The sequence below is a fragment of the Bacillus sp. KH172YL63 genome, from assembly GCF_011398925.1.
Lineage (GTDB): Bacteria > Bacillota > Bacilli > Bacillales > Bacillaceae_B > Rossellomorea.
In genome coordinates, this window is the sequence record NZ_AP022842.1 from 1,511,939 (window position 1) to 1,742,624 (window position 230,686).

Consider the following 230,686-nt stretch of genomic DNA (forward strand, 5'->3'; position numbering starts at 1 on the left):
CGATGATGAGCGAGGGAGAACTGACGAAGCTGCGGGCAGCCATCGTGTGTGAGCCATCACTTGTGACGTTTTCCGTGGAATTGAATTTCGGGGAACTCATCCTGCTCGGCAAGGGAGAAGAAATGACAGGCGGCCGGGAGAGACCTGCCCTGCTTGCAGATGTCTTCGAGGCTTTCATAGGCGCGGTATATTTGGATCAAGGACTGGACATAGTCATCTCCATCCTTGAAAAAGTTGTGTATCCAAAAATCAATGTCGGTGCTTTTTCTCATGTGATGGATTACAAGAGTCAACTGCAGGAACTGGTCCAAAGGGGCAGTGCTGGGATGATAGAATACTCGATCCTCGAAGAGAGCGGACCGGCCCATAACCGCCAGTTCATATCACGGGTCAGCCTGAATAATGAAGAACTGGGAATTGGGAAGGGCCGTTCGAAGAAGGAAGCTGAACAACAAGCCGCACAAAAGGCGCTAGAAATGCTAAAACAGAAGCTTGACGCTAAATAGGGGGAAAGAAGATGTTCCTCAAACAACTAGAAGTAATGGGGTTTAAATCTTTTGCAGAAAGAATATCCGTGGAATTCGTCCCGGGTGTCACCGCTGTGGTCGGACCGAACGGCAGCGGGAAGAGCAATATTATAGACGCAATCAGATGGGTACTGGGAGAACAGTCGGCCAAAAGCCTGCGAGGGGCAAAAATGGAAGATGTCATTTTTGCCGGGAGTGATTCCAGGAAGGCTCTGAATATAGCAGAAGTGACACTGGTATTGGATAATGAAGACGGGGCGCTTCCGATCGATTATTCGGAAGTCAGCGTCACAAGGAGGGTATACCGCTCCGGCGACAGTGAATACCTCCTCAATAAACAGCCTTGCCGCCTGAAGGACATCATTGAATTATTCATGGATTCAGGCCTCGGTAAGGAAGCGTTTTCGATTATCAGTCAGGGGAAGGTTGAGGAGATCCTCAACAGTAAACCTGAAGACCGGAGAACGATATTCGAAGAAGCTGCCGGTGTACTTAAATACAAGTCCCGAAAGAAAAAGGCAGAAAATAAGTTATTTGAAACACAGGAAAACCTGAATCGTGTAAATGATATCCTCCATGAATTGGAAGGGCAGGTCGAACCGCTGAAAATCCAGGCCTCCATGGCCAGGGATTACCTTGAAAAGAAAGAAGAACTGGAAAAGTTCGAGGTCGCATTGACTGTCTATGATATAGAAGATCTACATAAGCAGTGGAAGAAGCTCAGCGAAGAATTTGAACAGCACGGAAATGAAGAATTGGCCCTTTCTGCCCGCATTCAAAAGAAGGAAGCGTCGTTGACCCATAGCAGGGATAAAATTGCCGCACTTGATGAATCGATCTCAACCCTTCAGGAAGTGCTTCTCTCAACAAGTGAAGAATTAGAAAAACTTGAGGGACGCAAACAGGTGCTCGTGGAACGGAAACGTAATTCTTCCACCAACGAAACCCAGTTGAAACAATCAATTGAGGACGCGGTACAAAGGCTGTCCGATCTTGTTTCTGAAAAGGAGCTGGCTGAGCGGGCATTTGCGTCTGTCGAGGCGGAAGTGACGAGCCTGAAAGAAGGGCTGACGAAGAAACAGAATCAGTTCAGGCACTATAATGAAAATATTGAAGAAGTAATCGAGTCATACAAAAGTGATTATATCGAAAAACTCAATCAGCAGGCTTCGGCGAAAAATGAGCTGCAATATCTTCAACAGCAGCTGGATCAGCAATCCAACCGGAGCAGCCGCCTGGAAGCTGAAAATGAGAAATATGTGACCCAGCGGGAAGAACTACATGCCCGTCACAAAGAAAGAGCGAAAGAGCTTCAGGAACAAAAAGAGCAGATTGATGAGCATGTGTTCTTTTATCGTGAAGAACAAAAAAAGCTGGAACAAATCAGAGCCCAATATGAAAAGCAGGAAAAGACCCTTTATCAGGCATATCAATTTCTTCAACAGGCAAAATCCCGGAAAGAAATGCTTGAAGAGATGGAGGAGGACTATTCCGGCTTCTTTCAGGGGGTAAAAGAGGTCCTGAAAGAGCGTTCAGGCCAGCTGTCCGGTATCCAGGGGGCTGTAGCAGAATTGATTTCGGTTCCTAAGCCATATCAAACGGCAATGGAGACTGCGCTTGCTGCTTCGATGCAGCATATCGTGGTGGACACAGAGGAAGACGGCCGCAGAGCCATCGCTTTCTTGAAAAGAAATCAATTCGGCCGTGCCACCTTCCTGCCTATGAATGTCATTAAAGGGAAGTCGATACCTGAAAACCAAAAGAATATGCTGAAGGGGCATCCTTCCTTTATCGGCGTCGCTGCAGATCTCCTTGACTATGATGAACGATTCCACATGGTGATTTCGAACCTTGTCGGGAATGTCATCATCACAAAAGACCTGAAAGGTGCCAATGAGATCGCAAAGCTTGTTCAATACCGCTACCGCCTTGTCACTCTTGAAGGGGACGTAGTCAACCCTGGTGGATCCATGTCAGGGGGAACGGTGAAGCAGAAGAAGAATTCACTGCTGTCCAGAAAAGGTGAGCTAGAAGAAATGAAAGAAAAGCTTACTGCGATGGAAAAGCAGACCGAACAGCTCCAGAACCAGGTGAAATCGCTGAAGGAAGAGAGCAGCTTCAGGGAGAAGAAATTAGAGGAAATGAGAGTGAAGGGAGAACGCTTACGCATCAAGGAGCAGGAACTTCTCTCCCAACTCCGTGAAATTGAGTTAACCCATCAGAATCTCGATGAAAGGCTCTCTCTCTATGATTTGGAGAAAAAAGACTATTCGTCGCTGAAAGAAAAACACAGCTCAAGATCAATTGAGCTTGAAGCATCGCTTAAAGTGATCGGGGAAGAAATCTCAGATCTTGATAAGAAAATAAATGAACTCACTCTCCAGAAAAACAGTGAGCGGACGTCCAAGGATGCCCTCCTGAATGAAATCAGTGATATGAAAGCCAATCTTGCCGCTGCAAACGAGAAATTGGTGAACAGCCGGGAGCAATTAAAGCGGGTAACCGAAACGATCCAGGAAACCAACAAACGAAAAACTTCTTTGCAGGATGATTTGGACTGGCTTCAATCTGAAATGAAAGACAATTTTTCAGGGGAAGAACAATTGGGCAAAAAAGCCGAAGAATGTGCCCTGCAAAAAGCGGAAACTGCGAAATTAATTTCGCTGCGGAGAGACGAACGCTTCAGTCTCCAGCAGGGTGTCGAAGAAGAAGAGGTTGAGCTGAAAGAACTGAAGCGCCAGCACAAAGGCCTGGTCGGGGCTTTAAGGGATGAAGAAGTGAAAATCAACCGGCTGGATGTCGAGTTGGAAAATCGCCTTGATCATCTCAGGGATGAGTATATGCTTTCGTTCGAAGCGGCAAAGGCAGACTACCCGTTGACCATCGAGGTGGAGGATGCCAGGAAGAAAGTAAAGCTTGTTAAACTGGCATTAGAGGAGCTCGGCACAGTCAATCTCGGTGCGATTGATGAGTATGAACGAGTGAAGGAAAGATATGAATTCCTCATCGAGCAGAAAAACGATTTAACCGAAGCGAAAGACACGCTGTACCTTGTCATCAATGAAATGGATGCGGAGATGGTCAAGCGGTTCGATGAAACATTCTCTGCGATCCAGGTTGAATTTGAAGGTGTCTTCAAAGCACTGTTCGGCGGCGGTCGTGCCCAGCTGAAGCTGACAGACCCATCCGACCTGCTTCATACAGGGGTTGATATTGTCGCTCAGCCGCCAGGTAAGAAACTGCAGAACCTGGGACTGATGTCCGGAGGAGAGAGAGCATTGACGGCGATAGCCCTCCTGTTTTCAATTTTGAAAGTCCGTCCGGTTCCTTTCTGTATCCTCGATGAAGTCGAGGCAGCCCTCGATGAAGCGAACGTGCAGAGGTTCAGTCAATACCTGAAGAGATTCAGTGACGACACCCAGTTTATCGTCATCACCCATCGCAAGGGTACGATGGAAGAGGCCCATGTGCTTTATGGAGTGACGATGCAGGAATCAGGGGTATCGAAATTGGTTTCGGTCAGATTGCAAGAAACGAAGGAATTAATTGAAACTTAATGAGCGGGGTGTGAAATTGTGAGTTTTTTTAAAAAGCTGAAAGATAAATTTACGCAATCAAGTGACAATGTGACGGAAAAGTTCAAAGATGGCCTGAGCAAAACGAGGGATAATTTCACTACAAAGGTGAATGATCTTGTAGCCAGATACCGTAAAGTGGACGAAGAATTCTTTGAGGAGCTGGAAGAAATCCTCATCGGTGCAGACGTCGGCTTTGATACCGTCATGGAATTGATCGATGAGCTGAAGCTTGAAGTGCAAAGAAGAAATATCCAGGATACAGAAGCAGTGCAGTCTGTCATCTCGGAAAAACTTGTTGACATCTATCAGGGTGACCGAGATGAAGACAACAGCCTGAACATCCAGGAAGATCAATTAACCGTCTTATTATTTGTCGGTGTGAACGGCGTCGGTAAGACGACGACCATCGGGAAGATGGCCCATATGTTCAAGGAAGAAGGAAAGAATGTCGTGCTTGCTGCAGGGGATACGTTCCGTGCAGGGGCGATTGAACAGCTTGAAGTCTGGGGCGAGCGGGTAGGCGTGCCGGTGATCAAACAGGCAGCCGGAAGCGATCCTGCGGCAGTCATGTTTGATGCGGTTCAATCTGCAAAGGCGAAAAAGGCTGATATCCTCATCTGTGATACTGCCGGCAGACTGCAAAATAAAGTGAACCTGATGAAAGAATTGGAAAAAGTCAAGCGGGTCATTGAAAGGGAAATTCCGGGAGCACCACATGAAGTGCTGCTCGTGCTTGATGCCACGACCGGTCAAAATGCGATGGTCCAGGCGAAAACATTCAAAGAAGCAACGGATGTTTCAGGGATCGTCCTGACGAAGCTTGACGGTACGGCCAAAGGCGGAATTGTCCTCGCAATCAGAAATGAGCTTGAAATCCCGGTTAAATATGTTGGCTTGGGTGAAAAGATGGACGATCTTCAGCCGTTTGATGCAGAAAAATATGTGTACGGCCTGTTCTCAAATCTCGTGGACAAAGAAGAAGAATAAGAAATCGGCCAGGTGTAATCCGGCTTAGCAGAAGGGAAATCCGTGCGATCATTGAAATGTCTCATATGGCATGTTGGATCGTCCGGATTTTTTGCTTTATCACGAGGGGGATATATCTCGGGATGAGAAATGCTGCATGAAGTAAAAAACGCTGCATTTTCCTTTTGGATTTTTGGTGGAATCCTTGACAAACGCCTGTAAAGACTGTATTCTTCATATGTAAAGGTTTTTCACTTAACAAGGAGGGATATCCGTGCTGGAGAAAACAACCAGAATGAATTATCTCTACGATTTTTATCAATCTTTGTTAACTCCCAAGCAAAGAAGCTATATGTCCCTCTATTATTTAGACGATTTCTCCCTGGGTGAAATCGCTGAAGAGTATAATGTGAGTCGCCAAGCGGTATACGACAACATTAAACGGACAGAGGCCATGATCGAGGAGTACGAAGAAAAGCTTTTATTATTTAAGAAATTTCAAGAACGCAACGAGATTCTTGATCAATTGCGACAAAAGATAGAAGAGCCGTCAATCGATTCTTCTCATTGTTTAAAACTCATTGATGATCTTGAAATATTGGATTAGGAGGCGGCATGAATGGCATTTGAAGGATTAGCCGACCGACTGCAAGGCACAATACAAAAAATCCGTGGTAAAGGGAAAATCTCAGAAGCGGATGTTAAAGAAATGATGCGTGAAGTTCGTCTTGCTCTTTTGGAGGCAGACGTTAATTTTAAAGTGGTCAAGCAATTTGTCAAGAAAGTAAGCGAGCGTGCAGTAGGGCAGGAAGTCATGAAGAGCCTTACGCCAGGACAACAGGTCATTAAAGTTGTTCAAGAAGAGCTTACCAACTTGATGGGCGGTGAACAGAGCCAGATTGCGGTCGCCAAACGTCCTCCGACTGTCATCATGATGGTTGGTTTACAGGGGGCCGGTAAAACGACGACCACTGGTAAGCTTGCGAACCTGCTTCGCAAAAAACATAACCGTAAACCATTGTTAGTCGCTGCCGATGTGTATCGCCCGGCTGCCATCAAGCAGCTGGAAACGATCGGGAAGCAATTGAGCCTTCCTGTATTCTCCATGGGAGATCAGGTAAGTCCGGTTGAAATTGCGAAAAAAGCGATCGAACAGGCAAAAGAAGAACATCACGATTATGTCCTGATTGATACGGCAGGCCGACTTCATATCGATGAAAATCTGATGGGTGAGTTGAAAGAAATAAAAGAACTCTCAAATCCTGATGAAATTTTCCTCGTTGTCGATGCCATGACCGGTCAAGATGCCGTGAACGTCGCACAGAGCTTCAATGAAGCACTCGGCATTTCCGGCGTCGTTTTGACCAAGCTTGATGGAGATACCCGTGGAGGAGCCGCTCTTTCCATCCGTTCAGTCACCGAAAAACCGATTAAATTCGTCGGTATGGGTGAGAAAATGGATGCGCTTGAAGCCTTCCATCCTGAACGCATGGCTTCAAGGATTCTCGGCATGGGAGACGTGTTGTCCCTGATCGAGAAGGCGCAGGCCAATGTGGATGAAGATAAGGCCAAAGAGCTTGAAAAAAAGATGCGCACCATGTCTTTCACATTTGATGATTTCCTGGAGCAACTCGGCCAGGTGAGGCAGATGGGTCCGCTTGATGAATTGCTGAAGATGATGCCTGGCGCCAACAAGATGAAAGGTCTCGATAAAGTCAAAGTCGATGACAAACAGATCAGTCACGTTGAGGCCATCATCCAATCAATGACAAAGGATGAGAAAACACATCCTGAAACCATCAATGCCTCACGCAGAAAGCGGATTGCCAAAGGAAGCGGAACGTCGATCCAAGAGGTGAACCGTCTTCTTAAACAATTCGAGGACATGAAAAAAATGATGAAACAGATGAGTGGCATGCAAGGAAAAGGAAAGAAAAAAGGGATGAAATTCCCATTTATGTAAGACTTTCGTTCGGTTTTTCAAAAGAAAAATTGAACTGTTAAGAAAAAACACTTTACAAACAAAATACACATTTGATATTATACTAACTTGTGTGAAACTATTCGGAGGTGCTTTAATTATGGCAGTAAAAATCAGATTAAAACGTATGGGAGCAAAAAAATCTCCTTTCTATCGTATCGTAGTAGCAGATTCTCGTTCACCACGTGATGGACGTCAAATCGAAACAGTTGGAACTTACAACCCTGTTGCTAAACCAGCTGAAGTGAAAATCGATGAAGAGCTTGCTCTTAAATGGCTATCAAATGGTGCGAAACCATCTGACACAGTTCGTAACTTATTCTCAAAACAAGGCATTATGGAAAAATTCCACAATGCTAAAAACAGCAAGTAATCGATTAGATCGATGAAAGATCTTATTCTAACGATTGTGAAACCCTTAGTGGACCATCCGGACGCTGTCTGCGTCGACTTAGATGAAGGAGCGAACGGCATAACCTACAAGTTGGCCGTTCACCCGGAGGACATGGGAAAGGTCATTGGGAAGCAAGGGAGAGTAGCTAAATCGATTCGAACTGTGGTATACGCTGCAGCAGGATCTTCACAACAAAAGAAAATCTTTTTAGAGATCGTGGAATAAAGGAGCATCAAGCTCCTTCTCCCGGCTCTCTAGGGAATGAGGGGACTGACCCACAAAGGTTACTTGCTAGCCTTAACACGTCAGTCCCCTTTTTCATAGGGATGAGTCACCTGAAGTGATATGATAGAGTTAAGGGTACAAAAGCCCAAGATTATCCACATTCCCCTCAGAACACCCTGAAGAACCTTGCTTCCATGTGGGGTGGATGAAAAGGAGGAGGAAGTCGTTTGAATGTCATACATACAATTACGGTTAAACAGGTACTGACAGTAAAGAGCAAGGATTTGTTGATGCAGCGATATGAAAATCAAAAGAAACAACTGGCGCAAGAATGCGATCAGTTGCAGTTCGAGATGAAAAAGATCGAGAGAGGGAAGAAATATCCCTCACATAAGCTGAAAAAGCATTTTGATAAGGAATTGAATGACAGGGCTGAAAAAATCAAGCTTCTGGACTTTCAAATCGAACAGCTTATGATCTTACCGATTGGCAGTGAGCTGAAGGAAAGGGAAGTGCAAGGTATGCTCGATATCCAAGTTGGTGACAATTGGGATGAGGCAGCCCTTTCGAAGACGATTGTAGTCGAGGACGGCAAAGTGAAAGAAATTCGTTGAGTGAAGAGGTGAAAGCAATGGAAAAGTGGTTTAACGTAGGGAAGATTGTCAATACGCATGGGGTAAAGGGCGAAGTGAAGATTGTTTCGACAACCGATTTTCCCGAAGAACGCTATCAAAAAGGGAACACATTGTATTTATTCCAAGGTCAGGTGAAAGAACCTTTGGGTCTGGTAATCAAATCTCACCGGAAACATAAAAACTTTGATTTGTTGACATTCGAAGGATATGAAAATATCAACGATGTGGAGAAATTCAAAGAAGGAATCCTGAAGGTGCAGGAAGATCAATTGCAGGAACTTGACGAAGGTGAGTACTATCTGCATGAAATTGTAGGCTGTAAGGTCGTGACCACTGCCGGGGATGCTCTCGGGGTCGTCAAAGAAGTGTTGAGCCCAGGAGCAAACGATGTGTGGGTGGTCAAGGGAGAAAGAGGGAAAGAACATTTGATTCCTTACATAGAGGATGTTGTGAAGACTGTCGATATTGACAACCAAATCATCACGATCGAGCCGATGGAAGGTTTGTTATCATGATGAGGATTGATGTCCTTTCACTATTCCCTGCCATGTTCGAGGGGGTCTTCGGTGAATCGATCATGAAGAAGGCGAAGGAAAAGGAAGCTGTCACCTTCAATGTGATCAACTTCAGGGATTACGCCGACAACAAGCACAATAAGGTCGATGATTATCCATACGGCGGAGGAGCCGGGATGGTATTGAAGCCCCAGCCGATCTTTGATGCAGTGGACGCGGTGAAAAAGGAACAGCAGTCCAAACCGAGAGTCATCCTGATGTGCCCCCAAGGTGAGCGCTTTACGCAGAAAAAGGCAGAAGAGCTTGCAGAAGAAGATCATCTTGTATTCATTTGCGGACACTATGAAGGATATGACGAACGAATCAGAGAGCATGTCGTGACCGATGAAATCTCCATTGGGGATTATGTCCTGACTGGAGGAGAACTGGGATCGATGGTGGTCATTGACAGTGTTGTCAGGCTGCTGCCCGGCGTACTTGGGAACGAGGATTCCCCTGTACTCGATTCCTTCTCGTCAGGCCTCCTCGAGCACCCCCATTATACCCGCCCTGCAGATTTCAGAGGGATGAAGGTGCCTGATGAGCTGATATCGGGGAATCACCGCGTGATCGACGAGTGGAGGGAGAAGGAGAGCCTGAGGCGGACATTCGAGCGCAGGCCGGATTTGCTGGAATCCCGTGAACTTTCCGATAAACAAAAGCAATGGATTGAGGAATGGAGAAAGTCTGAATAATCTATTGCATCCTTGTCTAGGCTGTGATATTATATTCTTTGTGGCTTGAGGATACTTAGGCCATGGATCCCGATGTTCCGCTGCAATCAATCGCTTTTGTAAGAGCATCTGTTGGAAGGAGTTGAATAAGATGCACAAATTAATCGAAGATATTACGAAAGAACAACTTCGCTCTGATCTACCATCTTTCCGTCCTGGTGATACAGTACGTGTACACGTTAACATCGTTGAGGGTACTCGTGAACGTATTCAGGTATACGAAGGAGTAGTAATCAAACGCCGCGGTGGCGGTATCAGCGAAACATTCACAGTTCGTAAAATTTCTTACGGTGTTGGTGTTGAGCGTACTTTCCCAGTACACACACCAAAAATCGCTAAATTAGAAGTTATTCGTCGCGGTAAAGTACGTCGTGCGAAACTTTATTACCTACGTAACCTACGTGGTAAAGCGGCTCGTATTAAAGAAATTCGATAAGAACGTAAGAAGAGGAGCTTGGAGACAAGCTCCTTTTCCTTATGTAAGGACCGTTTTTTGAACAACCCACCTTTTTTTGATGAGAAATCGATCAAATTCTAGTAGAATAGAAAAAGATATAAATAACCTTTGGGTGGTGGAGAAGTGGCAAAAGAAAAAAATGAGTGGTGGGAGTGGATGAAAGCACTGTTGATTGCAGTCGGTTTAGCTGCCATCATCAGATTCTTTTTATTTGCACCGATCGTAGTGGATGGTTTATCAATGATGCCAACGTTACATAATGGGGACCGGATGATTGTAAGTAAGCTCGGTGCTCCTGAACGATTTGATATCGTCGTGTTCCACGCTCCTGAAAAAAAGGACTATATCAAACGGGTCATCGGTTTGCCGGGAGATAAAGTAGCGTACAAAAATGATACATTATATATCAATGGTAAGGCTTATCCTGAGCCTTATCTGAATGAGTACAAAGATCAATTGAGTGACGGGGTGCTGACGGAAGATTTTACATTGACAGACCTCACTGGAGAAGAGACGGTTCCTGAAGGTGAGATTTTTGTGATGGGCGATAATAGACGTTTCAGCAAGGACAGCCGTCACATCGGTACCGTCCGGATTGATGAGGTCATCGGAGATACGAAAGTGATATATTGGCCTGTTAAAGATATAGGCTTTGTGAAATAATAGAAAAAAGTTGTTTGGAGGTGGTCATATGACGATACAATGGTTTCCAGGGCATATGGCTAAAGCGCGCAGGCAGGTTACTGAGAAATTAAAGCTTGTCGACATTGTCATTGAATTAGTAGATGCGAGAATCCCGTTATCTTCCCGGAATCCGATGATCGAAGAAATCATCGGCCAGAAGCCCCGTCTCGTATTGTTGAATAAAGCAGATATGGCGGATAAGAACCGTACGAACCAATGGATCGCCTACTTTAAAGAACAGGGCATCACGGCACTTGCCGTCAATGCACAGGCCGGGAAAGGACTGCAAGTCATTGTCCAGGCCGCGAAAGAGATCCTGAAGGAAAAGTTCGACCGGATGAAGTCCCGTGGGATGAGGCCCCGTGCTATCAGGGCAATGATTGTCGGGATCCCGAATGTGGGAAAATCCACGCTGATCAATCGCCTGGCCAAGAAAAACATCGCGAAAACCGGGAACACGCCCGGCGTAACGAAGGCGCAGCAGTGGATCAAAGTCGGAAAAGAACTGGAATTACTTGATACACCAGGAATACTGTGGCCGAAATTCGAAGATCCCAAGGTCGGTTATAAGCTGGCACTGACCGGGGCAATCAAAGATACCATCCTGAATTTGCAGGATATTGCTGTTTACGGATTAAGATTCCTCGAAGAGCATTATCCAGAGCGTCTTGAGGAACGTTACGGACTCGAAACGATACCGGAAGAGGTTGTAGATTGTTTCAACCACATCGGCAAGAAGAGAGGCTGCCTGATGGCGGGCGGAGAAGTAAACTATGACAAGACGTCCGAAATCATCGTCAGGGATATCCGAAATGTAGAACTGGGACCGATGACATTTGATTTCATCGGTGAATCAGAACAAGACGAAGAATAAACGAAGAGGCTGCACGAAGGGATACCCCCTTTTACACAGCCTCTTTATTATTTCCTGGAAGAACCGATAGTAAAAGGGGGAGACGTTTTGACGAACGTACAAAGAACAATTAAGGAAATCAGTGAAATCATCCGAACAGTCCCGGATACTGATCCTATTTTCGATGAATTAAAGAAGGATGGCAGGAAAGGTGTGCAGAAACTTCTTGATCAGGCCGAACGTGCAAGAAAGAAGCGAGAAGAGGAACATGAAGCATTCAAGGCGCTTACTACATATGAAAATGAACTTCGCAATCAAGGCTTCAGCCTGATTGCAGGGATAGACGAGGTAGGCAGGGGACCGCTCGCAGGTCCCGTCGTGACGGCAGCGGTCATCCTTCCGGAAGATTTCTATTTGCCGGGCTTGAATGACAGTAAAAAGATAAGCGAAGCGAAAAGGGAAGAATATGCTGCCCATATCCGGGCACATGCCATTTCAATCGGGTTGGCGATTGTGGATGCAGATGTGATAGATTCAATCAATATTTATGAAGCAACGAAAAAAGCGATGAACAGTGCCGTCAATAACCTCACCATCTCTCCGGAGTATTTATTGATCGATGCCATGAAGCTCGAAACGCCTTATCCGAGCCAGTCCATTATCAAAGGTGATTCAAAAAGCATTTCCATCGCTGCCGCTTCGATCATCGCCAAGGTGGCGAGGGACAGGATGATGAAGGAGTACGCAACGAAGTATCCCGGTTATGGATTCGAGAATAATGCCGGATATGGAACAAAAGAGCATTTAAACGGCCTTGCCCAGTATGGCATTACACCGCTGCACAGGAAAAGTTTCGCGCCGGTCAAGGAACTGCTGTAACTCCTTTGCACGCTTCTAAATCAATCATGGGACGGGAGATAGAATATGACCCATATTCATGGAACTTCAACGAATCAAAACGTGTCAGCCGCACAGAGGATGCCCTTTGCTTTACAGGAAGGGAAAGTCCTCAATGTACGTGTTCACAAACACCTGGGTGACGCTCAGGCAGAAGTATCTGTAAATGGTCAGCGATTCATAGCGAAGCTTGAAACCCCTGTTGAAGCAGGGGGAAGATACTGGGTGGAAGTGAAGCAATCTGAAAAGGGGATCAGCCTTGCAGTCATTTCTGACCCACGTACAGGGGAAATGACCGCCAAGGGGATGATAGCAGATCTATTGCGTCATATGGCTGTCAAGAACCAGGGAGAGGGCATGACCTCTTTATTGAATGAACTCGTAAAGAATCGTTTGCCGTTTGACAAAGACATGCTTCTATTTGCCGAGAAGCATGTGACCGGAAAAGGAGACGCAGAGAATATTAAAATATTGGTAGATATAGCGAAAAGAAACCTGCCGTTCACGGAGAAGGTTTTTCAATCCATGAAAGCCGGTTTGTCAAAAGAAGGTTTTGTTTCAATGCTGAATACCCTTTCCGGCAAGTTGAGTGAAACAGGAACAGACAAATCCACCCTCCAATTGATCAAAAATATACAAAACCCGGTGAACGGGATGTTGATGGAAAGGATGGTAGGGAAGTCTCTATCAATGCTGTCCAGTCCATCCCAATCTTTTTCGGCCAGGCTCGGGCATTTTGATTTATTGAAGTCTCTAGGCTTTCTGCCGGAAGGGGCCACGATGAATCAATGGAAAGATGGTGTAGCTTCCGCGATTGTGAAGGGCGCTTCTGCCAAGGGGTATGTTGAGAAAAATATTGAGAGAGCATTCCCCTTGTTAAATGGAAATGATGCCGGAGGCCGTGTGGGCAAAGAATTGAACAGGCTCCAGGCAGCTGCAGGCGGCGAGCCTGCAGGCCTGGAGAAGGCAGGCCGTTCACTTGTGAATACACTGCTCTCCAATATGGGTGAAGGCAAAGGGAATCTTGAAACGAAGCTTTTGATGGGGTTGATCAGTGAAGAACAGAAACAGTCGATGGAAATCAATTTTGGAAACCTAGAGCGTTCGCTTGCAAAAGGTGTACCTCTTTCCAATCAGGGCCGGGTATTTCATCAGCTGTATCAACAATTGGAGCAGGAATTCACTCAAGAGATGCAGGGGGATGAATTAACAAAGGTGTTAAAAAGGGTGATTGGCTCACTTGGGATCAATTACGAGGCCCAGCTGCAAAAAAAGGGGTATGAACTTCAACCCCTTAACCTGAAAGAGAGCCTTGTCAGCCTCAGTCTCACCCATCCGCTGCCGGAAGTGCGCCAATTGGCTGATGACATTGTGATGAAATTGAATCATCAAGTCCTTGTATCTCAGGAAAACGCCCCGTTGCTTACCATCATACAGCAATTTCCTCTCTTTCTATTTGGAAGGAATACAGACATCACGCTTCAATGGACGGGTAAGGAAAAAGAGAAAGGGATCATTGACGAAGATTTCTGCCGCGTATTGTTCTATCTGGAACTTGACAGCTTAAAAGAAACATTGATTGATATGCAGGTCCAAAACCGTGTGATCACCCTTACCGTATGGAATGACGATCCTGCTGTTGAAAAGGCGTCACTTGCATTGCTGCCCAAGCTGAAAGCTGGCTTGATGGAACTGGATTACCGGCTGACTTCCGTCAAGGTGAAAACCCCTGACAGAGATAAAGACCTGTCAAAGGACAGCCTTGTGGACCTTGACAATACAACATTCACCGGAGTTGATATCTTGGTATGAGGGACGAAATGGAGCGTAAAGAAGCAGTTGCTTTAGGGTATGATGAACAAAATGGATCAGCACCTAAGGTCCTTGCAAGGGGAAAGGGGATCATTGCAGAGAACATCCTTTCAAAGGCAAAAGAGCATCATGTACCTGTGCAGGAAGATAAAAGCTTATTATCCCTTCTTGGGAAATTGGATGTGGGGGAATCGATCCCTGAAGAGCTTTACGGGGCTGTAGCAGAAGTATTTGCATTCGTCTACAGACTGGACAGGGAGCACGCCAAAAAAAGTTCAGGATAATGCATACAGGCGTTATTGTAAAAAGGGAAGGAATCTCTTAAAATATTTTTCAGATATAATATTTTAAGAGATTTTCCTTTTTCGAACCCAAAGTGATTAGAGTGATAATGCGTAGGTATTGTTCAGAATTTTTAAATTAATATAATATTTTTACCATAATGGTAGACAGATATACTGTCATTTTATACAATGAAAGCGCAGTCTATTTTTTGAAGAGTTTGATAGGAGGATGGAAAATGAATATCCATGAATATCAAGGTAAAGAAATCCTCAGAAATTACGGGGTGTCCGTACCAAATGGTAAAGTGGCTTTTACAGCTGAAGAAGCGGTTGAAGCGGCGAAGACGTTAGATTCTAGCGTATATGTAGTAAAAGCTCAAATCCATGCAGGTGGTCGAGGAAAAGCAGGCGGGGTTAAGATCGCCAAGAGCCTTGACGAGGTGCGTACATATGCAGAAGAGTTAATAGGAAAAACGTTAGTGACTCACCAAACAGGCCCTGAAGGTAAGGAAGTAAAGCGCTTACTTATTGAAGAAGGCTGTGATATTAAGAAAGAATATTATGTAGGTCTAGTATTGGACCGTGCAACTTCCCAAGTCGTATTGATGGCATCGGAAGAAGGCGGGACAGAAATCGAAGAAGTGGCAGAACAGACACCAGAAAAGATCTTCAAGGAGTATATTGATCCTGTAGTCGGTTTAACGGGCTTCCAGGCACGCCGTATCGCGTTCAATATCAATATCCCTCAACAGCTGGTTGGAAAAGCCGCCAAATTCATGATGGGCCTTTATAATGTGTATATTCAAAAGGATGCATCCATTGTAGAGATCAATCCTCTTGTTGTAACAGGAGACGGGGATGTGATGGCACTGGATGCGAAATTCAATTTTGATTCCAATGCATTATATCGTCAAAAAGACGTGCTTGCACTGCGTGATCTTGAAGAAGAGGATGCGAAAGAAATCGAAGCATCCAAATATGACCTTAGCTACATTTCCCTTGATGGAAATATCGGCTGCATGGTCAACGGTGCAGGACTTGCCATGGCAACGATGGATATCGTGAAACATTATGGCGGAGATCCCGCTAACTTCCTTGACGTTGGGGGCGGTGCCACAGCCGAGAAGGTAACCGAAGCATTCAAAATCATCCTTTCTGATGAAAACGTCAAAGGTATTTTCGTCAATATCTTCGGTGGAATCATGAAGTGTGATGTTATCGCAACAGGTGTTGTAGAAGCAGCGAAGCAAATCGGTCTTCAAGTACCGCTGGTTGTCAGACTCGAAGGTACGAATGTTGACTTGGGTAAAGATATCCTTAATAAATCAGGATTGAATATCATTGCAGCTGAATCTATGGCAGACGGCGCACAAAAAATCGTTGAGCAAGTAGGCTAAGAAAGGCGGGGGACTAATGAGCGTATTTATTAATAAAGATACCAAAGTTGTTGTACAGGGAATTACAGGATCAACTGCTCTTTTCCACACAAAGCAAATGCTTGAATACGGTACACAGATCGTGGCTGGTGTGACACCTGGTAAAGGCGGGACTGAGGTTGAAGGCGTACCTGTCTTCAATACAGTTGAAGAAGCGAAGAAAGCAACAGGCGTAAATGCTTCAGTCATTTATGTTCCTGCACCATTTGCCGCAGATGCCATTATGGAGGCAGTAGATGCAGAACTTGATCTTGCTATCTGTATCACTGAGCATATCCCGGTATTGGATATGGTGAAGGTTAAACGTTATATGGAAGGAAAGAAAACACGCCTTGTGGGACCGAACTGCCCAGGTGTTATCACACCTGAAGAGTGCAAGATTGGAATCATGCCTGGTTACATCCATACTAAAGGGCATGTGGGCGTAGTTTCACGATCTGGAACGCTGACGTATGAAGCTGTTCACCAACTTTCCCAAGCAGGAATCGGACAATCAACAGCAGTCGGTATCGGGGGAGATCCGGTAAATGGTACGGATTTCATCGATGTGTTGAAAGCATTCAATGAAGATGAAGACACATATGCGGTCATCATGATCGGTGAAATCGGCGGTACGGCTGAAGAAGAAGCTGCTGAGTGGATCAAAGCCAATATGACGAAGCCGGTAGTAGGCTTCATCGGCGGACGTACTGCACCTCCCGGAAAACGCATGGGACATGCAGGTGCGATCATCTCCGGTGGTAAAGGAACTGCAGATGAGAAGATCCGCGTCATGAACGAGTGTGGCATTCAAGTTGCGCCTACACCTTCAGACATGGGTGAAACGTTAATCAAGGTACTGAAAGAAGAAGGTATCCTGGATAAATGTAAAACACATTAATGTATGTTGAGACTGATGGCAGTTTTGCCATCAGTCTCAATTATCTATATTCAAGTAAATGACGAATGGAGGACATTCATATAGACAGACGACACATGTTATTTCATATCCATCATTGCCGGGGAATTGGATTAAAAGGGACGAAAAGACTGTTTGAAGCACTCCCCGCACTTCCGACACTGTTTGAGTTATCCCCCTCTGTTATACAAAAGATAACCCGTCAGACATCTGCCAATCTACAACTCTTCTACAAAGACCTTCACTCATTCCCGACAGACCGTTATCTTAAGCTGTATGAAGAAAATGATATACAATGGATCACCATCATGGATCCGGATTATCCACATTCTTTAAAGCATGTTTATGATCCTCCGTTTTTACTCTTCTTAAAAGGCGATAAATCCCTCCTTCAGGCACAGAAGAAATTAGCCATCATCGGATCAAGGGATGCCACATCCTACACAATAAACATCCTTCATTCAATGATTCCCACACTGGTAGCTAAACATATTGTGATTGTCAGCGGCTTGGCAAAAGGGGCAGACACCGTCGCCCATAAAGAGGCGATTTCAGCGGGCGGTAAGACCATAGGGGTGATTGCAAGCGGGTTTGATCATATTTATCCCAGGGAGAATGAGAATCTGGCCGGTGAGATGATGGAAAATCATCTGCTGTTAACGGAATACCCTCCTTATGTGAAACCTGAAAGGTGGCATTTTCCACTCAGAAACCGTATCATCAGTGGATTATCTGAGGCTGTCCTGATCACAGAGGCGAGGAAGAAAAGTGGTACGTTCATCACCGCTGATTATGCATTGAGTGAAGGCAGGGATGTTTTGTGCATTCCGGGAGCGGTTGGCGATCCGCTTGCTGAAGGGACGAACAGTTTGATTCAGCAGGGGGCCAAAATGGTATTATCAATAGAAGATATTTTTTCAGAACTTGGTGTATAAAGGACGAGAAAATGATATAAAATTCTGTCATAAAACGGAATTTTATTCATATGTAATTGAATAATTGCAAGCAAATCACACAAAATGGTTGCAATTATAGTAAAACTGTTATACATTTTGCAACAGGTATCTAAAACTGTATAAAAGAGAAGAATGAAGCAAAAGTAGTATTTCTCTACACTGATATCGATCTAAACCTATGTGAATGTAAGTGTAACCGTTTCCGGAGCGCTCGACACATTCCAAGGTTCTATAAAACAGTGATTATTTTCCTCTTTAAGGAGGCTTATTGGATGGCAGATTATTTAGTAATAGTGGAATCGCCGGCAAAGGCGAAAACGATTGAACGTTATTTAGGAAAGAAATATAAGGTGAAGGCATCAATGGGACACGTCAGGGATTTACCGAAAAGTCAGATGGGCGTGAACGTTGAAAACGAATTTGAACCAAAATATATCACGATCCGTGGTAAAGGTCCGGTGTTGAAAGAATTGAAGACCGCCGCAAAAAAAGTGAAAAAGATCTTTCTCGCGGCCGACCCCGACAGAGAAGGGGAAGCCATCGCATGGCATCTGGCTCACAGCCTTGATATGGACACAACTTCCCAATGCAGGGTTGTATTCAATGAAATCACGAAAGATGCAATCAAAGAGTCTTTCAAGCATCCCCGTGCCATTAATATGGACCTTGTTGATGCGCAACAGGCCCGGAGAATACTGGACCGCCTCGTAGGGTATAACATCAGCCCGTTACTATGGAAAAAAGTGAAAAAGGGTCTCAGTGCAGGACGGGTGCAATCCGTTGCTGTCCGTTTGATCATTGACAGGGAAAATGAAATAAAAGCATTCACCCCTGAAGAGTACTGGTCAATCGACGCTGAATTCACAAAGGGGAAAGATACGTTCCAGGCCTCCTTCTACGGGATGGACGGGAAAAAGGTCGACCTGAAGACCGAGCAGGAAGTCAAGGACGTGCTTCAGAAGGTAAAAGGAAAATCCTTTGAAGTGAATAAAGTGACGAAGAAAGAACGTAAACGGAACCCGGCACCTTCATTCACCACTTCCTCCCTCCAACAGGAAGCAGCACGTAAATTGAATTTCCGGGCGAAGAAGACCATGATGCTCGCCCAGCAATTATATGAAGGAATCGAGATGGGCAAACAGGGTACGGTCGGTTTCATCACTTATATGAGAACAGACTCTACACGTATCTCAGAAGTCGCCAAAAAAGAAGCAAATGAGTATATTGTAAATAAATACGGCGAGGAGTTCATCAAGCAGGCAGAGCGTAAAGAAAAGAAACAGCAAAAAGCGCAGGATGCCCATGAAGCGATTCGGCCGACAAGCACATTAAGAGACCCGTCTTCAGTGAAAGAGTTTCTTTCAAGGGACCAATATCGTTTATATAAACTGATATGGGAACGATTCGTAGCAAGTGAGATGGCCCCGGCCATCATGGATACAATGAGTGTGGATCTCGTAAACGGTTCAGTCATGTTCCGGGCTACAGGCTCAAAAGTGAAGTTTCCCGGCTTCATGAAAGTATATGTAGAAGGATCGGATGACCAGAAAGAAGAAAAGGACAACTTCCTTCCCGCACTTGAAGAAAACGACAAGGTGAACAGTGAAACGATCGATCCGAATCAGCATTTCACCCAGCCGCCTCCTAGATATACTGAAGCAAGACTTGTGAAAACACTGGAAGAGCTGGGCATAGGCCGACCTTCCACCTATGCACCTACCCTTGATACGATTCAACGAAGAGGGTATGTGACATTGGACAATAAGCGATTTATCCCGACCGAGCTTGGGGAAATCGTTTTGGAGTTAGTGAGAGAGTTCTTCCCGGACATCATTGATGTCGAGTTTACGGCCAACATGGAACGAAGTCTTGATGATATTGAAGACGGGAACGTGAAATGGGAACAAATCATCGACCGCTTCTATCAAGACTTTGAAAAGCATCTTGAAAAAGCGGAAAATGAGATGGAGAAAATCGAAATCCGTGATGAACCGGCAGGAGAAGACTGCGAGGAATGCGGAAATCCGATGGTGTTCAAGATGGGACGATACGGTAAGTTCATGGCTTGCAGCAACTTCCCGGATTGCAGGAACACAAAACCGATCGTCAAGGAGATCGGAGTGAAATGCCCGAAATGTGAAAAAGGCAATATCATCGAAAGAAAAAGCAAGAAAAAGCGGATCTTTTACGGTTGTGATCAATATCCTGAATGTGACTTCCTGTCATGGGATAAACCGATCGAGCGTAAATGCCCGAAATGTTCTGAATTGCTTGTTGAGAAAAAGCTTAAAAAAGGAAATCAAATTCAATGTACGAGTTGCGATTATAAAGAAGAACCACAGAAATAATGTTGGTTCATACGTTCATTGTCACCTCTGCAATCTCATCAACAGATCCACAAAAAACGATTGATTGTTGAACAATGAACTTATACAATGTAACGAGGGACTGTCCCAACAGGTGATTTCTCTATTACCTGATGGGTCAGCCTTTTTATGTTTTTAAAAACTTTATCACTTTTCATACAATTTAAATCTGGATTCTTCTCAATCTTTGATGTACAATCCGGTTTGGGTATAAAATGGATTCGAACGGTAGGAGGTTCATATAGATGTCAGTAAATGTAATAGGAGCAGGCCTGGCCGGGAGTGAAGCCGCCTGGCAGATTGCGAAAAGGGGAATAAAAGTAAACCTTTTCGAAATGAGGCCGGTAAAACAGACCCCCGCCCATCATACAGACAAATTTGCAGAACTTGTGTGCAGTAACTCATTGAGGGCGAATACGCTGACGAATGCAGTTGGTGTCCTGAAGGAAGAGATGAGACAGCTCGATTCAGTCATCATGGCGGCTGCAGACTCATGTTCAGTGCCGGCAGGAGGTGCATTGGCTGTTGACCGCCATGAATTTGCTGCACATGTGACGGATAAGGTGAAAAATCATCCCAATGTCACCGTACATAATGAAGAAATCACATCCATTCCCGATGGAATCACGATTGTCGCAACAGGACCACTGACGAGTGAGGGCCTTTCTGAGAAAATCAAGCAGCTGACAGGAGAGGAGCATTTATACTTCTATGATGCAGCTGCTCCGATCATTGAGAAAGAATCCATCGACATGGATAAGGTGTATTTGAAATCCAGATACGACAAAGGTGAAGCAGCGTATCTCAATTGTCCGATGAGTGAAGAAGAATTCAACCGTTTTTATGAAGCGTTGGTTTCAGCAGAGACAGTTCCTTTGAAGGAATTTGAAAAGGAAATCTTCTTTGAAGGCTGCATGCCGATTGAAGTCATGGCTTCTAGAGGGAAGAAAACGATGTTATTCGGACCGATGAAACCTGTCGGACTGGAAGATCCACGCACAGGAAAACGCCCTTATGCAGTCGTTCAACTGCGGCAGGACGATGCGGCTGGTACCCTCTATAACATCGTCGGATTTCAAACCCATTTAAAATGGGGGCCGCAAAAAGAAGTCCTTCAGCTGATCCCTGGGCTTGAAAATGCCGATATCGTGAGGTACGGCGTCATGCACAGGAACACTTTCATCAATTCCCCAAAGGTATTGAAAGATACATATCAGCTTAAAGGCCAAGAAAACCTTCTGTTCGCAGGGCAAATGACTGGCGTGGAAGGATATGTGGAATCTGCTGCGAGCGGATTGATTGCAGGAATCAACGGAGCGAGACTCGCCATGGGAGAAGAGCCTGTCGCATTTCCACACGAAACAGCGATCGGGAGCATGGCTAGATATATTACGACTGCAAACAAAAACAACTTCCAGCCGATGAATGCGAATTTCGGTCTTTTCCCGGATTTACCGAAAAAGGTAAAGGGTAAAAATGAACGCAATGAACAGCATGCAACAAGGGCCTTAGAAACAATTCAGAACTTTAAGAAAAAAGTGTGAAATCCGTTGCAAGGGTTTCACGGTTGTGTTACTATTTAGAAGCCCTTGTGAGGTGTTAAACATGAACAAACAATTAGATGAACAACTACAATCCTTTACTGAATATTTACAAATAGAAAAGCATTATTCTGCTCATACTTTTGAACAATATCGTCATGATATCGAAGAGTTCTACGTATTTATGAAAGAACAAGGTTTACGTTCATTAAAAGATGTCGAGTATTCTGATGCGAGACTTTTTTTAACTAAGCTGCATGATCATGGTTTAATGAGGTCTTCCGTTTCCCGGAAGGTATCCAGTTTAAGAAGCTTCTATCGTTTTCTCAACCGTGAAAAACAGTTGCTCGATAATCCTTTTTCTTTTGTCAACCTTCCCAAAAAAGAGACCAGGCTTCCCACCTTCTTTTATGAAGAAGAAATAGAAGCGCTCTTGAAAGCATGTGAAGGGGAATCGCCGCTCGACATCAGAAACCGGGCCATATTTGAACTTTTATATGCAACGGGCATCCGTGTGAGCGAATGTACGGGGATGCAGGTGAAAGATGTAGACTTTGGGCTTTCCACGATCCTGGTTCACGGGAAAGGGAACAAAGAGAGGTATGTGCCGTTTGGCAGCTATGCCCACGATGCCATGGAACAATACATAACACAGTCCCGGCCGAAACTGATGAAGAAGCAGACGCACTCGAAACTCCTGGTCAATCATCGTGGTGGACCATTAACCGAAAGAGGCATCCGCTTGATACTGAATAAGATCATCGAGAAAGCTTCTCTGACCGGGAAAATTCATCCTCATATGTTGAGGCATACGTTTGCCACACATCTATTGAATAATGGGGCAGATTTAAGGACGGTCCAGGAACTGCTCGGACACGCTCAGTTATCCTCCACCCAGGTATATACGCATGTGTCGAAGGATCAGCTGAGAAAAACGTATTTAGCACATCATCCACGTGCATAAAAGAGTTGGAGGGTAAGGATATGGAACAATTCCACGCAACGACTATTTTTGCCGTACAGCATAAAGGCAAATGTGCGATGTCAGGTGACGGTCAGGTGACGTTTGGCAATTCAGTCGTCATGAAGCATACGGCCAAAAAAGTACGGAAATTATTCAACGGGAAAGTATTGGCTGGTTTCGCCGGTTCAGTGGCCGATGCCTTCACTTTGTCAGAGATGTTTGAAGGGAAGCTTCAAGAATTCAACGGCAACCTTCCACGGGCTGCAGTGGAATTAGCCAAGCAATGGCGGAGTGATAAGGTGCTGAGAAAGCTTGAGGCGATGCTGATTGTCATGGATGAGGATCATCTGCTGTTGATTTCCGGCACCGGTGAAGTCATTGAACCTGATGATGGTATATTGGCGATCGGTTCAGGCGGGAACTATGCGTTATCGGCCGGCAGAGCGCTGAAGCAATATGCAGGGGACCATCTGTCAGCGAAAGAAATTGCCAAATCGTCCCTGCAGATCGCTGCTGATATTTGTGTTTATACGAATGAACAAATTATCGTTGAAGAGCTTTAATCGAAAAATTTGAGATTGAACGTTAATTTCTTTCACACTATAGAGAAAGTAAGGAGTGTGCCAATCGATGAAGAGTACTGACAATTTGACTCCAAGACAAATCGTTGAACGTTTGGACCAATATATTGTAGGCCAAAAAGACGCAAAGCGTGCCGTAGCGGTTGCGTTGCGCAATCGCTATCGCCGCAGCCTCCTTTCAGATGTTTTAAAGGATGAAGTAATTCCGAAGAACATCTTGATGATGGGGCCGACTGGGGTAGGAAAGACTGAGATTGCGAGAAGGATCGCGAAGCTTGTACGTGCACCTTTTGTAAAAGTTGAAGCCACAAAGTTCACGGAAGTGGGCTATGTGGGCCGCGATGTGGAATCGATGGTAAGAGACCTGGTTGAGACTTCCGTCCGCCTCGTGAAAGAGGAGAAAATGGTAGGCGTCCGGGAAAGGGCTGCAGAAAATGCCAACCGCAGGCTTGTCGAGCTTGTCGTACCGTCCAAGAAGAAATCCGCCTCTTACAAAAATCCATTTGAAATGATTTTCGGCGGAAACCAGCCGGAGGGCACGACGACAGAAGACGATGAAAAGCAAGAGGAGATCTCCCTTCAGGAGCAAAGGCGACGGATGGAGAAGAAGCTTTTGAACGGTGAGCTCGAGGAAGAGTTCATCACGATTGATGTGGAAGAGCAGCAAGCATCCATGTTCGATATGCTTCAGGGATCGGGTATGGAACAAATGGGCATGAACATGCAGGACGCACTAAGCAACTTTATGCCCAAAAAGAAGAAAAAGCGTAAACTGAAGGTAAAAGAAGCAAGGGTGGTCCTTACGAACGAGGAAGCCCAAAAGCTGATCGATATGGATGAAGTGACCCAAGAGGCAATCGTCCGTGCAGAACAATCCGGCATCATCTTCATAGACGAGATTGATAAGATCGCAAGCAAGAGCTCAGGTCAATCCTCTGCAGATGTTTCGAGGGAAGGTGTGCAGCGTGATATCCTTCCAATCGTCGAAGGTTCGACCATCGTCACCAAATACGGATCGGTTAAAACGGACCATGTGCTGTTCATTGCCGCCGGAGCGTTCCACATGAGCAAGCCTTCCGACCTTATCCCGGAATTGCAAGGCCGATTCCCGATCAGGGTGGAGCTTCAGAAGCTGAGTACCGAAGACTTTGTCAGGATTCTTGTAGAACCGGATAACGCCATTATTAAGCAATATATCGCTTTAATGGAAACAGAAGGTATACAAATTGAATTTTCTGACGATGCTATTCGTAGACTAGCTGAAATCGCATATGATGTGAATCAGAATACTGACAACATCGGTGCCAGAAGACTTCATACCATCATGGAAAAACTACTTGAGGATCTATCATTCGAAGCGCCGGATATCACATTGGAGACAGTCGAGATCACCCCGGCATATGTGAATGAAAAGCTCGGTGCCATCTCTAAAGATAAAGACTTAAGCCAGTTTATCCTATAAGTTTTCATGTACCTTATATGGGGTAAAGATAGATGAACTGATCATCATACTAAATTTAATAATAGATACACTTATGTTGTAGTAGGAGGAAATGAAATGAATTTATTAGGTAAAACAAGAACAATCAATGCAATGTTGCAAAAAGCTGCGGGTAAACCGGTTAATTTCAAAGAAATGTCTGAAACCCTGAGCAAGGTGATCGAAGCGAATGTATTCGTCGTGAGCCGCAGAGGTAAATTACTTGGATATGCAATCAATCAACAAATTGAAAATGAGCGTATGAAACAAATGTTGGCTGATCGTCAATTCCCGGAAGAGTATACGCAAAATCTTTTCAATATCAGTGAAACTTCACCAAACCTGGATGTAAACAGCGAATATACTGCATTCCCGGTGGAGAACAGAGAGTTCTTCAAAAACGGTCTTACAACGATCGTACCGATCATCGGTGGGGGAGAAAGACTTGGAACATTGATCCTTGCGCGCCTTGAAGCAAGCTTCGAGGATGATGACCTTATCCTTGCAGAGTATGGTGCGACAGTTGTTGGAATGGAAATCCTTCGTGAGAAAGCTGAAGAAATCGAAGTGGAAGCACGAAGCAAAGCTGTAGTCCAAATGGCGATCAGTTCATTATCTTACAGTGAGCTTGAAGCAATCGAGCACATCTTTGAAGAACTTGATGGAAATGAAGGACTTTTAGTCGCTTCTAAAATTGCCGACAGAGTCGGAATTACCCGTTCTGTCATCGTCAATGCACTCCGCAAGCTGGAAAGTGCCGGAGTGATCGAATCACGTTCACTTGGAATGAAAGGAACATACATCAAAGTATTGAACAACAAGTTCCTTGTTGAATTGGATAAGTTACGTACAAATTAATAGCACAGAGCTGAAAACAAATCTTTTCAGCAGAAATGGAATCCGGACAATCATGCGATCATTCACTATGAAGATCGCATGCGTTCGGATTTTTTTGTTTGGTTGTTTTCATAAACATTGTGACTTTTAGACAAGCGAGATGCGGTTGATTTCCGCTCCAGATGCTCGCTTTCCGCGGGGATGGCGGTGAGCCTCCTCGGACTTCGTCCTGCGGGGTCTCACCTGTCCATCAGTTCCCGCAGGAGTCGAGCATCTGCAGCGAGAATCAACCATCGAAGATAAAGACCAAAAATCCATTGAACTAACTGCTTATTTATCTTCTGAATAGTAGTTAAAAACTTAATTCAAGTTCATTGCCCTTGATTCATTGATTTATTACGCAGTCTCCACAAATTACTGAAGATGCTCATAATAACGTCTAATAATACAACAATCTATTTTAAAAGAGCCTTGTGTTTATATGAGCTGCCAATGCCTATATTCGGAAATTCCTGCATCCTGCAAAATGTGTCTTTTGTGAAATGGCCCCGTGTAAATCTTCAAGGCGTTACTCCTCCCGCAGAAACCTCCTAATAAAAGGGAAAAATTACATAAATAAAAGAATGGATAAAAACCAGCTCCTATGCTGGATTGCATGAATAAACGGAAATGTCAGACTGTTGAACTAAAATAAGTCGAATGGACTACCAATTAACTGTTTTTAGGTATTGTCATATCCAGCTTGGGTAGTACAATAAAGTTACAAGCGTGTTACGACTGTTTTCGACATTTATCCATTTGTCTGAATATTTATAGATATTTTCAATCATTCACCTTTCAAGAGGTGATATTTTCTATATTGTGGAAGGGAATGCTGAAAAATATAGTCAGTAGTTCCTCCATAAGGAGATGAAGAGAATTTCTGCCAACTCAACATATTTTGGGGTATTGTAACGATAATGTAATATAAATAGAAAAATCAATATGTATTTGAAGAAATATACATGGTAATTATGTCCTTAAAACTAGATTAAAAGTCACAATTCCGTCTCATAACTGCCTCTTTCTCGAAAATTTACCTAATATTCATAGACACTTATCTTGCTACACATTACAATTAATACTGTTGTATGCTAAAAATGTCAAAAATAGTTGAAGTATGTCAAAAATAGAACAGGGGTGCCTGTAGTGAAACTTTTTTCCAACACGTTTTCGACACTCGAAAGAGGAATGGATTACGCCTCTTTAAATCAAAAGGTCATTTCCCAGAATATCGCAAATGTCGATACTCCGAAATATAAAGCCAAAACAGTGGAATTTAAGTCGGTTTTAGATCAATCAGTAAAACAATTAGAAGCAAAACGTACGGATCAGCGTCACTTTTCTTTTCAATACGGTGATCAGCATCCCGCCGTCAAAACGAAAACATCCCAATACAACCATAATGGGAACGGTGTTGATTTGGATCAGGAGATGTCTGAAATGGCGACGAACCAGATTTATTTTAATGCGTTGACGGACCGATTAAACGGAAAGTTTAATAGTCTGCAAACCGTCGTAAGGGGAGGTAAATAATCATGGGCATGTTCACTGGAATGAATACAACTTCTTCAGCCCTCACCGCCCAGCGCTTAAGGATGGATGTCATTTCATCCAATATGGCCAATGTGGACACGACAAGGGGGAAGCTCGTCGACGGAGAATGGCAGCCGTATAAACGGAAGTCGGTCGTCATTTCTCCGAATGAGAATCAATTCACATCATTCCTCAATCAGGCAATGAAAAGTGGAGGGAACCAATCGGTCGGCAGTGGAGTGAAGGTATCTAAAATCATAGATGACGAAGAAACTCCTTTTAAGATGGTGTATGATCCTGAACACCCTGATGCGAATGAAGACGGCTTCGTTCAAATGCCAAACGTAGATCCATTGCGGGAGATGGTGGATCTCATCTCTGCGACCAGATCATATGAAGCCAATGTGACGGTATTCAATGCAAATAAAGCTATGTTGATGAAGTCATTAGAAATCGGTAAATAAAGCGAGGGAATAATTCGATATGGCACTACATAATATCAGTTCGGTCAATCCGGCAGCTATTAGTCCGTCAGTCACAAAAAAAAATATCACTCCATCGGAAGCCACCGGGAGTTTCAGTCAATTATTAAAGCAATCGATAGACGAAGTGAATAAGATGCAAGTCCAATCAGATCAACTGACCGAGAAATTGGTCCGGGGAGAAAACGTCGATCTGCATCAGGTGATGATTGCGTCACAAAAGGCAAGCATCACTTTACAAACAACTATGGAAGTACGCAATAAAGTAGTCGAAGCCTATCAGGAAATAATGAGAATGCCAATGTAGTAGACACATGCAGTCGAGTACCGGAGGATTGTAATGAATGAATCGTTTAAGAAATTCACAGAACAGATAAAGTCTTTTTGGGCAAGTAAATCGAAGAAGCAAAAAATCACAATGGGAGCCATCTTTCTGATTTCAGTCATACTGATCAGCGTTGTGAGTTTCTTTGCGACGAGGACGACACTCGTTCCCTTGTATAGTAACCTATCGCCCTCTGAGACCGGAACGATCAAAGAAAACCTTGATGGAAGGGGGATCCCTTCCCAAATATCAGATGGCGGTACGACCATCATGGTTCCGAAAGAGCAGGTAGATACACTGAAGGTTGAATTGGCAGCAGAGGGAATCCCTAATTCAGGGAGCATAGATTATACATTTTTCAGCCAGAATGCCGGTTTCGGGATGACTGATAATGAATTCAATGTCATGAAGCTCGATGCCATGCAGACAGAAATCGCCCAGCTGATCAAAGGAATAGATGGGATCCAGGATGCAAAAGTCATGATCAATCTGCCGGAAAAACAGGTGTTTTTGAATGACGATGTTCAAAATGCTTCAGCATCCATCGTGTTGAACACCAAGCCCGGGTTTAACTTTGATCAAAAGCAGATCAAATCACTGTATCATCTCGTATCGAAAAGTGTTCCGGATCTTCCTACAGATAATATCGTCATCATGAACCAATTTTTTGAGTATTTTGATTTAGATTCTCAAAATCATTCTTTGGGAGGCAGCAATGTTGCCGATCAGATGAACATAAAAAAAGAAGTCGAGCGTGATATTCAGCGTCAAGTGCAGAACATGCTCGGTACGTTGATCGGGTTTAACAAGGTTGTTGTATCGGTTACGACCGATATTGACTTTACACAGGAAAAGCGGAAAGAAGACATCGTTAAGCCGGTCGATGAAGAGAATATTGAAGGAATCGCAGTGAGCGCACAGCGAATCACAGAAACGTTCTCCGGTGAGGGTGCAAATCCTGGAGGGACGGCCGGTGCCGGGGACGCAAATGAACCGACCAACAGTGGCGTGACCTATGGGTCTGGTTCTGAATCAAACGGTGATTATGAACGAATGGAAGAAACGATCAACAATGAAGTGAATCGCATTCATTCAGAAATCGTTGAAAGTCCATATAAAATCAGGGACCTGGGGATTCAGGTTATGGTGGAACCACCGAACGCGGACGACGTGAACTCACTGCCCCAGGACCGGGTGGATGATATCCGCCAAGTCCTATCTACAATCGTCCGGACGTCGATTGACAAGGATGCCAATCCGGAATTGACCGAGGATGCGCTTGAAGATAAGGTCGTGGTTTCTGTTCAGCCATTTAACGGGAAAGTGGATGTCACGGCTGAAGCAAAACCTTTCCTGCCTTGGTGGACATATGTGATCGGTGGCGTCCTGTTGGTCGTCATCCTGCTATTAGTATTATTCTTGTTGCGTTCGAGAAAGAAAGCTCAGGCAGAAGAAATTGAAATAGAAGAATTGAAAGAACCGATAGAAATACCGGAGATCGAACAGAAAGAAGAAACCGAAGGCTCGATCCGGCGGAAACAGCTTGAAAGAATGGCGAAAGATAAACCTGAAGAATTTGCGAAATTATTACGCACATGGTTAACAGAGGATTAGGGGGAATGAGCGCATGGGAAGAAAAGAGAAAGACTTAACAGGTAAACAAAAGGCAGCCATCCTCCTGATTTCTCTTGGTCCAGATGTTTCTGCGTCTGTTTATAAGCATTTATCAGAAGAAGAAATCGAAAAACTCACATTGGAGATTTCCGGTGTGAAAAAGGTAGAGACGGAAGCGAAAGAAGGGATCCTTGAAGAATTTCACAATATCGCGATTGCGCAGGACTATATCTCCCAAGGGGGTATCGGCTACGCAAAGACAGTATTGGAAAAGGCGCTCGGCTCTGAACAGGCGTCGGCTATCATCAATCGCCTGACGTCATCCTTACAGGTAAAGCCATTTGATTTTGCGAGGAGGGCAGATGCTGCTCAAATCCTTAATTTCATTCAAAATGAACATCCGCAAACGATCGCTTTGATCCTTTCATACCTGGATCCGCAGCAGGCTGGACAAATCCTGTCAGAACTTCCACAGGAAGTACAGGCGGATATTGCGAGGAGAATCGCACTCATGGACGGTACTTCCCCGGAAGTCATCAGTGAGGTGGAAGCGATATTGGAAAGGAAGCTTTCAGCCACTGTCACTCAGGACTATACACAAACAGGCGGAGTAGAAGCTGTTGTGGAAGTGCTGAATGGAGTCGACCGTTCAACAGAGAAGACGATTCTGGATGCCTTAGAAATCCAGGATCCCGAATTGGCAGAAGAAATCAAAAAGAGAATGTTCGTATTCGAAGACATCGTCACGCTCGATGGCCGTTCGATTCAACGTGTTATCCGTGATTGTGATAATGAGGACCTGCTTCTGTCACTTAAAGTATCAAGTGATGAAGTCAAAGAAGTGGTATTCAGAAATATGTCCAACCGGATGGTTGAGACGCTTAAAGAAGAAATGGAATTCATGGGTCCTGTCCGATTGCGTGATGTGGAAGAAGCTCAGTCACGGATTGTAGGAGTCATCAGGCGCTTAGAGGATTCAGGTGAAATCATCATTGCCCGTGGTGGAGGAGACGATATTATTGTCTAGAATCATTAAATCTACCGTAACTCAGAGACATGAAGACAACAGGAAAGTCATAGGTCTGAAAAGTGTCAAACCGATTGCTGAACCATCCTCGGCAGGCGAACACTCGTTTCAAGGACCGAGCGGTGCAGAGGTGCTTGAAGATGCAAAAAATGAAGCACGGCAAATCATCCAGGCGGCAGAGAACCAAAGCCGGGAGATGAAGGAGCAATTGGCCCTTGAACGGGAGCAGTGGGTCATCGAACGGGAACAGCTTATGCAGGAAGCTTATAACGCTGGATTCCTTCAGGGGGAAGAGGAAGGAAGAAACAAAGGATATGGTGAATATCATCAGCGTTTATTGGAAGCGAACGAGATAAATGAGCGGAATAAACAATTGTATGAAGACTATATCCAAAGAGCAGAAAAAGTCATTTTAAACCTTGGCATTGCCTGCGCAGAGAAAATCATAAATCAACAGCTTGAGGAAAACCCTGGACAATTCCTTTCCATTGTGGAAAGGGGATTGAAGGAAGTAAGGGATTTACCTCATATCCAGATCCATGTCCACCCTTCAAGGCATGCACTGCTCATCAACCATAAATCTGAACTCGAAGCGGTGTTTCCCGCAGATGTTCAATGCTATATATATGCCAATGACGATCTCGAGACCCAGGAATGTTTCATAGAAACAAACCAGGGCAGGGTTCTCGTCAGTGTCGATTCTCAATTGAAAGAATTAAAGCTCAAACTTTCACACCTGCTTGAAGGTGAAACAGAATGAAGGCAGCCGATCTTATACAGCATATCCCACATATCCCAACCTACAAGAAATACGGTAAAGTGAAACGTGTCGTAGGACTGATGATCGAGTCACAGGGACCGGAAAGTTCCGTTGGCGAGGTGTGCAGGATCCATATTTCCTCCCGTGGGAAACAGAAGATGATATTAGCGGAAGTTGTAGGGTTCAATGATGATTTGGTGATCCTCATGCCATACACGAACATGCAGGATATTTCACCTGGAAGCTTAGTGGAAGCTACCTCAAAGCCACTTGAAATCAAGATAGGGCCGTCTCTCATCGGAAAGGTGATCGATTCCCTCGGTCATCCTCTTGATGGCAGCGGGCTTCCATCAGGACTGAGTACAGCTTATACCGAACAGGACCCCCCCAATCCGTTATCCAGGCCCCCCATTGATGAAAAAATGGAGGTTGGGGTCAAGGCGATCGACAGCATGCTCACTGTAGGCAAAGGACAGAGAGTCGGAATATTTGCCGGAAGCGGGGTAGGGAAAAGCACCTTGCTCGGCATGATTGCACGGAACACGAAAGCGGATATCAATGTGATCGCGCTGATCGGTGAGCGGGGCAGGGAAGTGAGGGAGTTCATTGAAAGAGACCTGGGTGAGGAAGGCTTGAAGCGGACGATCGTCGTAGCCGCCACAAGTGATCAACCAGCGCTCATGAGGATTAAAGGAGCTTTCACTGCCACGGCGATCGCAGAATATTTCCGCGATCGGGGAATGAATGTCATGCTCATGATGGATTCGGCAACACGGGTAGCCATGGCACAGAGGGAAATCGGCCTGGCGGTAGGGGAGCCCCCTACGACGAAAGGGTATACCCCTTCTGTGTTTGCCATATTGCCTAAGCTGCTGGAAAGGACCGGGACGAATCTCAACGGCAGTATTACAGCTTTTTACACGGTGCTGGTGGATGGCGATGACTTGAACGAACCCATCTCTGACACGGTGAGGGGAATACTCGACGGACATATCGTGTTGGACAGGGAAATTGCCAACAGAGGTCAATTCCCTGCGATCAACGTGCTGAAAAGTGTCAGTCGACTGATGAATCATTTAGCCTCAGGGGAACACCTCGAAGCGGCGACAAGAATAAGGGGGTTGCTGAGTACGTATATGAACTCAGAAGACCTTATCCAGATCGGGGCATATAAAAAGGGGACTTCCAGGGAAATCGATGAAGCAATTCAATTTTATCCAAGCATCATTTCCTTCCTGAAACAAGGCGTTTATGAACAAATTTCCCTTCCAGCGAGTGTTGATGAACTTATGAAGCTATCGAATAAAGGTGGATGAATTCAATGAGTTATCAATATAAGTTTCAAAGAATCTTGACGTTAAAGGAAAGAGAAAAGGACGAGGTTCAAGAGTTATTTAAAGGTTCAATCGAAAAATTCGAAACGGTTGCCGGGAAACTGTATGAATTCCTCAAAAAGAAGGAAACCCTTGAGCAGCATCAGGAAAACAAGCTGCAGGGAGGCTTGTCAGTCCAGGATATCCGGCACCATCAGCAGTTCATCACAAACCTTGAAAAAACCATATCCTACTATCAAGATCTGGTTATCCAAGCGAGGAACCGGATGAACTGGTACGAAGAAAAATTGGTTGATATGAATGTAGAAGTGAAGAAATACGAAAAAATGAAGGAGAAAGATTTTCATCTCTTTCTTCAAAACATCAAGCATGATGAGAATAAGCAATTGGACGAAGTGTCTGTTGCACAATATTTGAAACGGGGAGTCAGGTAATGCCATGGCAAAGGTTATTGAAAAGGAAGAGAAAGAATCATACAGCCGCTTCCAAAAATTCGTTTTTATCTTCTTGATTCCTCTCTTATTTGCCATCACCTTCGCACTTGTCATCATGGCTGTTGCAGGAATCAATGTCTTTGAGAAAGCACAAACACTCAGTTCAGACATTCCTTTCTTATCAAAAGTCATGCCTTCACAGGATGAAGCGGAAAGGGAGCAGCTGCAGGAGAAAATGATTTCGCTGAAGGCATCCATCGAGGATCAGGAAGCAAAAATCACGCAGCTTCAAAGCGAAATTGAAAAAAAAGACAGCGAGAATGAACAGCTTCAGGCTAATATCCAACAAAAGGAAGAGGAGCTTGAAGAACTGAGGCAGATTGGGGAAGAAAATAAAAGGGCATTCAAAGAAGTGGTGAATACCTTTGAAGAAATGTCTGCCAAAAGTGCAGCACCGGTCCTTCTGAATATGAATGATGATGAAGCGATGAAAATACTCTCAAGCATTAAACCGGATACACTGGCTGATATTTTAGAAAAGATGCCGCCGGCTGACGCAGCGAGGTATACAGAGCTACTTTCTACCGAAGACGAAAGGTGATTATGGAAGGGGGTGAAATAATGGATATGACGATTGGGCCACAGGGCATCAGCCCGCAAGTGCAAGGATTGAAAGGGCCAAAGGTTGACAATAAAGACATCCAGGGATTTTCACAACAGTTGTTAGGGTTTATCTCGAATCAGCAAAGTAAGGGTAACGCTGAAAAGGCCGGCGATCTTCCGCTGCTTTTTAATCTGGCAGGGATTTTTCAAGCAACAGATCTTGAAGAACTGGGCCTTTCGGCAAACCAGATATCAGAACTCTCCAAAATAGAGGGGATGGACCTGAATCAGATTGCTGACATTCTCGGGATGGATTTGGAAGGGATGAAGTCACTTTTTTCCGACCTTCAATCACTGTTGATGCCTGCTGGAGAGAGAAATCCCCCAGAGACTGAAGATGAACCTTATGAATTGTTGCTCGGTTTTATGCAGCTTTTGCAATATTCCTTTCAGCAGAAGGGGACAGGGGGACAACTTCAGGATAGCGGACGGAAAGGGCTTGAAGAGATCATCACCCTCGCTAAGGTAATGGAATTAGTGGCGAAGCCCCGAGACCTTCATGTGTCTGAAGCTTCTAAAATGACTGAACTGAAAGAGCTGGTGAAGCTTCTCCAGGCTAATGTTGATGCCTCTTTGACAAAATTGACAAAGAATTGGACCGGCGCCATGAAGGATACAGTAGTGCAGCCTTCTGACAGCGACCAGGTCATCCAATCAACCGACAAAAAAGCGATCCATGCCTTTCAAGGAAGCAATCTTCATTTTGTCCTCCCGAAGACGGAAAGCTTTACTATGAATCTGTCTGGATCAGGCCGCAGTGTACAGTATGAACAGTTTGTGAAGGAGTTTCAACAGATCTTGAGCAAGGCTCAAATGACTTCCCAGCCGAATATGAGCAAATTACTCATCAAGCTCTATCCGGAGCAATTGGGCTCCCTGCGGATTGAACTTCTTCAGCAAAACGGTGTCATGACGGCCAAGATCCTGGCGTCGACTTCAACGGCGAAAGAAATGCTAGATTCACAGATACAGGGGCTCAAGCATGCGTTCTCAGCACAAAACCTGCAAGTGGATAAGATTGAAGTATCACAGGCTTTAACAGATATGGACCGGCAATCCAAAGGTCAATCCCAGCAGCAGTCTTCCCACGAACAGAAGAATCAAAGAAACGCTGAGCAGACAGAGCAACGGGAAGAGGACGACCAATCATTTAAAGACTATCTCGTAAATACCGAAATATAGGTGATAAAATGACAAAAATTGATCCGGCTTTACTATACTCGACCGTACAGGCGAAACAGCGTGAGGGAGGTAAGGATATTCTCGGGAAAGATGATTTCCTGAAGATCCTGATGACCCAGCTCCAAAATCAAGATCCGTTAAATCCGATGCAGGATAAAGACTTCATTGCCCAGATGGCAACCTTTTCCTCCTTGGAGCAGATGACCAACCTGACAAAGACGATGGAGAAATTTGTTGACAATCAAAATCAGTCCCAGTTGATTTCCTATAATCAATTTGTCGGAAAACAGGTGACCTGGCATAAAATCAATGAGTCAAACTCCGATGATGTCCCTGAAATCGAGGAAGGTCAAGGGGTTGTGAAGGGAGTTCGATTTAAAGGGAACTCAGTGGAATTCATCATGGAGGATGGTACGATCCTGAATCCCGGAAATATCTCGCAGGTGAACGAAGCAGGAGCAGGCGAGACTTCCCTGGTGAATGCATCTCTCCTCATCGGGAAGAAAGTAACCTGGGATAACGGGGAAGGTGAGAAGAGCGCAGTTGTGAAATCCGTCTCGAAAAAAGATTCAGAGATTTGGATCCATACAGAAACAGGAGAGAAGATCTCCAGTAAAACAGTGAATAAAATCGAATCTTAGGAAGTGGTCTTATGGAAAAGACATTCTTTCATCGATCACCGCAGCCTATCATAGCAAGCCAGCAATCCAAAGCTGCCAAACCCGATGCTCGGCCTTCTTCATCGTTTGCTGTTCAATTGGATCAAGCCCTTCAAGGCAAACCCAATATTCAGGTCAGTAAACATGCAAGAATAAGGATGGAGCAGCGCGGCATCTCCATCTCCCCTCAAACATGGGATGAGATCGGGGAAAAAGTGAAAGAAGCAAGATCCAAGGGCGTCAAGGATTCACTGGTCATATTGAACGATGCGGCATTGATTGTCAGTGCCACAAATAAGACGGTGATCACGGCAATGGACCGGGAAGAAGCAAGGACACAAATCTTTACCAATATAAACGGAACTATATTAATCGATTCATAGGCTGGACCTGATAAGGAAGCCTGATGCTGTGGAATGACAGAAGCAGCATATACGAAAGGGGAAAAAATTCATGCTACGTTCAATGTATTCAGGTATTAGTGGAATGAAGAACTTTCAAACGAAACTCGACGTCATCGGTAATAACATCGCGAATGTAAATACGTATGGTTACAAAAAAGGCCGTGTCACGTTCCAGGATCTTATGAACCAAACCGTTTCAGGTGCCAGCAGGGCAACTGAAAATCGCGGTGGACAAAACGCCAAGCAGGTCGGATTAGGATCTTCCCTTTCCTCGATTGACACAATCCAGACTCAAGGGAGTCTCCAGACTACAGGCAGATCTTTGGATGTTGCGATTTCCGGTGACGGATACTTTGTCGTCAGACAAGGTAATAACGAGCTTTATACACGTGCAGGAAACTTTTATCTGGATTCAAACGGAAACCTTGTAACAGGTCAAGGGAATCTTGTACAGGGATATCCAGTCAACGGTGCAGGGGAAGTCAATAAAAGCGGTGCAACTGATATTAAAATTGATACTAATACGACAATGGCACCACAGGCGACTGGAAACGCAATTTACAATGGAAACCTGAAATCGAGCGCGCCCGTCAATACTGAAATTGAATTGGAAACGAAAGTCAAAGATTCCCTTGGACAAGACATCAGCTTGAAGATGATCATGAAGAAGACAGGGTTGAATGAGTGGGATGTGACAGTTTCAAGCTTAACTAATGGGGTCTCCGTCAATCCTGCCACTACTTCAACGACCATCAATTTCGATAACGAAGGGAAAGTGCAGGCCGGTTACGTTCCTTTCCAAATAGATTTAACGAATACAACTGGTGCGAATAACCAATCAATCAAGCTTGATTTCTCAAAAATCACTCAGTTCGACAGCTCCTCTTCTGCCAATGTCGATACGGTTGACGGAAACTCTGAAGGATCCCTTGAAAGTTTCAATATTGGTTCTTCAGGTGAAGTGAACGGCGTATTTTCAAACGGTGAAGTAAGGGTGCTGAGTCAGCTTGCACTTGCCACTTTCTCTAATCCAGGCGGTCTGATGAAAGCTGGAAATAATTTATTCCAGGCTTCAAACAACTCAGGGCTGCCGAACCAGGGTGTTCCTGGTGAAGGAAGGGGTGCTCTACAGTCAGGTTCACTGGAAATGTCCAATGTTGACCTGTCTGAAGAATTCACCGAAATGATCACTGCTCAGCGTGGATTCCAGGCAAACACGAGAATCATCACAACGTCGGATGAAATTTTACAAGAGCTAGTAAACTTAAAACGTTAATTCCTTAGAATGGGAGGAAGGGACTGATTGATCCAAAGATGAAGTAGGAGTAGTCAGTCCCAATAAACAATGATTACGTTGACCAGATTGAATGGCAAGACTTTCACATTGAATGCCCTATACATAGAAACGGTTGAAGCCTTCCCGGATACAACGATTCTATTAACAAATGGCAGGCGTTATGTAGTGAAAGAAACCGTGGAAGAAGTGAAGAACCTTTCAATGCAGTTCTTCCAAAAAGTGAATGTATTTAACCTGCCACATGAGGGGGGAAGTAAAGATGAAGAGTAAGGCCCTCACCATCATGATGATTACGTTGGCGACCATTACGCTTATCGGCGTGATTGCCCTGGTCGTCATCCTGAAATTTTCAGGCGATGAAGAAGTGAAGGAACCGACGATCGAGGAAGTCATCGAATACTCGGTTGATGTTCCCGAAACGACAACAAATCTCATGAGCAATGACTTTATTCGTATCTCATTTAAAATCCAAACAGATAGTAAAAAAGCGAAAAGTGAATTGGAAAAGAGAAATTTTCAAGTGAATAATATCATCATAGAAGAGCTTTCTGAATTAAAGGCCGCAGAACTTCAAGGGAAAAAAGGGAAAGACCTGATCGAGACAAAGGTCAGGGATAAAGTGAATTCCCTCATGCAAGAAGGCAAGGTAGAAAAAGTTTATATCACCTCTATGATGATTCAATAAAGTAGCCTATGATGGAAGGTTTGGAGGTGAAGGAATGGCAAGTGAAGTTTTATCCCAAAGTGAAATAGACGCTTTATTATCAGCCCTCAACACTGGGGAAATGAGTGCGGATGATTTCAAAAAAGAAGAAGAAGAGAAAAAAGTAAAAGTATACGACTTTAAGAGGGCATTGCGCTTTTCAAAAGATCAAATACGGAGTTTAACAAGGATACATGAAAACTTCGCGAGGATTTTGACTACCTATTTTTCTGCGCAACTAAGGACATACGTTCAAATTAATGTTGCATCTGCGGATCAAATCCCCTACGAAGAGTTCATCAGGTCTGTCCCTAAGATGACGATCCTGAACGTATATGAATTGCCGCCGCTTGAAGGCAGAATCCTGATGGAAATCAACCCGAATATCGCCTATTCAATGATGGACCGGGTGATGGGGGGAAGAGGGACAAGCTTTAATAAAGTGGAGAATCTGACGGAAATCGAAACGCGAATCATGAGTCAGCTTTTCGAAAAAGCCTTCGAGAATTTAAGGGAAGCCTGGAGTACGGTTGTCGATGTTGATCCGGTTTTTGAAGAGTTTGAGGTGAATCCCCAATTTCTTCAGATGGTTTCTCCAAATGAGACGGTGGTTGTCATTTCTTTGAATACGACAATCGGTGAAACAAGCGGCATGATCAATATCTGCATCCCGCACGTCGTCTTAGAACCGATACTTCCGAAACTGGCCGGCAGTTACTGGATGGAGTCGAAAAAGAAAGAAAGCAATCCGGAAGAAACTGCACAACTTGAACGAAGAATCAAGAAGGCGCATGTACCGGTCATCGCTGAACTGGGACATTCCGATATTACGATTGAAGAATTCCTTGTTCTAAATATCGGGGATGTCATCCAGATGAATACACGCATTGATGATCCTTTGACGATAAGGGTCGGCGATGTTCCTAAATTTACCGCACAGCCGGGTAAATCGAATAAAAAAATGGCAGTGCAAATACTAGATTCATTGAAGGGGGGAGACGACGATGATGAGTGATGATATGTTATCACAAGATGAAATCGATGCGTTACTCCGGGGATCTGCTGAACCCGAAGAAGAAGTGGAAGTCCGAAAAGAGATTAACATGAGTGAATACATCAGCAGCATGGAAGAAGATGCTTTGGGAGAAATCGGGAATATTTCCTTTGGGAGTTCAGCGACTGCCCTATCCACTCTTTTAAATCAGAAGGTTGAGATCACAACCCCTAAGGTAAGCATCATTGACCGAAATTACCTGGAAGAGGAATTCCCTCATCCATATGCGGCTATCCAAGTGAAGTATACAGAAGGTTTTTCTGGAGCGAACTTATTGGTCATCAAACAGACGGACGCTTCCATTATCGCCGACCTGATGCTTGGCGGGGATGGAAGGAATCCATCCGGTGACCTGGGAGAAATCCAACTGAGTGCAGTACAAGAAGCGATGAATCAGATGATGGGGTCCGCAGCGACGTCGATGTCGACGGTATTCAGCAAGAAGGTGGATATTTCACCTCCTTCCATCGACCTCATGTACATACCTAAAGGTGAAGGCGAAGAAAACATCCCGGACCAGGATCTACTGGTAAAGGTTTCATTTTCTTTGAAGATAGGAGATCTCATTGATTCAAACATCATGCAGCTCCTTCCATTGCATTTCGCCAAAAGCCTTGTAGACGAGTTGATGAATGGGGGGCAGGCAGAGGAAGAAGCGGCACCAACTGTCACACCAACGCCAGAGGCGCCTCAGGCATCCCAGCAGCCTGTTCATCAAGAGATGCAGGCACCACAAGCCCCGCTTTCAGCTCCACAACATCTTGGGGGGCACGGCATGAACACAGAGCCTGTCAACGTACAGCCGGCTACATTCAGCAACTTTGAACCTGCTGCACTGGGGCAAAATGAAACGAAGAATCTCAATATGCTTCTGGATATTCCTTTACAGGTGACAGTGGAACTCGGCAGGACCAACAGATCTGTCAGAGATATCCTTGAATTATCTTCAGGCTCGATCATAGAACTTGATAAACTGGCCGGCGAACCGGTTGATATTCTTGTGAACAGCCAGTTGATGGCCAAAGGAGAAGTCGTCGTGATCGATGAAAACTTCGGGGTAAGGATCACTGACATAGTCAGTCAAAGTGACCGCTTGAAAAAACTTAAATAATACAGGCTCTTATCGGAAATGCTGTTTCTGACCAGATGAGGAAGGACCGCTGAAAAAACCGGGATCCATCCTCGGAGTCACCTGAAAGGAACCTTGTCCGATACGGGCCATATAAAAATAAAATACAAAGATAATGTGGAGGATGAGAGTAATGTCAAATAAAATTCTAATTGTGGATGATGCAGCCTTTATGAGAATGATGATTAAAGATATTTTAACGAAAAACGGGTTTGAGGTTGTCGGTGAAGCAGCTGATGGAAGTCAGGCTGTTGAGAAATATAAAGAACTGAAACCGGATCTTGTCACAATGGACATTACGATGCCTGAAAAAGACGGGATTGCAGCATTGAAGGAAATCAAAGGGATGGATGCCGGTGCAAAGATCATCATGTGTTCTGCCATGGGGCAACAGGCGATGGTCATCGATGCCATCCAGGCCGGTGCAAAGGATTTCATCGTCAAGCCATTCCAGGCAGATCGTGTAATTGAAGCGATCCAGAAAGCGTTAAGCTAACAGATCTATAAGAAGGTGCATGTGTTTGAAGAATGTGATAGTAGCAATCACCTTATTCATGTTATCTGTATGTGTGGCGCCTGCCGCCTCTGCAGAAGTGAATAATGTGAAGGACTGTATAGAACAACCAGATAAATGCAGCGATAAACAAACATCCGAAGTGGAAGGTTCTGAATCAGGGCTTTCCACGTCGGTTACGTTTCTCGATTACGTCAAGATGGTATTTGCCCTGATCTTTGTCGTTTTGCTTATTTATTTTTTACTGAGGTTTATCAATCAGAAGGGCAGATCCTTTCAACAAACGAAATTAATCAATCACTTGGGAGGGGCGCCTCTCGGGGGGAATCGCTCCGTCCAGGTTGTAAAGGTCGGCAGGCAGGTGTTTGTGTTGGGTGTCGGTGAGGATATCCAGCTTCTGAAGGAAGTAAGAGATGAAGAGGAGAAGGAAGAAATTCTTTCCTATTACCAGGAATCACAATTTACTGATGCTAAGACGACGGTCACAAGCTGGTTATCAAAGGTGAAAGAATATCAGCAGCCCTCATCAGCGGGCACATTTCAATCCCAGTTGAAGACACAGCTGGAAGAGATGAACCGGAGCCGGAAAAAAATGCTCCAAGACCTGAAAAATAAGGGGAATCATTCAGATGAATGAGTTCATGGAGTTTTTTAACAGCAGTTCTGCAGAGAGCGTATCCACGAGTGTAAAGCTGTTATTATTATTTACTGTCTTGTCACTCGCACCAAGCATCCTGATCCTGATGACATCTTTCACCCGTATTATGATTGTCCTTTCCTTTGTGAGGACGTCACTTGCAACGCAACAAATGCCGCCAAATCAAGTATTGATTGGACTGTCTTTATTTCTTACCTTCTTTATTATGGCTCCGACCTTTCAGGAGGTAAACGATGAAGCTTTGACACCTCTTTTCAATGAAGAAATCAATCTTGAAGAAGCCTATGATAAGGCGTCGATACCTTTTAAAGAATTCATGAGCAAGCAGACAAGGCAAAAGGACCTTGAGTTGTTTCTGCAATATTCAGGGGCTGAACGTCCTGAATCGGTAAAAGATATTCCTCTCACATCCTTAGTGCCTGCATTTGCACTCAGTGAAATTAAAACGGCGTTTCAGATCGGCTTCATGGTCTTCATCCCATTCCTCGTCATCGACATGGTCGTGGCCAGTGTCCTGATGTCCATGGGAATGATGATGCTGCCGCCTGTCATGATTTCATTACCGTTCAAAATTTTACTGTTTGTGCTTGTGGACGGCTGGTATTTAGTCATAAAATCTCTTTTACAAAGTTTTTAAGTAGGTGAGTTTCAATGAATGCAGAATCGGTTATTGCGCTGGCAGAACGGGGGATCTACGTCACCCTTATCGTGTCGGCTCCCTTATTGCTGTTAGCCCTGATTGTCGGACTGATGGTCAGTATCTTCCAGGCAACAACGCAAATACAGGAGCAAACGTTGGCCTTTATTCCTAAAATCGTGGCCGTACTGATCGGGGTCGTATTCTTCGGGCCGTGGATGCTGACGAAGCTCGTCACATACACATCACAGATTTTTTCAGATTTAACAAGGTTTGTCGGGTAAGGTGATGGAAGAGCTCGTCCCGATATTACCAGTGTATTTACTCATTTTTGTCAGGGTTTCTGCTTTTTTTGTCACCATGCCATTATTTTCATACCGCAACATTCCGGCACAGCACCGGATTGCATTTTCGGCGGTCCTTTCGTGGGTCATGTACTATAGCATTGAATCCAAGGCAATCGAAATTAACGGACAATATTTACTATTGGTCATGAAAGAAACGATGATCGGGCTCTTGATCGGGTTTGTTGCTTACATGATCGTAACGGCGATTCAAATAGCAGGGGGATTCATCGATTTCCAAATGGGCTTTGCCATAGCCAATGTCATCGATCCCCAAACAGGTGCACAGAGCCCGTTGACCGGTCAATATCTGTATACGTTCGCTCTGTTATTGCTCCTTGCATTGAACGGTCACCACTTATTGCTGGATGGGATATTTTACAGCTATCAGCTGATCCCGATCGACTCTCCCTGGATCCCTTTTGGAGATGAGGGTTTGCTCGATTATGTGATCACATCCTTTAATTCCATGTTCATCATCGCTTTTCAAATGTCCATCCCTGTTGTCGCCACCCTGTTTCTGGTAGACGTGGCATTGGGGATTGTCGCGAGGACCGTCCCCCAGTTGAATATCTTTGTTGTCGGCTTCCCAATAAAGATTGCGGTCGCATTTATCGTGTTATTCATTGTCATGGGGGTCACATTCTCAGTCATACAGAGATTGTTTGAAATGATGTTTGTGACGATGAGAGATTTAATGAAGATTATTGGGGGCACGTAAATTGCAATGGCTATCATTAGACCTACAGTATTTTAGTGGGGAAAAAACAGAGAAAGCAACACCTAAAAAAAGGGAAGACGCCAAAAAGAAAGGACAAACAGCGAAAAGTCAGGATGTCAATACGGCGATTATCCTTCTTGCTGTTTTTTTATTTCTGACTTTCAGTGCTTCCTATATCGGGGAGATCGTCTTCGATCTGTTCCGTCATACGTTTCAAGAGTACATGCTGATGGAACTGACTGAAAATACGGTAAGGGTCATCATGATGGATATCATGAAGGAAATTGCCATCCTCCTCGGTCCGATCATGCTTGTTGCGCTTCTTGCGGGATTGGTAGCCAACTATATTCAAGTCGGGGTCATGTTTACAACAAAGCCTCTCGAACCAAAATTGGAGAAGATCGACCCGATCAAAGGATTTAAACGAATATTCTCCTTGCGGGCGATTGTTGAGCTTCTTAAATCAATCCTGAAAATTTCATTTGTTGGAGCGATCACGTTCGTCATCCTTTGGGCGAACATCGATCAGGTGCTCAGCCTTTCATTCAAATCAGTCGGCGACTCGTTGGCGACAATGGCAAGCCTGGCGGTGCAAATGGGAATCGCGGCTTCATTGGCACTGTTATTCTTGTCCCTCTTCGACTTTTTGTATCAGAGATATGATTTTGAGAAGAACATTAGGATGTCCAAACAGGATTTGAAGGATGAACACAAAAATATTGAAGGGGACCCGCTGATTAAATCAAAGATCAAGCAAAGGCAGAGGGAAATGGCGATGAGACGGATGATGCAGGAAGTACCTGAAGCAGACGTGGTGATCACCAACCCGACCCACTTTGCCATCGCCCTGAAATATGATGAAAATAAAATGGACGCTCCTTTTGTCGTGGCAAAAGGAGTTGACTACCTGGCACAAAAAATCAAATACATTGCCAAAGAAAATGATGTCGTGATGGTGGAAAACCGGCCATTGGCCCGCTCCCTCTACGATTCAGCAGAAATCGGGGATGCCGTCCCGGAAGAATTTTTCAAGGCAGTGGCAGAAATATTAGCTTATGTTTATCGAATGAAAAATAAGATGTAAGCAGTTAGGAGAGAAACAATGTCAGCAAGAGATTTATCCGTACTCGCCAGTGTCATATTGATTGTCGCTATGCTTATCATCCCGTTTCCGTCCTGGTTATTAAGCTTGTTGATCATCATCAATATTTCGCTTGCACTTCTTGTGCTCCTAATTTCTATGAATATGAATGAACCGTTGCAATTTTCAATATTTCCTTCTTTATTACTTCTACTGACGCTTTTCAGACTGGGTCTAAATGTTTCCACAACGAGATCGATCTTAAGTAAGGGTGAAGCAGGGGACGTTGTGGAAACCTTTGGAACATTCGTTGTAGGTGGAAATATCCTTGTAGGACTCGTCGTGTTCATCATCCTGATTGTCATTCAGTTCATCGTCATCACGAAGGGTTCAGAGCGTGTTTCCGAAGTGGCTGCCCGTTTCACATTGGACGCCATGCCAGGGAAACAGATGAGTATCGATGCCGATTTGAATGCCGGCATGATCTCAGAGCACGATGCAAGAAACCGCAGGGAAAAAGTAGGAAAAGAAGCAGACTTCTATGGCGCCATGGACGGGGCATCCAAATTTGTTAAAGGGGATGCCATTGCCGGGATTGTCATTGTCATGATCAACTTAATATTCGGAATCATCATCGGCATGACACAGCAGGGTCTGCCGATAGCAGAAGCGGCAACCCGTTATTCGCTGTTAACAGTGGGGGACGGAATTGTCAGTCAGATACCTGCCCTGTTGATTTCAACCGCTACAGGTATCGTGGTCACTCGTGCCGCTTCTGAAGGTAATCTTGGACAGGATATTATGAATCAGCTCCTTGCATATCCGATCATGCTTTATGTATCTGCATTTACGATCTTTATGCTGGGCGTGGCAACGCCCATCAATGATATATTGACGATTCCGGTTGCCGCTCTTTTAGGAATCGGAGGCTATATGCTATCCAGGTCGCCTGCTGAAAGTGAGGCAGACGTCATGGAAATGGAAGAAGAAGTGGAACAGGATGAAATGAAGAGTCCTGAAAGCGTTGTGAATTTATTGAATGTAGATCCTATTGAGTTTGAATTCGGCTACGGATTGATCCCCCTCGCAGATGCTAACCAGGGAGGCGACCTCCTTGACAGGATCGTCATGATCCGGCGTCAGTTGGCGATCGAGCTTGGCCTTGTCATTCCGGTCGTAAGGATCCGGGACAACATCCAGCTCCAGCCGAATGAATATCGCTTAAAGATAAAAGGGAACGAAATGGCAAGGGGAGAACTCTTGCTGGATCATTACCTGGCCATGAGTCCCGGGGTGGAAGATGACTCGATCGAAGGGATTGATACAGTCGAGCCTTCATTCGGCCTGCCGGCTAAATGGATCTCTGAAGACATGAAAGAACAGGCTGAAATCTTCGGTTACACGGTCGTTGATCCACCATCGGTTGTATCAACCCACATTACGGAAATGATCAAGACGAATGCACATGAGCTCCTTGGCAGACAAGAAACGAAGCAGCTGATCGATCATTTACAGGAGTCATATCCGATCCTTGTAGAGGAAGTGACACCGAACCCGTTATCAGTCGGGGAGGTCCAGAAGGTGCTTGCCAAACTGTTGAAGGAAAATGTTTCAATCCGCAATTTGCCGATCATCTTTGAAACCCTTGCCGATTATGCAAAAATGAGCTCGGATACAGATTTATTGGCAGAATACGTCAGACAGTCACTGGCAAGACAGATTACGAACCAATATGTACAGGGAGATGCGTCCTTGAAGGTGGTCACCGTTTCAGGAAAAGTGGAAAAAATGATCGCCGACGCAGTTCAGCAGACAGAGCATGGCAATTACTTATCCATGGATCCGAATGATTCCCAGGGCATTTTAGAAGCGGTCGCTTCAAATGTGGAACAGCTGTCGCTGATGGAAGAATCCCCGATCATCCTCTGCTCTCCTGCAGTCAGGATGTATGTCAGACAGCTGACGGAAAGGTATTTTCCGCAAGTGCCCGTCATTTCATATAACGAGTTGGAAGCAAATGTAGAAGTGCAAAGCTTAGGGGTGGTGAATGTAGGATGAAGGTAAAGAAGTATGGCGCTCCTTCCATGAGTGAGGCGATGAAAAAGGTTAGGGCTGAACTTGGAGAAGATGCGGTGATATTGAATTCAAAGGTAACCTATACCGGAGGGTTTATAGGGTTATTCAAGAAAAAAAGGATCGAGGTGATCGCAGCCGTCGATCCCGAGGTTGAATCGGAAAAGAAAACAAATGATTTCCACATTGAACACGAAGAACCAATATGAAATGTTTTCTGAACCTGTCCAAAAAATCCTTCATTACCTCAAAAAGCAGGAGGTCAATGACTCCACCCTGTTCCAATTGGGAGAGGTTTTGGAAAAGAGTATCAAAGAAGCCTCAACCGATTGGGATGGATGGGCCGCTGTCGAAGTGAAAAGATTCTTGAAGAATCATTTGGAAGGCATCGATTCAGGCGGAATGAGTTTTAAAAAGAAATATATCAATGTCATCGGCCCGACCGGTGTTGGGAAAACGACGACATTGGCCAAAATGGCAGCAGAAGCCGTCATTGATAAGAGGATGAAAATCGCCTTTATTACGACCGATACCTATCGTATCGCTGCAATCGAGCAGTTAAAGACGTACGCAGGGCTATTGAATGTCCCTGTTGAAGTTGTGTATAAAATGGATGATTTCAAAAAAGCGATCAGTAAGTTTGAGGATTACGACCATGTTTTCATCGACACAGCAGGACGTAATTTCAGGGAAAAGAAATATGTGGATGACCTGAAGGAAATCATTGATTTCAATCATCACATGGAAACATATCTCGTACTATCCCTGACAGGAAAAGAACAAGATATGAGGGACATTATCACACAGTTTTCTACCGTCGCAGTCGACCGCTTCATTTTTACCAAGCTCGATGAAACATCAAGTTTCGGTTCAATGATCAACATGATGCTAGAAGAGAAAATAGGCACCGCCTACGTGACGACAGGTCAGGATGTCCCTGAAGATATCATAGAAGTGAATCACGATAAAATCGCCGATTTGCTTATGAAAGGGTTCAGCCATGAATGACCAAGCCTATCATTTAAGGAGGAAAATGCTGCTCGGCGGCACTGATCCTGCGAAAACAATCGGAATTGTCAGCGGAAAAGGAGGAGTGGGCAAATCCAATATATCTACCAATCTGTCCATCCTGATAGGGAGAGAGAATAAGAAAGTGTTGTTATTTGATCTCGACATAGGGATGGGGAACATCCATATTTTATTAGGAAGTCACCATCCCTATTCCATCATGGATTACATTGAGGAAAAAGAACTAGATATTGAAACGATTATATGTGAAAATGTTCATGGTATTTCTTATATAAGTGGGGGTAATGGCCTGAAAGATATTGTCGAATGGAAAGAAAGGCAGATTGAACGCTTCTTTCACATAATGGACTATGCGGTCCATCACTACGACTATATTATTTTTGATATGGGGGCCGGTGCGACAAAAGAAACGTTGGAGTTCCTCCTTGCGATGGATGAAATCATCGTGGTGACGACTCCCGAGCCGACCTCTATCACAGATGCCTACTCCATGATGAAATATATTTACCTCCGGGACCAGGACAAGCTTTTCTACCTTCTCTGCAATCGAGCAGAAATTAAGAGAGAAGGGCTTGACACGATTACGAGATTACAAGAGACGGTGAGGAAATTCCTTCATAAAGAAATCATCTCACTCGGTGTGCTGCCGGAGGATTCGGCCGTAAGGAAATCTGTCATTCAGCAAACCCCGGTTGTGGTAGGATTTCCTTCTTCTCCCATAGCTTTAAGCCTGCGGACGATGGTGCATCACCTTACCGGAAAGTCAACCGAGACAGAGAAAGATCAAATAGGCTTTGTGAAAAAAATCAGAAATTTGTTTTTTGGGAGGTAAAGGTCCTGAATGAAAAAGGTTTTGGTTGTAGATGATTCCGCATTTATGAGAAAGCTTATAAGTGATTTTCTATCAGCTTCAGAACACCTGGAAGTCATCGGGATCGCAAGGAACGGTGAAGACGCGATTTCAAAGATAAAGAAATTCCATCCGGATGTGGTCACCCTTGATGTCGAGATGCCTAAGATGAATGGGATCGAGGCATTGAAACGAATCATGGCAGAATGTCCTGTACCGGTCGTCATGCTTTCTTCCACAACGAAAGAAGGGGCTGAGGAGACAGTGACGGCAATGGAACTTGGAGCGGTGGATTTCATCGCGAAACCGTCCGGGACCATTTCCCTCGACTTACATAAAGTACAGGATGAAATCGTGAATAAAGTAGTCGCCGCCAGTAAAGTGAATATCTCGAAAATGATCCCGGTTCAACAGAAAAAGAGTAAAAAAATAGAATACAGCAATGATGTCATGGACAAGTTGCCTCCTAAAGCAACTGACCGTCAGTGGAAGAAGAACTCGCCAAAGTTGATCCTGATCGGTACGTCAACGGGAGGCCCGAGGGCTTTGCAGCAGGTGCTCACCGAACTGCCGGCTGATCTCGAGGCCCCTGTCGTTGTGGTGCAGCATATGCCACCGGGATTCACGAAATCCCTTGCCAACCGCTTAGACGGCCAGTCGGCTATCAGAATCAAAGAAGCGGAAAATGACGAAATTTTGCAAAAAGGGACCGCTTATATCGCACCGGGCGGCTTTCATACCAAGCTGGCCGACCGCGGCACCCACCTGTCATTTGAAGTATCAAAAGAAGAACCACCAAGAAACGGTCACCGGCCTTCCGTTGATACGTTATTCGATTCAGCCAGCACCATTAACCGGTACAGCAAGATAGCGGTTGTTATGACCGGAATGGGCTCAGATGGGTCAGAAGGCTTGATCAGACTGAAAGAACGCGGGGATGTAAAAGCCATTGCAGAAGCAAAAGAGACTTGTATTGTGTTTGGAATGCCGAAATCAGCTATCGCGACCAATCTAGTGGATAGCGTTGAAAATATCGAGGATATATCCCAATCAATAATGAAGTACATGATGTAGAGAGGTGTGGAGCACATGGAATTGAGTCAATATTTAGAAGTATTTATAGAAGAAAGTAAAGAGAATCTGCAAACCTGCAATGAGCAACTGCTAGAATTGGAGAAAAACCCGACAGACCTTGCAATTGTCAATGAAATCTTTCGTTCGGCACATACATTAAAAGGGATGTCAGCCACGATGGGATTCGAAGATTTGGCGAACCTTACTCATAAAATGGAAAATGTTCTTGACGCCATCCGTAATGAAAAAATTAACGTCACACCTGAAATCCTTGATGTCGTGTTTAAATCCGTCGATGACCTTGAAGCGATGGTCTTTTCCATTGCCGATGGAGGGGATGGGAAACGGGATGTCACTGAAGTCGTTTCAATGCTTCAGGCGATTGAAAATGGTGAAAGCATTGTACCTTCAGCAAGCAGTGAAGTAGCCGCAACGACAGCTGCAGTGCCGGTATCGATGGAATATGAAGCGTTTGAACAGACGGTCATTCAGCAATCGCAGGAGCAGGGATTCCGCAGTTTTGAAATTTCCGTATCACTCCGTGAAGACTGCCTCCTTAAAGCAGCCCGAGTGTATATGGTGTTTGAAGTACTTGGGAAAATGGGAGAAGTGATTAAATCCCTTCCAACTGTGGATCAGCTGGAGGAGGAGCAGTTTGACTCATCATTCGTCATAGCAGTCGTTTCAAAAGAAGACGCAGAAGTGCTAAAAGAAAGCATCAAGAAAGTTTCTGAGGTTGAAGATGTTTCGGTTGTCGAGCTGACCGCCGATCATTTCCAAAGCAAGCAGGAAGAAACTGCCGTCGTGAAAGAAGAGAAGGCAGAAGCGGGGGAAAAAGCGGTTCAAGCCCCAAAACAAACAACCAGTCCTGCTAAGCAATCCAATGCAAGCAGCAAAACAATCCGAGTCAATATCGAACGCCTTGATGTACTGATGAATTTATTTGAAGAATTAGTCATCGATCGGGGTCGGTTGGAACAAATCTCTAAAGATTTAAATAATCCGGAATTGAATGAAACAGTTGAGCGCATGACAAGGATCTCTGGAGATTTACAGAACATCATCCTCAACATGCGTATGGTTCCGGTCGAGACGGTATTTAACCGCTTCCCGCGTATGGTCAGACAGCTTGCACGTGATTTGAATAAGCAGATTGAACTTGAAATCATCGGAGCTGAAACAGAGCTTGATCGTACGGTCATCGATGAGATCGGAGACCCGCTCGTCCACTTGATCCGAAACGCACTCGATCATGGTATCGAAATGCCTGAGGTGCGCATGCAAAATGGCAAGCCGGCTCAAGGTACGGTTAAGTTGAAAGCCTATCACAGTGGAAATCACGTATTCATCGAGCTTGAGGATGATGGCGGGGGCATCAATAAAGAGCGGGTGCTTGAGAAGGCAATCCAAAAAGGAATCGTTTCTGAAGACATCGCCCAAACCCTTTCAGATCGTCAAATTTATGAATTAATATTGGCATCCGGATTCTCTACTGCAGAGCAAATTTCTGATATTTCCGGAAGAGGCGTCGGTTTGGATGTTGTAAAAGCAACCATCGAGTCGTTGGGAGGATCGATCACCATCGACTCCACCGTCGGACAGGGATCACTTTTCTCTATCCAGTTGCCGTTAACGTTATCAATCATTTCCGTTATGCTTGTTGAAATTGAAGCGGAGAAATATGCGATTCCGCTTTCTTCCATCATCGAGACAGCAATTGTGAAAAAAGAAGAAGTCATGAATGCCCATAATCAGAGAGTAATCGATTTCAGAGGGAAGGTAGTTCCTCTCTTATTCCTTGAAGATGTATTTGAAGTCCCGAAAGAAGCCAATGATGATGAATTATATTCTGTCGTTCTTGTGCGCAAAGGGGAAAAAATGGCGGGTCTTGTAGTAGACTCCTTCATTGGCCAGCAGGAGATTGTCTTGAAATCCCTGGGGAATTATTTAAATGATGTATTTGCCATTTCCGGTGCAACGATCCTGGGAGACGGACAAGTAGCGTTAATAGTTGACTGCAACGCTTTGATTAAATAGGAGGTATGGGTAATGAGTGAAGTGACAGAAACAGTAGAAGACCTTAAGCTTATCGTGTTTCAATTAGTGGATAAAGAATATGCAATACCGGTCAATCAGGTTCGATCCATCGAAAAACTGCAGCATATTACGAGAGTGCCAAGAACCGCCTCCTATGTGAAGGGTGTTATCAATTTACGTGGGGTCGTCACACCGATCATCGACCTGAGAAGACGTTTTGATCTGCCGGGATCCGAGCCAACAGACAGCACACGCGTTATCATCGCCGGACTGGAAGACAAGGAAGTTGGTTTGATCGTCGACGCGGCAAACGATGTACTTGACGTCCCGAAGGATGCGATTGAACCATCACCTGATGTAGTCGGCGTGGTTGAAGCAGAATATATTGGCGGGGTCGTAAAACAGGATAGAAGATTATTGATTCTGCTCCATTTGGATAAAATACTTCAGTCCATCTAAAGGAGGGATTCAAGTGGATTTTGAAAAAATATCATCCATTCATCTGGATATTTTGAAAGAAATCGGAAATATCGGGGCGGGGCATGCAGCAACTGCCCTCTCCACCCTTCTCGGCAAAAAGATCGATATGAAAGTGCCAAGTGTTCAAATCGTCTCATTTGATGAGATGATGGAAATGGCAGGGGGACCCGACAATGTTGTTGTAAGTGTGTTCCTGCGCATCGAAGGGGAGGCGCCAGGCAGCATGTTTTTCCTATTGCCAGTTGAACAAGCTTCCATTTATATACGTACGATGATCGATGACCGTTCGTTCTCCTTTCAAGAGCCCCCTTATTCTGAATTAGGGCTGTCTGCCATGCAGGAGTTAGGCAATATTTTATCAGGCTCGTATCTCTCTTCCCTTTCTGATTTTACAAATCTTAACCTGTTGCCATCCGTTCCTGCCCTCTCGGTGGACATGGCAGGAGCGATTATAGGTTTTGGATTACTGGAAATCTCTCAAGTGAGTGATTATGCCATTGTGATCGATACTGCCCTGAAAGAAGACGACGGGGAAGAATCGGAAAGTGTAAAGGGGCATTTTTTCCTGCTGCCTGATCCTGAGTCATTCGAGATCATCTTTGAATCTCTTGGAGTGAAACTATGATCAGTGTAAGCACGGTTGTGAAGGTCGGTATTGCAGATATGAACATCGCTGACAACGGTATCTCCATCCGCACCTCAGGCCTTGGTTCCTGCATCGGTGTCGTATTGTATGATGAGTTTATAAAGCTTGCCGGGATGGTGCATATCATGCTCCCGGACTCATCTATCGGGAAGGAAGCGAAGCCCAATTTAGCCAAATATGCCGATACAGGGGTCGAAGAGCTCATACGGCAATTGACAGGGCGCGGAGCAAGCCTGAGAAGGCTCCGCTGCAAAATGGCCGGAGGCGCCCAAATGTTTCAGTTTCAATCCAAAAGTGATGTGATGAGGATCGGCCCGAGAAATGCAGACGCCGTCAAAGCGGTACTCTTAAAAAATGGGATTCCGATCATGGCAGAAGATATAGGCGGTAATAAAGGAAGGACCATAGAGTTTTTCACTTCAACCGGTTTACTGCAAGTCAGGACGGTAAATGAAGGAATAAAGGAAATATGACGGGTCGGCTTTTCCCGTAAGTAACGTGGTGAAGCAACGAATCAAGTTTGAGAAAGTAAAAAGGTAGCAAGGAGGATTCTTATGTCTCAACAACCCCCTCGAACAGATGAACATCAATATTGGGAGAAATGGATCAACAGTCGTGATACTGAAGCGGGAGACATCTTGGTGAAAAAGTATATGCCACTCGTTTCGTATCATGTTCAACGTATTTCCGTTGGACTGCCAAAAAACGTCTCGAGAGAAGATATAAAGAGTCTTGGGTTGATGGGATTACTGGATGCTCTTCAGAAGTTTGATCCTACCAGGGATCTGAAATTTGATACGTATGCTTCATTTCGAGTCAGGGGAGCCATTCTTGACGGATTGAGAAAGGAAGATTGGCTTCCAAGGTCCACCAGGGACCGGGCGAAAAAAATCGAAGCGAAAACGGTAGAGCTCGAACAACTATTATTACGACATGTAACGGCAGAAGAAGTGGCGGCTTCATTGGAGATGTCGCCTGAAGAGGTGTATCAGGCAACGAATGAACATTTCTTCGCCAACGTGCTGTCCATGGATGAGCAATTAACCGATGACGATCATGAGTCCCAGCATTATTCACTGAAAGATGATAAGACGATCTCACCCGAAGAAGAAGTGTTAAAGGGCGAGAGATTGAGTGAATTAGAGGACAGGATCAAATCCCTTTCGGAAAAAGAACAGCTCGTGCTTAGCTTGTTTTATAAAGAAGAACTCACATTGACCGAAATCGGTGAAGTGATGAAGCTGTCCACCTCGCGGATTTCTCAAATCCACTCCAAATCCATATTTAAACTGCGCAATCTGCTCGACACATAAAGAGATAGAAAATCATATAAACTGGGTGATCTTATGGTAACGTTTCTACTCTTCTTATCATTTCTCCTGAATATCATTTCCCTGCTCGCGATTGTCATTTTATACTTGAGGCAAAATCGCTTTGTGCACATGGAAAGAGACCAGAAGAAGACGGTCGCCGAGATGGAAGATATCATTTCGGCTTATCTTCTGCAAATGAAAGAAGATCATGAAGAGTTTATTCGAACCTTCGAATCAAAGGTTCACGCGCCTGAAAAGGAACATATCCATCCGGGCGGGAATGATCCGGCACCGGATATGTTCCCCAAAAGGCCTGCAGCTGGATTTAAGGCTGCAACAAAAGCATATCAAGAAAGCAGCGACCTCAAGCCTCGGACCAATCAGTCAAAAGATCAAGACGAGCCTCCATCTGAACACGACCCCTTTCTGAAGGAGGTCATTTCTTTGAAGGAAAAAGGGATGTCCATCGAAGAAATTGCCCAAACTGTTGGGAAAGGGAAGACGGAAATCGAGCTCCTATTAAAATTCCGACAAATAATGTAGGAAGTTCTTGATTGCCTCGAACAGGTATGCTATAGTATTCATGGTGTTATTACACACGTTTCTCGATTGAAGCAGATGGTGCTATTTTGAAATGAATAGTTTCTGCCTTCAAGATGACTGAAACGGAGGAGAAAACAAAAACCATTTAGGAGGAAACACACATGTCAGTAATTTCTATGAAACAATTGCTAGAAGCTGGTGTACACTTCGGACACCAAACTCGCCGTTGGAACCCAAAAATGAAGAGATACATCTTCACAGAGCGTAACGGCATCTACATCATCGACCTTCAAAAAACAGTTAAAAAGGTTGAAGAAGCATACAACTTCGTAAAGGAACTAGCTGGTAACGGCGGTAAAGTCCTTTTCGTAGGTACAAAGAAACAAGCACAGGAATCTGTTAAAGAAGAAGCAGAACGTGCTGGTATGTACTACATCAACCAACGTTGGTTAGGTGGAACACTTACTAACTTCGAAACGATCCAAAAGCGTATTTCACGCCTGAAAGAGATCGAAAAAATGGAAGAAAACGGTACTTTCGAAGTACTTCCAAAGAAAGAAGTAGTACAACTTAAAAAAGAACACGAACGCTTAGTTAAATTCTTAGGCGGAATCAAAGATATGAACACGCTACCTGATGCTTTGTTCATCATTGACCCTCGTAAAGAGCGTATCGCTGTAGCTGAAGCTCGTAAACTTCATATCCCTATCGTGGGTATCGTTGATACAAACTGTGATCCGGATGAAATCGATGTCGTAATTCCTGCGAATGACGATGCGATCCGTGCAGTTAAGCTTCTTACAGGTAAAATGGCAGATGCTATTTTAGAAGCTAAGCAAGGTGAAGAAGCAGCTGTAGCAGCTGAGTAATGAAGGAAAGGTGATAAGAGGGCTTACCCTTATCACCTTTTTTTAAAGAGTATCCACATGGACTGCACTTATTGAAGAAGCAGGACATTTTATGACTGTCGCCAAATGGCGATAATAAGTCTACATAGTCAAACTAAGGAGGAAACCTACAATGGCAATTACTGCACAAATGGTTAAAGAACTTCGTGAAAAAACTGGCGCTGGAATGATGGACTGTAAAAAAGCGTTAACAGAAACTGACGGAGATATGGACAAAGCGATTGATTTCCTACGTGAAAAAGGAATCGCTAAAGCAGCGAAGAAAGCTGATCGTATCGCAGCTGAAGGTACTACTTACATCGCGAGCGAAGGAAATACTGCAATCATCTTTGAAGTGAACGCAGAGACTGATTTCGTTGCGAAAAACGAAAACTTCCAAAACCTTGTAAAAGAACTGGCTGACCACCTTCTTGCTAACAAGCCTGCTACTGTAGAAGAAGCGCTTGAGCAAAAAATGGCGAATGGTTCTACTGTAAATGAATTCATCAACGCTGCGATTGCAAAAATCGGTGAAAAAATTACCCTTCGCCGCTTTGAAATGCGTACAAAAGGTGATAATGACGCATTCGGTGAATACCTGCACATGGGCGGACGTATCGCTGTTCTTACAGTGGTTGAAGGAACGACTGACGCAAGTGTTGCGAAAGACGTTGCTATGCACGCTGCTGCATTAAACCCTAAATATGTTTCCCGCGATCAAGTATCTGCTGAAGAAGTAGAGCGTGAGCGTGAAGTATTGAAGCAACAAGCATTGAACGAAGGAAAACCTGAAAATATCGTTGAAAAAATGGTAGAAGGTCGCCTTGGTAAATACTTCGAGGACATTTGTATCCTTGATCAAACATTCGTTAAGAATCCAGATCAAAAAGTACGTCAATTCCTTCAAGCAAATAACGCTACTTTAACTGACTTCACTCGTTACGAAGTAGGAGAAGGTCTTGAGAAGCGTCAAGAAAACTTTGCTGAAGAAGTAATGAACCAAGTAAACAAATAAGATCGGCTATAGTTAAACATTTCTTTGTAGGGAACACCTAGTGTGTTCCCTATTTTTCAAGAAAAATTCTATTTTATGGAGGTTCCCATGAGCGTTCCGAAATACAAACGTGTTGTTCTGAAATTAAGCGGGGAAGCATTGGCAGGAGATGATGGCTTCGGTATCAACCCTTCTGTCATTAAAAATGTAGCAGAAGAAGTGAAAGAAATTGCTGAGCTTGGCGTCGAGGTGGCAGTTGTCGTTGGCGGAGGCAATATCTGGCGTGGTAAGATAGGTAGTGAAATGGGAATGGAACGTGCATCTGCCGATTATATGGGGATGCTTGCTACCGTGATGAACTCATTGGCGCTTCAGGACAGCCTGGAGCAGATGGGTATTGAAACGCGGGTCCAAACTTCCATCGATATGCGACAAGTTGCAGAACCATACATCAGAAGAAGAGCCGTACGTCATCTGGAGAAGAAGCGAGTTGTCATATTTGCTGCAGGGACAGGTAACCCGTACTTCTCTACTGATACGACAGCGGCACTCCGGGCTGCGGAAATCGACGCCGAAGTGATCCTGATGGCGAAAAACAATGTGGATGGTGTGTATTCTGCAGATCCTAAGAAGGATGAAACGGCAGTGAAATATCAAGAACTGTCCTATCTGGATGTCCTGAAAGAAGGATTGGCTGTCATGGATTCAACAGCTTCATCCCTTTGCATGGACAATGATATTCCACTTATTGTATTCTCTATTATGGAGAATGGAAATATCAAAAGAGCAGTAACAGGTGAAAATATTGGTACAATCGTTAGGGGGAAAGCATAATGCCAAACACGATCATTGCAAATGCGAAAGAAAGAATGACCAAAGCGGTCCAAACATTTTCTCGTGAATTAGCGAGCATCCGTGCAGGAAGAGCCAACGCTTCACTGCTGGATAAAATCTCAGTAGATTACTACGGTGCACCGACACCGGTCAACCAGTTAGCGGGGATTTCCATTCCTGAAGCACGTATGCTGGTGATCCAACCATATGATAAAACCGCTTTAGGTGATATCGAGAAGGCTATCCTGAAATCAGATTTGGGCATCACGCCAACAAGCGATGGTAACATCATCCGAATCGTTGTTCCTGCATTGACGGAAGAGCGTCGTAAAGAGCTTGTGAAACTTGTGAAAAAAGAAGCGGAAGATGCGAAAGTCGCGATCCGTAATATTCGCCGTGATGCGAATGATGATCTTAAGAAGAAAGAAAAAAGTGGAGACATCACTGAAGATGATCTTCGTGGATACTCTGACGATGTTCAAAAAGCGACCGATGAAAGCATTGTGAAAATTGATGCGATCGCGAAAGAAAAAGAGCAGGAAATGTTAGAGGTATAATCACTCATAATGTAAACCTAAGGGGCTGTCCTATAAGTGAACTCATATTCCTTATGGGCCGGTCCCTTTGTTTTTGCTTGTGGTTCTAAAAGAATGATGGCCAATTCAAAAGTTTCCTGTCCGGTGCTGAAGATTGGTCAGTCTGGGACAGGTTCCTATGGATGTACATAATCTATTTTCATGAAGATATCTTCCTTATTTTTTGATATGATAGTAAGGGTAAATATTTTTTTGATTGTTGGTGGAGGATTTTTTATGCTAAACAAGCTTAAACAATGGAAGAGACAACATACTTCTGAGGAAGTGGAAGAAAGATTTCAGGAATTACGTAAACACCCGATTCCGGGTCATATAGCGATTATCATGGACGGAAATGGAAGATGGGCCAAAAAGAGGGCGCTGCCCCGGGTGGCAGGTCATCACGAGGGCATGAAATGTGTCCGTAAAATTACGAGACTTGCAAATGAACTCGGAATAGAAGCGTTGACTTTGTATGCCTTTTCGACTGAGAATTGGAAACGTCCAAAGATGGAAGTGGAATTCCTTATGAAATTGCCTGAGGAATTTCTCGGAACGTTCCTTCCTGAATTGGTAGAGGAAAATGTGCAGGTGAAGATGATCGGATCTCCTGAAGCTTTACCAAACCATACAAAAGCTGCTGTCACAAAAGCGATGGAAGCGACAAAGCACAATGATGGTCTCATATTGAATTTTGCTTTAAACTATGGGAGCCGGTCGGAAATTATAGATTCCATGAAGAGTGTCTTAAAAGATGTCCAGAATGGAATACTAGAAGAAAGTGATTTAAATGAAGAAGTGTTTTCAAGTTATTTAATGACAAAAGATCTAAAAGACCCGGACCTGCTTATCCGAACGAGTGGTGAGATCCGCTTGAGTAATTTTATGCTATGGCAATTGGCTTATACCGAGTTCTTCTTTACAGACGTACTGTGGCCTGATTTTGGCAAGGAACAATTAACTGAAGCCATCGAAGCATATCAAGGCCGTTCGCGAAGATTCGGCGGGTTACAAAGCGAGGAATCATAATGAAGCAAAGAATTATTACAGCAGTGATTGCGGCAGCGATCTTTTTACCAATCATCATATACGGTGAAACACCATTTATGGTCTTGATGTATTTGATTGCATCCATTAGTTTATATGAAGCGTTAAAAATGAGGGGGCAGTGGATCCTCACGATTCCAGGCTTGCTATCCCTGGCTCTGTTATGGGTATTTCTGATCCCACAGGAAGCGATCGGCATCATCAACGATTTTGGCTATTCGAAAATAGAGTTGGCATTTCTTGCTGTACTGCTATTCTTGACATATACGGTTGCCACGAAGAATCGCTTTAATTTTGACGATGTGGCATATTCGATTCTAAGCGTCCTTTACGTGGGAATCGGGTATTATTATTTCATGGAAATCCGCCTGGAAGAAGGGGTTCAGTACGTTTTCTACGCCCTCTTCATCATTTGGGCCACCGATTCCGGTGCATACTTCATCGGTAAAGCGATGGGGAAAAAGAAACTTTGGCCAGAAATAAGTCCGAATAAAACCATTGAAGGATTCATCGGCGGCATCATTTGTGCAGTGATTGTCGGTGTCATCATGACGTTTTTCACGGACCTTCATATGTCTGTTCCGAAACTGATCATCGTAACAGCGATCCTCTCTGTTTTTGGACAAGTCGGTGATCTGGTGGAGTCTGGACTAAAGAGGCATTACAAAGTGAAAGACTCGGGGCATATCCTGCCTGGTCATGGCGGGATGCTTGATCGTTTTGACAGCTTATTATTCGTACTCCCGCTCCTTCACTTCCTATTATAAGGCCGGACAGCAATGTGAATATGTTCAGAGAGGAGATCAGTGAATGAAGAATATCAGTTTAATGGGTGCCACCGGTTCTATTGGCATGCAAACGCTGGATGTCCTCCGTGACCATCCTGAGGAATTTACGCTGACAGCTATGTCTGTCGGGAAAAACATAGAAGAAGCAAGAAAAATCATCAAGGAATTCTCCCCGAAACTTGTTTCCGTTCAGCGGAAAGAGGATGCTGAGTCCCTTACAAGTGAATACTCTTCCGTCAAAGTCCTTTACGGGGAAGAAGGACTGGTGGAGGTTGCCTGCCATCAGGATGCCGAGGTCCTTGTCAATGCGGTCCTTGGAAGCGTCGGGTTATCGCCGACCCTTCAGGCCATTGAGGCCGGTAAGACCATTGCGATCGCCAACAAAGAGACGCTGGTGACCGCAGGACATCTGGTGATGGAAGCGGCCAAGAAAAAGGGAACCGCGCTGCTGCCGGTTGACAGTGAGCATTCAGCCATCTATCAGGCACTGCAAGGAGAACGGAAAAAGAATATCGAAAAGTTGATCATCACCGCTTCTGGTGGAAGCTTCAGAGACCGTACACGGGAAGAATTGATTGGCGTGACAGTCAAAGAGGCTTTGAATCACCCAAATTGGTCGATGGGAGCAAAAATCACAATCGATTCGGCTTCCATGATGAATAAAGGTTTGGAGGTCATCGAGGCTCATTGGCTGTTCGATATCCCATATGATCAAATCGACGTCGTCCAGCATAGGGAGAGCATCATCCATTCGATGATCCAATTCCATGATTCATCTGTCATGGCCCAGTTGGGAACACCGGATATGAGGGTGCCGATCCAATATGCATTAACCTACCCTGACAGGCTCGAAAGAAAAGGGGAAAGGCTTGATTTGACTGAAATTGGGAAGCTCCATTTTGAAAAGATGGATATGGAACGTTTTCGCTGTCTTGCTTTTGCATATGAAGCGGGACGGACTGGCGGAAGCATGACAACCGTCTTAAATGCCGCGAATGAGGCGGCTGTAGCGATGTTCCTCGAAGGCAGGATTTCATTCCTTGATATCGAGACATATATCGAGAAAGCGATGGAGGCCCACCAGATAGTACATAGACCGGACCTTGAAGCGATCAAGGAGATTGATCAACAAACTAGACAGCGTGTATTAAGCTGGCTGTAGTCCCACATGCATGTTCACATGGACTGCAGCGTAGAATGGTAGTGGACGTGTTGTCGGCGTCCAATCATATTACATTCAAATCTGTTGCCGACAGGTTATAAAAAGGTGGTTTTTTATTTGCAAACGGTGATTGCCTTTGTTGTTATTTTTGGAGCTTTAGTATTTTTTCATGAACTTGGTCATTTGATATTCGCCAAACGTGCAGGCATTCTCTGTCGGGAATTCGCGATCGGTTTCGGCCCTAAAGTATTTTCATATAAAAGGGATGAAACGACCTACACGATCCGCTTATTGCCACTCGGAGGCTTTGTGCGCATGGCGGGTGAAGACCCGGAAATGGTGGAGCTTAAAGCCGGTCATCGAGTTGGACTGATCCTTGATCAAGATGAAAAAATTAAAAAAATCGTCTTGAACAACAAGGACCGATATCCATCCATCCGTGTCGTGGAAGTGGAGGAAGCGGATCTGGAGCACAGACTTCACATCCGTGGATACGAAGAAGATGAGGAAGAATTGAAGACATTCAGCATTTCCCGGGATGCCGTATTCGTCGAAGACGGCGTAGAGACACAAATCGCTCCCTGGGACCGCCAATTCGCTTCAAAATCGCTTCCACAGCGGGCAATGGCCATTTTTGCCGGTCCTTTATTCAACTTCATCCTGGCTTTCTTCATTTTTGTTCTTGTCGGTCTTCTTCAGGGGGTGCCGACAAACGATCCGGTCCTTGGTGAACTGACTGAGGACGGGGCAGCGAAAGAGTCGGGCCTGCAGGAAAATGATGTGGTCCTGAGCATCGACGGCAAAGAAATTTCCACCTGGGACGATATTGTGTCGGTCATTCAGAAGCATCCCGGTGATGAACTGAGATTCAATGTAGACCGTGCAGGGTCGATGACGGAGATCCCGGTAACCCCTAAACCACAAGAAATCGAGGGGAAGGAAATTGGGATCATCGGGGTCCACAGCCCCGTTGAAAAATCGCCGCTCAAAGTGGTATCAAACAGTGCCCAGCAAACCTATGAATGGACCAAAATGATTTTTGTTCTCTTAGGAAAGCTTGTATCCGGTGAATTCTCGATCGATGCACTATCCGGACCGGTAGGAATCTATCAGTCAACGGATGTCGTGGCGAAATCAGGGATTTACTATCTTATGAGATGGGCTGCGATTCTCAGCATCAATCTGGGAATCATGAATCTCCTGCCAATCCCTGCCCTTGATGGAGGCAGACTTTTGTTCTTTGCGGTAGAAGCCGTCCGGGGCAAACCGGTGGATCGTCAAATGGAAGGGATGGTCCATTTCGTCGGATTTGCACTCCTCATGGTATTGATGCTTGTTGTCACCTGGAATGACATCCAAAGATTTTTCTTATAAAATATAAACGTGTCCTTGCAGGCAGTTTCTCCCTCTCCATTCAAAAACTGAGGGTGTTACTGCCTGTTGGATTAAGATAAAATAGTTGGAAGGAAAACCTTCCTCTACATAACTTATATCGTAACTGAGGTGCTAGTAAATGAAGCAACGTAATACATTCATCCCTACACTGCGAGAAACACCGGCCGATGCAGAAATCAAAAGTCATCAGCTTCTCTTGCGTGCAGGATACATCAGACAAAATGCAAGCGGGATCTATAGCTTTTTACCCCTTGGAAATAAGGTGTTAAAGAAAGTGGAGCAGATCATCCGTGAAGAGTTGGATGCAGCCGGGGCTGTTGAAATGCTCATGCCGGCACTGCAGCCTTCCGAACTTTGGAAAGAATCGGGACGTTGGGCAACATATGGACCTGAACTCATGCGCATGAACGACCGTCATGACCGTGAATTTGCCCTGGGTGCTACCCATGAAGAAGTCATCACGAGCCTTGTCCGCGATGAAATCAAATCATATAAGCGCCTTCCGCTTACAATGTATCAAATACAAACGAAATTCCGTGACGAAAAGCGGCCTCGTTTTGGTCTCTTGAGAGGAAGAGAATTCATCATGAAGGATGCTTATTCCTTCCACTCCACGCAAGAAAGCCTGGATGAGACGTATGATGCATTATTCAATGCATACTCATCCATTTTCAGCCGGTGCGGGTTGAATTTCCGTGCAGTCATTGCAGATTCAGGGGCAATGGGTGGTAAAGACACACATGAATTCATGGTGTTATCAGATGTAGGTGAAGATACGATCGCATATTCAGATACATCTCAATATGCTGCAAATATTGAAATGGCGGAAGTCATTGATACGTATACCGAATCGAGTGCCGACATGCTTGAACTTGAAAAAGTTTCGACACCTGAAAGCAAAACAATCGAAGAGGTCGCGACTTTCCTTTCTGCAGGCAAAGATCAATGCATTAAGTCGCTTCTTTTTAAAGTGGACGAAGAATATGTGCTCGTACTATCTCGCGGTGATCACGAAATCAACGATATCAAAGTGAAAAACCTTCTTCATGCAAGTGTCGTTGAACTTGCTTCAGCAGAAGAGACGAAGGCCCAAACCGGGTGTGAAATCGGTTCGATCGGACCATGCGGATTGGATAATATCAAAATCATTGCGGATCAAGCTGTTAAATACATCCGTAATGGGGTGGCAGGAGCAAATGAAGAGGGCTATCATTATACGAATGTCAACCCTGAAAGAGATTTCGAAGTTTCTCAATATGCCGATCTCCGCTTCATTCAAGAAGGTGATCCATCTCCGGATGGGAATGGTACGATTGAATTTGCGAGAGGCATTGAAGTAGGACATGTATTCAAACTGGGTACGAAGTATTCAGACGCCCTTGGAAGTTCATACCTTGATGAAAACGGACGTTCCCAATCGATCATCATGGGATGCTACGGAATCGGTGTATCCCGTACGCTTGCAGCCGTGGCAGAGCAATTCAATGACGGAAATGGTCTTGTATGGCCTACGAACCTCTCGCCGTTTGATCTTCATTTGATCCCGATCAATATGAAGGATGAAGCACAGGCTGCCCTGGCGAACGAGTTATATAACTCGCTGAAAGAGAACCAATATGATGTGCTGATGGATGACCGTGCAGAGCGTCCAGGCGTAAAATTTGCAGATTCCGACCTGATCGGCCTTCCTATCAGAATAACAGTAGGCAAGAAGGCGGGAGAAGGAATCGTAGAAGTGAAAGTGAGAAAAACCGGAGAAGTGTCTGAAGTTCATAAAGATGACCTGCTTCGTGATCTCAAAGAACTATTCAAGACCTTGTCTTAAAGATAAAGGGCTCGACTTAAAGGGAGCAATCCTTCTCTGTCAGCCCTTTTTCTTCTGTAATGATAAGAATATGATTATGAATGGGGGAGAAAGGCCATGGAAGAAAAATCCCTCGGCAAAAGGGAAAGGTTTCAGCTGCTGCTTCAACAACTGGGGCTGACAGAAGATGCATTTGTTCAATATTTTCAAAACGCCGAAATTGAAAAGCTGGCCGTATACAGGAAAGAAAAAAAATGGCACTTTTACTTCAAGCTTGAAGAAATCATCCCCTGTAATGTGTGGAGTAAATTTTCGATTGCCCTGCAGACTTCCTTTAAACATATCGCCACAGTCAATTATACGATCCGCGTATTAAATGCACAGGCAACAGACGAGCAGATCCTTGACTATTGGCAGGATTGTGTGAAGGAGATACAAGGCATTTCACCACCATTATTAAAGTTGTTAAATACACAAAAGCCGAAAGTCATGGGGAACAAAATCATTGTTCAAGCTTCGAATGATACAGAGGCGGCACAGCTGAAGAGGAAATATGGTGAAATGATCTCATCTGTTTTCGAAAACTTTGGCTTTCCGAAGCTTGTTCTCGACGCTGAAGTCAGCCAAGTGGAAGAACAAAGCAATGAATACGAAAAATTCCTGGAAGAAAAGTTGAAAGAAGACCAGGAAAGAGCGAAACAAGCGTTGATTGAAATGGAAAAGGCTGAGAAAGAGGAAGCGAGCGGCATTCCAAGCGGTCCATTCATGCTTGGTCTCTCGATCAAAGATGATGCAGACTTCCGGAAAATCGAAGAGATATATGATGAAGAGCGCAGGATTGCAGTAGAAGGCTACGTCTTCGATTGTGAAACCCGTGAACTGAGAAGCGGCCGGACGCTATTGACCTTCAAAGTGACCGATTATTCGAGTTCAATTCTTGTGAAAATGTTCTCAAGGGACAAAGAAGACGCTGCCGTCATGAACAATATGAAAAAAGGGATGTGGGTCCGCTGCCGTGGAAGCATCCAAAATGATACCTTTGTCCGGGATCTTGTCATGATTGCCAATGATGTGAATGAAATCAAACCAGTGTTAAGACTGGATACAGCGCCAGAGGATGAAAAGCGGGTGGAGCTTCATATGCATACACCGATGAGTCAGATGGATGCTGTTTCTTCTGTGGCAAGCCTTGTCGGTCAAGCAAAAAAATGGGGCCATAAAGCAGTTGCCATCACCGACCATGCTGTCGCCCAATCGTTCCCGGAAGCATTTAACGCAAGTAAGAAGAATGACATTAAACTCCTCTACGGGGTGGAAGCGAACCTTGTCAATGACGGCGTGCCGATTGCCTATAACGACCGTGACCTCCCGCTTGAAGACAGCACGTTCATTGTCTTTGACGTGGAAACGACAGGTCTTTCCGCCGTATATGACACGATCATCGAACTTGCAGCGGTGAAGATCAAAGATGGGGAAATCATTGATAAATTCGAGTCATTCGCCAATCCACATCATCCCCTGTCTGCAACGACGATCGACCTGACGGGTATAACCGATGATATGGTCCAGTCGGCACCTGAAATCCAAGATGTGCTCCGTGACTTTCATCGGTGGATAGAAGACGATATACTCGTGGCCCATAATGCGTCATTCGATATGGGGTTCTTGAATGCCGGCTTTCAAAAGGCCGGAATCTCTAAGGCGACGAATCCGGTCATTGATACACTTGAGCTTGGGCGGCTTCTCTATCCCCAATTCAAGAACCATCGTCTGAATACGCTGGCGAAAAAATTCGACATTGAATTGACCCAGCATCACCGGGCGATCTATGATGCTGAAACAACAGGATATCTATTATTGAAAATGTTGAAAGATGCACTTGAAAAGGGAATCACCAACCATAATCAATTCAATGATTACATGGGGAAAGGCGATGCATATAAGCGGTCAAGGCCGTACCACTGTACACTGATTGCCCAGACGGAAGAAGGGCTGAAAAATCTGTACAAGCTCGTGTCGATCTCTCATATGAATTATTTCTACAGAGTTCCCCGCATCCCCCGTTCACAGCTTCAAAAGTACCGGAAAGGGATCCTTGTTGGTTCCGGGTGCGACAAAGGGGAAGTATTTGAAGGGATGATGCAAAAAGGGAAGGAAGAGGTCGAAGAAACGGCCCGCTTCTATGATTACCTGGAAGTACATCCAAGAGAGGTATACCAGCATCTGATTGAACTCGATCTTGTTCAGAGCCGGAAAAACCTTGAAGATATCATTAAAAATATCGTGGAACTGGGCAAGAAATTGGATATGCCGGTCGTGGCGACCGGGAATGTCCATTATTTGAATGAAACAGATAAAATCTATCGGAAGATACTCGTTGGTTCTCAAGGGGGAGCAAACCCGTTGAATCGTCACGAACTCCCCGATGTCCATTTCAGGACAACAAATGAAATGCTCGATGCTTTCTCGTTTTTAGGGAAAGAAACGGCCAAGGAGATCGTCGTTGACAATACGAATAAAATTGCCGACATGGTCGATGTCATCAAGCCGATCAAAGACGATTTGTATACACCGAAAATCGAGGGTGCAGACGAAGAGATGCGCAGGATGAGTTATGCGATGGCGAGAAGCATTTACGGAGATGACCTGCCTGAAATTGTTGAAGCAAGGATTGAGAAGGAATTAAAAAGTATCATAGGCCATGGATTCGCGGTCATTTATTTGATCTCCCACAAGCTTGTTAAGAAATCACTTGATGATGGGTACCTGGTTGGTTCCCGTGGGTCGGTTGGATCTTCGTTCGTTGCAACGATGACCGAAATCACTGAAGTGAATCCTCTGCCGCCGCATTATGTGTGCCCGTCGTGCAAAAAATCCGAGTTCTTCGATGATGGATCTGTCGGTTCAGGTTTTGATTTGCCGAATAAAGATTGTCCTGATTGCGGCGTCCCATTTAAAAAGGATGGTCACGACATCCCGTTCGAAACTTTCCTGGGCTTCAAAGGGGATAAAGTGCCCGATATCGACCTGAACTTCTCCGGTGAATATCAGCCGAATGCCCATAACTATACGAAAGTACTGTTCGGTGAAGACAACGTATACCGTGCAGGAACAATTGGTACGGTAGCGGAGAAGACGGCTTATGGATATGTAAAAGGCTATGCGAATGATCATCAGCTCCAGATACGCGGTGCCGAAATCGACCGTCTCGTCAGCGGTTGTACCGGGGTGAAAAGAACGACCGGACAGCATCCGGGTGGTATCATCGTTGTTCCTGATTATATGGATATCTTCGATTTTTCACCGATACAATTCCCGGCTGATGACTCAAGCTCCGAGTGGAAAACGACTCATTTTGATTTCCATTCCATCCATGATAACTTATTGAAGCTTGATATTCTTGGACACGATGACCCCACTGTCATCCGTATGCTTCAGGATTTATCAGGGATCGATCCAAAGACGATCCCGACAGATGATCCGGAAGTCATGAAGATATTCAGCGGAACCGATTCACTCGGTGTGACGGAAGAACAAATCATGTGTAAAACCGGTACATTGGGGATTCCTGAATTCGGTACGAGATTTGTGCGACAAATGCTTGAAGATACGAAGCCGACGACTTTCTCAGAACTTGTACAGATTTCCGGTCTTTCCCACGGAACCGATGTGTGGCTTGGAAATGCACAAGAGCTCATCCATAATAATATCTGTAACCTGAGCGAAGTAATCGGTTGCCGTGATGACATCATGGTGTACTTGATTTATCAAGGACTGGAGCCTTCACTCGCCTTTAAAATCATGGAGTTCGTCCGTAAAGGGAAGGGGCTGCAGGATGAATGGGTGGAAGAGATGAAGAAAAACGGTGTACCTGACTGGTATATCGATTCTTGTCTGAAGATCAAGTATATGTTCCCTAAAGCCCATGCCGCCGCCTATGTACTGATGGCCGTGCGGATCGCTTACTTTAAAGTCCATCATGCCCTGCTTTACTATGCTGCCTATTTCACCGTCCGTGCAGAGGACTTCGATATCGAAGCGATGGTCCGGGGATCCCAGGCAATCCGGGCGAAGATCGAAGACATCAACAGCAAGGGTCTGGATGCTTCCCCTAAGGAAAAGAACACGCTGACAGTCCTTGAATTGGCGCTAGAAATGTGTGAAAGGGGATATAAATTCCAAAAAGTAGATCTTTACCGATCCCAGGCATCCGAGTTTATGATCGATGGGGATACATTGATCCCGCCGTTCAATGCCATACCGGGTCTCGGTACGAATGCCGCTATCAATATCGTAAATGCAAGGAAGGATGGGGAATTCCTTTCGAAGGAAGATCTCCAGCAGCGTGGACGGGTGTCGAAGACGATCATCGAGTATCTGGACAATCACGGCTGTCTGGAATCACTTCCGGATAAGAATCAATTATCCCTCTTCTAAGCTGATATCATGGGAATTGTTTGCATAAACATGATGATTATGGTATATTTTTATTGGAAATACTAAAGATAGCTCTAAAGGTAGAAGAGTGGGGTCGCACCCCACTCTTTCGTTATTACATGGAGATTTTTTGAACTATCATTTCTAGTCTTGGTGCAAGATTTTCATATAGACCAGGAGGTAAGTATGAGCAAAATAACAACACTCGTAGAAGAAATTGTCACACCGATCTTGGATGATTTGTCACTTGAACTCATCGACATGGAGTATGTCAAGGAAGGATCCAACTGGTTCCTTCGTGTATTCATCGATAAAGATTCAGGTGTTGACATCGAAGAATGCGGAATTGTCAGTGAAAGACTAAGTGAAAAGCTGGATGAGATCGATCCAATCACTCATAATTACTTTTTAGAAGTTTCTTCACCTGGCGCTGAGCGTCCGTTAAAGAAAGACAAGGACTTCGAAAAGGCCATCGGCAAAAATGTCTATGTGAAGACATATGAACCGTTGAACGGTGAGAAGGCTTTCGAAGGAACGCTGCTTTCGTATACTTCAGAATCATTGGCATTAGAAGTAACCATTAAGACAAGAAAAAAGAAGGTTGAAATTCCAACAGATAAAATAGCTATCGCACGACTGGCTGTTACATTTTCATAGGAACGAACCGCACTATAAAGGGGGATGAAACCACCATGAGCACGCAGTTATTAGATGCTCTTACTGTTTTAGAGAAAGAAAAAGGCATTGCAAGAGATGTCATCATTGAAGCGATTGAAGCGGCCCTTGTGTCGGCTTATAAACGAAATTTTAATCAGGCGCAGAACGTCCGTGTAGACCTTAACCTGGATACCGGTACGATGAGAGTATTCGCCCGTAAGGAAGTCGTGGATGAAGTATTTGATTCCCGTCTTGAAATTTCGGTCGAAGATGCCGCTGAAATCAACCCTAGCTATGAAGTTGGGGACGTGGTCGAGCTTGAAGTGACGCCTAAGGATTTCGGACGCATTGCGGCCCAGACGGCGAAACAGGTTGTGACACAACGGGTAAGGGAAGCGGAGAGAGGAATCATCTATTCAGAATTCGTTGACCGTGAAGAAGACATCATGACGGGGATCGTCCAAAGACAGGACAACCGTTTCATCTATGTAGCACTCGGCAAGATCGAAGCACTCCTTCCAGTAAGTGAGCAGATGCCGAATGAAACGTATAAGCCCCATGACCGTATCAAAGTATTCATTACAAAGGTCGAGAAGACGACGAAGGGTCCTCAGATCTTCGTATCAAGAACACATCCAGGATTATTGAAGCGTCTATTTGAAATCGAAGTTCCTGAAATCTTTGATGGAACTGTTGAAATCAAGTCAGTTGCCCGTGAAGCGGGGGATCGCTCGAAAATCTCTGTGTACGCTGAGAATTCTGAAGTCGATCCTGTAGGCGCATGTGTAGGAACAAAAGGCGCACGTGTACAGGCGATTGTAAATGAATTAAAAGGTGAAAAGATCGACATCGTCCAGTGGTCAGAAGATCCAGTGACATTCGTCGCAAATGCACTCAGTCCATCAAAGGTTCTTGATGTGCAGGTGAACGAGGAAGATAAGGCGACGAGAGTGGTCGTACCTGACTACCAGCTGTCTCTTGCAATCGGTAAGCGTGGTCAAAACGCCCGTCTAGCTGCCAAGTTGACGAACTGGAAAATTGACATCAAGAGTGAGACAGACGCCCGTGAACTTGGATTGTATCCAAGGGAGGAGTCCTTCCTGCCTCAAGACGAAGAGGAAGAGTACGACGATGAACCTTTGAATATTGATTTCGAAAATCAAGATTAAGAGGTGACCAAAATGGGTGCAAATAAGAAGATACCGTTGCGTAAATGCGTGGCAACCGGTGAAATGAAACCTAAAAAGGAAATGATCCGGATTGTCAGATCGAAAGAAGGGGAAGTCTCAATCGACCCTACCGGCAAGAAATCAGGGCGCGGGGCTTATCTTTCCAAAGATAAAGACGTCATTTTACAGGCGAAAAAGAAAAATACTTTAGCCAATCAATTACAGGCGAAAATAGATGAATCTCTTTACGATGAATTGATTAGCCTTGTGGAGAAGGAGTAACGTTTAGCGTATGAATCAAAATCGTTGGATGTCACTTTTAGGATTGGCAAATCGGGCACGTAAGATTATTTCAGGTGAAGAGCTTGTTATTAAAGAAGTTCGCAGTGGACGAGCAAAACTTGTCATTCTTTCCAAAGATGCTTCTGCTAATACAAACAAGAAAATCACGGACAAATGTAAATCATACAATGTCCCGGTATCCTTAGTGGAAAACAGGCATGATTTAGGTCAAGCCATTGGAAAAGAGGCCAGGGTGGTTACGGCCATACTGGATGAAGGCTTTGCCAGAAAGTTATCCGAACTGCTCGATGAATCTCAGTGGGGGTGAACATATGAGCAAGATGCGTGTATATGAATATGCAAAGAAACATAATGTGTCAAGTAAAGATGTGATCGAAAAATTAAAGCAACTGAATATTGAGGTATCAAACCATATGGCAACTATAGAAGACGATGGAGTAACAAAATTGGACGCGATGTACAAGGGGAATGCAAAATCATCCCAGAAGGCCGATACATCAAAGTCTGAAGACGCTCCGAACAAAGAGAAGGTCAAAGCAGCACCGAAGAGCCGTGAAGGTAAGAAACAAGATCAACAGCACCAGTCAAAGGAGAAGAAAGTCTTCAATAATAATAACAACAACAACCAAAACAGAAATAAAAACAAAAATAACAAAAACAACAAGCCGAACAGAAACGCGAAACAGGCTCCTCAACAGCAGCCGCCTGCAAAGAAGAAAGAACTTCCGGCTAAAATCACGTTCTCAGAGTCTCTGACTGTAGCAGAACTTGCAAAAAAATTACACAAAGAGCCATCCGAAATCATCAAAAAGCTCTTTATGCTTGGTGTAATGGCAACAATCAACCAGGAGCTCGACAAAGATTCAATTGAACTGATCGCCGGTGAATACGGTGTGGAAGTTGAAGAAGAAATCAAAGTGGATGCAACTGACCTTGAAGTATACTTCACTGAAGATACGGAAGATCAGCTGGAAGAGCGTCCATCTGTTGTAACGATCATGGGTCACGTTGACCACGGTAAAACAACCCTTCTTGATTCGATTCGTAATACGAAGGTGACTGCAGGCGAAGCTGGCGGGATCACTCAGCATATCGGGGCTTACCAAGTAGAGGTCGATGGAAAGAAAATTACCTTCCTTGATACCCCGGGACATGCTGCCTTCACGACAATGCGTGCACGCGGTGCACAAGTGACGGATATCGCGATCATCGTCGTCGCAGCGGATGACGGTGTAATGCCGCAGACAGTTGAAGCCATCAACCACGCAAAAGCTGCTGAAGTTCCAATCATCATTGCGGTTAACAAAATGGATAAGGAAGCTGCCAATCCTGATCGCGTCATGCAGGAGCTGACAGAATATGAATTGGTTCCTGAAGCATGGGGTGGAGATACGATTTTTGTACCACTTTCAGCACTATCTGGAGACGGAATCGACAACCTGCTTGAAATGATCGTTCTTGTGAGCGAAGTGGAAGAGCTGAAAGCAAATCCACACCGCCTTGCACAAGGTACTGTCATTGAAGCTCAATTAGACAAAGGCCGTGGATCGGTTGCAACACTTCTTGTACAAAACGGTACATTGAAAGTCGGCGATCCAATCGTAGTAGGAAATACTTTCGGACGTGTCCGTGCCATGGTCAATGACCTTGGACGCCGTGTGAAGGCAGCTGGTCCTTCTGCTCCCGTTGAAATCACCGGGCTGAACGATGTTCCTCAAGCGGGTGACCGCTTCGTCGTATTTGAAGACGAGAAGACGGCTCGCTCTGTAGGGGAATCACGTGCCTCCCAAGCGCTTCAGGCTCAGCGTGGAGAAAAATCCAAAGTCAGCCTTGAGACGCTGTTCGAGCAAATGAAGCAAGGGGAAATGAAAGACCTTAACCTTGTTCTTAAAGCAGACGTTCAAGGTTCTGTTGAAGCACTTGCAGCTTCATTGATGAAGATTGAAGTAGAGGGTGTAAATATCCGCATCATTCATACCGGTGTGGGTGCCATCAACGAATCTGATATCTCACTTGCTGCAGCTTCAAATGCGATCGTCATCGGATTTAATGTCCGCCCTGATGTGAATGCCAAGCGTACGGCAGATGCTGAAGGTGTTGAAATCCGTCTTCACCGCATCATCTACAAAGTGATGGAAGAGATCGAGGCTGCGATGAAAGGGATGCTTGATCCTGAATTTGAAGAAAAAATCATTGGACAAGCGGAAGTTCGTCAGACATTTAAAGTGTCTAAAGTCGGTACAATTGCGGGAAGCTATGTAACAGAAGGTAAGATTTCACGGGACAGCGGCGTCCGCCTCATCCGTGACGGAATCGTTATCTTTGAAGGTGAACTTGATGCCCTTAAACGTTTCAAAGATGATGCCAAAGACGTAGCCAAAGGTTATGAATGTGGTATCACGATCAAGAACTTCAATGATGTGAAAGAAGGCGACGTAATCGAAGCCTTCATCATGGAAGAAATCACACGTAAATGATCACATATGTTGAATGTGAGTGTATGATACATGATTCTCATTCTTTAAAGGAAAAGCGGGCGGTCCTCCAAAGGGTACTGTCCCGCCTGAAGCAAAAGTTCAATGTCTCTGTCTCTGAAATCGATCATCAGGATGTGTGGCAACGCACAAGAATCGCGATGGTCACCGTTGCCTCTTCAAAAGCGGCAAGCGAAAGGGAAATCGAGCATGCCTTGAGGTTCATCGATTCCTTTCCAGAGTGGGAGCGGATGGAAACCCATATCGAATCATTGTAGCAGCTTATGTTTGACATATACCATTACAGATAAACAGAGGTGATATTGATGAGCCATCGTGCGAATCGTGTTGGCGAACAAATGAAGAAAGAGCTCAGCGATATTATCGGACGAAAAATAAAGGATCCACGCATTGGCTTTGTAACGGTTACAGATGTACAGGTAACCGGTGATCTACAACAGGCAAAAGTGTATATTACCGTTCTGGGTGGAGAAGACCAAAGAGAGAATACACTCAAAGGTCTTGGAAAGGCAAAAGGATTCATCCGTTCTGAAGTAGGACAGCGAATCCGCCTTCGCAAAACACCTGAAATTATTTTTGAGTTTGATGAATCGATTGATTATGGTAATCATATTGAGTCTTTATTGAAAAAGGTCCAAGATGAACCAGAAGAGTCTAAAGATACAGAGAAGTAATGAGAAAGGGCTGATCCGGACGGAAGTATATTTCCAGAGGATCAGCCCTTTATGCATATTTTAGACAGATATACATATTGGAGGTATGAATATGAATGGCATCCTGCCTTTATGGAAGCCCCGGGGCATGACGTCCCATGATTGCGTGTTTAAATTGAGGAAGCTGCTCGGTACAAAGAAAGTCGGCCATACAGGCACGCTTGATCCGGAAGTGTCCGGTGTCCTGCCGATTTGTATCGGCAGGGCCACAAAGATTGCAGAGTACATCACCGCCTCTGGAAAGACCTACGAGGGCGAAGTGACCCTCGGCTTCTCTACAACAACAGAAGACGCATGGGGGGAGAAGGTCGAGGAAAAGAAAGTCGACAGAAAGATCATGAGAGAAGAGGTTGAAAAGGTCCTTCAGAGCATGACGGGAGAAATCACCCAAACCCCTCCCATGTTTTCAGCTGTCAAAGTGAATGGCAAGAGACTGTATGAATACGCAAGGCAGGGGATCGAGATTGAAAGACCTTCAAGGACAGTCCATATCAAGCGTCTGCGCCTCTTGGAGGAGTGGGATGAGTTAAACGGTGATTCGAGCTCATTCCGCTTTGAAGTCGCCTGCGGGAAAGGGACATATGTGAGGACACTCGCTGTTGAGATCGGGAACAGACTGGGATATCCCGCTCATATGTCTGCCCTGACCCGTACGCAATCTGCCAGCTTCAAAGAAGAAGATTGCCATACCCTTGAGTATATAAAAGAATATGTGGAAGATCATCACCCCCAGGGACTCCTCCTGCCCCTTGAGCTTGGGCTTTCTCATTTGCCGAAAATGGTGATTAGTGATACATTAGCAGAGAAAGTGAAGAATGGGGCACGCTTACAAGAGCCTGATACATGGCCGGAAAGCACCGAGGTAGTAATGGAATATCAGGGCAAAGCGATTGCCATCTATCAAAGGCATCCGGACAAACCAGGGATCATCAAGCCTGTCAAAGTGCTTTTTAACGACTAGTGAAAAAGGTGAAATGCTGTGAAGGTAATAACTGTACATCATCCACATTCAATTCGTAAAAGTGATTTTCCACCCTTGGCCCTCGCACTTGGATATTTCGACGGGGTGCACAGGGGGCACCAAAGGGTGATCATGACAGCAGTAGAGAAGGCGAAAGAACTCAATTACAGCAGTGCGGTCATGACATTTGATCCCCACCCGTCTGTGGTGCTGGGGCATAAACACAAACATATTCATCACATCACCCCTTTGGAAGACAAAAAAGAGATCATAGAGGGTCTTGGAGTGGATTATCTATTCATCGTCCGTTTCACCTCGGAGTTTGCAAGCCTGATCCCCCAAGACTTCGTGGATCAATATATTATCGGTCTCAATGTGAAACACGTGGTGGCTGGATTTGATTATTCTTATGGCAGGCTCGGTAAAGGTACGATGGAAACATTGCCGTTTCATTCAAGGGATGAATTTACCTCCACGACCATTTCCAAACTAACGGACCACGATATGAAAGTGAGTTCAACCTTGATCAGGGAAAGCCTGAAAGAAGGGGACATCCACAAGGTCCATCAGCTGCTCGGAAGGCCATATAAGATGAAAGGTACCGTCATAAACGGAGATAAGAGGGGAAGGAAGATCGGTTTCCCGACCGCGAATATTGAAATGTCCTATGACTACCTCACCCCGAAATTTGGCGTTTATGCCGTGAAAATGATGATTCATGATAAATGGTATAATGGTGTGTGTAATATAGGATATAAGCCGACTTTTAAAAACCCCGACGAATACGCCCAATCGATAGAGGTACATCTGTTTGATTTTGACTCTTCCATTTATGGGGAGGAAGTATATATCGAATGGTTTGATAGAATCAGGGATGAACAAAAGTTCTCCGGAATCGATGAACTCATCTCTCAAATACAGAGAGATAAAGACCGGGCGATCAGCTACTTTTCGGAAATTTGATCTTTATACTTGATTTTTTATTAAAAGAGTAGTATTCTAAATATCGTATGAAATGAACCTTTGCTTGGCATCACGATTCACCAACGGTTGCTCAGTAACAGGGGATTTGAAAGAAATCAATAGGAGGTGAAAAGGATGGCTATCACTAAAGAGCGTAAAAACGAACTTATCAGTGAATACAAAGTACATGAGAACGATACTGGATCTCCAGAAGTTCAAATTGCTGTCCTAACTGAAGAAATTAACAACCTGAACGATCACTTACGCGTTCACAAGAAAGATCACCACTCTCGTCGCGGTCTTCTTAAAATGGTAGGTCACCGTCGTAATCTTTTATCTTACCTACGTAAGAAAGATGTACAACGCTACCGTGAGTTAATCAACAAATTAGGTTTACGTCGATAAACAGACAAAGGAAGCGGGATTATGTCCCGCTTTTTCTTTAGCTTTCATAAGTGGAAATTTTTGTATGATTCACCGCTTCTTTTTTTATTATTTTTTTATTAGTAGTATTCAAATTTATCGTTTTTGTCTAAAATACATAATATGTACACGAGAGTTGATCCAGTCCTTTCGATTAAACGGGCGTCTAAAACCGCGCTTTTACATAGTGACTTTTGTGATTCATTCAAACGAATATAACGGCACAATCGTGCATGATATAGATTTTTAAATATTTATCCGGGTTAGGCGAATGTCGAACCCTTTAGTGATATGTAAAGAGAGGGGTACACTTTATGGAACAAACTAAACAAACCTTTTCCATTGATTGGGCCGGGAGAGAATTAACGGTCGAAGTTGGCCAGTTTGCCAAACAAGCAAATGGAGCGGTTATGGTTCGCTACGGAGATACGGCTGTACTAAGTAGTGCGACAGCTTCAAAAGAACCAAAGCCATTGGATTTCTTTCCATTAACAGTTAACTATGAAGAAAGATTATATGCAGTGGGTAAAATTCCTGGTGGATTCATTAAACGTGAAGGTCGCCCAAGTGAAAAAGCGATTCTTGCCAGCCGTTTGATTGACCGTCCGATCCGTCCATTGTTCGCCGACGGATTCCGTAACGAAGTTCAGGTAATCAGTATTGTGATGAGTGTGGATCAAAACTGCTCTTCTGAAATGGCAGCTATGTTTGGTTCATCATTGGCACTTTCTGTATCTGATATTCCATTTGAAGGTCCGATTGCCGGAGTGATTGTGGGTCTAGTTGATGGAGAGTTCATCATCAATCCTTCCGTCGAACAACTGGAGAAGAGTGAAATCCACTTATCTGTTGCCGGTACAAAAGATGCCATCAATATGGTTGAAGCGGGAGCAGACGAGGTACCTGAAGAAACGATGCTTGAAGCAATCATGTTTGGTCATGAAGAAATCAAGCGACTTGTTGCCTTCCAGGAGGAAATCGTCGCTAAAGTAGGAAAAGAGAAATTGGAAATCAAACTTGCTGAAATTGACCAGGATGTTGAAGCGGAAGTACGTTCACTTTGTGAGAGCGAACTGATCCCTGCGATCCAGGTTCAAGAAAAGCATGCCCGTGAAAAAGCGATCAAAGCTGTCAAAGATAAAGTGATGGCAATTTATGAAGAGAAAGAAGCGGAAGATGACACACTGAAACAAGTGAAGAAAGTGTTGGACAAGCTTGTAAAGAATGAAGTCCGCCGCTTGATCACTGAAGATAAAGTACGTCCTGATGGCCGTGGTGTCGACGAAATCCGTCCGCTATCGTCTGAAGTCGGATTATTGCCTAGAACGCACGGGTCAGGATTATTCACACGGGGACAAACGCAAGCGCTCAGCATTTGTACACTTGGTGCTTTAGGGGATGTGCAGGTCCTTGACGGTTTAGGAATCGAAGAATCCAAACGTTTCATGCACCACTATAATTTCCCTCAATTCAGCGTTGGTGAAACGGGACCAATCCGTGGACCTGGCCGTCGTGAAATCGGACATGGTGCATTGGGTGAAAAAGCATTAGATCCAATCATTCCAAACGAGAAAGATTTCCCTTACACAATCCGTCTCGTTTCAGAAGTGCTGGAATCAAACGGTTCTACTTCACAAGCAAGTATCTGTGCCAGCACACTGGCGATGATGGATGCCGGTGTTCCAATCAAGGCACCAGTTGCGGGAATCGCAATGGGTCTGATCAAGTCAGGAGAAAACTATTCCATCTTGACGGATATTCAAGGTATGGAAGATCATTTAGGTGATATGGACTTTAAAGTGGCAGGAACTTCCAAGGGAGTTACCGCTCTTCAAATGGATATCAAAATAGATGGCCTTTCACGTGAAATCCTTGAAGAAGCACTTCAGCAGGCGAAAAAAGGAAGAATGCAGATCCTTGAAAGCATGCTGGCGACAATCGCTGAGTCAAGATCCCATCTATCACAATATGCGCCAAAAATCTTAACGATGCATATCAATCCGGACAAGATCCGTGATGTCATCGGGCCAAGCGGTAAGCAGATCAACAAGATCATCGATGAAACTGGCGTCAAGATCGACATCGAGCAGGATGGAACGATCTTCATTTCCTCTACTGATGAAGAAATGAATAAAGTTGCTAAGAAGACAATCGAAGATATCGTAAGAGAAGTTGAAGCTGGTCAAATGTATCTTGGTAAAGTTAAACGTATCGAGAAGTTCGGTGCATTTGTAGAAATCTTCAGCGGCAAAGACGGCCTTGTTCACATCTCTGAAATTGCCGAAGAACGCATTCGCAAGGTAGAAGATGTCCTGGCAATCGGTGATGAGATCCTTGTAAAGGTTCTTGATATCGATAATCAAGGAAGAGTCAACTTATCAAGAAAAGCGGTTCTGAAAGAACAGCGCGAAAAAGAAGAACAAAATCAAGCATAATTGCTTAAAATCTGCGGCTGTCCTGGAAGGAGCAAATGCTCCCTTTCAGGTCAGCTTTTTTCTATATAAGCAAGTGATGAATCCTCGTTCAAGGCTTGTTCTACCTTCTGCCAGTGCTTCATATGTTTTATGGAGAAGGAAGGTGAGCGAGAATGGAAAAAAAATACTTGATTGGAATTAGTCTAATTGCTATTCTGACTGTAGTAGCAGTGGGGAATCCACTATCAGATCAATATGTGACAGACCTAAAGCAAGAGGCGCTGGAAGTAAGTGGGACAGTGGCAGTGGATGATTTATCCCGTCAAATAAAAGAGGAAGCGAAATTAAGGGAAGCAGCCCCTCAGGACGCCATGATCGATCCAGTCTGGAAAGCGACTCCCGGATACAATGGATTGAAAGTGGACGTTGAAGCGTCCCTTCAAAATATGAAGAAGAACAAATCATTTGATGCTGATAAAATCGTCTATAAGCAAATCCCGCCTCAAACCCATCTGCCTGATTTACCTGCTGCCCCCGTATATCGGGGCAACCCTGATAAACCGATGGTGTCTTTGATCATCAATGTGGCATGGGGGAATGAATTTATCCCTGATATGCTTGCCACTTTGAAAAAACATCAGGTATATGCTACGTTCTTTCTAGAAGGAAGATGGGTGAAAAATAATCCTGACTTAGCGAAGATGATTGTCGACGCCGGTCATGAGGTAGGGAATCACTCTTATTCCCATCCCGATATGAAAACATTGGAATCGTCCAAAGTAAGACAAGAATTAAAGAAGACGAATGAAATCATAGAGGTGACCACCGGGGAAAAGGTGAAATGGTTTGCTCCACCGAGCGGAAGTTATCGTGATGAGGTTGTGACCATTGCGAGTGATATGGATATGAGGACAATCATGTGGAGTGTCGATACGATTGATTGGCAAAAACCATCGCCGCAAGTCCTGGTGGAACGGGTGTTGGGAAAAATCCATAAAGGGGCCATCGTGCTCATGCATCCGACTGCCTCCACAGCCAATTCATTGAATACACTGATCCTTCAAATAAAAGATCAGCATTTGAGGCTCGGCACGATATCAAGTTTGGTCAAAGAAGAGAGAATCATGGATACTATCGATAATTCACCCCAACAAGGAAATAGTAAAGAGAAGCAGTAAGTTTGCACCATGAATAGGAGGAAATTCTTTTGATAAAGAAACATACATGCCAAAATGGACTACGAATCGTACTTGAAGAAATTCCCCACGTCCGCTCAGTAGCCATCGGGGTCTGGATTGCGACGGGATCCCGAAATGAAACAGAAGAAAATAATGGAATTTCCCATTTTCTTGAACATATGTTCTTCAAAGGGACAAAAACGAAATCTGCACGTGAAATAGCTGAATCCTTCGACAGCATCGGAGGGCAGGTTAATGCGTTCACTTCAAAAGAGTACACGTGCTATTATGCAAAAGTATTGGACAATCATGCTGATTATGCATTACATACACTCTCAGACATGTTCTTCAATTCTACATACGTAGAAGAAGAAATGACGAAGGAAAAAAATGTGGTGTATGAAGAAATAAAAATGTATGAAGATACACCTGATGACATCGTTCACGACCTGCTCAGCAAAGCGATCTATGAAGAGCATCCACTGGGTTATCCGATCCTGGGTACGGAAGATACGTTGAATTCATTCAGCCAGGCTAAATTAAAGGAATACATGCATGACATGTATACCCCGGAGCAGGTAGTGGTTTCGGTAGCAGGAAATGTGGATGAGTCATTCATCAAGGAAGTCGAAAAGCTTTTCGGATCTTATGAAGGCGGAAAAGGACCGGAAGATCGACTGAAACCGGTATTCCATCATAATAAACTTGCACGAAAAAAGGATACGGAACAGGCACATTTATGCCTGGGCTTTGACGGCCTGGAAATCGGTCACGCTGACATATACAATTTGATTGTACTGAACAATGTCCTCGGCGGGAGCATGTCATCACGCTTATTCCAGGAAGTAAGGGAACAAAGGGGACTTGCATACTCCGTCTTCTCTTATCATTCAGCATATGAAGACAGTGGGATGGTCACGATTTACGGAGGAACAGGCGCTAACCAATTGGATCAATTATTTGAGACGATTGACGCTACATTGAAATCATTAAAGGCAGAAGGAATCACGTCGAAGGAATTACTTAACAGCAAGGAACAATTAAAAGGGAACCTGATGCTGAGTCTAGAAAGCACGAACAGCCGCATGAGCCGAAACGGAAAAAATGAGCTGTTGCTGAAGCGACACCGCTCCCTTGATGAAATTGTAGAAGAAATCGACGGTGTTACGATGGAGAAGGTCAACCGATTGGCTCAGGAAATCTTCACAGACGATTATGCTGCATCACTGATCAGTCCGGAAGGCAAATTGCCTCAGAACATGAAACAATCGTAAATTGAATGATGAAGGTAAGGCCCTTGATCCCCGTGCGGGATCAAGGGCCTTTTTTGTAGGCTGTTTACCAAGCGAGATGCGGTTGATTTCCGCTCCAGATGCTCGCTTTCCGCGGGGCTGGCGGTGAGCCTCCTCGGACTTCGTCCTGCGGGGTCTCACCTGTCCAGCGGTTCCCGCAGGAGTCGAGCATCTTCCGCTCCAATCAACTTACTAGGATAAAAAACCAAAAATTCACTGAATTATATGCTTATTCATCTTCTTATTAGTAGTGATTAACGCCATTCAATTACATTTCCCTTAACTCACTGCTATGGCAATTTTTTTAATTTCACAGTCTCAAATCACCGATGTTTGACGCTCATGTTGCAATCCTCCATATACGAGACCAGGGCATAGCTCAGTAAAGTACAGCGTATTTGCGATGAATCACTGCAATGTAGAAGATGAATAGGAAATGGTTGAAAAAATGCAACAGTGTGAACGAAAACTCCCTTTTGTAAAAACAAGGGGGGAGATTCTTCCCATTCCACGATGTCTTTTCCTTCTAAACAATGTGGACAGTGTATACATTGTAGTAAGGAGCTTGTAAAGGAGGAAGTGACATGAGGCTGAGTGAATTGAGCGGAAAGGAAATCGTGGATTACAAAAAGGCAGAGCGTCTCGGTATCTTAGGGCAGACAGACCTTGAATTCAATGAGCAATCAGGGAGTATCAATGCCCTGATCATCCCTACAGGGAAATGGCTCAGGAAGCAGGGCGGAGAGATCAGGGTGCCGTGGCATCAGATACGGACCATCGGGGCGGATATGATCATCCTGGAAGTATCTACCGACAATTAAGGAATAAAAGGACGTGGCTGAGATGATATTTCTCAAGTCAATGAATAATCCGAATGAAGATTCGAAATTCTCACGAGAAGATCGAATACATTCGGATTTTTTGTTTTCCAAGGGAATCAAACGTCTGAAGAAAAATCAACAGCGTCAGTTTTGATTTAAACATATAATGGAAATAACTGTTTTGAGTAGGAGGGTTTCATTAGGTTCCAACCTTATTTTGGAATTATATTCCATCCAGCATTTCTTCTCACCCATTGGGTAAGAGCAACATACACTGTTGAAGTGAAAAGGGATTTAGAATAGCGATTATGTAAAAAGTAGGTGAAATCAGTGATGCTGACCGGAATGCAGATCGCAGTTCTAGGCGGAGATGCCCGTCAACTTGAAATTATTCGGAAGCTTACGGAGTTGGATGCCAAAATTTCACTCGTAGGCTTCGAACAATTAGATCATGCCTTTACAGGAGCGACAAAAGAAAAGCTTGATGAAGTGGATTTTTCAATAATTGATGCCATAATCCTACCTGTGCCCGGCACGAATCTACAAGGGGAAATCGATACGATTTTTTCCAATGAAAAAATCATGTTAACAGAAGAAGTTGTATCCAAGACGCCAGAACACTGTACGATCTATTCAGGAATTAGTAATGCATATTTAGACGAAATTCTGTCATCGACAAACCGTAAACTTGTTCAGCTGTTTGAAAGGGACGACGTTGCCATTTATAATTCAATCCCTACCGTAGAGGGAACGATCATGATGGCCATTCAACATACAGATTTTACGATCCATGGATCTACCATTGTCATCCTCGGCCTTGGCCGGGTAGGGATGAGTGTAGCGAGGACGTTCCATCATCTGGGCGGAAAGGTGAAGGTCGGGGTTCGGAAAAGTGAACATCTTGCACGTGTGACCGAAATGGGATTGACACCATTCCACCTGGATCATTTAGAAAAAGAGGTTGAGGATTGCGATATTTGTATTAATACCATCCCAGCCCAAATTGTAAGGGCTGAAGTGATAGCGAAAATGCCGGCCCATACGTTGATTATCGATCTGGCATCAAAGCCTGGTGGAACAGATTTCCGCTATGCAGAAAAGCGGGGGATCAAAGCCTTATTGGCTCCCGGATTGCCTGGTATCGTCGCACCGAAGACGGCAGGACAGATTCTTGCAAATGTCCTTTGTCAATTAATTGAGGATGATTTTGATTCAGGAAAGGAGAGTTCATCATGAGTGTGAAAGGAAAACGTATCGGGTTTGGTCTGACCGGCTCTCACTGCACATATGATGCTGTATTTCCAGAAATCGAACGGTTAGTGAATAATGGTGCAGAAGTGATGCCGATCGTCACCTCCACCGTCATGAACACAGAGACGAGGTTCGGAAAAGGGGAAGACTGGATTAAGCGCATCGAAGACGTCACTGGACATAAAGTCATTGATTCGATCGTCAAGGCAGAGCCCCTTGGGCCAAAGATCCCCCTCGATTGCATGGTGATCGCACCGCTGACAGGCAATACGATGAGTAAATTCGCCAATGCGATGACAGACTCTCCTGTGTTGATGGCGGCGAAAGCGACTTTGCGGAACCACCGTCCCGTTGTCCTTGGCATTTCCACCAATGATGCCCTTGGCTTAAATGGAGTGAACCTGATGAGGCTGATTTCCACAAAGGACATTTACTTCATCCCCTTCGGCCAGGATGCACCGGAGAGCAAGCCAAAATCCATGGTCGCAAGAATGTCAGTAATTCAGGAGACGATTGAAGCGGCGATGGAGGGGAGGCAGCTTCAACCCGTCGTCATTGAAAGATATTTAGACTGATACACAAGAAGGCTATCACCTTGAAAGAGAGATGGCCTTCTTTTCATGCGCTCTATTCCCTATTTCCTCCTTGGAAAAAGGAAAGTTAACTAAAATGAAAAATTCCTATTGTCGAATAATTGTTTATGTTAAAATATTCTTTAATATAGTAATAGACTAAATTCATTTACCTATTGTACTATGAATATTTTGAATGGTTGGAAGGAGAGAAGATTTTGAATACAACGGGATTTCATGTAGCAGTTGTCGGTGCCACTGGTGCTGTAGGACAACAAATGCTTCAAACTTTAGAGAAAAGGGATTTTCCAATAAAACAGTTAACATTATTATCATCAGCACGTTCAGCAGGTTCCACCGTTACATTTAAAGGAAAAGAATGGATGGTAGAAGAAGCGAAGCCCGAAAGTTTTGAAGGAGTGGATATCGCTTTATTCAGTGCAGGTGGGAATGTATCAAAGCTTCTTGCTCCTGAAGCCGTAAAGCGGGGAGCCATCGTGGTCGATAATACGAGTGCATACCGGATGGATCCGGATGTGCCGCTAGTGGTACCGGAAGTGAATGAAGAAGACATCAAGCTTCATAATGGAATCATTGCGAATCCAAATTGCTCCACGATCCAAATGGTGGCAGCACTTGAACCGATCCGCAAACAATATGGTCTATCAAAAGTGATCGTTTCCACCTATCAAGCCGTTTCAGGTGCAGGTGCGGTCGCGATCGACGAACTTCACGATCAAACCCGTGCGATTTTATCCGGTGATTCTTTTGAGCCGTCTGTATTGCCAGTCAAAGGGGATAAAAAACACTACCAGATCGCATATAATGCCATTCCTCAAATAGATAAATTTCAGGATAACGGCTTCACATTTGAAGAAATGAAAATGATTAATGAAACGAAAAAAATTATGCATATGCCTTCATTGAAGGTCTCTGCAACTTGTGTCAGACTGCCGGTTGTAACAGGTCACTCGGAAAGTGTATATATTGAAATTGAGAAGGATTCTGTTTCAGTGAAAGATATTCATGCATTGCTGAAAGATGCACCGGGGGTCACATTGGAAGACGTACCGGAGGAACAGATTTATCCTATGCCTGCACATGCCGTGGGTAAACCGGATGTGTTTGTGGGGCGTGTGCGAAAGGACCTTGACGAAGACAAAGGATTCCATATGTGGGTTGTATCTGATAACCTGCTGAAGGGTGCTGCCTGGAACTCGGTTCAAATCGCAGAAAGTCTTGTAAAGCTTGGTTTGATTAAGTAAAGAAGAGGGTTCATTCCAGTCAGAGCTGTATAATTCCACTACTCGATTTTCTCATACCTCTTTGAACATATGACAATGAGGTGTAGTCATGAAAGTGATCGTTCAAAAATTTGGTGGAACATCTGTAAGAGACGAGGCAAGCCGCTTAAAAGCACTTGCCCATACTAAACAGGCGATAGATCAAGGATATAAAGTGGTGGTAGTGGTTTCAGCGATGGGAAGAAAAGGTGAACCATATGCCACTGATTCACTGTTATCATTGATTGGTGGCAAGAATACATCAATCAGCAAGAGGGAGCAGGATTTATTATTATCCTGTGGGGAAATCATCTCAAGCCTTGTGTATTCAAACCTGCTGCTTGAGCACGGCATTCGGTCAACTGCCCTGACAGGGGCACAGGCCGGATTCAGGACTAATCATGATTTTAATAATGCTAAGATTGTCGAAATGAAGTGCGGTCGGCTGTTGAAGGAGCTGGAGCTGCATGATGCAGTCGTGGTGGCTGGATTTCAGGGGGCGACTAAGGATGGAGATGTCACAACGATCGGCAGGGGAGGCAGCGACACGTCTGCTTCCGCCTTGGGTGTGGCTTTAAAGGCTGAATATATCGATATATTTACGGATGTAGAAGGCGTCATGACGGCTGATCCGAGAATCTCTGCGAAAGCACGTCCGATCACGGTCGTATCCTATAATGAAGTCTGCAATATGGCATATCAGGGGGCAAAGGTGATCCACCCCCGTGCGGTAGAAATCGCGATGAATTCGAATGTTCCCATGCGGATACGCTCCACTTATTCCAACGGGGAAGGGACGCTTGTGACAACGATAGAGAATACAAAAGCCCATAAAGAGTTCCGTAGTCACCCGGTGACAGGCATCGCCCATGTCCAAAACCTTACCCAAATCAAAGTGTTCGCCAAGGAAGACCAGTACAATCTACAGGCTGAGGTGTTTAAAGCGATGGCTAAGGAAGGGATCAGTGTTGATTTTATCAATATTTCTCCCCGTGGGGTCGTTTACACGGTAGCTTCGGCCCTTGCAGACGAGGCGATTTCAGCCCTTCAAAGAATCGGACATCATCCGACAGTAGAATCAGAATGTGCGAAAATTTCCGTAGTGGGTGCAGGAATGACCGGGGTACCGGGCGTGACTTCTGCAATCGTCTCCTCCCTGTCGAATGAAGGGATACGGATCCTGCAATCTGCCGACAGTCATACGACGATTTGGATATTGGTGAAAGAGATGGATTTGATCAATGCGATCAATGCACTCCATGATACCTTTCAATTACAAGAGAGAAATGCTACATTCAGAGTAGGTTAACTTTAGAGGAGAGTGAGAAGATTGAATTTTGGCCGTGTTTCTACGGCGATGGTGACCCCATTTGACCGTAAAGGAAATATCGACTTTGCAAAAACGACCCAGTTGATCCACTATTTGATTGACAATGGTTCAGATTCGTTGGTAGTGGGGGGAACGACAGGTGAATCCCCGACTTTGACGAAAGAGGAGAAAGTGGCTCTGTTCAGACATACCGTAAAAGTTGTGGACGGAAGGGTGCCGGTCATTGCCGGTACAGGCAGCAATAACACCCATTCCTCCATCGAACTGACAAAGAAAGCGGAAGAAGCAGGCGTAGATGCAGTGATGCTTGTGACTCCTTACTATAACAAACCGAGCCAGGAAGGGATGTATCAGCACTTTAAAGCAATCGCTGAATCAACACTACTCCCTGTCATGCTCTACAATATTCCGGGCCGTTCGAGCGTGAACATGCTGCCAGAAACGATCATCCGTCTTTCGGAAATTGAAAATATCACCGCTGTGAAAGAGGCAAGCGGGGATCTCGACAGTATGACAGAAATCATCTCCCGTACAAGCGACGATTTTCTGCTGTACAGTGGGGATGATGGTCTCACACTTCCTATTTTATCAGTGGGCGGCACCGGCGTGGTATCCGTCGCATCCCACGTGATCGGCAATCATATGCAGGAGATGATCTCTTTATTTGTTGAAGGGAATCCAGTTGAAGCAGCTGTCATGCATCAAAAGCTGCTCCCGGTCATGAAAGGGTTATTTACAAGTCCAAACCCTACTCCTGTAAAAACGGCCCTTCAAATCAACGGCCTTGATGTCGGGTCTGTCCGACTGCCATTGATTCCGCTTACGGAAGTGGAGCGTGCCAAACTTTCACAAGTACTGCAGACATTATCCTGAGACAGCTGCAATTCATCCAGGGTATAAAAAAGACGAAGCATACATTTTCAGGATAATAAAAATCCGGACGATCAATCGACACCCATAATTGGGTATCGGTTCCGTTCGGATTTTTTATTTAAAAGGCTGTTTTCCCAATGATTGTTGATATTATCAGACGTAAATGTGAGTATTTTAGGTAATTTGAGACTGTGGAATAAAAAAATGCCATAGCAGTGAACCAAAGACAATGTACTTGAATGACGTTGATCACTACTATTCAGAAGATGAATAATCAGTTAATCCAGTGGATTTTTGGTTTTTATCTTCGATGGTTGATTCTCGCTGCAGATGCTCGACTCCTGCGGGAACTGATGGACAGTCCGAAAAGCGGAGGCGGCTTGTTCAGCTCCGACAAGCATAAGATGAATGGGTTGTGAAGGCGGTCTTTACCTTCATGGACCATTTAGCTTATGACCTCGAGGGGCTCACCGCCATCCCCGCGGAAAGCGAGCATCTATCGCTGCAATCAACCGCATCTCGCTTGTTCAAAAGCCACAATGTTTACGAAAACAGCCTTTTTAAAAAAACACCATGACTGATCCAATTTCATTTTTCCCCCCGCTCTTCGTGCCAGTTGTCACCCCACCCCAAAATGCATGTATTTATCCATCAAAAGAAGGAAATTCACCCCCGCTATCGAAATAATAACGTAGAAGAGTAAATTGCAGTCTTTTTCCTCATCACACAGGATAAAATTGGTTGTACTACCAAAATAGTATCAAGTATAATGTACATAACTGATTGAAGATCGGGGAAGGCACAGCATAGGAGGACACAAAAGTGGGTAAGACAAAGAATGAAAGTATCAAAATCATTCCATTAGGTGGAGTGGGGGAAATTGGAAAGAATATGTATGTAATTGAAGTGGATCAGGAGATATTCGTGATCGATGCGGGGCTTATGTTTCCTGAGAATGAAATGCTCGGAATCGATATCGTTATCCCGGATATCCAGTATCTGATTGAAAACAAAGAGCGGGTAAAAGGAATTTTCCTGACTCACGGCCATGAGGACAGCATTGGCGCAATTTCTTATCTCATTGGGAAAATCAAAGCGCCTGTCTACGGGACAAGACTCACAAATGCACTCGTTAAGGCGAGAATGAAGGATGAACATGTCCGAGAAGATGTGAAGTTCTACACTGTTCACTCTGATAGTCATCTGACGTTTGACGGGGTAAGCGTCACGTTCTTTAAAACGACTCATAGCATTCCTGATTCTGTAGGGGTATGTATCCATACATCAGAGGGTGTCATCGTCCATACCGGGGAATTTAAATTCGATCAGTCTGCCAAGCATTTCTATCGACCTGATTTAGGAAAGATGGCTCAAATTGGCGAGAAGGGCGTTCTTTGCCTTCTGTCAGACAGCATCGGGGCTGAAAGACCGGGCTACACCACTTCCGAGGCGGTGATGGAGCAGCACATCACGAAGTCTCTCCGTACAGCATCAGGAAGGGTCATCGTGGCATGCTTTGCTTCTAATTTAATCCGTCTGCAGCAAGTGTTTGATGCCGCCGAGCAGAATAAACGCAAAGTCGCAGTAGTGGGGAAAAGCTTGAAGCGTGTGTATGATGTAGCGTTGAAACTTGGATATCTTCACGTCCGTGATGAAATGATCATCGGGATTGACGAAATAGAAGAATATCCAAAGGATGAAATCCTCATCATCGCAACAGGAACGCAAGGTGAGCCGTTTGAGGCCCTTCAACGGATGTCAAAACGCTCCCATCGCCTGGTGAATATCGAAGAAGGCGATACCGTCCTCATTACCGCAAACCCTTCCCCTGGCATGGAAGTGATCACAGGGAAAACGATCGATATGCTTTACCGTGCAGGGGCAGAGGTGTTGATCCCTACTAAGGAAGAACAGGTTTCAGGGCACGGAAGCCAGGAAGATTTGAAATTCATGCTGAATATCATGAAACCGAAATATTTCATCCCGATCCAGGGAGAATACAAGATGCTGGTCGCCCATACGCAGGTGGCCCATGACACCGGACTTCCTTATAAACAAATCTTCATCCTGGATAAAGGGGATGTACTTCAATATAAGGATGGAAAGATGCGCATGAACGGCAGGGTACAGGCTGGAAATGTGCTGATCGACGGCATCGGTGTGGGAGACGTGGGCAATATCGTGCTCCGTGATCGAAAGCTGTTGTCAGAAGACGGTGTCTTTACGGTTGTTGTCACCATCAACCGTAAATCCAAATCGATTGTTTCAGGACCGGAAATCATATCGAGGGGCTTCGTTTATGTGCGGGAGTCTGAGGAATTGATGGGAGAAGCGGGTGATATCGTCGCAAGCGTCGTCCACTCATACTTACAAAAGGGCTCTTTCGAATGGACAACGATCAAGCAGGATATCAGGGATCAGCTCAATTATTACCTGTTTAACAAAACGAGAAGAAGACCGATGATCCTGCCGATCATCATGGAAGTATAATGGAAGAGGCTGCTTGTTTATGCAAGCAGCCTCTTTTTTTGTGAGCGGATCCCCAAACATAAAAAGTATGAAAACACACCATTAATAAGATAATAACAATAGAATGGGAATGAAAAGGAGATGTTTTCATGGAAGAGAATACGTTATCGATGGGAGATCAGCCGAATAAAGGGCAGGATGATCATAAAGAGAAGCCATCAGGGTTGATGGAAAAGATCCAGCAATTGGGACAGACGAGTGTCCCTCAATTATCCCAGGACTCAAATATCCATTGTTTGACGATTGTCGGTCAGATTGAAGGACATATGCAGCTTCCACCCCAAAATAAAACAACGAAATATGAACACGTCATCCCCCAGCTCGTTGCAATCGAGCAAAATCCAAAGATCGAGGGATTGGTTGTCATTTTGAACACCGTGGGCGGGGATGTAGAGGCGGGCTTGGCCATTTCCGAAATGATTGCATCCCTCTCGAAACCGACCGTTTCTGTCGTCTTGGGCGGGGGGCACAGCATAGGTGTCCCGATAGCTGTATCATGCAATTTTTCTTATATTGCAAGCACGGCCACGATGACGATCCATCCGGTGAGATTGACAGGACTGGTCATCGGTGTTCCGCAAACATTTGAATATCTTGACAAAATGCAGGAGCGGGTGGTCAGCTTCGTTACGAAGCACAGCAATGTGTCTGAAGAAGATTTTAAAGATCTGATGTTTGCCAAAGGAAACCTGACACGTGACATTGGGACGAATGTTGTAGGGGAGGATGCCGTTGGCTACGGATTAATTGACGGTATAGGAGGAATTGGGTCGGCAATCAAGAAAATCAATGAGTTGATCGATATCAAGAAGCAGGCAGATCAACAAGAGGGATTGGTTCAATGATTCTTTATACAATGGTTCCGGATGACCTTATCTATCCGACAGATGAGAGTGTGTTTTCTGGCCAGATGATGATGGACTATCAAGGCATCCCGCTTCTTGTCCAGCAGGAGGAAAACAAGTATCGGGTGATCAGGATCATGAGCAGTGACCCGGCACATTACCTCAATGACCAACTTTACCCGGGGGGATTCATCGGTAATTAAGCAAGAAAGAGGATTTTCGTGGAAATAGTGGATATGCTATACTATACTTAATAGAGTGATGATCATACGATACATTTACCGGGAAGGGTCTGACACCTTAGGCACGCGTTTTGCCCCAAAGGGTCAGCCCTTTCTTCATCTTTATGTACATAACGAGAAAGACTTCAACAGAATTTAGGTGAATTGGATTGGCGAAAAGAAAAAAAAGAAAAAAGCGGTCAACAACGACGTCGACATTAAAACAAACGATCAAGTATGAAATCATCGGCTTGATCCTCGTTGCATTGAGCTTGATATCGATTATTGAGCTGGGTGCCGTAGGGAAGGCGCTGGTCTATTTTGACCGTTTCTTCCTGGGTGAGTGGTATATGGTTGCCCTGCTCTGGGTGCTCTATGTCGCAGGCTACCTTATGGTGAAGCGGGAGGTGCCCGTATTATTCAGCAGGAGACTTGTAGGGATTTATATCATCATTGCCAGCTTCTTGCTGTTAAGTCACGTGAAATTATTCGACCTGCTCTCTAACGAAGGGTCATTTGACAATCCAAGTGTCATCATGAATACATGGGACCTGTATTGGATGGACGTAAGGGGAGAGACGAGCACGTCGGACCTCGGCGGAGGGATGATCGGAAGCATATTGTTTGCTGTTTCATACTTCCTCTTTGATTCAGAAGGAGCAAGGATCGTCAGTGCTACTTTCATCTTGATCGGGATCATATTGGTGACAGGAAAGTCCATCGGGGATGTTCTCGGGAAAGCAGGAAACCGCTTCGGGGCATTCATGAAGGACCAGTGGTCTGCATTTAAGCAGGATATGAGTGATTGGAAGGAAGACCAATCAAAGAAGAAAGAGAGAAAGCTACAGGAAAAGAAGGAATCGAAAAAAAGGGAAGATGATGATCCGGTTATTCCCGAACCACAAGCAGGAGAAACAAGTGAACCGATCATATCAAACTTTGCAGAACGTGCTTACGGTATGTCCCAGCCAAAAGATGAAGGACCTGCTGCAGCGGTTGACCATAAGGAGGAAGCTCCACCGCATGAGGAGCAGGTACCTGAAGGGGAAGAAGATCCTGCACCTCCGATTACATTCACAGAGGTAGAAAATAAGGATTATCAACTACCATCAATCTCTTTATTGAAGAGTCCAAGAAAAACAGATCAAAGCAATGAATATCAGCTGATCCATGCCAATGCAGCCAAATTGGAGAGAACATTCCAAAGCTTTGGCGTGAAAGCGAAAGTGACACAGGTACATCTCGGACCGGCTGTCACCAAGTATGAAGTGCACCCTGATGTCGGTGTGAAGGTCAGCCGCATTGTGAATCTGAGCGATGACCTGGCATTGGCTCTCGCGGCGAAAGATATCCGGATCGAAGCACCGATACCGGGTAAGTCAGCGATCGGGATCGAAGTGCCGAATTCTGAAGTGGCGATGGTCTCACTAAGGGAAGTACTCGAGGCGAAAGAACATAACAAACCGGATGCCAAACTTCAAATCGGCCTCGGCCGGGACATCACCGGGGAAGCAGTATTGGCAGAATTGAATAAAATGCCCCACCTCCTCGTTGCAGGTGCGACAGGAAGCGGGAAGAGTGTGTGTATAAACGGCATCATCACAAGCATCCTTATGCGGGCAAAGCCACATGAGGTCAAACTGATGATGATTGACCCGAAGATGGTAGAATTAAATGTCTACAATGGAGTGCCGCATCTGCTGGCCCCTGTAGTGACTGACGCCAAGAAAGCCTCCCAGGCCTTAAAGAAGGTCGTAAGTGAGATGGAGCGGAGATATGAGTTATTCTCGCATACGGGAACAAGAAATATTGAAGGATACAATGATTATGTCAAAAGGCAAAACAATGAAAATGAAGAGAAACAGCCTCTCTTGCCTTACATCGTGGTCATCGTTGATGAGCTCGCTGATTTGATGATGGTTGCTTCAAACGATGTGGAAGATGCGATCACAAGGCTTGCCCAGATGGCCCGTGCAGCAGGCATCCATCTGATCATCGCCACACAGCGCCCTTCTGTGGATGTCATCACCGGCGTCATTAAAGCGAATATCCCATCCAGGATCGCCTTTGCCGTGTCATCCATGACAGATTCCAGGACGATACTGGATTCAGGAGGCGCTGAGAAGCTTCTTGGCAGGGGTGATATGCTCTTCATGCCGGTCGGTGCTTCCAAGCCGACAAGGGTGCAAGGGGCCTTCTTATCCGATGAAGAGGTGGAAGAAATCGTTGATTTTGTCATCTCTCAGCAGAAAGCCCAATATCAGGAAGAAATGATTCCTGATGAAATTCAGGAAGACGATAGAACTGGCGAAGCGGAAGATGAATTATATGACGATGCCGTCCAGCTTATTGCCGAAATGCAGACAGCTTCCGTATCCATGCTTCAAAGAAGATTCAGGATCGGTTATACCCGCGCAGCGAGACTGATCGATGAAATGGAAGTAAGGGGTGTAGTAGGCCCTTATGAAGGAAGCAAGCCAAGAACGGTCTTGGTCGGAAAGCCTTCTGAAGAGCAAAGTTCATAGTGAAAAGGTGTGTTACCCTATTCGAAAATGAATAGCGTGACGCACCTTTTTTTTATGTTATGAAATGTTTATCAGTGGTAACTCCCTAGGGCCCCCTTTTTTTATCCACTAATGTGACATACTATTAAAAGCGTTTCCATTAATTATGGTGGTTTATTCCATTTGTAATTATTACCAATCCATCACACACTTTATGTAAATAGTAAACTAGAATATTCCATGTAAACCCATACATGTAGTAAAATTCTCCTATTTACTGGAATAAAAGAAGTGTAAATTATCATTCATTTCATTTTTTTCGACAAAATCACACAATACTATTTATTTATGAAAAGAAAAGTGTTATAGTATTTTCGATTAGTAGGAAAGATATACATCAGAGGTCTGATGTCTTGAGAAAATTTGGTGGTGGTTCCAGTGACAATAAAAACAGATAATAGGCATTTATACTTACAAGTGATTGATCGATTGAAGAAAGATATCGAATTGGGCGTGTATAAAGAAAAAGAAAAACTCCCGTCTGAATTCGACCTTTCCAAACAATTAGGCGTAAGTAGGGCGACTCTAAGGGAAGCTCTCAGGATTCTTGAGGAAGAAAGTGTTATCGTACGACGTCATGGTGTAGGTACATTTGTGAATGCTAAACCGCTCTTTACTTCAGGTATCGAGCAGCTGAACAGTGTAACGAACATGATCAAGCAGGCTGGAATGGATCCAGGGACCATTTTCTTAAGCTCGACAACTCAAGAAGCTACTGAGGATGATATGAAAAGGTTTACATGCAATGAAGAGGATGATGTCATCCTGATTGAGCGGGTTCGAACAGCAAACGGGGAACCGGTTGTATATTGTGTCGATAAGATTCCGGAAGCGATCATGCCGAGGGACTTCACCCATGAAGATAATTCGATTTTCACTCTGTTGGAGAAACGGGAGAATAAGAGAATCACACATGCGGTGGCACAGATTGAACCTATGGGATATCATGATAAAATTTCCCCTATTCTAAATTGCGAACCGGAAACGGCTCTCCTTGTCTTAAAGCAAATGCATTTTGACGAAAACGATGAACCGATTCTGTATTCTGTAAACTATTTCAGATCAGACAAATTTAGCTTCCACGTATTAAGAAAGCGTGTATAGAAACAAACTGTCTTTCTACTAATTTATTACAATAATAGGGGGTACTCTAGGTGAAGAAACGTAAATTCGGTTTAGCGTTGTCATTTGTTCTGGCTGCAGGTACATTATTGGGTGCTTGTGGAACAAGCGGGGACAAAGAAGGTACATCTAGTGGTGAAGGAAAGAAAGAAGATCAATTTACGGTAGCGATGGTTACAGATGTTGGCGGTGTTGATGACAAATCATTCAACCAATCAGCATGGGAAGGCCTTAAAGCTTTCGGTAAGGAAAATGGCATGGAAGAAGGTAAAAAAGGTTACAGCTACCTACAATCACAATCTGATGCCGACTACGCTACAAATTTAAACACATTAGCTCGTCAAGATTTTGACTTAGTATATGGAATCGGCTTCCTTATGGAAGGTGCAATCAATGATATTGCACAGCAGCAAAAAGATTCGAAATTTGCCATCGTTGATGCAGTTGTGGAACAACCGAACGTGGCAAGCATCACGTTCAAAGAGCAAGAAGGTTCATTCCTTGCAGGTGTTGCAGCAGGACTTGCTACAAAAACAAACAAAATCGGTTTCATCGGTGGGATGGAAATCCCGGTAATCGAGCGTTTCCATTCAGGGTTCATCGCTGGTGTGAAAGCGGTTAATCCGGATGCTGAAATCGTTGCAGATTATGCAGGTGCATTCGATAAAGCGGAACTTGGTCAAACAATCGCCTCTAAAATGTACTCTCAAAACGTAGACGTTATCTTCCATGCAGCAGGTGGTACTGGAAACGGCCTATTCAAAGAAGCGCGTGACTTGAAAGAAAAAGATCCTTCCCGCGAACTGTGGGCGATCGGGGTTGACTCTGATCAATCAGCAGAAGGTAAGGTTGGAGATCACAATATCATCCTGACGTCTTCACTTAAACGTGTTGATAACGCAGTGCTGGATCTTTCTGGTAAAGCGAAAGATGGTAACTTCCCTGGTGGAGAAGTCATCTCTTATGGTCTAAACGAAGATGGAGTAGGGCTTGCTCCATTGAATGAAGAACTATCAAACAAAGATGAAGTCATGGCTAAGGTTGATGAATGGAAAGAAAAAATCAAGAGTGGGGACATCACTGTTCCAGAATCTCTTGATGCAGCTAAATCATTTTCAGCTAACTAATTGAAGAGGGATAAGGGGACCATGGAAAGCCGGTCTCTTATCCCTTTTTTTAAAACAAAATAAGCTTATAGCCTTCGAAAACATAAGTCTTTGGTCATGTAATCTTCTAAAATCTTCATCTATCCCGGAGCACTAAAAACTTTAATTGAAGCATAGAAACTTTTTCTATCTTTCATTTAGCGTTTTATAAGGGGACCTTTTTTTTCTGGTGATTCAAGGTCTGACCTCTAACTACTAGAAAGATACCCCTAGCCTATGCAAGGAGTGAATAGCAATGGATTATGTAATCGAGATGCTGAATATTCGCAAAGAATTTCCAGGCATCGTAGCAAATGATAATATTACCCTCCAGCTCAAAAAAGGTGAGATTCATGCGCTTCTTGGTGAAAATGGAGCGGGTAAGTCCACGTTGATGAACGTCTTATTCGGTCTATATCAGCCCGAACAGGGTGAGATCCGTGTGAAGGGCAAGAAAGTCAATATCACGAATCCGAATATCGCGAACGATTTAGGAATCGGCATGGTCCATCAGCACTTTATGCTTGTAGATACGTTTACGGTAACCGAGAATATCATTCTTGGAAGAGAGCCGAAATCCGGCGGTACCGTTGATATTAAAAAAGCGGAACGGGACATACAGGAGATTTCCGAACGATACGGATTAAAGGTTAATCCAGCAGCTAAAATTTCTGAAATCTCAGTAGGGATGCAGCAGCGTGTCGAAATATTGAAGACCCTATACCGGGGGGCAGACATCCTGATTTTCGACGAGCCTACAGCTGTGTTGACGCCTCAAGAAATTAAAGAGCTCATTCAAATCATGAAAACGCTCATTAAAGAAGGGAAATCAATCATCCTCATCACGCACAAACTGAAGGAAATCATGGAAGTGTGTGATAATGTAACCGTTATCAGAAAGGGTAAGGGCATCGGGACTGTTAAAGTATCAGAGACGGATCCGAACCATCTTGCAAGCCTGATGGTCGGTCGGGAAGTAACGTTCAAGACAGAGAAAAAAGAAGCCAATCCTGCTGATAAAGTACTGGAAATCCGTGACCTGTTTGTCAAAGATCATCGGAATGTTCCTGTCGTCAAGGGGTTGAACCTTGAAGTAAAAGCCGGGGAAATCCTTGGAATCGCAGGGGTGGATGGAAACGGTCAAAGCGAATTGATTGAAGCCATCACCGGTTTGTATAAGGCTGACAGCGGTTCGATTAAATTGAATGGAAAAGAAATCCTCAATATGAAACCGCGGAAAATTTATGAATCCGGTGTAGGGCATATTCCTCAGGACCGTCATAAGCATGGTCTTGTACTGGACTTCCCAATCGGTGAGAATATGGTTCTTCAAACCTATTATCAAAAGCCCTATTCGAATAAAGGGGTGCTCAGCTACAAAAATATTTACAAGCAGGCAAAAAAACTCATTACAGAGTTCGATGTCAGGACTCCGTCCGAATATACCCTTGCAAGGGCACTTTCAGGTGGTAATCAGCAAAAGGCAATCATCGGCCGGGAAGTAGACCGTGATCCAGATTTATTGATCGCTGCCCAGCCAACACGTGGGCTCGATGTCGGTGCCATCGAATTTATCCATAAACGTCTGATTGAACAGCGGGATAATGGAAAGGCTGTATTGCTCCTGTCATTTGAGTTGGATGAAATCATGAATGTCAGTGACCGTATTGCAGTCATCTATGAAGGACAGATCGTTGCAATCGTCAATCCGAAAGAAACAACCGAACAAGAGCTTGGATTGTTGATGGCTGGATCGAAAAGGAAGGAAGCGGGTGAAAACGCACATGTCTAATCGCTTAACAAATATATTAATCCCTGTCATTTCTGTCCTTCTGGGCATTATCGTCGGAACAATTATCATGCTTGTGAGCGGATATGATCCGGTTGCAGGATATTCAGCCCTATGGAATGGTATTTTCGGAGATATTTATTATGTAGGGGAGACGATCCGTCAAGTCACACCTTATATTTTAGCAGGACTTGCTGTCGCATTTGCATTTCGGACAGGATTATTCAATATCGGGGTAGAAGGGCAATTGATTGTCGGCTGGCTTGCTGCTGTATGGGTCGGGGTTGCATTCGATGACCTGCCGAAAATGATTCATTTGCCTCTTGCCGTATTGGCGGCAGCATTCGCAGGGGCCCTGTGGGGGTTCATCCCTGGATTGCTGAAAGCAAAATACCGTGTTCATGAAGTAATCGTTACGATCATGATGAACTATATTGCACTCCATGTTACTAATGCCATCATCCGTGACGTACTGACAGAACGGAAAGATCGTACCGACTATATTGCCGAGACGGCTTCTTTGAAATCACCGTTCTTCGAAAGTCTAACAGATTACTCAAGACTTCATTGGGGGATTTTCGTTGCACTTGCCTGTGTGTTCATCATGTGGTTTTTACTTGAAAAAACAACCCGTGGATACGAGCTGCGTTCAGTAGGTTATAACCAGCACGCTTCTCAATATGCCGGGATGAACGTAAACGGAAATATCATTCTTTCCATGGTCATTTCCGGGGCGTTTGCCGGTCTTGCAGGTGCAATGGAGGGACTTGGGACGTTTGGGTATGCTTCCATTAAAGGTGGATTCACCGGTGTCGGGTTCGACGGGATCGCCGTGGCCCTTCTGGGAGGGAACGTGGCAATCGGAGTTGTGTTCGCTGCACTGTTATTTGGGGGACTCAAAGTAGGTGCCCTGAACATGCCGCTTGAAGCAGGCATTCCAAATGAACTGGTAGACATCATCATTGCACTTATTATTTTCTTCGTGGCATCCGGCTACATGATTCGTTATCTCATTGGCCGATTCAGTAAAAAGGGGGTGAAATAAGTGGGCTTTCTTGATATCTTAACGATTCTCATCCCATCTACACTGCTTTGGGCTTCACCACTTATTTTCACTGCTTTAGGCGGGGCGTTCTCTGAACGTTCAGGCGTAGTCAACATCGGATTAGAAGGCTTGATGGTCATCGGGGCTTTTTCAAGCATCGTCTTTAATATCGCGTTTGCAGATACGTTCGGGGCTGCAACCCCTTGGGTGGCGTTGCTCATCGCCATGGTGATGGGGGCGCTGCTCGCTGTCCTTCATGCTGTCGCATCGATTACATTCAGGGCAGACCAGGTCGTCTCCGGTGTTGCAATCAACCTACTGGCGATCGGCTTAACGCTCTTCCTGGTAAAACGGATCTATGGCAAAGGACAGACGGATATCATTTCCGAAGGATTCGGTAAAGTTGATGTTCCTTTACTTCATAAGATTCCGGTCATCGGTGATATTTTCTTCAGCAATACGTATTGGCCGCCTTTCGTAGCGATTCTCGTTTCCTTTATCGTCTGGTTCGTGATGTTCAAGACGCCATTCGGACTGAGACTCCGTTCCGTTGGTGAACATCCGATGGCAGCAGATACAATGGGGATCAATGTAACAAAGATGCGCTACATCGGCGTCATCATTTCCGGTGCTTTTGCAGGTGTCGGCGGCGGGGTTTACGCCCAGTCCATTTCATCTGACTTCAGTCATGCGACCATCAGTGGTCAAGGGTTCATGGCACTTGCCGCGTTGATTTTCGGTAAGTGGCATCCGCTTGGTGCAATGGGGGCAGCCTTATTCTTCGGATTCGCCCAAAGTTTAAGTATCATTGGATCAAGCATACCTTTGTTTGAAAACATCCCAAGCGTATACTTGCTGATTGCACCATATGTATTGACGATCCTTGCTCTGACAGGGTTCATTGGTCGCGCAGATGCACCTAAAGCACTCGGGACACCATACATTAAAGGAAATCGTTAATTCTTTAACAGCCAAAAGGATACCTGATCATTCGGGTATCCTTTTTCTTATGCTTCTTCCAATGGTTATATAATCTAGAAGCCTTGCACGGAAATATCAAAAAGGATCACATTTTATGGGAGGTAGGTGTTTTGAAGAGAAGGGGAAAGGATAAAAGTAAAGAGAAAGGAAGGTCAATTTTCCAACATGAAAAGTGTATATTAAACAGCTCACATCGGTAAAATGCATGCCTAATCATAAACCATCTCCGCCAGACATATAATGGTTTACTCCATGGGTAATTTTCCAACAGAGGAAGATGCTTGAAATCGCTATCTTACTACATGTATAGTTAAACATAAATACCGCACAATAAAGGTGTTTATATCTTTTTTCTTTAAAAATGATGGAAGTGTGGAACGAAGGAGGACGGTACGATGACAGCCATTAATGAAATCGTAAAAAAGAAACAGGGGTACACGCTACATATCGTTCAGACAGATAAGTATAAAACCAACAGCCTGGTTCTGAAAATGAAAGCTCCCTTGGACAAGGATACAGTGACACTGCGTGGATTGCTTCCTCATGTGATGCAGAGCAGTACAAAGACCTATCCGAGTACGACTGCACTACGTTCATACCTTGATGAACTATACGGGGCAAACTTTTTCGTGGATTTAGGAAAAAAGGGCGAATACCATGTGGTCAGCATGAGTGTGGAAATCGCCAATGAGAAGTTCCTTAAGGACTCTGATCCGCTGCTTCAAAAAGGGATTGAGTTCCTGGCAGATGTCCTGCAAAATCCTGATGTTGACAGTGAAGGGTTTGACTCGAACATTATTGAAAAAGAAAAACGAAACCAAAAGGTGAGAATTCAGGCGGTCTATGATGATAAAATGCGCTATGCGAATTCAAGGCTCGTGGAGGAAATGTGTAAAGGTGAACGGTTTGCCCTCCATGTGAACGGTGTCAATGAAGAAGTCGATGGCATCACGGCAGTAAGTCTATATGAATATTACCAAAAGGTCATGAATGAAGACCAATTCGATCTATATGTGATTGGGGATGTGGATGTTAAAGAGGTAGAAGCCCTGTGCGACCGGCTTTTCAAATTGGAGGATCGACACCCTCAAGAAGTTGAATCTTCAGAAGTAACGAGAAAAGAGAATGAGCATGTCGTAAAAGAAAAGCAGGATGTGAAGCAGGGGAAACTCAATATCGGCTACCGTACTAATACCCACTACGGCGACGAAGATTATTTTGCCCTTCAGGTGTTCAACGGGATTTTCGGTGGATTCTCTCATTCGAAATTATTCATAAATGTGAGGGAAAAGGCAAGCCTTGCTTACTATGCTGCCAGCAGGCTGGAGAGTCATAAAGGGTTGATGATGGTCATGTCCGGAATCGAGTTCAACAAATATGATCAGGCTGTGGGGATCATCAATGAACAATTGAAGGCGATGAAAGAAGGCGACTTCACTGATGGCGAGATTGAACAGACGAAAGCGGTCATCCGCAATCAGCTGCTTGAAACCATCGATACGCCACGGGGAGTGGTGGAGATTCTCTATCATAATGCAGTCGCACATCAAGACATCGACTTGAAGCATTGGCTGGATGAGATTGAAAAGACGACGAAAGAAGATATCGTAAAAGCCGCAAATAAAGTGGAAATCGATACGATTTACTTTTTAACAGGAATGGAGGGATAACGATGAAAAAGATTTCCTTCGATCAATTACAGGAAAATTTATATTATGAGAAAATGTCAAACGGACTGGACGTATATATCCTTCCGAAAAAAGGCTTTAATAAAACGTATGCGACATTTACAACGAAATACGGCAGTATTGACAATCACTTCGTCCCATTGGATGAAGAAGAATTTGTCAAAGTGCCTGACGGGATCGCCCATTTCCTTGAGCATAAGTTGTTTGAGAAAGAAGACGGGGATGTCTTCCAGCAGTTCAGCCGTCAGGGTGCATCTGCCAATGCCTTCACATCATTCACTCGGACTGCTTATCTGTTCTCGAGTACAACGAATGTAGAAAGGAACCTGGAAACGCTCATCGATTTCGTTCAGGATCCGTACTTCACCGAAAAGACGGTGGAAAAAGAAAAAGGGATCATCGGTCAGGAAATCACCATGTACGATGACAATCCTGACTGGCGCCTGTACTTCGGTGTCATTCAGAATATGTATAAAAACCATCCGGTCAAGATTGATATCGCCGGAACGATTGAATCCATCACGCCGATCACGAAAGACATGCTGTATCAGTGCTACAACACCTTCTATCATCCAAGCAATATGCTGCTGTTTGTCGTTGGGGCGGTGGACCCTGAACAAATCATGAATCAAATCCGCACAAATCAAGAAAAGAAAGATTATGAAAAAATGCCTGAAATCAAACGGAAATTTGAAGATGAGCCGGATGAAGTGGCAGAAAAGAAGCAAGTGCTTCAAATGAATGTCCAAAGCCCTAAATGCCTGGTCGGGCTTAAAGCACCGGAACCCCAGCAGCAAGGGAAGGAAATGCTCAAACAGGAGCTGTCCATGAACGTATTTCTCGACATGGTGTTTGGTAAAAGTTCTACTTATTATTCTGAACTTTACAATGATGGCCTGATTGATGAAACTTTCCATTATGACTACACTCAGGAAAATGGGTTCGGTTTCCTTACGGCAGGGGGAGATACTGACAGACCTGACGAACTGGCAGACAGGATTCAGTCACTGCTCCTAAAGGCCAAGGAGGATTCCTTGTTTACTGAGGAAGCATTGGAAAGAACGAAGAAGAAAAAGATAGGGGCTTTCCTTCGTGCCATAAACTCCCCTGAATATATCGCAAATCAATTCACACGCTATGCGTTTAATGAAATGGATTTGTTTGAAGTTGTACCTACACTGGAAGGACTGAAATATGATGATATTCAATCGTTGGTGAATACCATCATCAGTGAAGAACGTTTTACGGTCTGTCAGGTAGTGCCTAAATCATAATGGGGTGGGAACTGCCTGCTGGCGGTTCCCTTTTATATTGGAGTGAAACAGATGAAGTATGCATTAATAACAGGCGCCTCCGGTGGAATCGGGCGCAGCACTGCCTTGAAATTGGCAGAAGAGGGATGGAACTTATACCTGCATTATCACAATAATGAAGTGGCAATAAAAGATCTTGTACATACGATCAAGGGTTTTGGAGTGGAAGTGAGGGTCGTAAGGGCAAATCTCTCTCTTCCAAGTGAAGTGAGCATCCTTGTGGACAGTATTTTTCAGCTTGATGCCATCATTTATTGCAGCGGGAACTCGAGCTGGGGACTATTTCAGGACCAGACGGAAGATGACATGGATCACATGATCAACCTTCACATCAAAAGTCCTATGCTGCTTATCCAGAAATTGTTGGCAAAGCTTATGGAGCGGAATGGATCGGTCGTCATGGTCAGCTCGATCTGGGGTCAGGTCGGGGCTGCATGCGAGGTTGTATATTCGACGGTGAAAGGTGCTCAGTTGGCTTTTGTGAAATCACTCAGCAAAGAAGTGGCGTTGAGTGGCGTGAGGGTGAATGCAGTGGCGCCCGGAGCGGTGGAGACCCCGATGATGAGCGAATTTTCAGATGATGAACTTAGTGGAATCCGGGAAGAAATCCCGATGGGGAGGCTTGCAACGGGGGATGAAATAGCTGATTCCATTCAGTTTCTCCTTTCCCCGAAAGCTTCATATATCACAGGGCAGACGCTTGGTGTCAATGGCGGATGGCACACCTAAAAAAATATCAAATCACTTTGCGCATAAATTTCCCTGATGGATACAAACTAAGGTTGTATTTCATTAAAGGAGGTCATGACAGATGTCTGTTCTAGATAACTGGTCTGATTGGAAAAACTTTTTGGGTGACCGTCTTCACCAAGCCCAGCATGGCGGGATGGAAAATGAGACGGTGAATGACTTGGCTTATCAAATCGGTGATTACCTGGCCAATCAGGTCGAAGCCAAGAATGATCAGGAAAAAACGCTTGCGGATTTATGGTCTGTCGCTTCAAAAGAAGAGCAGCATGCGATTGCCAATATGATGGTGAAACTTGTAAACAATAATGGCACTCGTTAAGGAGAGGGATTTCCCTCTTCTTTTTTTATACAAATATAATTTGTATGAATGGTGCCTGCGGATGAATGAGAAATTGTACATATTATGTAGGTTTTGCTTTTCTATTACTTGAAAATCATTTATTATAATACCTAGATGTTTAAATGTATTTATTTCAATTCGGAATGTCACATTTTTCAGGGAGGTTACCAATGGTGCGGAAAGAATGGTATCTTGAATATGAAATTCAAAAAAATCGTCCAGGCCTCTTAGGTGATATTTCTTCTTTATTGGGTATGTTGTCAATCAATATTGTGACGATAAATGGTGTGGATGAAGGAAGAAGGGGAATGCTCCTTCTCGCTAATAACGATGAACAGATCATGAGATTGGAGTCGATCCTGCAAACGATGGATACAATCAATGTGACAAAGCTGAGGGAACCGAAATTAAGGGACCGGCTTGCAGTGCGTCACGGACGATATATCCAGCGGGACGCCGACGACAAAAAGACTTTCCGGTTTGTACGTGACGAACTTGGCCTTCTCGTCGATTTCATGGCTGAGTTATTTAAACAAGAGGGGCACAAGCTTGTCGGCATCAGGGGAATGCCCCGGGTCGGGAAGACAGAATCCATTGTGGCATCAAGTGTTTGTGCCAATAAAAAGTGGTTGTTCGTTTCCTCTACCTTGTTAAAACAAACGATAAGAAGCAAGCTGATTGAAGATGAATACTCTTCTGAGAATTTATTCATCATCGATGGGATCGTTTCAACCCGCCGTGCGAGCGAAAAGCACTGGCAGCTTGTAAGGGAAATCATGCGGTTGCCTGCAGTGAAAGTAATCGAACATCCTGATGTTTTTGTTCAAAACTCTGAATATTCACTTGAAGATTTTGATTATATCATTGAACTGAGAAACGATCCTGATGAAGAAATTACATACGAATTGGTAGAACAAAATAATCTATTTCAAAATTCCGATTTTGGCGGTTTTGATTTTTAATATTGGAAGGTGTTAAGTGGTGACGGAATTAGGAAATCGTTTAAAGGAAGCTCGTGAAGCAAAAGGCTACAGCCTAGATGACTTACAAAGGATAACAAAGATTCAAAAGCGTTATTTGATCGGAATTGAAGAAGGGAATTATGATGCAATGCCGGGGAAGTTCTATGTACGTGCATTCATCAAACAATACGCTGAAGCAGTCGGACTCCCTCCGGAGATGATCTTTGAAGAACACAAAGGGGAAATCCCGACTACCCATGAAGATGAGATTCCTGTTTCCCTGTCCAGGGTGCAGTCCCGCAAGTCTGTTTCAGAAAGTTCGACAAAGGTTTTTGACTTTTTACCAAAGCTCATTATTGCCCTGTTTGTCATCGGCGCCCTGATTGCCGTGTGGGTGTTCTGGCAGGGAAAAGTAGGGGATAAGGCACCTGAATCCGATCAGTCCGCGAATCAGGAACAGGTAGATGTGGATGAAAATAAAAGTGCTGAAAAAGAACAGCCTGAAGACTCTGACAAAGAGGAAGAGACAGACAGCTCTACTTCAGATGAAGACTCCACAAGCGGAGAGAAGGAACAAAAGCCTGAACAAACGTTAGAAGCAACTGAAGTGTCAGGCAAGAAAACGACCTACTCCCTTAAAAATGCAGAAGGATTCAAACTTGAACTCAAAGCAAAAGGTGACACGTGGATCGGGGTATATAACACGGCCGATGAATTGCTATTCGAAGGGCTTCTGAAAGAGGGAAATATGAAAGACTTTGATTTTTCTTCTGAAAAGCTTGCTTACCTCGTCATTGGTAACGCATCAAATACCGATATCCTTGTGAACGAAGAAGTGCTTGAGTATAAAGTTCCTGCAGGAGAAGTGGTAAGACAGGACATCATCATCAACTATGATCCTGATGCAGCGCAATAATGATGTGTGAAGGAGTTTCTCATGACTCCTTTTTCTTACATAATATAGAAATAAAAAGGTGTTTAAGCATTGGAGGTAGAAAGGTGAACTTACCTAATAAGATTACAGTATCAAGGATATTTTTAATCCCTTTATTTTTAATCATCATGCTCGCCCCGTTGAATTGGGGAGATATGATGTTTCTCGGGGCTGAAATGCCAGTCAAGCATTTTGTCGGTGCACTGATTTTCATTATTGCGGCTACAACCGATTGGGTGGACGGCTATTATGCCCGCAAGCTCGATCTTGTGACGAACCTCGGAAAGTTTCTGGATCCGTTAGCGGATAAATTGCTCGTTTCGGCTGCTTTGATCGTGCTGGTGGAGCTTGGCCTCGCGCCATCCTGGATCGTGATTATCATCATCAGCCGGGAATTTGCTGTTACCGGTCTTCGTCTTGTCTTGGCCGGCGAAGGTGAAGTCGTTGCGGCTGGCCAACTCGGTAAAATTAAAACATGGGCGCAGATCATTGCGATTTCAGCACTGCTCCTGCATAATGCAATATTTGAATTGATCAATCTTCCATTTGCGACGATCGCTCTATGGGTTGCTATGTTCTTTACAATCTGGTCCGGCTGGGATTATTTCAAGCATAACAAGAAAGCATTTATCAATTCGAAGTAGGCGTGACAGGTGGGGTGATTCAGATGAATCATCCCATTCTTTATATCAGCAAGGGGGAATGAAAATGAATGCAGAAATCATTGCGGTAGGTTCAGAGTTGCTTTTAGGACAAATCGTCAATTCAAATGCCCAGTACATATCAGAAGAGCTGGCAGGGATCGGGGTGAATGTGTATTATCATACGAGTGTCGGTGACAACCCGAAAAGATTGCTCGAAGCCGTCAAAGTAGCACAGGGGAGAGCTGATTTACTGATCTTTACCGGGGGGCTCGGGCCAACCAAGGATGACCTGACAAAAGAAACGATAGCGGATGCGCTTGGCACTTCGCTGACAATGGACGGGGAAGCGCTGGATTCAATCCGGAACTATTTCAGGAAAGTGAACCGGACTATGACACCAAATAATGAAAAGCAGGCTCTCATATTGCAAGGCTCGGATGTACTTAAAAATGATCACGGTATGGCGCCCGGCATGTTGTTAATAAAAGATGGGAAAGCATATATGCTCTTACCCGGCCCTCCTTCTGAAATGAGACCAATGTTCAGTGCTTACGGCAAGCAGGCCATTTACGCCTTGTTAAAAAAGAAAGAGATCATTCACTCAAGGGTACTGCGCTTCTTTGGGATTGGTGAAGCCCAGCTGGAAACAGAACTTGAGGAACTGATCGATCAACAATCAAATCCGACGATCGCCCCCCTTGCCGCTGACGGTGAAGTGACCCTCCGGTTAACCGCCAAACATGAATCAGAAGACGTGGCCGGAAAGCTTCTTGATGATGTGGAAGAAGAGATCATGAAAGTAGCCGGTGAATATTTCTACGGGTACAACGAAGATTCCCTCGTCGGGGTCGGATTCAACTTGATGAAGGAGAAGAAGCTTACTCTATCATGTGCAGAGAGTCTTACAGGCGGGCTTTTCCAATCTCAATTGGCCTCCCTTAAAGGAGCATCTTCCGTCCTGAACGGCGGGGTCGTGTGTTACCAGGACGAAGTGAAAACAAAAGTGTTATCCGTGAGGGAAAGTACGCTGAAAACACACTCAGCTGTGAGTGAGCAGTGCGCAAAGGAACTTGCGGAAAATGTAAGGGTGCTTCTGGCATCTGATATAGGGATCAGCTTTACCGGTGTGGCAGGGCCGGGGGAACATGAAGGTCATCCGTCCGGGACGGTGTGGATCGGCTTGGCGCAGGATGGCCAACCGACAAAGGCATTCAAGCTGAATCTCGCCGGAGGCCGAAACGGGAACCGGCTGCGGGCAACCAAATTCGGCTGGCATTATCTGATCAAGTCATTGAGTTGAGGAAAAAGAGGTTTTTCATCCTATTTTCGGGTGATTAAGCATGTCCGGGCAAGCATTCATGTTATTTGATGGATGTTGTCCGGATATTTTTTGAATTGTTAAGCATATCAAGATCCTTCCTATTGTCCATAAAGAGCGCCTTCAGGGAGATTCACTGAGGTGATTCAAGGTGATGCTCACTCCAGTTTCTTGAGTTTTATATCATTTCAGGGCGAAATGAAAAAACCGAATGAATGTTCGACTTTTTTCTTGTTTTCTATCATAAAAAGGTTTATAGTATAGATAGGTTGGATTTGAGACAAGCTGATAAGTTGTCAATTCATGTTCTATAATCAAAGGAGGAAGATTTGTGAGCGATCGTAAAGCAGCCTTGGATATGGCGTTAAAACAAATAGAAAAACAATTTGGTAAAGGCTCTATCATGAAGCTTGGGGAACAAACCGATAGAAAAGTGGTAACATGCCCTAGTGGATCCCTTGCACTTGATGCAGCACTTGGAGTGGGCGGATACCCACGTGGACGAATCGTTGAGGTGTATGGTCCCGAATCATCCGGTAAAACGACAGTGGCGCTTCACGCAATTGCAGAAGTTCAGGCACAGGGTGGACAAGCGGCATTCATCGATGCAGAGCACGCTCTTGATCCGGAATATGCACAGAAGCTGGGCGTAAATATAGATGAACTATTATTATCTCAACCTGATACAGGGGAGCAGGCGCTGGAAATCGCTGAAGCGCTGGTTCGCAGTGGAGCGGTTGATGCAATCGTCATCGACTCAGTGGCAGCCCTTGTACCAAAAGCTGAGATTGAAGGGGAAATGGGAGATGCCCACGTTGGTCTTCAGGCCCGTTTAATGTCACAGGCCCTTCGTAAGCTTTCAGGTGCCATCAATAAATCGAAAACCATCGCGATTTTCATTAACCAAATTCGTGAAAAGGTCGGCGTCATGTTTGGTAACCCGGAAACGACTCCTGGTGGACGTGCGCTTAAATTCTACTCTTCTGTCCGTCTTGAAGTCAGAAGAGCCGAAACCCTTAAACAGGGTAACGAAATGGTAGGTAACAAAACGAAAATCAAAGTAGTGAAAAACAAAGTTGCGCCACCGTTCCGCGTGGCTGAGGTTGATATCATGTACGGTGAGGGAATCTCCAAAGAAGGTGAGATTGTCGATCTTGGATCTGAACTGGATATCGTTCAGAAAAGTGGTGCGTGGTACTCATATAACGAAGAGCGTCTCGGTCAGGGACGTGAAAACGCCAAAGTTTTCCTTAAGGAAAACCCTGAGATCCGGACTGAAATCATGCTGAAAATCCGTGAGCATTACGGGCTGGATACAGGCCGTGCCGAAACGGATGAAGATGGTGCGCTTAGCCTGTTAGAAGATTAAGCTTATAAAGAGAAGCAGCCGTTTTTGGTTTGCTTCTCTTTACTATGTATGCAGGAAGATTTTATGGTAGAAAATAGTAACAGGCTTATCTACTTATGAGACGGTGTGAGTCAAGGGATGATCTGAATGAAAGAATTCTCAGAGAGGTTTCGGTGTCATTGGCATTGCGGAGGCCAAATGCGCAGTGTCATTTTATGTCGAATGGAAAAATCCCTTGAGAAATCTAGTGATAGAAGGGTCTACCCCTTGACAATAAATTTTCAGAGATTTAAAATTAACATGTATATTTTACAAATTTTTCGAATGAATATTTGAAAGCCTAGCGCTGTATATTTTGTTCAAATGAGCAATGTACAAGCCGACATGTAAAAAAACATGATGACAGTTCATAGCAAGAGGAGGTGAAATAATGGAACCTGTAACAATCATCTCCATTTTGCTTGGCCTAATCGTCGGTGTAGTTGTTGGATACCTAATTCGTAAGTCCATTGCTGAAGCAAAGATTGCTGGTGCCAAAGGTTCAGCGGAGCAGATTTTAGAAGATGCTAAGCGCGAGGCAGATGCTCTGAAGAAAGAAGCACTTTTAGAAGCAAAGGACGAAAATCATAAACTTCGCACAGAAATGGAAAATGACCTTCGTGAACGAAGAAATGAATTGCAAAAACAAGAAAATCGTTTGATGCAAAAAGAGGAAAACCTCGATCGGAAAGATGAAACGCTTGATAAGCGGGAAGCCTTACTTGAGAGAAAAGAGGGGACTCTTAACGAGAGACAACAACATATTGAAGAGATGGAAAGCAAAGTGGACGAAATGGTACGATCACAGCAAACTGAGCTAGAGCGTATCTCGAGCCTGACTCGTGATGAAGCGAAAGGAATCATCCTTGACCGCGTGGAAAATGAACTTTCCCACGATATCGCCATTATGGTGAGGGAACATGAAACACGGGCGAAGGAAGATGCTGATAAGAAGGCGAAAGAGGTCCTGTCACTGGCTATCCAGCGTTGCGCCGCAGAACATGTGGCAGAAACAACGGTTAGCGTTGTGAACTTACCGAATGATGAGATGAAAGGTCGCATTATTGGACGGGAAGGACGTAACATTCGTACGCTTGAAACTCTTACCGGAATCGATTTGATCATTGATGACACGCCTGAAGCAGTCATTCTATCTGGTTTTGATCCGATCCGTAGAGAAACGGCTCGCATTGCGTTGGAGAAATTGGTTCAGGATGGACGTATCCACCCTGCACGAATTGAAGAAATGGTGGACAAATCCCGCCGTGAAGTGGATGAATACATCCGTGAAATCGGGGAGCAGACTACATTTGAAGTAGGTGTCCATGGACTTCACCCGGATTTAATCAAGATACTGGGACGTTTGAAATATCGTACAAGTTACGGTCAAAACGTCCTAAAGCATTCCATGGAAGTGGCATATCTGTCAGGATTACTGGCAGCAGAGCTTGGCGAGGACGAAAGACTTGCAAAGCGTGCCGGACTTCTGCATGACATCGGTAAAGCGATTGATCATGAAGTGGAAGGCAGTCACGTAGAGATCGGTGTAGAACTTGCAACGAAATACAAGGAACACCCGGTAGTCATTAATTCCATCGCTTCCCACCACGGAGATACTGAACCAACGTCGATCATTGCAGTACTGGTGGCAGCAGCAGATGCATTGTCCGCTGCAAGACCAGGAGCAAGAAGCGAGACGCTTGAGAACTATATCCGTCGTCTGGAGAAGCTGGAAGAAATCTCAGAGTCGTATGAAGGTGTAGAGAAATCATTTGCGATCCAAGCCGGTCGTGAAGTGCGCATCATGGTACGACCAGAAGCCATTGACGATTTGGAATCCCACCGTTTGGCAAGGGATATCCGTAAACGGATCGAAGATGAGCTCGATTATCCAGGCCATATTAAAGTAACGGTCATCCGTGAAACAAGGGCTGTTGAATACGCAAAATAAGAGGTTGACTCAAAAAGGGATATCCCTTTTTGAGTCAGCTTTTTTTATCGGACGGCGTATAGCCACAGTTGATGCATAGATGAGGAGTCAATTGTGTTACAATAACAAAAAGTACATAAAGAGAAGGGACATTTCATGAAAATTTTATTTGTAGGAGACGTTGTCGGTTCGATGGGCCGGGAAATGGTCTCAGAATACTTACCTAAGCTGAAAAAGAAGCATTCACCTGATTTTACGATCGTCAATGGAGAAAATGCCGCATCCGGCAGGGGAATCACCGAGAAAATTTACAAACAGTTTATTCAAGACGGAGCCAACATGGTGACGCTTGGAAATCATGCTTGGGACAATCGGGATATTTTTCAATTCATCGATTCATCGAAGCAGTTGGTTAGGCCTGCCAACTTCCCTGAAGGAACACCGGGGAGTGGTTTGGTGTTTGCTGAAGTGTACGGGAAAGAAGTTGCCGTCATCAACGCCCAGGGAAGAACATTCATGCCTCCACTTGATGATCCGTTCAAAGTGCTCGATGAGCTTGTAGATGAAGCGAAGAAAAGGACTCCAATCATATTTGTTGATTTCCATGCAGAAGCAACTAGTGAAAAGCAGGCAGTCGGCTGGTTTTTAGACGGACGTGTCTCTGCCGTGATCGGCACCCATACACATGTCCAAACAGCAGACAACCGCGTCCTGCCAAACGGCACAGCATTCATGTGTGACGTAGGGATGACAGGTCCTTATGATGAAGTGCTCGGCATGAGCAAGGATTCTGTATTAAAGAGATTCCAGACCAGCTTACCGGTCCGGTTTGAAGTGCCTAAAACCGGCAGGAAGATTCTGAGCGCATGCCTGATCGATATCGATCAAAAAAACGGGAAAGCCAAGAAAATCGAACGTTTGTTAATAAACGAGGATCATCCTTTCATGGCAGAATATTAAATGTTTCCTTCCTTTTTCACCCATCAGCGGAATGATTTGTCCTGTTCCTGAATATAGTAGCAGTGGAATCATTTATACCAGGTTTGTTCTTACCACGGACATGCGGTATGGGGGAAATGACAAGGAGGAAAAGGAATGGAAATATTAAAAGTTTCAGCAAAATCTAATCCTAATTCTGTAGCTGGTGCACTCGCCGGTGTTCTTCGTGAGAGAGGGGGAGCCGAGATTCAGGCAATCGGGGCAGGGGCTTTGAATCAAGCCGTGAAAGCTGTTGCGATTGCAAGGGGGTTCGTTGCTCCCAGTGGCTTGGATTTAATATGTATCCCGGCATTTACAGATATCCTGATCGATGGGGAAGAGCGTACGGCAATCAAGTTAATTGTTGAACCAAGATAATAAATCACGGGCTGTTCATTAAAGAGGATTCTTTAGTGGACAGCCCTTATACTATTCATAGGCATACATAAAAGGTAAGAATCGAAAGGATGCAGGCAGATGATCTTTGATGCACACTGTGACGTATTGATGAAATTGTACTTGGAAAAGGGAATGGGGACTTTTCAATCAAAGCATAACATGCATATCACCTATCCTCAGCTTGTTCATGCAAAAAGCAGGGTCCAGTTGTTCGCAATCTATATCCCGTCTGATTTGAAACCGGGTCAACGTTTCCAGGCTGCCTTGGAAATGGTGAACCTGTTCCATAATCAAATTTTAACACCCAATCCAATGCTTAAATGGGTGAAAAGTAAACAAGACATTGACCTTCTGGGAGACGGGGAAATCGGTGTAATGCTCTCACTTGAGGGAGCTGAAGCGATAGAGGAAGATATGACGAAGCTTGAGATTCTTTACAGGTTAGGCGTTCGTTCAGTCGGTTTGACGTGGAACTGGGCAAATGCGGTCGCAGACGGTGCCCTTGAACCGAGGGGTGGAGGACTGACCAGATTAGGTTATGAAGTGATCTCTTTCCTTAATGAAAAGAAACTGTGGACAGATGTATCCCATTTATGCGAAAAAGCATTCTGGGATACGGTCGAGGTAGCGGCATACCCGATTGCATCCCACTCGAATGCGTATTCCATTTGTCCGAACCCCCGGAATTTGAAAAATGATCAAATTCAAGCCCTGATCGAAAAAGACAGCGTCATGGGCATCACTTTTGTCCCACCCTTTCTTTCGAAAAAGGATGTGGCAGGGATAACGGATGTCATCAGGCATGTAGAGCACGTGTGCAGTTTGGGAGGGGAGGATCATATTGGGTTCGGATCCGACTTTGACGGGATAACGGAGACCGTTCAGGGCTTAGCGACGTTCGATCAATATGATAATTTGGTCCAGGCACTGCAGCGGTACTACAGTGAAAGACAAGTGAAGAAATTCCTCTATGAAAATTTTGTCCGAAGAATGCCTCAATAAAGATTTCAGAAGTCAATATAGGGAGACCTTCAGTGTTTGAATGAGCCCCTAATCTCTTTATTACAGTAGTGATTTAAATGGAAAAGTGATAAACTGATAGAGTGCACATAAAGAAGCATCGTGTAGCAATCAATAAATCTAATGATTGTATGAATGAATGGAAGAGATCGATCTTCTATAATAGATGTTACAAATAAAGTTTGAAGGGGTGTAATGAATGAAGGAACAACTTTCATGGAAGGTTGGCGGCCAGCAGGGTGAAGGGATTGAGAGTACGGGTGAAATCTTCTCGATGGCACTCAATCGCCTCGGCTATTTCTTATATGGATATCGCCACTTCTCCTCCCGTATCAAAGGGGGACATACAAATAATAAGATTCGGGTCAGCACGACACAAGTACGTGCCATTGCCGATGACTTAGATATCCTGGTTGCCTTTGATCAGGAAACGATTGATGTAAATTATAAAGAATTACATAGTGATGGTGTCATCATTGCAGATGCAAAATTCAAGCCTGAGAAGCCTGAAGATACTGATGCATCCCTGTTCATCGTTCCTTTTACAGAGATGGCGACGGCACTTGGCACGTCCCTGATGAAGAACATGGTGGCTGTAGGGGCAACCTGTGCAGTCTTGAACCTAAATCCGGGAGTATTCAAGGAAGTCGTTGAAGAAATCTTCGGACGTAAAGGCGAAGCTGTTGTAGAGAAGAACATGGAAGCCATCAAAAAGGGCTTCGAAGCGATGAAAGAAGCGCTCGGGGATAAAGTCGGGTCGTTACAGCTGAAAGAAGCCGACGGAAAGAAACGGATGTTCATGATCGGAAACGATGCGATTGCACTCGGTGCATTGGCAGGGGGCGTGCGGCTGATGGCTGCCTACCCGATCACCCCGGCCTCTGAAATTATGGAATACCTGATTAAGAAACTTCCGATGGTGGGCGGAACAGTGATCCAGACAGAAGATGAAATTGCAGCGGCAACGATGGCGATCGGTGCAAACTACGGAGGGATCCGTTCATTCACGGCTTCAGCAGGACCCGGTCTTTCCCTCATGATGGAAGCAATCGGTTTATCCGGGATGACTGAACAGCCTCTTGTAGTGGTAGACACGCAGCGGGGAGGCCCTTCTACAGGATTGCCGACCAAACAGGAGCAGTCCGACTTGATGGCGATGATTTACGGTACCCACGGTGAAATCCCTAAAATCGTTCTCGCTCCGAGCACGGTTCAGGAGGCGTTTTATGATACGGTTGAAGCTTTCAACCTGGCAGAAGAATATCAATGTCCTGTCATCATCCTTTCCGACCTTCAGCTTTCATTAGGAAAGCAAACCGTTGAGCCCCTGGATTACAGCAAAGTCGAAATCCGCAGAGGGAAGCTCGTCCGACAGGAGTCCGATTTGGACGAATTGGAACCGAAAAAGTATTACAAACGCTATGAAGTAACGGAAGACGGGGTATCACCACGTGTCATTCCAGGTATGAAAAATGGGATCCACCATGTAACGGGGGTCGAGCACGACGAAACAGGAAAGCCTTCTGAATCGCCTGTAAACCGACAGGCTCAGATGGATAAACGGATGAGAAAGCTTGAGAACATCGCATTCAAACAACCGATTCATATCAACGCGCCCCACGAAGAAGCAGACCTGCTGTTAGTGGGCTTCAACTCGACACGAGGTGTCATTGAAGAAGCGATGGGCAGGCTGGAAGCAGATGGTGTGAAAGTGAATCATGCACATATCCGTTTGATTCATCCTTTCCCTGCAGATGAATTGGAACCATTGATGCAATCAGCCAAAAAGGTGGTCGTGATCGAAAACAACGCCACCGGTCAACTGGCAAGCATTATCAAAATGAATGTCGGCTATGGTAATAAGCTCACGAAGATGACCAAGTATGACGGCACACCATTCTTGCCAAATGAAATTCACACTAGATGTAAGGAGTTGAACTGATCCATGGCTACCTTTAAAGATTTCAGGAACAATGTGAAGCCAAACTGGTGTCCTGGGTGCGGTGACTTCTCCGTACAGGCAGCGATCCAGCGGGCTTCGGCAAATGTTGGGCTCGATCCTGAGCAATTGGCAGTCGTATCAGGTATCGGATGTTCCGGGCGAATTTCCGGATATATCAATTCATACGGCTTCCATGGAATCCATGGACGATCCCTTCCAATCGCACAAGGTTTAAAGATGGCAAATAAAGATTTAACCGTGATCGCATCAGGCGGTGATGGAGATGGATTTGCCATCGGCCTTGGACATACGATCCATGCAATCCGGCGGAATGTCGATGTGACATACATTGTCATGGATAATCAAATATACGGATTGACGAAAGGGCAAACATCGCCACGTTCGGCGTCAGGATTTAAAACAAAGTCTACGCCGGAGGGCAGCATCGAACCTGCACTTGCACCGATGGAAATGGCACTCACCGCAGGCGCGACCTTCGTTGCACAAAGTTTCTCTTCCGACCTGAAAGAACTGACGGCATTGATCGAAGCGGGGTTGAACCATAAAGGCTTCTCCCTGATCAACGTATTCAGTCCTTGTGTGACATACAACAAAACCAATACGTATGATTGGTTCAAAGAGAATTTGACGAAGCTTGCAGATGTTGAGGGCTATGATCCTTCTAATCGGGAGCAGGCCATGAACACCTTGATGGAGAAAGACGGACTTGTCACAGGTCTGATTTATCAAAATCAACAGCAGCCGTCCTATCAGGAGCTTGTGGCAGGCTATTCAGAAGAACCTCTGAGCAGTCATGACCTAAAGCTTTCTGAAGATACATTTGAAGATTTAGTTAAAGAATTCATGTAAAGATAAACCGGGCTCCCTATTTAGGAGCCCGGTTTATTTTTCAGCTTATTGATTTCTTCTATTAAAAGGGAATTCGTAAATTGGAGATGAGCGATGGTGTTTTCTAATTTTTTCATTTCCGGAGATGCTGTGTTTTTCTCTTCAACTTTGAACAAAGAATCATCTTCCTTCATCTGTTTGATATTTAAACTGACCGATTGGAGTGTTTTCATGTACATCTCCATGTCTTCCCGTTGCTTTTTCAGTGCATGGTGAAGGGCTCGATTTCTATCCTTAAGCTTCTGTTGAAGGAGGGTGGCTTCATTGTGCTTATTCTCCTCGTCAGTCAAACGCTGGAGGAGGCCGGCCATTTCCGCTTCCTTATGATTGAATTGATCGATGAGGTCTTCCTTTTCCTTTACCAGTGCCTCAATCTCTATGTTCTGTAATTCAATGGAACGACGTAATACGTGTTCTTTTGAATGTGCTTCATCTTCACAGCTTTTAATCTGCTCTTCAAGCACCCACATTTCCCATTCCCTCTGCTGCAAGCGCTGCCCCATTTCTTCATTTGCTGAAAAATATCGCTCTCTTTCAAAGAGCAAGTGGCTGATCGTCGTTTGCAGCGAAAGAACTTCCTGCTGAAACACTTCAGCGCTTTCATGCAGTTGTTCATCATATAACTTTGTATCCCTCATATAATGTTGATTGATCTTCCGAAGTTGATCCTTCAGTTGATTGATGGTAAATCGGAGCTTTGACATTTCTTTTTCCTGTGCTTTATGAAGGAATACGAATTTTAACGATTGCCCTTCGATTTCTTCTCCCTTCTTTACAATGACATCCTCATATTCTTCAAGCTTCTTCAGGAGCGCTTGATGTTCTTTTTGAAGTGCTCCGTATTTTCGAACCACAACATTCGATTCCAAGGCTGCGCATCTTTGTTTGTATCGTTCCATCTCTGATTTATAATGAATGATCTGCTGCTGAAGCTGGATGGAGGAAAGCTGTTTCATAAGACTTCTCCTTTCTGTGCGCTTTTACTAGTATGTATATGTGTGAGAGCGGTATGATGCTAATCAACGTAAATAAAGCCATGTAAACTTCCCAGCGTTTACATGGCTTTTATATATAATTAATATCATTGCAATGATAGAAAATCATTCACGTTCGTAATATTCATTTAAAAGAGTAAGCGTAAAAAATAATCAGAGGTTAACGGTTAGCTTCTTCATTCAGCTATCAATAATGTGCATCCCTCCTTTTCTTATGCTATATGATATGCCGGCTGAGGAGGGGGAGTACAGTCAAATGACCACAGGTTTCGCCTATTTTAAGCCCGTTTCCTGCAAACTAGTAATTCGCCTAGTAACTTTTTTTTGAATAAATAGGTATTTACTCTATACCAAATTCCTTCTCGTCCATAAGATATATTGTGATATAAATATTCATTAAAAGAAAGGAAGGATTTGTTTGAAGAAGCGTAAACAAATTAGGGGTTCCCAGACTCCTACACCATCAGCGTCGCCACTACCATTGGATACAAATGATTTGGCTCCGGAATGTATCCGCGTAGACAAAGTATATGACTGGGTATTCTTTGCAAACAGATACGAAAACAAGAACTTCATTCCGGATGAAGCATGTCGTGCAACTGTTAGTGAAGCATTGGCTGGAGGCCAGAGGGTGGAGATTCAAACTGCACCGGTTGATCCAACATCCGTCAATGTGACAGGATCCATCATTGAGAATGGAAATCCTGGTAAAGTGTTGATCGTTTGGACTGTTCCGGTTGAAGTAACGGTCTTAATTGCTGGAGTAGCGGAGTGTTCATTTACAGTACGTACACAATTTACAGATGAAATAATGATGTGTGTACCTACAGGCATTACAAATGACAATTTGAATATCAGAGCGACTCAAGTGATTGCAACATCTGGTGGGGTTTTAATGGGGCCAGATCCATTCGGACCGATGATCCCGCTTAGAGTAGTATTATGTAAAGATGTTCAAGTAGAGTACCCTGTTAAACTTGAAGTTCTGGCTAAATTCTGCTTCCCGCGTCCTAACAACATTCCAGTACCTGAAGAAAGACTTTCTTGCGACCTCAGCCTGCTTGAATTCCCGCGTCAGTGCCCTGGATTATTCCCGGTAGCAAACTGTGAGTGTCAGGCGACAGCACTTGCCAGAAATGAAGATACCCTTGCAACAATCGGAGGAGAAGTCATCGAAGGTACATCCACACTTAGAGCAGAAATCTGTCAAGAATGTTCTCTTGCAGACAGCACATGGTCATATTCCTTCACTGACACTGAAGTTGGTCCAACTCCTGCTCCTACTGGAACTGGATTCCAACCGGACTTCAGCTTTACTTTCGATCCATCTTCCATCGATCGCGTGACTTGCGGAGATACTGCAATGACGGCTGTAGGTGAAGGGATCCGGTACTTTGACGGTGTACCTGAACAATTATTCTATGAGCTTCAAATCATCGATGCGCCAACTGAAAGCTTCCGCCTGATCTTGAGAAATACTGCAAATGCAGTCATCTTTGACAGCGGACTTGTAGATGCATTGGTAGAGTTTGGTGAGTGTGATACATTCGCTGACCTATTAGACGGTTTGGATGACTAATGAATGTAAGGAGAGGGGAAATCTCTCTCCTTTTTTTTAACATGTATACAAACCATACATAAGATAATACAAAGAAATCATTGGGGGTGAAACAGATGGAAGGGGAGGAGCATGCCCAGGGGGCGGGACCTCATGAAATATTACACGATATCCATAGCATATCAAATGAATTGGAGTCCCTTTATCATCACTATTCACGGAGAATCAAGAATGTGTCAGAAGAACTGTCGAGGGAAAGAAGCAAACAACGAATATACCAATTGGAAATTGCGGAAAATCATCAAACGATCCAGACACTCACTGAGCAGATTGAATTTTTATTGAGCGAAATGGAGGTGAAGCAAGAACTTTACCTTCAATTACAGAAGGAGCAAAGAGATAAGTCATTGCTGGAAGAGGTGCATAAAAGGGATGCTGCATTCACCAAAGTGGAACAAGGAAAGCTTCACGACCCTCCCGACGACAGTCCGGATGGCATGATGGATTCCGTTCTCCCAACCTCGATCCCGGAAATCAGGGTGATATATGAAAGTACGCATAACGAATATAAATCATATGTTGAAAAAGTAAAAAATGATGTGATCACAGCATTGATTGATGCAAATCGTGCATTTGTCACCTCATTGGGCCAAGATATGAAGATAGATGCAGACTACGGCTCATTCTTCAGCTTGCTTGAATGGATTGGTGAGCTGCGAAAGCATTATGAAAAAAAACCGGAAAGGTGGTATACAGACATGTGGAATTTTTTATGGGGGAAAGAAACTGAGAACAATCACCCGGAAATCATTAAGAAACTGGATTTGATTGAAGATCAGTTAGTATCTTATTCAAATAAAATCAATGAAGTGAAAGCAACGTTGGAAAAGGACAGTGAAAAAGACGAGAAGACACAAGAATATTTACAGAAAATGAATGCATTGCATGAAGAGTTGAAAAAGATCGAAGGGTACTATGAGGAAGAGCTTGACGCCTTGAAAAATCAGCTCGAAGATATGAAACAAAGGGAAACGGCATTAGAAAAACAAGTGAATCTTCTGAATGAAGTGAATGACAACAGACAGAAGGAAAAGAACGTCCGGGAATTGGAGATGGAGAAGGAATTGAACGCGCTCCGGGAAAACCTTCAAACTCAATCAAACAAGAAAAGCGACTTGTACAAAAAAATGAAGCAGCGGTCCACTGATAAAGCCCCACAAGTGAATCAGCAATTCGAAGAATACGGAAACATCCCGATGGACAGTGAATCGAAACGCACGATGTTTAATCCGAATAAATATATCCGCTAATATTGAAAGGGGGGATATTCATGCAATCAAAGGATCTGAATGCAATTTATAAGCAACGAAAAAGTATACCCATTGGCATTAAAAAAGAAGAAAGAATCCAATTGGAAGCAAAAAGAACAAAATTTAAATTCAAAGGCTGCGGATGTAACGCCTAAGGACTTTGTTATCATGTCCAAGCTTGTCTATATGAGAATCATGCTGGAAGTCAGAAAAGACCTGCCAAATGAAGCCTGTGGGCTGCTTTCCGGATCAGGCAATCAGTGCCTGACGGTTTGGCCGATGACCAATACGGAGCCCACCCCTTTTTCATTTGCCATCGATCCAGTGGAGCAAGACCGGGTGATGGAGGAGATGGTTATGAAGAAAGAAACCTTCCTTGGTATTTATCACTCACATCCAAATGGCCGCCCGGTACCATCCAGGGACGATGTGGAATATTCGCTTTATCCTGATGTGTATTATTTCATTGCTGCTGTTAGTGTAAAGGGAGAAGAGCTCCGCTGCTACAAGATCAATCACGGGAAAGTCCGGCATATCGAAATTCTCATTCAATAAGGCATGGTGGGTCATCATGCAAGCTAAATCCGAACGGGCATCTCTGCCGTTCGGATTTTAATGTTGAAGACAGTTGCCGCTCTTCACAACCGGATACGGTTATTGATGAAGTGTAGGCGTTGGTACAAGCATTTTACCATCAACGGGCATATACTGTCGGTATCACCGGATCTAAGAAAGAGGGGATTGAAGTGAAGGTATCCATTATCATTCCATTCTATAATTGCCCATATGTGGACCGGGCCATCAAAAGCGCTTTAAATCAAACGTATCAACAGGTCGAAGTCATCCTGGTGGATGATGGTTCCACCGAACATTTTGAAAAAATTAAACCGTTTAAAGATAGAATCAAATATATAAGAAAAGCAAACGGGGGAACAGCTTCTGCCTTGAACACAGGGTTAAGGCATGCAACAGGCACATATTTTGCTTGGTTGAGCTCAGACGATATGTTTACAGTAGGAAAGATTGAAAGGCAATTGACATATATGCAGGCAATCCGTTCTAAAGTTTCATATACGGCTTTCAAGGTCATAGATGAAAAAGATAAAGTCATAAATGAAATCCATTCAAGGAGAATGACAAAGAATATGTTCAGGAATGTACTCTTGAAGGCCTGTCCTGTCAATGGATGTACAGTGATGGCAGAAATCGATTTAATTAAGCAGGCAGGATGGTTCGATGAATCATTAAAATATACGCAAGACTATGAGATGTGGTGCAGGCTGATGCTTCATACGCGCATGGATTATTTGGATGAGGCACTGGTGCTGTATCGTGTACATCCGCAGATGGGGTCGGCGAAGAATGGAAAGGGTATGCTGCAGGAATCACAGGCAATACAGAGGAAATACCTGAAATATTTTCAGATGGACCGTAATAAAAATAAGAGATGAAAAAGAAAAAGTGTGAGGCGAAAATGGATTTTTAAAGCATCAATGCCTGGGGTAAAGCAGTTGATCTTAGTGGGAGGTCGAGTTTACAGACAGTCGAGGAAAAGTCCTTGAAGTAAATCAACAGCGGTACGTATTGCGAATCCCTTCTTCTATTGTATAGGACGGTTTCCATTGAAGAGATGCTGTCGCAAGTGAATTATCAAGGCAGCTATGTTTAATATCTCCTTGGCGGTCAGCTCCGTGGAATGTCTTGACTTCCGTGTCATGATTTTCTTGTATGAGTTGAATCAATTGAAGGATCGAAGTACTTTCTCCTGTACTGATCTGCACGACCAGATTTTTTGGTTCTTCTGCAGCAGCAATATTGGCGTCCACCACGTCTTGCACATAAATATAATCACGGGTTTGAAGTCCGTCCCCATTAATTTTCAACGCTTCATTTCTTTTGAGTGTTTCAAGGAAGACGGCGATAACCCCGCCTTCCCCTTTCGATGTCTGCCTTGGGCCATATACATTTCCGTAACGAAGGATGGAGTAGGGAATATTGAATGTGTCATTGTATAACCTGATATATCTTTCTGCTGCATATTTAGATAACCCATAGAATGAGATGGGATTAGGCGGCTGGATTTCATTGATTTTGTCACACATTACATTGCCGTATACCGCTGAAGTGGAGGAGAAGACAAATTTCTTGATTGGGGTCCTTCTGCAAGCTTCCAATAAGTTGATTGTGCCTGCCAAATTTGAGTGCATATCCGAAAAAGGGGAGGAGGTTGACCTCGACACATCAGCCTGTGCGGCCATATGGTAGATCACATCCGGCTTTTCATCCAAAATGAGCCGTTGAACACTCGGTGAACATATATCTAATTGATGGAATACGGAGGAAGGGTGGATGAACTCCTTCTTACCGCTGCTCAGGTTATCAATCACATGAACCGTATCCCCCCTTGAAATGAGGGTATCAACCAAATGGGAACCGATGAAACCGGCTCCGCCTGTTACAAATGCTTTCAATGGACATCTCACCTTTTTAAGTTATTAATCTTCTATGTCACTGCAATTAGGATGTTACACGCCGATGGATTTCAACATTTTATTGAAGTGAAAGGCATATTGTTCATGACTGAATTGAGATTTTAAGTGTAGAAGTGCATTTTCAATAATATATTTACGCAAAGTGGCATTTCCCATCAGTTCTTCAGCTTGAACAACAGCCTGTTGAATGTTGCCGAGCTGATAGTATTTACCGGTTTGATTATGAAGAATCGAACTTCTCACACCATCAGAGTCTGTTGTTAAAACCGGACACCGGCAGCTCATCGCTTCAAGCGGTGAATACGGGGCACCTTCTACTTTCGAAGTAGAACATAAGAAGCCTCCAGAGTCCCCGATCATGGAAAAATAGCGGGGCATTTGACTGTTGGGCAAATTTTGAAGAAGATGGACAGAATCATCGAGTCCGAGCATACCTTTTAATTGAATGAAATCCTGTCTCTCTTTTGGAGTGGATAGGCTCGGGTCCTCGAACATGTATAAATCAATGGCAGGGTTTTTTTGACGGAGGTGGTGCCCGATGTGTAGAAATTCCCGCCAATTTTTGTTATCTTCCAGCCGTCCGATCCAGGCAATGATCGGACGGTCTTTTTTTGGGAGTTTTTGATACGTGAATGCCATGTGATCAAAGCAATTGTTGAATTCAAAAATGGGCGTGGATGCAAAGAATTCTCTGAAAATCGCCCCAATATGGGGGGTCTTGGGATAAAGCAGGGCATCACAATATTGTTGGACAAATGGAATGGCTTTCCCCATTTCAGCCCTGGCAACTTCTTTAGGGCCATAACCCTGTATTTCGAGGATGATTTTCCCCTTATACCCCAACGATCTGAACCTTTCCATCGCCCTGTAATCCGACGTAATAATCACTGTATCATACTTGCCTTTGTGCAGGATCGCTTTGATTTCCTGGTCATCATTCGTGATGAACACATGGGATCCCTCGTGGTTCAGCAAATTTCTTCGCTTGCTGTAGTAAAGAAAGTCACAGCGGACCCCGGACTTTTGCAGAGCAACCGCCCTTTGTCTGTTTAACGTTTCGACACCGCCGCTCGGTACGTAAAAGACGAATAGTAATTTCATAGGATATCCTCCAATCATGTTTTCGTTCACAAAACAATCCTATTATTTTTATATGTAAGTGATTCCTTTTTGTAGAGGGCTAAGCGGTCATAAATTATAAAAAGGTCCTATTTTATCTGAATCCACTGTCAAAAGATACAAGCTGTACATAGAATATCTAGAGCAGTCATCGGTATTGTCCCTGCCTGTATCAGAAGGAAGAAGCAGCCAGGGGGTACAAGGCCGGTTGATCATAGAAGAAATATAAAAGAGGTGAGAATGGTTGAAAGATTTATACTTGGTCGGGGCAGAACAAAAGTCCAAAGTACTGAAAGATTGGGAACAATTCAAGAAAGCTGTCGTTGTAAAAATGGACGGCGTGACGAAGCAAGGGGAAAGGGTCATTGAATACACTTCTCCGAAAGAAGTGTGTCCTCTGCATGAAGCTTCCATCTCATTCACGGCGGCGACATTGAAAGGAAAGAGGCTGTATGCATGCACCCAAACAGAAATCCTCATCTACAATGCCTTCACTTATAAGTTGGAGGAATACTATAGTTTGCCGTTGTTCAATGATGTACATCATGTAAGTCCGAGGAGGAACGGGAATATTCTGGTTGTAAACACAGGGCTTGATATGGTTGTGGAACTGAATCCAAATGGAAAGATCTTCAATCTGTGGAATGTGATGGGGGAAAATCCGTGGAAGCGGTTTGATCCCAGAATCGATTATAGAAAAGTCCCCACAACTAAGCCTCATCTATCACATCCAAATTATGTATTTGAATTGGACGATGATATTTGGGTGACAAGATGCTTGCAAAAAGATGCGATCTGTTTAACAAACCGGGCGAAAAAGATCAATATCGGCCGTGAACTCATACATGACGGTGTAGTTTATAACGGTAAGATCTATTTCACCCAGGTTGACGGGAGAATCGTCATCGTCAATGCCAAAACGCTGGAAGTGGAAAGAACCGTAAATTTGGTGCAAATCAGTGGACATAGTGAAAAAATCGGCTGGTGCAGGGGGATCAAACCTATAACCGATAACATCGTATTAGTTGGCTTCTCCAGGATTCGGCCTGCCAGTGAGAAAAAGGAAGACGGAACGGTGACCTACGTTGGGGGTTATGGTGTTATGCCGACACGCTTATCTTGCTTTGATATTAAGGCAAATAAACTTTTGTGGGAAAAGAATCTTGAGGAATTTGATATGAATGTCATCTACTCGATTCATTGACCAAGGCCAAATGAAACATCAAACAAACCGTCTATGGGGAGGGAACCAAATGCTACCACGGAAAAATTATTACTGGCATGTAAATGGAACAAAAACATCGACACCTTTAAATCAGGTTCAACCAATCAATGATCAGCAAAAATATAAAAAGCAGTCGATCCCGGATCCAAGAATAAAGTCCATACTCGATGAATTTCTTAAGGGGTGAGTGAGATGAGAATATTAATAGCTACTGTATTTCCGCTACCCGGGGGTGGAATCTGGTCATTTGTGTCCAATTTGAGGGAGAATCTTGTCAAGCAGGGACATCAGGTAGACATCATGTGCACAAGTGACAATAACTCTACGCTCGTTCTGCTGGAAGGAAAGTTGAAAGTCGATCTCGCTCCTTATCGTTCATATGTGAATCACCGATTGATGAAAGCCTACCCTCATATGGTGCATAATCCTTGGGTGTACCATGCGGAATCAAATCGATATTTGTTCGAACAGGGTGCGAAAAATGTGGATTTGTCCAAATACGATCTCATTCATGCCCAGGATGTCATTTGTGCGGTGGCGTTGAGTCGTTTGAAGCCTGTGAATGTGCCGCTTGTCACGAGCATTCACGGTTTTTTGTCGGGCGCCATCTTCCATCAGTACAAATCGGTGAATCTGAATATGCAGGCTGAGGATATTTGGAAGACGTTTCTTCTTCGCTATTATTCGAAGATAGAGGCAATAGGCTATGAAGTGAGTGACGTCATCCATACTTCAAGCCGGTGGATGAGGGGGATCATCCTAAGTGAATTCAACATTCCCGCTGCGAAAATCTATACGTTCAAATACGGGGTGAAGCTTTCTGATTTCGACAGCGGTCCCATTATCCAAAAGAGAAAAGATAAAAAAATTATCCTCGTCAATAGCCGGCTCGTGTACTTAAAGGGTCTTCAGCAACTGGTCGAAGCCCTTTCATTTTTGAAATCAAGAGACGATTGGGAATGTTGGATCATTGGAGAAGGAGAGCTAAAGGGGAAATTGAAAGATCGTTGTGAGGAGCTCGGGATCGGCAGAAAGGTGATCTTCTGGGGAACTACGTCTCAAGTGAAGGAAATCTTGCAACTTTCGGACATGCTGGTGTTGCCGAGTCTTCAGGAAAACCAGCCATTTGCCGTGATAGAGGCACAGCTGATGGGGGTTCCCACGATTGTAAGTGACGCCGGAGGGCTCCCTGAAATGGTCGAACACGGAAAGAATGGATTTATTGTTGAAAAAGAGAACAGCCTGCAGCTCGCTGAAAAAATTGAGTATCTGTTAAGTAACCCTCAGCTGAGAACACAGATGAGCCAGTATGCAAAAATGCATGGTAAAGATCTATGGGATGTTGAAAAGTTAGGGAGAAATACCTTAATGATATACACCCAAGCTCTCCAAACAAAACAAAGGTAACGATTTAGGTTGAACCAGATTGACAGCAGGTCGTCTGTATCTACATGGATGGAAGGATGATATGCCATTCCCGTTTCAAAAAAAATTGATATTTGAAACGCCATGAGGATGGAGGAAAAGGTTCAGACAGAATTCTCCCCTGGAAATTACTATGAAGACCGATTTTTCACTGCCTATTCGAAAATGAAACGATCCAGTTGTGCAACCATGTCTTTCACAATGGATTCTTCCCTCACCAATAGAAGTAAAAGATGTTAATAGCCTCTTCAGTGGGGCTTTTTTATACATCGCAGATGAAAGGGCTTGATCATATCAGACATACGCCTTTTTTTGAAATAAGGTAAGGAGTCTAGGACATGTCCCGATTAAGAACATAAATATAATAAGAGAATGAAAAAGGAGAGGTGAATATGAAAATCGTAACTGTATTGGGAACGAGACCGGAAATCATCCGGTTGAGCCTGATCATGAAGAAACTGGACGTGCTTGCAGACGAGCATATCATCGTCCATTCCGGCCAGAATTTCACCCATTCATTAAATGGCATCTTCTTCAAGGAGCTCGGTCTGAGACAGCCGGATTATGTACTCGCAAGCGCCCAACAATCTCTTGGTGAACAGCTTTCATCCCTGTTCACGGAGCTGGAGAAGATCCTGTTAAAAGAAAAACCGGACAAAGTCCTTGTCCTGGGGGATACAAACAGCGGGCTCAGTGCGATTCTCGCTGAAAGAATGATGATCCCCGTCGTTCACATGGAAGCAGGAAACCGCTGTTTCGATCTGAATGTCCCGGAAGAAAAAAACCGGAAGATCATCGATGCCGTTTCTTCCTATAATTTAGTCTACACGCCATACAGCAAAACCAATTTACTCAAAGAAGGGATGACAGCAAGTAAAATCATCATAACGGGTAATCCAATCTTCGAAGTCTTGACCCACTATCAGCCTCAAATAGAAGAAAGCAACATCCTGCAAGAGCTCTTATTAGGCAGTAAAGACTACTTTCTAGCGACCATTCACAGGGCTGAAAATGTTGACAATCCCGCTCATCTTTCCACGATTGTCGGAGCATTGAATGAATTGGCTATGACGTACAAAAAAAGGATCATCCTGAGCACCCATCCGAGAACTCGTTCGAAACTCCACTCGTCTCCCCACCTATCATTGCATCCCTTTATCGAACTTCACGAACCATTCGGCTTTTTTGACTTCATCAAGCTTGAGAAAAATGCTTTCTGTGTGCTGACAGACAGTGGCACCGTTCAGGAAGAATGCTGTATTTTCCATATTCCGACCGTTACGGTCAGAAAGACGACGGAAAGACCCGAGACGGTGGATTGCGGCAGTAACTTCATTTCAGGATTGAGTGAAAAAGCGATTCTTAATGGTGTCAAAGTGATGAGTTCTAAAAGCTCTAACTGGATATGTCCTGCTGAATATCTGGATCGTCATGTTTCAGATAAAGTGATTAATATTTTATTAGGAGGTTCTGACATTGTTTACTAATAAAACAATACTAGTGACAGGCGGTACCGGTTCATGGGGAAATGAACTCGTATCACAATTACTTGAAAAAGATCCAAAGGAAATCCGCATTTTCTCCCGGAATGAAACAAGCCAGGTATTGATGAAGCAGAAATTTGAAAATCATCCTAAACTGACGTTCGTCATCGGGGATGTGAGGGACAAAGAAGCGGTATCCGAAGCTTCTCAAAAGGTCGATTACATTTTTCACCTGGCTGCATTGAAGCATGTGCCAGTGTGTGAATTCCAGCCATTGGAAGCACTGAAAACCAACGTATTGGGAACCCAGAACATCATTGATGCGGCGATCGAAAATAATGTAGAAAAAGTCATAAACATTTCCACTGATAAAGCGGCCAACCCGTCCAATTTTTATGGGTTCACTAAGGCGATGGGAGAGAAATTGATTATCAATGCCAACGTATTGACAGATAAAACAAAATTTGTCTGCGTCCGGGGCGGGAATGTGCTTGGGACCAATGGCAGTGTCATACATGTATTCAAGCATGGAATCAAAACTAAATCAAAGATCGGCATAACCGATAAAAAGATGACCCGCTTCTTCCTGACGATAAAAGATGCAATCAAACTATTATTCAAAGCAACCTACGAAAGCCATGGGGGAGAAATCTTTGTCATGAAGATGCCGACATGCAAAATCATTGACCTCGCTCAAGTGTTGATCGATCAATATTCCCCTGACAAGGAAGTCACCATTGAAGAGCTCGGTATCCGTCCAGGGGAGAAACTCCATGAACTTCTACTGACGGAATTTGAAAGCCATAATACAATCGTTTACGATAATGAGTACTTTGTCATCCTGCCGACGATTCCGATCGAGGGCCTGATGGAGTCCTATCAAGATTTTCCCCAGGTGGACCTCGATACGTATTCTTCAAGTGACAACATCATCCCATATGATGAAATCAAGACGATGCTGAAGGATGGAGGTTTTCTAGAATGAAGATTCTCGTTCTAGGGGGGCATGGAATGGCAGGACACGTCATCGTTGACTATTTGCAAGGCCGCGGGCACCAAGTCTCATATTCGGTCAGAAAAAAAGATTTAAAGGGAATAGAATTAGATGTGAGGAATCTCGGCAGAGTGCGGGAGGTCCTGCTTGCAGAACGTTCAGACATCGTCATCAATGCGACGGGCTTACTGAATGATTATGCGGAAGCACATGTGAAAGAATCGATTGAAGTGAATGCATTGCTGCCCCATGCCCTTGTGGACATCGTGAATGAATACGGGGGGAAGCTGATCCATATCAGCACTGATTGTGTATTCTCGGGAAACAGGGGGAAGTATACGGAGCAAGATGTGAAGGATGGATCCAATATCTATTCAAAAACGAAATCACTTGGAGAGATCCAGTCTTCGCCCCATTTGACAATCAGGACCTCGATTATCGGACCTGAATTGAAGGATGATGGAATCGGTCTCCTTCACTGGTTTCTCCGTCAGCAGGGGGAAATATATGGCTATCAAAACGTCTACTGGAACGGTGTTACCACATTGGAGCTTGCCAAAGCAATAGAGGACCTCATCAATGAGGGGATATCCGGCCTTTACCATCTAAGTGCAGATAAGGGAATCTCAAAATATGAACTACTGGTGCTGTTCAAAGAAACGTTTCAAAAATATGAAGTAGAGATCATCCCTGTTCCGGAGCCGGTGCATGATAAAACGCTCATTCATACACGGAGCGACTATAAATATCCAGTGAAAGATTATAAAAAAATGCTGCAGGAACTTCATGAATGGATGGAAGGGAAATGAGCAGGATTTTCATAACGGGGGCCGCCGGTTTCTCAGGCATGCATGCATGTTCATACTATCTAGAGAAAGGCTTTGAAGTGTACGCAGGGGTCAGGAGTCTGCCGCACCCGAATAATCAGGTCCACAATATCCAGTGTGATCTGATGAACCGGGACACACTGGAGGAGGTCCTGAAAACAATAAAACCACGATACATCCTCCATCTCGCTGCCCAGAATCACAGTGGAAGGTCTTGGGCAGATCCTGTGACAACGATCAATACCAATGTCATCGGGACGATGAATCTGATGGAAGCGGTAAAGAGGACCGTTCCAGAGGCGATTCTTCTCGTCGTAGGCTCCGTTATCGAATACGATCCATGCTCATCCTCACACCCGAACCATCCATATGGCTTGTCTAAATACATTCAAACCCTGCTGGCGGCTAGCTGGGCAACATTTTATCATCTGGATATCCGCATCGCCAAACCATCCAACTTAATCGGACCTGGTGAATCAGACGGGATATGCTCGCTTCTTGTACAAAAGTTTCTTGCCTATATGGAAGGCGAGCCGGTGGATTTTCACTTTGAAAATATGATGGATAACCGGGATTTCATTGATGTGAGGGATGCTGTCAAAGCCTATGATTGTATCCTTCAAAAAGGGGAGCGAAATGAATGTTATATCGTATCTACCGGCCTTTCACGACGTTTCCTGGAAGTCGTAGAAGAGCTCAAAAGAATAACCGGAAGCACCCTTCCCATTTCTACTGCACACTCACAATTGACTCCGGAGCATACCTATGAGAATGAGAAACTGGCCAATTTGAACTGGCAGCCGGAGATCACTCTGAATCAGAGTCTTAAAGATATCCTTGCATACTATCGAGAATTGAATGGAACATAAGGGAGTAAAACAGAGTAATCACATAACAACAATTTCACCTCTTGAATCATGAGACTTATAAGTAAAACACCAGTGATTGTGTAACTGGAAAAATCCGAACGCATTCGATATTCCATTAAGAATTTCGAAAGGCCGTTCGGATTTTCCATTCTGTGATTAAAAATAGATATTGAACTTTTTAAATAAATCCTCAATATCCATTTTTCTTCTTCTTACATATTGAGCCCTTTTAGCCAAAACACCATCTTTCAATACTTTCTTCTCTATTTCCAAAGGGGAACCGTGAATGATCAGTGCCTTTGCTTTTTTAATTCTCTTATCGTCAAAATGGAGGTATGCCATCCGCAATAAGTTATAATAGATGCCTTCATAGTTCACGGTGTACGGGTGACTTACCCTGAATAAATGCAGGACAGTCACCTGAGGGTCACAGTGACACCGGTAGCCAAATAACCAGAGTTTTAAGGCGAATTCCACATCTTCGTGACCCCAGGTGGAAAAACCGGTTTCAAATCCCCCTACGTCTTTGAACACACGCTGAGAGGTGATGATGCAAGCCCCCGGCAAAACGGCTGTTTCAAATAAAGATCGTCGCCTCTGATGCCATTTTATTTTTAAGGAAGGGGTAAGGGATTGGCCATACCCCTTGATTGTCGGATCATCAAGAGATCCGATTGCAGGGCATACGGCATCGCTTTTTCCTTGCAACAGATGATAAAGTAAACGGTCTATCCAGAAATTCTCGAAGGTCATATGAGCGTCGCAAAAGGCAAGATAGGGATATATTGCTTTTTCTGCCCCAAGGTTCCTGGCATTGGCAGGTCCTACACCATTCGCACGGATATAGGTCACTTTCGAACGATGCGGATAGTTTGCGAGAAAAGCGCAGCATTGATCGTTTGAAGCATCATCCACTATGATTGCTTGGATGTCAATTTTCGTTTTGACTGCAAATAATGAATCCAGGGTCATTTTCACATTCTTTCCTTCATTTTTAACCGGGAAAATGATTGATATTTTTGGAGGGGTGTTTCCCATGGTTTCTCTCCCTTACGCTGAAAGATTCTATTACAGTATATGTAGAAAGGGTAATTCCGTGTCTGTGATCGGTAAGGATTGAGAGGATGTTATTGAGTCATTCTTTATAACATGTTTACATAATGGATAATAGTTGTGAAAAACGTGTGATTCACTTCCTTCTGTTTTAGGGGAATGCTGCAGGTAGCTGAAAAAGCCGGACGAGGTGAACTCCGTCCGGATTTTCGTTTGCAGTCTATTCCGTTGTAGGGATCGTACAAAGAAAAGCAGGGTTGGTCAGGTTTTCCTTATTGTACTGAAGGGGCATACCTGTATGCTTAACCAGCACCTGTCCATTTGCTTCTTCCACAATGATCTGACCGGCTGCCGTATCCCATTCCATCGTCGGGGCGTAGCGGGGGTAATAGTGTGCGGTCCCTTCTGCAACCTGGCAGAACTTCAACGAGCTTCCGATGGATTCATACTGTAGTTTCAAACCCTTTTGCTGAAGGGATGCAACGTACGCTGAAGTTGCATCATTCAGGTGGGATCTGGACAAGATGACTTTTTTCACTTCTGGAGAGGAGGTGGCTATTTTCACCATTTTCTTTTTAAGTGGGGAGCTGGCATGGTGTATTTTATATGCGCCCTTTCCTTTTTCAGCACAATACACCATATCCAAAGCAGGGGCATAGATGACACCCAAGACCGGTCTATTTTCAGAGATAAGAGCGATATTGACTGTGAATTCACCATTTCGCTTAATGAATTCTTTGGTTCCATCCAATGGATCAACCATCCAAAATGTTTTCCAGCATCTTCTCTCACCGTAAGGCACATCCGATCCCTCTTCACTGAGTATGGGCATTTTCTCAGGCAGCTGTGCCAAGCTGCCCTGTATCCATTCATGGGATAATTGATCTGCGACAGTCAGGGGGGAGAGGTCAGCTTTTTGTTCTATTTTATACTTCTGATTATATACACCCATTATTTTCTGTCCTGCTCCGATGGCAATCTCAATTACTTCGTTCAGCATATTTTTCAACTCCTGTCATAAAATCACTGCTGATTCATCTTTATCATGGTATCAATTTTCTTCTTTTTAAATAGAGGAGGATCTGTTGAACAGATTGTTCAACGGTCTGTGTTTCGGTATCAATCACAATTTCAGGAGAGTCTGGCGCTTCATATGGGGAATCTATTCCTGTAAAATCCTTGATCTCCCCATTTTTCACCTTTTTATATAAGCCTTTTGGATCTCTCCTTGAGCATTCCTCAACGCTTGCTTGAACGTATACTTCGATGAATTCACCTTCAGGAAACAAGGTTCGCACAAGCGCCCGGTCATTTTTAAATGGAGAAATGAAAGCGGTCAATGTGATGATGCCGGCATCTACAAACAATTTGGATACTTCCCCGATTCTGCGGATGTTTTCTTTACGATCACCATCAGTGAAAGTCAGATCACCGTTCAACCCGTGGCGGATATTATCGCCATCAAGGCGATAGGTATGGATCCCTCTTTCAAACAGACCTTTTTCTAGCTCAACTGAAAGGGTGGATTTACCAGACCCGGATAAACCTGTGAACCAGATCACTGCACTTTTATGTTGATGAAGGCGGTGCCGGTCTTCTTTTTCAACTTTGCCGCCATGCCAAGAAATATGTTCACTTTTCAACGCATACACCTCGATTCCATTATTCAATTATAACCAAAAGAAATGAACTGCCGTAACGGTGGTGATCATGGTGATGATATTCAGCGGGATGCCGATTCTTAAGAAATCCTTGAACTGATATCCACCTGGACCGTAGACGATTAAGTTGGTCTGATAACCGATCGGGGTCGCAAAGCTTGCAGATGCGGCAATGGTCACAAGTACGGCCAGTGCGACTGGATCCAGATTCATGGCACTCGATATTTCAAGTGAAATCGGAAACATCATGACCGCGGCTGCACTGTTTGTCATCAACTCTGTAAACACATTGGTGAGCAGATAAATGGCCGTGATGACGGCGAAAATCCCGAATGGCTGCGATGCTTCCATCAATAAGCTTGCGGCGAATGAAGCCACGCCTGAATTCATCAAGGCATAACCGATGCCGAATGAGCAGGAAATGATGATCAAGACGTTCCATTGAATCGCGTTCTTTGCAACTTGTGGATGAACGATCCTGAAGAGAAATAGAATCAAGGCGGCCAAAGTCATACCGGTGAGCATGGAAACAAAGCCAAACGTTACAAGAAGAATCATGGCACCCAGCAGCAAAACCGAAAACCACCCTTGTTTTTTCTGCTTTTGGGTGAGGATTTTCTTATCAATCGGGGTTACGAGGTAGAAGTCATTTGTATGGATTCTTTTTTGAAATTCAGCCCCGGCTACAAGGAGGAGACTATCCCCGGGTTTTAAGACAATATCCCCGATCTTGGCCTTCAAGCGCTGGTTTTGCCTGTGGACGGCAATGACAGCGGCATCATATCTGCTTCTGAAATTCGTTTCTTTTATTCTTTTAAATAATAATGATGAATGGTGTGAAACAACCGCCTGTACCAGTTCGTGATGCCGGGGGAAATCATCCTCGACTGTAGAGAGCAATTGCAGTCCTTTATTTCCCTGAAGTTCGGTGATGGTGGTAATATCACCGGTGAAAATCAAACGATCATTCGCTTTCAATACGGTGGTATTGGATACCGGTGTGATCACACCGGTATCCCGGATGATACTGACCAGGAATAATCCTTTCAGACTTCGGAGTTTCGCCTGTTCCACTGTTTTTTGAATATAAGGAAAATCTTCGAGGATCAGGACCTCCCCTGTAAATTCCCTTACATTTTCACCTTTTGCCAGAGTGCTTTTCCTTGCAGGCAGGAGATAGTTGCTGAAAAAGATAAGGTAACAGAGCCCGATTAAAGTAACCGGGATGCCGACTTTGCTTAATTCGAAGAAAGTGAAACCTCTCAAATTATGATCAAGGAGTAAGCCATGCACAACGAGGTTCGTCGATGTGCCAATAAGCGTGATCGTTCCCCCGAGGATTGTCGCATATGAAAGTGGGATAAGGAATTTAGAAGGAGATAGCTGGTGATCTTCACACCACTTCTTTACAAGTGGCGTAAAGGCAATGACGATCGGTGTGTTATTCAGGAAAGCGGACAGGATGGATACCGGGAAGAGCAGCTTGGCCAGCATATGCCTCGAGGAATTGGAGCGGTCCAACAGCTTCAAGAGGGCATGATCGACGATGCCGCTTCCTTGAATGCTGCCGGCAATTAAGAACAATAATCCGATTGTCAGCATCCCTTCATTGGAGAAACCTTTGGTTGCTTCCTGTAGAGAAATGACCCCGGTCATGACGAAAAATAGAAGAGTGGAAGGGATGATGATTTCTGGCCGCTCGATTTCGAAAATCAAACAAGAGAGCATCATGATCATGCCCGCAATGACGATATAAAACTCAATCATGTTTTTGTCTCCTTATTGTTTCCCCCATTCTCTGAATCGGATCTCATTTCTTCCATTAGGATGTCAATTACTTCCGGCCTTGAAAATTCTTTCGGGGGAATGATGCCTTCCCGCAGCATCTGCCGCACTTTTGTCCCGCTTAGGTGAATATGGAATTCCTGTGAATGCGGACATGTCTTACGGGTTGCCATGGCTGCACATTTCATGCAATAAAAAGCATGATCGAATTTCAAGATCTCGATTCCTATCTCTTCTTTCGAAAAAGAATGGAAGATTTCCTGAGCATCATAGGTACCGTAATAATCCCCTACACCTGCATGGTCTCTTCCCACAATGAAGTGGGTACATCCAAAGTTTTTCCTGACAAGGCTGTGAAACACTGCTTCTCTGGGACCTGCATATCTCATGGCCGCCGGGAAAGTGGACAGCACTGCTCGATTTTTCGGGTAATATCCATCGAGCAATGCATGATAGCTCCTCATCCGCACAGGAGCAGGAATATCATCCTGTTTTGTATCCCCTACCAAAGGGTGGATCAATAATCCATCCACATGTTCCAGGGCTGTCTTTTGGATGTATTCATGGGCCCGGTGAATCGGATTCCGTGTTTGAAACGCGACGATGCTTTTCCATCCTTTTTCTTTGAAGATTTCCCTCAGTTGTTCGGGGGATTTGAAGGAATCTTTAAAAATAGGGGGAAATGCCAGGAGTCTTACTGGCCCTGCTACATACACATCATCTTTTTCGAATGTTTTCTTTACGCCGGGGTGAAGTTTGTCCAACGTTTTAAAAACGAATAGGGCTTCAGCTTCTTTGCTGTATTCATACATTTCCTCTATTTCCATCGTCCCATAAATGACGCCATCTTTCCCTTTGAGGGAGACGGATTCACCAATGGAAAGAGTCTCCTGTAACTGTTTCGGTATCGGGAGCGTGATGGGCAGACTCCAGACCAAACCATTTGATAAACGCATGTCCTTCAACACATTTAAATAATCTCTCTGTCCCATGAAGCCTGTCAAAGGACTGAAGGCACCTGTAGAAATCAGGACCAAATCAGAAAGGCCCCATGAATCGAGTGTGATGGAGGAGGGGAAGGCAGAAGCCTTTGTCAGCCATAGCTCCCTTTCTATTCCTTTCATCACAAGGTCAATAAGTTTGCCTCCATGTGGGGAAATCATATATATTGTCTCCTTTCTTATCATTCACCATTAGCATACAGGCGAACGGAATAAATCTATTACTTATACCATTTTATGTAAAACAGCAGCTTAGGAGAGGGCTTGATTAGAAAACAAACATCAGCCTATGTAGGTATGCAGAGGGCTCCTTTACGGCTCAATCATAATTTGAAAGACCGTTTCATAAGATACATAGACTACAACATAAGGGCGGTGAGCCTGGACATGAAATTGATCATCAACAATCAGGAATGGGGAGATATCCCGCCCCATGCATTGGCAGTCATCCAGTTCTATTGTGCTGAGAATGATTTGTTGTTTAACGTAAATGAGAAGGAAAATCGAGCAGAAGTGAAGAGTCCCCTCTATGGAAAAAAGGTCTGGTTGGCTGTCAGTGCGGAGTATGAAACCCTGGGCAACGATATTCAAAAACAGGTGAAAGCAACCCTCGCTCCCCATGGGATTCAAGTATTAATGAAGGGCAATCATGAAAGAGTGACCGATGGAGACCTGCTGATCGAGTTAACCTACGTGAAATCATCCGGAGAGGATCCTTTTATTTCTATTGGATATAATGGAAAATTAAATGCAATCAACGTGAAGAAGATTCTCATGTATAATCAACATTCTTTCCGTTTTAAAGGCTATTTCCTGATGCCCGACGAACATGACATCCCCCATCTAACATGTGCTGTTAATAGTAGAAACGAGTCCTTACTCATTCAGGAAGGTTCTGGGATATTGACTTCATGCATCCTCAAGGCTTTGCTTGGCAACCGGAAGCCGGGGTTGCTTCATCTGGATTTATTGCATTTCTTCCAAATGGGTAACAGCGGGGGAAGGAAGAAGGAAATGGACAGGGCCGGAAAGAAACATCTTCAAATGGACGATAAAACATATGAAGAGCTCAAAAAACGAAAGGCGAACCGGAAGCCGAGAGAGACCGTGGAGAAAAAACCTCATGCTGAAATTTATTTTGATTACAATCTCCTGCCGAATCGAAAACTCGAGCGGTACTCCATAAAAGCAGATTTCTTCATTAAAAATACCGGCAATGTAGAATTGATGGATCCAAAAATCTGTTTCAGGGTGAATCCTGCTGAAAAGATTGAAATCGGCGGTCAGATCCTCCCGCCAGAAATGAGCGATATCTTCTCAGTACAAGGGCAAAACGGTGCTCAGGGTTGGAAGTATATGGGGAAAGACTGGCTTGAAAAGGCTTATTCGACGGGGGAGTATTGGATTGAAGCCATCAACGGAACCAGCATCCCCCCTGGTGAAACAGCGGTGGTGGAAGGGTTGCAATTCACTGTGGAAAACTTGGAAGAGCAGGAATCTTCCACGATCATTGGATTTATATTATGTGAAGAACAAGGACTTCAACTGAGTTCAAATAACAAGATCATGATTACATTCTAAGCAAATGCCCTGCATATAACGATTCATACGGATGCATTGGCAAACTGAAAAAATCCGAACGCTCAATCGACTCTTCTGGGAGAAATCGAATTCGTTCGGATTTATCTATGTTTCAGTCGTCCGCTTGTTTTATTGGAATAGTGGACTCAGGCTGTGGCTTAGGTCTATGGTTGATTACACGGGTTTGGCTTCTCTTCTGATTTTCCACCAGCCGTTTCAGTTCAAATAGATTATGAGTCAACTTTGCATTATGGTCACGGATGTTTTCAACTTCTTCTATGAAGGACAGGAATCGGTCCTCTACCTCTTTAAACTTTCCGGCAAAATCCTCTTTTTGTAGTGAAAAATGTAATTCATGACTTTGCTCGATGTCCCCGATCCGTTCATCTTGCTTCTTCCGTTGCTGATCAATGTCTGCAAATTGCGAAGACAGCCACCATTCATTTTCCTCGATATGTTGGTGAAATTGTGACAGGAAATCCTTCATATAATGCAATTTCTCCTGTTCGGCTTCTATCAGGTGATTCTTTGAAAATTCTAAAGCATCCAGTGTATGTTGCCTTTCAGCCATCAGTTTCTCCAATTCTTCCGCTTTCGTTAAAAGAGTATGGAAAAGCTCTTTCTTCGTATTTTCAGAGTGGGAGAGGGCAGCATTTAAATCGGTGATATGCTGCTGTTGACTCTCGGTTAATGTAGTCAATGAGTGGATCTCCTGTAATAATGTTTGTTTTGTTTTTTGAAGATCCTTGTTTTCACCCGAGAGGTGATTCTTCCTGGCATTCAATTCTGACAGGGAGTCAGCATGAAGCTTCAGCTCATATTCAGTGTGAGAAAGCTGCTTCTCCAATGCATGAATGCTGTCTGTCTTTTCTTGAAGGGATTGGTTCTTAAGGAGCAGCTCTCCGGTAAGTGCCTTGATCTCCTGTTGCAGATTTTCAATGGAAAATGACAGATGAGTACATTCATTTTCCTTTAGAACAAGGTCTTTCTCAGTGTGTTTCATTTTTCCTGCCTGCTCGAGGAGCAATTCTTCTTTTATATGAAGCTTCTGATGAAGGGCATTCACTTCGGCTTCAAGTTTTTCCTTTTCAGTTTGAAACCGGTTGCGGTCACGGATCAATTCTTCCTGAATGATTTCGCTACATTCTAATGCTTCATGACTGATCTCTATTTCAGCCTCCTTCTCAGAAGCAACCTTTTTGAAATGCTGGACCTCTGCGTAAAGGTAGCTTTCTTGTAATCTCTTTATCGTTTGATTTAATTCATCGATTTTGGAAAGGTAATATAATTTTTCTTGATTTTCTATGTTGTACATCGGGGTCTTGATGTCTTTCTTAGCAATCGGAATCTCCTCCCTGGGTATTTGTCTTACTTTACGTTATGCGGTGTTTAAAGGGGAAGTTACTTGATCGAAAGCCCAATTTATAAGGGGGCGGGGAAGATTCGAACATTTATGGACACATATGCGCCTCTATTGTATGTAGCCTCGAAAACCTTTATACTATTATAATGTGCAATCATGTATATCTTGTTAATGTAACCGGACTTTTAATAGAAGGTAAGCGGTTTAGTTATAGAGGTAGAAAGGGGATTTTTCATGAACGAAGAACAGCGCAAACATGGACAACAATCGAAGTCTGTATCTCCAGCGGACCAAAAATCCGAAAAGGATTTCAGCAAGTACTTTGAAAGTGTCTATATCCCGCCTTCATTAAAAGACGCAAAAAAGCGCGGGAAAGAAGAAATACAATACCATAATGACTTTACAATCGAAGATCAATATAGAGGGCTAGGGGAAGGCAAGAAATTCTATATCCGGACCTACGGTTGTCAAATGAATGAACATGATACAGAAGTGATGGCAGGCATATTCATGGCATTGGGATATGAAGCGACCAATTCAACCGATGATGCCGATGTCATCCTCCTGAATACGTGTGCCATCCGTGAAAATGCAGAAAATAAGGTGTTTGGTGAGTTGGGTCATCTGAAACATCTGAAGAGGGAAAAACCAGAACTCCTGATTGGTGTATGCGGTTGTATGTCACAGGAAGAATCAGTGGTGAATAAGATCTTGAAAACCTATCAACAGGTGGACATGATCTTTGGAACCCACAATATCCACCGTCTTCCTAAAATCCTGTCAGATGCATATATGTCCAAGGCTATGGTCGTGGAAGTATGGTCGAAGGAAGGGGACGTGATTGAAAACCTTCCTAAAGTGAGACGGGGTAACATCAAGGCTTGGGTCAACATCATGTACGGATGTGACAAATTCTGTACATATTGCATCGTTCCGTATACCCGCGGGAAAGAACGGAGCCGCCGGCCGGAAGAAATCATTCAGGAAGTCCGTCAACTGGCAGCCCAGGGATATCAGGAAATCACCCTGCTCGGACAAAATGTCAATGCATACGGTAAAGATATCGAGGACCTTGATTATGGACTCGGGGACTTAATGGATGACCTGCGCAAGGTCGATATTCCGCGCATTCGCTTCACCACAAGTCACCCGCGGGATTTTGACGATCATTTAATTGAGGTTCTTGCCAAGAAAGGGAACCTGGTTGAACATATTCATCTTCCGGTTCAATCCGGATCTACAGATGTCCTGAAAATCATGGCCCGTAAATATACAAGAGAGCAATTCCTTGAGTTAGTAAGAAAAATCAAAGCGGCAATGCCGGACGTGGCCCTGACAACAGATATCATCGTCGGTTATCCTAATGAGACTGAAGAACAATTTGAAGAGACCCTTTCCCTCTACAGGGAGGTGGGCTTTGAATCTGCATTCACATACATTTACTCTCCACGTGAAGGGACACCAGCTGCCAAGATGGACGATAATGTACCGATGGATGTGAAGAAAGAACGCCTTCAACGTTTGAATGAAGTCGTGAAAGAATATTCTGCAGAGGCCATGAAGAAATATATCGGACAAGTTGTCGAGGTATTGGTCGATGGAGAGAGTAAGAGAAATCCTGAAATTTTAGCCGGTTATACGAGAAGAAGCAAACTTGTGAACTTTAAAGCACCAAAAACAGCCATTGGAAAAATTGTGAAAGTAAAGATCACAGATACCAAATCATGGTCTCTTGATGGGGAAATGGTTGAAGAAGGACGGATTGGAACAGAATTTCAAGAAGCGGTAGAGGTGAATTAATATGGCAAAGTATACAAAAGACGATATTATGAAACGTGCAGAAGAACTTGCAACGATGATTGCAGAAACAGAAGAAGTGGATTTCTTTAAACGTGCAGAAGCACAGATCCATGAAAATCAAAAGGTGCGGGAAATGATCGCAAGCATCAAGAGCCTTCAGAAGCAAGCGGTGAATTTCCAGCACTACGGAAAAACAGAGGCTTTAAAAATGGTGGAAGCCAAAATCGAAAACCTTGAGAACGAAATCGATGCCATCCCGGTTGTTCAACAGTTCAAGGAATCCCAAACGGATGTAAACGATCTGCTGCAAATTGTGGCATCTGTCATTTCAAACAATGTGACCGATCATATTATCGAAACGACCGGTGGAGATCTCCTTCGCGGGGAAACCGGATCTCAAGTGAAAAATTCAACACCGGGCAGCTGTTCTTAACCGAGGGCACGCTCTCAATTAATATATATGATAAGGAAAAACGATCTCTGCTTTTTTGCAGAGATCGTTTTTTTGCATTGATTTCCCGATTGAGATCCATTCGCAGGGAGGAAAGTCCCTCCACAATTTCCTTCATCCTGAACGCTTATTTTCACCTGTACATTACCTCTTCTTTTCGATGAGGGCAGGTATTGGGCGCCGGAACATTCAATGGTTATTCGCATACAATACATTATCTCGCAACAATCCCATCATGTGTTTAAATTTACTCGCACAAACACCTAGATAGCCGCATAAGATGAATTGAAAATGAATGAGGAGGTTCGCTCGAATGGCAGAATATAGAGAGATTATTACTAAAGCGGTCGTAGCGAAGGGACGTAAATTCACACAGTCTCATCATACGATTTGCCCGCCGCATAATCCATCGAGCATTTTAGGCTGCTGGATAATTAATCATCAGTATGAAGCACACAAAGTAGGGAAGAAGGTTGAAGTTCACGGTTCATACGATATCAACGTATGGTACTCACACAGTGATAACACGAAGACATCTGTTGTCACAGAGAGAGTGGAATATACAGACTGCATCAAATTAAAATACCGTGATCCTGACTGCTTAGACGACATTGAAGTATGTGCTCGCGTATTACAACAGCCTAATTGCTGCGAAGCGGTAATTTCACCAAACGGTAACAAAATTATCGTTCATGTTGAACGTGAATTCCTAGTGGAAGTTATCGGAGAAACGAAAGTTTGTGTCCTTGTCAATCCAGAGGGTTGTGACGATGAAGACTGGGACTGCGACTTGGATGACGAAGAGTTTGAAGAGCTAGATCCAGACTTCCTGGAAGGCGACGAAGAATAACATTTACTAGGAAGACGGCCTCTTCCTAGTTTTTCTTCATAGCCGAACTAAAATGATCCAGCGGGCATCTCTCCAGATGCTCTTTTTTTATATGGAAAGATTCAGGCGTAAGGATCAACTGCTGCCAGTGCTGAATGAAAGGGCATGAACGGACTTATTGATCTATGTTAAAATGAATTGAAGAAGAAAATACATAACCAGTTATGAAAGGATTTTTATACATGAAAAAGATTTTGGTCCTGGCAGAGAAGCCGTCTGTCGGCAGGGATATTGCCAGAGTGCTCCAATGTACAAAGAATGGGAATGGCTTTTTGGAAGGGAATGACTATATTGTCACCTGGGCCCTCGGGCATTTGGTGACATTGGCTGAGCCTGAAAGCTATGATGACCGATATAAAAGCTGGAACCTCGAGGACCTGCCGATGCTCCCGCCGGCTCTGAACCTTGTTGTGATCAAAAAAACAGGGAAGCAGTTTAGCGCGGTCAAGTCTCAAATGAACCGGCCTGATGTAAAGGAAATCGTCATTGCGACAGATGCAGGACGGGAAGGTGAACTCGTAGCCCGCTGGATCATAGAAAAGGCAAGGGTAAACAAACCGTTGAAACGCCTCTGGATCTCTTCCGTCACCGACAAGGCGATCAAGGACGGCTTCAGGCATCTGAAAGATGCGAAGCAATACGAAAATTTATATGCAGCAGCACAAGCGAGATCGGAAGCCGACTGGTATGTGGGAATGAATGCGACAAGGGCACTGACAACGAAGCATAATGCCCAATTATCATGCGGCCGTGTGCAAACACCGACGCTCGGCATCATCGCCCAAAGGGAAGAAGAAATCAAAAACTTCACCCCGAAAACCTTTTACGGTGCACAAGTTACAACGGAGAGCGGCACCTTCACCTGGACGAATACGAAAAACCGGGATACGAAGACTTTTTCTGAAAAAGAAATGGCCAGTGTCATGGAAGCATTGAAGAATCAAAAAGAAATCACCATTTCTTCGGTGAAAAAGGCGCTGAAAAAAACCTACGCTCCTTCTCTGTACGACTTAACGGAATTGCAAAGGGACGCCCACAAAATCTTTGGCTATTCAGCGAAAGAAACGTTATCGATCATGCAAAAATTATACGAACAGCATAAGCTTGTGACGTATCCAAGGACAGATAGCAAACATTTATCGAGCGATATGATTTCAACATTGAAGGACCGGTTGCATGCCGTGAATGTCCAGCCATATCGCAAGCTTGCCCACAAAGCGTTACAGGGGAACCCGAATCTGTCAAAAGCATATGTAGATGACAAGCTGGTGAGCGATCATCATGCGATCATCCCAACGGAAGAGACGCCTTCTCTTCAACGGCTCCAAGATCGGGAAAGAAAAATCTATGACTTAATAGTGAAACGATTCCTGGCAGCTTTTTATCCACCGTTTTCATATGAGCAAACGACAGTGGAAGCTTCTGCCGGGACTGAATCCTTTCAGGCAAAAGGGAAAAGGATTGTAGCATTCGGTTGGAAAGAAGTATACGGAATAGATGAGGAAAAAGATCAGCTTCTATCCGAAATGGAGGAAGGGAACACATTCCCTATCTCTTCAATCAAACAAACAGAAGGACAGACAAACCCACCAGGCAGATTTAATGAGGGAACACTTCTATCTGCTATGGAAAACCCTAAAAAGTTCATGAAGGAAAGCAACAAAGCGCTGCTTGAAACGATAGAAGATGCAGGCGGACTCGGCACTGTCGCAACAAGAGCAGATATCATCGAGAAGCTGTTCAACTCCGGTGTGATCGAGCCAAGAGGGAAAGACATCCATATGACGTCAAAGGGCAGACAATTGCTTGGACTTGCTCCCCTTGAACTGCAATCTCCTACACTGACAGCCGAGTGGGAACAGAAGCTTGAAAAAATCGCGAACGGTTCACTTTCAAAGCATGAATTTATAAAAGACATAAAAGCTTATACGAAAAAGTCAGTGAGTGAAATCAAAAATTCCACAAAGAAATACTCACATGACAATCTCACTGGCACCAAATGTCCCGATTGTGGAAACCTGATGCTTGAAATCAAAAATAAACACGGGAAGAAACTCGTTTGCCAGGATCGTGAATGCGGTCATCGGAAGAATGTCAGTAAGAAAACGAATGCCCGCTGTCCTAATTGCCATAAGCGCCTGGATCTTAGAGGAGAAGGGGAAGGCCAAATGTTCACCTGCGTATGCGGACATAGAGAAAAGCTCTCTACGTTCAATGAAAGAAAGAAGAAGGAAAAGAACAGTAAGGCAACAAAGCGGGATGTGAACAAGTATTTAAAAACACAACAAAATGATGAGCCGGCTAATACTGCGTTAGCAGATGCGCTGGCGAAATTAAAGTTGGATCAGTAGATAGGGAGACTCCATGAAGATGGAGTCATCTCTATCTTTTTTTGTGAAAAATTGGTAGACTATTCCTAATTATAAGAAAAAGAGGTGTTTGTGTGACAAATCAAGCGTTTTTTAAAGCAATCGAAACAGGGGACAAAGTACAGGTGGAACAAATCCTACGAAATGATCCGAATTTATGTAACGCAGAGAATGAACACGGACTGACGGCACTTGGCGTGGCAGCACATTACGGTCATTTGGATGTCGTCGAACTGCTGCTGAACTTTGGAGCGGATATCCATGCGGTCTCGAGGTCCAAGCTTACTTATATTCCTTCAAACACGGCTCTACATGCCGGAGTCGCCGGCAAGGCATCCAAGGAAGTAGTCGAGTTCCTTCTGAAAAATGGTGCAAAGGTGAACAAGACCGACTCATCTGGCTACACGCCACTCCATATCGCAGCCTTCGATGCCGGTGCTGAAATTACCTCCCTGCTTCTCACTCATGGGGATGGTGAGGGGATCCTTTCCGCTGGGGATCAACGGTCACCTTTGGACATTGCAAGGGAAAGGGATAATAAAGAATTCATAAAGGCATATGAAGAATTTGAAAAGAGGGAAGCAAAGTAGATCCTATAGAACAAGCATAAGGGCTGGTATCACGTAAAATCTGACCGAGTTCGATCTCTAATAGAGAGGCGAAGTCGGTCAGATTTTTTTGCATGGCTACGAAAAAAAATAAAAAACCTGCAAGGGGAGTATCCGCTTACATTACTGCTATGTTGGGAAAGGAACCAAAGTGATATTGAGAATATTAATCTGAATAGAAAATGTTTTTAGAAAATTCTGTTGTCTTTTGTCGGTTGACGTATTAGAATAAACGTTAATTTCATTTATACGAAGGGAGGACAACGTGATGCTCACATTTCTTGCATCAATCTGTATTTTAGTGGCTGGTTATTTCATCTATTCAAAGGTGGTCGAAAAGATTTTCGGCATTGATGATGCCAATGTGACACCTGCTTATTCCAAAAAAGATGGTTTGGATTATATGCCTATGAGCTGGTGGAAAGCGAGCCTCGTTCAGTTGTTGAACATCGCCGGCCTGGGGCCGATCTTCGGCGCGATCCTTGGTGCATTATACGGACCGGTCGCATTTGTGTGGATCGTGATCGGCACGTTATTCGCAGGAGCAGTCCATGATTATTTTTCAGGCATGCTGTCGCTCAGGCATAATGGGGAACAGTTTCCTTCCATCGTAGGGCGGTATTTGGGGAAACCTGTTCAATCCCTTATGAACATCCTGTCGATTGTATTGATGGTTCTGGTCGCAGCGGCATTCACATCTGGACCTGCTCAACTGATGGCAGAGGTGACACCGTTTAATTTTATGACTTGCCTGTTGTTGATTTTTACATATTTCCTGATTGCAACCATTCTGCCGATTGATAAGATCATAGGGAAAGTCTATCCGGTCTTTGGTGCAATCCTGATATTTATGGCAGTGGCAATCGGCATTGGGCTATTCTTCTTCGAGAATCCTGTCCCGAATTTAACACTCCAGAATCTGCATCCCAGTGAATTGCCATTGTGGCCATTATTGATGGTGACCGTATCATGTGGAGCGATTTCCGGTTTTCATTCCACGCAAAGCCCGATCCTTGCCCGGACGTTGAAAAAGGAAAGTGAAGGAAGGAAAGTATTCTATGGAGCGATGGTAGCTGAAGGAATCATCGCTTTAATATGGGCAGCAGCCGGCATGGCTTTCTTCAATGGAACAGGCGGGCTGCAGGAAGCGCTGGCTGCCGGTGGACCGGCCGGTGTCGTGAACGAAATAAGCAAGACGACGCTCGGGACAATTGGCGGGGTGCTTGCAATCCTCGGCGTCATTATCCTTCCGGTTACAACCGGTGATACTGCGTTAAGGTCTTCGAGGATGATGCTTGCGGACTTGCTTCGATCCGTCCGTAAAGGGAAAGATAATGGAAAATGGGTTCCGGTCGCACTTGTGATCCCTGTTGCACTGCCTACTTTCCTTTTGACTCAAATGGACTATACTTTCCTCTGGAGATACGTTGGATGGTCCAATCAAGTCGTTGCGACGGTCATGCTTTGGACGGCCGCCATTTATTTACTGCAAAGAGCCAAGTTCCACTGGATATGCAGCATTCCTGCTTTATTTATGACCGGGGTTGTCAGTTCATACATTTTTTATGCCCCAGAAGGCTTTGGTTTTGCCTACTCCAAAGCAATGATGCTTGGTGCTGTGATCTGGCTTGCGGTATTGATCTGGTTTGTGGTCCAATTGGTGAAATACAGACCTGTCCGCAACCGGCTTCCTGCTATGAAATCAGTTGAATATTAAAATACTTCATGGACAGTCTTTTCGCTTTTGGAGAAGGCTGTCTATTTTTGTGAAAAGAGCGATCAACAGTTGAAGCCAAGGATATTTATATAGTGCTAATTGAGTATAGCTTATAGGGTGAATTTCTTTGCGATACGAAATTTGTCGACTGAAAACTGAATATTTAAAGTATTATAACAAATATTTCTACAATTTTCGTAAAATAGATATGATACCTTATGTGAAACGGACAAGATTTCATACTGGTTGTACATTGTGACCAATGAAGAAGCGTGTTCGTGTTACATAGTGTATAGTGCTTTTTAAAATGAGCCGGGTTAGAATAAAGTGAAAATACTTAAAATTCTGAATTAATGTTGAATATGTGAATATAGCAAGTGATGTCATAGGAGGAAAAAACTATGAAAGCGCTTACTATTTTATAAAAATTCTATTTGTGTAGGGGGAAACGTGATGTCGGATTTAGTGAAAATTGGACTGATTCAAGCTTCTCATGATGTGGATGGAAGTGAAGGTGTTGATGTCCATAAAGAGCAAGCAATCAAGAAACATGTGAAATTGGTAAGGGATGCCGCTAAACAAGGGGCGCAGATTATTTGTTTGCAGGAGATCTTCTATGGACCATACTTCTGTTCCGAACAAAATCCAAAATGGTATGACTCCGCCGAAGAAATCCCTAACGGACCGACGACCAGACAGTTTCAGGATCTTGCAAAAGAGCTCGGTGTCGTCATTGTGTTGCCGATCTATGAAAGAGAAGGAATCGCCACCTACTACAATACGGCAGCGGTGATAGACGCTGATGGAAAGTACCTTGGAAAGTATCGAAAACAGCATATCCCCCATGTTGGAGTCGGGGAAGAGGGGTACGGATTCTGGGAGAAATATTATTTCAAACCTGGCAATCTCGGATACCCTGTGTTTGACACTGCGTTTGCAAAGGTCGGTGTGTACATTTGTTATGACCGTCATTTTCCAGAGGGCGCACGTTTACTTGGATTGAAAGGTGCTGAGATTGTATTCAATCCATCTGCAACTGTAGCAGGACTGTCTGAATATCTGTGGAAACTTGAGCAGCCTGCCCATGCCGTAGCGAACGGCTATTATTTAGGGGCAATCAACCGTGTCGGCTATGAAGGGCCATGGAATATGGGGGAATTCTACGGTCAGTCATATCTTGTAGACCCAAGAGGCAGCTTTGTTGCAGTGGGAAGCAGGGATCATGATGAAGTCGTCATTGGGGAAATGAATAAGAAGCTCCTGAGGGAAGTAAGGGATACCTGGCAGTTCTATCGTGACCGCAGGCCTGAGACATACAATGAGATGACAGCATTGCTTCCTTGATGGAGCGGTAGCTCTTTTCTGTGAAAGTTGCATTCAAATGGAGATGAAGAGGGGGAAGGCAGTTTGTCCAACACAATTTCATTACTCAATCTTGAAAGGAATTTCCTTGAAGCAAAAGAAGGCCTTACGAACAGAGAAGCGGTGGAGGAAGCGAATCGATGCCTGTATTGTTACGATGCACCTTGCATACAAGCTTGTCCTACAGGTATCGATATACCATCTTTCATTAAAAAGATCGCATCCGGAAATTTGAAAGGATCTGCAAAGACAATTATGTCAAGCAATCCTGTCGGGGCAAGCTGCTCACGTGTATGCCCGACCGAGGAATTATGTGAAGGGGCCTGTGTACTGAATCATTCCACCAAACCCATCATGATCGGTGATCTTCAACGTTATGCAACCGACTGGGCAAGGCATAATGACGCAGTATTATTTGAAGCAGGTGAACCCAACGGTAAAACGGTTGGAATCATTGGGGGAGGACCCGCAGGTTTGTCAGCCGCCAGAGAACTTGCACTGCTCGGGTATGAAGTCACAATCTATGAGGCGGAGGAAAAAGCAGGAGGCTTGAATACGTATGGAATCGTGTCCTTCCGTCTTCCGCAAAGCATTTCTTACTGGGAAGTCGAGCAAGTCCAAAAACTGAACGTGGACATACGAACAAATACAAAGGTAGGGAAAGACGTTTCTGCGGAAGAATTATCACTAGCACATGATTTCCTTATACTTGCTGCAGGAATGTCGGTCGTACCTGACCTTCATATTGATGGGGAAAAGTTGTCAGGTGTCCATGATGCCATAGACTTCGTTAAAGCGACGAAAAGCGGAAAAATCAGTAAGGAATATCAAGGTAAGAAAGTGGCCGTCATTGGGGCAGGTAACACTGCAATCGATGGAGCAACATGCGCTGTCAGGCTAGGTGCTGAAAATGTGAAAATTTTGTACCGCAGAACAATGGAAGAAATGACTGCTTATGATTTTGAATATGAGTTTGCAAAGCAGGACGGTGTTGAATTCCGCTGGCTCACGGCCCCTAAACGGATCATCGGAAACGAAGCCGGGGAAGTTGCCGGAATCGAATGCGTCAAGATGGCATTAGGGGAGGCTGGGACCGACGGAAGAAGACGGCCGGTGGAGGTGCCGGGCTCGGAATTTGTGCTTCCGGTCGATGTGGTCATCAAGGCCATTGGCCAGACGCGTCACCGGACTTTGATTGAACAGTTCGGACTCGCCCATTCCGATGGGGTGGTGAAGATTGATCAACAAACATTTCAAACGTCAAATCCTGCAATCTTTGCATGCGGGGATGTCATATTCGGCAAAGGTGTGGGAGAGGCGATGGTTGTCACCGCGGCCGAGCAGGGGAAGCAGGCTGCATACCAATTGCATGCAACAGCTGCAGAAGTTCAGATGAATTAAAACGTGATGAGGGGGGAATTTCATGGCAAATTTAAACATCGATTTAGCAGGGATAAAATCGCCTAACCCGTTTTGGTTAGCTTCCGCACCACCAACAAATTCAGGTTATCAGGTACAGAGGGCATTCGAGGCAGGTTGGGGAGGTGCAGTCTGGAAAACACTGGGCGAACCGATCATCAACGTGTCGTCGAGATTCGCAGCAGTCAGCTTCAATGGACAGAGGGTGGCTGGGTTCAATAATATCGAGCTCATAACTGACCGTCCATTGGAAGTGAATCTTAAGGAAATTTACGAAACGAAGAAAAGGTTCCCGAACCACGCCATCATTGCATCATTGATGGTTGAGCCAAAACAGGAAAAATGGCATGAAATTGTCAAAAAAGTGGAAGACGTCGGTGTGGATGGATTGGAATTGAATTTCGGCTGTCCCCATGGCATGGCAGAGCGGGGGATGGGTTCTGCATCCGGTCAGGTGCCGGAGCTTGTGGAAAAACAAACCTACTGGGCAAAGGAAATGGCCAGGACACCTGTCATCGTAAAGCTTACGCCGAACATAACGGATATCACAGTTACAGCTGAAGCGGCTGTAAGGGGTGGTGCCGATGCCGTCAGCATGATCAATACGATCAATAGTCTGGCCGGCGTGGATCTGGACTCATGGAACACCATTCCACATGTTGCCGGTAAAGGTGCACATGGCGGGTACTGTGGACCGGCAGTTAAGCCGATATCGTTAAATATGGTGGCAGAGTGTGCCAGAAATCCACGGATCAACGTACCGATTTCCGGAATGGGCGGGGTATCCAATTGGCAGGATGCAGTTGAATTCATGCTGATGGGTGCATCAGGCGTCCAGGTATGTACAGCAGCCATGCACCACGGCTTTAGAATCGTCGAGGATATGCTTGATGGCTTGAATAATTATCTTGATGAAAAGGGGATTTCCTCGGTTCAGGATATCGTTGGGAAATCAGTGCCGAGATTTTCAGACTGGGGTAATCTTGACCTCAACTATAATGTGGTGGCAAAAATCAACCGTGATGTATGCATTAACTGTAATAAGTGTCATATTGCATGCGAAGATACGTCCCATCAATGCATCGATATGCTGAAAGACCCTGATGGAAACCGTTATCTGAAAGTAAGGGAAGAAGACTGCGTAGGGTGCAATCTTTGTTCCATTGTATGCCCTGTTGACGGAGCGATCGATATGATAGAAGTTCCAGCGAGCGGCATGCCGATGACGTGGAATCAGCGTCAAGCAGTCATGAACAAACTTTCAGGCCCGGCAGTGAATGCAGTGAAATAAATCAGGAGGTATGATTAATGGCTAAAATCATTCAAAACGGAACAATCGTTACGGCAACAGACACATATAAAGCCGATATCCTGATTGAGGACGGCAAGATTTCCTCAATTGGTAAAGGCTTTGATACAGCAAAAGCGGAAGTGATAAACGCTGAAGGACAGTATATCTTTCCGGGCGGGATAGATCCCCATACCCATTTGGAGATGCCTTTTGGAGGGACTGTTTCCAAGGATGATTTCGAGACCGGGACGATCGCGGCAGCTTTTGGGGGAACGACGACTGTCATTGATTTCTGTTTGACCGATAAAGGAGAGCCTCTTCAACGGGCAATCGATACATGGCACGCGAAATCTAAGGATAAAGCGGTCATAGACTACAGCTTTCACCTGATGATCGGCGAAATCAACGAAAACGTCTTATCCCAACTCCCGGACGTCATGGAGCAGGAGGGCATCACTTCCTTTAAAGTATTCATGGCGTATAAAAATGTTTTTCAGGCTGACGATGAAACATTGTTCAGGACGCTGGTCGCTGCGAAAGAGCTTGGAGCCCTTGTCATGGTGCACGCAGAAAATGGTGACGTGATCGAATACTTAACTGAAAAGGCACTTCAAGAGGGAAATACGGACCCGATTTATCATGCGCTGACGAGACCGCCAGAACTTGAAGGAGAAGCGACCGGTCGTGCAGCAAAGTTGACGGGGCTTGCCGATTCCCAGCTTTATGTCGTTCATGTTTCATGTTCGGAAGCTGTCGAACAGATTGCATCGGCAAGAAGCAAAGGATTGAATGTGTGGGGAGAAACTTGCCCTCAATACCTGGTGCTGGATCAAACTTATCTGGAAAGACCGAATTTTGAAGGGGCGAAGTACGTCTGGTCTCCACCGTTGAGGGAAAAATGGCATCAGGAGGTCCTTTGGAATGCACTGAAGAGCGGACAGCTCCAGACGCTCGGATCGGATCAGTGTTCATTCGACTTCAAAGGCCAGAAAGATCTAGGGAAAGGTGATTTTACCAAAATACCGAATGGCGGGCCGATCATTGAAGACCGTGTTTCTATATTATTCTCCGAAGGGGTTGAAAAGGGACGGATAAGCCTCAATCAGTTTGTTGATATCATGTCGACAAGAAGTGCCAGGCTGTTCGGACTTTATCCTCAGAAAGGTACAATTGCTGTAGGATCTGATGCAGACCTGGTGCTGTTTGATCCGGTGGCGAGAAGAGTGATTTCTGCCAAGACCCACCATATGGCTGCCGATTACAATCCATTCGAAGGGATCGAAGTGAAAGGAGAGCCCGTATCGGTCCTGTCGAGGGGGGAATTTGTCATAAAGGATAAACAATTCGTTGGAAAGCTCGGCAGGGGCAAATATGTGAAAAGAGCGAAATACGGAAACCTGCTTACAAGAGAAGAGAGTGAAGCACTTCAATCCTCCAAGTCCTGATAAACAATCCAGAATCACATTCAGCTTACATGCAGAACGACTCCTGCAAACTGGATGGTAATCCGTCCGTTTGCCTCTCATGCACAATGATTGGATTTGCCATTGAAAGCAAATGTATAAGGGGTGTTCAGGATGAAAAGAAGTTATTTAAAATCTCCAGATTTATTGCCAATTAAAGAGAATGAAAGAAAGATCACCAAACTAGGCTATTCTTTTATGTGGGTAGGGATGGTAGTGGTTCTTGCAACCTTTGCCATCGGAGGGGCCGGGGTGGTTTCCCTGCCTCTTCCACTCGTAGTGCTGGCAACGATCATCGGTTCCCTCGCCATCGGTCTTTTCATCACGTTGACAGGTGATATCGGAGTTGAACACGGGTTATCATTTCCGGTATATATGAGGGCGCCATTCGGTACGATCGGCACCCATATCCCATCGGTTGTCCGGGGTGTGGCTGCCTCCATGTGGTTCGGTATCAACACTTACTTCGGAGCAACTGCGATGAACGGAATCTTGAATATCATGTTCAACTTTGATAATTGGTTTGTTTGCTTCATGATTTTCGCCCTCCTTCAATTGGTGAATACGGCTCTTGGGATCAAAGCCGTGGAACGGTTTGCAGATCTTGCTGCACCGGTCATCATACTCATTTCTGTATGGATGTATTCGTCACTATCTGAATCTGCCGCCTCTCAGGGGAGGGACATTTGGAGTTGGGTGGAAAGCCCGGTAACGGGTGCCGCCACTTTTACGGCCTTCCTGGTGGTGATTTTCAGCAATATGGGTTTCTGGGCCACGCTATCAGCGGATATCCCATCTATTTCCCGGTTTATGAAAGCACCGAAGAATGAAAGAAATTGGTTTAAGAGAAATCGAAGTTCATTGATTGGCAATCTTGTTGCATTACCGATCACCCAAGCCTTCATGGTTCTGATCGGAGGGATATCATATATAGCGGTCCTGAATTACGACCCAGTCATCGCCCTGCAGGAGGCAGCCGGCGGGTTCGTATTAGGCGTCCTTCTATTGATGATCGTCCTCGCACAATGGTCCACCAATATCGCGGCGAATATCGTACCTGCTGCCACCATCTTCTCAAATGTCGGAGGTCCAAAATTCCCATTCTGGGCAGGCGTCATAACAGCAGGTGTTGTAGGGACAATCGTCCAGCCATGGAATCTGTTTGGCATCATCATACCAGTCCTTCTTTTTGTAGGTGGAATTCTATCTGCGATCGTCGGCATATTGATTTCAGACTATTATTTCATCAGGAAAAGACGTGTGAATGTTCCTGACCTTTATGAAGACAATGGCCAATTTAAGTACGCAAAAGGAGTCAATCTTGCCGGGTTCATTTCATGGATCATCGGTGCGGTGGCATCCTATTTTGTACCGAATTTTTCATTCTTGGTCGGTTTCGGGATCGGGGCCATCTTCTATTATGTCCTCGCTAAATATTGGTGGTTCAAAAAGTATGAACAGGCTGAACTCCTGGATCCGAACGATGAAAAATATTTAGGGTTGTCAGTTGGACGGGATTGGGTCATTGATGTGGAAGAAGAAGTGGTCAAGGAAGAAATACCGACGGGTACAAGTTTAACTTGATTTCATAGTAATGAAAGATTCCGGTAGAAGGAAGGGGGTAGGAGATGTCTGATTATCAGGAGTTTTTAAACGAAAGGGATAAAATCGATTTTCTTTTGCAAAAGGGATTCTCCATTGAAAAAGTAACTGAAAATCTCAGTGGGGCATTTGTCGTGTTCAAGCACGCTGAAAGTAAACGAAGTGCAACTCTCCATGTGAAGACGGCAAATGCGAGGAAATATTTCTCAACGCTATTGGTTCATCAATCATAATGTAAAGGGGGAACTTGGATGAGTGACCGAAACGAAGAAATTGAATTGACGCTCTTTCCAAGCATCATGCAAACGTCTGATGAATTGATTGACTGGGTGCTATCGGTCTTATCTTCCAACCACCTGACAGAAGAACAATTATTGAGCTGGTGGAAAAAAGAAGTGCAGTTTGTCATCCCCCATAAAGAAGAAAAGTGAGGATTGGTCCAGCCAATCCTTTTTCCCTATCATTCTGAAGACAGAGTCAAAAGGAGAATAGGATGAAAAGTAATTATTATTTCGCAGTGGAAGATATGCTTATAAGGAAAAACTTTGAACATGCTAAAGTGGTTGCCGGAAAGAAAGGACTCAAAAGACAGGTCAAATGGGTGCATGTGGTCGAAGTGACATCGATAAAGAATCTCCTGAATGGTAATGAACTAATCCTTTCAACAGGTATTGCATTGAAAGAAGAGGACGTCTTCCTGTCTCTCATTAACCAGCTGATCGCATGTGATGCAGCTGCCCTCTGCATTGAACTTAATACAAATATCTCCTCTATCCCGGAGTCGGTCATATCATGTGCAGAACAATCGGATTTTCCAATCGTTGTTTTTCAGAAAGAAGTGCCATTTGTCAGCATAACCCAGGATATTCATTCCGTATTGATCAATCAGCAGTATGAAATGATCAAAAAGTTAGAATCATATGCTCAGGAATTAAACAAGCGGCTCCTCGGAGTCAATCATTTCAGGGACATTCTTAAAGTATTACATAATGAGTTGGGAACACCGGTGCTATTTCACTCTAGAGAAGAGGAAGTCGAAATTTTCCCTCGTATGTGTCCAGCTGAACATCATAGGCTCACCACCGAGTTTCACCAGCATGGGGAAGGGGAAGACTCTCCATTCGCTTCTTTGAAAGTCAACCTGTTTGACCAGGAATACGCTGAACTTTCAATATATCGTAACGGTCATCCTTTCAGTGAGTATGAGCTTTTGATCCTGGACCGGACATCTACCGCCCTCGCCCAGTTTCTAATGAGGGAACTTTACTTTACTGAGCAAAAGAGACTGGAAGATTCGAAATGGATCATGTCGTGGCTGAAGGGGGAACAAAGTCATGACAGACTGGAGCAGTTTATTGCCGAACTAAAGTCAGCGATTCATGGAGGTGTGGTCAGCATATGTGAAACGGGAATGGGAACTGAGCCCTTTGATATCACTTATTTTAATCTTGCTACCAGGAGCATCTTTGAACAATACGGTTTTCACGTTGTCCCGGAAAGAATGGGGGATTCTCTCATTTTCATTCTCCTCGACACAAGGAGGAGACAGGATTGGAAGACCCGCATCAAACATGCATACGAAAAGATCCTCCAGTCTGATTTATTCAAAGGGACTTTACCAAGTGTATTTGTAACAGGGAAATATGAAAATGACTTGATGGATATCCATAAAAGTTACGCAACAGCAAAGGAAAGCCTGACGTTTCGTAACAAAATGGGGGGAGAAGATCCCTATTATTTCTTTGATGACCTTCATTTATTCAGACTGATCTCTGTTGTTCACAGTAACGTCAATCTGTGGGATATGATCGAAGAATATCTGTCTCCCCTATTGGCGTATGACCAAAAGCATGACGGAAATTTAATGCACACCCTAAAAGTGTTTTTATCGTGTCAGGGGTCAAAGCAGGAAACGTCGAAACAATTGTTTATTGTCAGACAAACACTCTATCACCGTCTAAAAAAAATAGAAGATCTGCTGGGCGGGGATTTCATGGCTTCAGATAAACGGGTGGCGATAGAGTTTTTGCTTGCTTCATACGAATTCCTGCAGCCTGAAGCCTCCATGAAAAAGAGGAAAGTTAATTAGGGGAAAACTGTTGTTGAAATGTCAAACGGATGTGCCGGGTTCTTTTACACATTGTCTAATGAAAGCCCTGTCAATTTCCATCATAATGAAAGTAACAAATCGACCAAGATATATACATTATGGGATAAAATACGGATATTTCTTAAGGAGGAGCTAAAATGACGGTAATCAAAAAAGATGTGGCACTATTAAAGAATTATATCGGTGGCAAGTGGGTAGATTCCTTAAGTTCGCAAACATCAGAGGTGTTGAACCCTGCGACGAATAAAGAAATTGCCAGAGTCCCGATTTCCACTAAAGAAGATGTGGCGATGGCAGTGAAAGCCGCCAAAGAAGCGTCACAGACGTGGAAGAAAACCCCTGTCCCGAAAAGGGCCCGCATTCTCTATAAGTATCACGCCCTGCTCTCTGACAACCATGAAGAATTGGCAAAGCTTGTTGTTCAGGAAAATGGCAAGGCATTCAAAGAGGCATACGGAGAAGTTCAGAGGGGATTGGAATGCGTCGAATTTGCCTGTGGGACACCGACCTTGATGATGGGTGAAACGCTGGGTGGAATTGCCGAAGAGATAGATTCTGAAATGTTCCGATATCCCCTTGGTGTAGTGGCTGGGATCACACCTTTTAATTTCCCGATGATGGTTCCCCTTTGGATGTTCCCTCTTGCGATTGCCTGCGGGAATACGTTCGTCCTTAAACCTTCAGAAAGGACGCCGATATTGGCAAATAGACTTGGAGAGCTGTTGACGGAAGCAGGGTTGCCTGATGGTGTCTTCAATATCGTGCACGGGGCCCATGACGTGGTGAATGGGTTGTTGGAACACAAAGACATCGCAGCCATTTCATTTGTAGGCTCCCAGCCTGTCGCTAAATATGTGTATCAGCAGGCTGCATCCCACGGGAAGAGGGTCCAGGCATTGTCCGGGGCTAAAAATCATCATATCGTCATGCCGGATGCAGATATCAATAAAGCAGCGGAGCATATTATCAGCTCGGCATTCGGCAGTGCAGGACAGCGCTGTATGGCATGCAGTGCCGTGGTCGTTGTCGGAGAGAACGAAGCGTTTGTTAAGGCTTTGAATAAAAAGGCAGATGAATTATCCATCGGGAACGGGATGGATGAAGAAGTGCTCCTTACCCCTGTCATCCGACAGGAAAATCGGGAAAAGACTTTGGGTTATATTGACAAAGGGATTCAAGAAGGCGCATCACTTATCAGGGACGGCCGAAAGGAAATGGATGATTTCAAGGAAGGAAATTTCCTTGGGGCGACGATTTTTGATCATGTGACGCCTGAAATGACGATTGCGAAGGAAGAGATGTTTGCGCCGATCCTCAGTTTATTAAGAGCAGATGATTTGGACGGGGGACTTGAATATATCCGGCAGTCAAGGTATGGCAACGGTGCAACGATTTATACGAAAGATGCGGCAGCTGTCAGGCAGTTTAGAGAAGAAGCAGATGCGGGCATGCTCGGCATCAACGTGGGCGTACCGGCAACAATGGCATTCTTCCCATTTTCAGGATGGAAGGATTCTTTCTATGGAGATATGCATGTAAACGGTAAAGACGGAGTAAATTTCTATACAAGGAAGAAAATGATCACTTCTCGATTTGATTTTTAATCAGGGTTAGGGGGAATCTCCATGGTAAAAGCGGGACAATCACAGGACGTATGGTTGAAAAATGATGAAAAATTCATCTGGCATTCGATGAAACCATATAACCCGGACGGGACGATGGTCGTAACCGAGTCAAACGGTTCCTGGGTGACAGATCAGGAGGGAAGGAAATTCCTGGACGGGATGGCAGGGTTATGGTGTGTGAATGTTGGATATGGACGGCAGGAACTGGCGGAAGCTGCCTATGAACAGTTGAAAAAAATGGCTTACTTCCCACTGACCCAAAGCCATCAGCCTGCAATAGAGCTTGCTGAGAAATTAAATGGCTTACTTGGTGATGACTATGTGTTTTTCTTTTCCAACAGCGGATCGGAAGCGAACGAAACTGCCTTTAAAATTGCCAGGCAGTATCATCAGCAAAAGGGTGATCATAACCGCTTTAAGATCTTTTCAAGGTATAGGGGATATCATGGGAATTCGATGGGTGCCCTGGCTGCGACAGGTCAGGCACAGCGCAAATATAAGTATGAACCTTTGGCACCTGGTTTTTATCATGTCGCCCCGCCGGATGCTTATCGGGATGAAGCGTCGGGGAAAAGCCCAGGGGAGCTGCCCGGAGTGAAGGCAATCGATCAGGCGATGACGTGGGAGTTAAGTGAGACGGTTGCTGCATTGATCATGGAGCCGATCATCACAGGCGGTGGCGTACTCATTCCACAGGAAGACTATATGAAGGCTGCGAAGGAAGTATGTGAGAAACACGGGGCACTTATGATCGTGGATGAAGTCATTTGCGGATTCGGCCGTACCGGTAAGGCTTTCGGTTTTATGAATTACGGAGTGAAACCGGACATCATCACGATGGCAAAGGGAATCACGAGTGCTTACCTCCCACTTTCTGCGACCGCGGTGAAGCGGGAAATATATGAAGCTTTTAAGGGCTCTGAAGATTATGATTACTTCCGCCATATCAATACGTTTGGCGGGAATCCGGCAGCCTGTGCGCTGGCTTTGAAGAATATTGAAATCATGGAAGACGAAAAGCTCTTCGAACGATCTGCGGAGTTGGGGGAGAAGGCTCTGAACACCCTCAAAAACCTTTTGCAGGACCATCCATACGTCGGGGATGTAAGAGGGAAAGGGCTATTGATCGGGATTGAAATGGTATGCAATAAAGATACGAAAGAACCATTGGAAATAGACAAGGTGAACCGTGTGATTGGCCACTGCAAGCAAAATGGTGTCATCATCGGGAAGAACGGGGCGACCGTGGCGGGCTTCAACAATGTGCTCACCATCTCTCCGCCATTGAATATTGAAGAAGACGACCTTGATTTGTTATTGTCAACGGTCATCGCGGGAATTGGACAATTAACATAATGATGGTATAAAAGCACCTGCAAATGCAGGTGCTTTTATGACTCTCTCCAGTGATAAGGATAAATACTTGAAAGGTAGAGGGTTATGATGCCGACATAGACCTTAGAGGAAGCCGAGGGTCAGTCAAGGGGCACGCTACCCTAGGCACCTGGAATCTGTCTCATTTCTGCATTGACAGTATCCGAAGAATAGACTTTCACGATCAATTGGCCGCCGGTAATACGGGCAGAAATGAGCACTGGCTGATTGTAATCGTTCCTGAATGTAAAGTCGGGGCCATACCAGCTGACGGTAGCATCCCTTCCGAGAGGAACATATGGAACCCTTTTTGAATGATGATACCTTTCCAAAATGGCAACTCCCGCCCGGTCCACAGCATTAAATAAAGTGGAGGATACCTGACAGATCCCGCCTCCAATATCCTCTGACAGTTCCCCTCTCACAATTACGGGTGCCTTTTCGTATCCCTTTTCTTTCGTACGTTTTCCGACTACCTCATTAAAAGAAAAGACTTCCCCGGGAAACACCACAGCATTGTTGATTTTTTCAGTGGCAAGCGTGATATTCTTTGTCCTTTCTTTATTGAAGGTGTTGAAATAGGTGATGTAACTGCCAATTAATTTAGTGCGAATATGGGCAAGGGTCTCACTGTCGACCCTTGGGTACAGAATGAGGAGAGGTGCTTCCAGATGTAGGTCGCCTTTTGAAAACAGGAATTCATTTGCGGATGCTCGAAATTTCCCATCATTCAGCATCGTCCCTGGATGTTCCTGGACAATGTTGTTTGTTTCATCTATAAAAGCATTTTGAGGGGGAGAATAGACAGACTTTTGGACCTTTGAAAGTATTTGTTGATAAGCACTTTCATTTAAAAGGGGTTCATCCACTAATTGAACCTCCAGAGAAGAGCGTTCGATTGAAAAGGACTGTCCTTCAGCCGTTTGGATATGTAATGTATCAGCATTGTTATTGACCACCGGAAGCATCAGGAAACCTATCGCACTCCACAGCACCCATCTCATATACATTCCTCCCTTCCATCAATAGTATCAGTCATGATTCCCTTTTTATGTTGCCGGACTTTTGCCAAAAATTGATTATCATGTATTGGTCCTGCTGACCTACACTAATATCAAAAAGAGGTTCTGGATATGCTCTTATTGATAAGATTGATACTGGTCGTTTCAGTTTGCTTTTTCATGTCATTGAAGCCGGCAGGTGCGATCCCCAGCTTTAGTGTTGAAATCCTTCCGTGGGACCAAGTGAATGAAATCATTCCAAAGGGATCGTATTTTACGATCATTGATGTGGAATCCGGTCTGTCTTTTAATGTACAGCGGAGAGCGGGCAGTAAACATGCAGATGTCCAACCGGTCACGGAGAAGGATACAAAAGTCATGAAAACCATTTACGGGGGCAATTGGAGCTGGGATCGCCGGGCCATTCTTGTCTTGGTCAATGACCACCTCATCCCTGCTTCGATGAACGGTATGCCACATGGTGCCGGAGCCCTTCAGAACAATTTCCCTGGCCATTTCTGTGTCCACTTCTCCGGCAGCACGACACACAAAACGCCTACCCCGGACCCGGCTCATAAAATTATGATCTTAAAGGCAGGCGGGGAGTTAGACAGGTTCTTACAGAAATCAGATCCATATGAAATCACCAACGTGTTGGAAATTGCTATCAATCAGCATGACGGGAAGCTCCTTGCCAAGGTTATGACAGGGGATGAAGGGACCCTCAGGAGGATATTAAATGAAATCGATCGAATCCAAATCGTTCAAAGGTCGATCCTTCCCATCGAAGATCTTCCCGTAATGGTTGGAATGGAAACGGAAGTGAAAGTAAAATGGATCCGCCATGATCAGACCCAGGAAACGAAAAGCATACGGCTTACCTTCGTTAAAGACCCTGCATGGGACGGGTGGAAAATCGAAGGTGATTCGTTTAGAGATTCAGTGAGCTAACAGGTAACATTTTTTCCCTCCAGTGGATGAAAGCTTCTCTTCCTATTAAGTTTCTTAGTGGTGAAAAAGGGAATAGGAGTAATAAATGAATCGTGGAGGAATGAATCAGATGCTTGATTTTGTGATGGATATGATTAAGGACTTGGGAATATGGGGGCTTTTTGTGGGAAATGCGATTGAAGCATCCTCACTGCCGTTTCCCGGTGCGCTTGTAACCCTGACGTTTGGTTATGTGCTGGATCCGTCCCCGATGGAACTTTTTCTGTTGGCGATCGCCAGTTCACTGGTATATACCGTGTTCAGTTATATCCCTTATGGTATCGGATATAAATTAAAGGATAAAATCAAGGACAAAACAAGTTCTAAAAAAATGGAAAAGGGACAGAAATGGTTCCGGAAATGTGGTTTGTGGAGCATCGCGATAACAAGGCCTTTAGGTATAGGAAACTACATTTCATATGTAGCGGGGATCAGCAAAGTAAATAAACTGAAATTCGGCATGCTGACTTTTACCGGCATATTCCCGATCACCTTCACGATGCTGATTGTCGGCAAAAATGGAAACTTGAAATCAGTACAATCCATCATGAGTCAAATGCAGACGTATCTCTTGGCAGGGGGAGTGGCCCTCATCATCGGATTTGTAGTGTATAAATACTGGAATAAATCAAAAAACAAATCCGACTGCCTCCACGCTGACTCGCATATTGCAAAACAGACAGAATGATTCGCTCCTTGAAAAGGAGCGTTTTTTTTAATATGAAACGTGTGGTTTCTCTTCCTCAAACTGCTACATGCTTATGCCTCTGTCACTGTGATATAATGAATAGTCGAGAATAGCAGATTTACATGGAAAGGTTTGAATGAAACCCATGACACAATATACCCCGATGATCAAACAATATTTACAGGTAAAGGCAGAATATCAGGATGCCTTTTTATTTTTTCGCCTTGGCGATTTTTATGAAATGTTCTTTGACGATGCAATCGCTGCCTCTCAGGAGCTTGAAATTACTTTAACGAGCCGTGATGGTGGAGGAAAGGAACGGATCCCAATGTGCGGGGTACCGTACCATTCAGCACCCAATTACATAGAGCAACTGATAGAAAAAGGTTTCAAGGTTGCCATCTGTGAACAAACCGAAGATCCAAAACAAGCCAAAGGAGTTGTACGACGGGAGGTCGTTCAGCTGATCACACCTGGAACCGTCATGGACGGAAAAGGCTTGAATGATAAAGAAAATAACTATATAGCGTCTGTGACCGATTTTCAGGATCAAACATATGGCCTCGCATACAGCGATTTATCCACTGGTGAGACGAAGGCTACCATTGTGACAGAAGGCATTCAGTCACTATTGAATGAATTGTCAACGATTGGCGCAAAAGAAGTGGTCGTTCACCCGGATCTTGATGAAGAAGTTCAATCCAAGATGAAAGAACGCAATGATGTCACGCTATCATACGAAAGATCAACCAGCACAGGAGAGGCTTTCTCACACCTGGTCGCTTCTTTGAAACAGGGGAAACTGGTTGAATCCTCTTCCATGCTCCTTCACTATCTTTTCAGGACGCAGAAGAGAAGCCTGGATCACTTACAGGTAGTCGAACCATATCAGCTCCATCAGTTCATGAAAATGGATTACTATTCGAAGCGAAATCTTGAACTGACGGAAACAATCCGTTCAAAAGGAAAGAAAGGATCGCTTCTTTGGCTGCTGGATGAAACGATGACCGCGATGGGGGCAAGGTTACTCAAACAATGGATCGACCGCCCGCTCATTCAAAAAAATGAGATTGTGAAGCGGCAAACCGTCGTCGAAGTTTTACTTGAAAGGTTCTTTGAAAGGCAGGATCTAAGGGAACATCTGAAGGAAGTATATGATCTTGAAAGATTGGCCGGCCGGGTGGCATTCGGAAATGTGAATGCCAGAGACCTCGTTCAATTGAAGAAGTCATTGCAACAAGTTCCTGTGCTCAAAGAATTGGTTGAGTCACTTGAGAATGATGCGACTGATGAGCTTGTTAAGAAGCTCGACCCTTGTGAAGAGCTGACTGAGATTCTTGAACATTCACTTGTGGACAATCCTCCGCTTACTATCAAAGAAGGAAGTCTGATCAGGGAAGGGTATCATGAAGAGCTTGACCGCTACCGTGATGCAAGCAAAAACGGTAAATCATGGATCGCCCAGCTTGAAAGGGATGAGCGTGAGCGTACGGGCATCCGTTCTCTGAAAGTCGGATTCAACCGTGTATTCGGCTACTATATCGAAGTGACCCGTGCGAATCTTCAGCATCTTGAAGACGGGCGCTATGAAAGAAAGCAGACGTTAACGAATGCTGAACGGTTCATTACGCCTGAACTGAAAGAAAAAGAATCGCTTATTCTTCAGGCTGATGAGAAAAGCGTGGACCTTGAATATGAATTATTCCTTGAAATCCGTGAGAAAGTGAAGGCGTTCATTCCCCGTCTTCAGCAGCTTGCCAAACTTGTCAGTGAGCTAGACGTTCTTCAATGTTTTGCTACCATTAGTGAAAACCGTCATTATACAAGACCTTCATTCAATGAAGAAAGAAGGATTCATTTGCGGGACGGACGTCACCCTGTCGTGGAGAAAGTGATGGGGGCGCAGGAATATGTACCGAATGACTGTTATATGAATGAAGAGCGGGAAATCTTCCTGATCACAGGACCGAATATGTCAGGTAAAAGCACTTATATGCGTCAAATCGCATTAACGAGCATTCTTGCCCAAATTGGCTGCTATGTACCGGCAAGCGAAGCGGATCTTCCAATATTTGACCAGGTATTTACACGAATCGGTGCGGCAGATGACCTGATCTCCGGGCAGAGTACCTTCATGGTTGAAATGCTCGAAGCTAAAAATGCCATCATCCATGCCACGCAGGAAAGCTTGATTCTCTTTGATGAGATCGGGAGGGGGACGTCCACTTATGATGGGATGGCCCTCGCACAGGCAATCATTGAGTATATTCATCAACACATCGGTGCGAAAACATTGTTTTCCACACATTATCACGAACTGACGGTCCTGGAGGAAGAGCTGGACAAGGTAAAGAATGTCCATGTCAGTGCGATGGAACAAAACGGGAAGCTTGTCTTCCTTCATAAAATCAAGGAAGGGGCAGCTGACAAAAGTTACGGAATCCATGTCGCTGAACTTGCCGAACTCCCTGAAGCATTGATACAGAGAGCGAATGAAATCTTACTGGAACTTGAACGGAAAGATGACACTGCACCAGTCCGTGAAATTGCAGCTGCCCGTGAAGAAGCGGTTGAAAAAGATAATCCACAAGATGACTTGGCTCAGCTTTCTTTCTTCGGTGCTGAGGAAAAGAAACAAACTTTCAGCGGGAGAGAAAAGAAATGTCTGGACGAGCTTAAAAAACTAGACATCCTTGAAATGACACCGATGGATGCCCTGAATACTTTATACGGAATCCAAAAAAAGCTTAAGCAATAGGGAGGTGAAACTGTGGTAAAGATCTTTCAGCTAGACGATTCATTATCGAATAAAATCGCTGCAGGCGAAGTGGTCGAGCGTCCGGCTTCCGTTGTAAAGGAACTGCTGGAAAACAGCATTGATGCCCGCGGGACCGTCATCGAAGTGCACATCGAAGAAGCCGGATTACAATCAATCCGGATCATCGATAACGGAGAAGGCATCGAGCATGAAGATGTGCAAACAGCATTCAAGCGCCATGCCACCAGCAAAATTAAAGATGAAAATGACCTGTTCAGGATACGCACCCTTGGATTTAGGGGAGAGGCCCTTCCGAGTATTGCATCGGTCTCTCATTTCGCTTTAAAAACAAGCACAGGGGAAGGACCGGGAACCTTAATCGAGCTGGAAGGCGGAGAAATCAAATCATTTGAACATACGTCTTCAAGAAAAGGGACGGATATCACAGTTTCACAATTGTTCTTTAATACACCGGCCCGTTTGAAATACATGAAGACGATTCACACAGAACTTGGGAATATCACAGATGTTGTCAATCGCATCGCCCTGTCACATCCGGAAGTTTCAATCAGGCTTCTGCACAATGGCAAATCGCTTCTTCATACAAATGGGAATGGAGATGTCCGTCAGGTGCTGGCTGCCATATACGGCGTCGGGATCGCCAAGAAAATGGTCCCCATTCAAGTGGGTTCCCTTGATTTTAAAGTGAGCGGGTACATTTCCCTGCCTGAAGTGACAAGGGCATCAAGGAACTATATCTCCACGATGATCAATGGCCGCTTTATTAAAAATTACGCCATTGCCCGTGCAATCGGGGAAGGGTATCATACCCTTTTACCGATTGGCCGTCACCCGATCGTCCTTCTGGACATTGAGATGGACCCCATTCTTGTTGATGTGAACGTCCATCCTTCAAAGATGGAAGTACGTATCTCTAAAGAGAATGAGCTGAATGAGCTGATCACTGAAGGAATCAAGCGGGTGTTTAAAGGACAAGAGCTGATTCCATCGGGGGCCGTGATCCCTAAATCGGCAAAGCCGAAGTCTGAGCAGACATTCATGAATTTAGATCATTCAGTTAAACCGGAGAAGCCGAGGCAGGCAGGAGCAGTACGTGAACGGCTGCTGCCCAAAGAAGAAATGGAAAAGCTTTACTCGCCGCCACAGCTTGAAAAGGAGATTCTTCCCCCGAGTGAGCCTGTCCCCCAACTGCAGGATGAACCGGAGGAAGTTCCTGTCGGGGCTCAGTCGGAAGCGGTGGAAGATATTCAGGAGGAGACCGTTGAAGAAGAAAGAGATGATTCACGGCTGCCGCCATTTTATCTTGTAGGGCAAATGCACGGTACGTATATTTTCGCGCAAAATGAGCGGGGATTATATATCATCGACCAACATGCCGCACAGGAGCGGATCAAATACGAATATTTCAGGGAAAAAGTCGGAAAGGTAGAGAAAGAGCTGCAGGAGCTTCTTGTACCGATCACATTGGAATTCTCAACCGACGAATATATCAAAATCAATGAACACAGAAGCCATCTTGAAGAAGTCGGGGTGTTCCTGGAGGACTTTGGACATAACAGTTTTATTGTCCGGTCCCATCCCCAATGGTTTCCTAAAGGGGAGGAGCAGGAGACTATAGAGGAAATGATCGAGCAAATCTTAAAGATGAATAGAGTCGACATCAAGAAGCTCAGGGAAGAAGCCGCGATCATGATGAGCTGCAAAGGATCGATCAAAGCAAATCATCATTTGCGAAATGAAGACATGCAGTCACTGTTGGATGAATTGAGATTGGCCGGAGACCCTTTCACCTGCCCGCATGGAAGACCGATCATCATTCATTATTCAACGTATGAAATGGAAAAATTGTTCAAAAGAATCATGTGAATTTTAAAAGACGGAGGACCAACCAGGTTCTTCGTCTATTTTTTGAGGATTTATAAACCATAAGTATATTATGTAAACTTGTTTGAAATTTTTCATAAAAAACAATTGAAATAATTCCTTTTTGGTGTAAAATTACACCAAAAGAGCGAAAGGAAGATATTTCATGCTTAAAGAGAAAAGGAACGTATTGTGGCTCATCATTTTACTCGTCTTGAGCTACACTCTGATTTTCATCTGGAAAACACAAGACAGTCCAGCGAATGATGTGGTGACAGACGTAGCCAGGTTGATGCCGACAAAGATTCATAAAATGGTTGAAGGAAACGAGACTGAAAGCATAAAAGAAACAATCCTGGAAGCGAAAAAGGAAAATCTTAAGGTGTCGATAGCCGGAAAGAGACATAGTCAAGGGGGGCATACCTATTACCGGGATGGCCTTGTACTGGATATGACCGGATATAATAAAGTGCTGGAAGTCGATCCTGTTCGAAAGACTGTCCGTGTCCAAAGCGGGGCGACGTGGGATGATATCCAAAAAGCCATCAATCCTTATGGTCTTTCCGTGAAAGTGATGCAGTCCCAGAATATCTTTACAATCGGGGGATCCCTTTCTGTGAATGTCCACGGAAGGGATATCCGCAACGGATCATTGATTGAAACGGTCAATTGGTTCAGACTGCTCAAGCCGGATGGAGACATCATCACAGTATCAAGAGAGGGAAATGCAGAATATTTTCCGCTGGTCATCGGGGGCTACGGGCTGTTTGGGGTGATCCTAGACGCGGAATTACAACTGACCAGCGATGAATTATATATGATGAACGTAGAAGAGATGCGATACGATGAATATAAGGATTATTTTCTGAAGAATGTGCTTGGGAAAGGTGATGTGAAAATGCATCTAGCCAGGTTATCGACCGCTCCGGACTCTTTCCTCGAAGACATGTATGTGACCGATTATGTATTAGATGAAAATCAGGAAGAACTAGCTTCCTCCGCGCAATTGAAAGAAGATCGGCTCACATTTTTGACTAAGTTCCTGCTCGGGGTCTCCAGAGATTTTGATTGGGGGAAAAATGCATTTTGGAACATGCAGAAAGAGTTCTTTCAAAAGCGGGAAGGTATGCTGGAGACCCGGAATAATGTGATGCGTTCAGAATCTGCATTCCTGGAATATGAAGGGGAAAATGATACTGATATTTTGCAGGAGTACTTCATTCCTGTCGAAGAATACGATGCATACATCGACGAATTAAGGGCGTACTTATCTCACCAGGACTTGAATTTGATGAACATTACGGTGCGCTATGTGCCCCGTAATGAAGAAGCGCTCATGTCTTATGCAAAAGACGATATGTTCGCCCTTGTGCTTTTGATCAATCAAGGGAGAAGTGAAGATGATATTGAAAGGACAGGTGAAACAATCAGGGGAATGATCGATTTGACCATTGATCATGGGGGGAGCTACTATCTTCCTTATTATGAATACCCGACAGTAGACCAGATGCATGCAGCATACCCGAATGGTGATGAATTTTTCAATTGGAAGAAGGAGCTTGACCCTGATGAAGTGTTCATGAATTTCTTTTATGAGAGGTACGGCCAATGAAGTGGTTCATCATTTCTCAAAGTTTTGTTTCCGTGGCGGCAGGTGTGTCTTTTCCATTCTATCTATTATTCATACAAAATATCGGGAGCACTTATGCAAGCTTTGGTTTTGCGTATGGGCTGTTTATGCTAAGTGCCGCCATGAGTCATCGATTAGTAGGAAGGCTTGCCGACGTGATCGGCGGGAAGCTTTTACTTTTTGGCTATTCGATTGGCATGAGCATCCTGTTCCTCTTCATTCCTTCCATCGCGAGCGTGCAGGGGGTCTATATGATTCAATTACTGTTGGGTCTGTTGGGAGCTGTGCAGAAGACGTCAGAGAAGGTTGTATTGAGTGATGTGACAGATCAGCTTTACAGGGGCAGAAGTATCGGGTCTTACCATTTTTGGACATCGATATTTTCAAGTTTGGCCGTGATGGGAACAGGCTTCCTGTTGGATTACTTCACCATATACTTTATTTTTTATGCTTGTTCCCTATTCTTTTTTATAAGCGGGATCCTCATTTTGACAAAGCTAAAACTCCAACCGATAAAAAATAGTAAAAACGGGGCTGTGTAGATCCCGTTTTTTGTTTTCAGGAGGCGTTCTTTCTTTTTCAGCGCATTCTTTTATATAGATGAAGGAATTCGCCAAGCAAAGAGCTAATAGTAAACATATGTATATTTTCTGAAAATTCTATATAGTGTTTAGGGGGAAAAGGAATGAATGGAGGCATTGAGTTTCAAAAAAAGAAAAGCAATAAGCTCCTCAAGTTCACATTATGGGGGGCAGGAGCGGTATTGTTCATTCTTCTTGGTATCCTGATCTTTGTGAATTATTATATCGACCGGTCCCTTCCCGTTACCTCCGGGACAGTTTCCATGACTGGACTGTCGGAGGACGTTGAGGTGATCCGGGATAAAGACGGTGTTCCTCATATCCTTGCTCAAAGTGAAAAAGATCTATACATGGCACAGGGCTATGTGCAGGCGCAGGACCGGCTTTTCCAAATGGATCTGAGCAGGAGGCAGGCATCAGGTCGGTTAAGTGAAGTGGTCGGTGAGCAAGCGGTGGATCGTGATAAATTCTTCCGCACATTCGGTTTGCGGAGGGCGGCCGAAGTTTCTTATACCGCTTATCCTGACGAAGCAAAAGAATTGCTTGAGTGGTATGCAGCAGGGGTGAATGCTTATATGGATGAAGCGAAGGAGAAAGGAAAGCTCCCTTTTGAGTTCAAGCTCCTTGGTTATGTTCCGGAAACATGGACACCCATCGATTCATTGACCATCGGAAAATATATGGCATTTGATCTGGGCGGACATTGGCAGGGGCAGGCGTTCAGGTACTGGGCTCTTGAAACCCTTCCTGAGAACAAGGCATATGATCTCTTTCCCTCCTACCCGGAAGGCGCACCGACAATACTTAATGATATTGGTGAATCGGGGGTTGAGGTAAGCAAATCCTTTGAAGATGCAGTCATTCCGCCAGCATTCAACGGCAGCAACAACTGGGTTGTAAGCGGTGATAAGACAGCCAGCGGTATGCCTTTGCTCGCAGATGATCCCCATCTGTCGCTCGGAACTCCTTCAATCTGGTATCAAATGCATCTTCAATCCCCTGAGATGAATGTAAGTGGGGTGATTTTTGCCGGAATACCGGGGATCATCCTTGGACATAACGATCAAATCGCCTGGGGCGTGACGAACACCGGGCCCGATGTACAGGATTTATACATCGAAAAGCGCAGCAAAGAAGATCCTTCCCTGTTTCTTTATGATAACAAATGGGAAAAAGCGACCATAATAGACGAGCCGATTTCTGTGAAAGATGGGGAGACCATCCCTTATGAAGTGACGATCACCAGGCATGGACCGGTGATTTCAGAATTTGCCCATCGGAATGATGATGAAAATGTCCTGTCTATGAGATGGACCGCTCTTGATCCGAGCCTGGAGCTAATGGCAGTCATAAACATGAATAAAGCTGAAAACTGGGAACAATTCGAGAAAGCTTTATACGATTTTCATGTTCCTACCCAGAATTTTGTATTCGCCTCAAAGGACGGAACAATCGCTTATAAAGCAAATGGGAAGATTCCAATCAGGAAGAAAGGGGACGGACTTCTCCCGGTACCTGGATGGGACCCTGATTATGACTGGCAGGGATTCATCCCCTTTGAAGAACTTCCGAAAGTGGTCAATCCAGCAGAAGGATACGTGGCAACTGCAAATAATAAAGTGGTGTCAGATGAATATCCCTACCATATCAGCCATCACTGGGCTCAGCCCTATCGTTATATGAGAATCTCAGAATACTTGGAAAGCAAGGATGAACTGACAATCAATGATATGAAGGAGTTGCAGATGGATCAATTGAACCTACATGCCCGTGAATTCGTATCGATGCTCCTGGAGGCACTGTCTGAACAACCACTCACCGGGGAACAGCAAGAGGCGCTGAACATCTTAAGCGCGTGGGACTTCCGGGATGATAAAGAGGAAGCGGCTCCCCTGATCTTCCATCAGTGGATGGGCGAAATATCGTCGGGGCTTTTTAAAAAGGAAATTCCGAAGAATATGATGAAAATGTTCGAAGGGAAACAGAATGTAGTAGACGAACTGATCCGAAAAGCAGACGGCGGAGATGAGTCCGACTGGTTCCAAGACAGGGGAGGATACAGTGCGTTCATGTCGGATTCTTTGAACGACACGCTCTCTTCATTGAAACAGTCATATGGTGCTTCCATGAAAGATTGGGAGTGGGGGATGTATCATAAAGTATACTTTGAACATCCCTTGTCGGCTAGTTCATCGTTCCTGCAGAGATTTCTGAACGACAGGGACCCTCTCCCGGTAGGCGGGAGCAGGGTGACGGTGGAAGCAGCGAGCTACAATGATGAGGGCATCGTCAATCACGGCGCTTCCTGGAGGTTCGCAATCGATACAGAGGATATGGAGAAAGGCTATCATATCGTTGGGCCGGGACAGGCAGGCCATTACAAAAGCAAATGGTATCAAAACCAGATTGATGACTGGGTCAACGGAACCTACCATGTCACTTCCACAGGAAATCCAAGTGGCGAACGTTTAATTCTGACATCTGAATGATAAATGATATTGAAGATATAAATCCGAACACATTTTTTAACTTGGAATGTGTTCGGGTCTTTTTTTGCATATTGATAATAGGTTTTAACCACCTTCAAAAGGGGTACTTTTTCCTGAAAGAAAGCGTATATGCTCTCAGAAAACGGGCATACTGACAAGATGTGATTTAAACAGATCTATTATTATGGTACGATAATATGTAAAAGAATTCTTTACATAGAAAGCAGTGAACGTATGATAAATAAAGAGAAAGTGATCGTCCTGATTGGACCGACCGCTGTCGGTAAGACCAATACAAGCATAGAGCTTGCTAAGAGATTCAACGGTGAAATCATCAGTGGTGATTCCATGCAGATTTATAAAAAGATGGATATCGGGACAGCCAAAATCACAGTTGAGGAAATGGACGGTGTACCCCATCATCTGATCGATATTAAAGAGCCCGATGAATCGTTCTCCGTGGCAGAATTCCAACAACTAGTGAGAAAGAAGATCACAGACATCCATTCACGAGGCAAGCTCCCGTTCATTGTCGGGGGAACTGGCCTTTATATTCAGGCAGTATTATACGATTACCAATTCACAGAGACCCCGGGTGATGAGGGATACAGGGTGGCATTGGAAAGAGACCTTGCGAGCAAAGGGTCTCAATGGCTGCATGAGAAACTCGAGAAAATAGATCCGGCTGCCGCACAGAATATCCACCGGAACAACACCCGACGTGTGATCCGTGCATTGGAAATTCACCACTGTACCGGAAAGACCATGACGGAATATCAGGAAGCACAATCGCAAGAGCTGCTGTATGATGTTGCCCTCGTTGGGCTGACGATGGACAGGGAAAGACTATATGAACGAATTGACCTCCGCGTTGACCTCATGATGGATCAAGGTCTGATCCAAGAGGTGAAGGGCTTATACGAAAGCGGATTAAGAAACGTTCAGTCGGTTCAGGCCATTGGCTACAAGGAACTGTATGATTATTTTGACGGGACGGTCAGTCTTGATAAAGCGGTTGAAAATCTCAAACAGAACTCCAGGCGATATGCAAAACGTCAGCTTACATGGTTCAGAAATAAAATGGATGTATCCTGGTTCGATGTAACCATAAAGGACTCACATACAAAAATTATTGAGGATATTTCAGAATTTATTGCAGGAAAGCTTCAGTTGAAGTCGAATAAGTAAGTAGAGATAGAAGAGGAGGACTAACCATGAAACAATCCATTAATATCCAAGATCAATTCCTTAATCAATTGCGAAAAGACGGTTCACTCGTAACGGTATTCCTTTTAAACGGTTTCCAAATCCGTGGTCAGGTGAAGGGGTTTGATAACTTCACAGTATTGTTTGAAACGGAAGGGAAACAGCAGCTCGTCTATAAACATGCCATCTCGACATTCGCTCCCCAGCGAAATGTTCAAATAAATTTCGAAGAACAAAACAGTTGATTCATGAGGGAAAGCTGCCGTAATGGCAGCTTTTTTTATTTGGCTGTTTTCGCATAGAGTGTGGCTATTATTAGACGATAATGTGAGCATCTTCGGTAATTTGAGACTGTGGATTAAAAAATACCATAGCAATGAATCAAGTGCATGGTACCTCAATTACGTTGATCACTACTATTAGAGGAAGAATAAGCAGTTAATTCAGTGAATTTTTGATTTTTATCTTCGATGGTTGATTGGAGCGGAAGATGCTCGACTCCTGCGGGAACTGATGGACAGGTGAGACGCCGCAGGACGAAGTCCGAGGAGGCTCACCGCCATCCCCGCGGAAAGCGAGCATCTGGAGCGGAAATCAACCGCATCTAACTTGTCTCAAAGCCACAATGTTTACGAAAACAGCCTTTTATTTTGACATTTAGTAGCATTGATTTGCCTGCTGAAGAAGATTAATTAATGAAATGAATAGTAGTTGAATAGGATAATATGAGAGGCATTTTTATCAAGATTTATGAATGTTCTCCTGTCTAAAGATCAGGAGATGTAAAGAAACGGCCCGGAAATCCGGCAGCGTAATTCTGTTTATTTCTCGGGAAAGCGCAGAAATAGACAGGATTCTTCTTATTTGTCGAAATGAAGGAGAGTGTATGGGATTCTCACTTATTAAATCCCCTGTGGCAAGAATTGTCTTGAGAATGGTGAGGTGAAACCTATGGATCAACCAATGAGAATGAAAAATAATGGGCAAATAAGCATCGTGTTGAATTCCCATAAACGCAGTTCTGTGCGGGAAACGTTAGAACCGATACCACAATCCCTCCCTCAAGAGCATATCGCATTGAAAGAAATCGAAGAAGAATTAGGATCTCTTGTCGGAATGGAAGAAATGAAAAAAATGGTGAAAGAAATCTATGCCTGGATATATGTGAATAAAAAACGTGAAGCAATGGGGTTGAAAGCCGGTAAGCAAGCTCTTCATATGATGTTCAAGGGAAACCCCGGCACAGGTAAAACAACGGTTGCCAGAATCATCGGCAAGCTGTTCTTGAAAATGAATGTACTGTCAAAAGGGCATCTCATAGAAGCGGAGAGAGCGGATCTTGTTGGTGAATATATCGGTCACACCGCCCAAAAAACAAGGGACCTTGTGAAAAAGGCACTCGGCGGTATTCTGTTCATCGACGAGGCGTATTCGTTGGGGAGGGGAGGAGAGAAGGACTTTGGAAAAGAGGCGATCGATACCCTTGTTAAACATATGGAGGATAAACAACATGACTTCATTCTCATCCTCGCCGGGTATTCAAAGGAAATGGAGCACTTTCTGACATTGAATCCCGGCCTTCAATCAAGATTTCCGTTAGTGTTCCACTTTCCTGACTACTCTGTTGATCAACTGATGGAAATCGGCAGAAGGATGCTTGAAGAGAAAGAGTACATCTTGAGTCATGATGCAGAAAGGAAGATCAGGGACCATCTTCATTCTGCCAAGAACACCCTCTCACCGATGGCGTTTTCAAATGGACGGTATGTCCGGAATGTTTTGGAAAAATCAATCCGTGCACAGGCGATGAGACTGTTGATGGAAAACTGTTATGATCGCCACGATTTACTCACGATCCGCAGTAACGATCTCATTTTTACAAGGGAAACATCTGATTGATCCCTGGGAATATAGAAAAAATGCATTCAAGTTGAATGCATTTTTTTATGTTACATTTGAGCCCGCAAGCTCCTGTTCGGTAATCTCCACTTATATAGATAAGACAGTACACGCAATGCAGTGGTGATGATGAATAATGAATATAGTTCAAATGCCGAGTGTACAAAACCAAGTCCGATGGCAGCACCGCAAAGGACAGCCCATACTGCATAAATTTCCGATCTCAGCACCAATGGTTTCCGGCCGGCCAGAAGGTCCCGGATGATTCCACCGCCGCTTCCCGTTAAGACAGCGGCTACGATGATCGCGCTGATCGGATGATTCATTTCAGATGCATATAAGGCCCCCTGGATTGCGAAAGCAGATAAACCGATCGCATCGAAGAAATTCCCCCATCTTCTCCAGTGCTTCAACAAATTATGAGGGAACAGGAAGACGGCCGTGATCGAAAGGAGAGCAATTTGAAACAACATGCCCTGTTCCCAAAGGGCAGACACCGGAACACCGATCAATAAATTCCGAATGGCACCTCCGCCGAATGCAGTGACAATCCCCAAAATATATACGCCTAAAATATCATACTCTTCTTCCATGGCAATGATGGCACCTGAAATAGCAAATGCAATTGTACCGATGATGCTCAGGACTTCCCATGTCATCGTCATACCTCCCAACCCTGAATACGTCTCTATGTAAACATTGAAATATGTGCTGAATCATAATCAAACATACTGATTTTAACACGTCTATCACGAAATGCAACCATTTTTCACCGCTTTTTACATAGTGTTTACCGACCTGTTTTGATATGATGAAGGTAACAATGAAATGAAAAGAAAAGAGGACAATCATTGAAGAATGAATCACTTGAAAAAGTCATACTTGTCGGTTGTCAAATAGATGAAGATGACCTTCGATTTCAATATAGTCTCGGGGAGCTCGGGGAACTGACAGAAACGGCCAGGGGACAAGTGTCCGCCATCCTTACCCAGAAGAGGGAGAGCGTCCATCCGGGTACATATATAGGGAAGGGAAAAGTCGAGGAGCTTGTCCTCCTGGAAGAAGAACTGGAACCGGATATCATCATCTTCAATGATGAATTATCACCTAGTCAGATAAGAAATCTATCGAAGGAACTGCAGGCAAGGGTGATCGACCGGACGCAATTGATCCTGGATATCTTCGCCCAGCGTGCAAGGTCAAGGGAAGGGAAGCTGCAGGTGGAGCTTGCCCAGCTACAATATCTGCTCCCAAGACTTATCGGTCAAGGAGCATCCCTTTCCAGATTAGGGGGAGGAATCGGGACGAGGGGACCCGGGGAGACCAAACTTGAGAGTGACCGTCGCCATATTCACCGTCGGATCGATGATATTAAGAAACAGCTGCAAAGCATTGTAGGACACCGGGAAAGGTACCGGGAACGGCGTAAACGGAATAAAAGCTTCCAAATTGCCCTCGTCGGATATACGAATGCCGGTAAGTCGACGTTATTCAACCGGATCTCGTCAGCCGATTCATATGAGGAAAACCAATTGTTTGCCACCCTTGACCCGATGACGAGGAAACTGTCATTGCCAAGCGGATATTCAACATTGATCACTGATACGGTTGGATTTATCCAGGACTTGCCGACAACGCTGATCGCTGCCTTTCGCTCTACATTGGAAGAGGTAAGGGAAGCAGATCTGCTCCTTCATGTGGTGGACAGCTCCAACCCGGATTACAATCAGCATGAAACAACAGTCCAGGAATTATTGAAAGAGCTCGACATGGCAGGCCTGCCCCAGTTGACAGTTTACAATAAACGGGATAAGATCGATGCCGATTTCGTCCCGGGCAGTGATTCTGATCATATCCTGATCAGTGCACTGGATGAAAGGGATCTGTCAGACTTGCTGGTGAGAATTGAAAAACTTGTGAAAAAGCAGATGATTTCCTATCATGCCTTCATTCCGGCCGGGGAAGGGAAGCTTCTTTCCCAATTAAAGAGTGAAACGATCCTCAATAAATTGGAATTCATTGAAGAACGTGAAACATATGAACTTGCCGGCTTTCACCTGGAGGATCATCCCGTAGCGGGAAGCATCAAGAAATTTCAAAGATAGAAGGGAATAATAACGCATCATGTATGAACAATTAGAAAATGGGTATTTATTAAAGCCAATCATCACCAAAGTGGAAGAGGGCATAAAAGATAAACACAAAGAGATAGACGAACGTGCAGAAAGCAATCAATTCAAGGTTTTAAGGGCATACCAGGAACATCGGGTAAGTGATTCCCACTTCATCCCTTCAACAGGATATGGTTATGACGATGCAGGGCGTGATACGTTAGAGAGTATCTATGCATCCGTTTTCGGCGGGGAGTCGGGGCTTGTGAGACCACAGATCATTTCTGGTACACACGCAATCTCCATTTCCTTATTCGGGGTGCTTCGTCCTGGCGACGAACTCGTATACATAACCGGGAAACCATACGATACCCTTGAAGAAATCGTAGGGATCCGGGGAGAGGGCACCGGTTCGCTGAAAGACTTTCATATCGGATATCAGACGGTTGATCTGGATCCTTCCGGAAAAGTTGATTTCGATGGTGTTGCCAAGGCAATCACATCCAATACAAAAATGGTGGGCATCCAGCGCTCTAAAGGCTATGCAAACCGGCCGTCCTTTACGATAGCTGAGATAAAGGAAATGATTGATTTTGTAAAAGAGATCAATCCACAAATCGTCGTGTTTGTTGATAACTGCTACGGTGAATTTGTCGAGGACATGGAGCCGTGTCATATCGGGGCCGATTTAATGGCCGGATCCCTGATAAAAAACCCGGGTGGCGGTCTTGCCAAAACGGGCGGATATATCGTCGGGAAAAAGGAGTTCGTTGAAGCGTGCTCCTACCGTATGACCTCACCGGGGATCGGTGCCGAGGCAGGGGCGTCCCTGTACAGCTTGCAGGAAATGTATCAGGGGTTTTTCCTTGCTCCCCATGTGGTGGCGCAATCGTTAAAGGGGGCCGTGTTCACTTCGGCACTTCTGACTGAGCTCGGGATGAATACGAATCCTTCACCTCGTGCAGAACGGACCGATTTGATTCAATCTGTTCAATTTGATGACAGAGAGAAGATGATTGCATTTTGTCAGGCCATTCAGTTTGCGTCACCAATCAATTCCCACTTTACGCCACAACCTGACTATATGCCAGGGTACGAAGACGATGTCATCATGGCGGCGGGGACTTTCATTCAAGGTTCAAGCATCGAATTGTCAGCCGACGGTCCGTTAAGACCTCCATATGTTGCATATGTACAAGGCGGGTTGACCTATTCCCATGTGAAAATCGCTGTCGCATCTGCCGTGGATCAATTAATAAAAAAAGGTTTACTGACCTTATAAAAAGGATAATAAAGGAGTAATTGGATAGTCTAAAGCTGACTATCCTTTTCTTTTGAAATTTAATGTAAGAAAAGCTAACATAAGATTGACAGAACTCCTGACATTACATATAATGAATTCAAGAAGGAAATATAAAGGAGGAATCAAGATGAGCGGAAGTGAAATTCGTCGAACGATGGCATTATTTCCTATCGGTATTGTCATGCAGCTCACGGACTTAACGGCTCGTCAGATTCGATACTATGAAGAGCATGGACTGATCACCCCGGCACGAACCGAAGGGAATCGCCGCCTCTTTTCCTTGAATGACATTGATAAGTTACTTGAAGTGAAGGATCTGTTAGATCAAGGTATCAACATGGCCGGAATCAAGAAGATTTTTTCTGTGAAAGGGCCGGATGAAAGCAAAGTAGTATCTGACGTAAGTGAAAAGGAAGAAAAGGCACGACAAGATCTATCTGACGAGGAACTTCGTAAATTGCTCCGAAATGAATTGATTCATTCCGGTCGATTTAATCGATCTACTCTGCGTCAAGGCGATATGTCTCGCTTTTTTCATTAAATATAAACCTTTAATAAACTTGAGGAGGAATTACGTAAATGGCAAAGTATACGCGTGAAGATGTTTTAAGATTAGCGAATGAAGAGGGTGTTAAATTCATTCGATTACAATTCACTGATATTTTAGGTACAATCAAGAACGTGGAAATCCCTTTGAGTCAGCTTGAAAAAGCACTGGATAACAAGATGATGTTTGACGGGTCTTCAATTGAAGGATTCGTGCGCATCGAAGAATCTGATATGTATTTATTCCCGGATCTTGATACATGGCTTGTATTCCCTTGGACAGCTGAAAAAGGGAAGGTTGCCCGCCTGATCTGTGATATCTATAATCCAGACGGCACGCCATTCGAAGGAGATCCCCGCAACAACCTAAAACGCATCCTGGGTGAGATGGAAGAGCTTGGATTCACTGACTTCAATCTTGGGCCTGAACCGGAATTCTTCCTCTTTAAATTAGATGTAAACGGCGAACCTACGCTTGAGTTGAATGATAACGGTGGTTATTTCGACCTTGCGCCAACAGACTTAGGAGAGAACTGCCGTCGCGATATCGCGCTGGAACTTGAGGAGATGGGCTTTGAAATCGAAGCATCTCACCACGAAGTGGCTCCTGGTCAGCATGAAATCGATTTTAAATATGCAAATGCATTAAAAGCATGTGATGATATTCAAACATTCAAGCTGGTTGTTAAAACGATTGCCCGTAAACATGGTCTGCATGCGACATTCATGCCTAAACCATTGTTCGGTGTAAACGGATCAGGTATGCACTGTAACATGTCCCTTTTCAAGGACGGAGTGAACTCTTTCTTTGATGAAAAAGGAGATCTTCAGCTGAGTGATACTGCGCGTCAATTCCTTGCTGGCATCATCAAGCATGCGACTGCATTCACAGCGATTACAAACCCGACAGTAAACTCTTACAAGCGCCTTGTTCCGGGTTATGAAGCGCCATGTTACGTTGCATGGTCTGCACGCAACCGCAGCCCATTAATCCGTATCCCTGCTTCCCGCGGACTGAGTACACGTGTTGAGGTGCGCAGTGTCGATCCGGCAGCGAACCCATACCTTGCAATGGCTGTATTACTTGCAGCAGGTCTTGATGGTATCAAGAACAACCTTCCTGCACCTAAACCAATCGACAGAAACATTTACGTGATGGATAAGAAGGAGCGTGAAGAAGCAGGAATCGTAGATCTTCCGGCTACATTACACGCAGCACTTGAAACATTGAAAACAAATGACGTCATCGTTAAATCCCTTGGAGAGCACATCTTCGAACATTTCGTGGAAGCGAAAGAAATCGAATGGGATATGTTCCGTACGCAAGTACACCCATGGGAGCGTGAACAGTACATTCAAATGTACTAATTCGCCACTATAAACAAAGCCGTACTGCAGGTGAATTGTCTGCAGTACGGCTTTTTCTTCGTTTCAAAACAAAAAAACGGCTGCGCATCATTGCGAGCCGTTTTTCATTAATGCACTTGTCTATATACTCCGACTACTTTACCAAGTATTGAAACATTTCTTAAGATGATCGGGGCCATGGTTGAGTTTTCCGGTTGAAGGCGGACATAATCCTTTTCTTTGAAGAAACGTTTGACCGTCGCTTCATCTTCCTCGGTCATCGCTACGACGATATCTCCGTTGTTCGCCGTTTGCTGCTGGCGGACAATGACGAAATCTCCATCGAGTATCCCTGCCTCGATCATACTATCACCCATGATCTCAAGCATGAAGACCTGTTCATCAGAAGGTGCCATCCTCTCTGGAAGAGGGAAGAACTCTTCGACATTCTCCACTGCCGTGATCGGCTGACCGGCAGTGACTTTACCAATCAATGGTACATTTACGACCCTCTGACGGGGGATCGTGTCCTCTTCAAGATTCAGTATTTCAATCGCTCTTGGCTTTGTCGGGTCCCGGCGGATGAGTCCTTTGCTTTCCAATCTTGCCAAATGTCCGTGGACGGTAGAACTGGAGGCAAGACCGACTGCTTCCCCTATTTCACGGACGGAAGGCGGATAACCTTTTACCCTTACTGCGTCTTTAATGTATTCTAGTATATCTTGTTGTCGTTTCGATAGTTTTGTCATGTGCACGCACCTCGATTATAGATCTTATGTTCCCATTATAGCATGTCTTTCCAATTGATACAAACATAAGTTCGAATAACTGTTGACACCAAACGGATGTTCGTATTAGAATGGATATAACAAAACAGAACAAACATTCGTATGGAGGCGTTTTATCATGTTAACACATATTTGGAACCGTTTCTCTTATATTATTATATTATTTGTTTTCGCCCTTTTATCTGCAGCATACCTTTTAATCACAATGGCAAGCGAGCCGTCGTATCAAAGTATTACCGTACAGGACGGAGATACCCTTTGGACTATTGCCAAACACTATAATGAAGAATATTCTATGACAATGGAAGAATTCATCGCGTGGGTGGGGGAAGAGAATAATCTCACAACATTTTCAATCAAGCCAGGGGATTCACTGATCCTGCCGATCGAGAACCCAACCCTGTCAACCCACTCCGGTTATGAGCTCGTTATGAATGAAGAATAGAAGAATAGAGGGATAATCAATGAAGGCAGTCGTATACTGCAGAGTCAGCACAAAGAAAGAAACACAGGAAACATCCTTGGAACGACAGGAAGAAGAGCTGGTGAAGCTTGCCGGGGAGCTTACTTACGAAGTGGAAGCCATCATCAAGGACCAGGCAAGCGGATTTGAACTGGATCGGCCAGGTGTATTGGAACTTCTGGACCTGATCAAGGACCCATCCATCGGAGCTGTCCTGATCCAGGATGAAACGAGAATCGGCCGGGGAAATGCAAAGATCGCACTCATCCACTGCTTATTAAAGGAAGAGGTCAAGATCATCAGTCAAACCCACAGCGGAGAGCTGCATTTATCCGAATCTGATTCAATGGTGATCAATATTGTCAGTATGGTAGAAGAATATCAACGGAAATTACATAATTTGAAAATCAAACGTGGGATGCGAAGGGCTGTCGAAAACGGTTTCCAGCCACATAAAAACCTAAAGAACAAAGGCAATGTGGACGGCAGGGAGCGGATTGAAGTGCCGGTGGAAGAAATCGTGCGTCTGAGAAAGAATGAATTGACCTTTGCCGAAATTGCAGCAACCTTGAGAGGCTTTGGTTATGATGTCTCAAAAGCGACGGTACATAGACGTTTTAAGGAGTATATGGCATCTGTCGAAAATGCGTAATGCTTGTTTTATCTTCCCTAATCTAGTAACATGACGATAGTATTTGCATTCAGCTATTACATTCGAATCTATTGCTTACTATGCATTAAAGGAGTTTTTCATATATGCTTTCCAAATCAAAGATGAATCGTATCAACGAACTCGCGAAAAAATCAAAGAGCACAGGTCTGTCAGAACAGGAAGCGAAAGAACAGACAAAGCTCAGAAAAGAATACTTGGAAACATTCCGTCAATCCATGAAGGGTACGATTGAAAATACAAGAATCTTCGACCCCGAAGGTAATGAAGTGACACCTAAGAAAATTCAGGATATTCAAACCAAAAAGAAAATGCATTAAGGAACAAGCTGTCTGATCCATAGTTGATCAGGCAGTTTTTTTGTTATTACTATTTCCCGGAAGTCAAAAAATAACCCGGAATACAGGGGTTTTTCGTTTTCAAGGATGATAAACTCATGTTATCATTCAAGATAGTTGTATAAACTGCCAAAGAAGATTAATATTAATAAGGTACATTAAAAGGAAGGATGTCTGACAAATGTTTGATAAAACAGATCAATTAGCAATCAATACAATTCGTACATTATCTATCGACGCCATTGAAAAGGCGAATTCAGGACACCCTGGCATGCCGATGGGCGCAGCTCCGATGGCTTATGCACTTTGGACAAAGTTCATGAATCATAATCCGAAAAATCCTGAGTGGTTCAACCGTGACCGCTTCGTATTATCAGCTGGACATGGTTCCATGCTTTTATACAGCCTTCTTCATTTATCCGGCTATGACGTTTCTATGGAGGACTTAAAACAATTCCGTCAATGGGGCAGTAAAACGCCAGGACATCCGGAATACAAACATACTCCTGGAGTAGAAGCTACGACTGGCCCACTTGGTCAGGGTATCGCGATGGCTGTAGGTATGGCGATGGCTGAAAGACATATGGCAACTACATACAATAAAGACCAGTACAATATGGTCGACCACTTTACATATTCCATTTGTGGAGATGGGGACTTAATGGAGGGAGTTTCTTCTGAAGCTGCTTCTCTGGCTGCCCACTTGAAATTAGGTCGTCTTGTTGTCCTGTATGATTCCAACGATATTTCTCTTGATGGGGATTTGGATAAGTCGTTCTCTGAAAGTGTCAAAGGACGTTTTGAATCTTATGGTTGGCAATATATCCGCGTAGAAGATGGAAATGACTTAGAGGAAATTTCAAAAGCGATCGAAGAGGCACAAGGGGATACGTCCCGTCCGACAATGATCGAAGTGAAGACAGTTATTGGATATGGTGCGCCGAATAAATCCGGTAAATCTGCCGTCCATGGTGCTCCACTTGGTGAGGACGAAATGAAGCTTACCAAAGACGCATATCAGTGGACGTTCGATCAAGACTTCCACGTACCGGATGAAGTGTACACTCGCTTCGAAGAAACAATCCAGCAGGATGGTTCACGAAAAGAAGAAGAGTGGGCGAACCAATTCATCAAATATAAAGAAGATCACCCTGAACTTGCTGCACAATTAGAAGCGGCAATCAAAGGGGAGCTTGCTGAAGGCTGGGATAAAGATATCCCTGTATACGAAGAAGGAAAAGCACTTGCAAGCAGAGCTTCTTCCGGACAAGTATTGAATGCAATCGCAAAAAATCTCCCATCATTCATCGGAGGATCAGCTGACTTGGCGGGTTCAAACAAAACGATGATCAATGATGAAGCAGATTTCACACCTGAATCGTATGAAGGACGCAATATTTGGTTCGGTGTACGTGAATTCGGAATGGGAGCTGCTATGAATGGTATGGCGCTTCACGGTGGCCTTCAAGTATTCGGCGGTACATTCTTCGTATTCAGTGACTACCTGAGACCTGCTATCCGCCTTGCAGCGCTAATGGGACTTCCTGTCACATACGTATTCACCCACGACAGCATCGCCGTAGGAGAAGATGGCCCTACGCATGAACCTGTAGAACAACTTGCTTCACTTCGTGCAATGCCAAACCTTTCTGTCATCCGTCCTGGAGATGGAAATGAAGTGGCTGCAGCATGGAAGCTGGCATTAGAATCCAAAGATCAGCCGACGATGCTTGTTCTGTCCCGTCAAGACCTACCAACGTTAAAAGGTACTGGGAATAAGGCTTATAATGGTGTAAGCAAAGGTGCATACGTTGTGTCTGCATCTGGAAAAGACCAGCCGGATGCTCTGTTGATCGCCACTGGATCTGAAGTGCACCTTGCAGTAGAAGCTCAAAATGTCCTTGAAAAAGACGGCATCAGTGTATCTGTTGTCAGCATGCCTTCTTGGGACCGCTTCGAGAAACAATCTAAAGAATATAAAGAATCCGTATTGCCTAAGAGTGTGAAAAAACGTCTTGCAATTGAGATGGGCTCTCCACTTGGCTGGGATCGTTATGTAGGCGACGAAGGTGACATCCTTGCAATCGATGGATTTGGTGCTTCTGCCCCAGGAGAGAAAGTCATGGAAGAGTATGGCTTCACTTCGGAGAATGTAGCATCACGCATCAAAGCATTACTTCAGTAGTAGAATATCTAAGAGAGGTCAGCTCCTTGCACTCTTTAAGGAGTTGACCTCTCTTTCTTGTGTGGGATGTCGGCACCACACCGTGAATGAATGGTCAAGGCGTTCGACAAAACTAGTGTAGATTTTTAACAATTTATGACAATGACTCCCTTCTAGTTGATTTATACTAGATGAAAGAATGGCAGGAGGGAGAAACGGTGAGAAATTATCAAATCTATTGGGTTGAAGAGACGTTTGTCCAGCACTATTACGGTCGGGAAAGAATGTTCTATCAATTGTTTTCTGAATGGGAAGCAAGTACAGGAGAGCTTCATGAAATCATCTCGAAACAAGTGGATTACCTGACAAAGCCAATTCCATACCTCCCCACACAGCGATTACTGAAGCAGGAACTCATGAAAACAGAAGGTGCAAGGTGGGTCGATTCTGTCGCCACCATCGAACGGATGGACTCCAGTGCCGTCCTGATTCTGAATGAAAAGTGGATGACATTGAAAACATCCGGGCATGATGAAGCAGAATATACCTTTTTTGAAATCTTACGCAGGAACATGGGACAACTATTGGCAGTCGATGTTCAAAACGAAAGATATGGCTGGCTAAAACCGATTAAACAAAGAAAATTTATATATTAATATGAAATTATGACAGAAATATTGTATAATGTTTCAGGGTTTAGTACACTTTTATAAGGACAACATGAAGGAGGAAGTAAGAGTATGGGAACGACTGGATTACTTATTCTAGTGGGAGTTCTGGCATTACTTGCTGGAGTTGCACTAGGATTTTTCATTGCTCGTAAATACATGATGAGCTATCTTAAGAAAAATCCACCAATCAATGAGCAAATGCTTCGCATGATGATGATGCAGATGGGTCAAAAGCCATCACAGAAAAAAATCAATCAAATGATGAATGCAATGAATAAAAACATGAAGTAATAAGAGCGGGCACAAGCCTTTTACATCAAGGTTCATTGACCTTCTGATGATTGATTGACTAAAAAGATAAGCCATAAAAATGTTGTTTGGTTAAACTTTCTTAGCAAATTTCATTCAAATTGGTTTATCTTTCACGTTATCAAAAATAAGACCACTTTTCCTGTAGAAAAATTAAGCAGGGGGAGTGGTCTTTTTTGTTGTTACTTGATGATGTGATACAGGAATATTTATACCACTGCATGGCAAAAGGATTCACTAAGAAAACAATGATCAATAAGCGATTCGAATTAAATCAGGCGAAAGAGTATTTGCAGAATAAACGAGGTTTATCAACTCTGGAGAGTGTCACAATACATGATCTCAAAGCTTATGTAAGGTATAAACATCAATCTGGACTCAAGCCGCAAAGTATAGTATCGCTTTTTAAAATGGTTAGAGCCTTCTTTTCTTGGTGTGAGAAGGAAGAGTACTTACAAGAGAATATAGCCAAGAAAGTAGAACTACCAAAAGTACCGAAACGAGTATTTGAAGGATTGACTACTATTGAGGTTCAAGCCATGATCAATTCTTTCTCTTATAAGAGCTACCTTGAGGCTAGGAATAAAGCGATTATTGCAATGATGGCTGATTGTGGATTACGTGCAATGGAAGTCAGAGGGATTACAAATGAAGATGTAAAAGAAACAGCAATCTTGGTTCATGGTAAAGGAAACAAGGAGCGTTTTGTTTATATCAGCCCTGCACTAAAAAAGATCCTTATTCGATACGAGAGATTAAAAAGAGAATATTTTAAAGAGCGGCTGATTGAGGAGGATTTTTACTTTTTGAATTATGTTGGTAGGGGATTGTCTCATATTGGTTTAGATAATTTGGTCAAAGAGGCTGGCAGGAGAGCTGGAATTGATAAAAACAAAGTTAAACCTCATAACCTACGTCATTATTATTCGGTTACCACTTTGTCTGAAGGGCATTTAGATTTGCATAGTTTATCAAGACTATTGGGGCATTCAGAGATCCAGACTACCCAGATATATTTAGCTTCTCTCAGTGAGGAGCAGTTATCCAATAAAGCCATTTCAAGCAGTCCATTAATGAATACTGGAGGAATTAGAAAAGGAAAGCTCAGATAATCCACCAGACCATTCTGCACATCTAGGAGGGCATTACACCATGAAGAGTGACAAAGAGGTATTAGAGCGTGTTAAAGAGCTTTGTGAACAAATTATACATTTTGATAAGAATGTCCTTGGAATACCTGACGATTCACATATCGATCTTTCAATGCTCATCTTAAATGAAATAAATAAAACCAAATAAAAAAGGATGAACCAGTTGCAGCTGATTCATCCCGTTGTCCGTAAGAGGACGTCAATTTGTACTTATATTGTACGCTAATCACCTTGAAAAATCAATAAAAGGTGGTTGGTTTATTTGAGTATGCCCAAAACCCTCTTGCGGAATATCGTAGGAGGGTATATCTATGTCCAAAAAAGCTATCACAATAATAGCTGGCGAAGAAAGCTATAGTAATCTAACCACATTTGATTGCATAGAAGATTTGAATAAGACAGTTCGTTATTATAAAGAGCAATTCCAAACAAAATTAACTAAGAGTGCTGTACTAGTTCTGGATCAACTTCACAGATACTCCTGTGTTTATTTAGGTGTTTCATTCCGTACTAAGAATAATATCGCTAAATCATTGGATATAAGCCGTAAAACAGTACAAAGAGCCTGTAGGGTACTTGAAGACTTAGGTATCATTAAACAGCTTGAGACGAAGCGTAAAAGTGATATGAGACAGTCATCTAATGTAATTCAGATCCTACCAATTGAAGAAGATGTCCAACAAGAGCAAAAGAATACAGCGGAAAATTGTCCTACCAAAAAGACAACCCCATCTTTAACACAAAAGATTAAAGATATACGTATCGAATACGTTGATCAATTCGAAAAATATGCTTCAATTTTCTTTCATGATTCCAAAACTATCAGGGAGCTCAAGAAAATCTCAATCGTACACTCCAGAATCAATTCTATATGCGAAAACACAGCGAAATCTCTTAGTTTGGAATGCCTGAAGGTGTTGATAGCCAAAATCAAATCTAAGCCTATATCGAATCCTAGAGGCTATTTTCATGGAATCTGCAAGCGTAGGATGAAGACTGCTCACATTAGACAACTGTGGGATGAATATTGGTTATAAGATTATTAATAAGTAAGAGTATGTATAATATGGTAAAATTTATGTATAGTAGTTTAAATCATTTTACAGGGAGTTGAAGTTATGAGCTATAAAGAAAACTTAGAGAATTTCTTATCTGTGCTAACCAGTTCAAGCTTTATTAAAAACGCAATCTACAATGACGCACAAAGAATTGTGTTCATTAATTACTATGAATCATACGAGGATTACAAAAGAGAAAATGAGAATTCACCACACTCTGAACATGTTTATGCTGACTACTTTAAAAGTGGAGCTAAAATTGAAAAAATACTAATTGAGGAAACAGCAAGGATCTTGAGACAATTTCCTTTTGTAAATACAGTTTCAGTCACTTTGGATTTTGAAGGAGAGAATTATAACGTTAATGTTGAACGAGAAAAACTTAATAGTTTGATTGGTTTTAATATCGAAGAAACTTCAAACGATGATGGTTCTTGGCAAGAAAAATTCCAGAGGATTTATGGTGGTGGTCTAAGGAATGATAAAAGAAAGATGTTATTGGATCATTTTAGAGTATTTGAATAAGTGAACTGTGTAATAAAAAGGAGTTGAACTGATGAAAAACAAAAAATACAGTGAGTATTTTGAAAGATTTGTAATCAAAGGAGAAAAATTTGACTTTAATTCTTTCAAAACTAGAGAAGAGTTTGACAGATTTCAAAAAGAGTTAAAATCATACAATGACGAAGGAGAAGAAGAGAGGCAGGTCGATGTGCAAAAAGCAAGTGAAATAAAGCTTTTAGGAGTATACGATAACCCGGATGATGAAGATAGGTATACCATCACATTCAAAGTCGACAATGGTGAAGTTTGGGAATTTGCAGCCTCTGAAGATGACATTATGTTTGCAATGGACGTTACTACGGCCAATGATGTTGACAATGGAAAAGAAATAAGCTTTGATGAATTACCGGAAATAGTAAAAGATAAAGTTTTGGCAGAGTGGGAAGGGTGGAACAACTAGAAGATCATTTAAAGTAGGCATCAATAATAAAAAAAGCAGAGATATCAATATATCTCTGCTTTTTTTATTATTCTTCTCCATATTCAAATATATCTCTAATCTTATGTTTCTTTTCAATTCCTTTTGATAATGCAATCCTATCCAGTGCTTTTAGGATTTCACTCAAAGTATGAGCACTTAGTTGCTTGGCTTCGGCACTATACAGCGAATTTATTGTTACTGGTCTTATTTTGGATTCTACTGCAAGTGCATTTCTAGTTATGCCAAGTGATGTAATTGTCTTTTCCAGATGGGAAACAAAACCAGCCTCTTTTAATGATTGAGTTACCCTTGTGTCCTTTTCCTTTGTCATGAAGTAACAACTCCCCTCATAATCAATGATAATTTATTTAACCTATTAAGTAAAACTTTTTTATGAATGTGTTGACTTATGATTTCAAGGGTAGTATATTTAACTTAACAAGTAAAACTTGTTAAGTTAAACGAGGTGACAAAATGTTATCAGTAGCATTAATCGGCTTTTCAATTCTTGGATCTTATGCCCTTGGATTAGCAACAGGATTAAACAAATCCGGGGATTTCAACTAAAGGATGCATTCCGAATGACCAAGTTATCTCATATTACTGAGCAAACAGTCCAAGAACTTGATCAACTATTCTCAGTTATCAACGACTCTGGAACAATAACTGATAAGGAAATGCACTCGGCCAGATTACATGATCTTATCTGTACCGTATTAAATTCAATTGCAAGTCATCCAGAGGATCTTGAAGGCTCAGTGAATTTTCTTTGTATGAGTATGACCTAAGAAGTCGAACAGAGCGGATAATTAAGCGAAATACCAATTAATTAGGAAGGACGGAACTAACAATGAGTAAAATTCTCAACATGCTTAAAGAAGAGATGGTGAAAAACGGGGAGACAAATATCTCAGTTGCAGCAGCTTGCAATACCTCTCCAACTACTGTAACTCGTTTTCTAAACGAGAGCAGACAGATAGATCCATCTCTTGCAGCATCCATTGTCAGATATCTCAATCCGTCCCTAGAAATTGAGTACATGAAATCTTATGTATTAAAAGTTACACGCCATGAAAACATTCGTAAAAGCATGGAATACTGCTCAATTAATCGTCTGCTTGATCCAGAGCTAAATACCTTAGTATCCAACGCTAAACATGACAGGAATGGTGATGTTAGGGATGCTGGTGAGTGTTATGAAATTGCTCTACAAATGCAATTAGAAAGGTTGTCACCACTTGAGACTTATGAAATTGTACGTTTCAAGAAAGCATCTCTAAAAGAGAATCAGATCTTACTTCGCATCTTAGAAGTGTGTTCCATTTACAATAGAGGAGAATTTAGTTTTGCAACAGTTTCATTAGGACAGCTTAAGAATCATATTAAATCCCTCGAAGATGGCTACATCAAGGAAAGTTTCCTTAGCAGATATCATGAGCTAATGCACTCCATTATGCTTAAACAAGGCGATACCAAGAAGTCAAGAGCATACTGTAAGCGTATATTAGACAGTAAAACCAGTGGTCTCATTTATCGTGCTACTGCATTAAACAGGATTGGAGCAAGCTTTCAATCTGAAGACTTGGATAAATCAATTAAGTACTATAGGAAAGCACAGAAACTGTACAAGACAATTGGAAGGAAAGACTTGGTAGAAATCGCTGAATACAATGTTCAATTTACTCAAATTTTATGGCGAAAACAAGTGAAGTACTTCGTTGATCAGGAACTCGAAGCATACTCGATGATTAAGAATGGGATGCATAGGACTGGTTACAATCTCCTTTGTTCCATTGATGATAAAGAACAGTCAATCTGTCCAATTAGAGAATTTATTAAAGGTGAAGCAAATGCAGAGGAGAGCATTGCTCATTACTATAATTCTATGAATCTGTACCTTAAAAAAGGTGACCGTCACATGGCGAGCCTGTCACGAATTCGATTATTAGCGTTAGGAGAAAAAGACTACATTGTATCAGGTCTATTCAACTAACGATAATATATAATTTTACTCTAATGAAAGGGGATGATTGGAAGGAGGTGTTAATATGTTTAAGAAAGTACTAGCAGCTTTATTTTTATCAGTTTTACTCACAACAGTTTCTGCTTCTGCAGAACAGACTCAACTGGTTGATGACAAAGTAATTCAATATGCACCAAAGGAACCGCCAATCGGGGGGTAGTCAGCCATTGAATACATAATTTCTTTCCTATACCAAGACATAACTAAATGGCAAGTCCGTTAATACTGGATTCCAGTGTTAGCGTGCTTGCTTATACCTAAAATCAAAAAGTTTAAATGAAACCAAAAAATTGGAAATGGAAAAGGGGAAATTTATTATGATGACAGTTGTAAATGAGAATTTATCTTTTGAAGCTTTAGGGACATTCGCTTATTCTTTATCGCCAGTATCAGCTTCGATTCAAGAGGTTGCAGAGTTAGAGTTTTATAGAGAAAGTGATCAGTTACTCCGCACTAAGTCTCAAGGGGCTGTAAGAATTAATATAGCTGACTGGGAAAACAATCCGACTGACATTGAAAATAACTTTGTCCACTATCAAGAAGCTGTCATCATAAATGTTAAAGCTAAAGATGAAGAAGAAGCTCTCCATATGCTCAATATACAAGTGAATGAAGTAAACCTCAACGACGCATATATCACTCTTTATGACTTTGAAGGTAAACCGTATTTGTTTTCAATTTTCCAAACGAGGATTAATTGGGACTCGGCTGAAATAAATCTTAAAAACTAATTAAAAACGGATATTTATCTGGAAGCAGGCGACCAAACCAAGGCTTCGAGATAAATATCCGTATATTTAAAAAATAAAATTTAAATTGCTATTGAAATAATTATATAACTGAATACTATATAATATGTGAGGCTGAAAAAGGTGGAAAATACAAAATGGGCTAACTGTATTCAGCAGCCTAAGCTTTTCATATCCATTAACATATAAATCTATATACTTCTCAATCTCTTATGATATATAGATGTCTTGTAAACTTATTTACAAGTATACGGGCATAACAACAAGTTGTCAACGATTTTTAGTAAGTAAATTAAAGGGGGTGGTTAAATTGGGGTCTTTAAATGTAATTTCAACAATATAAAAAATTCATTTTAACAGGAGGAGAAAATAATATGACAATCATTAATGAGGTAAATCACTTATCAAATCAGAAACTGATCAGCAACTTAGAGTTCAGTATTGCGGATATTTCACCACGAGGAGCGTATCACCTAGATATTCCAGATTCACTAGTTGAGAGTATTGCAGCAATTAGAGAAAGACTTGAATCTTATCAAAGTCAGTCTAACATACATAACCGACCAACACAAATTGTAATTACTCCAGAATCGGTATCAGTACTGTCTGATGGAGAGTTAAAAGAAAAGACTCAAATGATCTTTGAATGGTTATATGACACGGATAACATTAAGGATAAGAATCGGTTATTGGAACTATTAGATGTTGTTCATGATGAATTAAATACTCGTTTCTGTTTAGCGAAAGGAGGTGCGTGATACTGCAAATGTTAAGTGGAAAACAGATCAAAGAAATATTAACTAACAGGGGGATTAAACAGACTTGGTTGAGCAAAGAAGTAGGAATGCAACAATCCAACCTAAGTTCATGGCTCAATTCGAATGGGAATAAATCAATCCCAATGAGTAAATTACATAGGATTTATCAGGTGCTCGGCTTAGAAGTCGAGTATCCCACATACGTAAGTTTTAAATGAATAAGGGAAGGAAGCAAATGAATGAAGCATTTTTTCTGCTATGACAAGGAACTGGCCACATACATAAATAAACGAGGATATAAGTCAGTCACAACAGCTTTATCACCAACTACATATAAGAAATTCACGATTTTTGTTAGATCACCGAGGCTTCAAAAGATTATTGATGAGTTTACCCTCAGAGAAAATAGTTAGGCAAAGGAGGGATAATCCAATTTGTCTATTCAATTACAATACAATGATAACTATTCAGAAGTGTACGGTGACACATACATAAACAAAATGAATTACTTAGTTAAGGCAATCACTGAGTACAAAACCGGAGAAGATCATTTTAACGTTTTCAATTTTGAAGCTGGTCTTGGTAAGTCTTACACAGTTGATAGGCTACTTAAATACATAAACAATGATTATGAAGAATGGGACAATATCATAGAAGCGAAATATCTTATTGTAAAAAGATTCAATGAAGAGTCCATTAAGAGTGCAAAATTTACAAAGCATGAATTCAATCCTAATTCATTAGCAATCACACATGAGAATTGGAGAGAGTGGATGAATAAGCTTGATGATTTAAAGCATCAAAAAATCATATTTATATCTCATCAAAGGTATATATCGCTCTGTGAAAATGAAGAATTCAGACGTGCTATTACTGCAGGTAGAGATACGCTGATTATCGATGAGAAAGTAATGTTTCCTGTTTATACATACAATGACAAGCGATATTCCAAGATGTTTGAAATTCTTCCCAATGGTCTCAGGGAAATACTGATTGAAGTGTGCAGACCACTGAATGAATTCATTGAACTACAAAAGACTCTTAAGCACACGAACAAAGTATTGTCCATGAAGTTTAAGGTGAAAAAAGAGATCCTTAGCAACTATAATTCTGAAATGGAATTAGCGCTCAATAATTCCACTATAAGAGGGACTGACAATAGAAGGTGGTTTCTCAAGGATTTTCTTAGGGATATTAACCTACTATACACCAATCAAAGTATCTACAACGGTGGGAATATCTCAACATATAATCCTCTACACAAGCATTGGGGTCTAGAAAATAACCTGATACTTGATGCTTCTGGTGGAATAGATGGGGTGTATCTGAGCAACCCTGAAAAGTTTAATCTCATTAACCAGACGAGAATTGTAGAACATGGTGAGTCTGAGTTCAATATCATTAACTTTAATTCATCCAAATCAAATATAGAAGCTCATGACCAGTATTACTTCAAAGAAATTGCTTCCAAGATTGCAGCTAATAAAGAGCTATCAGACAAAGTACTGATTGTTGGCAATAAAGATTCGTCAAAACGAATTAGGGAAGAACTACTTGGATTGAAAGTAGATAAAAATGAGATATGGGTGGATAAAGAAGATAAGGATAATGATCCAGATTACGATAATCAGCCATACGCAATTAGTTGGTACGGAAATCTAATCGGAAAGAACTGGGCATCAGATTTCACTCAAGTGTGGTTGGTTTCGACTCCGAACATCCCTTTAGAACAATACTTAGTACATTATCTTCATTACTCTGATGAGCAGATTGGCAATAAATCGACTCAAATTTATAAAGGAAGGTTCAAAAATTTCTATTTTAAAAGTATCCAAGAAGGCTACATAGCTGCAGAAATGTATCAGAGTTTGAAAAGGATACAAAGGGTAGCGATTCCTAAAGGGAAATTCTTTATTGTAAATGCTGATGAGAATATTACGAATTCAGTCTTATCTCAAATGAAAAACTCCAACAATCGCAAAGAAATTGAATTGGATTTTGTTAAAGCATTGGAGCAGGAAAGGGAACGTAAGAAATCGGAGAATAAGAAGCCTGATCAAGTTGATAAGTTTCTAGACTACATATTGGTTCAAGATAGAGGTACATATAAGAAATCTGACATATCTAAGCAACTCAGTATTACTAAACTAAACAGAGTTCTTTCTGACAGTAGGGTAAAGACATTACTCAATAAAAGATACAAAATACATACTCGATCCATTGAAGTTATCTAAGTAGCCAGGCACTTATATAGATGAGACACGAAAAGTCTACCGACATTTCCTAAGCCCCGTTTTACTTAACAGTAAAAGCGATTGAATAAACTAATGAATAATTAAACTCGACATATTTCCTATTTATATTATAAGAGATGATGTCCACTTTGGTTAAATCCCTTGGGAGAGTAAGGTTGAATGGTTGTTAGTGTAAGAAAAAGTAAATGAAAAAATGAGGTGAATATTAATTACTTTTTACATTACATGTCCTTTTTTCCACTTAAGGATAATAAATTGTTGACCTAGATTGCCAGTTTGGCAACTAGAAAGTAGGCTTAGGGGCGGTCTATCCCCTAAACGTACGCTAATCTATATGAGTGTTCGGCAAGCATCTTAAATAACATCATTAAGCCCTTTCATTTCTTAATATATCAAAAAATATATTTCCGATTGCGGCAAACACAGTAAGTTCTATAGTTTTAGTTGAAAAAAAGTGAAGATACTGAAGCATCCTTCCAACTCCTAAAGAATTTAGTGCATTTAACAATTTAGCAGTAGGGTAGAATTTCTCATTCATGGGAATGGCGTACTGTAAACCAAAACTAAAGTAAATTTGATCTAAGATACCAATTTCTCCAAGGTTATATGCTAAAGAAAAGAAATTATATAAGGAACCGAAAGCGATGTGAGGACTTACAAAAGTAAAAACAATAAAGATCATTAATTTTATATTTCGGATTAACTTTTCTGTAGGAGCCAATCCATTAACCACATTATTATTAATAGTCATTTTGATGATGAATCTTGTTGATTGAAAAATAACCAAAAATAATATGCGCATGAATAAAATACTTGTCAACAAAGATACAAAAATTATGGCATATTCATTTTCAATTTTGTTCAAAAGTTCATCAGACAAATTATTCTGGACAAATGGAAATTCGAAGAATCGTGCCATAAATATAATAAAAGAGTAAATAGCAAGAATGAAAAATGTTAATTCAACCCAGACGGTATTAAATAATCTATTGTATTTATCTAGTTTAATAGCACCCATTCCTTTTTTTACTTGAAAGGGAAAGAGGGTGAAAGATATCGATAAAAATAAAAGGCTGATAATTGAATTATTTATTAAGAACAATATTCCAAAACAATAAAATAAGCTTAAAACGCTTAGGTATGTCGGCTTATCAACTTTATTTGTCAAATTGTACTTTTTATATTGGTTGATTGAAATAAGGATAATAAGCAAAGTGAAAAAATAAGAAAGGAGTGATAAATGTGAATAGTTCTTGATTAAAGGAATTGATAAATATGTAGCAACAAAAATTGGTACAGTTCGAGCCGATAGGAATAAATTGAGTAGTTTTGTAATAGTTAATTTTGATTGATTCATTTAGATCACCATGAAAATTGTACCAGATTTAGTTAAGTTAGCCAATGACATATTACATAGCAAGTAAAATTATATCATATAAGATTACTCGGAATTGTTATTACATACGATACGATAAAATTGAATGTTAATTAAGGTGAAATTGTTAACGAAACACTGTATTGGCAAGGTTGGACGATAGACAAAACGATAACGATATCTTAGGAGGATATTAATGAAAAATAATAAAAATAAACAGATACAATTGTACAGTTTGGACACATCAGCTTTCTACACGGATACAGAATATAAACTTAATATTAAGTTGAGCAAGAATAAACGGAGAATGGCGATTTATAAAAGTGAGATTGAGAATATTAAATTATATGAGAATAATAATTTTATGATCCCGTCTCTTAAGCAGAACATCGAGGAACAAACTGAAAAACTGAATGAGATGGATATTCCTGCAGGTGCTAATAAAGAGTTGAAAATTAAGATTAAAGAAGAACGAAAGCAGTTAAGCAAAAAAATCAGTGAGTTGAATAAAAGACTATACAGAGCCCTGAAACAAAATTCAAGCAAAAAGATGGATGTAATTAAGAATAGGGAGTCAATGGATCAGCTTCCTCAGTATCTTCGAGAATGCAGCGAGAAATTGAAGATAGCCAAACTTAGAGTGAAGAGATTTACACAAGAATTGAATACAGAGTTGAAAAGGTTTGGTGAATTGGAAACAAGAGTATTGAGACAGGAGGCACTTGCAGATAGAAATAAAATTTCTCAATTCCAAAGCACTCTACCCAGAACAATTACAGTTGGTGAGGATGGTACAACTAAAGATATTATTATGATCAGGGCATTCAGATACGTTGTTTTCAAGAGTTTAGTGAATAACGGGTTTTATGATCAGTTTGGACGTCATTATCAATACTTCACTTCAAGTGCTGGCATGGTTCGTAATAAGAAGTCAATATTTGCAGCAACTGATGTTGTGGAGAGTGAGGGATTTCAGAATAGGATCTGGTGCGGTCTAACTAAAAAGAAAATTAATGAAACTAAATTCAAAAGGAAAGATGATGAGAATCTAATCGAGAATGGAGTCAACTTGAGTAAGATGGGTGCGTATCTGGCCTTGTGCATGACGAGTAGCATTCCTTTTGAGGATTTTGATATAGATCGAGCGATTGTCGTACCAGATTATGAAAAGGTGCTTAAGGGTCAGCATGTTAATTACATAAGCAAGAAAAATAAATTCAAGCCTACTGAAGATACAAATCGGAGCGTACCAGTAAATATTGTAGATGGGTGTGGGATGATGCTTCCTGAAGTGAGTAAGAAGTGTTGGCAGTACAGGATGCCCGGACATAAAGGGCTTTTAATCCCTTTTCCATTTGTGGATTTCATTCGAAAAGTTGGGAAGATGGACGATTGTACGGTAACAGATATCTATGGTGAAACTCACGATATTATAGCTGACCGAATTCAATACATTTTTACAGCAAGTCAATTCAAGCTTGCCCCTTACTACAAGAATTGGGATGAGTATAAAAGAGCATTTAAAAAGGGAGGTGAATTTGCGATTTGCAAGGAGGAGGAAGACAATTTCCTAGATAAGCCAATTTCATATCAGATGATCCAAACGCTCCCTGATATTGCTAACGATGAAATCAAGACTCTTACATCACTAACAAATAAGAAGATTGCTGAGATTGAAGAAAGTGCTGATAATATGCTGGGATTGCTTGGGGTAAATAATGAAGAGGGAAACAAGGATTCTTATCAGAAGGCACTTACGATATATCCTGAATTAATTTCTGATGAATATTCTAAGGAAAAGATAAGGAGTGCTCGTGATTCTTTATATAAGAATGCTAAGTCAGGGAAAATTTATCTTAAAGGGACGAAACGAACTTTCATGAGTCCGGACTTATATGCGTTCGCAGAGTGGTTATTCTTGAAAGATCCTGATCCAAAAGGATTAATTGATAAAGATGAAGTGAGTTGTAAGTTATATAAGAATGAATTAAGTCTAGATGTTCTAAGGAGCCCCCATTTGTACAAAGAACACATTTTAAGCAATAACAAGGTTGATGATGAAACTAAGGATTGGTTCATTTCTAATTGTATTTATATGAGTAGTCACAATCTCGATTGCAGCAACGTCTTAATGGCAGATTTCGATGGTGATGAAGCGACAATCGTATCCGACCCTTGCTTTAAATTTATTGCCAAAAGGAATATGAAGGATGTTCTTCCTTTAGACTACGAGCTTGGAACAGCAAATCGTGAAGAAATCAATAACGAAAACTTGTATAACTCACTTACTAGAGCCTATTCGAAAAATCAGCAGATTGGTGAAATAAGCAATAAGATTACAAAAGAGTGGGCGAAGCAAATCGATCAAATTGACGAAGAATTGGTAATGCAGTTAGTATATCAGACAAATGCAGCCATTGATTTCGCAAAAACGAGTTGGTATCCATCGTTTCCTGATGAGGTTGAAAATAAGATCAAAGACCTGAACAAAGAAAAGCTGCCACACTTTTTCATATACAGTAAGGATAAGGAAGACAAACAGGTAAACATGATTCCTAAGCGAAAAGACATTAAAGGTGAAGAAGACCTGAAGGCAGCGATTGAAAAAGCCTGTACTGTAGATAAACTTGAATATGTTATTGGAAAAAATAAAATCAGTTTCTCCAAGCTCTTTGATAAATTTGATTATAAGATGATGATGAAAAAGAAAAATGTTAAAAAGGTGAATCAAGACCTGATTAAGAAATACGTGGAATTGAATAAGAAGAAAAAGTTTCAGTTAGAAAAGGAACTAATGGATAGTGGATATACGGAAAGTGTGAAAGAACTAACAACATTTGAAATGATTAGAGATCAATTGCTGGAGATACACAATAATGAAGAAGAAGTTGCTGATATGTTGATTCATTATCATTATGAGGTAAACCCTGAAGCTAAGAGGGGGACGATTTGGGATGCATTTGGTCATATTATTTATCAGAACATAAAGACGAACTTAGAGGATGAAAGTCAATCTGGTGATTGTAAAGTATGTAAGACTACATATAGAAAAGTAACGAAGAATAAAGAGTTATGTGATACTTGTAAGAAGGATGAGGATAGAAAGAAAAATGCTGAACAAAAGAAAAAGTCTAGGGAAGCGAAAAAAACCTCTGACACAATTAAGGTAGGGTGATGTGAGCCTATGGGGGAGTAGGCATCGAAGGGTATAGATAGAATTGTAGAAAAGTAGCTAGTAGGGAAGGGTAACGTTATAGGTGATCATCAAGGATGTTACCTCCTTACTTTTTTTCAGAAAAAGCACATAGTTGACCTAATTATAGTTTGATTATCTAATTACACTATATACTATGTCCTTTTATATGGCAAGTAAAATCTTCCCCAATTCAATAATCTTTTGGATATTGATTATTGATCCTCCTAGGATTTGTTTGTCGAGATAAGTTGTTTGAATACTTATCTTCTTTTTTACGTTTAGATTAATCTATCAGATTATTATATTTTGGAGGCGAGGTATGGAGTGAATGAAAGTTAAACAGAAGCATCTTTTGGAGAAAATTAGGTTCGATTATAATTTGTCGCAATCAGCATTGGGGAAAATGCTTGGTGTTTCACAAATGCATATTAGCAGAATTGAACGAGGAGAACGGCCGATGAATGAAACTGCAACATAAGATATTGTCAGTATTTAATATAGATAAAAAATCATTAAGAATATAGGAGGATTATTATGCAAATTAGAATTGGAAACAAGGTATATAGCTACGAAGAACCGGTTGTTATTGTAGATGATGAGCTTGGAGACGATAACAGAGGAATTATCCATTATGAAAATCATGAAACAGAGCCATTGAAAATTAAGGTGAAGAAAGGTTATTCTCCTGAAGTTTGGGCTGAAGTACTATTACACGAATGTATTCATGGTATTTGTAGAGAAAGTAATTTCGAAGATGACTCGATTTTTGAAGAACACGTAAGAATGATGGGGATTGCATCATCAATGTTTTTAAAACAAAATCCTCATTTCTTTGATTTGTGCAGGAAGCATTTATTCTACGATGACAAATATGAAAATGTTCCTGATCCAGAAATTATGCCTAAAGTTCATTTTGGAGCGTACTCATATGAGCTATTACAAGTTACCGGGGAGGCTGATGTAGATAATTTACCAGATGGAAAATATGTTCCGTTTCAAGTATGTGACAAGAAGTCAAAAATGTTTCTTTACGGTGATGAACCAAAAGCATATTGGATTTTGATTCAGTATTACTTCTATTTAATGCTGCATTCAACGAACAGACAATTTAACGCTGGAATTCCATCAGATACATTTTCTAGGCTGGCTGAAGGGTTAGCTAAGCTATTAAAAGAAAATCGTTGGGTGTTTGATAAATTAGAAAAGATCAGTAAGAAATCAAATAAAACTAATCGTATCAACTTTAAGAAATATGAGAATGCTCCATCAACATTTAGCGAGTAATTAAAATAAGTGGGTTAAATATAGGAGGGATTAAAATGAGTAAAAAACTTAGCTTGAATATTTTACATAGAAGAATGAAGGATTTGTCCAATGTATTAGAAATCCAAGGTGATAATACATTTGGAGATGATGCTTATATGGTTGGTTTGTACAATGGGATTGAATTAGGTTTAGCTACTATGGAAGGTCGAGAACCTGTTTATCGTAAGGTGAGTAAGAAGAGCATTAAGAAATACAATAAGGATATTCAAAGGAGATTTAAGAAACCGAAAGGGGAATAAGGGACTTTTAAAAGTTGAACTGTTTAAATTAGCATTAATTTGATTCAAGTTACATATTTACCTAATATACCCAATATGTATATCGTATTCTGTCAAAAAATGATAGAATTGTAGGTATATAGATTGGGGGAAATGAATTTGGAAAGAAAGTCAATCGGTATAAGAGTAGAACCAAAAGAGATTATTTACACAATACTTAATAAAGACGAAAAAGATAATGTATCATACAGTGTTGAATCAATAGTAGTGCCGAAGGCTCTAGAAAATGATGTTCCTCGACAACTTTCATTCATTAGAACCACATTGTATTCAATTATATGTGAATATAATGTTGAGTTTGCTGGACTGAGAACAGCAGAAGGAAATTCTAACACTAGTAGTACATTTCGAATAAATCTTGAAGGGGTCATCCAAGAATTATTTTCCGATAGTACAATAAAGCGATATTTTGCTGGCACTTCAACTTCAATAGCTTCAAGACTAGGTACAAATAGTACCAAAATAAAAGACTGTTGCAGTGGAAAAGAAAACACATTTAACTTAGACTCTTGGAACAATAAAATGAACAATAATAAAAGAGAAAGTGTTCTTACCGCACTAGCTGCTATTGAAGGGGCGTATTAATAATGATTAAGGTTAACCAAGTAAAGGCACATTTGTCATTGGATAAATGGAGAAACATAGGTGAAGAAGGGAAAAATTCAGATGTTTGGATAGCTAGAGACAAGCAGTTAGAACAAGTATTAATATTAAAAAAGATTACAAAGAAGTCATTAGATCAACAATTGGTTGAGGACTATTTTGCAGAAGCAAAAATCTTAAATGAGAGTAGACACCCTCATATTATGCCTGTTTACTATTCTGCTGAAGATAATGAGAATGTATACATAACAATGCCATATTACAGTAACGGCTCCCTTAATGGTCTAATGAATAAACGATTCTTATCTGTTAGAGAGATAATAAGGTATTCATTAGATTTTTTATCGGGATTATTGTTTACACATATTAAAGGGTTATTACATTTAGATATTAAACCCACCAATTTAATCATTAATGATTCAGATAGGATTCTACTAACCGACTTTGGTTTATCCAAATATTTAAATGAAACAGGATCAGTTGAACAGCTTTGGCAATATGTAGCACATCGCTCTCCTGAATCATATGATACTGTAGACAGAACTATTTCTGATGATATCTACCAGGCTGGTTTAACTTTGTATAGAATGTGTAACGGAAATGAGTTATTCAAAGAACAGTTTGACCATTTCAAAAGTCAAGGTCAAGATGTTTTAAAAAGAGCAGTTCAAAAGGGAGAGTTTCCAAGTAGGAGAACATATAAACCTCATATACCTTTAAAACTAATTAAGGTTATCAATAAAATGCTTCATCCAGATCCAGATAAACGTTATAAAGAAGTTCTTAGCATTATTAATGATTTAAGTAAGATAGACGAAATGTTGGACTGGTATTATTCTGAGGATGAGAATATCCAATGGGTTCTAGAAAGTGAAAATTCTTTTTTAACCGTATTTCTTGAAAATGATAACGGTGAGTGGTTGACAAGAGCTGAAAAGTATGTTAAAAGTAGTCAAAGGAATATGAAACAAACTAAATTTAAAGGTTCATTTAAGAACATTGATAAAGCACTTAGGTTTATAGCAGAATCTTTAAAAAATCATAAATAGGGAGGTTATTTAGATGCTATCGGAAAGTGAGCGATTATCGAGAAAGTTCCTTGCCAACCCTCATCAGAATACATCCTATCTTGATTTGTTAAAGAAGAACAAGTCCGTTGATTTAAGAGATAATAGTTACACAGTTGATCTTGGTAACGGGTACAATGCTATTATACCTATTGATAAAAATAAAACTTTTCAATAATTATGGTAATAAGGCTCACTCTGTAGAGTGGGTCTTTTTTGTTGTACTTATTAATCAATTTTATTAAGAAAGGATTGGTCATATGAAGAAGCAAACATACACAGCTGATCAAGCGAAAGCTATGTACTGGCTATCATTACCTAAGAAAGATAGATGGACAAAAGACGAAGACACAGGTGAGGTTATCCAGTTGGATACATTGGAGAAGCTTTCGGTTTATCTAGGTTGCCATCGTAATACCCTATACAAATGGAGGAAAGAGTTTGATAACGAGGACTTCATGAAAGAGGTCATTAAGAACTCAATTGGTGAAGCACCAGAGGTTATTGGAGCAATTATTAGAGAGGCCAAAGCGGGTAAAGGTAAGCAGCAAGAGTTGTTCCTTAAGATGACAGGAGCATTCAAGGATGTTAAGGAAATACATAATCGTCACTATGAGAGCGTAGATGTAGATGAGATTAAACGTAAAGCTGAACGTTATGCACAACTGAATGATGATGGAATGAATAAGGTTAATTAGTTGTATGTGATTACACTTGAATGCTAATGAAAGCCTTTATTTACCGTTTAAATGCGTATGTAATGGATGTTAGAGAGAAGGTTAACATCTGTATTCAATTGTGTTCATTAGTTTAATACATCCACTGCAAGGCTCTGATGGACATTGGCCAGGAAACTTTTCACTTCTAAGGCAAATTGATATTGAATTAAACATCGTTTATACATAACTTTATTCATTTGTAAGAATTAATTTTATGCATAAATTCGAAACGTATCTGATCTTAGAACAAGTGAAAACGTTGATATATCAAGGATGTATAAAACAACGTATATTGAAGGTAAATCCACACCTTGCAAACGTTGATATAATAGCATTCTTATTTTAATCAACTTCCTCAAATGTGATTTATGTAAACTAGGATTGAATAATAAATTCAACAATATGCAAAACGATATACGAAATGAATAATTTTTATACATAAGATCATACGTTCGAAGGGGTACACATGGGGGCAGGGGTGCGTGTCCATCAGCACCTAATGGGTTATAGATACATCTACAGATTACCAATTGGCATGTCATCAGATCATATAATTGGCTTGGAAAAGGTCTTCAGTGATGGACTAAATAAACCAGTAAGAGTCGAGTTTAGAAAAATTAATGGAGAAAAGAAGAGGGTCTGTCTTTCTGTTTATGAAAAAGAACTACCTGTTCTACTTAAATATAGCCACATACCAATGCTTGGTGATGAATGGGTGATTCCATTGGGTCAAACTCAAGAAGGTATGATATGGCATAACACCGATCAGATACCTCACATGACAGTTGCAGGGACTACTCGATTTGGTAAAACAGTTTTTCTCAAAATGATGATGACATATTTGATTGAGAACCACAGTGACAATTTTGAAGCGTATATTATTGACCTAAAAGGTGGGCTAGAGTTCTCTAGATACTCAAGTCTCAAACAGGTCAAAAAGGTTGCAGGTAATGAAATAGAAGCTTATGAAATGCTCATAGAAATCCATGAATCAATGATGATGTTCGCTTATTACAAGAAAAAACAATGGAGCAATATTGTTAATACGCCAATAAAAAAGAGACAATTCATTATTGTGGATGAGGCAGCACAGTTAGCACCTGAAAGTTGGATGGATAAGGATCATAAGAAATTGCTTTCGCACTGTCAAAGGTTGCTCTCTGAAATTAGTCGATCAGGCGGAGCGTTAGGATATAGGTTAGTGTATTGTACTCAATACCCTGTTGCTGATACCTTATCAAGACAAATTAAAATGAATTCTGATGCAAAGCTCACCTTTAGATTATCAACTGGTTATGCTTCACAAGTTGCCATTGATAAAAAGGAGCAGAAAAGTTGCCTACAACCATTAAAGGGAGAGCGTTATTTAAGACTCATGAGGTTAGTGAGATACAAGTTCCATTTATCAGTGATGACGAGATGTATTCAAGGCTAAATAAATTTCAAGAACCAGTCATATGGGAAGGGGAGAATGATAATGTCATTAACCATGAGGAAAATGATTCGAGTAGAGGAAATACTCAACACAGTTCAGACATTGGGGTTCGTAAGTCGTTCACAATTACAAACAATACACAACTTAAAAAGTGACAGGAACGCATTAAAAGTTCTCGGTGAGATGAAGGAACATCTCCATGTTAAACCGTCACCAGAACGGAGCAACGAAAACATCTACTACTTGAACAAGAATGGGTGTGAGTATGTAGGTCAGAACCAGGAACGGAGATGGGGACAGTCGGTAGAACACTATTTAATGCGAAATGATTTGTTCATCCACTATAAGCAGCCAAATCCCTTTAATATTGAGCCGGAGATACTGTTAAGAGAGGGAATGACTCAGAAAATTATTAAGCCTGATGCTACATTTATCAGGGATGATCAGTATTATTTTCTAGAAGTGGATCGGACGCAAAAGATGAATGAGAATAAAAAGAAACTGGATAATTACGCAGAACTATTCCCTCTAATTAAATCCACACTCAAACAAACCCCTATACTTGTTTTTTACACACTTAGTCATATTAGAAAAGATAAAATATCAGCTTGGTGTAAGGAAATGAACTTGCCTTTCGAAATTATCTGCAGAGAGGATTTAAAATAAGCATACTTAATGACGATAAAAGGCACTGAGGAGGTGTCTTTTATTGTTTGATTCAGTTGATAACAGTCCAATGAATGATCTTGCCATAAATATAATTAAATTTGGTGGAGTAGTTGCAATTATTTCTATAATCATTTTTGTTGTTTTAGATCGCTTAAGAGTGCCAAGGGTATCGCAAGTGGAATTGGTGCATTAGCGTCATTGTATGTGGCTTATAGAGTATTCCTATTTATGTTTCCTTAAGAAAGTTATGGAAGAAAATTCAAAGCGAATTTAATTAGTTTATTTTACTTAAATCAGTATTGCTAGTAATACCAATATACGATTTCAGAGTGAGGGTGAAAATGCCTTCATTCTTTTTATATTCACTTATTTTATATAATTTAAAATGTTTTGACTTCTTTGGTATTACCGGATAAAATCGGAAACTGTGAAGGAGGAGAAGGTACAATGGATAATAAACTTACACGAGAAGAACTTCCTGAAGTAATGATGCCAATACATGTTCAGAGGTTTCTGGGAATTGGAAGAAGGCAGACTTACGAAATGATTCACAATTCATCTTTTAACGTAGTTAAAATAGGTAGACTATATAAAATTTCAAAGGCTTCATTTCTTAAGTGGTTTGACGGTGATGTTCATGATAGGTAAAAATGATCTGCCAGAAGTATTAAGCCCTAAACACATTCAAGAAATATTAGGTTTGAGTAGAAGAGGAACATACGACTTAATGGAAAATCCACCGTTTCATGTGGCTCGTGTAGGAAGGCTTTATAAAATTTCTAAAGAAGTGTTTTTTAATTGGCTGGAGGGTCGTGAGGATGATTAATGTTGTAGTAAATGAAACTGAAGTAAAAGAGCTATACTTAGAGGAATTAAAGAAAGCAATAAAAGAAGCTGAGAAGCAGACGATCTTTTGGGACATGAAAGAATTAGTAAGGCAGACTAAAATGTCAAGGGACACCATTTTTAGGCAGTTCTTTTATGAACCGGGCTTCCCAAAATATAAGGTAGGTCAAAAGTGGATGTTCCCTGAGGAAAAAACTAAAGAGTACTTGCTGGATTGGATTGAGAGATAAGAGTCATGAGTAAGGGAAAGTGTAGTACTGGGAGCATAGTGGTCACATATAATTGAAGAAAATAAACCACTTTACTCTTTATGATTATGGACAATACTCCGTTCTCATGGTATATTTTCCATAATAGGAAAAGTGGTCGGAAACCTTTGATAAACATTGATATACCAATGAAATGGATGGCATTTTCAAAAGCCATCACAGAAAAAAATCAATCAAATGATGAATGCAATGAATAAAAACATGAAGTAATAAGAGCGGGCACTCAGTTATTGAGTGCTTTTTCTTTTTGCAGATTTTCCTGATAGAATCGGGAGATAGTATAAAATAATTATTTTGATGAATTCAAAAAAACTTAGAGCTTATCTTTCAGAATGAAATAAAATGTATGGTAGAATATAGTCCGGAGGGAGTTCTATGAAAAAATGGATGATCGTTTCACTTTCTCTTCTGATTGTTGTTGGAGGATGCAGCAACAAGCCTCAAGAAGTGATAGATGATGAAACACTTGAAGTGCAAAACAGTGCTGCAGGTGATGCACGTGAATATTTGAATTATAAGATGAATAAAGAGAAAAAATCGGTGAATCGTGGATTAATCACGATGATGATCAACAACCGAAGTGATATGGATGAAATCGAGACAGGGCTGATGTCCTTATCTACCGAGCATTTTTCCCCCGAGAAATATGTTTACCAAGAAGGACAATATCTTTCTAAAGCAAGCAAATGGTTGGGCAGAAAGTCGGATTCGAACAAATCAGGCCTGAATCCTGAGCTGAACATATCCTCTGACATGGATTGGGAGCAGCAGATGGAGCTTGAGAAGAAAAATCCCATGTATCTTGCTTATATCCATGAACAAAACTATGTGGACTCAGAAGGAAAGCTTCAAGGGATTTCAATTGGACTTGCGATGAATACCGTCGACTATATTCGCGTTGAAGATGATAAAAAGCTCATGCATTTTGACGAAGCGAAGATTGATGACAAAATGATCAAAGAATACGGGGAGAAAGTCGCCAATTCCGTCGTCAGCCGTGTCAGGGGGATGAAGGAACTGAAGGATGTCCCGGTCATGATCTCGATTTATAAGCTTCAACCCTTAAATAGTGTCGTCTCAGGCAACTATATTTCCACTGCCTATCTGGATGATAACGATAAGAGAATCAAAAAATGGGAAGATGTGTCGGACAAATATTTCTACTTCCCGAGTGATGACGGGGAAGAAAAGGACCGTGACCTTTATAATCGGATCAGGGACCTTGAAGATTATGTATCCAAATTCTTTTCTCATCAGGATATCGAGTTTGTCGGCAAGGGCTTATATCAGAAGGACACTTTGAATAAGCTGGTCATTGACGTACATACAGGTATGGTGAAAGAAACCGAATTAATCGGCTTTGCCCAGGCGATAGGTCCTGAAATTGTTGATTATTTCCCACATACTCCGGTATACCTATATGTCAAGACACCAAAGGGACTGAAAGCAACGATTGTGAAGGAAGAAGATCAAGAGCCTTTTGTTCAAATTCATTAAACCTAGAAAAACATCCCTTTACAATGAAGGGATGTTTTTCTAATGGCAACTTCTATGAATGACGGTTTGGAACTCCAAGAACGTCATGAGGAGCCCGTTTATTTAAACAGCTTACAATCAAAAAAAGGCAGGATCCAAGAGCCGGCCTTTTCAGAATATCTATATGTATGTAAAATGTTCAGCTTATTTGAGGAGTGCACTTTTTTATATATTGGGAGTTGTAGCTATTTAACAGACGATCAAGTTCCTGACTAAATTGAATAGCTTGAGGTGACGTGAGTCCATTTTCAGCGACAATATCAATCAATTGAGCGCGCTTATTTTCAATTCGTTCGAGAAGCTCATTTTTAGACACGGCTGTTTCCTTTCTTTTGTATGTCCTTACAAGTGGAATACAAAACTAGTAATAACTGTAACTTTTAATTAGTATAACGAATTATCCAGATTTTTTCAAAGTAAAAATGCTCGTTTTTTTAAAAAGAAAAGAGACTTTAATCTATTTGAAAGAGTCGCTGTGAAATGTAAAGAAATGGTCACAAATTCTTCACAATTACATTTCACATAGTTAACACAAGAGTCTGCTAGAATAGAGTCAGAAACTAAAAGGTAGGAGATGTAAAAATGTCTGATATCAATATTTTTTTAGCCTTCGGTGCGGGTTTCCTCAGCTTCATCTCGCCCTGTTGTCTTCCTCTGTATCCCGCTTTTCTTTCTTATATTACGGGAATGAGCGTCAATGAATTGAAAACTGACAACGCCATGCTACAAAAGCGAAGTTTATTACATACGTTATTTTTCTTGATCGGGTTCTCTTCGATATTTATTGCCATCGGGTTCGGCACTTCCCTGATCGGGAACTTCTTTTTGGATTACAAAGATCTCATCCGACAACTGGGTGCCATATTTATCGTCGTATTCGGCCTTGTTGTCATCGGAGTCTTCACGCCTGAGTCACTTATGAAAGACCGGCGCTTTGAATTCAAGAACAGACCAGCCGGATTCATCGGCTCAATTTTGATCGGTATGGCGTTTGCTGCCGGATGGACACCGTGCACAGGCCCGATCCTTGCATCCGTCCTCACCCTTGCCGCAACCAACCCTGGTTCGGGCGTACTCTATATGACTGCATATGTCTTAGGTTTTGCCATCCCATTCTTCATTCTTTCGTTCTTCATCGGAAAAATGAAATGGATCAGAAAAAACAGCGGAAAAATCGTGAAAGCAGGGGGATATGTGATGATCGCAGTGGGGATCATGCTGTTCTTTAATTGGATGACAGTCATCCTGGCATATTTCACGTCTATTTTGGGAGGATTCAAAGGATTTTAACGTAAAAAAATGGATGATGGTGATTACGTTTTATGGTATAGTTATATGGATGAATAAGGAAATGATATACATTGGACAGCGATAGGGTATACGAGGAGGAAACAACTGTGGCAACGATACTAGTAGTGGATGATGCTAAATTTATGAGAATGACGCTAGGGGGCATGCTTTCATCCAGCGGTCACGAAGTCGTTGGGGAAGCGGAGAATGGATTCATTGCCGTTGAAAAGTATCGTGAGCTCCAGCCGGATCTGGTGACAATGGACATCACCATGCCAGAAATGAATGGAATCGAGGCGGTCAAGAAAATATTGGCTGAGCATCCAGAGGCCAAGGTCATCATGTGTTCTGCCATGGGGCAACAAAAGGTCGTGGTGGAAGCGATAGAAGCGGGAGCGAAGGATTTCATCGTGAAGCCTTTTGACGAGGTCCGGGTTGATGAAGCAATCAAACGGGTCTTGGGCTGAAACATTCAAAGAGAGCTTGAAGGTACACCTCATCCTCTCTTTTTTTGTGTTTTTGTTTTGACTGCATATAGGCTATAATGAGTATGGTAGGAAAGTAGAATATTAAAGGATGATGGTTTATGATGATTGCTTCATCCATTGCAGCGATACTTATGGGATTCTTGGTTATATTCATCAGGATGAAGGCTCAAAAACGACCGGTAAGCGGAAAGAAAATCATTCTACCTCCATTATTTATGAGCACCGGGGCACTGATGTTCATTTTACCTGAATTTCGGGTGACCGCAGGAGAGTGTTTGGAGGCATTGACAGTCGGGATGGTCTTCTCGTTGTTATTGATCAAGACTTCTAAATTCGAAATTCGCGGTAGTGATATTTTCTTAAAGCGCTCTAAAGCATTCGCATTCATTTTGATTGGACTACTATTGATCCGGATCGTGGCAAAGTCCATTCTGAGTGTTTCCATCGATTATGGAGAATTGAGCGGGATGTTCTGGATCCTCGCATTCGGAATGATCGTTCCATGGAGAATTGCCATGTATGTTCAATATAGAAAGCTGCATCTGGAGAATAAAGATATAACAACAAACTCAATCTAACAGGCTGATGCAATAGCCAGCGGAAAAACCAAACGACTTCAATAGGTGAAGTCGTTCGGTTTTTTTTGTGATGAAGATGGGTGATGATTTCAATCATATTACGATTTCTTTACAAAGAGTGGGATGATGCTTAAAAGCGGTGTGCATTGGGGAAAGGTAGACATATGAAATCACAACTAGAAATTGGTGGGATCAGCATTGTTTACATTAGCAGATATATGGACATTTTTCCTCGCTTTCTTTCTGACACTGCCTTTGGTCACAATCGTTCATGAAGCCGGGCATGTACTCGTTGCAAGAATTTTTGGAGCAAAGATCAAATTCGCCATCGGTACAGGAAAACACTTAGTGAATATAGGACCCCTGGAAGTGAAAAGGATGTACTTCATGGAAGGTTGGTGTCAGTATAAGGAGTTAAAATACAACAAGGTATGGATACGGGTATTGATTTATCTCTCAGGCAGTTTATTCAACCTGATAGCAATATTACTTATTAACTATTTAATTTATGAAGGTGTCATCCCGGTCCACATCTTTTTCTATCAATTCGTTTATTTTTCTGTTTATTTCATTTTCTTTTCTTTATTTCCGTTTAGAAACGGAGACGGTAAACCGAGTGATGGCCAGGCAATAATGGATGTCATTCGATTTGGAAAGACGGAAGATCCGATTGATTAATTTTGTGCATGGAGGAGAGGTGAACAGAGCTGTTTACCTCTTTTTTATTGGAGAAATGCAAGGAGGTTCTCGAAAGATCCTGATTCGCTCATAGAAATGGTAGTGTGAAAGGATCTTATCGGCGAAATATTGATTTTAACGGCGATATCCGGGATATAACGGCGAAATATTAATTTTAACGGCGAAATCTAAAATATAACGGCGAAATTGCTAATTTATCGGCGAACGTCATTTTTTACATCTCCAATGAACGCGCACCCAACATTGCACTTTTCTCTCATAAAAAATTACCAAGCATCACCTAAAGGAAGTGCAGATGCAACCCAACATCCAACATTTCCCACCAAAAAGGCAAACGTTCAACGTTTGCCTTTTTTCCCGCGCTTCCATCGTACATACAGAAAAGCAGCGGCGATGATGAAGATTAAATAAAGTATGATCGGTATGATGAGGATCGTTCCCATTCTGTTACCTGCCTGCTTTCTTTAGAATAGATGTTCGTAAGGGCTCATATCTATATGCATTTCATTTAGTTTTTTTCTCAGAAACTTATGATCCCGCTTGGGAGTAGCCAAGATGTAACCCCTTATCACCAGTTCCTCTGTGATGGCATCTGCCTTTTCCTGCAGCGCCAATTCCCCGATTTTACCTGCAATTTTCTGCTTCGCTACGTCTCTGAATAATTCAGGGACCGGTGTGACCAATTCATTGAGCATCTTTTTCTCATCTGTGCCCCATAAATGGATGGTTTCATTTACGTAATGCTCTTCCCAATCCAGATCTGATTTCCCATCTTCCTTAGGGAATCTCTTCAGGAATTTCCTGAACATAAAGAATCCGCCGATTGCAAACGAAGCCACTAAAAAAACGACCCAGAAAAGGATGAAATATAAGAACCAACCTTCTAGCATGCTTTCACCTCAATTTATGTATACAAGTGTATCTCATTCATTATAGACAAGGGATCCGCCAGTGACAAGAATATCGTGGATTTTGCAAAGTAAGTCTATACTGTTCTTCCTTGGAAATGATATACTAATAAATGACAAATAGCATGAAAATTCTATCTATTCCGATACTTACTTTCGTTGTCAGGGGGCTAATGGATGATATATAGGGGTAGGGTCATATCAGTACTCACCGGACTTTTTTTAGTCATCACTTGGGACTTTATTTACTATTTCGTACTGCATTATCCGATAGATGTTAAGGTGGATGCGGTTTATACGTTATCGATCATCTTCATCGGTTATTACTTAGGGAAGAATTATGACCTGAGTCAGACGGCACTTACGGAGATTCGAAAAAGTGAAGAGAAGGTTAAGGCATTGAATGAAGAAATGCAGCATGTTTTGCAGAGTATTGATGAAGTGGTCTTTCATACGAATGACAAAGGGGAGTTTCAATTCCTCAATGCTTCCTGGGAAGACTTTACAGGCTATACGGTCAAAGAGAGTTTACATAAGAATGCCCTTCATTTTGTTTCCCTTCACGAGCGCCATGAGTTTCTGCGGGTGGTAAGGCAAAATGCAAGTGTGAAAAAAGAGAAGATCAAGATGGATTTTTCCTACCAGAAACGGGACGGTCAGTTCCGGTGGGGGGAAGTGACAATCAAGATGAATTATAACAGCGAGGGAAAGCTCCTTGGCACAGTCGGGACGATTTCCGATATAACCGCCAGGGTACATAATGAAGAAGAATTGATGGAAATGAATGAGACGCTCGCAATCGAGTCTCAGAAACTATCGGTTGCAGGTCAGCTTGCAGCAGGGATTGCCCATGAAGTGCGGAATCCCTTGACGTCTATCAATGGATTTCTTCAACTGTTACGGGATGAAGCTGATGACAAGACAAGGGAATATTTAGGAATTGTCTTTTCAGAAATCAAGCGGATCGAGCTGGTGTTAAGCGAGCTGTTGATCCTTGCCAAACCTCAATCCGTTACTTATAAACGCATCAATATCATTGAAACACTCGATCACGTATCGAAATTATTGAATACGAACGCGATTCTGTATAATATCGAGATTCAGACCGATTTCAAAGATAAAGAGTTATTCATCCGGGGTGATGAAAATCAGTTGAAACAAGTCTTCATCAATTTAATCAAAAACGCAATCGAAGCCATGCCCCATGGAGGTGCAATCACCATACAAGCAAGAAACACCTCAGATAACAAAGTGCAGGTATCTTTCAAGGATGAAGGAGTGGGGATGAAGAAGGAAACTCTTGATAAACTGGGAGAACCCTTTTTCACCACAAAGACAAAAGGAACGGGTCTCGGCCTTACGATATGCTTGAGAATTCTAAAAGACCACGGAGCCGACATCCGTGTTCAAAGCGAGCAGGGAGAAGGCACCACTTTTCATATCATCTTTGAAGGTGTCCGGCCAACGGACAGGAAAAGGCGGGAAACGTTACATCAATCATAAAGGGGGAAGGGAAATCTCTATAAGCGGACTTCCTATTGGAGCGTCTCAACAGCTTCAAACAGACATTAAGCGCCAGTGCTACAAAGAAATCCGAACGGCTATGTTTATCCAATAACCCGTTCGGTTTTTTTATTGGCAAAAACCTCTTTGTCCGGGGGAATATTATGTGGTGAATAAATGCATTCCCCTGTACAGGAATGGGTGTCTTATCTATTCATATACATGAAGAAGGACGTATTACAGGGGGGAGAGCATGGGAAAAAAGCCGTCGGTGTATGTGATCAATCCTGCATTTCAAAGCGAAAAGGGCAGACTGTTTGCCGGTACTTCCGGGGTGTTAAAGACGAGTGCCAGCAAACAGGCATGGGCGCAACTTGTCAATCCGGAAGACTCCAAAGTGAATTTATATGTTTCTTTTTTTGCATTAACGAATTTCTCTATCAAATTGGTAAAGGCCGATTTTGTTGTCAATGCCATTCCACCCGGCACCCCCATAGAATCATCAGAAGTGAGCGTGTTGAAATTAGGCTCTGACGTTCAGCCTGTTGGCAGGATCTATTATCATCCGTCAGTGTCAGGGGCCTTCACCGGAGGGAAAATCGTCGGGACCAGGGCAATGACGCCATTAACGACGATCCCCGGATTCCGGGTGGATGGCCGGTTGATCATTGAACCAGGTACCAACGCCATGTTTTTTGTGTACAGTGAATCCTACGCTGAATCCCAAATAGAATTCGAATGGTTCGAGAGCGATCATCTTTAGCAACGTGAACAATGCCCTCAGTAAAAAACAGCTCCTTTTGGGGCTCTCTTTTACTGTACATATAATCAAGGATTCAATGACCTAAAGGAATATCAATATATTTTTCGTACTTTTGTTTATCAAGGTTCAATACGTAGACCCTGATAAAATTCACTTCAAACTCGGGGTAGGGTGCCAAATCCAATGGAGCTGCATTTTCCATTTCTTTTAATTGCTGGTGAGAAAGTCCATCCGTGATGTTTCGTCCATAGTGTTCTTTCCCAAGAGTTAAATGAGGGACAAAGTCGTTTCCTTCAAAATATTGTTGTATTTCTTCTTCTGTAGGTGAGATTGCCTGTACAATTTTCTGATGCAATCTGTGCAGATTATTTGAATTTACACTTAAGTATAAGATGGTATCCCCAAAGTATTTCGGTTCCTCCAGGGAGGCAGGAAAGGGTGTGAAGCCTTCACATACACGCTGAACCGCTTCCATCCACTTTTCATCGGGCGTAAGCCCTCCTTGTGCCTTTAACGTAATGTGAGGTTCTACACCTGGTTTGGCTATCCATTTTCCTTGAAATTGTTCAATCCGTTCTAAGTATTCTGGGGGTGGGACAATTCCGATAAAATAATCTTTCTCCACTTTGTTCTCCTCCTCTTATTCCATTAATGTACATTTATTGAATTTTCACCCTTCATTTCATCCTCTAGTAACAGTATCCTAAAATCATGAAAATAAAAACCATTTATTTATAATATTTGTAATATTTAAACTTTGGCGAAATCTACAACTATTTCTTTACCAACGGTTTATGCCCATGATAAGATACTTTTTGCCGGCTTATGATAGGTAAAGTAAGCGATTTCGCAATGAGGCCGCTTGCCTTGATACATGTAAAGGAAATGGACACTGAGAGGAGAAAACAACGATGAAAAAATTATGGTTATTAGGACTGGGATTATCTTTGGTATTGGCAGGATGTTCTGATTCAGGATCTGACAAAGAGGCCAGTGACAATGCTTCAGTAAATGAAAATCTTGCAGGGGACTTGATGGATTACTATTTGAATCTGACAACGACCGTCAATGGTGTTGATATCGAGCTGAATGGCTACGAAGAAGCGATGGCCGGAGAAGAACCACCTGCAGGTGAGGAATTGGCTGAACTGAAAGCATCAGCAGCTGCCTCGGCAACGGCTTCTGCGGAAGCAGTTGAAGAGATTGATATTCCGAAAGACCTTGGAGAGCAAAAGGAAGCTGTTGAAAACTTTAAACAGACACTTTCTGAATCCTATACGATGAAAGCTGAAGCACTTTCTAAAGAAGGCGAAGCAGATTTGTCAGCCGCAGAAGAAAAAATGAATGAAGCTGAAAATCAAATCAAAGCAATTCTTGAAGATGCTGGATTAGTAAGCTCAAGCTTGATCAGCGACCTAAACGGATAATTCGAATGAAAAGCAAATCCTTCTTTACGACGGATTTGCTTTTTTAATAGAAGTATCCTTTTTCCTTTTCTTTTCCTATATAAAGGGTGAGAGGGGGGGAGAGGATGGAGTCCATCATATCGATTGTTTCGGAAGTGGGCTTTCCGATTGTGGTCACGATGTATCTGCTATATCGGATCGAAACGAAGCTTGATGCCGTTATCACATCGATTCAAGCACTTCCGCAGAAGCTGAGGGAATAACCGAAGAGGCCGTGTATAGGCAATGGGAAATCCGAATGATGATTCGACATTCTGTAGTGAAGGTCGCATCATCATTCGGATTCTTTGTTTTCATACAGCTGGCGTATAGCTTTTGTAGTGGAAACCTGGCATAAGGGGGACTCTTCGCCGGGAGAAAGTGCCTGCCCGGAAATCAAATGCGTTCGAAGTAGTTTGTGAGTTTCCTTCACATTGCATGACTTTTCCTTATACGTGGATCTTGCCAGTTTGATATAATCTTGAGAGAGAGTGTTGAGATCGGAGGAGAGGTTCACAATGAAATTTATACATACCGCAGATTGGCACCTTGGCAAACTGGTGCACGGAATTTATATGACAGAAGAACAGCGCTACATACTGGAGGAGTTTATCAACCTTGTGAAAGAGGAAGCACCGGATGCAGTCATTATTGCAGGCGATCTTTATGATCGGTCGGTTCCCCCGACAGAAGCGGTGGAGCTTTTGGATGAAGTTCTGTTCCGCATCAATGTGGAATTGAACACACCGATCGTGGCGGTGTCAGGCAATCATGATAGTGCCGAGCGTTTATCCTTTGGATCATCATGGTACAAGCACAGTCAATTTTACCTGAAAGGGAAGATTACAAAGGATTTCACACCGGTCAAGATCAAAGGAGTGAATTTTCACTGCGTCCCTTATGCTGAACCGGGGACAGTCAGACAGGTTCTGGAAGAAGAAGGGGTATCCAGCCATCACGGGGCAATGGAAGCCATTGTAAAAAGAATCGAAGAGAATATGAACCCTAATGAACCACATGTGTTTGTCGGTCATGCTTTCGTCCTCGGAGGCAAGACGTCAGATTCAGAAAGGACGCTTTCGGTAGGTGGATCAGGATGTGTGGGGGCAGAGGTGTTCGAGCCTTTCCATTATACTGCGCTCGGTCATCTTCATAGTCCGGATGCGATTAAGCACGATAAGATCAGATATTCAGGATCTTTATTAAAGTACTCCTTTTCGGAAGCGAAGCAGCGGAAATCCGTCACCATTGTTGAGATGGAAGACGACGGTTCCTTCCAACTGAGGGAGAAAGTACTCCAGCCAAAGAGGGATATGAGAGAGGTAGAAGGGTTCATGGAGGAATTGCTTGACCCTCTGTTCTACCAAACGCAAAGTGTTCATGATTATTTGAAAATCACCCTTCATGATCAAGGTACCTTGATTGATCCCATCAATCAGCTCCGTCAGGTTTATCCGAATGTTCTTCACCTTGAACGGAAACTCGATCTTGTTGATGCGAAAAAGAAGCACACATTCCAGGTGTTGGAGGATAAGAAGAAATCGGAAATAGATTTGTTTATGGAGTTTTACCAAGACATGACAACGAGTGAGTTTACTGAAGATAAAAAGGAAATGGTTGAAACAGTGATTGAAAAAGCAAGGAAGGAGGTCGATCCCGCATGAAACCACTTCAACTCATTATGCAGGCGTTCGGTCCATATGCAGGCAGGGAAACGATTGATTTCCGGGCGTTGGGAAATCGGACCATGTTCGTCATATCCGGAAAAACCGGATCAGGAAAGACAACGATTTTTGACGGGATTTCATATGCCATTTATGGGAAGGCGAGCGGAGAGGACCGCACACCGACCGAATTGAGAAGTCAATTTGCAAACGATGAAGATATAACGGAGGTTGAACTTCTTTTCAGTCTAAGGGGAAAAACATACCGAATCTGGCGCTCACCTCAACAGGATAAGAAGAAGGCCAGGGGCGAAGGATATACCACGATCAATGCTAGAAGTGAACTTTATGTATTCGATGAAGACGGAAAAGAACAGCTCCTTGCAGCAAACGTCAGGGATGTAGATGAGAAAATCAAAGGTCTGATCCAATTGGATGCCAATCAGTTCAGACAAATCCTGATGATTCCTCAAGGTGAATTCCGAAAACTGCTCACATCTGACAGTAAGGATAAAGAGCTCATTCTACAGAGGTTATTCCATACTGAAATTTACAGGAGCATTCAAGAAAAGTTAAAAGCAGAAGCAGACGACTTGAAAAAAGCAGTGGAAACCTCCATGGAGGAAAGGACGAGGGAGTTAGTAAGAATCCATGCGGAAGGACATGAAGAGCTGCGGGATTTGCTGTTGCAAAATCCATTGAATGATCATCTGATCCTCCAATTGCTTCCGGCTCATATTGAAGATATGGAAAAGAGTGAAAAAGACCTTCAATCCCGATATGAAAAAGTCCAGTCGAAAAGAGACCAGCTTCAAAAAGAACTTGCCGAAGCAAACCGATTGGCTGAGCTCTTTGAACAGCAGGAAAAGCTGTCGAAACAAAAACAAAGCTTAGAGGAAAAGAAACCGGAAATTGAAACAATTGAAAAAGAGATCCTGCTCGCCCAGCGGGCATCGGTGCTCGTACAGCAGGACGAATATTGCCATAAATTGAATCGAAACCTGAATGAATTGAATGGTCAATTGAAAACACTGATGAAAGAAAAGGAAGAGCTTTCACAAACACTCCTTGCAGCCGAAGAACGATTCAAAGAGGAAAGAGAAAAAGAATCGCTGCGAAATGAAGTGGCAAAAAAAGTAACGCAGCTTGAAACAATGGAAAAGGATATCTTTTCTTTAGATTCCTTGTCAAAAGAGACCGGTGAACTAAAAAGTAAACACGAAAGGCAGCAAGGGATCGTAAAGAAACAAACAGAACAGATTGCATTTTTACAAAAAGGCATCAAAGAGAGGGAATACACCATAGAAAAAGGTGAAAATGCCCAGAATATTGTCTTCCAACTGGATAAAAAGTTGCAGGAGCACCAATATCTTCTGGAACTGCTCAGTGAAATGAAGACATTGGATCTGGAGGTTAGAAGGCAGCAAAACACCACGGAACAGGTGAAAGAACAACATAAGAAGATTCAAGAGCAGGTCCAGGATGCATCAGAAACACTGGATTACTTAGAGGGGAAATGGAAATCGGCACAAGCAGCCATTCTGGCAAAGAGCCTGAAGCAAGGGGATCCATGTCCGGTCTGCGGGTCGGAGCATCACCCTCATGCGGCAAGTGATACAGTCTCTTTACCGTCTGAAGAAGACCTTAAAGTGGCAAAGACCAAACTTCAGGAACTGGAAAAGGACGAAAAGCAGTGGAGCTTAAGGAACGCTCAGGAAGAGCTCAAACTTCAAAATGTCCAGGAACGGATAGACGGCATCACATTGAAGGTAAGGGAGAGAGAAGAAGGATTTGAACAAAGTGATTTCGAATCTGCGCTTTCTCAAGTTAAGCTGGATATTGATGCATTAAAGAAAGATATGGCTGAAAAGCGGGACGAAGCAGAACAAGTGTTGAAAATGAGGGAAGAGGTTAAAAAAGGAAGAGAGAAGCTGGAAGAACTTGAAGTGTCAAAAGTGCAGGCACAAGAACTGCTGCACGATCTTCATGCATCATTTCTGACAAGTAGTACTACCCTCGAAAAGGTGAAAGCATCCATTCCTGAAGAGCTGAGGACGATGAATGGGTTCAAAGAGGTTCTGTCAGAGACGAAGAGTAGGTTAGAAGCATTGAAGGCTTCGTTCGAACGTGCACAAAATGAGTATTATGAACTCAAGAATCAATTGAGTGTCAAGGAATCACAAGTGAAAGAGAATGAATCCAGGGTGATCCAGGTGGAAACAGAAATGAAGGAAGAGCGTGATCGTTTTGTTGCCCTTCTTTCCGATCAAGGATTCGCTCATTATAAAGCATTCCAGGAAGCAAGAATGTCTGAATCGGACATCATGCTGCTTCAAGAAAGAGTCAAACATTTCGGAGAAGAGCTCCGTTCGGTTTCCGACAGGCTATCTGATCTGTCACAACATCTAGAAGGAAAAGAGAGGCCGGAAGTAAACGGGATCCATGAGAAAATATCCGCAGTGGCTGAAGAAATGAGTACCGTAAATGATCAACTGAATGAAATCAAGACAAATCGGAAAGACAACTCGCTCATCCTTTCCAGGGTCACTGCCATCAACGAAGGAATAAAAGACCTTGAAAACAACTATCGAATGGTCGGCCATCTTGCAGAAGTCGCCCGGGGGCAAAATGCCAATCGGATTACATTCGAGCGATACGTACTTGCCTCTTTCCTTGAAGATATTCTCAGAGTCGCAAATGAGAGATTGATTAAGATGACTTCTGGACGATATCAGCTCATCCGCAAAACAGACAGAAGTAAAGGGAACGTGCAAAGCGGATTGGAACTTCTTGTCTTTGATCAATATACTGGACAGGAAAGGCATGTCAAGACGCTGTCAGGCGGGGAGAGCTTCAAGGCTTCACTCGCATTGGCGCTTGGGCTTGCTGATGTTGTCCAACAGTATGCCGGAGGAGTCTCGCTTGAAACGATGTTCATCGATGAAGGGTTCGGAACACTAGATCCGGAATCGCTTGATCACGCAATCGAGGCATTGATGGATATACAGAGCAGCGGCCGGCTGGTAGGGTTGATTTCCCACGTGCCGGAGCTGAAAGAAAGAATAGATGTCCGTCTAGAAGTTATCTCTTCACAACGGGGCAGTTCGACTGAGTTTCAATTCATGGCTTAAAAACATGTGTCGTAATCACAAACCGAACGAATTCGAAATCATTCAGTGGATTCGAATTCGTTCGGTTTTTTGATATGAAATTAGAGGTTGTTGGATCCTATCCCATACACTGATCAGGGGTGAAGCTCCTGTCTGTTGTAAGTTGATGAAATGGACTCAATCACAGTCAGGATTTGACCTGTTTTTGGAATGAGAATATGCAGGGGATAGATTAAATTGAACATGGAAATAATTAGAGTAATACGTTAAAAAGTGGAGAGTTCTTATGAAGAGTATCCGACCTATCTTAATTCCAAGGCAATTGTTATTATTGTTGATTCTTTCAACAGGTTTGTTAAATCACGTCATGCTGATACCGAGCATCCTTCGGGCAGCGGGAAGGGACGGATGGGTGAGCATATTGATTGCTTATCCGATTCTGATCGCTATGTCGTTATTGATATACTATATTGTTAAACATTCGTCCTCTGAGGGGTTCTTTCATCTCCTTCAGAGGAAGTGGCCTAGATGGGCAGTTCTTCTATTCTCTATCCCTGTCTGTTTATTTTTATTTTCAAGTGCATACATTACCTTCGTTGATTTAATACTATGGCTGAGCGCCTATTTTTTAACAGATGTTCCTCCCTTCATCGTCACGGGAGGAATTTTCTTCATTTGCTTTTTGATTACATGGGCTGGTATCAAGCATATGGCGATCGCAAGCGGCATTCTTTTACCTTTGGTCATGATCTTTGGTATTTTTATTGCGCTCACCAACACGAACTTGAAAGACCCCAGCCTATTGTTTCCGATATTCAGTGATGGGTATGCCCCGGCGATGAAAGGAAGTATCTATGTATTAAGTGGACTTCTCGAAATATACCTGATTGTCCTGATCCAACCGTATAGCGAAGGGAAAATAAAGCTGCATCACATCATCGTCCTCGGCTTGATTTTCGCTGGGTTGATGCTTGGTCCTCTATCTGCCTCAATCATGGAATTCGGGCCGGAGGAGTCTGTTTTTCTCCGATACCCAGCCTACGAACAGTGGAGGATACTATCAATAGGAGAATTCATCACCCATCTTGATTTCTTTGCCCTATACCAATGGTTAAGCGGAGCACTAATCAGAATCAGTCTGTTTATGTTTTTATTAGCGACCCTCCTCGTGAATAATAGGAGGTATGATTACCGTCAATCCTTAAAAATCCTCGTTCCATTATTTATTGTGTTTTTCTGTCTTGTACAAATCAATGTGGATACATATGAATTTTACCACTTCCTATTTAAAGTGTTTTTTCCGCTTACCGTAATCCTTTTTATTGTACAAACCATCATTTCTGCCATCATGATCCGATTTCTAAAGTAAAGGGTGTACGCGATGAAGAAAAAAATGAAAGAAGAGAATCGGGCTGAACAAGGAACGAACATACTTGATGAAATAAGGGACCTGTTTATTTCAAGTCATGATTTAATGATCAAGCCTCATTTTTTTGCTGAACAAAAGATGACTCTCGTTTATTTTTATTCTTTGGTGGATTCTCATTATTTAGATCAATATATCCTCTCGAAGTTAGAGGACACAGATCATGAGCACTTTGTCAATAAAATGAAGAGTGTTTTTCAGGCGATCGATCTTTCCGGTCAATCGATGGAAGATGTCCAAAACTCGCTATTTTCAGGGTGTGTGCTTTTCTTTATCGGTGAAAGAATCCTCTCCATCCATGCAGGGGATGTCCCGAAACGACTCCCGGAAGAGTCGGCCCTTGAAACGTCCATCCGGGGACCGAAAGATGGATTCGTTGAAGATCTGAATACCAATATTTCATTGATCAGAAGAAGATTAGCGACTCCTTCCCTTTGTGTGGAAAAGTATTGTGTAGGCACACGTTCCCATACAGAAATAGCTATCGTTTATCTGGAGGATGTCATCGATAAAAAGGTGTTGGAAGAGTTATACGCCAGGCTGTCTAAGGTCGATATTGATGTCATAACCGGTAACCAACAGCTTGAGTCCCTGCTCGATGACAATCCATACTCAATCTTTACAAGTTTTGATTATACGGGAAGACCGGATTTTATCGTCGATTCCATAAACCAGGGAAGGTTTGCCTTGATTGTGGATGGATTCCCGACTGTTTCCATCGCACCGGTCAGCTTACTGTTGCAGACGAAATCACCAGAGGATGCGAGCATCAATTATGTATATGTGTCAATGGAAAGGCTCATCCGGATGGTGGGCATTACCATCTCTGCATTCCTTCCCGGCTTATGGGTCGCTTTCTCTGCTTTTAATATCGAACAGATTCCTTATCTTCTCGTCGCCACGATTTCCATGTCTAGATTCGGTCTTCCATTATCCGCACCGGTCGAAATGTTCATCATCCTGTTCCTGTTTGAGTTCTTCAATGAAGCAGGTGTCAGGCTTCCCAGGGCAATTGGTCAAACAGTCTCCGTCTTGGGTGGCTTAATCGTCGGTGATGCGGCGATCCGTGCGGGATTGACATCCCCGACGATGCTTGTAATTGGGGCCATCACCTATGTTTCTTCGTTTACTCTCGTCAATCAATCGTTGAAGCACGGTACGACGATTTTGAGGTTCCTTGTCCTGCTTGTCAGCACCTTCTTTGGTTTATTCGGTGTGGTGATGATGTTCATTTTATCTGTTATTTATTTATCTACCCTATCGTCATTTGGTGCCCCGTATCTGGGGACCGTCGCCCCGCTCAGCTGGTATGATACGCTCAGGTCTTTTTTCAGACTACCGATTCAACTGTATAAGAATCGGACGTCTTCGACAGCTCCTGAAGACGAAACGCGGAAAGGAAGGCCATAGGATGAACAAATATACAAAAAATGGGAAGCTGGTCGCATTCTTTCTGGTCATTTTCGTTTGTGCAGGTTGTACGGGATCCAAGAACATTCAAGATTTGGCCTATATTGTAACAATCGGATTGGATTATGATGATGAGAACGATGAGTATACGGTATATCTACAAGGGTTGAACTTTGCAAACGTGGCAAAGCAGGAAGGAAGCAAATCTCAGGAGCCGATTCCAACCTTAATCGGCAAGGCAAAAGGGAAGACCATGAATCTGGCAATCAGCAAACTGTTCAGATTATCCCGGCCCCCGCTTTTTTTTGGTCACACCAAAACGATTGTCATTTCCAAAAACATATTGACGTATAAATTCAAAGAAGTTTTGGAGGATGTCGGTAGAAATTATTCTTTAAGACCCAGTCTTGAAATCCTTGTAACCGATGAAGATATGGAAGAAGTGTTAAGCGCGAAGGGGCTTTTTGATTATCCCCCTGTCTATACTGTCTTGCTGACGAGTGAGAAATTAGAAAAGATTAAAAATGACATTGAGCCGACAAACTTGATGCATTTCCTGCGGGAATATTATGAACCGATGGGTAGTGCATTCCTGCCGACAGTCAAATTAGATCATGACGCATGGCAGGCGTCAGAAAAGATCACTTCTCTCTATCTTGATGGGTACAGTGTGTTTCAAGGGGAAGAGTTAAAAGGGGATCTTCCTGCCAAAGATGCGATGATGGTATATTGGCTGCGGAATAAAAACAGTGCAATCTACTTTCCCCTCTATCAAGACGGGGAGTTAATGTCTACGTTTGATCTATCGGTAAATAAAATGAAGGTGAAATATCTTAAATCCAAAACGGAGTTCTCGGCGTTTTCGTTAGAAGTGGATGTAGAGGCGGAAATGCTGGAGAAAATTGCTGATATCCCATACGGTGAAATGAAGAAGGCTTTACAACAGGCAATAGAAAAAGAAATCACTTCCGTCTATCAAAACGGTCTGACGAAGGAAATGGATTTATTGGATGTTGGGGAAACATGGTTCAGGAAGCATCCCCAGGCATTTCGAGAGTTGGAAAAAAAGGAAAATAAATTTTACCTGACAGAATCCTCTTTAAATCAAACAATGGTCAAGGTAGATATTAAACATTTCAATGCGTATCGTTATAAGAAAGAGGATAGGTGATGGATGTGAAAGGAATATCGCATTTTCCTTTCAATTTCCAAAGAATTTGAATAACATAGAAGGTAGTAAACAGGAGGGGGAGGTCTGCATGAAAATTAGTATTTATATATTGATATTATTCGTTTCGGCCGTGGTGGCAATCGGCTGGAGCTGGAAGCGGCTGTTGGATTTTAATACATATAAAAAGCCGTTTCTGGAAGGGGTTCTTCTTCAATTCCTGTTCCTGCTCTTTGCATCCGTCTGGTGGTTGTTGACTGAGGATATGACGGATGGCGTAATGGGGGTATTCTATTATTTCCTTGCTTTTGTTACTATCATGGTTATTCATGGATACATTCTTCATTACTTATTTTCTAAACGGAAAATGAAGGAACGGGAATAATGGGTGTCCTCGGGATCGATGCAGGCGGAACATTGACCAAAATCGTTTACGAAGAAAGGGGAAAACTTCATTATAAGACATTCCGTGGCGATCACCAACATGAATTGGAGAACTGGATCAGGATCCTCGCGCCACAGCACAGGTTTTTCGTCACAGGAGGCCGGGCTGATCAATGGAGAAGTCTCTCTCAGGACGTTGCAGTCGTGAATGAATTTGACGCAGTGCACAAAGGGACGGTTCAGCTGATGGCAGCGGAAAAGAATGATGCGTATCACTATTTGCTCATAAATATCGGCACAGGCACGTCTTTTATCGCAGTAGACGAAAATGGCCCTGAAAGATTGTTTGGAAGTGGCATGGGAGGTGGGACTTTCTTAGGGCTTGGTTCAATGCTGACGGGAATCACTGACTTTCATGACCTCGTCGCCCTGTCGGATAAAGGAGTGAGGGGAAATGTGGACCTACTTGTGAAGGATGTTTATACTAAGGGGGATTCACCAGTGGACCCTCAGTTGACGGCAGCCAACTTTGGTAAAATGAGCATGAATTCATCTCATGCAGACAAACTGAGGGCACTGTCGAATATGATTGGAGAAACCATTATCCTCCTTGCCTCACAGGCAGCGAAAACCTTTCAGATAAAGGACTTCGTCTTCGTTGGGGGAGCGGTAGAATACATCCCGTCATTAAGGGAAGACCTCTCCCAATTTCAATCGATGCTGGCATATACCCCACACTTTCCCATGAGGGGATCCTTTGCAGGTGCTTTGGGAGCCTATCAGATTGGATTGGAAGGAGCACATTCACAAAATAGACAATGAATCTTCTTAGGGGGGAATTGTTTTTTTCTCTACACTTTACTAACATAGAATGGTATAGATACATATATTCGGAGGAGATAAAGATGTTAAAAACCAAATCATTCATTGTGGTGATGACCATCATCGGGATTCTCCTTGCAGGTTGCAGCAACAGTGACTTCCAAGCAGAAACAGATTATGACGTGAAGGATTTTTCCTATACGAATCAAAACAACGAGAAAGTCAGTTTAAAAGACTTAAATGGTCAAGTATGGATCGCTGATTTTGTATTCACCAGCTGTGAAACCGTATGCCCCCCAATGACGTTTAATTTAGCAAAGCTACAAGCCAAGCTGAAAGAAGAAGGTGTGGAGGATTACAGAATCGTTTCGTTCAGTGTTGATCCAGAAAAAGATACACCGGAAGTGTTGAAGGAATATATATCAGGCTTTGAAGCAGACACAAGCAAATGGGATTTGCTCACAGGTTATGAGTTTAATGAAGTGAAAGATCTCGCTGAACATTCTTTCCGTTCTATCGTGGCAGATGACCCGAATTCTGATCAAATGATCCACGGAACAAGTTTCTACCTTGTCAATCAGGAAGGAACGGTCGTCAAAACGTACAGTGGAAACAGCGATGTCCCTTACGATGAAATGGTTGAGGATATGAAAATCCTGATTAAAGAAGGCTCTGAATAATTGAGGATACAAGGAGAATCACTGATTTAATGGGTGATTCTTTTTTTCTGTGAACAAATCCCTTATTTTTCATTCCAAAATAAGGTTGATAAGGATTATAATGATAAAAATGGATGAAGGAGCGTTTATTATGAATATCCGGCCGATTGAAGTAAGTGATGCAGGAAGAATCGTGGAAATCATGCGTCAAAAAACTGTATTGCCCAATATCATTGCGTTGCCAAGCTTGAGGGTTGAGAAGTTTGAAAGCAGGTTGAAGAGCCCGGCACCAAATCAGCATGATTTTGTTGCAGAGATAGACGGTGTCGTCGTTGGTCTGTGTGGGCTGACTCAAGGTCTTGGCCGGCGTGCACATACCGGCACACTTTTCCTTTTCATAGATGAACAGTATCATAACCGGGGCATCGGTACAGCGCTGATTCATCATGCAATCGATCTGGCAGATAACTGGTTGATGCTTGAAAGAATCGAATTGACGGTCATTGACGCCAATCAGAGGGCAAAAGCGCTTTATGAGCGATTAGGCTTTGAAGTTGAAGGCTTCAAACATGGCTCCATCGTACGAAACGGCCGCTATGCAGGGGAATGCTGCATGGCCAGGTTCAGACCCGATGGAGCAGTAAAGAAGGAATATGATAAACTAAAAGAAACAGAACAGATGGAAAGCAGCAGGTGAGGATTCATTCGAAAAAACAAAGGGTTGTTGATCATTGATATTAGTATCACCCTATTTATACTGATTTGGGTCGTCAATTCATATTCTGAGGGTGAAATATGGAGGGGAACAATTTTCTCCGTATGCTTTGCCATCATGGTTGGTGTACTACTATTCAGATTCAAAAAGAAAGCGTAACGGGTGGGGAAGCTGCCCTGAACGACTTGACAATGTTCAGAGGAACGGCGTCATACTTCATCGTTTTCCCGAACATGTACAATCATGCAGCAAAAAATGAAAGTAGGATTAGCAGTTATGAAAGAATTATGGAGCGCTTTTAGCTGGGTCATCCCGATTCTCTTGTTGGTGACAATCTCCCTTATCTTTGCGGTTTCCTTTTGGAAGAAAAGAAGGGGAAAGGGAAGATGGATGAACCTGCTCCCTATCATATTTACATTTATTTCGGCGGGTGCGATTTGTTTGATCACATTAATACCCGTAACTTCCGGAAATGTCGCCGACGGGTCAGTGAATTTCGATCCCTTTTCAAACCTGAAATTGAACCTGGTTTATCGAAATCACCTGGATGTCCCGATCAGGAATTTGTCGGCAAACATTTTATTGTTTATCCCGTTTACCTTTTTTCTATCCTGGTGGTTACGGCATTCCAGGCAGCTTGTCGTCATGGTCACTTTTTTAGGGGCGATGTTTTCCTGCGGGATAGAATTTGCCCAATACTACCTGCCGCTGGGAAGGGCGACAGATATAGATGACTGGATCATGAATACGCTGGGTGCATTTATCGGAGGATCTCTCTTCGTGATTGTTAAATACATTTATTCAGTGATTGTCATCAACAAAAGACGGCAATAGTAGACGGTACAACTCTAAGATCTCCTATTAAAAATGTGGTTTGGTTTCCAGCTGCTGATTTTCGTGCAGCGCCTCTCCACAACGGTTGGAACCATCTCAATACGAATGAGCTATGGCACGAAAAAATCCGAACGGGGCTGATGTACCTGTTCGGATTTTTTTCTTGGTGAATCTTATTGTTACGGCCTTTAGCTAGTATTAAAAGGCTCTTTTCGCATAGATTGTTGCTATTATTTAACGCTAATATGAGCATCTCTCGCTACAATCAACCGCACCTCGCTTGTTTAAAAGCCACAATGTTGACGAAAACAGCCTGTTAAAAAAATCCATATTCCCCAGTAAAGGAATAACCCGGGCCCGGAAACCAAAGAATAACACTACATACGAAGGTGGTGGGTTCTGGTGGTGAAAAAAGGGTTAATAGGCATCCTGCTGACTGTCTGTCTGTTGGGGATATTCATCGTGATCATGCACGTGGATGTGAAAAACGGGGTGAAGCAATTTGGTGAATCCCATCCCATCAGAGAAACGGCGACCCGTAACGCCGACATCAGCATCTTCAAAACCGGAGAAAGCTTCTATGAAGCATTATTCGAAGATTGTAAGGCTGCAGAGGAACATATTTGGATCCACTTTTTCATCATCAGGGATGATTCAATTGCAAACGAGTTATTTGATCTGCTGATTGAAAAAGCCCAGAGGGGAGTCGATGTCAGATTATCGGTGGATTTTCTGGGATCGGATATTCGGGAGAGTACAGTAAAGAAACTGAGAGAGGGCGGTGTGTATGTGTTAAAAAGCAGGCCTGCAAGGATTCAAAACATCTCCTATTCCCTGCATCATCGTAACCACCGCCGGCTCATCTCCATCGATCAGCAGATCGGCTACATAGGGGGCTTCAATATGGGGGAGGAGTATTTGGGCAAAGACCCGAATCTGGGCTATTGGAGAGACTACCATCTCCGCTTGAACGGAAGCGCAGTTTATGAAATATCCAGGCAGTTCGCGATGGACTGGAAAGAAGACGGTGGCGGGCACATCCCTTATCCATTGCCGCCTGAATCACCTTTCAAAGAGTCAGGCAGCCCGGTGAAGTTCCTCTTTTCATCAGGGGAGGGGCTGGTTGATAAAACAGTCGGATGGATCAATCGGGCAGAAGAGAGCGTGACCATCACGACCCCTTATTTCATCCCCGATGAAAACCTTGTTTCTGCATTGAAGGATGCAGTGGAAAGGGGGGTGAAAGTAAATGTACTCGTACCCGATGATACAGATGCATGGTTTACAAAACCTCCGAGTTACGCCATTGAAGAAGAATTATTAACTAGCGGCGTTAACTTCTATTTATATCAAAAAGGCTTCTTTCATGGAAAAGTAATCATCATCGATCATCAGTGGGCGGACGTGGGGACGGCTAATTGGGATTCGAGAAGTTTTCACTTGAATGATGAAAGCAATGCAATCATCCAGGATGCTGAAGTGGCCCTCAAGCTGGAAGCGTTGATAAACGAAGATATGGAAGACAGTGCGAAGCTTACGATGGAATCATTTGATCAATTACCAATATGGCAATGGGTCTTGAAAAGTACACCAGGGTGGCTTTCTTATTATTTTTAATGGCTCTTTTCGTATAGATGGTTGCTATTATTAGACGTTAATGTGAGCATCTTCAGTAATTTGAGACTGCTTAATAAATCATCGAATCAAGGGCAATGAACCTGAATTAAATTTATCACTACTATTCAGAAGATGAATAAGCAGTTAGTTAAATTGATTTTTGGTTTTTATCTTCGATGGTTGATTCTCGCTGCAGATGCTCGACTCCTGCGGGAACTGATGGACAGGTGAGACCCACTGGCTTTGCATAAGTGTAAATCAATTTCAATTTAAGTAAAAATATTACAGTTTGTTTTACCTGTGGGAACAAAAAAGAGAAACTCTATATAAGATTATTGTTTGTTCCCATTTTTTGTAATATTATTTTATCATCCTTTTAACCTGTTTCTTTCTTTGCTTGACGATGAGAGCGACGGATCCAAAATCTACTTCTTTTGGAGGTTTGTCGGGGATCTTCTGCCTGCCTCTCGAAGTTCTTTTTGGTGTGTAGTCCAAGGCAGCTTGGAGGTCCCCCCATGTCCGATGGAGGTAAATCTGAATATGTCTAAGGATAGACAACATACTTTTTTGAGATTTCGTCTTCAACTTCACCATCAAAGTAAGAATATAGGTAATCATTGCGATAAACATTTGGTTCCAGATGCCTTTCGGTTTGGTACTCCAAACATTCACAAATCTTAGAGATTGTTTGATCCACTTAAAAAATATTTCAATGATCCAACGGTTTTTATAGATGTCTGCGATCTCACTTGGCGTTAAGTCCCATCTTGTCGTAGCTACTTTATACACTTTTCCATTCTCATCCTGATATTCCACTAATCGTACCGGCTCCATTTTCTTTTCTACACCTAATATTACTTTGGCATCTCTTAAGATTTGATCCCGACTCCCTTCAGGGATTTCACGCTCTTCCTCGACTTGTATGCGAATATCATTCTTTAATCGAATCACGAATTTAATGTTGTTTTTAATCCATTGATTCATCCTGATTTTATCCATATATCCACGATCCATCACATAGGTGGCATCGCTTGATTCGATTAAGAATTCTCCCCCTTCATGATCTGAAGCTTTCCCGTTGAAGGGACAATTTTATCGGGATAATATACATCCGGTGAGGCCACCACCAGACGGGTGTGCATTTTGACAACGTTCCAACCCTTGGTGACATAGGCCCATTCAGACAATACAGGCGGTAGCTTAATATGGGTCGCATCAACAATATGAAGTTTTCCGATATTCGGAAGGCCTGAAAATGAGTGCATATAGGGCTTTAGGTTATTGAGAACTTTGAAAAAAAGAGTTTGTAGAATAGTGGTATCTAATTCGTTTATCCTTCTACTTAGTTGAGAACTACTTATACTCTCGATTCCAATGTCATTCATAAAGTCCTGGTTCGCTTGCATTTGGGTGTCAAATTCAGGATACGATCCCCATTTATCCAATTGAGCCGTAACAAAAATTTTGACTAACTGTTCAATCGAAAGCTTTTTATTATTGTAATTTAAAAGTGGACAAGCCAAACCCTCGGTAGGTAATAACGATAAACATTGACTAATGACTGATTTTTGAGTTATCATAATGAGGTTAATTTGGTGCTCCTTTGTAGATAGTTTGTTTTTGGGAACAAACGCTCAACATATCTACAATAGGAGCTTTTTTTGTGTTTGTCTATCTATCAACGTGCCAAAAGAATAAAGAACTACAGCGCTTACTTGATATATAATTACTTTTTTTGGAAGTTACGCAAAGCCAGTGGGTGAGACCCCGCAGGACGAAGTCCGAGGAGGCTCACCGCCATCCCCGCGGAAAGCGAGCATCTCTCGCTGCAATCAACCGCATCTCGCTTGTCAAAAAGCCACAATGTTTACGAAAACACCCTTTTTAATAGAAATGTTTATAGGGGAGGAAAACATTTTGATTGAAAATGAAAATATGGTAAAGTGTTCTCATATATTGAAGATGTAACCACCTCTCTTAAAGAAAGGGATTGTTCATGAGCGAGCTCCTGTTTATTGCTTTGTTTATCTTTTCACTGCTGGTCATGACATTTTTGAACATTTTAAAAATGAGGCATGTTTCAAAATCCAGAAAATCTGTGGCGCTCAGTATTGTTATCTTCTCATTGATCGGCATGATGCTGACCGTCTTTTTTTATCTGCCGAACGCCTCATAATGAAGAACAGACAAGGTACCAAGAGAATGGAAAATGCTAAAGGCACCGGGGAGAAGCCTCGTGTGTCTTATTTTTGTTTTCGTCAGGATACATATCATTATCACCCTGTCTTCACAAAGGGTGATCGGCATCATTCCAGGCGGTTCTGGTTGATAAAAAGCCCCTTCCCGTTCTGCAAAGCGGCGGAATTTGATATGATAAGGAAATGGATAGGACAAGTCATTTAATATGTAAGAACAGATCGTTCAAAGTAGAATTGAATGACTGGGATTAAAGGAGAGTACGCATGAAAGCAGCAATGATATTTGACATGGATGGAACAATTTTTCAAACGAACCGGATTCTTGAAAACGCATTACAAGATGCCTTTCAGTATCTGCGAGACCAAGGGATGTGGAAGGGGGCGGCGCCAT

Annotated in this window: 226 protein-coding genes (2 of these 226 cut by a window edge); 208 read left to right on the forward strand and 18 right to left on the reverse strand. The window is 43.2% G+C overall.

The features are described from left to right. The 112 genes from rnc to KH172YL63_RS08085 form a co-directional block, all read left to right on the forward strand. On the forward strand, positions 1-506 hold the 3' portion of the coding sequence (gene rnc, locus KH172YL63_RS07535) for a ribonuclease III (RefSeq protein WP_173105528.1). The gene continues 241 nt to the left of window position 1, outside the view; only the last 506 of its 747 coding nucleotides appear in the window; its start codon lies off the left edge, out of view; it ends in the stop codon at positions 504-506. An 11-nt stretch (positions 507-517) separates the two neighbouring features. Beyond that, positions 518-4,084: a chromosome segregation protein SMC gene (gene smc / locus KH172YL63_RS07540; protein WP_173105529.1), complete on the forward strand. Its 3,567-nt coding sequence runs from the start codon at positions 518-520 to the stop codon at positions 4,082-4,084. An 18-nt stretch (positions 4,085-4,102) separates the two neighbouring features. Next, positions 4,103-5,092, forward strand: a complete 990-nt coding sequence (gene ftsY, locus KH172YL63_RS07545; RefSeq protein ID WP_173105530.1) for a signal recognition particle-docking protein FtsY — start codon at positions 4,103-4,105, stop codon at positions 5,090-5,092. A 274-nt stretch (positions 5,093-5,366) separates the two neighbouring features. Then, complete coding sequence (locus KH172YL63_RS07550) at positions 5,367-5,678, forward strand: putative DNA-binding protein (RefSeq protein ID WP_371928757.1); 312 nt, start codon at positions 5,367-5,369, stop codon at positions 5,676-5,678. Between the two features lie 12 nt (positions 5,679-5,690). Continuing rightward, positions 5,691-7,034: a signal recognition particle protein gene (gene ffh / locus KH172YL63_RS07555; protein WP_173105531.1), complete on the forward strand. Its 1,344-nt coding sequence runs from the start codon at positions 5,691-5,693 to the stop codon at positions 7,032-7,034. Positions 7,035-7,152: 118 nt separating this feature from the next. Next, positions 7,153-7,425: a 30S ribosomal protein S16 gene (gene rpsP, locus KH172YL63_RS07560; protein WP_032088859.1), complete on the forward strand. Its 273-nt coding sequence runs from the start codon at positions 7,153-7,155 to the stop codon at positions 7,423-7,425. Between the two features lie 12 nt (positions 7,426-7,437). Continuing rightward, on the forward strand, positions 7,438-7,671 hold the full coding sequence (locus KH172YL63_RS07565; RefSeq protein ID WP_173105532.1) for a KH domain-containing protein: 234 nt from the start codon (positions 7,438-7,440) through the stop codon (positions 7,669-7,671). A gap of 227 nt (positions 7,672-7,898) precedes the next feature. Next, on the forward strand, positions 7,899-8,285 hold the full coding sequence (locus KH172YL63_RS07570) for a YlqD family protein (RefSeq protein ID WP_173105533.1): 387 nt from the start codon (positions 7,899-7,901) through the stop codon (positions 8,283-8,285). Between the two features lie 17 nt (positions 8,286-8,302). Then, positions 8,303-8,821 (forward strand): ribosome maturation factor RimM, encoded by a 519-nt coding sequence (rimM, locus tag KH172YL63_RS07575; RefSeq protein ID WP_173105534.1) that lies wholly within the window; start codon positions 8,303-8,305, stop codon positions 8,819-8,821. Further along, positions 8,821-9,555, forward strand: coding sequence for a tRNA (guanosine(37)-N1)-methyltransferase TrmD (gene trmD / locus KH172YL63_RS07580; protein WP_173108087.1), 735 nt, complete (start codon positions 8,821-8,823; stop codon positions 9,553-9,555). The genes rimM and trmD overlap by 1 nt, the downstream gene beginning before the upstream one ends. Positions 9,556-9,685: 130 nt before the next feature. Next, the gene (gene rplS, locus KH172YL63_RS07585; RefSeq protein ID WP_032088854.1) at positions 9,686-10,030 is read left to right on the forward strand and encodes a 50S ribosomal protein L19; all 345 of its coding nucleotides are present in this window, start codon (positions 9,686-9,688) and stop codon (positions 10,028-10,030) included. A 144-nt stretch (positions 10,031-10,174) separates the two neighbouring features. Continuing rightward, on the forward strand, positions 10,175-10,714 hold the full coding sequence (gene lepB, locus KH172YL63_RS07590; protein ID WP_269475203.1) for a signal peptidase I: 540 nt from the start codon (positions 10,175-10,177) through the stop codon (positions 10,712-10,714). Positions 10,715-10,742: 28 nt separating this feature from the next. After that, positions 10,743-11,609, forward strand: a complete 867-nt coding sequence (gene ylqF / locus KH172YL63_RS07595; RefSeq protein ID WP_173105535.1) for a ribosome biogenesis GTPase YlqF — start codon at positions 10,743-10,745, stop codon at positions 11,607-11,609. 87 nt (positions 11,610-11,696) lie between these two features. Next, entirely contained in the window at positions 11,697-12,467 is a 771-nt protein-coding gene (locus KH172YL63_RS07600) for a ribonuclease HII (protein WP_173105536.1), read from the forward strand. A 45-nt stretch (positions 12,468-12,512) separates the two neighbouring features. Further along, positions 12,513-14,297, forward strand: a complete 1,785-nt coding sequence (locus tag KH172YL63_RS07605; protein ID WP_173105537.1) for a hypothetical protein — start codon at positions 12,513-12,515, stop codon at positions 14,295-14,297. An 8-nt stretch (positions 14,298-14,305) separates the two neighbouring features. Next, complete coding sequence (locus KH172YL63_RS07610) at positions 14,306-14,581, forward strand: EscU/YscU/HrcU family type III secretion system export apparatus switch protein (protein ID WP_442858757.1); 276 nt, start codon at positions 14,306-14,308, stop codon at positions 14,579-14,581. Between the two features lie 236 nt (positions 14,582-14,817). Further along, positions 14,818-15,978 carry an ADP-forming succinate--CoA ligase subunit beta gene (gene sucC, locus KH172YL63_RS07615; RefSeq protein ID WP_173105539.1) on the forward strand — a complete coding sequence of 387 codons (1,161 nt, stop codon included), beginning with the start codon at positions 14,818-14,820 and terminating at the stop codon, positions 15,976-15,978. Positions 15,979-15,994: 16 nt separating this feature from the next. Continuing rightward, positions 15,995-16,897, forward strand: a complete 903-nt coding sequence (sucD, locus tag KH172YL63_RS07620) for a succinate--CoA ligase subunit alpha (protein ID WP_149155495.1) — start codon at positions 15,995-15,997, stop codon at positions 16,895-16,897. Positions 16,898-16,992: 95 nt separating this feature from the next. Next, positions 16,993-17,850 (forward strand): DNA-processing protein DprA, encoded by an 858-nt coding sequence (gene dprA, locus KH172YL63_RS07625; RefSeq protein ID WP_173105540.1) that lies wholly within the window; start codon positions 16,993-16,995, stop codon positions 17,848-17,850. A 293-nt stretch (positions 17,851-18,143) separates the two neighbouring features. Beyond that, positions 18,144-20,219 carry a type I DNA topoisomerase gene (topA, locus tag KH172YL63_RS07630; protein ID WP_173105541.1) on the forward strand — a complete coding sequence of 692 codons (2,076 nt, stop codon included), beginning with the start codon at positions 18,144-18,146 and terminating at the stop codon, positions 20,217-20,219. 263 nt (positions 20,220-20,482) lie between these two features. Then, positions 20,483-21,781, forward strand: coding sequence for an FADH(2)-oxidizing methylenetetrahydrofolate--tRNA-(uracil(54)-C(5))-methyltransferase TrmFO (trmFO, locus tag KH172YL63_RS07635; RefSeq protein WP_173105542.1), 1,299 nt, complete (start codon positions 20,483-20,485; stop codon positions 21,779-21,781). Between the two features lie 61 nt (positions 21,782-21,842). Then, the gene (gene xerC, locus KH172YL63_RS07640; protein ID WP_173105543.1) at positions 21,843-22,742 is read left to right on the forward strand and encodes a tyrosine recombinase XerC; all 900 of its coding nucleotides are present in this window, start codon (positions 21,843-21,845) and stop codon (positions 22,740-22,742) included. Between the two features lie 20 nt (positions 22,743-22,762). After that, positions 22,763-23,305 (forward strand): ATP-dependent protease subunit HslV, encoded by a 543-nt coding sequence (hslV, locus tag KH172YL63_RS07645; RefSeq protein ID WP_173105544.1) that lies wholly within the window; start codon positions 22,763-22,765, stop codon positions 23,303-23,305. Between the two features lie 67 nt (positions 23,306-23,372). Next, positions 23,373-24,785, forward strand: a complete 1,413-nt coding sequence (gene hslU / locus KH172YL63_RS07650; RefSeq protein ID WP_173105545.1) for an ATP-dependent protease ATPase subunit HslU — start codon at positions 23,373-23,375, stop codon at positions 24,783-24,785. Positions 24,786-24,881: 96 nt separating this feature from the next. Further along, positions 24,882-25,661, forward strand: a complete 780-nt coding sequence (codY, locus tag KH172YL63_RS07655) for a GTP-sensing pleiotropic transcriptional regulator CodY (RefSeq protein ID WP_173105546.1) — start codon at positions 24,882-24,884, stop codon at positions 25,659-25,661. A gap of 1,167 nt (positions 25,662-26,828) precedes the next feature. Beyond that, the gene (gene flgB, locus KH172YL63_RS07660; RefSeq protein ID WP_173105547.1) at positions 26,829-27,215 is read left to right on the forward strand and encodes a flagellar basal body rod protein FlgB; all 387 of its coding nucleotides are present in this window, start codon (positions 26,829-26,831) and stop codon (positions 27,213-27,215) included. Positions 27,216-27,217: 2 nt separating this feature from the next. Then, a complete protein-coding gene (gene flgC / locus KH172YL63_RS07665; protein ID WP_173105548.1) occupies positions 27,218-27,679 on the forward strand; it encodes a flagellar basal body rod protein FlgC in 462 nt (153 codons plus the stop codon). A gap of 19 nt (positions 27,680-27,698) precedes the next feature. Beyond that, complete coding sequence (gene fliE, locus KH172YL63_RS07670; RefSeq protein WP_173105549.1) at positions 27,699-28,004, forward strand: flagellar hook-basal body complex protein FliE; 306 nt, start codon at positions 27,699-27,701, stop codon at positions 28,002-28,004. Positions 28,005-28,037: 33 nt separating this feature from the next. After that, positions 28,038-29,636 (forward strand): flagellar basal-body MS-ring/collar protein FliF, encoded by a 1,599-nt coding sequence (fliF, locus tag KH172YL63_RS07675; protein ID WP_173105550.1) that lies wholly within the window; start codon positions 28,038-28,040, stop codon positions 29,634-29,636. Between the two features lie 13 nt (positions 29,637-29,649). Then, the gene (fliG, locus tag KH172YL63_RS07680) at positions 29,650-30,663 is read left to right on the forward strand and encodes a flagellar motor switch protein FliG (protein WP_173105551.1); all 1,014 of its coding nucleotides are present in this window, start codon (positions 29,650-29,652) and stop codon (positions 30,661-30,663) included. Beyond that, entirely contained in the window at positions 30,656-31,423 is a 768-nt protein-coding gene (gene fliH / locus KH172YL63_RS07685; protein ID WP_173105552.1) for a flagellar assembly protein FliH, read from the forward strand. The genes fliG and fliH overlap by 8 nt, the downstream gene beginning before the upstream one ends. Beyond that, the gene (fliI, locus tag KH172YL63_RS07690) at positions 31,420-32,739 is read left to right on the forward strand and encodes a flagellar protein export ATPase FliI (protein ID WP_173105553.1); all 1,320 of its coding nucleotides are present in this window, start codon (positions 31,420-31,422) and stop codon (positions 32,737-32,739) included. Before fliH ends, fliI begins: the two co-directional genes overlap by 4 nt. 5 nt (positions 32,740-32,744) lie before the next feature. Further along, on the forward strand, positions 32,745-33,191 hold the full coding sequence (fliJ, locus tag KH172YL63_RS07695) for a flagellar export protein FliJ (RefSeq protein ID WP_173105554.1): 447 nt from the start codon (positions 32,745-32,747) through the stop codon (positions 33,189-33,191). A 4-nt stretch (positions 33,192-33,195) separates the two neighbouring features. Next, on the forward strand, positions 33,196-33,792 hold the full coding sequence (locus KH172YL63_RS07700) for a MotE family protein (RefSeq protein WP_173105555.1): 597 nt from the start codon (positions 33,196-33,198) through the stop codon (positions 33,790-33,792). A 20-nt stretch (positions 33,793-33,812) separates the two neighbouring features. Continuing rightward, positions 33,813-35,036, forward strand: coding sequence for a flagellar hook-length control protein FliK (locus KH172YL63_RS07705; RefSeq protein WP_173105556.1), 1,224 nt, complete (start codon positions 33,813-33,815; stop codon positions 35,034-35,036). A gap of 8 nt (positions 35,037-35,044) precedes the next feature. After that, on the forward strand, positions 35,045-35,677 hold the full coding sequence (gene flgD / locus KH172YL63_RS07710) for a flagellar hook assembly protein FlgD (protein WP_173105557.1): 633 nt from the start codon (positions 35,045-35,047) through the stop codon (positions 35,675-35,677). A gap of 11 nt (positions 35,678-35,688) precedes the next feature. Beyond that, the gene (locus KH172YL63_RS07715; RefSeq protein ID WP_173105558.1) at positions 35,689-36,078 is read left to right on the forward strand and encodes a TIGR02530 family flagellar biosynthesis protein; all 390 of its coding nucleotides are present in this window, start codon (positions 35,689-35,691) and stop codon (positions 36,076-36,078) included. Positions 36,079-36,148: 70 nt separating this feature from the next. Further along, positions 36,149-37,375: a flagellar basal-body rod protein FlgF gene (gene flgF / locus KH172YL63_RS07720; RefSeq protein WP_173105559.1), complete on the forward strand. Its 1,227-nt coding sequence runs from the start codon at positions 36,149-36,151 to the stop codon at positions 37,373-37,375. Positions 37,376-37,444: 69 nt separating this feature from the next. Further along, positions 37,445-37,666, forward strand: coding sequence for a flagellar FlbD family protein (locus KH172YL63_RS07725; protein WP_173105560.1), 222 nt, complete (start codon positions 37,445-37,447; stop codon positions 37,664-37,666). Further along, positions 37,656-38,081, forward strand: a complete 426-nt coding sequence (gene fliL, locus KH172YL63_RS07730; protein ID WP_173105561.1) for a flagellar basal body-associated protein FliL — start codon at positions 37,656-37,658, stop codon at positions 38,079-38,081. Before KH172YL63_RS07725 ends, fliL begins: the two co-directional genes overlap by 11 nt. Positions 38,082-38,115: 34 nt before the next feature. Continuing rightward, positions 38,116-39,114, forward strand: coding sequence for a flagellar motor switch protein FliM (gene fliM, locus KH172YL63_RS07735; RefSeq protein WP_173105562.1), 999 nt, complete (start codon positions 38,116-38,118; stop codon positions 39,112-39,114). Further along, a complete protein-coding gene (gene fliY, locus KH172YL63_RS07740; RefSeq protein WP_173105563.1) occupies positions 39,104-40,264 on the forward strand; it encodes a flagellar motor switch phosphatase FliY in 1,161 nt (386 codons plus the stop codon). Before fliM ends, fliY begins: the two co-directional genes overlap by 11 nt. Positions 40,265-40,415: 151 nt before the next feature. Continuing rightward, positions 40,416-40,778, forward strand: coding sequence for a response regulator (locus KH172YL63_RS07745; protein ID WP_173105564.1), 363 nt, complete (start codon positions 40,416-40,418; stop codon positions 40,776-40,778). A gap of 34 nt (positions 40,779-40,812) precedes the next feature. Then, a complete protein-coding gene (locus KH172YL63_RS07750) occupies positions 40,813-41,433 on the forward strand; it encodes a flagellar biosynthetic protein FliO (RefSeq protein ID WP_232066186.1) in 621 nt (206 codons plus the stop codon). Continuing rightward, positions 41,426-42,091, forward strand: coding sequence for a flagellar type III secretion system pore protein FliP (gene fliP / locus KH172YL63_RS07755; RefSeq protein ID WP_173105566.1), 666 nt, complete (start codon positions 41,426-41,428; stop codon positions 42,089-42,091). The genes KH172YL63_RS07750 and fliP overlap by 8 nt, the downstream gene beginning before the upstream one ends. Before the next feature lie 14 nt (positions 42,092-42,105). Continuing rightward, a complete protein-coding gene (gene fliQ / locus KH172YL63_RS07760; protein WP_173105567.1) occupies positions 42,106-42,375 on the forward strand; it encodes a flagellar biosynthesis protein FliQ in 270 nt (89 codons plus the stop codon). A gap of 4 nt (positions 42,376-42,379) precedes the next feature. After that, positions 42,380-43,156 (forward strand): flagellar biosynthetic protein FliR, encoded by a 777-nt coding sequence (gene fliR, locus KH172YL63_RS07765; RefSeq protein ID WP_173105568.1) that lies wholly within the window; start codon positions 42,380-42,382, stop codon positions 43,154-43,156. A gap of 1 nt (position 43,157) precedes the next feature. Then, positions 43,158-44,240: a flagellar biosynthesis protein FlhB gene (gene flhB, locus KH172YL63_RS07770; protein ID WP_173105569.1), complete on the forward strand. Its 1,083-nt coding sequence runs from the start codon at positions 43,158-43,160 to the stop codon at positions 44,238-44,240. 18 nt (positions 44,241-44,258) lie between these two features. Then, the gene (flhA, locus tag KH172YL63_RS07775) at positions 44,259-46,295 is read left to right on the forward strand and encodes a flagellar biosynthesis protein FlhA (RefSeq protein ID WP_173105570.1); all 2,037 of its coding nucleotides are present in this window, start codon (positions 44,259-44,261) and stop codon (positions 46,293-46,295) included. Further along, positions 46,292-46,519 carry a hypothetical protein gene (locus tag KH172YL63_RS21585; protein ID WP_232066143.1) on the forward strand — a complete coding sequence of 76 codons (228 nt, stop codon included), beginning with the start codon at positions 46,292-46,294 and terminating at the stop codon, positions 46,517-46,519. The genes flhA and KH172YL63_RS21585 overlap by 4 nt, the downstream gene beginning before the upstream one ends. Further along, complete coding sequence (locus KH172YL63_RS07780; RefSeq protein ID WP_232066144.1) at positions 46,485-47,318, forward strand: flagellar biosynthesis protein FlhF; 834 nt, start codon at positions 46,485-46,487, stop codon at positions 47,316-47,318. The genes KH172YL63_RS21585 and KH172YL63_RS07780 overlap by 35 nt, the downstream gene beginning before the upstream one ends. After that, a complete protein-coding gene (locus KH172YL63_RS07785) occupies positions 47,311-48,171 on the forward strand; it encodes a MinD/ParA family protein (protein WP_173105571.1) in 861 nt (286 codons plus the stop codon). Before KH172YL63_RS07780 ends, KH172YL63_RS07785 begins: the two co-directional genes overlap by 8 nt. A gap of 9 nt (positions 48,172-48,180) precedes the next feature. After that, a complete protein-coding gene (locus KH172YL63_RS07790; protein ID WP_173105572.1) occupies positions 48,181-49,263 on the forward strand; it encodes a protein-glutamate methylesterase/protein-glutamine glutaminase in 1,083 nt (360 codons plus the stop codon). Between the two features lie 15 nt (positions 49,264-49,278). Further along, complete coding sequence (locus tag KH172YL63_RS07795) at positions 49,279-51,300, forward strand: chemotaxis protein CheA (protein ID WP_173105573.1); 2,022 nt, start codon at positions 49,279-49,281, stop codon at positions 51,298-51,300. 12 nt (positions 51,301-51,312) lie between these two features. Next, positions 51,313-51,759, forward strand: a complete 447-nt coding sequence (locus KH172YL63_RS07800) for a chemotaxis protein CheW (protein WP_173105574.1) — start codon at positions 51,313-51,315, stop codon at positions 51,757-51,759. A 13-nt stretch (positions 51,760-51,772) separates the two neighbouring features. Beyond that, positions 51,773-52,405, forward strand: a complete 633-nt coding sequence (locus KH172YL63_RS07805) for a chemotaxis protein CheC (RefSeq protein ID WP_173105575.1) — start codon at positions 51,773-51,775, stop codon at positions 52,403-52,405. Further along, a complete protein-coding gene (locus KH172YL63_RS07810; protein ID WP_173105576.1) occupies positions 52,402-52,899 on the forward strand; it encodes a chemotaxis protein CheD in 498 nt (165 codons plus the stop codon). The genes KH172YL63_RS07805 and KH172YL63_RS07810 overlap by 4 nt, the downstream gene beginning before the upstream one ends. Before the next feature lie 81 nt (positions 52,900-52,980). Then, positions 52,981-53,739 (forward strand): FliA/WhiG family RNA polymerase sigma factor, encoded by a 759-nt coding sequence (locus tag KH172YL63_RS07815; protein ID WP_173105577.1) that lies wholly within the window; start codon positions 52,981-52,983, stop codon positions 53,737-53,739. 33 nt (positions 53,740-53,772) lie between these two features. Then, positions 53,773-54,282, forward strand: a complete 510-nt coding sequence (locus tag KH172YL63_RS07820) for a hypothetical protein (protein ID WP_173105578.1) — start codon at positions 53,773-53,775, stop codon at positions 54,280-54,282. Between the two features lie 161 nt (positions 54,283-54,443). Further along, positions 54,444-55,151, forward strand: coding sequence for a 30S ribosomal protein S2 (rpsB, locus tag KH172YL63_RS07825; protein WP_173105579.1), 708 nt, complete (start codon positions 54,444-54,446; stop codon positions 55,149-55,151). A gap of 151 nt (positions 55,152-55,302) precedes the next feature. Beyond that, positions 55,303-56,184 (forward strand): translation elongation factor Ts, encoded by an 882-nt coding sequence (tsf, locus tag KH172YL63_RS07830; RefSeq protein ID WP_173105580.1) that lies wholly within the window; start codon positions 55,303-55,305, stop codon positions 56,182-56,184. 87 nt (positions 56,185-56,271) lie between these two features. Further along, on the forward strand, positions 56,272-56,997 hold the full coding sequence (pyrH, locus tag KH172YL63_RS07835) for a UMP kinase (RefSeq protein ID WP_173105581.1): 726 nt from the start codon (positions 56,272-56,274) through the stop codon (positions 56,995-56,997). Further along, positions 56,997-57,554: a ribosome recycling factor gene (frr, locus tag KH172YL63_RS07840; protein WP_173105582.1), complete on the forward strand. Its 558-nt coding sequence runs from the start codon at positions 56,997-56,999 to the stop codon at positions 57,552-57,554. Before pyrH ends, frr begins: the two co-directional genes overlap by 1 nt. 255 nt (positions 57,555-57,809) lie before the next feature. Beyond that, positions 57,810-58,601, forward strand: coding sequence for an undecaprenyl pyrophosphate synthase (locus KH172YL63_RS07845; protein ID WP_173105583.1), 792 nt, complete (start codon positions 57,810-57,812; stop codon positions 58,599-58,601). Next, complete coding sequence (locus KH172YL63_RS07850; RefSeq protein WP_173105584.1) at positions 58,601-59,386, forward strand: phosphatidate cytidylyltransferase; 786 nt, start codon at positions 58,601-58,603, stop codon at positions 59,384-59,386. The genes KH172YL63_RS07845 and KH172YL63_RS07850 overlap by 1 nt, the downstream gene beginning before the upstream one ends. Before the next feature lie 43 nt (positions 59,387-59,429). Next, positions 59,430-60,569, forward strand: a complete 1,140-nt coding sequence (gene dxr / locus KH172YL63_RS07855; RefSeq protein WP_173105585.1) for a 1-deoxy-D-xylulose-5-phosphate reductoisomerase — start codon at positions 59,430-59,432, stop codon at positions 60,567-60,569. Positions 60,570-60,686: 117 nt separating this feature from the next. After that, positions 60,687-61,943 carry an RIP metalloprotease RseP gene (gene rseP / locus KH172YL63_RS07860; protein ID WP_173105586.1) on the forward strand — a complete coding sequence of 419 codons (1,257 nt, stop codon included), beginning with the start codon at positions 60,687-60,689 and terminating at the stop codon, positions 61,941-61,943. Between the two features lie 139 nt (positions 61,944-62,082). Next, positions 62,083-63,789: a proline--tRNA ligase gene (locus KH172YL63_RS07865; RefSeq protein ID WP_173105587.1), complete on the forward strand. Its 1,707-nt coding sequence runs from the start codon at positions 62,083-62,085 to the stop codon at positions 63,787-63,789. Between the two features lie 96 nt (positions 63,790-63,885). Then, positions 63,886-68,205 carry a PolC-type DNA polymerase III gene (locus tag KH172YL63_RS07870; RefSeq protein ID WP_173105588.1) on the forward strand — a complete coding sequence of 1,440 codons (4,320 nt, stop codon included), beginning with the start codon at positions 63,886-63,888 and terminating at the stop codon, positions 68,203-68,205. 186 nt (positions 68,206-68,391) lie between these two features. Then, complete coding sequence (rimP, locus tag KH172YL63_RS07875; RefSeq protein WP_173105589.1) at positions 68,392-68,862, forward strand: ribosome maturation factor RimP; 471 nt, start codon at positions 68,392-68,394, stop codon at positions 68,860-68,862. A 35-nt stretch (positions 68,863-68,897) separates the two neighbouring features. After that, positions 68,898-70,031, forward strand: coding sequence for a transcription termination factor NusA (gene nusA, locus KH172YL63_RS07880; protein ID WP_173105590.1), 1,134 nt, complete (start codon positions 68,898-68,900; stop codon positions 70,029-70,031). A 12-nt stretch (positions 70,032-70,043) separates the two neighbouring features. Next, positions 70,044-70,313 (forward strand): RNase P modulator RnpM, encoded by a 270-nt coding sequence (gene rnpM / locus KH172YL63_RS07885; protein ID WP_064093674.1) that lies wholly within the window; start codon positions 70,044-70,046, stop codon positions 70,311-70,313. A 10-nt stretch (positions 70,314-70,323) separates the two neighbouring features. Continuing rightward, entirely contained in the window at positions 70,324-70,641 is a 318-nt protein-coding gene (locus KH172YL63_RS07890; protein WP_173105591.1) for a YlxQ family RNA-binding protein, read from the forward strand. A gap of 4 nt (positions 70,642-70,645) precedes the next feature. Continuing rightward, entirely contained in the window at positions 70,646-72,811 is a 2,166-nt protein-coding gene (gene infB / locus KH172YL63_RS07895) for a translation initiation factor IF-2 (RefSeq protein WP_173105592.1), read from the forward strand. Continuing rightward, a complete protein-coding gene (locus KH172YL63_RS07900) occupies positions 72,808-73,086 on the forward strand; it encodes a DUF503 domain-containing protein (RefSeq protein WP_173105593.1) in 279 nt (92 codons plus the stop codon). The genes infB and KH172YL63_RS07900 overlap by 4 nt, the downstream gene beginning before the upstream one ends. 48 nt (positions 73,087-73,134) lie before the next feature. Further along, positions 73,135-73,503, forward strand: coding sequence for a 30S ribosome-binding factor RbfA (gene rbfA / locus KH172YL63_RS07905; protein ID WP_173105594.1), 369 nt, complete (start codon positions 73,135-73,137; stop codon positions 73,501-73,503). Between the two features lie 91 nt (positions 73,504-73,594). Further along, positions 73,595-74,503 (forward strand): tRNA pseudouridine(55) synthase TruB, encoded by a 909-nt coding sequence (gene truB, locus KH172YL63_RS07910; RefSeq protein ID WP_173105595.1) that lies wholly within the window; start codon positions 73,595-73,597, stop codon positions 74,501-74,503. 18 nt (positions 74,504-74,521) lie between these two features. Further along, on the forward strand, positions 74,522-75,466 hold the full coding sequence (gene ribF, locus KH172YL63_RS07915; protein WP_173105596.1) for a bifunctional riboflavin kinase/FAD synthetase: 945 nt from the start codon (positions 74,522-74,524) through the stop codon (positions 75,464-75,466). 135 nt (positions 75,467-75,601) lie between these two features. Then, on the forward strand, positions 75,602-75,871 hold the full coding sequence (gene rpsO / locus KH172YL63_RS07920; RefSeq protein ID WP_034760125.1) for a 30S ribosomal protein S15: 270 nt from the start codon (positions 75,602-75,604) through the stop codon (positions 75,869-75,871). Between the two features lie 332 nt (positions 75,872-76,203). Continuing rightward, the gene (gene pnp / locus KH172YL63_RS07925) at positions 76,204-78,324 is read left to right on the forward strand and encodes a polyribonucleotide nucleotidyltransferase (RefSeq protein ID WP_173105597.1); all 2,121 of its coding nucleotides are present in this window, start codon (positions 76,204-76,206) and stop codon (positions 78,322-78,324) included. A 152-nt stretch (positions 78,325-78,476) separates the two neighbouring features. Beyond that, positions 78,477-79,481: a polysaccharide deacetylase family protein gene (locus KH172YL63_RS07930; RefSeq protein WP_173105598.1), complete on the forward strand. Its 1,005-nt coding sequence runs from the start codon at positions 78,477-78,479 to the stop codon at positions 79,479-79,481. A gap of 29 nt (positions 79,482-79,510) precedes the next feature. Further along, complete coding sequence (locus tag KH172YL63_RS07935; protein WP_173105599.1) at positions 79,511-80,755, forward strand: M16 family metallopeptidase; 1,245 nt, start codon at positions 79,511-79,513, stop codon at positions 80,753-80,755. A 602-nt stretch (positions 80,756-81,357) separates the two neighbouring features. Then, complete coding sequence (locus KH172YL63_RS07940) at positions 81,358-81,594, forward strand: YlmC/YmxH family sporulation protein (protein ID WP_173105600.1); 237 nt, start codon at positions 81,358-81,360, stop codon at positions 81,592-81,594. A 333-nt stretch (positions 81,595-81,927) separates the two neighbouring features. Further along, a complete protein-coding gene (gene dpaA, locus KH172YL63_RS07945) occupies positions 81,928-82,830 on the forward strand; it encodes a dipicolinic acid synthetase subunit A (protein WP_173105601.1) in 903 nt (300 codons plus the stop codon). Then, the gene (locus KH172YL63_RS07950; RefSeq protein WP_173105602.1) at positions 82,827-83,420 is read left to right on the forward strand and encodes a dipicolinate synthase subunit B; all 594 of its coding nucleotides are present in this window, start codon (positions 82,827-82,829) and stop codon (positions 83,418-83,420) included. The genes dpaA and KH172YL63_RS07950 overlap by 4 nt, the downstream gene beginning before the upstream one ends. A 215-nt stretch (positions 83,421-83,635) precedes the next feature. Further along, the gene (gene asd, locus KH172YL63_RS07955) at positions 83,636-84,682 is read left to right on the forward strand and encodes an aspartate-semialdehyde dehydrogenase (RefSeq protein ID WP_269475204.1); all 1,047 of its coding nucleotides are present in this window, start codon (positions 83,636-83,638) and stop codon (positions 84,680-84,682) included. 88 nt (positions 84,683-84,770) lie between these two features. After that, the gene (gene dapG, locus KH172YL63_RS07960) at positions 84,771-86,009 is read left to right on the forward strand and encodes an aspartate kinase (RefSeq protein ID WP_173105603.1); all 1,239 of its coding nucleotides are present in this window, start codon (positions 84,771-84,773) and stop codon (positions 86,007-86,009) included. Positions 86,010-86,030: 21 nt separating this feature from the next. Continuing rightward, positions 86,031-86,903, forward strand: coding sequence for a 4-hydroxy-tetrahydrodipicolinate synthase (dapA, locus tag KH172YL63_RS07965; RefSeq protein ID WP_269475205.1), 873 nt, complete (start codon positions 86,031-86,033; stop codon positions 86,901-86,903). A gap of 822 nt (positions 86,904-87,725) precedes the next feature. Next, positions 87,726-89,393 (forward strand): ribonuclease J, encoded by a 1,668-nt coding sequence (locus KH172YL63_RS07970; protein ID WP_173105604.1) that lies wholly within the window; start codon positions 87,726-87,728, stop codon positions 89,391-89,393. A 149-nt stretch (positions 89,394-89,542) separates the two neighbouring features. Next, positions 89,543-90,277 (forward strand): ClpP family protease, encoded by a 735-nt coding sequence (locus KH172YL63_RS07975; protein WP_173108091.1) that lies wholly within the window; start codon positions 89,543-89,545, stop codon positions 90,275-90,277. Next, a complete protein-coding gene (locus tag KH172YL63_RS07980; protein WP_173105605.1) occupies positions 90,274-90,480 on the forward strand; it encodes a YlzJ-like family protein in 207 nt (68 codons plus the stop codon). The genes KH172YL63_RS07975 and KH172YL63_RS07980 overlap by 4 nt, the downstream gene beginning before the upstream one ends. A 188-nt stretch (positions 90,481-90,668) precedes the next feature. Continuing rightward, the gene (locus tag KH172YL63_RS07985; protein ID WP_173105606.1) at positions 90,669-93,023 is read left to right on the forward strand and encodes a DNA translocase FtsK; all 2,355 of its coding nucleotides are present in this window, start codon (positions 90,669-90,671) and stop codon (positions 93,021-93,023) included. A gap of 417 nt (positions 93,024-93,440) precedes the next feature. Beyond that, positions 93,441-94,166 (forward strand): GntR family transcriptional regulator, encoded by a 726-nt coding sequence (locus KH172YL63_RS07990; RefSeq protein ID WP_173105607.1) that lies wholly within the window; start codon positions 93,441-93,443, stop codon positions 94,164-94,166. 50 nt (positions 94,167-94,216) lie between these two features. After that, positions 94,217-95,311 carry a BMP family lipoprotein gene (locus KH172YL63_RS07995; protein ID WP_173105608.1) on the forward strand — a complete coding sequence of 365 codons (1,095 nt, stop codon included), beginning with the start codon at positions 94,217-94,219 and terminating at the stop codon, positions 95,309-95,311. A 274-nt stretch (positions 95,312-95,585) separates the two neighbouring features. Next, on the forward strand, positions 95,586-97,121 hold the full coding sequence (locus tag KH172YL63_RS08000; protein WP_173105609.1) for an ABC transporter ATP-binding protein: 1,536 nt from the start codon (positions 95,586-95,588) through the stop codon (positions 97,119-97,121). Then, positions 97,114-98,163, forward strand: a complete 1,050-nt coding sequence (locus KH172YL63_RS08005; RefSeq protein WP_173105610.1) for an ABC transporter permease — start codon at positions 97,114-97,116, stop codon at positions 98,161-98,163. The genes KH172YL63_RS08000 and KH172YL63_RS08005 overlap by 8 nt, the downstream gene beginning before the upstream one ends. Continuing rightward, the gene (locus KH172YL63_RS08010; RefSeq protein ID WP_173105611.1) at positions 98,164-99,123 is read left to right on the forward strand and encodes an ABC transporter permease; all 960 of its coding nucleotides are present in this window, start codon (positions 98,164-98,166) and stop codon (positions 99,121-99,123) included. 416 nt (positions 99,124-99,539) lie between these two features. Continuing rightward, a complete protein-coding gene (gene yfmF, locus KH172YL63_RS08015; protein ID WP_173105612.1) occupies positions 99,540-100,814 on the forward strand; it encodes an EF-P 5-aminopentanol modification-associated protein YfmF in 1,275 nt (424 codons plus the stop codon). 2 nt (positions 100,815-100,816) lie between these two features. Next, positions 100,817-102,106, forward strand: a complete 1,290-nt coding sequence (yfmH, locus tag KH172YL63_RS08020; protein WP_173105613.1) for an EF-P 5-aminopentanol modification-associated protein YfmH — start codon at positions 100,817-100,819, stop codon at positions 102,104-102,106. A gap of 51 nt (positions 102,107-102,157) precedes the next feature. Continuing rightward, a complete protein-coding gene (ymfI, locus tag KH172YL63_RS08025) occupies positions 102,158-102,874 on the forward strand; it encodes an elongation factor P 5-aminopentanone reductase (protein WP_173105614.1) in 717 nt (238 codons plus the stop codon). Positions 102,875-102,956: 82 nt separating this feature from the next. Next, complete coding sequence (locus KH172YL63_RS08030; RefSeq protein ID WP_173105615.1) at positions 102,957-103,214, forward strand: DUF3243 domain-containing protein; 258 nt, start codon at positions 102,957-102,959, stop codon at positions 103,212-103,214. 191 nt (positions 103,215-103,405) lie between these two features. Next, positions 103,406-104,197, forward strand: coding sequence for a DUF3388 domain-containing protein (locus tag KH172YL63_RS08035; protein WP_173105616.1), 792 nt, complete (start codon positions 103,406-103,408; stop codon positions 104,195-104,197). 19 nt (positions 104,198-104,216) lie between these two features. Next, positions 104,217-105,113: a helix-turn-helix domain-containing protein gene (locus KH172YL63_RS08040; RefSeq protein ID WP_173105617.1), complete on the forward strand. Its 897-nt coding sequence runs from the start codon at positions 104,217-104,219 to the stop codon at positions 105,111-105,113. 83 nt (positions 105,114-105,196) lie between these two features. Continuing rightward, positions 105,197-105,775 carry a CDP-diacylglycerol--glycerol-3-phosphate 3-phosphatidyltransferase gene (gene pgsA / locus KH172YL63_RS08045; protein WP_173105618.1) on the forward strand — a complete coding sequence of 193 codons (579 nt, stop codon included), beginning with the start codon at positions 105,197-105,199 and terminating at the stop codon, positions 105,773-105,775. 64 nt (positions 105,776-105,839) lie between these two features. After that, the gene (locus tag KH172YL63_RS08050; protein WP_173105619.1) at positions 105,840-107,075 is read left to right on the forward strand and encodes a competence/damage-inducible protein A; all 1,236 of its coding nucleotides are present in this window, start codon (positions 105,840-105,842) and stop codon (positions 107,073-107,075) included. A 349-nt stretch (positions 107,076-107,424) separates the two neighbouring features. Next, positions 107,425-108,462 carry a recombinase RecA gene (gene recA, locus KH172YL63_RS08055; protein WP_173105620.1) on the forward strand — a complete coding sequence of 346 codons (1,038 nt, stop codon included), beginning with the start codon at positions 107,425-107,427 and terminating at the stop codon, positions 108,460-108,462. Positions 108,463-108,871: 409 nt separating this feature from the next. Continuing rightward, the gene (rny, locus tag KH172YL63_RS08060) at positions 108,872-110,431 is read left to right on the forward strand and encodes a ribonuclease Y (protein ID WP_173105621.1); all 1,560 of its coding nucleotides are present in this window, start codon (positions 108,872-108,874) and stop codon (positions 110,429-110,431) included. 135 nt (positions 110,432-110,566) lie between these two features. After that, on the forward strand, positions 110,567-111,370 hold the full coding sequence (locus KH172YL63_RS08065; RefSeq protein ID WP_173105622.1) for a TIGR00282 family metallophosphoesterase: 804 nt from the start codon (positions 110,567-110,569) through the stop codon (positions 111,368-111,370). Positions 111,371-111,505: 135 nt separating this feature from the next. Then, positions 111,506-111,766 (forward strand): stage V sporulation protein SpoVS, encoded by a 261-nt coding sequence (gene spoVS / locus KH172YL63_RS08070; RefSeq protein ID WP_034760060.1) that lies wholly within the window; start codon positions 111,506-111,508, stop codon positions 111,764-111,766. 99 nt (positions 111,767-111,865) lie between these two features. Continuing rightward, entirely contained in the window at positions 111,866-112,789 is a 924-nt protein-coding gene (locus KH172YL63_RS08075; RefSeq protein WP_173105623.1) for a dipeptidase, read from the forward strand. A 217-nt stretch (positions 112,790-113,006) separates the two neighbouring features. Further along, positions 113,007-114,749 (forward strand): 2-oxoacid:acceptor oxidoreductase subunit alpha, encoded by a 1,743-nt coding sequence (locus KH172YL63_RS08080; RefSeq protein ID WP_173105624.1) that lies wholly within the window; start codon positions 113,007-113,009, stop codon positions 114,747-114,749. 3 nt (positions 114,750-114,752) lie between these two features. Further along, positions 114,753-115,619, forward strand: a complete 867-nt coding sequence (locus tag KH172YL63_RS08085) for a 2-oxoacid:ferredoxin oxidoreductase subunit beta (protein ID WP_173105625.1) — start codon at positions 114,753-114,755, stop codon at positions 115,617-115,619. 20 nt (positions 115,620-115,639) lie between these two features. On the opposite strand, the gene KH172YL63_RS08090 is transcribed toward KH172YL63_RS08085, so the two are convergent. Continuing rightward, on the reverse strand, positions 115,640-116,614 hold the full coding sequence (locus KH172YL63_RS08090) for a coiled-coil domain-containing protein (protein WP_173105626.1): 975 nt from the start codon (positions 116,612-116,614) through the stop codon (positions 115,640-115,642). 457 nt (positions 116,615-117,071) lie between these two features. Between KH172YL63_RS08090 and KH172YL63_RS08095 the strand changes: the two genes are divergently transcribed. The 5 genes from KH172YL63_RS08095 to KH172YL63_RS08110 all read left to right on the forward strand — a co-directional run bounded on the left by KH172YL63_RS08095 (position 117,072) and on the right by KH172YL63_RS08110 (position 120,972). Next, complete coding sequence (locus KH172YL63_RS08095) at positions 117,072-118,232, forward strand: hypothetical protein (protein ID WP_173105627.1); 1,161 nt, start codon at positions 117,072-117,074, stop codon at positions 118,230-118,232. A 95-nt stretch (positions 118,233-118,327) separates the two neighbouring features. Next, on the forward strand, positions 118,328-119,521 hold the full coding sequence (locus KH172YL63_RS08100; RefSeq protein ID WP_173105628.1) for a hypothetical protein: 1,194 nt from the start codon (positions 118,328-118,330) through the stop codon (positions 119,519-119,521). 20 nt (positions 119,522-119,541) lie between these two features. Further along, positions 119,542-119,676: a hypothetical protein gene (locus KH172YL63_RS21720; protein ID WP_269475206.1), complete on the forward strand. Its 135-nt coding sequence runs from the start codon at positions 119,542-119,544 to the stop codon at positions 119,674-119,676. 13 nt (positions 119,677-119,689) lie between these two features. Then, positions 119,690-120,076, forward strand: a complete 387-nt coding sequence (locus tag KH172YL63_RS08105) for a M67 family metallopeptidase (RefSeq protein ID WP_173105629.1) — start codon at positions 119,690-119,692, stop codon at positions 120,074-120,076. A gap of 119 nt (positions 120,077-120,195) precedes the next feature. Continuing rightward, positions 120,196-120,972: a glycosyltransferase gene (locus KH172YL63_RS08110; RefSeq protein ID WP_232066145.1), complete on the forward strand. Its 777-nt coding sequence runs from the start codon at positions 120,196-120,198 to the stop codon at positions 120,970-120,972. 117 nt (positions 120,973-121,089) lie between these two features. Here KH172YL63_RS08110 and KH172YL63_RS08115 read toward each other — a convergent pair whose 3' ends face one another. Beyond that, positions 121,090-121,992 carry an NAD-dependent epimerase/dehydratase family protein gene (locus tag KH172YL63_RS08115; protein ID WP_173105630.1) on the reverse strand — a complete coding sequence of 301 codons (903 nt, stop codon included), beginning with the start codon at positions 121,990-121,992 and terminating at the stop codon, positions 121,090-121,092. Positions 121,993-122,046: 54 nt separating this feature from the next. Further along, on the reverse strand, positions 122,047-123,114 hold the full coding sequence (locus KH172YL63_RS08120; RefSeq protein ID WP_173105631.1) for a glycosyltransferase family 4 protein: 1,068 nt from the start codon (positions 123,112-123,114) through the stop codon (positions 122,047-122,049). A 262-nt stretch (positions 123,115-123,376) separates the two neighbouring features. Here KH172YL63_RS08120 and KH172YL63_RS08125 point away from each other — a divergent pair, with 262 nt between their 5' ends. From KH172YL63_RS08125 to KH172YL63_RS08155, 7 genes are all read left to right on the forward strand, one after another. Then, positions 123,377-124,336, forward strand: a complete 960-nt coding sequence (locus tag KH172YL63_RS08125) for a PQQ-binding-like beta-propeller repeat protein (RefSeq protein ID WP_173105632.1) — start codon at positions 123,377-123,379, stop codon at positions 124,334-124,336. A gap of 49 nt (positions 124,337-124,385) precedes the next feature. After that, positions 124,386-124,544 (forward strand): hypothetical protein, encoded by a 159-nt coding sequence (locus KH172YL63_RS08130; RefSeq protein WP_173105633.1) that lies wholly within the window; start codon positions 124,386-124,388, stop codon positions 124,542-124,544. A 5-nt stretch (positions 124,545-124,549) separates the two neighbouring features. Next, the gene (locus tag KH172YL63_RS08135) at positions 124,550-125,764 is read left to right on the forward strand and encodes a glycosyltransferase family 4 protein (protein ID WP_173105634.1); all 1,215 of its coding nucleotides are present in this window, start codon (positions 124,550-124,552) and stop codon (positions 125,762-125,764) included. 410 nt (positions 125,765-126,174) lie between these two features. Continuing rightward, a complete protein-coding gene (wecB, locus tag KH172YL63_RS08140) occupies positions 126,175-127,269 on the forward strand; it encodes a non-hydrolyzing UDP-N-acetylglucosamine 2-epimerase (RefSeq protein ID WP_173105635.1) in 1,095 nt (364 codons plus the stop codon). Next, positions 127,259-128,251 carry an SDR family NAD(P)-dependent oxidoreductase gene (locus KH172YL63_RS08145; protein ID WP_173105636.1) on the forward strand — a complete coding sequence of 331 codons (993 nt, stop codon included), beginning with the start codon at positions 127,259-127,261 and terminating at the stop codon, positions 128,249-128,251. The genes wecB and KH172YL63_RS08145 overlap by 11 nt, the downstream gene beginning before the upstream one ends. Next, the gene (locus KH172YL63_RS08150) at positions 128,248-129,069 is read left to right on the forward strand and encodes a dTDP-4-dehydrorhamnose reductase family protein (protein ID WP_173105637.1); all 822 of its coding nucleotides are present in this window, start codon (positions 128,248-128,250) and stop codon (positions 129,067-129,069) included. Before KH172YL63_RS08145 ends, KH172YL63_RS08150 begins: the two co-directional genes overlap by 4 nt. Then, a complete protein-coding gene (locus tag KH172YL63_RS08155; protein ID WP_173105638.1) occupies positions 129,066-129,956 on the forward strand; it encodes an NAD-dependent epimerase/dehydratase family protein in 891 nt (296 codons plus the stop codon). The genes KH172YL63_RS08150 and KH172YL63_RS08155 overlap by 4 nt, the downstream gene beginning before the upstream one ends. Positions 129,957-130,112: 156 nt before the next feature. Here KH172YL63_RS08155 and KH172YL63_RS08160 read toward each other — a convergent pair whose 3' ends face one another. The 5 genes from KH172YL63_RS08160 to sat form a co-directional block, all read right to left on the reverse strand. After that, positions 130,113-130,994 carry a glycosyltransferase family 2 protein gene (locus KH172YL63_RS08160; RefSeq protein WP_173105639.1) on the reverse strand — a complete coding sequence of 294 codons (882 nt, stop codon included), beginning with the start codon at positions 130,992-130,994 and terminating at the stop codon, positions 130,113-130,115. Positions 130,995-131,229: 235 nt separating this feature from the next. Continuing rightward, the gene (gene cysQ / locus KH172YL63_RS08165; protein ID WP_173105640.1) at positions 131,230-132,009 is read right to left on the reverse strand and encodes a 3'(2'),5'-bisphosphate nucleotidase CysQ; all 780 of its coding nucleotides are present in this window, start codon (positions 132,007-132,009) and stop codon (positions 131,230-131,232) included. Between the two features lie 43 nt (positions 132,010-132,052). Beyond that, on the reverse strand, positions 132,053-132,652 hold the full coding sequence (cysC, locus tag KH172YL63_RS08170) for an adenylyl-sulfate kinase (protein ID WP_173105641.1): 600 nt from the start codon (positions 132,650-132,652) through the stop codon (positions 132,053-132,055). 27 nt (positions 132,653-132,679) lie between these two features. Then, positions 132,680-134,437 (reverse strand): SLC13 family permease, encoded by a 1,758-nt coding sequence (locus KH172YL63_RS08175; RefSeq protein WP_173105642.1) that lies wholly within the window; start codon positions 134,435-134,437, stop codon positions 132,680-132,682. After that, positions 134,434-135,618 (reverse strand): sulfate adenylyltransferase, encoded by a 1,185-nt coding sequence (sat, locus tag KH172YL63_RS08180; protein ID WP_442858758.1) that lies wholly within the window; start codon positions 135,616-135,618, stop codon positions 134,434-134,436. Before sat ends, KH172YL63_RS08175 begins: the two co-directional genes overlap by 4 nt. A 225-nt stretch (positions 135,619-135,843) precedes the next feature. Between sat and KH172YL63_RS08185 the strand changes: the two genes are divergently transcribed. After that, positions 135,844-137,037, forward strand: a complete 1,194-nt coding sequence (locus KH172YL63_RS08185) for a hypothetical protein (protein WP_173105644.1) — start codon at positions 135,844-135,846, stop codon at positions 137,035-137,037. Between the two features lie 112 nt (positions 137,038-137,149). On the opposite strand, the gene KH172YL63_RS08190 is transcribed toward KH172YL63_RS08185, so the two are convergent. Continuing rightward, complete coding sequence (locus KH172YL63_RS08190) at positions 137,150-138,352, reverse strand: coiled-coil domain-containing protein (protein ID WP_173105645.1); 1,203 nt, start codon at positions 138,350-138,352, stop codon at positions 137,150-137,152. A 282-nt stretch (positions 138,353-138,634) separates the two neighbouring features. Between KH172YL63_RS08190 and miaB the strand changes: the two genes are divergently transcribed. The 16 genes from miaB to KH172YL63_RS08270 all read left to right on the forward strand — a co-directional run bounded on the left by miaB (position 138,635) and on the right by KH172YL63_RS08270 (position 158,462). After that, a complete protein-coding gene (miaB, locus tag KH172YL63_RS08195; RefSeq protein WP_173105646.1) occupies positions 138,635-140,200 on the forward strand; it encodes a tRNA (N6-isopentenyl adenosine(37)-C2)-methylthiotransferase MiaB in 1,566 nt (521 codons plus the stop codon). A gap of 1 nt (position 140,201) precedes the next feature. After that, a complete protein-coding gene (locus tag KH172YL63_RS08200) occupies positions 140,202-140,633 on the forward strand; it encodes a YlbF/YmcA family competence regulator (protein ID WP_173105647.1) in 432 nt (143 codons plus the stop codon). 331 nt (positions 140,634-140,964) lie between these two features. Further along, a complete protein-coding gene (locus KH172YL63_RS08205; RefSeq protein WP_138777630.1) occupies positions 140,965-141,501 on the forward strand; it encodes an outer spore coat protein CotE in 537 nt (178 codons plus the stop codon). Positions 141,502-141,722: 221 nt separating this feature from the next. After that, on the forward strand, positions 141,723-143,891 hold the full coding sequence (locus KH172YL63_RS08210) for a DNA topoisomerase III (RefSeq protein WP_173105648.1): 2,169 nt from the start codon (positions 141,723-141,725) through the stop codon (positions 143,889-143,891). A gap of 92 nt (positions 143,892-143,983) precedes the next feature. Further along, positions 143,984-144,499 (forward strand): ankyrin repeat domain-containing protein, encoded by a 516-nt coding sequence (locus KH172YL63_RS08215; RefSeq protein WP_173105649.1) that lies wholly within the window; start codon positions 143,984-143,986, stop codon positions 144,497-144,499. A gap of 286 nt (positions 144,500-144,785) precedes the next feature. Continuing rightward, positions 144,786-146,234: a carbon starvation CstA family protein gene (locus KH172YL63_RS08220; protein ID WP_173105650.1), complete on the forward strand. Its 1,449-nt coding sequence runs from the start codon at positions 144,786-144,788 to the stop codon at positions 146,232-146,234. A gap of 453 nt (positions 146,235-146,687) precedes the next feature. Then, positions 146,688-147,578, forward strand: a complete 891-nt coding sequence (locus KH172YL63_RS08225) for a nitrilase-related carbon-nitrogen hydrolase (protein WP_173105651.1) — start codon at positions 146,688-146,690, stop codon at positions 147,576-147,578. Between the two features lie 63 nt (positions 147,579-147,641). Continuing rightward, on the forward strand, positions 147,642-148,997 hold the full coding sequence (locus tag KH172YL63_RS08230; protein ID WP_173105652.1) for an NAD(P)-dependent oxidoreductase: 1,356 nt from the start codon (positions 147,642-147,644) through the stop codon (positions 148,995-148,997). Positions 148,998-149,019: 22 nt separating this feature from the next. After that, the gene (gene preA / locus KH172YL63_RS08235; protein ID WP_173105653.1) at positions 149,020-150,306 is read left to right on the forward strand and encodes an NAD-dependent dihydropyrimidine dehydrogenase subunit PreA; all 1,287 of its coding nucleotides are present in this window, start codon (positions 149,020-149,022) and stop codon (positions 150,304-150,306) included. A 17-nt stretch (positions 150,307-150,323) separates the two neighbouring features. Then, complete coding sequence (hydA, locus tag KH172YL63_RS08240) at positions 150,324-151,751, forward strand: dihydropyrimidinase (RefSeq protein WP_173105654.1); 1,428 nt, start codon at positions 150,324-150,326, stop codon at positions 151,749-151,751. A gap of 132 nt (positions 151,752-151,883) precedes the next feature. Beyond that, a complete protein-coding gene (locus tag KH172YL63_RS08245) occupies positions 151,884-153,353 on the forward strand; it encodes an NCS1 family transporter (RefSeq protein WP_173105655.1) in 1,470 nt (489 codons plus the stop codon). Between the two features lie 44 nt (positions 153,354-153,397). Continuing rightward, positions 153,398-153,604 (forward strand): hypothetical protein, encoded by a 207-nt coding sequence (locus tag KH172YL63_RS08250; protein ID WP_173105656.1) that lies wholly within the window; start codon positions 153,398-153,400, stop codon positions 153,602-153,604. Between the two features lie 18 nt (positions 153,605-153,622). Further along, the gene (locus KH172YL63_RS08255) at positions 153,623-153,802 is read left to right on the forward strand and encodes a hypothetical protein (RefSeq protein WP_173105657.1); all 180 of its coding nucleotides are present in this window, start codon (positions 153,623-153,625) and stop codon (positions 153,800-153,802) included. Positions 153,803-153,864: 62 nt separating this feature from the next. Further along, on the forward strand, positions 153,865-155,460 hold the full coding sequence (locus KH172YL63_RS08260; RefSeq protein WP_173105658.1) for a PucR family transcriptional regulator: 1,596 nt from the start codon (positions 153,865-153,867) through the stop codon (positions 155,458-155,460). Between the two features lie 158 nt (positions 155,461-155,618). After that, on the forward strand, positions 155,619-157,085 hold the full coding sequence (locus KH172YL63_RS08265) for a CoA-acylating methylmalonate-semialdehyde dehydrogenase (RefSeq protein ID WP_173105659.1): 1,467 nt from the start codon (positions 155,619-155,621) through the stop codon (positions 157,083-157,085). 21 nt (positions 157,086-157,106) lie between these two features. Then, the gene (locus tag KH172YL63_RS08270; protein ID WP_173105660.1) at positions 157,107-158,462 is read left to right on the forward strand and encodes an aspartate aminotransferase family protein; all 1,356 of its coding nucleotides are present in this window, start codon (positions 157,107-157,109) and stop codon (positions 158,460-158,462) included. Positions 158,463-158,602: 140 nt separating this feature from the next. On the opposite strand, the gene KH172YL63_RS08275 is transcribed toward KH172YL63_RS08270, so the two are convergent. Next, entirely contained in the window at positions 158,603-159,490 is an 888-nt protein-coding gene (locus tag KH172YL63_RS08275; RefSeq protein ID WP_442858759.1) for a VanW family protein, read from the reverse strand. A gap of 123 nt (positions 159,491-159,613) precedes the next feature. Here KH172YL63_RS08275 and KH172YL63_RS08280 point away from each other — a divergent pair, with 123 nt between their 5' ends. The 10 genes from KH172YL63_RS08280 (at position 159,614) to spoVK (ending at position 173,606) form a co-directional block, all read left to right on the forward strand. Beyond that, complete coding sequence (locus tag KH172YL63_RS08280; RefSeq protein WP_173105662.1) at positions 159,614-160,432, forward strand: hypothetical protein; 819 nt, start codon at positions 159,614-159,616, stop codon at positions 160,430-160,432. Positions 160,433-160,517: 85 nt separating this feature from the next. Further along, entirely contained in the window at positions 160,518-161,159 is a 642-nt protein-coding gene (locus tag KH172YL63_RS08285) for a DedA family protein (protein WP_232066146.1), read from the forward strand. Between the two features lie 145 nt (positions 161,160-161,304). Continuing rightward, positions 161,305-163,917, forward strand: coding sequence for a DNA mismatch repair protein MutS (mutS, locus tag KH172YL63_RS08290; RefSeq protein WP_173108094.1), 2,613 nt, complete (start codon positions 161,305-161,307; stop codon positions 163,915-163,917). Between the two features lie 12 nt (positions 163,918-163,929). Beyond that, on the forward strand, positions 163,930-165,804 hold the full coding sequence (mutL, locus tag KH172YL63_RS08295; protein ID WP_173105663.1) for a DNA mismatch repair endonuclease MutL: 1,875 nt from the start codon (positions 163,930-163,932) through the stop codon (positions 165,802-165,804). Positions 165,805-165,967: 163 nt separating this feature from the next. After that, positions 165,968-167,413 (forward strand): FAD-binding oxidoreductase, encoded by a 1,446-nt coding sequence (locus tag KH172YL63_RS08300; protein WP_173105664.1) that lies wholly within the window; start codon positions 165,968-165,970, stop codon positions 167,411-167,413. After that, positions 167,410-167,973, forward strand: coding sequence for an MFS transporter (locus KH172YL63_RS08305; protein ID WP_173105665.1), 564 nt, complete (start codon positions 167,410-167,412; stop codon positions 167,971-167,973). The genes KH172YL63_RS08300 and KH172YL63_RS08305 overlap by 4 nt, the downstream gene beginning before the upstream one ends. 143 nt (positions 167,974-168,116) lie before the next feature. Next, on the forward strand, positions 168,117-170,501 hold the full coding sequence (locus KH172YL63_RS08310) for a penicillin acylase family protein (protein ID WP_173105666.1): 2,385 nt from the start codon (positions 168,117-168,119) through the stop codon (positions 170,499-170,501). A gap of 234 nt (positions 170,502-170,735) precedes the next feature. After that, positions 170,736-171,689, forward strand: coding sequence for a tRNA (adenosine(37)-N6)-dimethylallyltransferase MiaA (gene miaA, locus KH172YL63_RS08315; RefSeq protein ID WP_173105667.1), 954 nt, complete (start codon positions 170,736-170,738; stop codon positions 171,687-171,689). A 26-nt stretch (positions 171,690-171,715) separates the two neighbouring features. Beyond that, positions 171,716-171,952 (forward strand): RNA chaperone Hfq, encoded by a 237-nt coding sequence (gene hfq / locus KH172YL63_RS08320; RefSeq protein ID WP_173105668.1) that lies wholly within the window; start codon positions 171,716-171,718, stop codon positions 171,950-171,952. 706 nt (positions 171,953-172,658) lie between these two features. Beyond that, positions 172,659-173,606 (forward strand): stage V sporulation protein K, encoded by a 948-nt coding sequence (spoVK, locus tag KH172YL63_RS08325; RefSeq protein ID WP_173105669.1) that lies wholly within the window; start codon positions 172,659-172,661, stop codon positions 173,604-173,606. 50 nt (positions 173,607-173,656) lie between these two features. Here the strand turns inward: spoVK and KH172YL63_RS08330 are convergent, their stop codons facing one another. Continuing rightward, on the reverse strand, positions 173,657-174,265 hold the full coding sequence (locus tag KH172YL63_RS08330; protein WP_173105670.1) for a trimeric intracellular cation channel family protein: 609 nt from the start codon (positions 174,263-174,265) through the stop codon (positions 173,657-173,659). 192 nt (positions 174,266-174,457) lie between these two features. On the opposite strand from KH172YL63_RS08330, the gene hflX reads away from it, so the two are divergent. From hflX to glnA, 4 genes are all read left to right on the forward strand, one after another. Then, positions 174,458-175,711: a GTPase HflX gene (gene hflX / locus KH172YL63_RS08335; RefSeq protein ID WP_173105671.1), complete on the forward strand. Its 1,254-nt coding sequence runs from the start codon at positions 174,458-174,460 to the stop codon at positions 175,709-175,711. Positions 175,712-175,730: 19 nt separating this feature from the next. Further along, positions 175,731-176,999 carry a methionine gamma-lyase family protein gene (locus KH172YL63_RS08340; protein ID WP_173105672.1) on the forward strand — a complete coding sequence of 423 codons (1,269 nt, stop codon included), beginning with the start codon at positions 175,731-175,733 and terminating at the stop codon, positions 176,997-176,999. Positions 177,000-177,147: 148 nt separating this feature from the next. After that, the gene (locus KH172YL63_RS08345; protein WP_173105673.1) at positions 177,148-177,561 is read left to right on the forward strand and encodes a MerR family transcriptional regulator; all 414 of its coding nucleotides are present in this window, start codon (positions 177,148-177,150) and stop codon (positions 177,559-177,561) included. A gap of 38 nt (positions 177,562-177,599) precedes the next feature. Beyond that, on the forward strand, positions 177,600-178,934 hold the full coding sequence (gene glnA, locus KH172YL63_RS08350) for a type I glutamate--ammonia ligase (RefSeq protein ID WP_173105674.1): 1,335 nt from the start codon (positions 177,600-177,602) through the stop codon (positions 178,932-178,934). Positions 178,935-179,041: 107 nt separating this feature from the next. Here glnA and lexA read toward each other — a convergent pair whose 3' ends face one another. Beyond that, a complete protein-coding gene (lexA, locus tag KH172YL63_RS08355; protein ID WP_173105675.1) occupies positions 179,042-179,662 on the reverse strand; it encodes a transcriptional repressor LexA in 621 nt (206 codons plus the stop codon). A 157-nt stretch (positions 179,663-179,819) separates the two neighbouring features. On the opposite strand from lexA, the gene yneA reads away from it, so the two are divergent. The 11 genes from yneA (at position 179,820) to KH172YL63_RS08410 (ending at position 187,489) form a co-directional block, all read left to right on the forward strand. Further along, on the forward strand, positions 179,820-180,146 hold the full coding sequence (gene yneA, locus KH172YL63_RS08360) for a cell division suppressor protein YneA (protein WP_173105676.1): 327 nt from the start codon (positions 179,820-179,822) through the stop codon (positions 180,144-180,146). A gap of 19 nt (positions 180,147-180,165) precedes the next feature. Next, positions 180,166-180,816, forward strand: a complete 651-nt coding sequence (locus KH172YL63_RS08365) for a YneB family resolvase-like protein (protein ID WP_173105677.1) — start codon at positions 180,166-180,168, stop codon at positions 180,814-180,816. Between the two features lie 104 nt (positions 180,817-180,920). Next, positions 180,921-181,154 carry a DUF896 domain-containing protein gene (locus KH172YL63_RS08370; protein WP_173105678.1) on the forward strand — a complete coding sequence of 78 codons (234 nt, stop codon included), beginning with the start codon at positions 180,921-180,923 and terminating at the stop codon, positions 181,152-181,154. A 199-nt stretch (positions 181,155-181,353) separates the two neighbouring features. Continuing rightward, on the forward strand, positions 181,354-183,357 hold the full coding sequence (tkt, locus tag KH172YL63_RS08375; protein ID WP_173105679.1) for a transketolase: 2,004 nt from the start codon (positions 181,354-181,356) through the stop codon (positions 183,355-183,357). Between the two features lie 197 nt (positions 183,358-183,554). Next, on the forward strand, positions 183,555-183,992 hold the full coding sequence (gene sirA / locus KH172YL63_RS08380) for a sporulation inhibitor of replication protein SirA (protein ID WP_173105680.1): 438 nt from the start codon (positions 183,555-183,557) through the stop codon (positions 183,990-183,992). Positions 183,993-184,076: 84 nt separating this feature from the next. Next, positions 184,077-184,298: a YneF family protein gene (locus tag KH172YL63_RS08385; protein ID WP_034759902.1), complete on the forward strand. Its 222-nt coding sequence runs from the start codon at positions 184,077-184,079 to the stop codon at positions 184,296-184,298. A gap of 194 nt (positions 184,299-184,492) precedes the next feature. After that, positions 184,493-185,428 carry a tyrosine-type recombinase/integrase gene (locus tag KH172YL63_RS08390; protein WP_232066147.1) on the forward strand — a complete coding sequence of 312 codons (936 nt, stop codon included), beginning with the start codon at positions 184,493-184,495 and terminating at the stop codon, positions 185,426-185,428. A 40-nt stretch (positions 185,429-185,468) separates the two neighbouring features. Continuing rightward, positions 185,469-185,615 (forward strand): hypothetical protein, encoded by a 147-nt coding sequence (locus KH172YL63_RS08395; protein WP_173105681.1) that lies wholly within the window; start codon positions 185,469-185,471, stop codon positions 185,613-185,615. Positions 185,616-185,778: 163 nt separating this feature from the next. Beyond that, the gene (locus tag KH172YL63_RS08400) at positions 185,779-186,504 is read left to right on the forward strand and encodes a helix-turn-helix domain-containing protein (protein WP_173105682.1); all 726 of its coding nucleotides are present in this window, start codon (positions 185,779-185,781) and stop codon (positions 186,502-186,504) included. Between the two features lie 81 nt (positions 186,505-186,585). Continuing rightward, positions 186,586-187,050 (forward strand): hypothetical protein, encoded by a 465-nt coding sequence (locus KH172YL63_RS08405; RefSeq protein WP_173105683.1) that lies wholly within the window; start codon positions 186,586-186,588, stop codon positions 187,048-187,050. Positions 187,051-187,081: 31 nt separating this feature from the next. Beyond that, positions 187,082-187,489 (forward strand): hypothetical protein, encoded by a 408-nt coding sequence (locus tag KH172YL63_RS08410; RefSeq protein ID WP_173105684.1) that lies wholly within the window; start codon positions 187,082-187,084, stop codon positions 187,487-187,489. Between the two features lie 67 nt (positions 187,490-187,556). Here the strand turns inward: KH172YL63_RS08410 and KH172YL63_RS08415 are convergent, their stop codons facing one another. Then, positions 187,557-187,841, reverse strand: a complete 285-nt coding sequence (locus KH172YL63_RS08415; RefSeq protein ID WP_232066148.1) for an XRE family transcriptional regulator — start codon at positions 187,839-187,841, stop codon at positions 187,557-187,559. 250 nt (positions 187,842-188,091) lie between these two features. Between KH172YL63_RS08415 and KH172YL63_RS08420 the strand changes: the two genes are divergently transcribed. The 7 genes from KH172YL63_RS08420 (at position 188,092) to KH172YL63_RS08445 (ending at position 193,274) form a co-directional block, all read left to right on the forward strand. Further along, entirely contained in the window at positions 188,092-188,298 is a 207-nt protein-coding gene (locus KH172YL63_RS08420) for a hypothetical protein (RefSeq protein ID WP_173105685.1), read from the forward strand. Between the two features lie 62 nt (positions 188,299-188,360). Then, complete coding sequence (locus KH172YL63_RS08425; protein ID WP_173105686.1) at positions 188,361-189,503, forward strand: AimR family lysis-lysogeny pheromone receptor; 1,143 nt, start codon at positions 188,361-188,363, stop codon at positions 189,501-189,503. Between the two features lie 55 nt (positions 189,504-189,558). Then, the gene (locus KH172YL63_RS21725) at positions 189,559-189,693 is read left to right on the forward strand and encodes a hypothetical protein (protein ID WP_269475207.1); all 135 of its coding nucleotides are present in this window, start codon (positions 189,559-189,561) and stop codon (positions 189,691-189,693) included. A 157-nt stretch (positions 189,694-189,850) separates the two neighbouring features. Then, complete coding sequence (locus KH172YL63_RS08430; RefSeq protein ID WP_173105687.1) at positions 189,851-190,264, forward strand: hypothetical protein; 414 nt, start codon at positions 189,851-189,853, stop codon at positions 190,262-190,264. Between the two features lie 392 nt (positions 190,265-190,656). Beyond that, the gene (locus KH172YL63_RS08435; protein WP_173105688.1) at positions 190,657-191,040 is read left to right on the forward strand and encodes a hypothetical protein; all 384 of its coding nucleotides are present in this window, start codon (positions 190,657-190,659) and stop codon (positions 191,038-191,040) included. An 8-nt stretch (positions 191,041-191,048) separates the two neighbouring features. Next, entirely contained in the window at positions 191,049-191,258 is a 210-nt protein-coding gene (locus tag KH172YL63_RS21835) for a helix-turn-helix domain-containing protein (protein WP_442858775.1), read from the forward strand. Positions 191,259-191,474: 216 nt separating this feature from the next. After that, the gene (locus KH172YL63_RS08445; protein WP_173105690.1) at positions 191,475-193,274 is read left to right on the forward strand and encodes a hypothetical protein; all 1,800 of its coding nucleotides are present in this window, start codon (positions 191,475-191,477) and stop codon (positions 193,272-193,274) included. Between the two features lie 388 nt (positions 193,275-193,662). On the opposite strand, the gene KH172YL63_RS08450 is transcribed toward KH172YL63_RS08445, so the two are convergent. Beyond that, entirely contained in the window at positions 193,663-194,652 is a 990-nt protein-coding gene (locus KH172YL63_RS08450; RefSeq protein WP_173105691.1) for a hypothetical protein, read from the reverse strand. A gap of 214 nt (positions 194,653-194,866) precedes the next feature. Between KH172YL63_RS08450 and KH172YL63_RS08455 the strand changes: the two genes are divergently transcribed. The 14 genes from KH172YL63_RS08455 to KH172YL63_RS08520 all read left to right on the forward strand — a co-directional run bounded on the left by KH172YL63_RS08455 (position 194,867) and on the right by KH172YL63_RS08520 (position 206,575). Beyond that, positions 194,867-197,845: an RNA dependent RNA polymerase gene (locus tag KH172YL63_RS08455; protein ID WP_173105692.1), complete on the forward strand. Its 2,979-nt coding sequence runs from the start codon at positions 194,867-194,869 to the stop codon at positions 197,843-197,845. A 349-nt stretch (positions 197,846-198,194) separates the two neighbouring features. Further along, positions 198,195-198,344, forward strand: a complete 150-nt coding sequence (locus KH172YL63_RS21840) for a helix-turn-helix transcriptional regulator (RefSeq protein ID WP_173105693.1) — start codon at positions 198,195-198,197, stop codon at positions 198,342-198,344. 56 nt (positions 198,345-198,400) lie between these two features. Further along, entirely contained in the window at positions 198,401-199,150 is a 750-nt protein-coding gene (locus KH172YL63_RS08465) for a hypothetical protein (RefSeq protein WP_173105694.1), read from the forward strand. 35 nt (positions 199,151-199,185) lie between these two features. Continuing rightward, positions 199,186-199,431, forward strand: coding sequence for a hypothetical protein (locus tag KH172YL63_RS08470; RefSeq protein ID WP_173105695.1), 246 nt, complete (start codon positions 199,186-199,188; stop codon positions 199,429-199,431). A gap of 138 nt (positions 199,432-199,569) precedes the next feature. After that, the gene (locus tag KH172YL63_RS08475; protein ID WP_173105696.1) at positions 199,570-200,055 is read left to right on the forward strand and encodes a hypothetical protein; all 486 of its coding nucleotides are present in this window, start codon (positions 199,570-199,572) and stop codon (positions 200,053-200,055) included. 2 nt (positions 200,056-200,057) lie between these two features. Further along, on the forward strand, positions 200,058-201,122 hold the full coding sequence (locus tag KH172YL63_RS08480; protein ID WP_173105697.1) for a serine/threonine-protein kinase: 1,065 nt from the start codon (positions 200,058-200,060) through the stop codon (positions 201,120-201,122). A 278-nt stretch (positions 201,123-201,400) separates the two neighbouring features. Continuing rightward, a complete protein-coding gene (locus KH172YL63_RS08485; protein ID WP_173105698.1) occupies positions 201,401-201,838 on the forward strand; it encodes a hypothetical protein in 438 nt (145 codons plus the stop codon). 487 nt (positions 201,839-202,325) lie between these two features. Further along, positions 202,326-203,294, forward strand: coding sequence for an FtsK/SpoIIIE domain-containing protein (locus KH172YL63_RS08490; protein ID WP_173105699.1), 969 nt, complete (start codon positions 202,326-202,328; stop codon positions 203,292-203,294). Between the two features lie 42 nt (positions 203,295-203,336). Next, positions 203,337-203,960, forward strand: coding sequence for a replication-relaxation family protein (locus tag KH172YL63_RS08495; RefSeq protein WP_173105700.1), 624 nt, complete (start codon positions 203,337-203,339; stop codon positions 203,958-203,960). A gap of 43 nt (positions 203,961-204,003) precedes the next feature. Continuing rightward, entirely contained in the window at positions 204,004-204,156 is a 153-nt protein-coding gene (locus KH172YL63_RS08500; RefSeq protein WP_173105701.1) for a hypothetical protein, read from the forward strand. Positions 204,157-204,410: 254 nt separating this feature from the next. Beyond that, positions 204,411-204,611, forward strand: a complete 201-nt coding sequence (locus KH172YL63_RS08505; protein WP_173105702.1) for a helix-turn-helix domain-containing protein — start codon at positions 204,411-204,413, stop codon at positions 204,609-204,611. Then, entirely contained in the window at positions 204,601-204,789 is a 189-nt protein-coding gene (locus KH172YL63_RS08510; RefSeq protein WP_173105703.1) for a helix-turn-helix domain-containing protein, read from the forward strand. The genes KH172YL63_RS08505 and KH172YL63_RS08510 overlap by 11 nt, the downstream gene beginning before the upstream one ends. Beyond that, positions 204,782-205,039, forward strand: a complete 258-nt coding sequence (locus tag KH172YL63_RS08515) for a group-specific protein (RefSeq protein WP_173105704.1) — start codon at positions 204,782-204,784, stop codon at positions 205,037-205,039. Before KH172YL63_RS08510 ends, KH172YL63_RS08515 begins: the two co-directional genes overlap by 8 nt. 414 nt (positions 205,040-205,453) lie before the next feature. Next, positions 205,454-206,575 (forward strand): CamS family sex pheromone protein, encoded by a 1,122-nt coding sequence (locus tag KH172YL63_RS08520; protein ID WP_173105705.1) that lies wholly within the window; start codon positions 205,454-205,456, stop codon positions 206,573-206,575. Positions 206,576-206,753: 178 nt separating this feature from the next. Here the strand turns inward: KH172YL63_RS08520 and KH172YL63_RS08525 are convergent, their stop codons facing one another. Beyond that, positions 206,754-206,930 (reverse strand): aspartyl-phosphate phosphatase Spo0E family protein, encoded by a 177-nt coding sequence (locus KH172YL63_RS08525; protein ID WP_173105706.1) that lies wholly within the window; start codon positions 206,928-206,930, stop codon positions 206,754-206,756. Between the two features lie 266 nt (positions 206,931-207,196). On the opposite strand from KH172YL63_RS08525, the gene KH172YL63_RS08530 reads away from it, so the two are divergent. The 4 genes from KH172YL63_RS08530 (at position 207,197) to KH172YL63_RS08545 (ending at position 209,648) form a co-directional block, all read left to right on the forward strand. Further along, positions 207,197-207,904, forward strand: a complete 708-nt coding sequence (locus KH172YL63_RS08530; RefSeq protein ID WP_173105707.1) for a cytochrome c biogenesis CcdA family protein — start codon at positions 207,197-207,199, stop codon at positions 207,902-207,904. Between the two features lie 107 nt (positions 207,905-208,011). Beyond that, complete coding sequence (locus tag KH172YL63_RS08535) at positions 208,012-208,371, forward strand: response regulator (protein WP_173105708.1); 360 nt, start codon at positions 208,012-208,014, stop codon at positions 208,369-208,371. A gap of 119 nt (positions 208,372-208,490) precedes the next feature. After that, positions 208,491-208,970 (forward strand): CcdC family protein, encoded by a 480-nt coding sequence (locus KH172YL63_RS08540; RefSeq protein WP_173105709.1) that lies wholly within the window; start codon positions 208,491-208,493, stop codon positions 208,968-208,970. 198 nt (positions 208,971-209,168) lie between these two features. Next, entirely contained in the window at positions 209,169-209,648 is a 480-nt protein-coding gene (locus tag KH172YL63_RS08545; RefSeq protein WP_173105710.1) for a site-2 protease family protein, read from the forward strand. Positions 209,649-210,133: 485 nt separating this feature from the next. On the opposite strand, the gene KH172YL63_RS08550 is transcribed toward KH172YL63_RS08545, so the two are convergent. Then, positions 210,134-210,559, reverse strand: a complete 426-nt coding sequence (locus KH172YL63_RS08550) for a DUF2621 domain-containing protein (RefSeq protein WP_173105711.1) — start codon at positions 210,557-210,559, stop codon at positions 210,134-210,136. 195 nt (positions 210,560-210,754) lie between these two features. Between KH172YL63_RS08550 and KH172YL63_RS08555 the strand changes: the two genes are divergently transcribed. Together KH172YL63_RS08555 and KH172YL63_RS08560 are read left to right on the forward strand one after the other, a co-directional pair. Continuing rightward, positions 210,755-212,080, forward strand: a complete 1,326-nt coding sequence (locus tag KH172YL63_RS08555) for an ATP-binding protein (RefSeq protein ID WP_173105712.1) — start codon at positions 210,755-210,757, stop codon at positions 212,078-212,080. Positions 212,081-212,333: 253 nt separating this feature from the next. Then, a complete protein-coding gene (locus KH172YL63_RS08560) occupies positions 212,334-212,843 on the forward strand; it encodes a DUF6143 family protein (RefSeq protein WP_173105713.1) in 510 nt (169 codons plus the stop codon). A 73-nt stretch (positions 212,844-212,916) separates the two neighbouring features. Here KH172YL63_RS08560 and KH172YL63_RS08565 read toward each other — a convergent pair whose 3' ends face one another. After that, positions 212,917-213,468: a 2'-5' RNA ligase family protein gene (locus KH172YL63_RS08565; protein ID WP_173105714.1), complete on the reverse strand. Its 552-nt coding sequence runs from the start codon at positions 213,466-213,468 to the stop codon at positions 212,917-212,919. A 286-nt stretch (positions 213,469-213,754) separates the two neighbouring features. Here KH172YL63_RS08565 and KH172YL63_RS08570 point away from each other — a divergent pair, with 286 nt between their 5' ends. From KH172YL63_RS08570 to cls, 13 genes are all read left to right on the forward strand, one after another. Further along, positions 213,755-214,270, forward strand: coding sequence for a hypothetical protein (locus tag KH172YL63_RS08570; RefSeq protein ID WP_173105715.1), 516 nt, complete (start codon positions 213,755-213,757; stop codon positions 214,268-214,270). A gap of 104 nt (positions 214,271-214,374) precedes the next feature. Beyond that, positions 214,375-214,512, forward strand: a complete 138-nt coding sequence (locus tag KH172YL63_RS08575) for a YvrJ family protein (protein ID WP_173105716.1) — start codon at positions 214,375-214,377, stop codon at positions 214,510-214,512. Positions 214,513-214,806: 294 nt separating this feature from the next. Next, entirely contained in the window at positions 214,807-215,952 is a 1,146-nt protein-coding gene (locus tag KH172YL63_RS08580; protein WP_173105717.1) for an exonuclease SbcCD subunit D, read from the forward strand. Then, on the forward strand, positions 215,949-219,083 hold the full coding sequence (locus tag KH172YL63_RS08585; RefSeq protein WP_173105718.1) for an AAA family ATPase: 3,135 nt from the start codon (positions 215,949-215,951) through the stop codon (positions 219,081-219,083). The genes KH172YL63_RS08580 and KH172YL63_RS08585 overlap by 4 nt, the downstream gene beginning before the upstream one ends. A gap of 265 nt (positions 219,084-219,348) precedes the next feature. Continuing rightward, positions 219,349-220,431, forward strand: a complete 1,083-nt coding sequence (locus KH172YL63_RS08590) for an endospore germination permease (RefSeq protein ID WP_173105719.1) — start codon at positions 219,349-219,351, stop codon at positions 220,429-220,431. A gap of 12 nt (positions 220,432-220,443) precedes the next feature. Continuing rightward, on the forward strand, positions 220,444-221,898 hold the full coding sequence (locus KH172YL63_RS08595) for a spore germination protein (protein ID WP_232066149.1): 1,455 nt from the start codon (positions 220,444-220,446) through the stop codon (positions 221,896-221,898). Position 221,899: 1 nt separating this feature from the next. Further along, positions 221,900-223,069 carry a Ger(x)C family spore germination protein gene (locus KH172YL63_RS08600; protein WP_173105720.1) on the forward strand — a complete coding sequence of 390 codons (1,170 nt, stop codon included), beginning with the start codon at positions 221,900-221,902 and terminating at the stop codon, positions 223,067-223,069. A gap of 88 nt (positions 223,070-223,157) precedes the next feature. Further along, the gene (locus KH172YL63_RS08605) at positions 223,158-223,451 is read left to right on the forward strand and encodes a hypothetical protein (RefSeq protein WP_173105721.1); all 294 of its coding nucleotides are present in this window, start codon (positions 223,158-223,160) and stop codon (positions 223,449-223,451) included. Further along, positions 223,451-224,272 carry an acetate and sugar kinases/Hsc70/actin family protein gene (locus KH172YL63_RS08610; RefSeq protein ID WP_173105722.1) on the forward strand — a complete coding sequence of 274 codons (822 nt, stop codon included), beginning with the start codon at positions 223,451-223,453 and terminating at the stop codon, positions 224,270-224,272. The genes KH172YL63_RS08605 and KH172YL63_RS08610 overlap by 1 nt, the downstream gene beginning before the upstream one ends. Before the next feature lie 83 nt (positions 224,273-224,355). Next, positions 224,356-224,952 (forward strand): SCO family protein, encoded by a 597-nt coding sequence (locus KH172YL63_RS08615; protein WP_173105723.1) that lies wholly within the window; start codon positions 224,356-224,358, stop codon positions 224,950-224,952. 130 nt (positions 224,953-225,082) lie between these two features. Then, positions 225,083-225,628, forward strand: coding sequence for a GNAT family N-acetyltransferase (locus tag KH172YL63_RS08620; RefSeq protein ID WP_232066150.1), 546 nt, complete (start codon positions 225,083-225,085; stop codon positions 225,626-225,628). Between the two features lie 294 nt (positions 225,629-225,922). After that, positions 225,923-226,480, forward strand: coding sequence for a VanZ family protein (locus KH172YL63_RS08625; protein WP_173105724.1), 558 nt, complete (start codon positions 225,923-225,925; stop codon positions 226,478-226,480). 402 nt (positions 226,481-226,882) lie between these two features. Beyond that, the gene (cls, locus tag KH172YL63_RS08630; protein WP_173105725.1) at positions 226,883-228,097 is read left to right on the forward strand and encodes a cardiolipin synthase; all 1,215 of its coding nucleotides are present in this window, start codon (positions 226,883-226,885) and stop codon (positions 228,095-228,097) included. A gap of 360 nt (positions 228,098-228,457) precedes the next feature. On the opposite strand, the gene KH172YL63_RS08635 is transcribed toward cls, so the two are convergent. Continuing rightward, positions 228,458-229,138, reverse strand: coding sequence for a transposase (locus KH172YL63_RS08635; protein WP_173108099.1), 681 nt, complete (start codon positions 229,136-229,138; stop codon positions 228,458-228,460). A gap of 955 nt (positions 229,139-230,093) precedes the next feature. Between KH172YL63_RS08635 and KH172YL63_RS08640 the strand changes: the two genes are divergently transcribed. Together KH172YL63_RS08640 and KH172YL63_RS08645 are read left to right on the forward strand one after the other, a co-directional pair. Beyond that, positions 230,094-230,273 carry a hypothetical protein gene (locus tag KH172YL63_RS08640; protein ID WP_173105726.1) on the forward strand — a complete coding sequence of 60 codons (180 nt, stop codon included), beginning with the start codon at positions 230,094-230,096 and terminating at the stop codon, positions 230,271-230,273. Positions 230,274-230,559: 286 nt separating this feature from the next. After that, a protein-coding gene (locus tag KH172YL63_RS08645) for an HAD family hydrolase (RefSeq protein ID WP_173105727.1) crosses the window boundary here: on the forward strand, positions 230,560-230,686 show its start. It continues 533 nt past the right edge of the window; 127 of the gene's 660 nt are visible here — the first part of the coding sequence; its start codon is at positions 230,560-230,562; the stop codon falls past the right edge of the window.

Bases quoted from the DNA above. Each gene is read 5' to 3' on its own strand.
- fliY (WP_173105563.1), top strand. From the start codon at position 39,104: ATGATGAGTGATGATATGTTATCACAAGATGAAATCGATGCGTTACTC.
- KH172YL63_RS08400 (WP_173105682.1), top strand. From the start codon at position 185,779: ATGTCCAAAAAAGCTATCACAATAATAGCTGGCGAAGAAAGCTATAGT.
- KH172YL63_RS07550 (WP_371928757.1), top strand. From the start codon at position 5,367: ATGAATTATCTCTACGATTTTTATCAATCTTTGTTAACTCCCAAGCAA.
- KH172YL63_RS08225 (WP_173105651.1), top strand. From the start codon at position 146,688: ATGTCGGATTTAGTGAAAATTGGACTGATTCAAGCTTCTCATGATGTG.
- rnpM (WP_064093674.1), top strand. From the start codon at position 70,044: ATGGGTGCAAATAAGAAGATACCGTTGCGTAAATGCGTGGCAACCGGT.
- fliM (WP_173105562.1), top strand. From the start codon at position 38,116: ATGGCAAGTGAAGTTTTATCCCAAAGTGAAATAGACGCTTTATTATCA.
- KH172YL63_RS08150 (WP_173105637.1), top strand. From the start codon at position 128,248: ATGAAGATTCTCGTTCTAGGGGGGCATGGAATGGCAGGACACGTCATC.
- KH172YL63_RS08410 (WP_173105684.1), top strand. From the start codon at position 187,082: ATGAAAAACAAAAAATACAGTGAGTATTTTGAAAGATTTGTAATCAAA.
- glnA (WP_173105674.1), top strand. From the start codon at position 177,600: ATGGCAAAGTATACGCGTGAAGATGTTTTAAGATTAGCGAATGAAGAG.
- KH172YL63_RS08595 (WP_232066149.1), top strand. From the start codon at position 220,444: ATGAAGAAAAAAATGAAAGAAGAGAATCGGGCTGAACAAGGAACGAAC.
- KH172YL63_RS08605 (WP_173105721.1), top strand. From the start codon at position 223,158: ATGAAAATTAGTATTTATATATTGATATTATTCGTTTCGGCCGTGGTG.
- KH172YL63_RS07785 (WP_173105571.1), top strand. From the start codon at position 47,311: ATGAATGACCAAGCCTATCATTTAAGGAGGAAAATGCTGCTCGGCGGC.
- lexA (WP_173105675.1), bottom strand. From the start codon at position 179,662: ATGACAAAACTATCGAAACGACAACAAGATATACTAGAATACATTAAA.
- KH172YL63_RS07565 (WP_173105532.1), top strand. From the start codon at position 7,438: ATGAAAGATCTTATTCTAACGATTGTGAAACCCTTAGTGGACCATCCG.
- KH172YL63_RS07950 (WP_173105602.1), top strand. From the start codon at position 82,827: ATGAGTGTGAAAGGAAAACGTATCGGGTTTGGTCTGACCGGCTCTCAC.
- mutS (WP_173108094.1), top strand. From the start codon at position 161,305: ATGACACAATATACCCCGATGATCAAACAATATTTACAGGTAAAGGCA.
- nusA (WP_173105590.1), top strand. From the start codon at position 68,898: ATGAGCACGCAGTTATTAGATGCTCTTACTGTTTTAGAGAAAGAAAAA.
- rpsP (WP_032088859.1), top strand. From the start codon at position 7,153: ATGGCAGTAAAAATCAGATTAAAACGTATGGGAGCAAAAAAATCTCCT.
- preA (WP_173105653.1), top strand. From the start codon at position 149,020: ATGGCAAATTTAAACATCGATTTAGCAGGGATAAAATCGCCTAACCCG.
- KH172YL63_RS08205 (WP_138777630.1), top strand. From the start codon at position 140,965: ATGGCAGAATATAGAGAGATTATTACTAAAGCGGTCGTAGCGAAGGGA.
- tkt (WP_173105679.1), top strand. From the start codon at position 181,354: ATGTTTGATAAAACAGATCAATTAGCAATCAATACAATTCGTACATTA.
- KH172YL63_RS07810 (WP_173105576.1), top strand. From the start codon at position 52,402: ATGATCAGTGTAAGCACGGTTGTGAAGGTCGGTATTGCAGATATGAAC.
- KH172YL63_RS07930 (WP_173105598.1), top strand. From the start codon at position 78,477: ATGGAAAAAAAATACTTGATTGGAATTAGTCTAATTGCTATTCTGACT.
- KH172YL63_RS08385 (WP_034759902.1), top strand. From the start codon at position 184,077: ATGGGAACGACTGGATTACTTATTCTAGTGGGAGTTCTGGCATTACTT.
- topA (WP_173105541.1), top strand. From the start codon at position 18,144: ATGGCAGATTATTTAGTAATAGTGGAATCGCCGGCAAAGGCGAAAACG.
- KH172YL63_RS08080 (WP_173105624.1), top strand. From the start codon at position 113,007: ATGAAGGAACAACTTTCATGGAAGGTTGGCGGCCAGCAGGGTGAAGGG.
- hslV (WP_173105544.1), top strand. From the start codon at position 22,763: ATGGAACAATTCCACGCAACGACTATTTTTGCCGTACAGCATAAAGGC.
- KH172YL63_RS08540 (WP_173105709.1), top strand. From the start codon at position 208,491: ATGATGATTGCTTCATCCATTGCAGCGATACTTATGGGATTCTTGGTT.
- KH172YL63_RS08640 (WP_173105726.1), top strand. From the start codon at position 230,094: ATGAGCGAGCTCCTGTTTATTGCTTTGTTTATCTTTTCACTGCTGGTC.
- KH172YL63_RS07715 (WP_173105558.1), top strand. From the start codon at position 35,689: ATGGAAAAGACATTCTTTCATCGATCACCGCAGCCTATCATAGCAAGC.
- KH172YL63_RS08485 (WP_173105698.1), top strand. From the start codon at position 201,401: ATGAAGAAGCAAACATACACAGCTGATCAAGCGAAAGCTATGTACTGG.
- KH172YL63_RS08515 (WP_173105704.1), top strand. From the start codon at position 204,782: ATGATTAATGTTGTAGTAAATGAAACTGAAGTAAAAGAGCTATACTTA.
- KH172YL63_RS08425 (WP_173105686.1), top strand. From the start codon at position 188,361: ATGAGTAAAATTCTCAACATGCTTAAAGAAGAGATGGTGAAAAACGGG.
- infB (WP_173105592.1), top strand. From the start codon at position 70,646: ATGAGCAAGATGCGTGTATATGAATATGCAAAGAAACATAATGTGTCA.
- KH172YL63_RS08100 (WP_173105628.1), top strand. From the start codon at position 118,328: ATGGAAGGGGAGGAGCATGCCCAGGGGGCGGGACCTCATGAAATATTA.
- KH172YL63_RS08090 (WP_173105626.1), bottom strand. From the start codon at position 116,614: ATGAAACAGCTTTCCTCCATCCAGCTTCAGCAGCAGATCATTCATTAT.
- KH172YL63_RS08470 (WP_173105695.1), top strand. From the start codon at position 199,186: ATGAGTAAAAAACTTAGCTTGAATATTTTACATAGAAGAATGAAGGAT.
- rpsB (WP_173105579.1), top strand. From the start codon at position 54,444: ATGTCAGTAATTTCTATGAAACAATTGCTAGAAGCTGGTGTACACTTC.
- dpaA (WP_173105601.1), top strand. From the start codon at position 81,928: ATGCTGACCGGAATGCAGATCGCAGTTCTAGGCGGAGATGCCCGTCAA.
- KH172YL63_RS08035 (WP_173105616.1), top strand. From the start codon at position 103,406: ATGGTGCGGAAAGAATGGTATCTTGAATATGAAATTCAAAAAAATCGT.
- spoVS (WP_034760060.1), top strand. From the start codon at position 111,506: ATGGAAATATTAAAAGTTTCAGCAAAATCTAATCCTAATTCTGTAGCT.
- KH172YL63_RS21720 (WP_269475206.1), top strand. From the start codon at position 119,542: ATGCAATCAAAGGATCTGAATGCAATTTATAAGCAACGAAAAAGTATA.
- KH172YL63_RS08560 (WP_173105713.1), top strand. From the start codon at position 212,334: ATGGGAAAAAAGCCGTCGGTGTATGTGATCAATCCTGCATTTCAAAGC.
- KH172YL63_RS08465 (WP_173105694.1), top strand. From the start codon at position 198,401: ATGCAAATTAGAATTGGAAACAAGGTATATAGCTACGAAGAACCGGTT.
- KH172YL63_RS07815 (WP_173105577.1), top strand. From the start codon at position 52,981: ATGTCTCAACAACCCCCTCGAACAGATGAACATCAATATTGGGAGAAA.
- KH172YL63_RS08270 (WP_173105660.1), top strand. From the start codon at position 157,107: ATGGTAAAAGCGGGACAATCACAGGACGTATGGTTGAAAAATGATGAA.
- KH172YL63_RS08340 (WP_173105672.1), top strand. From the start codon at position 175,731: ATGTATGAACAATTAGAAAATGGGTATTTATTAAAGCCAATCATCACC.
- miaB (WP_173105646.1), top strand. From the start codon at position 138,635: ATGAACGAAGAACAGCGCAAACATGGACAACAATCGAAGTCTGTATCT.
- trmFO (WP_173105542.1), top strand. From the start codon at position 20,483: ATGTCAGTAAATGTAATAGGAGCAGGCCTGGCCGGGAGTGAAGCCGCC.
- KH172YL63_RS08615 (WP_173105723.1), top strand. From the start codon at position 224,356: ATGTTAAAAACCAAATCATTCATTGTGGTGATGACCATCATCGGGATT.
- KH172YL63_RS08265 (WP_173105659.1), top strand. From the start codon at position 155,619: ATGACGGTAATCAAAAAAGATGTGGCACTATTAAAGAATTATATCGGT.
- rimM (WP_173105534.1), top strand. From the start codon at position 8,303: ATGGAAAAGTGGTTTAACGTAGGGAAGATTGTCAATACGCATGGGGTA.
- KH172YL63_RS07610 (WP_442858757.1), top strand. From the start codon at position 14,306: ATGGAGCGTAAAGAAGCAGTTGCTTTAGGGTATGATGAACAAAATGGA.
- pnp (WP_173105597.1), top strand. From the start codon at position 76,204: ATGGAACAAACTAAACAAACCTTTTCCATTGATTGGGCCGGGAGAGAA.
- KH172YL63_RS08280 (WP_173105662.1), top strand. From the start codon at position 159,614: ATGCTCTTATTGATAAGATTGATACTGGTCGTTTCAGTTTGCTTTTTC.
- cysQ (WP_173105640.1), bottom strand. From the start codon at position 132,009: ATGCTGAACGAAGTAATTGAGATTGCCATCGGAGCAGGACAGAAAATA.
- KH172YL63_RS08190 (WP_173105645.1), bottom strand. From the start codon at position 138,352: ATGTACAACATAGAAAATCAAGAAAAATTATATTACCTTTCCAAAATC.
- sucC (WP_173105539.1), top strand. From the start codon at position 14,818: ATGAATATCCATGAATATCAAGGTAAAGAAATCCTCAGAAATTACGGG.
- KH172YL63_RS07900 (WP_173105593.1), top strand. From the start codon at position 72,808: ATGATCACATATGTTGAATGTGAGTGTATGATACATGATTCTCATTCT.
- ymfI (WP_173105614.1), top strand. From the start codon at position 102,158: ATGAAGTATGCATTAATAACAGGCGCCTCCGGTGGAATCGGGCGCAGC.
- KH172YL63_RS07605 (WP_173105537.1), top strand. From the start codon at position 12,513: ATGACCCATATTCATGGAACTTCAACGAATCAAAACGTGTCAGCCGCA.
- fliR (WP_173105568.1), top strand. From the start codon at position 42,380: ATGGAAGAGCTCGTCCCGATATTACCAGTGTATTTACTCATTTTTGTC.
- fliE (WP_173105549.1), top strand. From the start codon at position 27,699: ATGGCACTACATAATATCAGTTCGGTCAATCCGGCAGCTATTAGTCCG.
- KH172YL63_RS08625 (WP_173105724.1), top strand. From the start codon at position 225,923: ATGAAAGAATTATGGAGCGCTTTTAGCTGGGTCATCCCGATTCTCTTG.
- flgD (WP_173105557.1), top strand. From the start codon at position 35,045: ATGACAAAAATTGATCCGGCTTTACTATACTCGACCGTACAGGCGAAA.
- KH172YL63_RS08160 (WP_173105639.1), bottom strand. From the start codon at position 130,994: ATGGGAAACACCCCTCCAAAAATATCAATCATTTTCCCGGTTAAAAAT.
- hslU (WP_173105545.1), top strand. From the start codon at position 23,373: ATGAAGAGTACTGACAATTTGACTCCAAGACAAATCGTTGAACGTTTG.
- KH172YL63_RS08310 (WP_173105666.1), top strand. From the start codon at position 168,117: ATGAATGGAGGCATTGAGTTTCAAAAAAAGAAAAGCAATAAGCTCCTC.
- yneA (WP_173105676.1), top strand. From the start codon at position 179,820: ATGTTAACACATATTTGGAACCGTTTCTCTTATATTATTATATTATTT.
- KH172YL63_RS08520 (WP_173105705.1), top strand. From the start codon at position 205,454: ATGAAAAAATGGATGATCGTTTCACTTTCTCTTCTGATTGTTGTTGGA.
- KH172YL63_RS07780 (WP_232066144.1), top strand. From the start codon at position 46,485: ATGATTTCCACATTGAACACGAAGAACCAATATGAAATGTTTTCTGAA.
- KH172YL63_RS08510 (WP_173105703.1), top strand. From the start codon at position 204,601: ATGATAGGTAAAAATGATCTGCCAGAAGTATTAAGCCCTAAACACATT.
- tsf (WP_173105580.1), top strand. From the start codon at position 55,303: ATGGCAATTACTGCACAAATGGTTAAAGAACTTCGTGAAAAAACTGGC.
- fliL (WP_173105561.1), top strand. From the start codon at position 37,656: ATGAAGAGTAAGGCCCTCACCATCATGATGATTACGTTGGCGACCATT.
- KH172YL63_RS08405 (WP_173105683.1), top strand. From the start codon at position 186,586: ATGAGCTATAAAGAAAACTTAGAGAATTTCTTATCTGTGCTAACCAGT.
- dxr (WP_173105585.1), top strand. From the start codon at position 59,430: ATGAAGAATATCAGTTTAATGGGTGCCACCGGTTCTATTGGCATGCAA.
- KH172YL63_RS08130 (WP_173105633.1), top strand. From the start codon at position 124,386: ATGCTACCACGGAAAAATTATTACTGGCATGTAAATGGAACAAAAACA.
- wecB (WP_173105635.1), top strand. From the start codon at position 126,175: ATGAAAATCGTAACTGTATTGGGAACGAGACCGGAAATCATCCGGTTG.
- KH172YL63_RS08135 (WP_173105634.1), top strand. From the start codon at position 124,550: ATGAGAATATTAATAGCTACTGTATTTCCGCTACCCGGGGGTGGAATC.
- KH172YL63_RS08005 (WP_173105610.1), top strand. From the start codon at position 97,114: ATGTCTAATCGCTTAACAAATATATTAATCCCTGTCATTTCTGTCCTT.
- KH172YL63_RS07745 (WP_173105564.1), top strand. From the start codon at position 40,416: ATGTCAAATAAAATTCTAATTGTGGATGATGCAGCCTTTATGAGAATG.
- KH172YL63_RS08430 (WP_173105687.1), top strand. From the start codon at position 189,851: ATGATGACAGTTGTAAATGAGAATTTATCTTTTGAAGCTTTAGGGACA.
- xerC (WP_173105543.1), top strand. From the start codon at position 21,843: ATGAACAAACAATTAGATGAACAACTACAATCCTTTACTGAATATTTA.
- flgF (WP_173105559.1), top strand. From the start codon at position 36,149: ATGCTACGTTCAATGTATTCAGGTATTAGTGGAATGAAGAACTTTCAA.
- KH172YL63_RS08300 (WP_173105664.1), top strand. From the start codon at position 165,968: ATGCTTAAAGAGAAAAGGAACGTATTGTGGCTCATCATTTTACTCGTC.
- KH172YL63_RS08370 (WP_173105678.1), top strand. From the start codon at position 180,921: ATGCTTTCCAAATCAAAGATGAATCGTATCAACGAACTCGCGAAAAAA.
- dapG (WP_173105603.1), top strand. From the start codon at position 84,771: ATGAAAGTGATCGTTCAAAAATTTGGTGGAACATCTGTAAGAGACGAG.
- KH172YL63_RS07790 (WP_173105572.1), top strand. From the start codon at position 48,181: ATGAAAAAGGTTTTGGTTGTAGATGATTCCGCATTTATGAGAAAGCTT.
- KH172YL63_RS08550 (WP_173105711.1), bottom strand. From the start codon at position 210,559: ATGCTAGAAGGTTGGTTCTTATATTTCATCCTTTTCTGGGTCGTTTTT.
- codY (WP_173105546.1), top strand. From the start codon at position 24,882: ATGAATTTATTAGGTAAAACAAGAACAATCAATGCAATGTTGCAAAAA.
- KH172YL63_RS08365 (WP_173105677.1), top strand. From the start codon at position 180,166: ATGAAGGCAGTCGTATACTGCAGAGTCAGCACAAAGAAAGAAACACAG.
- KH172YL63_RS08050 (WP_173105619.1), top strand. From the start codon at position 105,840: ATGAATGCAGAAATCATTGCGGTAGGTTCAGAGTTGCTTTTAGGACAA.
- KH172YL63_RS08420 (WP_173105685.1), top strand. From the start codon at position 188,092: ATGACCAAGTTATCTCATATTACTGAGCAAACAGTCCAAGAACTTGAT.
- KH172YL63_RS07795 (WP_173105573.1), top strand. From the start codon at position 49,279: ATGGAATTGAGTCAATATTTAGAAGTATTTATAGAAGAAAGTAAAGAG.
- KH172YL63_RS08275 (WP_442858759.1), bottom strand. From the start codon at position 159,490: ATGTATATGAGATGGGTGCTGTGGAGTGCGATAGGTTTCCTGATGCTT.
- pyrH (WP_173105581.1), top strand. From the start codon at position 56,272: ATGAGCGTTCCGAAATACAAACGTGTTGTTCTGAAATTAAGCGGGGAA.
- KH172YL63_RS07980 (WP_173105605.1), top strand. From the start codon at position 90,274: ATGATTCTTTATACAATGGTTCCGGATGACCTTATCTATCCGACAGAT.
- KH172YL63_RS07725 (WP_173105560.1), top strand. From the start codon at position 37,445: ATGATTACGTTGACCAGATTGAATGGCAAGACTTTCACATTGAATGCC.
- KH172YL63_RS08285 (WP_232066146.1), top strand. From the start codon at position 160,518: ATGAATCGTGGAGGAATGAATCAGATGCTTGATTTTGTGATGGATATG.
- KH172YL63_RS08450 (WP_173105691.1), bottom strand. From the start codon at position 194,652: ATGAATCAATCAAAATTAACTATTACAAAACTACTCAATTTATTCCTA.
- KH172YL63_RS07700 (WP_173105555.1), top strand. From the start codon at position 33,196: ATGGCAAAGGTTATTGAAAAGGAAGAGAAAGAATCATACAGCCGCTTC.
- KH172YL63_RS08610 (WP_173105722.1), top strand. From the start codon at position 223,451: ATGGGTGTCCTCGGGATCGATGCAGGCGGAACATTGACCAAAATCGTT.
- KH172YL63_RS21725 (WP_269475207.1), top strand. From the start codon at position 189,559: ATGTTTAAGAAAGTACTAGCAGCTTTATTTTTATCAGTTTTACTCACA.
- KH172YL63_RS08620 (WP_232066150.1), top strand. From the start codon at position 225,083: ATGAATATCCGGCCGATTGAAGTAAGTGATGCAGGAAGAATCGTGGAA.
- KH172YL63_RS08000 (WP_173105609.1), top strand. From the start codon at position 95,586: ATGGATTATGTAATCGAGATGCTGAATATTCGCAAAGAATTTCCAGGC.
- KH172YL63_RS07845 (WP_173105583.1), top strand. From the start codon at position 57,810: ATGCTAAACAAGCTTAAACAATGGAAGAGACAACATACTTCTGAGGAA.
- KH172YL63_RS08175 (WP_173105642.1), bottom strand. From the start codon at position 134,437: ATGATTGAGTTTTATATCGTCATTGCGGGCATGATCATGATGCTCTCT.
- fliI (WP_173105553.1), top strand. From the start codon at position 31,420: ATGAAGGCAGCCGATCTTATACAGCATATCCCACATATCCCAACCTAC.
- rimP (WP_173105589.1), top strand. From the start codon at position 68,392: ATGAGCAAAATAACAACACTCGTAGAAGAAATTGTCACACCGATCTTG.
- fliG (WP_173105551.1), top strand. From the start codon at position 29,650: ATGGGAAGAAAAGAGAAAGACTTAACAGGTAAACAAAAGGCAGCCATC.
- KH172YL63_RS08435 (WP_173105688.1), top strand. From the start codon at position 190,657: ATGACAATCATTAATGAGGTAAATCACTTATCAAATCAGAAACTGATC.
- KH172YL63_RS08245 (WP_173105655.1), top strand. From the start codon at position 151,884: ATGAAAAGAAGTTATTTAAAATCTCCAGATTTATTGCCAATTAAAGAG.
- miaA (WP_173105667.1), top strand. From the start codon at position 170,736: ATGATAAATAAAGAGAAAGTGATCGTCCTGATTGGACCGACCGCTGTC.
- KH172YL63_RS08120 (WP_173105631.1), bottom strand. From the start codon at position 123,114: ATGAAATTACTATTCGTCTTTTACGTACCGAGCGGCGGTGTCGAAACG.
- fliF (WP_173105550.1), top strand. From the start codon at position 28,038: ATGAATGAATCGTTTAAGAAATTCACAGAACAGATAAAGTCTTTTTGG.
- KH172YL63_RS08395 (WP_173105681.1), top strand. From the start codon at position 185,469: ATGAAGAGTGACAAAGAGGTATTAGAGCGTGTTAAAGAGCTTTGTGAA.
- KH172YL63_RS08530 (WP_173105707.1), top strand. From the start codon at position 207,197: ATGTCTGATATCAATATTTTTTTAGCCTTCGGTGCGGGTTTCCTCAGC.
- KH172YL63_RS08455 (WP_173105692.1), top strand. From the start codon at position 194,867: ATGAAAAATAATAAAAATAAACAGATACAATTGTACAGTTTGGACACA.
- hfq (WP_173105668.1), top strand. From the start codon at position 171,716: ATGAAACAATCCATTAATATCCAAGATCAATTCCTTAATCAATTGCGA.
- KH172YL63_RS08250 (WP_173105656.1), top strand. From the start codon at position 153,398: ATGTCTGATTATCAGGAGTTTTTAAACGAAAGGGATAAAATCGATTTT.
- KH172YL63_RS07865 (WP_173105587.1), top strand. From the start codon at position 62,083: ATGAAGCAACGTAATACATTCATCCCTACACTGCGAGAAACACCGGCC.
- sat (WP_442858758.1), bottom strand. From the start codon at position 135,618: ATGATTTCCCCACATGGAGGCAAACTTATTGACCTTGTGATGAAAGGA.
- KH172YL63_RS08555 (WP_173105712.1), top strand. From the start codon at position 210,755: ATGATATATAGGGGTAGGGTCATATCAGTACTCACCGGACTTTTTTTA.
- yfmH (WP_173105613.1), top strand. From the start codon at position 100,817: ATGAAAAAGATTTCCTTCGATCAATTACAGGAAAATTTATATTATGAG.
- KH172YL63_RS08345 (WP_173105673.1), top strand. From the start codon at position 177,148: ATGAGCGGAAGTGAAATTCGTCGAACGATGGCATTATTTCCTATCGGT.
- KH172YL63_RS08065 (WP_173105622.1), top strand. From the start codon at position 110,567: ATGAAAATTTTATTTGTAGGAGACGTTGTCGGTTCGATGGGCCGGGAA.
- KH172YL63_RS08105 (WP_173105629.1), top strand. From the start codon at position 119,690: ATGTCCAAGCTTGTCTATATGAGAATCATGCTGGAAGTCAGAAAAGAC.
- KH172YL63_RS08575 (WP_173105716.1), top strand. From the start codon at position 214,375: ATGGAGTCCATCATATCGATTGTTTCGGAAGTGGGCTTTCCGATTGTG.
- KH172YL63_RS08085 (WP_173105625.1), top strand. From the start codon at position 114,753: ATGGCTACCTTTAAAGATTTCAGGAACAATGTGAAGCCAAACTGGTGT.
- rny (WP_173105621.1), top strand. From the start codon at position 108,872: ATGGAACCTGTAACAATCATCTCCATTTTGCTTGGCCTAATCGTCGGT.
- KH172YL63_RS08185 (WP_173105644.1), top strand. From the start codon at position 135,844: ATGAAATTGATCATCAACAATCAGGAATGGGGAGATATCCCGCCCCAT.
- KH172YL63_RS08600 (WP_173105720.1), top strand. From the start codon at position 221,900: ATGAACAAATATACAAAAAATGGGAAGCTGGTCGCATTCTTTCTGGTC.
- KH172YL63_RS08415 (WP_232066148.1), bottom strand. From the start codon at position 187,841: ATGACAAAGGAAAAGGACACAAGGGTAACTCAATCATTAAAAGAGGCT.
- rplS (WP_032088854.1), top strand. From the start codon at position 9,686: ATGCACAAATTAATCGAAGATATTACGAAAGAACAACTTCGCTCTGAT.
- KH172YL63_RS08585 (WP_173105718.1), top strand. From the start codon at position 215,949: ATGAAACCACTTCAACTCATTATGCAGGCGTTCGGTCCATATGCAGGC.
- KH172YL63_RS08480 (WP_173105697.1), top strand. From the start codon at position 200,058: ATGATTAAGGTTAACCAAGTAAAGGCACATTTGTCATTGGATAAATGG.
- fliQ (WP_173105567.1), top strand. From the start codon at position 42,106: ATGAATGCAGAATCGGTTATTGCGCTGGCAGAACGGGGGATCTACGTC.
- rpsO (WP_034760125.1), top strand. From the start codon at position 75,602: ATGGCTATCACTAAAGAGCGTAAAAACGAACTTATCAGTGAATACAAA.
- fliJ (WP_173105554.1), top strand. From the start codon at position 32,745: ATGAGTTATCAATATAAGTTTCAAAGAATCTTGACGTTAAAGGAAAGA.
- frr (WP_173105582.1), top strand. From the start codon at position 56,997: ATGCCAAACACGATCATTGCAAATGCGAAAGAAAGAATGACCAAAGCG.
- KH172YL63_RS08580 (WP_173105717.1), top strand. From the start codon at position 214,807: ATGAAATTTATACATACCGCAGATTGGCACCTTGGCAAACTGGTGCAC.
- KH172YL63_RS08590 (WP_173105719.1), top strand. From the start codon at position 219,349: ATGAAGAGTATCCGACCTATCTTAATTCCAAGGCAATTGTTATTATTG.
- KH172YL63_RS21835 (WP_442858775.1), top strand. From the start codon at position 191,049: ATGTTAAGTGGAAAACAGATCAAAGAAATATTAACTAACAGGGGGATT.
- KH172YL63_RS07975 (WP_173108091.1), top strand. From the start codon at position 89,543: ATGGGAGATCAGCCGAATAAAGGGCAGGATGATCATAAAGAGAAGCCA.
- KH172YL63_RS21585 (WP_232066143.1), top strand. From the start codon at position 46,292: ATGAAGGTAAAGAAGTATGGCGCTCCTTCCATGAGTGAGGCGATGAAA.
- KH172YL63_RS08330 (WP_173105670.1), bottom strand. From the start codon at position 174,265: ATGACATGGGAAGTCCTGAGCATCATCGGTACAATTGCATTTGCTATT.
- smc (WP_173105529.1), top strand. From the start codon at position 518: ATGTTCCTCAAACAACTAGAAGTAATGGGGTTTAAATCTTTTGCAGAA.
- KH172YL63_RS08505 (WP_173105702.1), top strand. From the start codon at position 204,411: ATGGATAATAAACTTACACGAGAAGAACTTCCTGAAGTAATGATGCCA.
- KH172YL63_RS08570 (WP_173105715.1), top strand. From the start codon at position 213,755: ATGAAAAAATTATGGTTATTAGGACTGGGATTATCTTTGGTATTGGCA.
- KH172YL63_RS08075 (WP_173105623.1), top strand. From the start codon at position 111,866: ATGATCTTTGATGCACACTGTGACGTATTGATGAAATTGTACTTGGAA.
- rbfA (WP_173105594.1), top strand. From the start codon at position 73,135: ATGAGCCATCGTGCGAATCGTGTTGGCGAACAAATGAAGAAAGAGCTC.
- KH172YL63_RS07870 (WP_173105588.1), top strand. From the start codon at position 63,886: ATGGAAGAAAAATCCCTCGGCAAAAGGGAAAGGTTTCAGCTGCTGCTT.
- KH172YL63_RS07850 (WP_173105584.1), top strand. From the start codon at position 58,601: ATGAAGCAAAGAATTATTACAGCAGTGATTGCGGCAGCGATCTTTTTA.
- KH172YL63_RS08260 (WP_173105658.1), top strand. From the start codon at position 153,865: ATGAAAAGTAATTATTATTTCGCAGTGGAAGATATGCTTATAAGGAAA.
- flhA (WP_173105570.1), top strand. From the start codon at position 44,259: ATGTCAGCAAGAGATTTATCCGTACTCGCCAGTGTCATATTGATTGTC.
- KH172YL63_RS08490 (WP_173105699.1), top strand. From the start codon at position 202,326: ATGGGGGCAGGGGTGCGTGTCCATCAGCACCTAATGGGTTATAGATAC.
- KH172YL63_RS08495 (WP_173105700.1), top strand. From the start codon at position 203,337: ATGTCATTAACCATGAGGAAAATGATTCGAGTAGAGGAAATACTCAAC.
- ffh (WP_173105531.1), top strand. From the start codon at position 5,691: ATGGCATTTGAAGGATTAGCCGACCGACTGCAAGGCACAATACAAAAA.
- KH172YL63_RS08220 (WP_173105650.1), top strand. From the start codon at position 144,786: ATGCTCACATTTCTTGCATCAATCTGTATTTTAGTGGCTGGTTATTTC.
- KH172YL63_RS07820 (WP_173105578.1), top strand. From the start codon at position 53,773: ATGGTAACGTTTCTACTCTTCTTATCATTTCTCCTGAATATCATTTCC.
- trmD (WP_173108087.1), top strand. From the start codon at position 8,821: ATGAGGATTGATGTCCTTTCACTATTCCCTGCCATGTTCGAGGGGGTC.
- fliP (WP_173105566.1), top strand. From the start codon at position 41,426: ATGAATGAGTTCATGGAGTTTTTTAACAGCAGTTCTGCAGAGAGCGTA.
- KH172YL63_RS08200 (WP_173105647.1), top strand. From the start codon at position 140,202: ATGGCAAAGTATACAAAAGACGATATTATGAAACGTGCAGAAGAACTT.
- KH172YL63_RS07800 (WP_173105574.1), top strand. From the start codon at position 51,313: ATGAGTGAAGTGACAGAAACAGTAGAAGACCTTAAGCTTATCGTGTTT.
- spoVK (WP_173105669.1), top strand. From the start codon at position 172,659: ATGGATCAACCAATGAGAATGAAAAATAATGGGCAAATAAGCATCGTG.
- KH172YL63_RS08255 (WP_173105657.1), top strand. From the start codon at position 153,623: ATGAGTGACCGAAACGAAGAAATTGAATTGACGCTCTTTCCAAGCATC.
- KH172YL63_RS07890 (WP_173105591.1), top strand. From the start codon at position 70,324: ATGAATCAAAATCGTTGGATGTCACTTTTAGGATTGGCAAATCGGGCA.
- KH172YL63_RS07705 (WP_173105556.1), top strand. From the start codon at position 33,813: ATGGATATGACGATTGGGCCACAGGGCATCAGCCCGCAAGTGCAAGGA.
- yfmF (WP_173105612.1), top strand. From the start codon at position 99,540: ATGACAGCCATTAATGAAATCGTAAAAAAGAAACAGGGGTACACGCTA.
- flgC (WP_173105548.1), top strand. From the start codon at position 27,218: ATGGGCATGTTCACTGGAATGAATACAACTTCTTCAGCCCTCACCGCC.
- KH172YL63_RS07940 (WP_173105600.1), top strand. From the start codon at position 81,358: ATGAGGCTGAGTGAATTGAGCGGAAAGGAAATCGTGGATTACAAAAAG.
- hydA (WP_173105654.1), top strand. From the start codon at position 150,324: ATGGCTAAAATCATTCAAAACGGAACAATCGTTACGGCAACAGACACA.
- KH172YL63_RS08210 (WP_173105648.1), top strand. From the start codon at position 141,723: ATGAAAAAGATTTTGGTCCTGGCAGAGAAGCCGTCTGTCGGCAGGGAT.
- KH172YL63_RS08155 (WP_173105638.1), top strand. From the start codon at position 129,066: ATGAGCAGGATTTTCATAACGGGGGCCGCCGGTTTCTCAGGCATGCAT.
- KH172YL63_RS21840 (WP_173105693.1), top strand. From the start codon at position 198,195: ATGAAAGTTAAACAGAAGCATCTTTTGGAGAAAATTAGGTTCGATTAT.
- KH172YL63_RS08030 (WP_173105615.1), top strand. From the start codon at position 102,957: ATGTCTGTTCTAGATAACTGGTCTGATTGGAAAAACTTTTTGGGTGAC.
- dprA (WP_173105540.1), top strand. From the start codon at position 16,993: ATGTTATTTCATATCCATCATTGCCGGGGAATTGGATTAAAAGGGACG.
- sucD (WP_149155495.1), top strand. From the start codon at position 15,995: ATGAGCGTATTTATTAATAAAGATACCAAAGTTGTTGTACAGGGAATT.
- truB (WP_173105595.1), top strand. From the start codon at position 73,595: ATGAATGGCATCCTGCCTTTATGGAAGCCCCGGGGCATGACGTCCCAT.
- ylqF (WP_173105535.1), top strand. From the start codon at position 10,743: ATGACGATACAATGGTTTCCAGGGCATATGGCTAAAGCGCGCAGGCAG.
- KH172YL63_RS08305 (WP_173105665.1), top strand. From the start codon at position 167,410: ATGAAGTGGTTCATCATTTCTCAAAGTTTTGTTTCCGTGGCGGCAGGT.